A 221,600-nucleotide genomic window follows, 5' to 3' on the forward strand; every position below is an offset into this window, starting at 1 on the left:
TGGCCACGCTGTCGCCGCCGACGGTGTCGGGCATGCTCGTGCTGTTCCTGATGACCGGCCTCGGCGCGGTCGGCTTCCTCGACGACTTCATCAAGATCTACAAGCAGCGCAGCCTGGGCCTGCGCAGCGGCGCCAAGGCCCTCGGCCAGCTCGTCGTCGGCGCCGTGTTCGCCGTGCTGATCACCCGCCAGCCCAACGTCTACGGCATCACCCCCGCCGAGACCCGGCTGTCGTTCCTGCGCGACATCGGCCCCTCGATCGGCATCGTCGGCTTCACCATCTGGGTGCTGTTCATGATCGTCGGGTTCTCCAACGCCGTGAACCTCACCGACGGCCTCGACGGCCTGGCCAGCGGCGCGACCGGTGTCGTGCTCGGCGCGTACGTGCTGATCGGCAACTGGCAGCTCCGCAACAACTGCATCGACCAGCTCGGGCCCAACTGCTACTGGGTGCGTGACCCGCTCGACCTGTCGGTGGTGGCCGCGGCCGTGCTGGGGGCGCTGGTCGGGTTCCTGTGGTGGAACGCCCCGCCGGCGAAGATCTTCATGGGCGACACCGGCTCGCTGGCCCTGGGCGGCGTGCTGGCCGGCCTGGCCATCGCCACCCGTACGCAGCTCCTGCTGATCATCCTGGCCGGCCTGTGCGTGATCATCACGGCGTCCGTCATCATCCAGGTCGGGTTCTTCAAGATGACCGGCAAACGGGTGTTCAGGATGGCGCCGCTGCAGCACCACTTCGAGCTGAAGGGCTGGGCCGAGACCACGATCGTGGTGCGGTTCTGGCTGATCGCCGGGCTCTGCGCGGCGCTCGGGCTCGGGCTGTTCTACGTCGAGTGGATGCCCAAGCCATGACGTTGACGTGCGTGGCCGGGCTCGGCGTCTCCGGCACCGCGGTGGCCAGGGCGCTGGCCGAACGCGGCGAGCGGGTCGTGGTCGTGGAGGCCGTGGAGGGGGAGCGGCAGCTCGCCGCCGCGGCCGAGCTGGCCCGTGCCGGGGTCGAGACCAGGTTCGGCGAGATGGTGCTGCCCGAGGGCGCGACCAGGCTCGTCACCACCGGCTGGGCCCCGCACCATCCGCTGGTCGCCGCCGCGCTGGCGGCCGGCGTCGAGGTCGTCGGCGAGGTGGAGCTGGCCTGGCGGCTGCGCCCGCCGCACGCCGCCCCCTGGCTCGCGCTGACCGGCACCAACGGCAAGACCACGGCCGTGCGCATGCTCACCTCGATCCTCCAGGCCGCCGGGCTCGACGCCCTGGCCGTGGGGAACGTGGGCGTCCCGGTCGTCCGCGCCGTCGCCGAGCCGTACGACGCCCTGGCCGTCGAGCTGTCCAGCTTCCAGCTCCACTGGTCCAGCACCCTGGCCCCGCACGCCGCGGCGATCCTGAACATCGCCCCCGACCACCTCGACTGGCACGGCTCCATGGCCGAGTACGCCGCCGCCAAGGGCCGCATCTACGAACGCGCCGGCACCGTGATCTACAACGCCGACGACCCCGAGTGCGCCCGCCTGGCCGAGCCCTACGAGGGCGCCGTCGGCTTCACGCTGCGGGCGCCGCGCAGCGGCCAGATCGGCGTGGTCGAAGACCTGCTGGTCGACCGGGCGTTCGTGGCCGACCCGGTCGAGGCGGCCGAAGAGCTGGCCACGTTCGCCGACATCCGGCCCCTGGCCCCCCACAACGTGGCCAACGCCCTGGCCGCCGCCGCCCTGGCCCGTTCGCTCGGCGTGCCGTCCGAGGCCGTACGGCTGGGCCTGCGCGCCTTCAAGCCCGACCCCCACCGCCTGTCCCACGTCGACCGGGTCGGCGACGTCGACTACGTCGACGACTCCAAGGCCACCAACCCGCACGCCGCCGCGGCCGCGCTGAGCGCCTACCCGTCGATCGTGTGGGTGGCGGGCGGTCAGCTCAAGGGCGCCGACGTCGACGACCTGGTCCGGCGGGCCGCGCCCCGGCTGCGTGGCGCGGTGCTGCTGGGCGCCGACCGCGCGGCGATCGCCGAAGCACTCGCGCGACACGCGCCGAATGTCCCCGTCGTGGACATCCCGGGCCAAGACACTGGTGTGATGGACACCGTCGTCACCGAAGCCGCGCGCCTGGCCTCGCCCGGGGACACCGTGCTGCTCTCCCCAGCGGGCGCCTCGCTCGACATGTTCCCCGGCTACCCGGCACGAGGGGAGGCCTTCGCGCGTGCCGTCCACGAGCTGAGGCGGCGGCGTGAGCAGTAGCACCGGCACCGCCGGCGCGCGTCCGGCCGCGGACAAGCCCAAGACGCGGTCGAAGGCCCAGGAGGGCCCGGCGAGCTGGGTCCGCGAGCAGCGCGCCGTGCTGAAGGAACTGCTCGACAAGCCGCTGACGACCTACTACCTGATCATCATGTGCAGCGCGCTGCTGCTCGCGCTCGGGCTCATGATGGTGCTGTCGGCCTCCGCGATCGAGGCCCAGCAGAAGACCGGCAACCCGTTCTCGTGGTTCATCAAGCAGTCGCTGTCGGCCGGCGTCGGCGTGCCCGTGATGTACGCCTGCTCGCGCCTGCCGCCGAAGTTCTTCCGCTGGGCGGGCTACCCGCTCATGGCGCTGGCGGTGCTGGCGCTGGTCATGGTGCTGTTCATCGGCGAGTCCGAGCTGGGCGCGCAGCGGTGGATCTACCTCGGCCCGTTCACCCTCCAGCCGTCCGAGCCGGCCAAGCTGGCGCTCGTGTTGTGGGGGGCCGACCTGCTGGCCAGGCGGGCCAGGCAGGGCCGGATCGAGTGGCGGCAGATGCTGATCCCGCTCATGCCCGGCACCGCGATCCTGGTCGTCATGGTCCTGCTCGGCCGCGACCTCGGCACCACCCTCGTGCTCTTCATGATCTTCCTCGCGCTGCTGTGGGTGGTGGGGGCGCCGATCAAGCTGTTCGGCGGCATCCTGGCCCTGGCGGTGCTGGCCGCGGTCATCATGATCAAGGTGGAGCCGTACCGGATGGCGCGCATCGGGGCCTTCCTCGACCCGTGGGCCGACGCCCAGGGCGCCGGCTACCAGGCCGTGCAGGGGCAGATCGCGATGGGCTCGGGCGGCTGGTTCGGCCTCGGGCTCGGCAGCAGCCGCCAGAAGTGGAGCTGGCTGCCCCACGGCGAGAGCGACTTCATCTTCGCCATCCTCGGCGAGGAGCTGGGGCTGATGGGCACGCTGATGGTGGTGGCGCTGTTCGGCCTGCTCGGCTACGCGGGGCTGCGGGTCGCGGTCCGGGTGAACGACGGCTTCGTCCGTCTGGCCGCGGCCGCCATGGTGGCCTGGATCGTCGGGCAGGCGACCGTCAACATGGGCGCCGTGCTCGGCGTCCTGCCCATCACCGGCATCCCGCTGCCGCTGGTCTCCTACGGCGGATCGTCCCTGCTCCCCACGCTCGCGGCGCTGGGCATCCTGCTGTCGTTCGCCAAGCGCGAGCCCGGCGCGCGCGAAGCCTTGGCCGCGCGTGGCCCCGGACCCGCCGCACGGGGCCTAAGCTGGCTTGGCCTGGGGGGTACGTCCAGAGGCCGAGTGAGACGTTAGGGAGTGACCGAGATGAGGGTGGTCCTCGCCGGTGGGGGGACGGCCGGGCACATCGAGCCCGCGCTCGCCCTTGCGGACGCGCTGCGCCATCTTGACCGGAGCGTCGGCATCACCTGCGTGGGCACCGAGCGCGGCCTGGAGACGCGGCTCGTGCCCGCCAGGGGCTACGACCTCGAACTGGTGCCGGCCGTGCCGCTGCCCAGGGCGATCACCCCGAGCCTGCTGACCGTGCCGGGCCGGCTGGCCGGGGCGATCAACGCCGTGTCGGGCGTCCTCGACCGGGTCGGCGCCGACATCCTGGTCGGTTTCGGCGGCTACGTCGCCACGCCCGCCTACCTGGCGGCCAAGCGCAAGGGCCTGCCGATCGTCGTCCACGAGGCCAATCCCCGTCCCGGCCTGGCCAACCGGCTGGGCGCCCGGCTGACCGACCACGTCTTCACCGGCTTCCCCGACGCCGCGCTGCCCAAGGCCGAGTTCATCGGCACCCCGCTGCGCCGCGAGATCGTCACGCTCGACCGGCTGTCCACCGGCGACAAGGCGCGCTCCTGGTTCGGCCTGGAGAACGACCGGCCCACGCTGCTGGTGTTCGGCGGCTCGCAGGGCGCCAGGTCGCTCAACCAGGCCGCGCTGGCCGCCGCGCCGGTGCTGCGCCGGGCCGGCATCCAGGTGCTCCACGTGCTCGGCCTGAACAACACCGTCGAGCACGAGCCGCCGCCCGGCGACCCCCAGTACGTGCTGCTGCCCTACGTCGACCGCATGGACCTCGCCTACGCCGCCGCCGACGTCGCGCTGTGCCGCAGCGGGGCCCTGACCTGCGCCGAGCTGACGGCCGTCGGGCTGCCGGCCGCGTACGTGCCGCTGCCGCACGGCAACGGCGAGCAGACCGTCAACGCCGAGCGCGTCGTGCGCGGCGGCGGCGGCCTGATGGTCGACGACTCCGACCTGTCACCCGATTGGATCATTCAGAACGTGCTGCCCATGCTCCACGACCCCGAACGGGTCGCCGTCATGTCGGAGGCCGCCTCCCGGCTGGGGCGCAAGGACGCCGATATCATGCTTGCCAGGAAAGTGTTGGAGATAGCCCGATGAGTCTCGTCAAGCTGGTCGATCCCGTAGCCGTCGAAGACCTCGGCCGCGTGCACTTCATCGGCATCGGCGGCGCGGGCATGTCAGGCATCGCCCGTATCCTGCTCAAGCGCGGCGTCCGCGTCACCGGAAGCGACGCGCGCAGCTCCGAGCTGGTGACCGAGCTGCGCGAGCTGGGCGCGACCGTGCACATCGGGCACGCCGCCTCCCACATCAGAGACGTCGACACCGTGGTCGTCTCCACCGCCATCCGCGACTCCAATCCCGAGCTGGGCGAGGCGCTCAAGCAGGGCCTGCGGATCATCCCGCGGGCCGCCGCGCTGGCCTCGGTGATGGCCGGCCGCACCGGCGTGGCCATCGCCGGCACCCACGGCAAGACCACCACCACCTCCATGCTGACCGTGGCGCTGCAGAAGTGCGGCGCCGAGCCGTCCTACTGCGTGGGCGGCCAGCTCGTCACCACCGGGCTGGGCGCCGACGAGGGCACGGGCCGGGTGTTCGTGGCCGAGGCCGACGAGAGCGACGGCTCCTTCCTCATGCTGGCCCCCGACATCGCCGTGGTGACCAACGTCGAGGCCGACCACCTCGACAACTACGGCGACCCGCGCGCGGTGCACGACAGCTTCGCCCGCTTCGCCGACCGGGTGGGCTCGCTGCTCATCGTCTGCGCCGACGACCCGGGCGCCGCCGAGCTGGTCGGGCGGGCGCGCGAGCGCGGGCTGCGGGTCAGGACCTACGGCGAGCGGGGCGAGGACTACCGGGTGACCGGCGTGCGTCCCGACGGCTTCGGCACGGTGTTCTCCATCGAGGGCAGGGGAGACGTGCGGCTGGCCGTCCCCGGGGCGCACAACGCCCTCAACGCCACCGCCGCCATCGCCGTGGCCGACGAGCTGGGGCTGGCGTTCGAGGACATCAGAGACGGCCTGGCGGCCTTCACGGGGGCCAAGCGGCGCTTCGAGGCCAAGGGCGAGGCGGGCGGCGTCGCGGTGTTCGACAGCTACGCCCACCACCCGACCGAGCTGGCCGCCGACCTGCGGGCCGCGCGCGACGTCGTGGCCTCCTACTCGGGCACCGGCCGGGTCATCGCGATCTTCCAGCCCCACCTGTACTCGCGCACCCGCTTCTTCGCCGACGAGTTCGGCGCCGCGCTCGGGCTGGCCGACGAGGTCATCGTGCTCGACGTCTACGGCGCGCGGGAGGATCCCGAGCCGGGCGTGTCCGGCGCGATGGTCGCCGGGCGTGTGCCGCTGCCCGCCGAGCGGGTGGCCTACGCCCCCGACCGGGCGGCGGTGCCCGACCTGGTGGCCGGGCGGGCGCGTCCGGGTGACATCGTGCTGACGATGGGGGCGGGCGACGTGACCGAGCTCGGGCCGCAGCTCGTGGCGCGCCTGTCCTGAGCCGTACGGGCGTGGCGGGCGGGTGCCGGGCGGCCCGGCGGCGTACGTTCGAAGCCGGCGGGCGAGGAGGGCGATGAAGGCGCGTAACGCGTTCCTGGTGCTGTTGACGGCGGGGGTGGTCGGCTCGGCCGCCTGGCTGGTGTTCTTCTCGCCGGTGCTGGGCGTGCGGTCGATCGAGATCGTGGGAAATCTCACAGTCACCAGCGAGCACATCAAGCAGCAGGCCGCCGTGCCCGACCTGCATCCGCTGGCCACGGTCGACCTGGCCGACGTCCAGGCGCGCGTGCTCGGCATCCGGCAGCTCGCGACGGCGAAGGTCGACCGGGTGTGGCCGGGCACGCTCAAAATCGAGGTGGTCGAGCGCGAGCCGGTCGCGGTGATCCCCGCGGGCGGCCGGTTCGCGGTGGTCGACAAGCAGGGCGTGGTGATCGAGGTCAAGGACACGTCGCCGTTCATGCTGCCGTTGCTCAAGGTCGACCGGCCGGCCGCGGGCGACCCGGCCACCATGGCGGCGCTCCAGGTCGTCCAGGCGTTGCCGCCCGTGGTGGCGGGCAAGGTCCGGCAGGTTCGCGCCGCCTCGGCCGAGGGCGTGACGCTGGAGCTGTCCGACGGCCGTACCGTCCTGTGGGGCGGGGCCGACAGGGCGGAGGAGAAAGGCCGCATCCTGGTCTCGCTCCTGGGCCGCAAGGCCACCCTGTACGACGTCAGCTCTCCCGACGTCGTGACCTTGAAGTGATCACGAGTGTCAGGGTCTGGCAACTCCGTGGCAAGGGCATCGCGTGCCTGTGCGAGGTGGGGGTCGCGGCGTGAGAGCCTGTAGATCGGAGCTTCGGCACAGGAAGGCCCCGACCAGGCGCGACTTCGGAGCGAATCGGACAGCCCGCGACACGCCGGACGTGCTTGCGGCGCGGTTAGTTGACCCGCCTGGTAGGGGCCTCCTACTGTCCGTATCAATCCTCAGGTTGACATAAATCTAAATCTCAACCTGAGGTTGAGAGTTACGAAAACTGAGAAAAAGCGGAGACGATCCGCACCGAAATGGCAAGTCAACGAGCGGAAAGGCCCCTCGTCGTGGCAGCACCGCAGAACTACCTCGCGGTCATCAAGGTCGTCGGCATTGGCGGCGGCGGAGTGAACGCCGTCAACCGGATGATCGAGGAGGGACTCAAGGGCGTCGAGTTCATCGCCATAAACACCGACGCCCAGGCGCTGCTGATGAGTGACGCCGATGTGAAACTCGACGTGGGCCGCGAGCTCACGCGCGGACTGGGCGCCGGAGCCAACCCCGACGTGGGGCGCAAGGCGGCCGAAGACCACCGTGAGGAGATCGAGGAGGTCCTCAAGGGGGCCGACATGGTCTTCGTCACGGCCGGCGAGGGCGGTGGCACGGGCACCGGCGGCGCGCCGGTCGTGGCCAACATCGCCCGGTCGCTCGGCGCACTGACGATCGGCGTGGTGACCCGGCCCTTCAGCTTCGAGGGGCGGCGTCGCGCCTCGCAGGCCGAGGCCGGCATAGAGACACTGCGCGACGAGGTCGACACCCTCATCGTGATCCCCAACGACCGGCTGCTGTCGATCTCCGACCGGCAGGTGAGCGTGCTCGACGCGTTCAAGGCGGCCGACCAGGTGCTGCTGTCCGGTGTCCAGGGCATCACCGACCTGATCACCACGCCCGGCCTGATCAACCTCGACTTCGCCGACGTCAAGTCGGTCATGTCGGGTGCGGGCTCGGCGCTCATGGGCATCGGCCACGCGCGCGGCGACGACCGGTCGGTCGCCGCCGCCGAGATGGCGGTCTCCAGCCCGCTGCTGGAGGCGAGCATCGACGGCGCCCACGGCGTGCTGCTGTCGATCGCGGGCGGCTCCGACCTCGGCCTGTTCGAGATCAACGAGGCGGCCCAGCTCGTGTCGATGGCCGCCGCGCCCGACGCCAACATCATCTTCGGCACGGTCATCGACGACGCCCTCGGCGACGAGGTGCGGGTCACCGTGATCGCGGCGGGCTTCGACGACGTGCCGCCGCCGGTCGAGAAGCCGCTGCCGAGGCCCGCGGCCCGGCCCGCCGCGCAGCCCGCTGCGCCGGTGTCGTCCTCGGCCCTGCGGCCCGGCGTCCCGGCCTCGCCCAGCGTGAAGTCCGAGCCGCCCGCGCCGCGCCCCGAGCCGAGGCCTGAGCCGCGTGCCGAGCTCCGGTCGGAGCCCCGCCAGGAGTTCAGGCCGGAGCCGCGCCAGGAGTTCAGGCCCGAGCCCCGGCAGGAGTTCCGTCCCGAGCCGCGCCCCGAGCCTCGCCCGGAGCCGCGCGAGTTCAGGCCGGAGCCGCGTCCTGAGCCCCGCCCGGAGCCGCGTCCGGAGCCGGTGCGCCCGGTGGAGTCGGTCCAGCCCGCCGAGCCCGTCGCCGCCCTCGGCGACGACGAGCCGCAGGCCCCCGTCTCCATCCCGAGGCCCACGCCCGAACCGGCCAACCCGCCCACGCCCATCACCTCCCGCATGTCGGAGCCTCCCAAACGTCCTCGGGTGATCTTCGAGGAGCAGGAGGAGGAGCTCGACGTCCCCGACTTCCTCAAGTAGCTCACCACCCACCGCCGCTCCCCGCTGGCATACGGGAGCGGCGCCGTCGTGTGTGCCGGGAACCGACCCGCGGCACGGAAAGGGGGCCATCGTGGCGTACGGCGTGCAGGCCGAACTGCGAGGCGATGGAGGCAGGGAGAGGGAGTCAGGCGTGCGTAGGGACGAGATCGCGGCCGGTCTCACCGAGATCGAGGCCCGCATCGGCGCGGCCTGTCACGCGGTGGGCCGCGACCGCGGCGAGGTCACCCTGATCGCGGTGACCAAGACCAGACCGGCCGACGACGTGCGCATCCTGTGCGAGCTGGGCGTGCGCGACGTCGGCGAGAACCGCGACCAGGAGGCCGCGCCCAAGGCGCACGAGCTGGCCGGCCTGCCGCTGACGTGGCACTTCGTGGGCCAGCTGCAGACCAACAAGGTGCGGTCCGTCGTCGGGTACGCCGACGTGATCCACTCGCTCGACCGCCTCCGGCTGCTGGAGGCGATCAGCAAGGAGGCCGTGCGGCAGGGCCGCAAGGTCGGCTGCCTGATCCAGGTGGCGCTCGACGACGACCCCTCCAGGGGCGGCGCCCGGCCCGCCGACGTGCCGGCGCTGGCCGACGAGGTGGCGCTGGCCGACGGCGTGTGGCTGGGCGGCGTCATGGCGGTCGCCCCGCTGGGGGTGGAGCCAGCCCGCGCCTTCGCCGTGCTGCGCGACGTCGCCGGCCGCGTCCAGGAGCAGCATCCGCGGGCCACGATGGTCTCCGCGGGCATGAGCCAGGACCTCGACGAGGCGGTCGCGTACGGTGCGACACACGTGCGGATCGGTACGGCGTTGCTCGGTCGTCGCAGGCCCTTCGTCAGGTAATGTCCCCTCAAGTGGGTCTTCAGGCCCATGATCAAGTAGAGGTCGATCCGCGGTGAGCTCCAAGGGGGTACGGCTGCCGCCTCGGCCCCGGCGACGGGTCCGAGCCAGTGCGACCATGAGCAGGAGGACGACGTAGCGATGGCCGGCGCGATGCGCAAGATGGCGGTCTACCTCGGTCTCGTGGAGGACGACCGCTACGAGAGGTACGAGACCTACACCGACGAGTACGCCTACGACGACGATGTCCAGCGGACCGGCGAGGAACGGCCCGTGGCGGTCCAGGACCGCGACGAGGAGGCCGACTCCGCGGTCCCCGCGCCCAGGCCCGCCACGACGATCCTGGAGCGCCGCACGACCGACCTGGCGCGCATCACGACCCTCCATCCCCGGACCTACAACGAGGCCCGAACCATCGGAGAGCACTTCCGCGACGGCACCCCGGTCATCATGAATCTGACCGAAATGGTTGACAGCGACGCGAAGCGGCTCGTGGATTTCGCGGCAGGTCTGGTCTTCGGCCTACATGGAAGCATTGAACGTGTTACCAACAAGGTGTTCCTGTTGTCCCCTGCCAATGTCGAGGTGACCGCCGAGGACAAGGCCCGAATCGCGGAACGCGGGTTCTTCAACCAGAGTTAGAGTCTCTGTATGTCCATCGCACCCAACCGGGCCCACGCGCGGCCGGGAGGGCACACCAGAAGTGGAGGCGCGGCCGGGCCGTGGAGATCGTGAGTGGGATCTTGGTCGTAGTCCTGTCTCTGTATTTGGTACTGCTCATCGGCAGGATGATCTTTGAGACGGTGCAGGCGTTCGCCCGGCAGTGGCGGCCTTCCGGGGTCGTGCTGGTGCTGGCGGAGGCCACGTACACCGCGACAGACCCACCTCTCAAATTCCTCCGCCGTTTCATTCCCCCGCTCCGGTTGGGTACGGTGGCCTTTGACCTAAGCTTCACTGTCCTGTTCATCGTCGTGCTGATCTTGATCCAGATCGCTGGGTCACTGGGCGGCCGGTGAGGCGGGCTGGTGGGGTGCCGGTCGTGATCCAACTCGTGTCCGCGCTGAAGTGATTCGGGTTCACCGTCCCTCCGGACAGACTCCAAGCGCGCCAAGGAGACCAAAAAATGCCGCTGACGCCCGCTGATGTGCGGAACAAGCAGTTCAGTACCACCCGGCTGCGGCCGGGCTACGACGAGGAAGAGGTCGACGCCTTCCTCGACGAGGTGGAGGCTGAGCTCGACCGCCTGATCCAAGAGAACGAGGAGCTACGCGCCAAACTGGCCGAGTGCCTGCGTGGGAAGGTGCCGGGCGGCATGGGCATGCCCATGGCCTCCGCCCCCGTCCAGGAGCAGCCGAAGCCGGAGATGATGGCGCCGCCGCAGCCGGAGCCCATGCGGGCCCCCGAGCCGCAGCCGATGCGAGCCCCCGAGCCGCAGCCCGTGGCCATGAGCATGCCTCCCGCCGAGGACAACATGGACACCGCGGCCCGCGTGCTGGCCCTCGCCCAGCAGACCGCCGACCAGGCGATCGCCGACGCCCGCCGGGAGGCGGACGAGACGGTGACCCGCGCCCGCCGTGAGGCCGACGAGATCCTCACCAAGGCCCGCCGCCAGGCCGAGCAGGTCATCGGCGACGCCCGTGCCCGCGCCGAGACGCTCGAGCGCGACGCGCAGGAGCGCCACCGCCAGGCGATGGGCTCGCTGGTGCAGACCCGCGACGAGCTCGAGCGCAAGGTCGAGGAGCTGCGCAGCTTCGAGCGCGAATACCGCAGCCGCCTCAAGCTCTACCTGGAGAACCAGCTCGCCGAGCTCAACGTCTCCGCCGAGGGCAGCGGTGGGTTCCCGGTCATGTCCGGTCCGCAGGGTCAGGCTCCCGCCATGTCGCACGCGGTTCCCCAGGGTGGCCAGCAGCCTCTCCCCGGTGGCCCCAACCCGTTCGGCGGCGAGGCTCCGCAGGGCGCCTTCCCCGGCGGCGACGGTCCGCACAACGACCGCCGGTAAAGTAACGGGTCACTAGGACCTGTCACTCGAAAGAGCCCCCTGTGATCCTTATCAGTGCTGGTTTGGTGCTCGCGGCGGTCGTGTTGCTGATCGCGGGCTTCGTACTGGCTAAGCCGTTCCTGATCATGTGGTCCATCGTGGTCAGCGTGCTGTCCGCGCTGTTCCTGGTGATCGGGGCGTTGCTGCGGCGTCACGAGCTGTTTCCCGGTGGTGGGCGGGCCGCTGCGCCGGCCACCCCTCCGGCCCCGCTCCCGCCGCCCGGCCTGCCGTACAACCAGACCGGTCCTGCCGGGCCCCAGCCGCACCCGCGGCCACAACCCCATCCGCATCCGCACCCGCAGACGCTCCAGCGGACCGCCGTTCCGGCCTCCGCGCCTCGCCGCCCCGCGGCGAGCGGCATCTCGCCGGACGCGATCGTGATGGTGATCCCGGGCCGCAGGAGATACCACGTGCCGGGCTGCCGCCAGCTGGCCGGACGGGATCACGAGGAGCTCACCTACGAGGAGGCACGCGAGGAGGGCTTCACGCCCTGCACCACGTGCCTTCCGGACGCCGCGCTCGGCGGACGGCAGTTGCCGCCTGCCGCCGACCCCGAGCCCGTCGTCGCCCCCGGCCCCGCCGCCACCCCCTCCGCCGTGGCGGAGAGCCGGGCCGAGACCTCCGCGGAGACCCGGGACCTGCGCCCGCCGGTCGTACCGCCGAAGCCCGACACGAAGGCTTCCACCCCCACCCCGGAGCCCGCCGCCTCCAGCGAGGAAGGCCCGACCGGGTGGTTCGGCCGTCCGGCCGCCGCGCAGGCGAGCGACCCGGCCAAGTCCCCCTCCTCCGCCACCGCGCCCGATTCCGGGGCCGGTCCGGATGACGAGCAGGGGGAGATCCAGACTTCCTACTTCCGGCCGCCGTCGGAGCGCGAGCGGCCCGCGCGTCCCTCTTCGCCGGACGACGCCAAGGGCCCGTCGGGCGCCCCTTCGAGCCCTGCTGCGGCCTCCAAGGGTTCGCCGGCCTCGAAGCCGCCCAAGAGCCCGTCCAAGAGTCCGTCCGAGAGCCCGGCGGCTTCGGGTGCGGCTTCGGCTCCGGCGTCCAAGGGGGCGGCTTCGGCCAAGGCCGGTGCGGGTGCGGCGACTTCGGGTCAGAAGGGCGATGACGCGGCTGATTCCGGGAAGTCGGCAGAGAGCGCGCAGGGCAAGCCGTCCGCGGCCGCCCGGCCGTCGCCCGCCGCACGCCCCGCCGAGCAGCCCCCCGACGACGGTGACGACGCCTCCGACCCGGACACGGCTCCGCAGCCTCGCGTGACGTCCTCCGGGCTGCCGGTCCAGCCGGAACCCTCGGGTGGGGCTGCTGGGGCGTCCGAGCGGCCTTCTGGGGCTGCGCCGGCCCCTTCCGCCCGTCCGGCGGGGGCCACCGCCCCGGCGCCGAAGACCGAGAGCAAGGACACCAAGCCCGGCAAGGAGAGCGCGGCCAAGGGCGAGACGTCCGGTGCCGAGCCCGGCGACAAGCCCGGCAAGGCGGGTGAGGGCTCGAAGGGCGAGACCGGCGGTACGTCCGGTCCGGGCGGGCGCCCAGGGACGGTCAAGGTCATCACCGGCACCCGTCGCTACCACAGCGCCACCTGCCCGCTGATCAGGGGCGCGGGGGAGACGGGCGTGGAGACCATGACGATCCCCGAGGCCGAGGACGCCGGTCTGACCAGCTGCCCGGTGTGCCAGCACGACCGCGAGACGGCCAAGTAACACCCGACCGCCCCGGGCCCGCTGCGCTTTCGCCAGCGGGTCTTCGGGGCTCATGACGTTCGCGGGGAGGCGTCAGGGGCGGGGGCGGTGGGCGTGGTGCGGTGCAGGCGGGTTAGCCACGGGTGGGTGGTGTGCTCGGTGCGCAGGGCCGCTGCCAGCCAGTGGCGCCGGCTGTCGTCCAGAAGTGGCAGGACGGTCTCGAAGTCGATCTCGTCCTTCGGGCGGGGAGCCGTGGACTTGTAGAGGAGCTGCACTTCCGGTGCGAGGTGCCGGAAGCCGTTCCGCATGATTGTCAGGTCTGTCAGGGGACGGCGGATCCGCGGGTCGCGACGGTAGATCCACTCGTCCCCGGCGGCCTCGTCGAGCATGAGCTGGAAGCGCCAGGGGGCGTCGGGGTGGTCGCGTACCCAGATGTCGTGGGCGGAGGCGGGCAGCAGCTCGTCCACGGGCCAGGGTCGCAGGGTGCCGGGGGTGATCGCGGCGTGCACGTCCCAGCCGGTCAGAAGGCGCCGGACGGCGAGCTGGTCGCGGCGCAGCAGTGCGATGTCGACGTCGTCGTGCTCGCGGTACGCGCGTCCGGCGGCCAGTTGAAGCGCGTGGCCGCCCGCCACCCACCAGGGCGCGGCCAGCCCGCGCAGCAGCGCGACGACCTCCTCCAGGGGCGCGGCCTCCCAAGGACCCCACGGCGTGTCGATCCACGTCATCCGGCCATTGTCCGCCCTTCGCCGGACGAGCGGGGTTCGCGTGTTCCCCGCGTCGGGAGAAGCCGGAAACCTGAGAAGAGGTACGAAGCTGCGGCCGCCACGCTGCTCAGCGGGCAGACTTCACTGCGCTCTCCACGCGGCCGCCGTCCTGCTGGTGGACTTGGCCATGACGGGCTCGGCGTGCGGGGCGGGCCACACCTGGATCAGGTACTCCTCGGCGGGGGCGCCGTCGTCCCGCGGGTCGCCGTCGTCGCGGTTGCGTCCGTGGACGCGCAGCCGGTAGTCGCCGGGGCCGGGCAGTTCCAGCTGTTCGGCCGGGTCGGCGCCGCCGTCCGTCGTCGCGAAGTCCATGAACGCGGATCGCCAGGCGACGGACACCTCGGCGACGTCCTGCCAGCCGTCGGTGGTCAACGGCGGGGCGGCGTCCCACAGTTCGGCGGTGACGCCGATGTCGCCGATCTCCTGGCCGCACACGATGCGCGCGCCGTCGCCGTCGGGGTCGGCCTGGACCAGGCCCGTCGCGGTCATGTCCCACTCGAGATCCGTCACGAGCCCTTCGCCGGTCAGGTCGACGGTGGACGCGTCCACGAACACCTGACCGGAGGCGCGGCGGATCAGAGTCGGCACGGGACCAGATCCTTTCGGAATGCGAGCGGAGGCAGGCGATCACCGCTACCGGTTCAGGGGCGCGCACGTCAGGGGCGCCACCGAGGTGATCGGTGGCGCCCCCGCGTGGTCGCCGGTCGGATCGCGGCCTGGGTCAGGCGCGGCGCAGGTGGAACGTCAGGCCCAGGTCCTCGTCGTGGTGGGCCGGGAGGTCCTCCTGGGCGCCCTCGGTGAGGGACGTGGCCAGGACCTCCTCGGCGACCGTTCCGCCGCCGGAGCGCAGGGCGGCGGCCAGGTCGGGCGAGGAGGCCGTCCACCACAGGTCGATGCGGTCGGTGATCGACAGGCCGGAGGACTTGCGGGCCTCCTGGACCAGCCGGATCACCTCGCGCAGCAGGCCCGCGCGGCGCAGCTCGTCGGACAGCTCCAGGTCGAGGGCGACGGTCTCGCCGGTGCCGGTGCCGATGGCGCCGGTCTCCACGGCCCAGCCCGCGCGCGGCTGCTCGGTGACGATCACCTCGTCGGGGCCGAGCATGATCTCGCCCAGCTCGTCCGCCTCGATCATGACGGGGGTGCCGCCACGCAGCGTACGGGCCACGCGGGTGGCGTCGGCGGCGGTCACCGCGGCGGCCACCAGCTTGGTACGCGACCCGAACCGCTTCCCGAGCGCCCGGAAGTTCGGCTTCACCGTGTACGACACGAGATCGGCGTCGAATCCGGACATGTCCTCAAGGTCCTGGACGTTGAGCTCGTCCGCCACCAGCGCCCGCAGCTCGGCGGGCAGCGACGGCCAGCCGTGCGCACCGACCAGCGCCCGGCGCAGCGGCTGCCGCGTCTTCACGCCGGAGGAGGCACGCGCCGAGCGGCCCAGCTCGACCAGCCTGCGGACCAGGGCCATCTGGTCCGACAGCGCCGGATCGAGCAGGTCCTCGCGCACCTGCGGCCAGCTGGTCAGGTGGACCGAGGAGGGCGCGCCGGGCGCGCGCAGCACGTCCCAGAGGTAGTCGGTGACGAACGGCGTGATCGGCGCCATCAGCCGGATGACCGTCTCCAGGCACTCGTACAGGGTGGCGAACGCCTCGCGCGAACCCTGCCAGAAGCGGCGGCGGGAGCGGCGGACGTACCAGTTGGACAGGTCGTCGAGGAAGTCGGCCAGGCGGCGGCCGGCGCGCTGGGTGTCGTACTCGTCCAGGGACGCGGTGACCTCGGCGACCGTCCGGTGCAGCTCGGCCAGCACCCAGCGGTCCAGCAGCGGACGCTCGGCGGCCGGCGGAGCGGGCTCGGACGGGGTCCAGGACTCGGCGTTGGCGTACAGGGTGAAGAAGGAGGAGGTGTTCCACAGGGTCAGCAGGACCTTGCGGACGATCTCCTCCAGGCCGTTGTGCCCCACCCGGCGGGCCGCCCACGGCGATCCGGAGCAGGCCATGAACCAGCGCAGCGCGTCGGCGCCGTGCTGGTCCATCAGCGGGATCGGCTCCAGGATGTTGCCCAGGTGCTTGCTCATCTTGCGGCCGTCCTCGGCCAGGATGAGGCCGAGGCAGAGCACGTTCTCGTAGGAGGACTGGCCGAAGACCAGCGTGCCGACCGCCATCAGCGAGTAGAACCAGCCGCGGGTCTGGTCGGTGGCCTCGCAGATGAACTGCGCGGGGTAGACGCCCTCCGGCTTGCCGTGCTCACCCCACTGCGCGAACGGCATCGAGCCCGAGTCGTACCAGGCGTCGATCACGTCGGGCACGCGGGTGGCGAGCGCGCCGCAGGAGGGGCAGTCGAAGCTCACGTCGTCGACGTACGGGCGGTGCGGGTCGAGCGCGGAGACGTCCTGGCCGGCCAGCGTGCCCAGCTCGGCCAGCGAGCCGACGCAGGTGACGTGGCTCTCGTCCGCCGAGCACACCCACAGCGGCAGCGGCGTGCCCCAGTAGCGCGAGCGCGACAGCGACCAGTCGACGTTGTTGCGCAGCCACTCGCCGAACCGGCCCCACTTGATGGTCTCGGGGAACCAGTTGGTGTTGGCGTTCTCCGACAACATCTGGTCCTTGACCGCGGTGGTGCGGATGTACCAGGACGGGAGCGCGTAGTACAGCAGCGCGGTGTGGCAGCGCCAGCAGTGGGGGTAGGCGTGCTCGAAGTGGCTGCCCCGGTACAGCAGGCCGCGCCGGCGCAGGTCCTCGGTGAGCTCCTCGTCGGCGTCCTTGAAGAAGCGGCCGCCGACCATGGGCACGTCGTCGAGGAACCGGCCGTCGGGGCCGATCGGGTTGACGATCGGCATGTCGTACCGCTTGATGACGGCCATGTCGTCGGCGCCGAAGGCGGGGGCCTGGTGGACCAGGCCGGTGCCGTCCTCGACGGTGACGTAGTCGCCGAGCACGACGTAGTGGGCGCCGGGGATGTCGACCAGGTCGAAGGGGCGGCTGTAGCGGGTGCGCTCCAGCTCGCGGCCGGTGCAGCGGGCCACCTCGGTGACGTCCTCGCCGAGGACGGACAGCAGCGGCTCGGCCACCACCAGCACCTCGCCGTCGGCGGTCCTGGCCGCGACGTAGGTGACGTCGGGGTGCACGGCGACGGCCGTGTTGGACACCAGCGTCCAGGGCGTGGTGGTCCAGATCAGCAGCGCCGCGCCCAGCTCGGCCAGCGGCCCGGACGTGACGGGCATGCGCACGAAGACCGACGGGCTGGAGACGTTCTCGTAGCCGCCCGGCTGGCCCAGCTCGTGGTCGGACAGGCCGGTGCCGCAGCGCGGGCAGTACGGCGTGATGCGGAAGTCGCGGAACAGCAGCCCCTTGTCGAAGACGACCTTCAGCGACCACCACACCGACTCGATGTAGGACGGGTCCATCGTCCGGTACGCCTGGGACAGGTCGATCCAGTAGCCCATGCGCTCGGTCATCTGCTCGAACGCGTCGACGTGCCGCAGCACCGACTCGCGGCACTTGGCGTTGAACTCGGCGATGCCGTAGTCCTCGATGTCCTTCTTGCCGGTCAGGCCCAGCTCGCGCTCGATGCCGACCTCGACGGGCAGGCCGTGGCAGTCCCAGCCGGCCTTGCGCGGGACGCTGAAGCCGCGCATCGACTTGTAGCGCGGGAACAGGTCCTTGAACACCCTGGCCTCGACGTGGTGCACGCCGGGCAGGCCGTTGGCGGTGGGCGGGCCCTCGTAGAACACCCAGGCGGGGTTGCCGGCGTTCTGCTCGACGGACCGCTCGAAGATCTTCCCGTCCCGCCAGCGGTCGAGGACCTCGCGCTCGAGCGCGGGCAGGTCGACCTGCGCGGGAAGAGAGCGGAATGATGGGGAAGACATGTCGGGCGGGACCTCCACGCGTCGTCGGCCGGTTGTGGCGTGCGCGAAGGGACGAAGCCTCGCGGCTCCGCGGTACCACCCTTCTTGGCCTCCGGGGAGGCCCTCTTCATTCGCTTGCTGCCGGGTCTAGTGAGCTCTGCCGAGCCGTTCTTCCGGCGGCTCCGGGGTGATATCCCTCACAGCGGGGCCCCATCAACGCCTTGCAGTCTCAAACCATAACGCAGAGTGGAGCCGAAGACTTCCAGGTTTCCTCCCGCTCCCGGCGGCGTTGGTACGCGGGGAGGAAATTTGTGGGAATGGACGTCCCCGGGGAGGAGTTGAACGGGCGAGGCGGGATAGTACGGGTGAGGTAAACCATCCGGCGGGTCGTTTGCCGTTCCGTTATGAGGATCCTAAGCTGCCCGCACCATTCACGGCCTTGATCAGCATGGAGGCAGCCATGGCGGCAGTCACGCAGACCGCTACACCGTCGATGTGGTCGGAAGAGGAGCTGGCCGAGGTACGCGGCAGGCTGCGGACCGAGATCGACGAGCTCGAGGCCGACATCCTCCGCCACGAGTCGGAGATAGCCTCTGGTGACGTCACCCAGGGCGCGGGCGACGACCAGGCGGACGCCGGCGCCAAGACGTACGAGCGCGAACGCGAGATCGCCCTTACCCTGAATGCGCGCGATCTGGTCGCGCAGAACGAACGTGCGATCGCCAGGATCGACGCAGGGACCTATGGAGTGTGCGAATCGTGCCACAAGCCGATCGGCAAGGAACGTCTTCAGGCGTTCCCGAGGGCGACGCTGTGCGTGGCCTGCAAGCAGAAGGAGGAACGCCGCTAGGCAGGCCACGCGGACGTCTCCTCGCGATCCTCACCTCGCTGGCGGTCGTCGTCTACGCGGCTGACCTGATCAGCAAGACGATCGTGCTGCGTACGCTCGAAGGCAAGGCGCCGCTCGTCGTCCTCCAGGACGTCCTGCAGTTCCGGGTGATCTTCAACTCCGGCGCGGCGTTCAGCATCGGCACGGGGATGACGTTCGTGTTCACGTTCATCGCGGCGGGCGTGGTGGTGGCGATCGTGCGCACCGCGCGCAAGCTCCACAGCCTGCCGTGGGCGATCACCCTCGGGCTGCTCCTCGGCGGGGCGCTCGGCAACCTGACCGACAGGTTGCTGCGCTACCCGTCGGGGTTCGGCCGGTCGACGCAGCTCCAGGGGCACGTCGTGGACTTCATCGAGGTGCTGCCCGGTCACTTCCCGGTGATCGACTACTTCCCGGTGTTCAACGTCGCCGACTCGGCGATCGTCTGCGGCGGCATCCTGGCGGTGCTGCTGGCCTGGCGCAACGTGCAGATCGACGGCACCAGGGAGACCGAGACCACCACGGAGACCGGGAAGGAGCCCCAGGATGGCTGAGCGGCGGAGCCTGCCCGTCCCCGACGGGCTGGAGGGCGAGCGGGTCGACGCGGCGATCTCGCGGCTGTTCGGCTTCTCGCGCACCCGCGCGGCCGAGCTGATCGCCGCCGGCGAGGTGCAGGTCGACGGCGGGCAGCCGGCCAAGTCCGACCGCGTGCACGCCGGCGCCTGGCTGGAGGTGACGCTGCCGCCCCCGGTCAGCACGCCGATGCCGGTGGCCGAGCCGGTGCCGGGCATGACGATCGTCTACGAGGACGACGACATCATCGTGGTCAACAAGCCGATCGGGGTGGCCGCCCATCCCACCGTCGGCTGGACCGGCCCGACCGTGATCGGCGGCCTGCTCGGCGCCGGCCACACGATCGCCACCAGCGGCGCGGCCGAGCGGCAGGGCATCGTCCACCGGCTCGACGCCAACACCACGGGCGCGATGGTCGTGGCCAAGAGCGAGCACGCGTACTCGGCGCTGAAGCGGGCCTTCAAGGAGCGCACGGTCGACAAGCGCTACCACGCGTTGGTCCAGGGCCATCCCGACCCGTTCCGGGGCACCGTCGACGCGCCCATCGACCGCCACCCCTCGGGCGAGGGCAAGTTCGCCGTGGTCGCGGGCGGCAAGCCGTCGGTCACCCACTACGACACGATCGAGGCGTTCCGGGCGGCCTCGCTACTGGACATCAAGCTGGAGACCGGCCGTACGCACCAGATCCGCGTGCACATGTCGGCCCTGCGCCACCCCTGCGTCGGCGACATGCTCTACGGCGCCGACCCGACGCTCGCGGCCCGGCTGGGCGTCACCCGGCAGTGGCTGCACGCGGTCTCGCTGGGCTTCGAGCACCCGGCCACCGGCGACTGGATGTCCTTCAGCACCGACTACCCCGAGGACCTGCAGAAGGCGCTCGACGCCGTCGCCGCCGACACCTGAGCCGGTCGCTACTCCTCGCCGTCCTGCGACGGGTCGATCTGGCCGGGGGACCTGGAGGGGGCGTCGTCCTGCTTCTTCTCCTGCTCGTCCCGCTGGGCCGCCGACCTGGTCGGCGTCGGCTTCTTCGCGGGGGTGCTGGTCCGTTCGCCGCTGGTGGGCGAGGGGGCGCTGCTCCGCGGTGCGGTGGATCGCGGGGGATGCGAGGTGGCGGGGGGCGGTTCGGAGTCGGTGACGGTGGTCTTCGGCGTGTCCTTCGGGGCGTCGCTGCCGGGCGGGGTGACGACCGCCGGGATCGTCGGGGCGCGGCCCTGCACCGGCTGGTCCGACTGCTTCGTCCACCAGGCCGCGCCGCCGGTGACCAGGCCCACGAGCAGCGCGCCCGCCGCGATGGCCAGGATCGGCGTCCGGCGCGGGCGGCGTACGGCCATCGGGGGCACCGGGACCGGGCCGGTCTGCTCCAGCGGCCCGCCCGTCAGGACCAGTCTCAGCCGCTGCTCGGCCTCCTCCAGCGACATGCGCTGCGAGGGGTTCTTGCGCAGCAGCCCGAGCAGCACGGGGGCGAGCACGCCCGCGCGGGCCAGCGGTTCGGGCTCGGCGTGCATGACCGCGCCGAGCGTGGCCAGGGCGTTCTCCCGGTGGAAGGGGGAGTGGCCCTCGACCGCCATGTACAGCGTCACGCCCAGCGACCACAGGTCGGAGGCGGGCCTGGCCTGGCCGCCGGCCGCCCGTTCCGGGGCCATGAAGGCGGGGGTGCCGATGAGGATGCCGGTCCTGGTGACGGGGGCCTCGTCCTCGGTGGTGGCGATGCCGAAGTCGGTGAGCACCGCCCGGCCGTCCTCGGTCAGCAGCACGTTGTCGGGCTTGACGTCACGATGGAGCACGCCCGCCGCGTGCGCGGCGCGCAGCGCCTCCAGCAGTTGCAGCCCGATGGCGGCGACCTTGGCCGGGGGCAGCGGGCCGTCGGCGCGGATGGTCTCGCCCAACGTACGGGAGTGCACGAGCTGCATGACGATCCACGGATGCCCGCCCTCCTCCAGCACGTCGTAGACGGCCGCCACCCCCGGATGCGCCACCCGGCCTGCCGCCCGCGCCTCGCGGAACGTGCGCACGGCGAACACCTCGCGCTCAGGGCCGGTCAGGTCCGGCGGCGGCAGCACCTCCTTGACGGCCACGTCACGGCCGAGCACCTCGTCATGCGCCTGCCACACGGTTCCCATACCGCCCTGGCCGATCGTCCTGAGCAGCCGGTAGCGGCCACCGACCATCCCCGCAGAATCGGACATGCACGGCGACTACCCAAGAAACATCCGGGCAAGCGCGGTGACGACGGCCGCCGCCGCCAGGACGACGAGGAACGGCGCCCGCAGCACCAGGGCGACCACGGCCGCCACCAGACCGGCCGTACGCGCCGGGTCGAACGCTGGCCTGCCCTCCTCGGTGAACATCTGCACCGCGATCAGGGCCGACAGCAGCGCCACGGGCACCAGTTCGGCGAACCTGCGCACCGCCGGGTGGTCCAGCACCCGGCGCGGCGCGGCCAGCCCGGCCAGCTTGAGCGCGTAGCAGCCGAGGCAGACCGCGACGATCGCCCACCACACCGTCATCGCACCATCACCACCAGCACCGCCACCGCCGACAGCAGCACCGGCACGCCCGGCGGGAAGAACGGGCTGGCCGCCAGCGCGACCGCCGCCCCGGCCACCGCCAGCACCCGCAGCCGCCCGCTGGCGGCCAGCCGAGGCCACAGGATGGCCAGGAAGGTGGCCGGGCCCACGGCGTCGAGCCCGAGCACCCGCGGGTCGCCCAGGAAGGACGTGCCGACCGCGCCGGCGAGGGTGGTGAGGTTCCAGGCGACGTACAGGCTGGCGAAGGTGGTGAGGAAGCCGGTGCGCGCCGACGGCTCGTCCGGCTGGGCCAGCGTGACGGCCGTGGTCTCGTCGATCACGCCGTGGGCGGCCAGCAGCCGGCGCGGGCCGCGGACGTTCAGCAGGTCGGCCAGGCGCAGGCCGTAAAGGGTGTTGCGGCCGCCGAGCAGCAGCGCGCCCGCGGCCGCGGCGGTCAGGTCGCCGCCCGCGCCGATCGCCCCGGCCAGTGCGAACTGCGAGGCGCCGGTGAAGGCCAGCAGGCTCAGCACGCACGCCTGGGGCACGCTGAGCCCGGCGGTGATCGCCGCCGCGCCGAACGCGAGACCGGACAACCCCACGGCCAGACCCACACCCAGACCGTCACGCACCGCGGCGGAACGGCGAGTTGTCTGTTCCATGGGAAACAGCTTATGAAGTGGGCAAATATCCGGTCTTGTACGTTCCTGCGGCCCGTTGGTAGGCGGCGGGCGGCACGCCCACGACGCGCTTGAAGTGCCGGTTCAGGTGGGCCTGGTCGGTGAAGCCCACGTCCGCCGCCACCTGCGCCGGGCGTACCCCCGCCAAAAGCAGCCGACGGGCCTGCCGGACGCGCAGCGAGGTGAGGTAGGCGTGCGGCGGCAGCCCCGTCACGGCCTTGAACGCGCGCAGCAGCGGGAACGGCCGCACCCCCACCGCCGCCGCCAGCGCCTCCAGCGTCGGCGGGTCGAGCAGGCTCTCGTGCAGCAGCGCCATCGCCTCGCGCACCGCCTGCCGGCCCGCGCCGGGCGGGTTCGCGTCCGGCCTGGGCGCGGCGTGCCTGCTCAGCAGCCGGGCGAACAGCGTGCGCGACAGCGTGGAGGCCGCCAGCGCGTCGCCGCGCTCGGCCGCCTGGTGCGCCCGCCCGAGCAGCACCGCCACCTCCGGGTCGCGCACCACCTGCTCGGGGAAGTACGGGGTGGCGAGCGGCGCGTCGAGCTCGGCCGCGATCCCGGCCAGCGCCTCGACCGACGGATACAACATCCGGTACGCCCAGCCGCCCGGCGTGCCCGCCTGGCCGGTGTGCACCGAGTCCGGGTTGACCAGCACCAGCTCGCCCGCGCCCGCCCGGTGCAGGGTGCCGCGGTAGTCGAACTCCTCCACGCCCGCCACGATCAGCCCGATGGCGTAACCGTCGTGGACGTGCCGGGAGAAGCGGTGGGTGACGTAGCGGGCCTTGAGCAGGTCGGTCTCGGGGACCGCCGGATGCCGCCAGAACCGGGCCCGTTCGCGCGCGCCGTCGTGCTCCGGCGTCATTCCGGGCGGAAGGTCTTGACGAAGGTGTCGAACCAGTGCCGGTCGGCGGCCCAGCGGGAGTCGAGGGTCTCCCAGTACAGGGCGTACGGGCGGCCGGCCGCGGTGTGGAAGCCGCGGTTGATCACGTGGATGAGCTGCCCCTTGCGCATGTGGGTGAACTCCCAGTCGGAGGCGCGCAGGCCGAGGTACTCGGTGGGGGTGATGCCGATCCGGGTGTAGCGGTCGAACTCGCCCTTGGCCTTGATCTCCTTCTCCAGGCCGATCCAGTGCTGTTGCGGGTCCTTCCACGGGATGTCCGGGACGGTCCACTCGACGATCATCGCGCCGGGGGTGCCGGGGCCGGAGAAGCGGATGCTGTCCCTGGTCGGGTTCTTGGCGGCCGTCCAGGTCTTGGGGATGGCCATCGAGAAGTGGCCGGTCGCGCTGGTGAGGGGGCGCCAGCCGGCGGGCACCGCCGGGGCCGTGGGGGTCGGCTCGCCCGTGGGCTCGCCGGTGGGTTCCTCGGTCGGCTGCGGGCTCGGCTCGGGCGTCGGTTCCTTCGACGGCGGCGTCGAGGGATCGGAGGTGGGGCCGCCGGTGGCGGGCGGCTGGGCACCGGCCGTCGGGGTGGACGTCGAGGGACCTGACAACTGGTCGTAGAGCAGCACGCCGCCGCCGCCCAGGAGCGCCAGGACGGCCACCGCGGCGGGCACCGCGATCCACATCGTCCGGCCGCGCCGCCGCGGCTCTCCAGGGACCGTCCGGTGCGGCGGCCGCGCGTCGCCGGTGACGGGCTGCGATCCCCGCGGCGGCGGGTACGGGCCGCCCGGCGTGGGGTGGCGGTCGCTCGGGGCCGGGCCTTGGGGGTACGGGCCGGGTGCGGCGGGCCCGGGGGCCGGGAAGGGGGCCGACCACATGGGGGTCTGGTCGGCCAGCAGCGGCTGCCCGGTGGCCACCTGGTGGAGCAGGCGCGCGGCCTCGCCGGCCGGCATCCTGGCCGCCGGGTCGCGCCGCAGCAACCCCATGATGACCGGCTGCAACGCCCCCGCCCGCACGGGCGGCTCGGGCTCGTCGCGCAGCACGGCCGCCACCGTGGCCGCCCACGAGTCGCGCTTGAACGGCGGCCGCCCCTCCACCGCCGCGTAGAGGGTGGCGCCCAGCGACCACAGGTCGGACTCCGGACGGGCGGCCTCGCCGTTGAGCCGCTCCGGCGGCATGTACGCCGGGGTGCCCACCAGCCCGCCGGTCGCCGTCAGCCCCGACTCGGCCTCCAGGGCGGCGATGCCGAAATCGGTCAGCACGACCCTGCCGTCGTCGGCCAGCAGCACGTTCTCGGGTTTCACGTCACGATGGAGCACCCCGGTGGCGTGGGCGGCCCGCAGCGCGTCGAGCACCCGGCCGCCGACCATCGCCACCAGCGCCACCGGCAGCGGCCCGCGCTCGCCGATCACCTCGGCCAGGGAGCGGGACCGGACGAGCTGCATGACGATCCACGGCCGGCCGTCCTCCTCGACGACGTCGTGGATGACGATCACCGACGGGTGGTCGAGGCGGCCCGCCGCCCTGGCCTCCCTGATCGTCCTGCGGTTGAGGTCGGCCCGCTTGGCGTCACCCACGCCCGTGTAGCGGACCTCCTTGATCGCCACCGTACGGTCGAGCAGCTCGTCGTAGGCACGCCAGACCACCCCCATGCCGCCCTCCCCGAGGGGCTCGATGAGGCGATACCGGTTGCTGACCTGCCTTTCCACGCAGGGAAGCCTACTTGGCGGGCTTGAAGGTCGCGCTGAAGCCCTCGAACAAGTGGTAGTCCTTCTTCCAGTGACTGTTGAGGGTGTGCCAGTAGATGGCGTACGCCTTCCCGTTCTCGGTGATGAAGCCGCGGTCGCGCACCCGGGTCTTGCCCGTGTTGGTGTTCCAGGTGAAGTCCCAGTCGGCGGCGGCCTTCATGTAGTCGACCTTCTTGATGCCGATCTTCTTGTAGCCGCCGAAGTTGTGCTTGAGCGACGGCTCCTGCTTCTTCCAGTCCTTGTACGGGTCCTTGCCGGGCTTGGCCGCCTCCTCGATCATCAGGTAGGCGTTGGAAGCCGCACCGGGGCCCTTGAACTTGACCTGCCGGCCGCCGCGGTCCCAGACGTCCCAGCCCTTGGGCAGCCCGATGGAGAAGCCGAGCTCCTTGTCCTTGTACATCTTCCAGCCGCTGGGCAGCGGGTCGGACTCCTCGGTCTTGTCCGGCGTGGCCGAGGGCGAGGAGGACGGCGTGGCCGTGGGCGTGCTCGTGGCCGGCGGTCTCGACTCGGTGTCCGAGGCGGACGCGGAGGGCGAGGTGTGGACCTTGGCCGACTGCCTGGCCTGCGGCGGCCTGGACGAGTGGTCCTCGGGGGCCGAGCTCAGCCCGAGATAGCCGCCGATGCCGGCGACCAGCACGACCGCCCCGGCGGCCAGCGCGATCGGCCCGAACCTGCGGCCCTCCTGGCGGCTGCTCACCGTGGGCCGGCCGGTGGGCTCGCCGGGGAGCGCGGAGTCTCTGGTCGAGGGCGGGATCCGCCGGCCGGTCTCGACGGGCGGCGGCGTGCCGGCGGCCCTGCTCCTCGGCGTGGGAGTGGTCCTGGGTGCAGGCCGGGGCGCGGGCCTGGGCGGGGGGACGGGCAGGTCGGGGTCGGTCGGGGTGTCGTCCTCGTCCTCGACGGGGGCCGGGGCGGGGACGGCGGCGCGCAGCTTCCGGCTGGGGAACCGCCTGGTCTCCGCCGGGCTCGACGCGCTGGCGGCCTCGCGCAGCATCCGCGCGGCCTCCTCGTACGTCAGGCGCTGCACCGGCTCCTTGACCAGCAGCCCGCTGATCACCCCGGCCAGCGGCCCGGCGTGCGGCGCGGGGTCGGGCTCGTCGGTCAGGACGGCGTGCATCGTGGCCAGCGCCATGCCGCGCTCGTGCGGCGAGCGGCCCTCCACGGCCGTGTAGAGCGTCGCGCCCAGCGACCACAGGTCGGACTCACGGCGCGCGGGCAGCCCCTTGAGCCGCTCGGGCGCGATGAACGCGGGGGTGCCGGCCAGGCCCGTCACGGTGAGCTGCGTCTCGGTCTCCAGCGTGGCGATGCCGAAGTCGGTCAGCACGACCCTGCCGTCGTCGGCCAGCAGCACGTTCTCGGGCTTGACGTCGCGGTGGAGCACCCCGGCCTCGTGCGCCCGGTGCAGCGCGTCGAGCACGGCGACGCCGATCTCGGCCACCCGCTCGGGCGGCAGCGGCCCCTCCTGCTTGATCACCGCCCCCAGGGAGCGCGACTGGACCAGCTGCATGACGATCCAGGGCCGGCCGTCCTCCTCGATCACGTCGTGGACGACGATCACGTTGGGGTGCTCGAACCTGGCCGCGGCCCGCGCCTCGCGCATCGTGCGCCGGTTGAGCAGCTGCACCTCGTCGCCCAGGGCGGCGGCGTAGCGGACTTCCTTGATGGCGACGGTGCGGTCGAGGAGCTCGTCGTGGGCGCGCCAGACGATGCCCATGCCGCCCTTGCCGATGGGCTCCAGCAGCTCGTACCGGCCGGCGATGCGGCGTCCGTCCTGCTTGCGATCCGACATCAACGGCCTCAAACCCTCCCTCTCGGCCAAGAAATACTCCCATAGCGAGGGATCATCGGCGACTCGCCGGAAGGTCAGTCCGCCATATGAGAAGGAACGTCCAGCAGGTGGAGGCGGGTGTAAGGTTTCAGACATGACTTGTCGCTACATCTTTACCGAGCCGGCTCCGGGAGGGCCGGTCGTCAGCTAGCGACCACCTGGAGTCGGCACAAGGCAGAGACGCCCCGTCTCTGCCTTTTTGGTTTTCCTGCCGGCTTCGCTGGGCCGGCCCGAGTGGGGAGTCGAGATGACATCGACCTTGGAGCGGCACATGGTGACGATCGGCGGGCTGCGCGTGGGCCACGGCCCGGCCGTGGTGATCGGCGGGCGGGTGAGCCTGCGCCCGCATCGGGGGCAGGTCGACGCGCGTGAGGCGCTGGGGGAGCGGGCCACGCTGGTGGAGCCGTACTCGGCGGCCGACCTGCCGGCGATCGCCGCGCTGGCCGACGCCGTGGTGGTGGGGGCCACGTGGACGCGCGACATCCCGCTGGTGCGGGCCGCGGCCGGGCTCGGGCTGCCGGTGGTGGTCGAGCGGCGGCCGTCGGCGTCCGTGGAGGAATGGGTGGGCCTGGCCGGCTACTGCGCGGCCGAGGGGAACGACCAGGTGGTCCTGTGCGAGGGTGGCCGGCTCGACCTCGGGGTGCTGCGGGCGGCGCGGGCCGCGTCGGGGCGTCCGGTGCTGGCCGACGTCTCGCGCGACCCGGGGCTGGCGGCGGCGGCCGTGGCGGCGGGCGCCGACGGCCTCGTGGTCGCCGGGCCCGGCGGCTCCGGCGACTCGGGCGGCGCGGGCGGCGCGGGCGCGTCCGGGCGGGCGGACGGGGCTGCGGACGTACGGGCGGCCGAGGAGGCCGTGACGCTGGTCGGCGCGCTGTTGCGGCCCGAGTCGCCGGCCACGCTGGCCGAGTGCCGGGAGGCGATCGACCGGGTCGACGCGGCGCTGGCCACCCTCCTGGAGCGGCGCGCCGCCCTGGCCGGTGTCGTGCAGCGGCTCAAGCCGGTGGGCGGGTTCGCGGGGCGCGACCTGGCGCGGGAGCGGGCGCTGGTGGCGCGGATGGCGGCGCGGGCGCCCCAGCTGGGAGAGGAACGACTGGCGGCCGTCATGAACGCCGTCATCGAGGCGGGCCTCCACCTGGCCGAGGAACGCGCCCGCCGCTGAGCCCACCACTGGGCCGCGGGGCGGGCCGCCCGCGGCTCAGGAGGGGGCGAGGCGGTAGTTGTGCAGGGGGCGGCCGGGTCCGGTGGCGATCTGCTGGTTGATCAGCTCGGCGAAGCGGCGGTAGCCGTCGCCGGTGGGGTGGAAGCTGCGGGCGTTGACGGTCAGCGGGTCCATGTCCACGGCCAGGCTGTTGAGGTACGGCTGCGGCGTGCCGGCCTCGTGGCCGGTGAACGCCTCGTAGGCGTCGACGTACTCGACGCTGCCGGGGGCGCCGAGGCCGGCCAGGCCGCGGTCGTGCTCGGCCGTGACGGCGCCCACCGTGTCGTTGAGCTTGCGCGTGACGGTGTTGAGCCACCGCTGGTCGGCCACGCTCAGGTTGTCGACCGTGCGGACGGGCGATGCGGGGAACGGCCTGGGGTAGCCGAGGACGATGACCCGGGCCCCCGGCGCGCGGGCGCGCAGCTCGCCGAGCACCCTGGTCAGGCTGGGCCGCAGCTCGGCGATGCGCCGGGCGACCGCGGCGTCCTGGTCGACGCAGGCCGACGACCAGGGCAGCTTGACGATGCACCCGGTCAGGACGTCGGTGAACCCCGCGTCGTTGCCGCCGATGCTGAGCGTCACCAGGCTGGCCGACGGGCCGACGCGGGTGATCTGGGGCTGCTGGCCGTACTGGCCGGACAGGAGCTGGCGGGTGGTGGCGCCGCTGCAGGCGTAGAAGGAGCTGCCGCCGGTGAACGGGTGGGCCTTCGCCACCAGCGGGACGTAGGAGCCGCGGGCGCGGTGACAGCGGTCGGCGCCGTCGTTGACCGGGCCGGTGTCCTGCTCGTAGACGCCCTCGCCGGAGGAGTAGGAGTCGCCGAGCGCGACGTACGTGCCGCTCAGCGCGGCCTGGACGGCCGTCAGCCGGGTCAGCCGCGGCAGGTTGCCGCGCGGCTCCTGGAGCGGCCCGCAGCCGGGGGAGAGCACGGCGCAGGCGAGCTTCGGGTAGACGCCCAGCGGCACGCCGATCAGCGCGAGCACGGCTCCCGCCGCCGCTGCCGCCGCCGCGACCCGCCAGACCTTCCGCCGCCGCCGCTCCGCACCGACCCCGACCGGGGCCCAGGGTTCGACGGCGGTCACGGTGGCGGGCCCGATGGCGCGCACAGTGGCGGGCCCGATGGCAGGCACAGTGGCGGGCTCGGGACCGGTGGTGGCCGGCGGCCCGGCGACGGGGACGGCGGTCGCCGTCTGACCGAGCGCGGGATCGAGTGTGTCGTCCAGCTTGTCCAGTGTGGCCTCCCCCGAGCGGCGACTCCTGCCCGGACGAGACTAACCCGCCTCGTGCGCGGCCTCCCGCGGCCGGCGCCGGCGGCGTACCACCAGCCAGCCGAGCGCGATGCCCGCGACCAGGGCCGGGATGAGGAAGAAGGCCACCCGCTGATCGCGGTCGGCGAACGGCATCAGCAGGATCACCAGCGCCAGGAACCCGAGCGTCAGCCAGTTGGTGTACGGCGAGCCCGGCATCGGGAACGCCGACCGGTGCCCGGTGGCGCGCAGCCGGGTCTGGCAGTAGACCAGCACCCCCCACGTGGTGATCACCCCCAGCGAGGCGACCGCCGTGGCGATGTTGAAGGCACGCTCGGGCAGGTAGTAGAACAGCCCCACGCCGCCGAGGAACATGGCCGCGGTGAACACGATCCCGCCGATCGGCACGTGCCGGGAGCTGAGCGCGGCGGCGAAGGCGGGGGCCTCCCGCTTGGTGGCCATCGACCGCAGGATGCGCCCGGTGGCGTACAGGCCCGAGTTGCAGGACGAGAGCGCGGCCGTGATCACCACGAGGTTCATCGCGTCGGCCGCCCAGGGCACCCCGAGCCCGGCGAAGAACGTGACGAACGGCGAGGTGCCGGCGCTGTAGGACGTCCAGGGCAGGACCATCGCCAGCAGCAGCACCGAGCCCACGTAGAAGATCGCGATGCGCCAGATCACGCCGTTGATCGCCCGCGGCATGACCTCGTGCGGCCGGGCGGTCTCGCCGGCGGTGATGCCGACCAGCTCGATCGAGGCGTAGGCGAACACCACCGACTGCAGGCTCATCAGCACCAGCGGGAAGCCGGTGGGGAAGAAGCCGCCGTGCGCGACCAGGTTCTGCGGCCCGGCCTCGCCGACGGCGAAGACCACCAGCACCAGCGCGACCACCAGGAAGATCACGATGGCCAGCACCTTCAGCATCGCGAACCAGAACTCCAGCTCGCCGAACAGGCGGACCGACAGCAGGTTGACCACCAGCACGAACCCCAGCGCGAGCAGCGCGGTCAGCCACTGGGGGAAGCCGCCGGCCCAGTAATGGACGTACGCGGCGATGGCGGTCAGCTCGGCGATGCCGGTGAAGGCCCAGTTGACCCAGTACATCCAGCCGCTGGCGAAGGCCGCCCACGGGCCGATGAACTCGCCCGCGTACTCGACGAAGGAGCCCGAGGCCGGGCGGTAGAGCACCAGCTCGCCGAGCGCCCGCATGACGAAGAAGGCGGCCAGCCCGGCGGTGGCGTAGGAGAGCACGAGCGCGGGCCCGGTGGCGGCCAGGCGGCCGCCCGCGCCGAGGAAGAGGCCGACCCCGATCGCGCCGCCGATCGCGATCATCTGGATCTGGCGGTTGCCCAGCGCGTGGCTGTACCCCTCGTCGGACTGCGTGCGCACCCGGTGTCTCCTTCATTACTTTGAGTGAGGGAGACGATATCGAGGCCGGTGGCCGCGACGCTTCCGGCGCGCCGGTCCCGCGGGGCGCGCGAGGCGGCTCCGGGATGTCGGTCCGGCCCACTAGAGTCGGAGCGCACCATCGCATCCAGACCCGGGGAGGCGCCGCTCCATGTCGTCCAGCGACTCGTTCGTCCATCTGCATGTGCACACCGAATACTCCATGCTCGACGGGGCCGCCCGGCTCAAGCAGATGTTCAAACAGGTCGGCGACCTGGGCATGCCCGCCATCGCGATCACCGACCACGGCAACATGCACGGCGCGTACGACTTCTACCGGCAGGCGACGGGCGCCGGCATCAAGCCGATCATCGGCATCGAGGCCTACGTCGCGCCGGAGCTGCGGCACAACAAGAAGCCCGTGCTGTGGGGCGAGCCGCACCAGAAGAAGGACGACGTCTCGGCGGGTGGCTACTACACCCACATGACGATCTGGGCGCGCAACAAGACCGGCCTGCACAACCTGATGAAGCTCAGCTCGCGCGCCTACACCGAGGGCTTCGTGCGCAAGTGGGCCCGCATGGACGCCGAGATCCTGGCCGAGCACGCCGACGGCCTGATGGCCACCACCGGCTGCCCGTCGGGCGAGGTGCAGACGAGGCTGCGGCTCGGCCAGTACGACGAGGCGCTCAAGGCCGCCGCGAAATATCAGGAAATCTTCGGCAAGGACAATTTCTTCCTGGAGATCATGGACCACGGCCTCGACATCGAGCGCCGGGTCCGCGACGGCCTGACCCGCATCAGCAAAGAGCTCGCCATCCCGCCGCTGGTGACCAACGACTCCCACTACACCTACGAGTCCGACGCCGCCTCCCACGACGCCCTCCTGTGCATCCAGACCGGCAAGCAGCTGTCCGATCCCGACCGCTTCCGCTTCGACGGCTCCGGCTACTACATCAAGACCGCCGACGAGATGCGCGCCGTCGACTCCTCCGACCTGTGGGCCGAGGGCTGCCGCAACACGCTCCTGGTGGCCGAGAAGGTCGATCCGGCCGGGTTCTTCGAGTTCAAGAACCTCATGCCCACCTACCCCATCCCCGACGGCATGACGGAGAGCGAGTTCTTCCGCAAGACCGTCTGGGAGGGCATGGACCGCCGCTGGCCGGAGGGCTACGACGCCGAGCACAAGCGGCAGGCCGACTACGAGATCGGCATCATCGAGCAGATGGGCTTCCCGAGCTACTTCCTCGTGGTCGCCGACTTCATCATGTGGGCCAAGCAGAACGGCATCCCGGTCGGCCCTGGCCGTGGCTCGGCGGCCGGCTCGCTGGTGGCGTACGCGATGGGCATCACCGACCTCGACCCGCTCCCGCACGGCCTGATCTTCGAGCGCTTCCTCAACCCCGACCGCGTCTCCATGCCCGACGTCGACATCGACTTCGACGAGCGCAGGCGCGGCGACGTGATCCGCTACGTGACCGAGAAGTGGGGCGCCGACAAGGTCGCCATGATCGCCACGTTCGGCACCATCAAGGCGAAGGCCGCCATCAAGGACGCCGGTCGCGTCCTGGGCTATCCCTACGCGCTGGGCGACAAGGTGTCCAAGGCGTTCCCGCCGGCCGTGATGGGCAAGGACATCCCGCTGTCGGGCATCTTCGACAAGGACCACCCGCGTTACAACGAGGCCGGCGAGCTGCGCCGCCTCTACGAGGAAGACGTCGACGTCAAGGCGACGATGGACCTCGGCAAGGGCCTGGAGGGCCTGATCAGGCAGACGGGCGTGCACGCCGCCGGCGTGATCATGTCCCGCGAGGTGATCACCGATCACATCCCGATCATGCGCCGCGACTCCGACGGCGCGATCATCACGCAGTTCGACTACCCGACCTGCGAGACGCTCGGCCTGCTGAAGATGGACTTCCTGGGCCTGCGCAACCTCACGATCATCGACGACTGCCTGAAGATGATCGAGGGCACCACCGGCGAGCAGATCGACCTGCTGAAGCTGCCGCTCGACGACCGCAAGACGTACGAGCTGCTGGGCAGGGGCGACACGCTGGGCGTGTTCCAGCTCGACGGTGGCGGCATGCGCTCGCTGCTGCGGCTGATGAAGCCCGACAACTTCGAGGACATCTCGGCCGTCGGCGCCCTCTACCGTCCCGGCCCGATGGGCGCCAACTCCCACACCAACTACGCCCTGCGCAAGAACGGCCAGCAGGAGATCACCCCGATCCATCCCGAGTTCAAGGAGTCGCTGGCCGAGATCCTCGACACGACCTACGGCCTGATCGTCTATCAGGAGCAGGTCATGGCCATCGCGCAGAAGGTCGCCGGGTTCTCGCTCGGCAAAGCCGACCTGCTGCGCCGGGCGATGGGCAAGAAGAAGAAGGCCGAGCTGGACAAACAGTTCGAGTCCTTCGAGAGCGGCATGAAGGACAACGGCTACTCCTCCGACGCCGTCAAGACGCTCTGGGACATCCTGCTGCCCTTCTCCGACTACGCCTTCAACAAGGCCCACTCGGCGGCCTATGGCCTGGTCTCCTACTGGACGGCCTACCTCAAGGCCAACCACCCGGCCGCGTACATGGCGGCGCTGCTGTCGAGCGTCAAGGACGACAAGGACAAGTCGGCCCTCTACCTCAACGAGTGCCGCCGCATGGGCATCAAGGTGTTCCCGCCCGACGTCAACGACTCCGACTTCGACTTCACCCCGCGCGGCACCGACATCCGCTTCGGCCTGTCGGCGGTGCGCAACGTCGGCGGCAACGTCGTCGACGGCATCATCTCGGCGCGCAAGTCCAAGGGCCGCTTCGCCGACTTCAAGGAGTTCCTGCGCAAGGTGCCCGCGATCGTGTGCAACAAGCGCGTGATCGAGTCGCTGGTCAAGGCCGGGGCCTTCGACTCGCTCGGCCACGTGCGCAAGGGCCTGGTCATGGTGCACGAGCAGGCCGTCGACGCGATCATCGACATCAAGAAGAACGAGGCCATCGGCCAGGACTCCCTGTTCGGCGCGATCGACGGCGGCGAGGACCAGACCTTCGACGTGCAGATCCCGGTCGGGGAGTGGGACAAGAACACGCTGCTGCAGTTCGAGCGGGAGATGCTCGGCCTCTACGTCTCCGACCACCCGCTGTTCGGCGTGGAGCACATCCTGGCCGCCGGGGCCGACTGCTCGATCGCCGCCGTCCAGGACGAGAGCCGGGCCGACGGGCACGTGGTGACGCTGGGCGGCATCCTGAGCGGGGTGCAGCGCAAGGTCACCAAGAAGGGTGACACGTGGGTGCTCACCCAGCTCGAGGACCTCGAAGGCGCGATCGAGGTGATGATCTTCCCGTCGGCTTACCAGCTGTGCTCGACGATCCTGGCCGAAGACGCGATCGTCTTCGTCAAGGGGCGCATCGACAAGCGCGAGGACGTCGCGAAGATCATCGCCATGGAGGTGACCGCGCCCGACCTGACCCAGGAGGCGGGCGGGCCGCTGCTGGTGAGCCTGCCGCTGACCCGGTGCACTCCGCCGGTGGTCGGGCGGCTGAAGGAGATCCTCACCACGCACCCGGGCACCTCGGAGGTGCACCTCCAGGTGCACAACGGGCCGAAGACCACCGTCATGCGGGTCGACGACCGCCTCCGGGTGTCGCCGTCACCGGCGCTGATGGGCGACCTCAAGCAACTCCTCGGCCCGGCCTGCCTGGGCGCCTGACCCTCCGGAGCCACCTGGGCCCGGCCCGCCCCGGCGCCTGACCGCGCCGGGGCTTCTCGGCCCGTCTTGTGGGCGGGTGCCAAGGCGGGCGGGAGAGGTGGGCAAAGGTCGCCGTCGTGTCCCGGCGCGCGGGTGGGGCAGGATCGCAGGGTGAGCGAACTGCACTACCTGACCGCGACCGAGATGGCCCGCCTGATCAGGGCCGGGCAGGTGAGCGCCGTGGAGCTGCTCCAGGCCCACCTCGACCGCATCGAGCAGGTCAACCCCCAGGTCAACGCCATCGTGACGCTGGTGGCCGAGCGGGCGCTGGAGGCGGCCAAGGCGGCCGACGCGGCCGAGCCCGAGGGGCCGCTGCACGGCGTCCCGGTCGCCCACAAGGACCTGGTGGACACCGCGGGCATCCGCACCACGTACGGTTCGCCGCTGTTCGCGCGGAACGTCCCCGACAAGGACGACCTGATCGTGCGCCGCCTGCGCGCCGCCGGGGCGATCACGATCGGCAAGACCAACACGCCCGAGTTCGGCACCGGCTCGCACACCGTCAACGAGGTCTTCGGCGCCACAAGGAACCCCTACGACCTCACCAGGTCGGCCGGCGGCAGCAGCGGCGGGGCCGCGGCGGCCCTGGCCACCGGCATGGTGCCGCTGGCCGACGGCTCCGACATGGGCGGCTCGCTGCGCAACCCCGCCTCGTTCTGCAACGTCGTGGGCCTGCGCCCCACGCCGGGGCGCGTCCCCGACCCCTCCGACACGGCCGCCTGGTACACGCTGGCCGTGCCGGGGCCGATGGCGCGCACGGTCGACGACCTCACGCTGATGCTCGGGGCCGTCGCCGGGTTCGACGCCCGCTCGCCGTTCGCGATCAAGGAGAGGTTCACGCCCGAGCCCGAGGAAGGGGTACGCGGGATGCGGGTGGCGTGGAGCCCCGACCTGGGCGGGCTGCCGGTCGACCCGCGCACGGCCGCGGTGACCGCGACGGCGCCGGCCGTGTTCGAGGAGCTGGGGGCGCACGTGGAGCAGGTCGAGCTCGACCTGTCCGACGCCGAGGACGCCTTCCGGATCTACCGCGCCTGGTACTACGCGCTGTCCTTCGGCGACCTGACCGGCCTCGGCCCCAACACGAGCTGGAACGTCGAGCGGGGCCGCACGGTCACCGGCGCCGACCTGGCCCGCGCCGAACGGCTGCGCAGCGGCCTCTACCAGCGCATGGCCGGCTTCTTCGACACCTACGACGTGCTGATCGCGCCGGTCAGCCAGGTGCCGCCGTTCCCGGTGGAGCAGCCGCACGTGAGCGAGATCAACGGCGAGCCGCTGCCCGACTACCTGGCCTGGATGCGCTCGGCGTACTGGATCAGCGTGCTGCACGCGCCGGCGGCCTCGGTGCCGGCCGGGTTCACACCCGAGGGGCTGCCGGTCGGGGTGCAGATCGTCGGGCGGCCGTTCGCCGACGCCAGGGTGCTGCGCGTGGCCCGCGCGTTCGAGCAGGCCACCGGCCACGGCCTGCGCAGGCCGCCGGTCTAGGGCTCGATCCCGTACGGGTGCCGCAGCGGCGACTCGCGGTAGCCGTGCATGCCTTCCAGCAGCCCGAACAGGCCGACCGCGAGCAGCGGCCAGGCCACCAGCACCCCTTCGGCGGTCAGCTTCAGCGCCCCGGGGACGATCCGCACCCCGGGCTCGGCCGCGGCCTCCACCACCACCGCGCCGACCGTGAACGTGGACCCGGCCCACAACGTGAGGAAGCTGCCCGCCACCCCGCCCGCGCACAACCCGAGCAGCACCGCCAGCATCCAGCGCCGTCCGGCGAACCAGGCCAGACCGCCGCAGAGCAGCCCCAGCGCGCCCGTGATCACCGCGAACCAGCCGTCGGCCGCGATCAGCGCCTGCGTGGTGAGGTCGGCCAGCACCAGGCCATGATCGGTCACCTGGTACGGAGCCCGCGGCGAGATCGCGGACCAGCTCAGCCCGGCGGCGACCCCGAGAGTGGCGAGTATGAGGACAGTTACCGCAAAAGCGCGTACTTCCCTCGTCACGCCATTCCCCCTCACAACTGCATCCGAACCTGCTCGATGGTATCTCCCGGTTAGGCTCGCTTCGTGATTGCAGAAGAGGTCTGGCTGATCGAGCCCTCCGGCCCCCTCCGCGGGGACGTCGTCGTACGGGGCTCCAAGAACGGTGTGTCCAAGCACATGGTCGCCGCCATGCTGGGCAACGGCGAGAGCAGCATCCACAACGCCCCCGACGTGGGCGAGGTGGGCATCACCGCGGCGATGCTGGAGGCGCTCGGCATCCACGTCGAGATCGCCGGTTCCGAGATCCGCATCGAGCGGGGGGCGGAGATCAGGCCGCGGGTGCCCGACGCGTTCACCGGGCTCAACCGCATCCCCATCCTCATGCTCGGGCCGTTGCTGCACCTGGCGGGGGAGGCGTTCGTCCCGCTGGTCGGCGGCGACCCGATCGGGCGGCGGCCGGTGAACTTCCACGTGGAGGCGTTGCGCTCGATGGGGGCCGAGGTGGAGGTGGGGGACGCCGGCATCTCCGCCAAGGCCAAACGGCTCAACGGGGCCCGGCTCGAACTGCCGTACCCCAGCGTGGGGGCGACGGAGACGATCCTCATGTCGGCGGTGCTGGCCGAGGGCAAGACCGTGCTGAAGAACGCCGCCATGGAGCCCGAGGTGGTGGAGCTGGCGCTGTTCCTGCAGCGCATGGGCGCCCGGATCGAGCTGTCGCCCGACCGCCGGATCGTCATCGAGGGCGTCGACCACCTGCGCGGCGCCTCCACCTGGCTGACCGGCGACCGCATCGAGGCGTTCTCCTACCTGGCTGCCGGGCTGGTCACCGGGGGAGAGGTGCGCGTGCACGGCTGCCCCCAGGACCGGCTGGTCACCGCGATCACCACGCTGGCCAGGATGGGCGCCCGGTTCGACATCAACGACGAGTACCTGTGCGCCACCGCCCCGCCCGAGGGCCTGCGCTCGGCGGCCGTGCAGACCGACACCCACCCCGGCTTCATGACCGACTGGCAGACGCCGCTCATGGTGCTGTTCACGCAGAGCCAGGGCATGTCGGTGCTGCACGAGACGGTCTTCGAGAACCGCCTGGTCTACGTGCCCGCGCTGCAGCGGATGGGCTGCGAGATCGAGGTGTTCGACCAGTGCCTGGGCGGGCCGGCCTGCCGTTACCACGACACCAACGCCCGGCACTCGGCCGTGGTGCGCGGGGTCTCCAAGCTCAAGGGCGCCGACGTGACGCTGCCCGACATCAGGGCCGGGTTCTCGGCCGTGCTGGCCGCGGCGGTGGCCGACGGCACGTCCACGCTGCGCGGCGTGCACCACATCGAGCGCGGCTACCACCGGCCGTACGAGCAGTTCGCCTCGCTTGGTCTGAACATCCGAAGAGAACGGTAAAGACCGAGGAAGTGGGCGTTTGCCGATGATCTGCTGGTTGCAGATCATCTGCGTGACCGTACTCAGATCCATCGGTGGCCTCGCCATGGCGGGGGCGCTCGGCGGGGTGCTGGCGGCGGCACTGGCCGTTCCCGTGGTGAGCGGCGGCGGCCTGGCCGCCAAGAACGTCGCCGACACCTTCGTCGACCTGCCGCCCGCGCCCCGCGAGGAGCCCCTGGCGCAGGTGACCAGGCTGCTGGACAAGGACGGCAGGCAGTTCGCCCAGTTCTACGAGGCCAACAGGACGGCCGTGCCGCTCGGGGCCGTGGCGCCCCTGATGCGCAAGGCCATCGTGGCCATCGAGGACGCCCGCTTCTACGAGCACGGCGGCCTCGACGTCCGGGGCACGTTGCGGGCACTGCTCACCAACACGCAGGCGGGCGGCATCCGGCAGGGCGGTTCGTCGCTGACGCAGCAGCTCGTCAAGAACATCCTCGTCGAGAGCGCTCGTAGCGGCGCAGAACGGGACAAGGCGCGCGCCCCCAACCTGGCCCGCAAGATCACCGAACTGCGGTACGCGATGGCACTGGAACACAAGTACCGCAAGGACGAGATCCTTGAGCGTTACCTCAACATCGCCTACTTCGGCGCGGGCGCCCATGGCGTGGAGGCGGCGGCCCGGCGTTTCTTCTCCACCACCGCCTCCAGGCTGACGCTGACCCAGGCGGCCACGCTGGCGGGGGCGGTGCGGATGCCGTACTCGACCGATCCCTCGCTCGGCCGCTCGCACCAGGCGCGGCTGAAGGAGCGGCGCGATCTCGTGCTGGACCGGATGGCCGGGCTCAAGCTGATCACGCAGGCCCAGGCGAGCGCCGCCAAGAGCACGCCGCTGGCCCTGCGGCTGCGGCCCGAGCCGGGCGGCTGCGGGCAGAGCGCGTACCCCTACTACTGCCTGTACGTCCAGAACGAGATGTTGTCGAACCCGGCGTTCGGCAACACCCCGGCCGAGCGGCGGGCCAGGATGGCGAGGGGCGGCCTGGTGATCAGGACCGGCCTCGACCCGGTCGCGCAGCGCGCGGCCGAGCGCGCGATCCGGCGGCACGTCTCGCCGGAGGACAGCGAGGTCGCCGCGGAGGCCATGATCGAGCCCGGCACCGGCCGGATCAGGGCGATGACGGCCAGCAAGGAGTTCGGCCGCAACCGCGGCAACAAGAAGAACGGCCCGAGGACCACCTTCAACCTGGCCGCCGACGTGGCGCACGGCGGCGGCCAGGGCTTCCAGGCGGGCTCGACGTTCAAGGTCTTCACCCTGGCCACGGCGTTGCAGCAGGGCTGGCGGTTCGGCGACGGCTTCCAGACGCCGGGGGAGCTGGTGCCCGCGCAGGGCTACCGCAACTGCGCCGGCCGGCCGGTGAACGACCCCGAAACGCGCATACTCAACGCCAGCGGCGAGGGCTCGGGCGGCCCGCACAGCATCGAGACCGGCACCTGGAAGTCGGTGAACATCTTCTACATGATGCTGGAGCGCAAGGTCGGGCTCTGCAACGTGGTCAAGACGGCCAGGGCGCTCGGGGCGGTGCGGGCCGACGGCAGGCCGCTGCGCGAGGTGCCGACGTTCACGCTGGGCGTCAACGAGATGGACCCGGTGACGGTCGCGGGGGCCTTCGCCACGTTCGCGGCGCGCGGCGTGCACTGCCGGCCGCTGGCGATCGTGGAGATCACCGACCGGAGCGGCCGGCGCGCGCACGTGCCGCCGTCCTGCGAGCAGGTCATGGAACGGCCGGTCGCCGACGCCGTCAACCACGTCCTGTCCGGGGTGTTCGACAAGGGCACCATGCAGGGGCAGAGCATCGGCCGCCCGGCCGCCGGCAAGACCGGCACCAACAACGGCTACACCTCGGCCTGGTTCGCCGGGTACACGCCGGACCTGGCGGCGGCGGTGAGCCTCGGCGACATCCGGGGCTCCTACCGCTACCCGCTCCAGGGCGTGCAGATCGGCGACCAGTACTACGGCGCCGTGCAGGGCGCGTCGCTGCCCGGCCCGATCTGGGTCGAGTCGATGCAGCAGGCCCTGGGCAACACCGAGCCGAGGGGCTTCCCCGGGCCGGACATGGGCCGGTTCGGCGGCGGGTTCACGCCCGGCCTGAAGGAGGCCGAGGCGCAGGAGGAGGACAAGAAGAAGAACAAGCGGCAGGGCGAGCGCGCGTTCTTCCGGCACCACCGGCGGCTGTTCGAGTGGCTGCTCGGGCAGGGCCCGCCCGACCCGTCGTTCCGCCGCCCGCGCCACCGCTCCCGGTAGCCTTCGGGCGGGACGCTCAGCCGGCCTTGCCGATGGGGGCGGTGGCCGCGCGGGTGAGGGTGATCAGGTTGTCGGGGGCGGTCTCGATCTGGAGCCCGCGCCGGCCGGCCGAGAAGTAGATCGTCTCGTGGTCGAGCGCCGAGGAGTCGACCACGGTGGGAAGCTGCTTGCGCTGGCCGAGCGGGCTGATGCCGCCCACCACGTAGCCGGTCACCCGCTCGACCTTGGCCGCGTCGGCCATGGCGGCCCGCTTGCCGCCCAGCGCCGCGGCCAGGGCCTTGAGGTCGAGCTTGCCCGACACCGGCACGACCGCCACCGCGAGGCCGCTCTCGGTCTCGGCGACCAGCGTCTTGAAGATGCGGTCGTAGGGCACGCCGAGCGCGTCGGCCGCCTCCTCGCCGTAGGCCTGGGCGCCCGGGTCGTGGTCGTAGGGGTGGAGCGTGAAGTCGGCCTTGGCCTTGGTCAGCGCCATGGTGGCCGGGGTGCCGCCGCCCTTGCCTTTCGTTTTGCTCACGTCTGACAAGTGTAGCGAATCTACATTGTAAAGGCGCGGCCCGGCGTGTACCCGAGCGCCCGCCGGAAGACGTCGATGAACGCGCTGGCCGAGGCCCAGCCGCAGCGATGGGCGACCACCGTCACCGGCAGGCCGTCGGCCAGCAGCAGCAGCGCCTGGTGCAGGCGGAGCTGGGTGCGCCACTGGGGGAAGCTCATGCCGAGCTCGCGGCGGCACAGCCGGGCGAGCGTGCGCTCGCTGGTGCCCGCCAGGGCGGCGAGGGTGGCGAGGGTACGCCCGTCGGCGGGGTCGTCGTGCAGCGCGGCGCAGACGGCGGCCAGGCGCGGGTCGCGGGCGGCGGGCACGTGGAAGGGCTGCTCGGGGGCGCGTCTGAGCCGGTCGAGCAGGACGGCGAGCAGCCGTTCGCGCTCCTCGCCCACGGGGGCGTCGTCGTCGGTGTAGGCCATGACGAGCTCGCGCAGCAGCGGCCCGACGGCGAGCACGGCGGGCCGGTCGAGCCCGAGCGGGTTGCCGGTGAGCCCGACCAGGCGCAGGTCGGTGCTGCCGTGGGCGCGGTGTTCGTGCACCGTGCCGGCGGGCACCCAGATCGCGCGGTTGGCGGGGGCGACCCAGGTGCCGGCGTCGGTGGTGACGGAGAGCATCCCGGCGCAGGCGTAGGCGATCTGGTGGGTGTCGTGCCGGTGGGCGTCGATGCCCGTGCCGGGCGCCAGGGGGCGGCGGCCGGTGGGTGCCACGGGGGTGTGGCGGATATTCGGCATAGATTGGCATTTTATCGGAAGCAGGCCAAGCCGGGCCAGGGACATCATCGGTGGCGTGAACAGGATCCGGTCGCTGGCGGCGGGGCATGCGTGCGTGGACTTCTACCAGGGCGCGGTGCCCGCGTTGGTGCCGTTCCTGGTGTCCGGGCGGGGGTACGGCTATGTGGCGGTGTCGGGGATCGTGCTGGCGGCCACGTTGTCGTCGTCGGTCGTGCAGCCGGTCTTCGGGCTGCTGACGGACCGGTGGCGGATGCCGTGGCTGATCCCGTCGGCCACGGTGGTGGCCGGGGCGGGGGTGGCGTGCGCGGGGGTGACGGGGTCGTACGCGGTGACGTGGCTGGCGGCGGCGGTGTCGGGGCTGGGGGTGGCCGCCTACCATCCGGAGTCGGCGCGGCTGGCCAGGATCGCCAGTGAGGGCGGCCATGTGCCGATGAGCTGGTTCTCGTTGGGCGGGACGCTGGGGTTCGCCTCGGCGCCGGTGCTGGTGACGCCGCTGTTGTCGGCGTGGGGGCTGGGGGCCTCGCCGCTGCTGGCGGCGCCGGCGGTGCTGGGGGCGGCGCTGACGCTCCCGGCGGTGCGGGCCCTGGCGGGCGGCCGGGGCGGGGCGCGTCCGGCGGTGCGGGCGGCGGGCCGTGACGACTGGCCGGGGTTCGCCCGGCTGACGTCGGTGATCGTCTTCCGGTCGGTGGTGTACGTCGGTCTGAGCGCGTTCGTGGCCCTGTACGTGGGCGGCGGCGCGGCGGGCGCGGTGGCGTTGTTCGTGCTGTTCGCGGGCGGGGCGGCGGGCACGGTGCTGGGCGGCCGGCTGGCGGCCCGGTGGGGGAGGGTGCCGGCGATGCGGGTGGCGTACGCGGCGGCGGTGCCGGCGGTGGCCGGGGTGGTGCTGGCGCCGGGTCCGCTGGTCTACGTCTTCGTCGCCGCGTCGTCGGTCGCCCTGTACGTCCCGTTCTCCCTGCACGTGACCCTGGGCCAGGATTTCCTGCCGAACCGGGTGGGCACGGCGAGCGGCGTCACGCTGGGGCTGGCGGTGAGCGTGGGCGGCCTGACCAGCCCGCTGGTGGGCGCGCTCGCCGAGGCCGCCTCGCTCAGGACGGCGCTGGCCTGCCTGATCGCCTTCCCGGTGCTGGCCTGGCTGCTGGCGCGGACGCTGCGGGAGCCGGCGCCGGCCGCGTCCTAGCCGGTGGCGGTGCGCAGGCGCAGGACGGCGGAGTTGTCGCGCTGGGCGGGGTCGAGGCGGGTGGAGGTGACGTGCATGGTGACCGGCAGGGTGGCGTCCGCGTCGCGGCCGACGGCGACCTTGGCGGAGATGCGCACCGGTCGGCCGGGGTGGATGACGTCGATCACGCATTCGGCCCGGTGGTCGCCGTGGCGGCAGGTGGCGCCGTTGACGGAGGTCAGGGTGGCGCCGGGCGGGAGGGTGAGGGTGACGGGCACCTGGGCGGCGGCCATGAGCCCGCGCATGGTGACGGTCGCGGTGACGGTGGCGGTGCCGCCGCGGCGGACGGGCGAGGAGGGGCCGGCGGCGTCGAGGGAGAGGGAGTCGTAGACGCCCTGGGGGTCGGCCTGGCGGACGATCGCGCCGTAGCTCTCCTGGTTGAGCGCGTTGGCGACGGAGTTGCCGTCGGGCTCGCCGTCCTCCTTGCCGGCCGACAGCACGCCGACCAGGTCGTCGCTGCCGCGGACGACCCACGGCCCGCCGCTGTGGCCCTTGGCCAGGTGGCAGTTGTAGGTCTCCATCCGTCCGGCCGGGTCGCCGGTGCCGGCCAGCCGGGCGGCGAGCATGTCGCCGGTGGTGTTCTCGCCGCGGGCCTGCTGGGTGCGGCCGAGGCACCAGAGCTGGTCGCGGCCGTCGTAGGGGCGGCGGCCGAGCACGCCGGGGTAGCCGGAGGTGGCGATGGTGAAGCGGCCGCCCTCGTTGCGCAGGGGGGTGAGGGCGCCGACGGTGTCCTGCAGGGTGCGGTTCCTGCCGCCGACCTCGACGAGCGCGACGTCGTAGACGGAGTTCCAGTCGCCGCCGGTGCGTCCGGTGTAGGCGTCGGGCTTCCAGGCGCGCCGTCCGCCCCATCTGCCGTACGGCTCGCGCTGCGCGGCGGTGGCGGCGCGGCCGTCGTAGGCGGGGACGAAGGCGAAGTTGGTGTGCCAGGTGCCGGACGCGGAGCCGTCGGGGCTGCTGTAGACGCAGTGGGCGGCGGTGATGACCAGCAGCCTGCTGGCCGAGCGGACGACGGAGGCGCTGCAGGAGTCGTCGCGGCCGGTGGCGTTGACGAAGAACAGGCGGCCGGTGACGCGGCTGTTGCCGTCGGCGGTGTACGGCCGGTTCACGGGGGCGTAGCCGTTGGTGTCGCCGCCGGGGGTGAGCCGTTTGGCGCCCGGCACGCTGCGCCGCTCGGCCGCGCTGTGGTCGGCCGTGTCGTGGCCGGTCGTGCTGAGGGGGAGGGCGACGGCCTTGGCCTTGGCCTGTTTGCCGGGCGTCCAGTACCGGGCGGCGCGTCCGGGGCGCATGAGCGGCGACGACGCGGCGCCCGGACTACGGTCCCGGCTCGGGGCCTTGGCAGGGCTCTGAGCAGGGCTCTGGGCAGGGCTCTGCGCAGGGCGTTGGGCGGGGCTCTGTGCGGGGGCCTTGAGCGGCGGCGGTTCGGCGGTGGCGGGCACGGTGGTGAGCGCGGTGATGAGCGAGACGCCGACGAGCGCGGCCAGCGTGGTGACCAGGGTCTTCGACACGATGTCCCCTTGGGCGGTCCGAAGCGATTTCGATCACTGTAAGTCATGACTTCATCGCTTACCGTGGCCAAACAGGACGTGTCGCGCCATGTCCTCTGCGTGCGGTGTCAGCCCGCCGCGGCGTCCCCCTGGGCGAGGAACTCGGCGGTGCTGGCGTCGCCGGGTTCGCGGTCGGGGCGCAGGCCGCGCCAGGAGGGGTGGCGCAGGCGGCCGTCGCCGGTGACCTCGGCGTACTGGACCTCGCCGACGACGCGGGGTTCGACCCAGCGGGCGTGGCGGGCGTGCTCGCGCGGGACGGGCTCGTCGAAGGGCGGGCCGGGGCGCTCCAGGGGCGCGAGGAGGTCCTGGAGGTCGCGCAGCATCTGCTGGGTGAAGCCGGTGCCGACGTGCCCGACGTAGAGCAGGCGGCCGCGCGGGTCGTACGCGCCGAGCAGCAGCGAACCGATCATGCCGGACCGCCGTCCGCCGCCGGGGTGCCAGCCGCCGATGACGACCTCGGCGGCGCTGACGTTCTTGACCTTGGTCCATTCGCCGCTGCGCCGGCCGGGCCGGTAGGGGGAGCCGAGCCGCTTGCAGACGATCCCTTCGAGCCCGAGCTGGCGGGAGGAGTCGAAGGCGCGGTCGGCGTGGTCGGCGAACCACACCGGCACCTCCCAGCGGAAGCCGGGCCGCAGGGTGCCCTCCAGCAGCTCGCGGCGCTCGCGGTAGGGGCGGCCGATCACGCTGTCGTCGTCGAGGTGCAGGATGTCGAAGGCCATGAACGTCACCGGGACCGCCCGGGTGAGCTCGGCGACGGTGGCGGGGTTGCGCTGGTGCATACGGGGCTGGAGGGCGGCGAAGCTGGGGCGTCCGGTCTCGTCGAAGGCGACGATCTCGCCGTCGATCACGGCCGCGTGCCGGCCGGTGGAGCCGGCCATGAGCTGCAGCTCGGGGTAGGCGGGGGTGATGTCCTTGTTGTTACGGGACATCAGGCGGACCGAGCCGCCTTCGACGTAGGCGAGGGCGCGTACGCCGTCCCATTTCATCTCCACGGCCCAGCCCTCGCCCTGGACGGAGGTCAGGGTGCCCAGCTGGGCCATCATCGGCGCGTAGGCCGGCAGCCCCACCATGGATCATGCCGTACCCCGGGGGGTTGATCGACAGTGGCGGGCCGGGGTCTACAAATGGTCAAGCGGGGTGTCTTCCACCAGCTCGCCGAGGTCTACGCCGTGTTCGTCCAGTTCGGAGACGGTCTTGCAGTAGCCGCGCAGGTACGTCCGGCCGTTGACACGGTGGGAGACGCGCAGCAGTGGACGATCATCGAGGATGATCGCCTCCACCAGGATGCCGCCGGGGGCTCGCCACTGTCCCATGCCGCCCAGGGTAGGCGAGTGGACATAATGGACATGTAATGCGAAAGGCATTACGAACCGTCTACGCCGCGCCGAGCGGGGCAAACGGTCGCAAGGTTATTTTTAACTCACCGAGAGTTTTCTTTGCCGCAGGGTGTTAGACGCCTGGCGGGCCGGGCAGAAGGGGGCCAGGCCATTCCCCCGGCCGTGACCGCGCCCCCGTGGCGGCCACGGCCTCTCGGCCCCGGCTTGGCCCGGTCCGGGGCTCTGGTGGCCGCGAGCGCGGTGTCGGCGAACGCCGCGCTCGCGGCCCCCGTAACCTGTCCCAACCTGCGTCCCGCATTCTGGACAGAAGCGGATCCGGGGCCCGGACTCCGTAGACTGTCAGGGTGATTTCCCGTATTGACATGCGCGGTTCCCTTCCTGCGGACCTGCGCGACGTGCTGCCACGCGCCGAGCTCGACGTCGAGGCCGCCCTGGAGAAGGTGCGGCCCATCTGCGACGACGTGCGCCATCGCGGGGCGGCAGCCGTACGGGAGCTGACCGCCAGGTTCGACGGTGTCGAGATCGCCTCCACCCGCGTCCCCGTCGATGTCGTCCGGCGGGCGCTCGACGAGCTCGACCCGCGGGTCAGGGCCGCGCTGGAGGAGTCGATCAGGCGGGCCCGGCTGGTCCACCGCGCCCAGCGCCGCTCCGACGTCACCACGCAGGTCGTGCCCGGCGGCACGGTGACCGAGCGCTGGGTGCCGGTCGACCGCGTGGGCCTCTACGTGCCCGGCGGCCGTGCCGTCTATCCCTCCAGCGTGGTCATGAACGTCGTCCCGGCCCAGGAGGCGGGCGTCGCCTCGCTGGCCGTCACCAGCCCGGCCCAGAAGGAGTTCGGCGGGCTGCCCCACCCCACCATCCTGGCCGCGTGCGCGCTGCTCGGCGTCGACGAGGTCTACTCCGTGGGCGGGGCGCAGGCCGTGGCCATGTTCGCCTACGGCACCGAGGAGTGCCCGCCCGCGACCATGGTGACCGGCCCCGGCAACATCTGGGTCGCCGCCGCCAAGCGCCTGCTCAAGGGCCGCATCGGCATCGACTCCGAGGCCGGCCCCACCGAGATCGCCATCCTGGCCGACGAGACCGCCGACCCGGTGCACGTCGCCGCCGACCTGATCAGCCAGGCCGAGCACGACACGATCGCCGCCGCCGTCCTGGTCACCACCAGCCCCGAGCTGGCCGAGGCGGTCGAGAAGGAGCTGCCGGGCCAGGTCTCGGCCACCCGCCACTCCGAGCGCATCACCGAGGCGCTGGGCGGCCGCCAGTCGGGCATCGTGCTGGTCTCCTCGATCGACGACGGCATCAAGGTCGTCGACGCGTACGCGGCCGAGCACCTGGAGATCCACACCGCCGACGCGGCCGAGGTCGCGGCCCGCGTCCGCAACGCCGGGGCGATCTTCGTCGGCCCCTACGCGCCGGTCTCGCTCGGCGACTACCTCGCCGGGTCCAACCACGTGCTGCCCACGGGCGGCTGCGCCTGCCACTCCAGCGGCCTTTCGGTGCAGTCGTTCCTGCGCGGCATCCACGTCGTCGACTACACCCGCGACGCGCTGGCCCGCGCGGCGGCCCACGTGTCGGTGCTGGCCGACGCCGAAGACCTGCCGGCGCACGGCGCCGCGATCCGCGCCCGCTTCGACTGGCGAGTCCCCACGGAGTCAGAGTGAACCCCACCGACGTGACGCCCGCCGACGTGACGCTCGACGACCTGCCGATCCGCGACGACCTGAAGGGCCGCTCGCCCTACGGTGCGCCGCAGATCGACGTGCCGGTCCGGCTCAACACCAACGAGAACCCCTATCCGCCCTCGCCCGCGCTGGTCGCCGACCTGGCCGAGGCCGTCGCCGCGAACGCCGGCGAGCTCAACCGCTACCCCGACCGCGACGCCACCGAGCTGCGTGCCGACCTGGCCGCCTACCTGGGCCACGGGCTGAGTCCCGAGCAGGTGTGGGCGGCCAACGGCTCCAACGAGGTGCTCCAGCAGATCCTGCAGGCCTTCGGCGGCCACGGCCGCACCGCCATCGGGTTCGAGCCGTCGTACTCGATGCACCCGATCCTCACCGCCGGCACCAGCACCGAGTGGATCAGCGCCGTCCGCGAGGACGACTTCTCGCTCGACCCCGGCAAGGCCGTCGCGGCGATCGAGGAGCACCGGCCCGACATCGTCTTCCTGGCCTCGCCCAACAACCCGACCGGCACCGCGCAGCCGCTGTCGACGATCGAGGCCGTGCTGGCCGCCGCGCCGGGCGTGGTGGTGATCGACGAGGCCTACGCCGAGTTCGCCCGCCAGGGCACTCCGTCGGCGCTCACGCTGCTGCCGCGCCACCCGAGGCTGATCGTCACCCGCACGATGTCCAAGGCGTTCGCCATGGCCGGCACCCGCCTCGGCTACCTGGCCGCGCACCCGGCCGTGGTGCAGGCGCTGCTGCTGGTGCGGCTGCCGTACCACCTGTCCACGCTCACCCAGACGGCCGCGCGGGTCGCGCTGCGCCACCGCGCCGAGCTGCTCGGCACGGTCGACGCGCTGCGCGCCGAGCGCGACGCCACGGTCACGTGGCTGCGCGGCAAGGGGCTGTCGGTGGCCGACTCCGACGCCAACTTCGTGCTGTTCGGGCGGTTCCCCGACCGGCGCAAGGTGTGGGAGGGGCTGTTGGCACGCGGCGTGCTCATCCGCGAGGTGGGCCCGCCAGAATGGCTGCGTGTGTCGATCGGCACCGGCGAGGAGATGGCGGCCTTCCGCGCCGCGATGGAGGAGGTTCTGTGAGTCGCGTAGGGCGCGTGGAGCGGGCAACGAAGGAGACCTCGGTCCTGGTCGAGGTGGGCCTCGACGGCACCGGCCTGGTCGACGTCTCGACCGGGGTGGGCTTCTTCGACCACATGCTGGCCCAGCTCGGCAAGCACGGTCTGTTCGACCTGACCGTCAAGACCGAGGGTGACCTGCACATCGACGCCCACCACACGATCGAGGACACCGCGCTGGCGCTGGGCGCGGCCTTCCGCCAGGCGCTGGGCGACAAGTCCGGCATCCGGCGGTTCGGCAGCGCGTCGTGCCCGCTGGACGAGTCGCTGGCCCAGGTGACGGTCGACCTTTCCGGGCGGCCGTACCTCGTGCACACCGAGCCCGAGGGCATGGCCCCGATGATCGGCCCCGACTACGACACGACGATGACCCGGCACATCCTGGAGTCGCTGGTGGCCCAGGCGGCCATCTGCCTGCACGTGCACGTGCCGTACGGGCGCAACGCCCATCACATCGTCGAGGCCCAGTTCAAGGCGCTGGCCAGGGCGATGCGCGAGGCGTCCGAGCTCGACCCGCGCGCCTCGGGCGTGCCGAGCACCAAGGGCGTGCTGTGACCGACAACCTCATCGCGGGCGTGATGGTGTTCCTCGGGCTGTTCCTCGCCGGAGGCGTCTTCTCGCTGGCCAAGCAGGGTCTCAAGGTGGGCGCGGCGTGCTGCGCGCTCGGCGCGGCGATGGCGATCACGGCGGGGGTGTTGTGGTGGTGAGCAAGAACATCGTGGTGCTCGACTACGGCTCGGGCAACCTGCGCTCGGCCGAGCGGGCCCTGGCCAGGGTGGGCGCGGACGTCACCGTGACCGCCGACTTCGACACGGCGCTCAACGCCGACGGGCTGGTCGTGCCGGGCGTCGGCGCGTTCGCGGCCTGCATGGCCGGGCTCAAGGGCGTCCACGGCGACCGGGTCATCGGCCGCCGCCTGGCCGGCGGTCGTCCGGTGCTGGGCATCTGCGTCGGCATGCAGATCCTGTTCGCCCGGGGCGTCGAGCACGGCGTCGAGACCGAGGGCTGCGGCGAGTGGCCGGGCACGGTCGAGCGGCTGGAGGCGCCCGTGCTGCCGCACATGGGCTGGAACACGGTCAAGGCGCCCGCTGACAGCGTGCTGTTCGCCGGGCTCGACGCCGCCACCCGTTTCTACTTCGTGCACTCCTACGGCGTGCGCGAGTGGGAGCTGCATCCTGCCGACCCCGGTTTCGCCGCGCCCGTGGTGACCTGGGCCGAGCACGGCGTGCCGTTCGTGGCCGCCGCCGAGAACGGCCCGCTCATGGCCACCCAGTTCCACCCGGAGAAGTCCGGCGACGCCGGAGCCGCCCTGCTGAGGAACTGGCTAGAGACGGTATGAGCAAGGAGCGGGCGCGCCGGCGGGCCGAGCGGGAGGCCGAGCGGGCGCGCGCGATCCGGCGCAACGAGGAGCGGCAGGCGCGCCGCGCCCGGCGCCGCGCCCTGACCGCCCGCCTGATCCCGCGCCCGGTCAGGTTCGCCCGGCAGGGCGGCCTGATCGCCCGCCGCCATCGCGCCCAGAACGTCGCGGTGGCGCTCGGCTTCCTGATCGTGCAGGCGATCGTGTGGCTGGTCTGGGGCTCACCGGCGGTGAGCCTCGCCGTGTTCGTCTTCTCCCTGCTGCTCGCACCTGTTGTCGTGACCCTCGCTTTCGACCGGAGGACCTGAATGTCGCTCGTATTGCTTCCCGCCGTGGACGTGGCCGATGGCCAGGCCGTACGCCTCGTCCAGGGTGAGGCCGGGACCGAGACCGGCTTCGGCGAGCCGCTCGCCGCGGCGCTGGCCTGGCAGGAGGCGGGCGCCGAGTGGATCCATCTGGTCGACCTCGACGCCGCGTTCGGCAGGGGCTCCAACAAGGAGCTGATCAGCGAGGTGATCGGCAAGCTCGACGTCAAGGTGGAGCTGTCCGGCGGCATCCGCGACGACGAGTCGCTGGCCGCCGCCCTGGCCACCGGCTGCCGCCGGGTCAACATCGGCACCGCCGCCCTGGAGAACCCCGACTGGTGCCGGAAGATCATCGCCGAGCACGGCGACCGGATCGCGGTGGGCCTCGACGTGCGCGGCACCACGCTGGCCGCCCGCGGCTGGACGAAGGAGGGCGGCGACCTGTGGGAGGTGCTCGACCGCCTGGAGGCCGACGGCTGCCCCCGTTACGTCGTCACCGACGTGACCAAGGACGGCATGCTCCAGGGGCCCAATCTCGACCTCTACCGGCGGATCTGCGCACACACCGACAAGCCCGTGATCGCCAGTGGCGGAGTGTCCAGTCTTGACGACCTGGTGGCACTGGCTTCTCTCGTCCCGGACGGAGTGGAGGGAGCCATCGTGGGCAGGGCCCTGTACGCTCACGCGTTCACTCTGGAGGACGCGCTGGCCGCGGTACGCGTTTAGCTTCGCCGGGAGGGGGCGGAATGAGCGTCAGCATGGAAAGCACCGGTCCGAGGGTGTTCTCGGGCGGCATCTGGGAGGAGAAGTACGGCTACGCCCGCGCCGTGGTCGTGGGAGAGCGCGTGATCGTCTCCGGGTGCACGGCCACGATCGACGGCGAGGTACGCCACGTCGGCGACGCCTACCGGCAGAGCCTGACGGCCATCGACATCGCGCTCGACGCCGTCGAGGTCGGCGGCCTGACCCGCGAGGACGTCGTCATGGTCCGCTACTACGTGGTGGAGCAGCGCCACTTCGACCTCGTCGGCCGGGCCATCTACGAAGTCTTCGGGCACGTGCGGCCCGCCTGCACAGGAGTGAGGGTCGCCGGGCTGGTCGACCCTCGAATGCTGGTCGAGATCGAAATCGAGGCACTGCGAGCATGACCGTAGCGGTAAGAGTGATCCCCTGTCTCGACGTCGACGCCGGGCGTGTGGTCAAGGGCGTCAACTTCGAGAACATGCGCGACGCGGGAGATCCGGTCGAGCTGGCCAGGCGCTACGACGAGGAGGGCGCCGACGAGCTGACCTTCCTCGACATCACCGCCTCGTCGGGCGAGCGGGAGACCATGCTCGACGTGGTGCGCAGGACCGCCGAGCAGGTGTTCATCCCGCTCACCGTGGGCGGCGGCGTGCGCGTGGTCGACGACATCAACCGGCTGCTGCGGGCCGGGGCCGACAAGGTGTCCCTGAACACCGCGGCCATCGCCAGGCCCGAGCTGCTGACCGAGGCGTCGCGGCGGTTCGGCGCGCAGTGCGTGGTGCTGTCGGTCGACGCCCGCCGGGCGCCGGGCATGCCCAGCGGGTTCGAGGTGACCACCCACGGCGGCCGGCGCGGCACCGGCATCGACGCGGTGGAGTGGTCGGCGCGCGGCGAGGAGCTGGGCGTCGGCGAGATCCTGCTCAACTCCATGGACGGCGACGGCACCCTCGACGGCTACGACCTGGAGCTGCTGCACGCGGTGCGCGCGGCGGTGCGGGTGCCGGTGATCGCCAGCGGCGGGGCCGGCCGGCTGGAGGACTTCCCGCCGGCGATCGAGGCCGGGGCCGACGCCGTGCTGGCCGCCAGCGTGTTCCACTTCGGCACGCTGAAGATCGGCGACGTCAAGGAGACGCTGCGGATGGCGGGCCACCCGGTCCGCTGAGGCCGCCCGTCCGTTGAGGCCGCCCGCCGGCCCCGCCCGCGCGGGGCCGGCGGCCGGTCAGAACACCCGCATGTGGTGGAAGAGCTCGTAGGAGGCGTCTTTGGCGGCGAACGCGGCCGCCTCGGAACGTTTGACCGCCAGGTACGCGCTGCGCCGCAACGGCCCGAGCGCCTCCATGAGCACCTCGTCGGCCTCCAGCGCGTCGAGCGCCTCCGCCAGGGATCCGGGCAGGCGGGGATAGCGGTCCGGCACGGTGTCGGGATCGACGTCCACGGCCTCGCCCGGGTCGAGCTTGCGGCGGATGCCGTCGAGCCCGGCGTGGATGACCGCGCCGAGCGACAGGTACGGGTTGGCCGAGGAGTCCGACGGCTTCAGCTCCAGGTTCGGCTCGCCGCTCTCGCCCAGCGGCGAGCACACGCGGACGGCCGCCTCCCGGTTGTCGGGGCCGTAGACCGCGTAGGCGCTGGACCACATGCGGGGTGAGAGCCGGCGGAAGCTGTTGACGCTGCCGCAGGTCAGGGCGGTCAGGCCGGGCAGGTGGGCGATCAGGCCGCCGATGAAGTGCGCGCGGTCCTCGCCGTCCTCGGCGAACAGGTTCTGGGTGTCGCGCCACAGCGACAGGTGCAGGTGGGCGCCGTTGCCGGCCTGGTCGGCCAGGGGTTTGGGGGCCAGCGAGGCCCACATCGACATGCGCATCGCCACGCCGCGCACGGTCTCCCGGTAGAGCACGTGGTTGTCGGCGGCGCGCAGCGGGGGCGCGTGGTGCACCGACAGCTCCTGCTGGCCGGGGCCGAGCTCGGGATGGTAGTGCTCGACGCGCAGGCCTTGGGTCTCCAGCGCGCGCACGAGCTTGATCGTGTAGTCGTGCGCGGTGTCGAAGCCCGTGCCGGCATAGCAGAGAGAGTCGTCGAGCGGGACCAGCCGGTCGGGGCCGCCGGTGGGGTCGGGCAGGCGGCGGCCGAGCGTGAACTCGGGCTCGAAGGCCGCCTCGATCCGGTAGCCGTCGCCGGCCAGCTCCGCCACGGCGTCCTTGAGGAACGTCCGCGCGCAGGCTTCCCACGGTGAGCCGTCGGGCCGGCGCAGGTCCGACAACATCGCGGCGGCGCCCGGTGCATGGGGCAACGGGACGAACGTGGCCGGGTCGGGGACAATGCGAACCTCGCCCACCGGACCCAGATGCTCGACCTCCTGAAGCTGGTCGAGCATGTTCATCGCCATCATGGCCACCGTGTGCCCGATGCCCGAGTTGAGCCGTTCGGCCAACCGGGACCGGGACGCCGCCTTGCCACGGACCACGCCACCGTGGTCGGCGTACAGGAAACGGATCAGCTCGATGCCCTCAAGCTCTGCTCGTTCGAGGACGCGCCGGGCCTGCGGATCGAGCTGATTGATCTTGGTGCCGCTGGGGCGATCTCTCATCCTGCCTGCGTAACACGATCTGTCAGCGCGTGGAAGCACCTAGCGCGGACAGAACGCGAACATCAGGTCAGAACATTCGTAAAGAAGACCGCCAATTGGTTGGCTCCTTGGACAATTCCGTCAAACACGCCGTTGACCGCGGCCGCCGCCTGGGCCGGCCGGGTGAACAGGTAGAAGACCACGAACGCCACCAGAACGTACGTAGCCACCTTCTTGACCTGCATGGGGGGCCTCCTGCAGTCCATTCCCAGCCGTATATACCCGGATCTGGGCGATCACGGTCATCTTCTGTGAAGATGTCCAAGATCCTAACCGGGGGGCTTCTTTCCTGTGCCATCGTACGGGCTGGAGGTTTAAGACGAGGGGTTTCTGGGCCGAGGGTTTCGGTCAGAATCCGAGCCGGGCTTCGGTTGCCCGGCTCACCGCCGCGTCGTCGCCGGTCAGCTCCACCCGGGCGTGCTCCTGCCGGCCGAAGCAGAACAGCAGCAGCTCCTGGGCCGTGCCGGTGACCTGAACCTTGGCGCCCTCCCGCGCCCCGCCGAGCGCCACCCCGCCGGGTCCCGCCCCGCCGCCGGTGCGGCGCAGCACCAGGCGCACCGGCGAGCGGCGCAGCATGAGCCGGGCGCCCGCCGACACCCGCTTCCAGATGAGCTCGTCGAGGTCGGCCGGCAGCTCGCGCGGCTCCCATCCGGGCTGGGCGCGGCGCACGTCCTCGTGGTGGACGTAGAACTCCAGCGTGTTGACCGCCTTGTCCAGGAAGGGCAGCAGCCCGTAGACGCCGCCCGGCCGGCGCACGATGCCGACCAGCTCGGGGTAGGGGTGCCTGGCCTTCAGGCCGTTCTGCACCGAGGCGGTGTAGCCCGCCAGCGCGCTGATCCCGATGCCGCCCATGGCGTCCGGCCGGCGCTCGCGCAGAACGAGGTGGGCGGCCAGGTCGTAGGTGGTCCACCCCTCGCACAACGTGGGCGCGTCGGGGCCGAGCCGGTCGAACAGGTCGCAGAGCGCGGCGCGTTCGCCACGAGCGTGAGTCACCCGGCCAAGCCTACCTGTGGGAATAAGGAGACGATCGGACGTGATAGGGACATAGATAGAAATATCGACGTTTGAAGGGAAAAATACCGAGTGGCGAGCAAGGTCACCTCGGCCGTCATGCGTCAAGGGCTGCGTGTCCTTGGGGTGGCCATTCGCACGGAGAGAGCCGTGTTCGCGATGGCCGCGCTGGCCAGCGCGGTCTACGGCGGCATGACCGTCGCCTCGGCCTGGGCACTGGGCTGGGCGACGCAGAACGTGGTGCTGCCCGCCTTCGACCAGGGCCGGACCACCACCGGCGCCCTGTGGACCGGCACGCTGCTGATCATCGGCACCGCGCTGCTCAAGGCGATCGGCGTCGCGGGGCGGCGCATCCTGGCCGGCGTCGTGCAGTACCGCATGCAGGCCAGGTCACGCAGGGACGTGACCAAGCAGTACCTGCGGTTGCCGCTGTCCTGGCACCACCGGCACCCGACCGGGCAACTGCTGTCCAACGCCAGCGCCGACGCCGAGGCCGCCTGGGCGCCGCTCGCGCCGCTGCCGATGGCCGTCGGCGTGCTGGTCATGCTGTTCACCGCGGCCGTCGCCATGGTGTTCACCGACCTCGTGCTCGCGCTGGTGGGCTTCCTGATCTTTCCGGCCATCGCCGTGCTGAACCTGGTCTACCAGCGCCGGCTCAGCCCCCTGGCCACCCGCGCCCAGCAGCTGCGCGCCGAGGTCAGCGAGATCGCGCACGAGAGCTTCGACGGCGCGCTGGTCATCAAGACCCTCGGCCGCGAGGAGCTGGAGACCAACCGGTTCCGCCGCCGCGCCCACGAGCTGCGCGACGCCAACATCGCCGTCGGCCGGGTGCGCGGGCTGTTCGACCCCATGCTGGAGGCGCTGCCCACGATCGGCGTGCTCGCCGTGCTCGCGGTCGGCGCGCTGCGCCTGTCCACCGGCTCGATCGACTCCGGCGACCTGGTGCAGGTCGCCTATCTGTTCACGCTGCTGGCCTTCCCGATCAGGGCGCTGGGCTGGGTGCTGGCCGAACTGCCGCGCAGCGTCGTCGGCTGGCAGCGGGTGCAGGCCGTGCTCGACGCCGAGGGCTCCATGGACTACGGCGACACGCCCGTGGACTCGTCCGGGCCCGCCGAGCTGAAGGTCGCCGGCGTGTCCTACGCCTACGGCCAGGCCCAGGTGCTGCACGACGTCACCTTCGACGTGCCGCCCGGCCGTACCGTGGCCCTGGTGGGGCCGACCGGGTCGGGCAAGTCGACCCTGGTCCAGCTCCTGGTCCGGCTCGTCGACCCCGACTCCGGGCAGGTGCTGCTCGACGGCGTCGACGTGCGCGACCTGCCCTATGGCGCCATCGCCGGCTCCGCCGCGCTGGTGCCGCAGCAGACGTTCCTGTTCGACGACACCGTACGCGGCAACGTCGCGCTCGGCCTGGACGCCGGCGACGACGACGTGTGGGCGGCGCTGCGCCTGGCCCAGGCCGACGGCTTCGTCGGCCGCCTGGGCGACGGGCTCGACACCCGCGTCGGCGAGCGCGGCGCGTCGCTGTCCGGCGGCCAGCGCCAGCGCGTCGCGCTGGCCCGCGCGGTGGTCCGCCGCCCGCGCCTGCTCATCCTCGACGACGCCACCTCCAGCGTGGACCCCCAGGTCGAGGCCAAGATCCTGCACGGGCTGCGCGACAGCGCGGAGGCCTCCACCGTCGTGGTCGTCGCCTACCGGATGGCCACCATCGCCCTGGCCGACGAGGTGGTCTACCTCGACCACGGCCGGGTCGTGGACCGCGGGACCCACGAGGAACTGCTCGTGCGCTGCCCCGGATACCGCAACCTGGTGACCGCCTACGAGCGCGAGGAGGCCGAACGGGCCGCCATAGACCTGTCGCTGGCCCAGGACGCCGAAGAGGAAGAGGAAGAGGTCAGCGCATGAGCGAGGCGCTCCAGGGCAACGTCGAGCGGTCGGCGCTGGCCACCATCTGGCACGGCCTGTCGCTCACCCCCGAGTTCCGCAAGGGGCTGGCCGGCACGCTCGGACTGGCCGTCGTGGCGACCATCGGCAAGATCATCGTGCCGATCGCGGTGCAGCAGACGATCGACACCGGCATCAAGAGCGGCACGCCGGACCTGCCGTACATCACCCGGGCCGTCCTGGTGTGCGCCGCGGCCGTGCTGCTGACCGCGCTGGCCGGGTACATCATGAACGTGCGCCTGTACAAGGCCACCGAGTCGTCGCTGGCCAGCCTGCGCGTGCGCGGGTTCCGGCACGTGCACGACCTGTCGGTGCTCACCCAGAACAGCGAGCGGCGCGGCGCGCTGGTCTCGCGGGTCACCAACGACATCGACCAGATCAGCACGTTCATGCAGTGGGGCGGGCTGATGATCATCGTGGCGTTCGGCCAGCTCTTCGTGGCCAGCGTGCTCATGCTGGTCTACTCCTGGCAGCTCACGCTGCTGGTGTGGGTGTGCTTCGTGCCGCTGATGATCGCGCTGCCGCGGTTCCAGCGGCTGTTGTCGCGGGCGTACACGACCGTGCGCGAGCGGACCGGCGACATGCTCGCCGCGGTCAGCGAGTCCGTCGTCGGCGCCGCCGTCATCAGGGCCTACGCCTCCGAACGGCGTACCGCGGACCGCATCGACAAGGCGGTGGACGCCAACAGGACCGCGCAGATCAAGGCGCAGACCATCGTCGGCTTCGTCTTCCCGCTGACCGAGATCGTCGCCGCGCTGGCCATCGCCGGGATCGTGCTGCTCGGGGTCAGGCTCGGCGTGTCCGGCGACATCACCGCGGGCAAGCTGGTGGCCTTCCTCTTCCTGGTCACGCTGTTCGTCTCGCCGCTGCAGACCGCCACCGAGGTGCTGAACGAGGCCCAGAACGCGGTGGCCGGGTACCGCCGCATCCTGGGCGTCCTGGACACCCCGCCGGACGTCGCCGACCCCGGCGAGAAGGGCGTGCAGCTGCCCAGGGGCCCGATCTCGGTGGCCTTCGAGAACGTGCACTTCTCCTACCCGGGCGGCCCGCCCGTGCTGCGCGAGGTCTCGCTGGAGATCCCGCCGCGCTCGCGCGTCGCCGTCGTCGGCGAGACCGGGTCGGGCAAGACCACGTTCGCCAAGCTGCTGACCCGGCTCATGGACCCGGTCGGCGGCCGCGTCACGGTGGACGGCCACGACCTGCGCGACGTGCGCTTCTCCTCCCTGCGCGAACGCATCGTCATGGTCCCCCAGGACGGCTTCCTGTTCGACGGCACCCTGGAGGACAACGTCCGGTACGGCAGGCCGCCGGCGACCCGCGAGGAGATCCAGCTCGCGATGACCGAGCTGGGCCTGGCCGACTGGGTCGAGGGACTGCCCGCGGGCCTGGACACGCCCGTCGGCCAGCGCGGGGAGTCGCTGTCGGCGGGCGAGCGCCAGCTCGTCGCCCTGGCCCGCGCCTACCTCGCCGACCCCGACCTGCTGCTGCTGGACGAGGCCACCTCGGCCGTCGACCCGGCCACCGAGGTGCGCCTGGCCCGCGCGCTGGAGGGCGTCACCAGGGGCCGCACGGCCGTCTCGATCGCCCACCGGCTCTCGACGGCGGAGAACGCCGACGAGGTGCTGGTGTTCGACGCCGGCCGCCTCGTGCAGCGCGGCCCGCACGCCGAGCTGGTCACCCAGCCGGGCGTCTACGCCGACCTGCACGCCTCCTGGGTCTCGGCGGCGCACTCCTAGGCACGCGTTCCTGGACGCGCGTTCCTAGTCGAGGGCGGCGGCGAACGTCACGCTCGTGCCCGCGGGACCGGACACGATCGTGATGTGGTCGCACAACATCCGGGTCAGCCACAGCCCCCGCCCGCGGAACTCCAGCCCCGCGGGCGGGCGCGCCTCGCCCATCCAGCCGGGCGGCAGCCCCGGGCCCTGGTCGGTGACCTCGCACCACAGCCGTCCCTCGCCCGACCACAACCGCAGCCGCCCCTGGCCGCCGCCGTGCAGGACCGCGTTGGTGGTGACCTCGTTGACCGCCAGCACGAAGTCCTCCAGCCGCCGGCCGCTCAGCCCCTCGTAGGCGGCCTGCTCGGCCACGGCCCTGCGCAGAAACGTGATGCGCCCGCGCGCGAAGGTCGCTCGGAGCACCTGCCTACCCATCGCCCACCCGGCGGACGACGACGTGCGAGTCGGCCCTGACCAGCCGGAGCACCCGGGCCACCCGCTCGGCGCAGACGACCACGGTCGAGCCGGACGGCCTGGCCGCGGCCGTGACGGTCAGCAACCGGGCCGAGCCGGCGTCGATGAAGTCGAGGTGGGAGGCGTCGATCACGACCTGCCCCGGCTCCTTCTCCAGCGGCGACAACACCGAGCCGAACGCCGGCCTGTTGGTGAGGTCGACGTCGCCCCACACCCGCAGCCCCGGCGGCGAGGAGGTGTTGGCGAAGCGCAGCAGGGCCTGCTCGGGCGCGATGGGGTGCACCGCGGTGGCCCGCTCGATGGCGTCGAGGGGGAACAGCTCGCGGTCGTACTGGCACACCGCGGCCAGCCAGCGCTCGCCGAACAGCTCGTTGGCGGCGGCCTCGAACGCCGCCTGGGCCTGCGCGTCGCGCGCTCCCCAGGAGGCGTCGATCAGGGCGTAGACGCCGTGCTGGCCGTGCCTGCGCGCCCGGTGGTGGGCGTCGGCCAGGCCGTGCAGCAGGCGGTCGGGGTCGAGGCGGCCGTCGGTGAAGTGCGTGTCGGCGCAGGACAGGATCTCCACCTGCCCGGCCGCCTCGGCGTCGTCGAACCCCGGGACGAGCGGCGCCAGCCAGCCCCGGGTGCGCTCCGGGGTCTCCGCATGGGTGATGATCACCACCTTGGTCCGGCGGCGCAGCCCGTTGAGTGTGAACTGCCTGGTCGTCGTCATGCGCTCCCGCTCGCCCTCGAACGGCAGGCAGACGTGGTCCCCCAGATCCGGGTCGAGGACCGAGCCCGCGACGTGCACCACGATGTGTCCTCCCTAGCACGCGTCGCCTAGAAATTACCGTGATGCCCGCGATCACGTAGCGCGTTCTCGGCAAAACACACCGTTACCCGTTCTCGCCGGTGTACGTTTTCGGCGGGGCCGCCCAGGAAGGGTCATGAAAGGCATGGGCGTGGACGTTCTGGAGACGACGCACAGCAGGCACGGGGACATCGTGGTGGTCGCCCTCACGGGCGAGGTTGACGTGGACAACGTCGCCCAGGTCAGGAGGTGCCTCGACGAGGCGGTGGTGGCCGACGGCACGCGGCTGGTGGTCGACCTGACCGGGCTGACCTTCATCGACACCACGGGGCTCGGGGTCCTGGTGCGCCAGCTCGCCGCGTTGCGCGACAGGGACGGCACGATGGCGCTGGTGGCCTCCGACGGCCAGGTGCTGCGGCGGCTGCGCAGGACGAACCTGGCGGCCCTGTTCCCGATCCATGACACCTTGTCGCAGGCGCTGGCCCAGCCGGAGGCGGGAGCACGAGGGCGGGCTGGTTGAATGGCACCATGTCCCTCGACCCCGAGATCGCCGCGCGGCTGAAGCGCAACCCGGACGGCCTCGTGCCCGCCATCGCCCAGCAGCACGACACCGGCGAGGTGCTCATGATGGCCTGGATGAACGACGAGGCGCTGCATCGCACGCTCACCACCGGCCGGGCCACCTACTGGTCGCGCAGCCGCGACGAGCTGTGGGTCAAGGGCGACACCTCCGGGCACGTCCAGCACGTCAAGAGCGTGGCCCTCGACTGCGACGGCGACACCATCCTGCTCAAGGTCGACCAGGTCGGCGCCGCGTGCCACACCGGTGACCGCACCTGCTTCGACGCCGGTCTGCTCGGTTAGTGGCCCCCGACATGGCGTCCGACGCAGCGTCCGGCACGGCGTCCGGCACGGCGTCCGGCACGGCGTCCGGTGAGGTCTCCGGCAAGGGTTCCGGGAACGGGCGGCGCGAGTTGTGGGCGTGGCTGGCGCTGACCGTCCTGGGCAGCTGCCTGGTGCTGCTGGCGGCCGGTCAGGTCTGGGTGCGGGTGCTCGGCGCGCAGGCCGCCGACGCGGTCGCGCCGACCGGCGGCGACCTGAGCCCCGTGCTCTCGCCGCTGGGGCTGGCGGGGCTGGCGGGCGTGGTGGCCGTGCTGGCGACCAAGGGCGCCGGGCGCCGGGTCGTCGGCGCGCTGGTCGCGCTCTGCGGCGCGGGCGCGGCGGCGGGCACGTGGGCGGGGCTGGCCTCGGCCACCGTGACCGGCTGGCTGCGCGAGCACAACGCGGTCCGCGCGGTGGCCGGCCTGCCCTGGGAGCCGGTGCCGGGGTGGCCGGTCGTGGCCGGGCTCGGCGCGTTCCTGCTCCTGGCCGGCGGTGTGCTGGCCGCGGTGCGCGGCGGCAGGTGGGCGGGCATGTCGTCGCGCTACGACAGGGCGGCCGACGCGACGGGCGAGCGGGCCGGCGAGGGGGCAGGCGCGGTCGCGGCCACGGCTCGCAGGCACCATGAGGACCGCGAGCTGTGGGACGCGCTCGACCGCGGCGACGACCCGACGGAGTCCCCGGACCGCCGCTGAGGTCGGTAGTTACGAAATCTCCACGGTTCTGAACCTCTGTCTGCTTGGCAAACGTTTTCTCAATAAGCTGCCGGTGCAACTCGCCAAAAGACAAGAGGAGCCAGGCTCATGAGCTACGGGGACCAGGGCGGCAGCGGGGGCTACGGTGCGCAGCCCCCCGGCGGAGGCTACGGCCAGCAGCCGCCCACCGGCGGCGGCCACGGCCAGGGCCCGGGTTACGGCCAGCAGCCCCAGAGCGGCGGGGGTTACGGTCAGCAGCCGCAGAACGGCGGGGGATACGGCCAGCAGCCGCCCAGCGGGGGCGGCTACGGCCAGCAGCCGCCCACCGGCGGCGGTTACAACCAGCAGCCGCCCAGCGGCGGCGGTTACGGCTACAACCAGCAGCCGCCGAGCTACCCCCAGGAGCCCCTCGGCTACGGCCAGCAGCCGCAGCCCCCGAGCGGCGGTTACGCCCAGCCCGGCTACGGACAACAGGGTTACGGTCAGCAGGGCTACGGCCAGCCCGGCTACGGCCAGTACGGCGCGCCGCAGCAGCCCCGCTCCACCAACGGCATGGCGGTGGCCTCGCTCATCCTGGGCATCGTCGGCCTGATCACCTGCGGCGCGACCAGCATCGTGGGCGTCATCCTCGGCCACATCGCGCTCAACCGCATCAAGCGCTCGGGGGAGGAGGGCCAGGGCATGGCCATGGGCGGCCTGGTGACCTCCTACATCATGGTCGTGCTGTTCGTGCTCTTCTGGATCCTCTTCGGCGGGTTCTGGCTGACCCTGATCGGCATCGGCTCGGCGGCCTCCGTCAGCGACTACTCGTGAACGGGCGGGGCGCAGCGTGACGCCCCGCTTGCGGTGTGATTACGAATTGTCCGCAACGTGGGCGTTAGTCCACGTAGGGGATGCTTTATCGCTAGGCTGCCGCGCGCAACTCGCTTCACGCTGACGACATGAGGAGTCACGAGCATGAGTTACGGAAACCAGGGCGACGGCGGTTACGGCGCCCAGCCGCCCGGCGGCGGTTACGGGCAGCAGCCGCCGAGCGGTGGTGGCGGCTACGGCCAGCAGCCGCCCAGCGGCGGCGGTTACGGCGGCGGCTACGGCCAGCAGCCCCCGAGTGGCGGCGGCTATGGTGAGCAGCCCCCCGGTGGCGGCTACGGCCAGCAGCCCCCGAGCGGTGGCGGCTACGGCCAGCCCCCTGGTGGCGGTTACGGGCAGCCGCCCGGTGGCTACCCCGGTGGCGGTTACGGCCCCGGCGGCGGCGGCACCCCGCCGGACAACCAGCTGGTCCCGGCGATCCTCACCACCCTGTTCTGCTGCCTGCCGCTCGGCATCGTGGCGATCGTGAAGTCGTCGCAGGTCAACTCCAAGTGGCAGGTCGGCGACATCCAGGGCGCCATGCAGGCCGCCGAGGAGGCCAAGACCTGGTGGAAGCGCAGCCTGATCTTCGGCGCCATCGCCATCGTCCTGCTCATCATCTTCTACGTGGTGGTGTTCGTGCTGCTCGCCGCCTCGACGAGCAGCTACGGCTCGTACTGACGGACGGGATACTGGAAGCATGGACATCGCAACAACCGGGCGGCGGGGGACGGGGCGGCTGAAGGGCCTGCTCGCGCCGCTCGGTGTTGCGGCCGCGGCGGGGGCCGTGTTCGGCGTGGTCGGCGTGGTCGACCCCAACCAGCCCGGCCACTACCCGACCTGCCCGTTCCTGTGGGTCACCGGTCTCTACTGCCCGGGTTGCGGCACGCTGCGCACCGTCCACGCGCTGGCCCACCTCGACCCGCTGGCCGCCCTCGGGCTCAATCCGCTGGCCGTCGCCATGATCCCGTTCCTGCTGTTCTGGTGGGGCCGGTGGGTCGTACGGGCGTGGCAGGGCAGGCCGCGGCGCACCACGTTGGCCCATCCGGCGTGGCTGTGGGCCTTCCTCACGGTCGTGATGGTCTACTGGGTCGTCCGAAACCTCCCCTTCGGGGCGTTCCTCGCGCCGTAGTACGGGCCCTGTGGCGAGGTGACCCCGGTGGGGCCGATACCATCGCAGGACAAGGCCGAGAGCGGACGCGAGGCGAACTCTCTGCCACCCCCACTGTCAACCGGAGGGACCCCAAGCGCGTGAGTGAGCGGACGGAAGGACCGAGTGTCCTCGACGACATCCTCGAAGGGGTGCGCGCCGATCTCGCCGCACGTCAGCAGGCCGTGTCGATCGACGAGCTCAAGCGGCGAGCCGAGCGGGCCCAGGGGCCCAGAGACGCGATGGCCGCCCTCGGGGGTGACAGGATCTCGGTGATCGCCGAGGTCAAGCGGTCGAGCCCGTCCAAGGGCGCGCTCGCCGCCATCGCCGACCCCGCCGCGCTGGCGGCCGACTACGAGGCCGGCGGTGCCCACGTGATCAGCGTGCTGACCGAGCGGCGCAAGTTCGGGGGCAGCCTGGAGGACCTTGCGGCCGTCCGCGCCCGCGTCGACATCCCCATTCTGCGTAAAGACTTCATCCTCACCTCCTACCAGCTCTGGGAGGCCCGCGCCCACGGGGCCGACCTGGCGCTGCTGATGGTCGTCTGCCTGGAGCAGGAGGCGCTGGTGTCGCTGATCGAGCGGGCCGAGTCCATCGGGCTCACCCCGCTGGTCGAGGTGCACACCGAGGAGGAGCTGGAGCGGGCGGTCGCCGCCGGGGCGCGGGTCATCGGGGTCAATGCGCGTAATTTGAAGACTCTTGAGGTCGACCGCGACGTCTTCGCGAAGCTGGCGCCGAAGATCCCGGATAATGTGATCAAGATCGCCGAGTCGGGCGTGCGCGGCCCGCACGACCTGCTCGCCTACGCCAGGGGTGGCGCCGACGCCGTCCTGGTGGGGGAGAGCCTGGTCACCGGCAAGGATCCGCGCAAGGCAGTGGAGGCGCTGGTGACCGCCGGCGCTCACCCGTCGACGCGCCCCGACCACTCAGCAGAGGGATAGCAGTGGCTAACGAAGGCTCCATCCTCAGCGCCGCCGACCTGGCCGGCGGCGCCGCGTACGGCAACGACCCCGACCTGCACGGCAAGTTCGGCATCTTCGGCGGCCGCTACGTGCCCGAGGCGCTCATCCCTGCGCTCGACGAGGTGGCCGCCGTCTACGACAAGGCCAAGACCGACCCCGAGTTCCTGCGCGAGTTCGACCACCTGCTGCGCACCTACGCCGGCCGGCCGACCACGCTGACCGACGTGTCGCGCTTCAGCCAGGAGGCCGGCGGCGCGCGCATCGTGCTCAAGCGGGAAGACCTCACCCACACCGGCGCGCACAAGATCAACAACGTGCTCGGCCAGGCGCTGCTGACCCGGCGCCTGGGCAAGAAGCGGGTGATCGCCGAGACCGGCGCCGGCCAGCACGGCGTGGCCACGGCCACCGCGGCCGCCCTGCTCGGCCTGGAGTGCGTCATCTACATGGGCGCGGTCGACTGCGAGCGCCAGGCGCTCAACGTGGCCCGGATGAAGCTGCTCGGCGCCACCGTGGTGCCCGTCCACAACGGCTCCAAGACGCTGAAGGACGCCATCAACGAGGCGTTCCGCGACTGGGTGACCAACGTCGACACCACCCACTACCTGTTCGGCACCGTCGCCGGCCCCCACCCGTTCCCCGAGATCGTGCGCGACTTCGCCCGCATCATCGGCGTCGAGGCCCGTCGCCAGATGCTGGAGCTGACCGGCGCGCTGCCCGACGCGGTGTGCGCGGCGGTCGGCGGCGGCAGCAACGCCATCGGCATCTTCCACGCCTTCATCGGCGACGAGGGCGTGGCCCTGCACGGCTACGAGGCGGCCGGTCACGGCCTGGAGAGCGGCGAGCACGCGCTCACCCTCACCGCCGGCTCGGTGGGCGTTCTTCATGGCTCGCGCACGTACGTGCTCCAGGACGACGAGGGCCAGACGATCGAGTCCCACTCGATCTCGGCCGGGCTCGACTACCCGGGCGTCGGCCCCGAGCACGCCTGGCTGAAGGACTCCGGCCGCGCCACCTACCACGGCATCACCGACGACGAGGCCATGGCGGCGTTCTCGCTGCTGGCCAGGACCGAGGGCATCATCCCGGCCATCGAGTCCTCCCACGCGCTGGCGGGCGCGCTGAAGCTGGGCCGCGAGCTCGGAGCCGGGTCGACGATCCTGGTCAACCTGTCCGGCCGCGGCGACAAGGACATGGGCACCGCCATGAAGTACTTCAACCTCTGACGCCCTCGGCCGCGCGGCGCGGGTGACCGTGAGACGGCCTGCGGCAGGGCATCATGGTGGGACTCGACCTTCGAAACGGACAGACATGACGACTCTTCAGACGGTTTTCGCCAAGGCGAAGGCGGACAACCGGGCCGCGCTCGTCGGCTACCTGCCAGCCGGCTTCCCGTCCAAGGACGGCGCGATCGCCGCCGCCGCGGCCCTGGTCGAGGCGGGCTGCGACGTCATCGAGATCGGCCTGCCCTACTCCGACCCGCTCATGGACGGGCCGACGATCCAGGACGCGGTGCACCGCTCGCTGGTCAACGGCACCCGCATCGCCGACGTGATGCGCACCGTCGAGGGGGTCGCCGCCACGGGGGCCGCCACGCTCGTCATGACGTACTGGAACCCGATCGACCGCTACGGCGCCGACCGGTTCGCCCGTGACCTGGCCAACGCGGGCGGCGTGGGCACGATCACGCCCGACCTGACGCCGGAGGAGTCCGAGCCGTGGCGCACCGCCTCGGCCGCGGCGGGCATCGACACGGTGTTCCTGGTGGCGCCCAGCTCCACGGAGGAGCGCATCAAGGCCGTGGTCGACTGCTGCACCGGCTTCGTCTACGCCGCCTCGCTGATGGGCGTCACAGGCGCCAGGGAGAGCGTGAACTCGGCGGCCGAGGGCCTGGTCAAGCGCACCCGCGCGCACACCGACCTGCCCGTGTGCGTGGGCCTGGGCGTCGGCACGGGCGCGCAGGCGGCCGAGGTGGCCCGCTACGCCGACGGCGTGATCGTGGGGTCGGCGTTCATCCGCCGCATCCTCGACGCGCCCGACGAGGCCGCCGGTCGCGAGTCGATCATGGCGCTGGCCGGTGACATGGCGCGCGGCGTGCGCCGCTGAGCCTTCTCCGGGCTGTCCCGATCGTCGCGAAAGGCGCGTTCCCGAGTGGGGGACGCGCCTTTCGCTCACCGTGCCGCCGGGGTCAGCCCAGGTCGGGTTCCGTACGTAGTTCCAGGGTCGGGCCCACCTGGTCGAGCTCCAGGACGACGATCTCGTTCGTCCCGGCGCGCAGCAGCGGGGCCGGGACGTAGAGGGTGCGCTGCGGGCCGCGGTCCCAGTAGCGGCCCAGGCAGAAGCCGTTCACCCAGACGTACCCCTTGCCCCAGCCGGGCAGCGCGAGGAACGTGTCGGCGGGCTCGTCCACCTCCAGGACGAACCGGAAGAACGACCTGGGCCCGGCCTGCGAGCCGTCGGCGAACGGCACCGCGGAGACGTCCTGCAGCGGGATCGGCCGTGCGCTCCACCCGTTCAGGTACTGCTGGTGGTGCAGGACCCCGCCGGTCAGGCCCTTGCTCTCGCCGGTCAGCGGCCCGTAGTTCGTCCGCCCCATCGACTCCACCAGCAGCTCCACCGTGGCGGGGCCGGACACCGTCACCTCCGGCTCCTCGGCGTCGCGCTCGAACACCCCGGCGAGCCGGCCGTCCACGAACACGTGCGCCCGGTCGCGCAGGCCGGGCAGCCGCAGCCGGTACGCGCCGCGCGGCCCCGGCACCTCCCCCCGGTACAGCACCAGCCCGTGCTCCAGCCCCAGCTCCTCGAACGACGGCGGCACCGGCGCGCTCACCTCGGCCCCCGCCACCGCCTCCAGCGCGTCGCCCAGCGACACCGACTGGACCGGCCGCAACGTCGCCGGCGGCAGCACGGCCGGGACCGGCGGCACCGCCGGCGGCTCGCCCGCGTACCGCGACAACACCTCGCGGAAGCGCCAGAACTTCTCGGTCGGCGCCCCGCGCTCGTCGATCGGCGCGTCGTAGTCGTAGGAGGTCACGGTCGGCCGCCAGTCGCCCATCGCCCGCTCGCCGGCCTGGTTGGCGCCCGCCCAGGTGCCGAAGTTGGTGCCGCCGTGCGCCATGTAGAGGTTCACCGACGCGCCGAGCTCGAGGATGCGCTCCAGGACGGCGGCCGCGTCACCGGCGTCCCTGGTCATGTGCTTGTGGCCCCAGTGGTCGAACCAGCCGCACCAGAACTCCATGCAGAACGGCGGATCGTCCGGCCGGTGCTCGCGCAGCGCGGCGAACGCCCGGTCGGGGTCGGAGCCGAAGTTCACCGTGGCCAGCACGCCCGGCAGGGTGCCGCCGGTCAGGTACCAGTCGGCCGGGCCGTCGGAGGTGAACAGGGGCACCTCGACGCCCCTGGCCGTCAGGCCGTCGGCCAGGTGGCGCAGGTAGGCCAGGTCGCTGCCGTAGGAGCCGTACTCGTTCTCCACCTGGACCATGATCACGTTGCCGCCGCGGGTCACCTGCCGCTCGACGACCTGCGGGAGCAGCCGGTCGAAGAAGCGGTCCACGTGGCCCAGGTATTCGGGGTCGCAGGTCCTGATCCGGCCGGTGAGCCAGGCGGGCAGGCCGCCGTTGTCCCATTCGGCGCAGATGTAGGGCCCCGGCCGTACGATCGCCAGGAGCCCCTCCTCGGCCGCCGCGTCCAGGAACGCGCCCAGCTCCTCCATCCGGCGGAACTCGCCCCTGCGCGGCTCGTGCAGGTTCCACGGCACGTACGTCTCGACGGTGTTCAGCCCCATCGCCCGCAGCATCGCCATCCGGTGCCGCCACTGCCCGGGATGCACCCGGAAGTAGTGCATGGCGCCCGACAACACCCTGAACTCCGCGCCGTCGAGCCGGAACACTCCGTTCTCGACCGAGAAAACACCCATAACTCTTCCTCCGATAGGATTTCGCGCCCCGCAACCTTGCCAAGACCGCAGGTCAACGGCCATGGACAAACCCAGACAACCTGTTGGACTCACCCGCGGAGACCGGATGACCCCGCCCTACGACAAGTGGATGCAGTACCTGACCCCGGCGCCCGCCCATCGCGGGCTCGGCCTGGTGTGCCTCGGCGTCGGGCGCCAGGAGGGACGGCTGCCCACGGTCGGGCCGCGCACCCTGCAGCACCACGTCGCCGTCCTGGTGACCGCGGGCCGCGGCTGGTTCTGCCAGGGTGAGGGGCCCGTCGTCGACGTCGTCGCGCCCGCCGTCATCTGGCTCCTGCCCGGCGTACGCCACCACTACGCGCCCGACGAGGCCGGCTGGGACGAGTGGTTCGTCGACTTCACCGGCCCCGCCGCCACCGCCTACCAGGACCTCGGCTTCGTGGACGCCGGAAACCCGGTCACCCCGCTCACCACGGCGGAACCGGCCGCCCACGCCATCGGCCGCATCGCCCAGGCGTGCCGCAGGGGCGGCCCGTACCTGGAGGTGGAGACCTCGGCCATCGTGCACGAGGTCCTGGTCGCCCTCAGGCGCAGCCGCGCCGACGAGGACCCCTACGGCGACCCGGTGCTGGCCGGGCTGGCCAGGGACGCCTGCCTGCCGGTGCCGGTCGCCGAGCACGCCAGGCGCCTCGGCATGCCGCTGACCGAGCTGCGCCGCGCCGTACGCCGGCTGGCCGGATGCAGCCCCAAGGACTACGTGCTGTCGATCAGGCTCAACCGGGCCAAGGACCTGCTGGCCGGCACGGACCTGCCGGTCGCCGCCGTGGCCCGCCGCGTCGGCTACGACGACCCGGCCTATTTCACCAGGTTGTTCACCCGCCGCGCCGGTCTGCCGCCGAGCGAATTCCGGGCGCAGCAGTATCGTGGACTTCCTACCATTTCATGAACGGGACTCTGCCTTAGCCGACGCTTATCCCGAGCGTGATCGGATGATGTCCCGGTACTGTGCGCATTCCCGGCGCAGAGAAAGAGGAGATCACCCGTGGCCGCGTCACAACCGTCACACAACGGCAGATCGGCGATACCCTGGGTGACGACCGTCGCCCGGCTGATCCTGGGGGGCGTGCTGATCGCGGCGGGGGCGCTGAAGATCGGCAATCCGTCCGACTCCGTGGTCGCGGTCAAGGCGTACCAGTTGCTGCCCGAGTCGATCGCCGAGATGGTGGGCTACGTCCTGCCGATCCTGGAGATCGTCGTCGGCGTGCTCCTGGTCGTCGGTCTGCTGACCAGGGTGGCAGCGGTGATCGCCGCGCTGCTCATGTTCGCCTTCGTGTTCGGCATCGCCTGGGCCTGGGCGCACGGCCTGCGGATCGACTGCGGCTGCTTCGGCGGCGGCGGCCAGCTGGAGACAGGACAAGAGCCGGCCTACCTGCTCGACATCCTGCGCGACTTCGGCCTGGTGCTGCTCGGCGCATGGACAGCCCGCTTCCCGCCGGGACGGTTCGCCCTCGACGGGGCGCTCGGACTGGCGGGTGCCGAGGAGGACACAGGTGACGAAGAGGAGATCGAGGATGAGCAAAGCGCAGCGCACCAAGTCTGACCGGAACATGTCGGCGCGCGAGAAGATCAGAGAGCAGCAGGCCGCCGCCCGCGCCCAGGAGAAGCGCAAGAAGCTGGTGACCTACACCACGGCGGCCGTGGTCGCGGTGGCCGCGGTCGGCCTCGGCGCGTGGTACACGATCAGCTCCTCCAAGTCGGAGGAGGCCGGCGCCGCGCTCGCGCCGATCACCCTGCAGCCCGACGGCAGCGCGGTGATGGCCCAGGCGGGGGTGACCCAGCCGGTGGTCGACATCTACGAGGACTTCCAGTGTCCGGTCTGCAAGGAGCTGGAGCGGGTCAGCGGCTCGACGTTCAAGAACCTGGCCGCCGAGGGCAAAGCCAAGGTCGTCTTCCATCCCATCACGATCTTCTCCAGGGAGCCGACGAAGGGCAACTCCGTACGCGCCGCGGCGGCCGCCCGCTGCGTCGCCGACGGCAAGCAGTGGATGGCCTTCCACGACCTGATCTACAAGAACCAGCCGGCCGAGACCGTCGAGGGGTTCAAGACCGGCCAGCTCGTCGAGTGGGGCAAGGAGGCCGGGGTCACCTCGCCCGATTTCGAGAGTTGCGTCACGTCCCAGAAGCACGCTCCCGCCGTGCTGACCGACAGTACGAAGATCATGGGACAGCAGGCGATCGAGGGCACGCCCACCGTGAAGCTCAACGGCACCAGCATCGGCGAGGCGGCGTTCTCGCCGCAGCAACTTCGCGATGCGGTCACGAAGGCCGCCAAGTAGCCGCAGGCTGCGCTACCCTCACCTGACATGCCCCTAGCCTCGATTCCCAGCCCTTCCCAGGGGGTCTGGTATCTCGGAATCATCCCGATCCGGGCCTATGCACTGTGCATCGTGCTCGGCGTCGTCGTCGCCGTCTGGCTGAGCGAGCGGCGCTGGGTCGCCCGCGGCGGCCAGAAGGGGACGATCATCGACATCGCCGTCCCCGCGGTGATCTTCGGTCTGATCGGCGGCCGGCTCTACCACGTCATCACCGACTGGCAGACCTACTTCGGCAGCCGTGCGATCAAGGAGCCGTACCAGGCCCTGTTCATCTGGGAGGGCGGGCTCGGCATCTGGGGCGCGATCGCGCTCGGCGGCGTCGGCGTGTGGTGGGCCGTGCGCAAGCGCGGCATCTCCATGAGCGCCGTCGCCGACACGGTCGCGCCGGGCATCGCCTTCGCGCAGGCCATCGGCCGCTGGGGCAACTGGTTCAACCAGGAGCTCTACGGCGGCCCGACCACGCTGCCGTGGGGCCTGGAGATCGACGTCGATCACGGCGGCGAGCCGGGCGTCCTGTACCACCCGACCTTCCTGTACGAGTCGTTGTGGGACGTCGCGCTCGGCTTCCTGCTCATCCTGGCGGGCAAGCGGTTCACGCTGCGGCACGGGCGGCTGTTCGCCCTCTACGTCGCCGGCTACACGCTGGGCCGCTTCTGGATCGAGGGCCTGCGCATCGACCCGGTCGGCGGGGTCGACCACGCGGTGACCTTCCTCGGCCTGCGGCTCAACCAGTGGACGTCCATCGTGCTGTTCGTCGGCGCGCTGGTCTACCTCTGGGTGACCAGGAACAAGGACACCGAGGAGCGGGTCGTGCCGCTCGACCTGACGGTGGACCCGGCGCACGAGAGCGGCCAGGCCGATCCCGGCTCGTCCGACGCGCCGGCCGTCGTGGCGGCCGAAGCTGCCGATCGTTCCGAGGAGGGCGACGGTCCGGCCGACTCGGCCGAGCCCGCCGAACCCTCCGGCACCGACGCGGACGACGACGCGGACGACGACGCCGCGACGAAGGAGAAGAACCCGCGATGACCGGCGGCGCGGAGATCCACCATCGTCATCGCGACGTCAGCGGGGGCTGGTTGCGGCCCTCGGTGTTCGGCGCGATGGACGGCCTGGTGTCGAACTTCGCGCTCATCGCCGGCGTCGCGGGCGGCACCGCCAGCACCAAGGTCGTCGCCCTCAGCGGCGTGGCCGGGCTGGCGGCCGGGGCCCTGTCCATGGCGGGCGGCGAGTACGTCTCCGTGGCCAGCCAGCGCGAACTGGCCCAGGCCGAGATCGCCGTGGAGCAGCGGGAGCTCGCCGGCAACCCGGAGGCCGAGCTGGCCGAGCTGGCTCAGTCGTTCGTGGACAAGGGGGTGGAGCCCGACCTCGCCGCGGCGGTGGCCGGGCAGATCTCCCGCAATCCCGAGCGGGCCCTTGAGGTCCACACCCAGAACGAGCTGGGTGTCGTTCCCGGCGCGCTGCCCTCGCCGAAGGTGGCGGCCGTGTCGTCGTTCCTGTCGTTCAGTGTGGGGGCGGTGCTGCCGCTCCTGCCGTACCTGTTCGGAGTCGAGGGGCTTACCTTGTCGGCCGTGGTGTCGTGCGCGGCGTTGTTCGGGGCGGGCGCGCTGGTGTCCGCCGTGACGGCGCGCAGCTGGTGGTACTCGGGGTTGCGTCAGCTCGTGGTGGGCGCGGTGGCCGCGGGCATCACGTACGGGCTGGGCAACCTGATCGGGACGTCGGGACTGTGAGATCGGGACGACGCTCCGGCGACTCCTCCGGCGCCGGCGACCACACTCCGGGCACCGGCGGCGCCTTCAACTCCGGCGGCGCTTCCGGCGGGTATGGCGGTGCTCCCGGGGCCTATGACGGTTCCGGGCATTCCGGCGCTGCTCCCGGCGCGCCCGGTGCTTCCGGCGCTTCTGGTGGGGCCGGCGGCGGGCGAGCCGGTGGTTCGCGCGGCGGGCGTGGCGCGGGGGCCGGGAGGGCTCGTCGCCGTTCCGCCGCACGCGCCGCCGAGGCCGCGGCGCCCGAGCAGCCGACGGCCGGCGGCGACGGCGGACAGGACCTCTGGGCGGCCCGCCGCGCCGCCCGCCCCCAACAGCTCCCCGACGCGGGCTGGGCCCCCCGGCCATCGGCCCCTCAGGGCTCCGACGCCGCCTGGCCCTCTCACCCCGCCCCGCAGGGCTCCGACGCGCAGTGGGCGGCTCGTTCCGGTTCCCAGGGCTCGGATGCGCAGTGGCCTGCTGGTCCCGGCTCTCAGGGGTCCGGCGCGCAGTGGTCCGCTGGGTCCGGATCGCAGGGGTCGGATTGGGCCGCGCAGCCCGCTGGGCCTGGGACGCCCGCGCCCGCCGACGACGCCGAGGCGCCGCGCGGCAGGCGTTCCCAGCGGGGCAGACGTTCCCAGGCAGGCACCCAGGCAGGCACGGAGTCCGGCCGGGGCAGGCGTGCCCAGGAGGGCGGAGAGGCGTCCCGGGGGAGACGTGCCCACGACGGTGGGGAGACGGCTCGCGGGAGAAGGCGGGCCTCGGACAACGACGACGCGGTCTGGGCCGCGAGCATGGACGACCTGGCGGAGGCCGCCCGTACGGGCCGTCGCAGCGCGGCCACCGGCGGCGGCGAGCAGTCCCGGCCGGGACGCCGCAGCGCCCCCGCGGACGGTGGCGGGCACGACGACGGATCTGAGGGTTTCGCCGGGTTCGGGGTGTCGGGATCGTCCGCGGAGTCCGGAAGGACCGGGGAGTCCGCCGAGTTCCCGACCGGCTCCGGCTCGCGCAAGCGGCGTCGCACACCGCGCTCCGACTGGCAGTTCCCGGTGCTCACCGAGTGGGGCCTGCGTCCGGAGCAGCAGCGGCTGATCGTCATCATCGCCACGGTCATCGGCGTCGTCGCGGGCGCGGCGGGGCTGGTGGCGGTCGTCGGCTCGCTCGGCGAATACACCCCCGAGCGGGAGGCCAACGCCGCCGTCCTCGGGCCGGACGCCGCCATGCCCATGTCCTACCAGGGCTGGAGCTCGCCCAAGCTGTTCGCCTCCCTGGCCGACCGGGCCAAGGACAGCCGGGAGCTCACCGACAAGGAGGTGTTCGGGCAGAGCGAGCTCGCGGTCTCCAAGAAGCTCACGCTCAAGCTCGCCGCCAAGCGCATCGACGCCGACTGCTCGGCCGCCCTGTGGGGCACGGCCCTGCTGGAGAAGGTGTCCGAAGCCGACTGCCTCCAGGCGGCCCGCGGCCTGTACGTCAGCTCCGACGGCCGCTACGTCGGCCAGTACACGCTGCTCAACCTCAAGGACGGCCAGTCGGCCGGCGACCTGGTCGAATCCCTGAAGACCCTCTACCGGGGCGGCTGGGTACGGCCGTTGACCTCGTCCAAGGCGGCCTTCCCGGCGGGCGGCTACTCCGAGGGCGGCGGCTACGCGCTCGGCCACTACGTCGGCCTCGTCTGGCTCGGCAAGACCGACGGCCTCGACCCCACCGCCCGGGACGACTTCGTCTCCGTCACGCTGGCCCTGCGCGGCGCCGAGAAGTCCGTCTACCGCCGGGTCGTCGCGATCACAGGCCCGGCCTCGTGACGTCGTCTCCGACGGTCGCGATCAGGAGAGCAGTCGTCATGTCCTGGGAGGCGGTCGCGTGATGTCCCGTCGTGTCGTCGTGGTGGCGGGGGTGGCCGTGGGGGTGCTGGCGGTCGCCGTGGCCGGGTGGTTGTGGCTGCGTCCGGGGGAGCCGCGGCCGGCCGCCTTCCGGGGCGAGCCCACCTCGGCCTTCTACGCGGCCGTCGACTCCCGTCAGGCCGACGCCGCGCCGCTGACCGCGCAGGAGGTCTTCACCGCCGAGACGAAGACGCTCGGCTCGCTGCGGCGGGTCTCCACGCAGGAGCACGCCGACTGCGACGAGGTCCTGTGGGGAGCGTCGGCGTCCGGGTGCACGCAGGTGCTGGCGGCGGCGTACGAGGGCGACGGGCTGGCCGGGCAGTTCGCCATCTTCAACCTGCCCGACGGGCGCGCGGCCGACGCCCTGGTGGCGGCGCTGGGCAAGGACGGCTTCGTGCGGCAGGACGCCGCGTTCGACGCCACCCGCAGCCGTGCCCAGGCGCGTGCCATGGGCCACTACGTGACGGTGAGCTGGGCGGGCGGCACGGTCTCCGCCGACGGCCTGGTCACGGCACTGGTCGCCCTCGACGGTCTCGGCCGCGTGGTCCAGAACCGCATCCTCGCCGCCACCTGACCGCCCGTGACACCGATTCCGGGGCCGGGGGCATTGCGGGGTCAGGGGGTCGTTGTGGTGAGGGCGGTGACGGTGGTGGAGACGGCGGTGGGGAGCCCGGTCAGGCGGTGGAGGGGGGCTTCCAGCGGGGTCAGGTCGTCGGACCAGGGAGCCGTCTGGCGGATGAGCGTGCGGGCCTCGTTCTTGGTGAGCGCCGTGCCCTGGTCGCGGGCCACCGCGATGAGGGCCTCCCGCCAGGTGTTGGCGAGTTTGGCGTGGCCGTTGTCGAGGATCCGGCGCAGCACCGCGTCGGCCGCACCGGCGGGTTGCGGGCGGCGTACGGCGTCGAGCGCCCCGCCCGTCCGGCGGAACTCGTAGACGGCGGTCAGCGCCTCGGGCAGGGGCGGCAGGTCGGCCCCCCACACGCGTACGTGCGCGGCGCGGGTGGCGAGCAGCACGCGGGGGAGCGCCGCCTCCAGCCCCGGCGGCAGCGCGACGGCCACCCGCTCGACGGCCGCCGCGTACGGCTTGGCCAGCCAGGTCGCCAGCCGCACCCGGGGCTGGGGGAGCTCCTTGGGCCACTCGCCCACCAGCAGGTCGGCCTCGAACCCGGCCAGGTCGGGCGCCGGGAACGCCGCCGGGGCCGCCTCGACCGACTGGGGGCCCTGGGTGTAGATGGCCGTGGCCTGACGGCCCAGCCGGGTGTTGACCGCCGGGCGGGTCTTGGTCGTGGGACGCAGCAGGTAGAGGTCGGCCGCCGAGCCGATCGCCTCCGCCCCGAAATAGCGATTGAAATCCGGATAGATCGCCTCGTAGGCGAGGTTGAGCTCCGACAACGCCTGCTGGACCTTGAAGGCCAGCATCGGCGTGCGCTCGCTGGCCCCGTACGCCACCAGCACCCGCCCGTCGTCCTTCAGCCCCTCCACGGCGCGCGCCGTGAACAGCCCGATCCCCTCCGGCGTGTACGGCGGGTCGGTGAACGCCAGGTCGTGCTCCCGCGCCGAGGCCGGCAGCCCGAGCCGCAGGTCGGCCCAGCGCGTGCGGACCCCGAGCTCCTGCTCGTCGATGTAGGCCAGGATGCGCTCGTCGACGTCGACCACCGTGACGTCGGTCTCGGGATGGACCAGCTTGACGGCCAGCGAGGTCAGGTCGTGGTCGCCGACGCACAGCAGCCGCGCTCCGGGCAGCCAGTAGCGCGCCCCGAGCAGCAGCGCGCGCCGCAACGCCGTCTCCGGCGTGGCCGAGACGTGGTCGAGCACGTGACGGGCCCGCGGCGCGCCCGCGACCAGCGCGGTGAGGCGTTCGAGCACGCCGGGGTAGTGGGGGAGCAGGTGGGCCACCGGGTCTTCGGGCGGCGGCGCCATGGCCAGCAGGTCCTGGTAGGCGGGCGTGTCGCCGGCCGGCACCCGGAACTTCTCGCCCGAGCGCTCCAGGCGCACCTCGCGCAGCAGGGCCTCGATCGTCCGCCTGGAGGTGGCGGTCTCCCTGACCAGGCCGCCCAGGGCCCACCACTGGCCGTCGCACAGGAGGGTGAGGGCGTGCCGCAGCCGCCTGCCGTCGACGCCCGCCTCGGCCAGCAGGCGCTCCACCCCGTCACGATCCATGGGCCAACCCTATCGAGGGGCGGGCCCGGCTCCGGCCGCCCGCCGAGCGGCTGGCGCCCGTTCGGGAGGAGCTTCAGTGGTCTGTGAGAGCCATGGGGCAACAGGGGCGTGACCTGGGAATTCTGATGGCCCGGTCCGGGGTTTGGGATGGGAGGTTCGGATGCTGGAACCGTGCGCAATGTTCGCAATGCGGACGTGGCGGGCACCATTCCGGCATCGTGCGGTAATCTCTACCCACGATATGCAGCAGGGCCAACGTCGTCCCCGCCTGTAGAGCAGTTCTTGACAGACGAAGACGACGGGAGGGATTCAATGCCTGCTGCCCACCTCGGATTCCCCGAGCCTCAGGGCCTCTACCACCCCGCCAACGAGCATGATGCCTGCGGTGTCGCCATGGTTGCCGACGTCGCCGGACGCCGTGGGCACACGATCGTGGTCAAGGCGTTGACGGCGTTGTGCAATCTCGATCACAGGGGAGCCAAGGGTAGCGAGCCGGACACCGGCGACGGAGCCGGGATCCTGACGCAGATCCCCGATGGGTTCTACCGCGCGAGCGTGCCGTTCGCGCTGCCCGAGGCCGGCGCGTACGCGACCGGCATCGCCTTCCTGCCGGCCAACGAGCAGGCCAGGGGCGTCGCCACCAGCCTGATCGAGGAGATCGCGGCCGAGGAGGGTCTCACGGTGCTGGGCTGGCGGGACGTCCCCGTCGACCGCGCCCTGCCGGGCCCGAGCGCCCGCGCCGTCATGCCGCACTTCGCCCAGCTCTTCGTGTCGAGCCCCGGCGGCGAGCAGGGCCTCGACCTCGACCGGCTGGCCTTCTGCCTGCGCAAGCGGTCCGAGCACGAGGCGGACGTCTACTTCCCCTCGCTGTCGGCCCGCACGGTGGTCTACAAGGGGATGCTCACGCCCGACCAGGTGGAGCCGTTCTTCCCCGACCTGAGCGACGAGCGTTACGAGAGCGCGATCGCGCTGGTGCACTCGCGCTTCTCCACCAACACCTTCCCGAGCTGGCCGCTGGCCCACCCCTACCGGTACGTGGCGCACAACGGCGAGATCAACACGGTCAAGGGCAACCGCAACTGGATGCGGGCCCGCGAGGCGATGCTGGCATCGGCCCACATCCCGGGCGACATCTCGCGGCTCTTCCCGATCTGCGACCCCGACGGCAGCGACACCGCCAGTTTCGACGAGGCCCTGGAGCTGCTGCACATCGGCGGCCGGAGCCTGCCGCACGCGGTGCTGATGATGATCCCCGAGGCGTGGGAGAACCACACCGAGATGGATCCGGCGCGCCGCGCCTTCTACGAGTTCCACTCCTCCCTGATGGAGGCGTGGGACGGCCCGGCCTCCATCACGTTCACCGACGGCACCCTGGCCGGGGCCGTGCTCGACCGCAACGGGCTGCGTCCCGGGCGTTTCTGGGTGACCGCCGACGGGCTGGTCGTGCTGGCCTCGGAGGCCGGCGTGCTGGACTTCGCGCCCGAGGACGTCGTCCGCAAGGGCCGCCTGCAGCCGGGCCGCATGTTCCTCATCGACACCGCCCGCGGCAAGATCATCGAGGACGACGAGATCAAGGCCGAGCTGGCCGCCGCGCTCCCGTACGAGGAGTGGCTGCACGCCGGGCTGGTCAGGTTCGAGGAGCTGCCCGCCCGGCAGCGGGAGATCCCCACGCACGAGGCGCTGGTCAAGCGGCAGCAGACCTTCGGCTACACCGAGGAAGAGCTGCGGATCATCCTGTCGCCGATGGCCAGGAGCGGTGCCGAGCCGATCGGCTCGATGGGCACCGACACGCCGGTCGCGGTGCTGAGCGAGAAGCCGCGGCTGCTGTTCGACTACTTCACGCAGCTGTTCGCGCAGGTCACCAACCCGCCGCTGGACGCCATCCGGGAGGAGCTGGTCACCTCGCTGGCCAGCGTGCTCGGCCCCGAGGGCAACCTGCTCGACCCGGGCCCGACCTCCTGCCGCCAGCTCGTGCTGCCGTACCCGGTGATCGACAACGACGAGCTCGCCAAGATCATCCACATCAACGACGAGCACGACCTGCCGGGCTTCCACCCGCACGTCATCAGCGGCCTGTACGAGGTCGCGGGCGGCGGCCAGGCGCTGCTCGGCCGCCTGGCGGAGATCAGGGCCGAGGCGTCCAGGGCCATCGCGAACGGCGCGCGGATCATCGTGCTGTCCGACCGCGGCTCCTCCGACGCGCTCGCCCCGATCCCGTCGTTGCTGCTCACCGGCGCGGTGCACCACCACCTGATCCAGGAGAAGACCCGGACCAAGATCGGGCTGGTCATCGAGACCGGCGAGGCCCGCGAGTGCCACCACATGGCGCTGCTCATCGGCTACGGCGCCGGCGCGGTCAACCCGTACCTGGCGATCGAGACCGTCGAGGACCTGGTCGACACCGGTGTGCTGCAGATCGGCAAGCACAAGGCCGTGCGCAACCTGATCAAGGCGTACGGCAAGGGCGTCATCAAGGTCATGTCCAAGATGGGCGTGTCCACGGTGGCCTCCTACACCGGCGCGCAGATCTTCGAGGCGCTCGGCCTGAGCCAGGAGGTCATCGACGCCTGCTTCACCGGCACGACGTCCCGCCTGGGCGGCGTCGGCTTCGACGTGCTGGCCGAGGAGACCGCCCAGCGCCACCGCCACGCCTACCCGCGGGCGGAGAACGCCCACCGCAGGCTCCAGGTTGGCGGCGAGTACCAGTGGCGGCGCGAGGGCGAGCCGCACCTGTTCAACCCCGAGACCGTCTTCAAGCTGCAGCACGCCACCAGGACCCGCCGCTACGAGATCTTCAAGGAGTACACGAGCCTCGTGGACTCCCAGGCCGAGCGGCTGATGACCCTGCGCGGCCTGTTCAAGCTGCGCAAGGGGCAGTCGATCCCGATCGACGAGGTCGAGCCGGTCGAGAGCATCGTCAAGCGCTTCTCCACGGGCGCGATGTCGTACGGCTCGATCTCGATGGAGGCGCACGAGACGCTCGCCATCGCGATGAACCGGCTCGGCGGCAAGTCCAACACCGGCGAGGGCGGCGAGGACCCCGAGCGCCTGTACGACGCCACCCGCAGGTCGGCGATCAAGCAGGTCGCCTCCGGCCGGTTCGGCGTCACCAGCGAGTACCTGGTCAACGCGGCCGACCTGCAGATCAAGATGGCCCAGGGGGCCAAGCCCGGCGAGGGCGGCCAGCTCCCCGGCCACAAGGTCTACCCGTGGATCGCCAAGACCCGCCATTCCACGCCCGGCGTCGGCCTCATCTCGCCGCCGCCGCACCACGACATCTACTCGATCGAGGACCTGGCCCAGCTCATCCACGACCTGAAGAACTCCAACCCGGAGGCCAGGGTCCACGTGAAGCTGGTCGCCGAGGTCGGCGTCGGCACGGTCGCGGCGGGTGTGTCCAAGGCGCACGCCGACGTGGTGCTCATCTCCGGCCACGACGGCGGCACCGGCGCCTCGCCGCTGACCTCGCTCAAGCACGCGGGCGCGCCCTGGGAGCTCGGCCTGGCCGAGACCCAGCAGACGCTGCTGCTGAACGACCTGCGCGACCGCATCGTCGTGCAGGTGGACGGCCAGCTCAAGACCGGCCGCGACGTCGTCATCGCCGCCCTGCTGGGCGCCGAGGAGTACGGCTTCGCCACCGCTCCGCTGGTCGTCTCCGGCTGCGTGATGATGCGGGTCTGCCACCTCGACACCTGCCCGGTGGGCGTCGCCACGCAGAACCCCGAGCTGCGCAAGCGCTTCAGCGGCAAGCCCGAGTTCGTGGTCAACTTCTTCGAGTTCATTGCCCAGGAGATCCGCGAATACCTGGCCGAGCTGGGCTTCCGCTCGCTCGACGAGGCGATCGGGCACGTCGAGATGCTCGACACCACGGCCGCCGAGAACCACTGGAAGGCCGGCGGGCTCGACCTGTCGCCGATCCTGCACCAGCCCGACCTGCCCGCGGGCACGCCCAAGCGGCGCACCGTCGAGCAGGACCACGGCCTGGAGCACGCTCTCGACAACACCCTGATCCAGCTCGCCGAGGGCGCGCTCAACGAGGGCACCCCGGTCACGCTGGAGCTGCCCATCCGCAACGTCAACCGCACGGTCGGCACCATGCTCGGCTACCAGGTGACCAAGCGGTACGGCGGCGAGGGCCTGCCCGAGAACACCATCGACATCGGCTTCACCGGCTCGGCGGGCAACTCCTTCGGCGCGTTCGTGCCCCGCGGGATCACGCTGCGCCTGACCGGCGACGCCAACGACTACCTCGGCAAGGGCCTGTCGGGCGGGCGGATCACCGTCCGGCCGCACGAGGAGGCGCCGCTCGACGGGCACATCATCGCCGGCAACGTCGCCCTGTACGGCGCCACGTCCGGCGAGGTGTTCGTCCGCGGGGTGGTCGGCGAGCGGTTCTGCGTCCGCAACTCCGGCGCCACGGCGGTCGTCGAGGGTGTGGGCGACCACGGGTGCGAGTACATGACCGGCGGCCGGGTGGTCGTGCTCGGGCCGACCGGGCGCAACTTCGCGGCCGGCATGTCCGGCGGCGTGGCGTACCTGCTCGACCTGCGCCCCGAGCGGGTCAACCGGGAGATGGTCGCCATCGAGACGCTGTCCGAGCAGGACGCCGAGTTCCTCAAGGAGACGGTCGAGAAGCACTTCGCCGAGACCGCGTCCCCGGTGGCCAAGCAGCTGCTGGCCGACTGGGACGCCGCGCTCGCCCGGTTCGGCAAGATCATGCCGACCGACTACAAGAGGGTGCTGGAGGCCGCCGAGGCCGCCCGCGCCGAAGGCAGGGACATCGACGAGGCCGTCATGGCGGCTGCGGTTCAGGGCTAGGGAGGCGTACTCGATGGCTGACCCCAAGGGTTTTCTCACGCACGAGCGGGAACTGCCGGCGCGCCGCCCGGTCGACGTCCGCATCAGCGACTGGCGGGAGGTCTACCAGGACTTCCCGCAGGAGAAGCTGACCAGGCAGGCGGCCCGCTGCATGGACTGCGGCATCCCGTTCTGCCACAACGGCTGCCCGCTCGGGAACCTCATCCCCGAGTGGAACGACCTCGTCCACCGCACCGACTGGCGCGAGGCGATCGAGCGGCTGCACGCCACGAACAACTTCCCGGAGTTCACCGGCAGGCTCTGCCCGGCTCCGTGCGAGGCGGCGTGCGTGCTCGGCATCAACTCCGACCCGGTGGCGATCAAGCGGGTCGAGGTCGAGATCATCGACCGCGCGTTCGCCGAGGGCTGGGTGACCCCGCAGCCGCCGCGGGTGCGCACCGGCAAGAAGGTGGCCGTCGTCGGCTCGGGCCCCGCGGGCCTGGCCGCCGCCCAGCAGCTCACCAGGGCCGGGCACGACGTGGTGGTGTTCGAACGCGCCGACCGCATCGGCGGCCTGCTGCGGTACGGCATCCCCGAGTTCAAGATGGAGAAGCGCCACATCGAGCGGCGCCTGGAGCAGATGCGGGCCGAGGGCACCAGGTTCCGCACCGGCGTCGACGTCGGCGTCGACGTCACCGCGGCCGAGCTGCGCGAGCAGTTCGACGCGGTGGTGCTGTCGGGCGGCGCCACCCAGTGGCGTGACCTGCCGGTCGCCGGGCGCGACCTCAAGGGCGTCCACCAGGCGATGGAGTACCTGCCGCCGGCCAACAAGGTCCAGGAGGGCGACTACGAGGTCGCGCCGATCTCGGCCGAGGGCAAGCACGTCGTGGTGATCGGCGGCGGCGACACCGGGGCCGACTGCATCGGCACCGCGATCAGGCAGGGCGCCGCGTCGGTGACCCAGCTGGAGATCATGCCGCAGCCGCCCGCGTCCCGGCCCGGCAGCCAGCCGTGGCCGACGTTCCCCATCCTGTTCAAGATGGAGAGCGCGCACGAGGAGCTGGCCGACGGCGGCGGGGAGCGCGTCTACGCGGTCTCCACCACCGAGTTCGTCGGCGACGCCGAGGGCAACGTCAGGGCGCTGCGCCTGGTCGAGGTCGAGGGGCCGCAGAACGGCTTCAAGCCGATCCCCGGCACCGAGCGGGAGATCCCGGCCGAGCTGATCACGCTGTCCATGGGCTTCCTCGGGCCGGAGAAGGGCGCCCTGCTGGAGGACCTGGCCGAGGTCGCGGGCGAGGGCTTCTACGACGCTCGCGGCAACGTCGCCCGGGACAAGACGTACATGTCGAAGGTGGAGGGCGTGTTCGTGGCCGGTGACATGGGCCGCGGGCAGTCGCTCATCGTGTGGGCCATCGCCGAGGGCCGTTCGGCCGCCTCGGGCGTCGACCGGTACCTGAGCGGGGAGACGGCGCTGCCGTACGCGATCCTGCCGACGGCGCGTCCGCTGGTCTGACCTGCGCGAAGGGCCCCGAAGCCGGAAGGCTCCGGGGCCCTTCGTCATTTGCACACTCTGCAAGCCTTGCAGAGAGTGCAAATCCTGCGTAGAGTGCAACACATGGAGAGCCCGGAACAGCGCCGTGAGCGCCGCCGGGCCGAGAAGCGGCAGGCCATCCGGCTGGCCGCGGTGCGGCTGGCGCTCGACGAGGGCCTCGACGCCGTGACCGTCGAGGCCGTCAGCGCGGCGGCCGACATCTCGCCCCGCACGTTCTTCAACTACTTCGCCTCCAAGGAGGAGGCGCTCGTCATGGAGCCGGTCTGGCGGCCGGACGACATCGTCGCCATGCTCGCCGACCGTCCGGCCGGTGAGCCCGCCTTCCGGTCGCTCAAGGCGGTGGCCCGGGAGCTCGCCGTGCGGGTGCGCCCGATCTGGGACACCATGCAGCCGTTCATGGAGCTCAACAACCGTTATCCCGAGCTGGCCGCCAGGGCGCGCGCCGTCGACCAGACCCAGATCATGGAGACGGTCCTCGGCGCCGTGCGGGCCCGGCCCGGAGTGACCAGCGGCATCCACGCCCGGATGCTGCTCATCGCGACATTCGGCGCGATGATCTCCGCCATCCAGGAGTCGGCCGCCACGGACAAGCCGGTCGAAGAACTGCTCGACGAGGCGTTCGCGCTGCTCGAACGCGGACTCTGACACATCCGAAGAAAAGCGGCGATCGGGGTGGCACCCCCGACCGCCGCGGATTCCTCCTGCCCTCGCGAAAGAAGCAAGGAGACAACTGAATGGTATCGACAATCGCCCAGGAGGCCGCACCGCGGCGCGGCCTCCTGCTCAGCATGGGCTCGCTGCTGCTGTGCCTGTTCCTGGCCGCCGTCGACCAGACGGTGGTGGCCACGGCCACCCCCACCATCGTGGGCGAGCTGAACGGCCTGGAGAACGTGTCGTGGCTGGTCACGGCGTTCTCCCTGACCTCGGGCATCGTCGCGCCCCTCTACGGCAAGCTCAGCGACATGTACGGCCGCCGCCGCCTGTACCTGTCGGCCATCGCCCTGTTCCTCGCCGGCTCGGCCCTGTGCGGGCTCGCCCAGACGATGGCCCAGCTCATCGCCTTCCGCGCCTTCCAGGGCATCGGCGCCGGCGGCCTGATGGTGCTGACCCTGGCGATCTCGGCCGACATCGCCACCCCGCGCGAGCGCGCCAAGTTTCAGGGCCTGTTCGGCGCGGTGATCGGCGTGGCCGCCGTCCTCGGGCCGGTCATCGGCGGCTACCTCACCGAGCACGTCTCCTGGCGCTGGATCTTCTACATCAACCTGCCGCTCGGCGCGATCGCGCTGGCGGTCGCCTTCGCCGTGCTCCGGCTGCCGCGGCGCACCTCGCCGCACCGGATCGACTGGCCGGGGGCCGCGCTGATCTCCGGGGTGCTGACCTGCCTGACGTTGTTCGCCTCGTGGGGCGGGACGACGTACGCGTGGACCTCGCCGGTCGTCGTCGGGCTGGGCGTGGGGGCGGTCGTGCTGGCGTGGCTGTTCGTGCTGGTGGAGCGCAGGGCCGAGGAGCCGGTGCTGCCGCTCGGGCTGTTCCGCGACCGCACGTTCACGATCGCCACGGCGACCATCGTGCTGATGGCCACCGGGATGGTGGGGGCGGCCACCTTCCTCCCGCTCTACCTGCAACTGGCCGCGGGGGCCAGCGCGTCGAACTCGGGGCTGCTGCTGCTTCCGCTGATGACGGGCATGATCGCGTCCTCGGCCGTCGCGGGGCGGGTGGTGACCGGGCTGGGGACGTACAAGTGGGTCGTGGTGACCGGGGCGGCGCTGGCGACGGTGGCTGCGTTCCTGTTCTCGACCATGGGGCTGGGGACCGGGGCGGTCACGTCCGGGCTGTACATGGTGCTGTTCGGGGTCGGGCTCGGCATGGTGCTGCAGAATCTGATGCTGGCCGTCCAGGTCAGCGCGCCCGCCGCCGACCGGGGCGCGGCCACGTCGGTGGTGTCCTTCGCCAGGAACGTGGGCGGCGCCGTCGGGGTGGCCGTGCTCGGGGGCGTCTTCAGCGGCCGGCTGGGGCAGGCGGCCCTGGCCTCGGGGGCCGCCGGTGCGGTGCCCGAGTCCGTACGTCCGGCGTTCGCCGAGGCGATCAGCGGCGTCTTCGCCTGGGTCACGCCGGTCATGCTGGTCGGCGTCGTCCTGCTGGCCTGCCTGCCGAACGTGAGCCTGCACCGCGACGCCTGACCCCGTAGGACGCGGGCTCTGGACGAAAACCCCCAGAGCCCGCGTGACCCCCCATTAGCCGAAATTTCACACCTAAGTTGCATCAGCCGTTGAGTGTCGGGAAGATGCAGATTCTGCGACAGTCGGTGGATGGGGGAGCAATGCGGCGAGTCGCCTCTGGCCTGACGGCGCTGGCCGTCGCCGCCGCGCTGACCGCGTGCTCGGCCGCCGCCGGAGACCGGACCACCCCCGAACAGCCCGCGCAGGACGGTCCCACCAGCTCCGCGCAGCCCACCACGACCTCCCGCACCGGCCAGAACCAGAACCTGGTCTTCTACGCCGACGGCAAGCAGAGCCAGGCCCTTGCGGCCGTCAAGCGCGCCGGCGGCACGGTCGTCGAGGAGGACGGCAAGCTCGGCTACGTGCTCACCCAGGGCGGCGGCGACGGTTTCGCCGAGGGCGTCGGCGCCGACCCGGCCGTCGTCGGCGTCTCGCCCGACCGCCGCGTCATCGGCTCCACCTCCTCCCGCGCCGCCCGCCCGGCCGGCGGGGGCTTCCCCGACGCCGGATCCATGGCCGGGAAGGGCCTGGCCCAGGAGCCGTTGGCCCACCTCCAGTGGGACATGAAGATGATCGGCGCCGACCGGGCCAACGCCAAGGCCCCCGGCAGCAAGAAGGTGCTGGTCGGCGTCATCGACACCGGCATCGACGGCAAGCACCCCGACATCGCGCCCAACTTCGACCGCGAGCTGAGCCGCAACTTCGTCATCGACAAGCCCAAGGACGAGCGCGGCGAGACCCTGGACGGCCCCTGCGAGGCCCCCTCCTGCAAGGACCCCGTGGACGAGGACGACGACGGCCACGGCACCCACGTCGCCAGCACCATCGCCTCCCCGATCAACGGCATCGGCATCGCCGGCGTCGCCCCGGACGTGCGGCTCGTCAGCATCAGGGCCGGCCAGGACTCCGGCTTCTTCTTCCTCAAGCCCAGCCTCGACGCCCTCACCTACGCCGCCGACATCGGCGTGGACGTCGTCAACATGAGCTACTACGTCGACCCCTGGCTGTTCAACTGCGCCGCCAACAAGGCCGACACCAAGAAGGAGCAGCTCGAACAGCGGGCCGTCGTCGTCGGCATGCAACGCGCTCTCGACTACGCCCGCGGCAAGGGCGTCACGCTCGTCTCCGCCCTCGGCAACGGCTCCACCGACCTCGGGCACCCCACGGCCGACAGGCAGAGCCCCGGCTACCCGCGCGGCGACGAGAAGACCCGCAAGATAGACAACTCGTGCGTCAACGTGCCCGCCGAGTCCAAGGGCGTCATCTCGATCTCCGCCGTCGGCCCGTCCGGACGCAAGGCCGTCTACAGCGACTACGGCCTGGAGCAGACCGACCTGGCCGCCCCCGGCGGCGACGCGCTGGACGGCAAGGGCGCCGCGGCCACCCGGTCGATCCTGGCCGCCGCCCCCGAGCACGTGCTCAAGGCCGGCGGCCGGATCGACGCCGCCGGCAAGCCCAAGGGCGCCGACGTCGTACGCGACTGCCACAAGGGCGCCTGCTCCTACTACCAGTACCTCGACGGCACCTCCATGGCCGCCCCGCACGCCACCGGCGTCGCGGCCATCCTGATCAGCCGGTTCGGCAAGCCCGGCCCCGGCGGCCTGGCCATGGACCCCGCCACCGTCGAGGACCTGCTCTACCGGACCGCGACGCCCGTGGCCTGCCCGACGCCGCGCGCCTACGTCTACAAGGTGTACGGCGAGAACGAGACCCACCAGTGTGAGGGCGACCAGGCCAAGAACGGCTTCTTCGGGCACGGCGTCGTGAACGCCTGGAAGGCGGCCACCATAGAGCCATGATGTACCGCCTGCTCGCGGACGCGGTGATGGTGACGCACTTCACCTTCCTCGCCTACGTGGCCCTGGGCGGGTTCCTGGCCTGGCGGTGGCGGCGGACGATCTACCTTCATCTCGCGGCCGTCGGCTGGGCCGTGGTGACACTCGTCACCGGTGTGGACTGCCCGCTGACCGTCGCCGAGGACTGGGCGCGGCGCAGGGGCGGGCTGCCGGGCCTGCCGCCGAGCGGCTTCGTCGACCACTACATCGAAGGCGTGATCTACCCTGAACAGTACGCGAACTTGGTACGGCTCGGACTCGCCGTTCTCGTGTTGTTCTCCTACGTCGGGTACGTTCTCCGTCGTCAGTGACTGCCAAGTGGTCTGTACCAATTAAGGTAGGACTCGTGACTCGTCGCGCGAAAATCGTCTGCACCCTAGGCCCAGCCACTTCGTCCAAAGAACGCCTCCACGAGCTGATCTCCGCGGGCATGGACGTGGCACGGTTCAACCTCAGCCATGGCAACCATGACATGCACAGAGAGGTCTACGACCGGGTCCGGGAGGTGGCGGCCGACCTCGGCCGCGGCGTAGGCGTGCTCGCCGACCTGCAGGGCCCCAAGATCCGGGTCGGCACCTTCGAGGAAGGGCCGGTGCGCCTCGGCTTCGGCGACGTCTTCACCATCACCACCGAAGACGTGCCAGGAGACCGCGAGCAGGTCTCGACCACCTACAAGGGCCTGCCCGGCGACGTGCGTCCCGGTGACAAGATCCTGGTCGACGACGGCCGCCTGGTCCTGGAGGCCACCCGTGTCGACGGCGACCGCGTCACCACCCGCGTCGTCATCGGCGGCATGATCTCCAACAACAAGGGCCTCAACCTGCCGGGCGTCAACGTCAGCGCCCCCGCGCTCACCGACAAGGACGAGGCCGACCTGCGCTGGGCGCTGCGCACCGGCTTCGACATGATCGCGCTGTCCTTCGTCCGCCGTCCCTCCGACGCCGACGTCGTGCGCAACATCATGGAGCAGGAGGCCGTCCGCCTGCCGCTGCTCGCCAAGATCGAGAAGCCGCAGGCCGTCGACCGCCTGCCGGAGATCGTCGAGGCCTTCGACGGCATCATGGTCGCCCGCGGCGACCTCGGCGTGGAGCTGCCGCTGGAGCAGGTGCCGATCGTGCAGCGGCGCATCATCGGGCTGTGCCGCGAGAAGGCCCGCCCGGTCATCGTCGCCACCCAGATGCTCGACTCCATGATGAGCGCCCCGCGCCCCACCCGCGCCGAGGCCAGCGACGTCGCCTACGCCGTCATGGACGGCGCCGACGCCGTCATGCTGTCGGGCGAGACGTCGGTCGGCAGCTACCCGATCGAGTCGGTCGCGACGATGGACCGCATCGCCTGCGCCGCCGAGAAGTCGTCCCTGCACGCCACCCACAGCCTGGAGCGCCTGCCGGAGACCACCGGCGGGGCCATCGCCAGGGCCGCGGCCGAGGTAGGGGCGATCGTCGGCGCCAAGGCGCTGATCGCGTTCACCATGTCGGGCGAGACCGCCCGCCGCCTGGCCCGCTACCGCTCGCCGATCCCGCTGCTGGCCTTCACCTCGGCCCCGCACGTGCGCGGGCAGCTGTCGCTGACGTGGGGGGTGGAGACGTTCCACGTGCCGTTCGTGCACCACACCGACGACATGGTGCGGCAGGTGGAGGCGTCGCTGCTGTCGCTCGGGCGGCTGGAGAAGGGCGACAAGGTGGTCATCGTGGCCGGCTCGCCTCCCGGCACGCCGGGCAGCACCAACGCGCTGCGGGTGCACACCATCGGCTCCGCGGTCTCCCACGCGAACTGACGCGCACGCCGCCGCCCGACCCGCCCACGCTCCGCGCAGGCTCGCCCAGGCGGGCGAGCCTGCGCCGGTTGCCCCGTGCGGACTTTTCTTCCTTACGGCTTCGCCCGGCCGGCCACCCGCCGCACTCCGGCCGGGGGCCCTCCAGGAAACGCCCGCTGACCCTTCACCGGCGCGCCGCCGTGACGGAGCGCCCTGTGGGCCCCCTCCGTGGCAGCCGGCCGGCGGAGAGGGCCTTGACGGTCAGTGGGCGTGCAGGGCGGCGTTCAGGGTGATGCCGGAGCCCGTGCGGGGGATGGCCTCCACCGCGCCCGACTGCGAGTTGCGGCGCAGCAGGATCCCGTTCGAGCCCGACAGCTCCGCCGCCTTGACCACCGTGCCGTCGGGCAGCGTCACCCGCGTGCCCGCGGTCACGTAGAGGCCCGCCTCCACCACGCAGTCGTCGCCCAGCGAGATGCCGATGCCCGCGTTGGCGCCCAGCAGGCAGCGCTCGCCGATCGAGATGACCTGCTTGCCGCCGCCCGACAGCGTGCCCATGATCGAGGCGCCGCCGCCGACGTCGGAGCCGTCGCCGACCACCACGCCCGCCGAGATGCGCCCCTCGACCATCGAGGTGCCCACCGTGCCGGCGTTGAAGTTCACGAAGCCCTCGTGCATGACGACCGTGCCCGACGCCAGGTGGGCGCCCAGCCGCACCCGGTCGGCGTCGGCGATCCGCACGCCCTCCGGGAGCACGTAGTCGACCATCCGCGGGAACTTGTCCACCCCGTACACCGTCACCACGCCCCTGGCCCGCAGGCGCAGCCGGGTGCGCTCGAAGCCGGGCACCGGGCACGGCCCGAAGTTGGTCCACACCACGTTCGCCAGCAGGCCGAACTGGCCGTCCAGGTTCACGCCGTGCGGCCGGACGAGCCGGTGGGAGAGCAGGTGGAGCCGCAGGTAGACGTCGTGCGCGTCGACCGGCGGCTCGGAGAGCTTGGCGACGCCCGTGCGCACCGCCACCACCTCGACGCCCCGCGCCGCGTCGCGGCCGGTCAGCGCGGCCAGCTCGCCGGCCTCCTCGGCGGAGATCCGCTCGGTGCCCGTCGCGGGCGGCTCGCCCAGCTCGGGAGCCGGGAACCAGGTGTCGAGAACGGTGCCGTCGTCGGCGATGGTGGCGAGGCCGACGCCGAACGCGCCGGTCGAGGTGGGATCGATTGCAGTCACGAGCCAAAAATACCGGGCGCCCGCTCAGCCCAAGGAGCCCAGGTCCGCCGACAGCCACCGCTCGGGCCGCATCCGGAACGTCACCAGGACGTGCAGGTCCGAGCCGTGCACGTAGCCCGACACCGCCTCCTGCGGCAGGTAGCGGGCGGCGATGCGGGTCAGCTCCTCGATCGTCGTGGGGTCGGAGCGCACCACCGGGCCCTCGACCGACACGTACCGGTAGGTCGGGCTGACCCGCTGGACCAGCATCGTGAACCGGCCCGCCTTCGCCACCAGCCGCGCCTTGCGCGACTCGCTGTCGGTCAGGAACCTGATCTCGCCGCCGGGGCTGTAGTCGTACCAGACGGGCACGGCCAGCGGCGACCGCCCCGCGCCCGTCTCCACCGCCAGGCTCGCGATGTGCGGCTCGGCCAGGAACGTCTCCCGCTCGGTCACGCTCAACGGCATCCCCCGCCACCCCCGTCTCGTCCGTCGCAATTCGTCACAGAGGACTGTTCCCGGCGAACCGCCCGCGAAATCCCGCCCGGCCGCCGCGCCGGCTCCTTGATCGCGCCGGCGCCCTCACCGGCGAAAACCACTCGCACCGCCGCCGGGGGGCCGCCATCATCGTCAGGTTGGCCACCCTCGGGCCGGACGGGTCGACCGGTGGGTTCTTCGACGACGACGGGACATCGCCTTGGCAGACATCATCGAGCTCAACCGGCGGTCGGTGCGGGCCACCGTCGACCTGGTGAACACGATCAAGCCCGCCGACCTCGACCGGCCGACGCCCTGCGCCGGATGGGCCGTCCGCGACCTGCTGGAACACCAGATCGTGCAGAACCACGGCTTCGCCCTGGCGGCCTCGGGCGCGCGGTCGGAACTGGCGAGCTGGCAGCCGCGCCCCCTGGGCGAGGACCACGTGGCCGAGTACGCGGCCTCCGCGCAGGCCGTCATCGCCGCCTTCGCCGCGGACGGCGTGCTCGACCGGGCCTTCTTCCTGCCCGAGATCCGCGACGGCGGCCCGTTCCCGGCGGCCATGGCGATCGGCTTCCACTTCATCGACTGCGTCGTGCACGCCTGGGACTTCGCCAGGGCTCTCGGCGTGCCGCCCGGCATCGACGACGACCTCGCCGCGGCCGCTCTCCCGCTGGCCGCGCAGGTGCCCGACACGCCGGAATCGCGCGGTTCAGGGAAGGCGTTCCTGCCCGGCGTGGAGCCCGGCGCCGCCGCCGCGGCCCTCGACCGCGTGGTCGCGCTCCTCGGCCGCTCGCCCTACTGGACGCCCTGACCCGGTCAACGATTTCGGGCCCGCCTGTCGAGCCGGCAGTCACGGGTGGAAAAAGAAAAACCGCCCGGCCTACGAGGGGGCCGGGCGGTCAGGCCGGTGCCCCGGGTGGGATTCGAACCCACACTGTATGGATTTTGAGGCCATCGACTCTGCCGTTGGTCTACCGGGGCGACTTCGTCCGGTTGGTGATCTCGCAGCGTAATGCCCGAGGCCGCACCGGCGTGGATCTAATCTACCGGACGTCTGTACTCTTCTGCTCGTGAGTACGCAGCGGCGAGTAGTGATCGCGGAAGACGAGGCCCTGATCCGCCTCGACCTCAAGGAGATGCTCCAGGAGGACGGTTACGTCGTCGTGGGCGAGGCCGGTGACGGGGAGCAGGCGATCCGGCTCGCCGCCGACCTGCGGCCCGACCTCGTCATCCTCGACGTGAAGATGCCCGTGCTCGACGGCATCTCGGCGGCCGAGCGCATCGTGGCCGACCGGATCGCGCCGTGCCTCATCCTCACCGCCTTCTCCCAGCGTGACCTGGTGGAGCGGGCCCGCGACGCGGGGGCGATGGCCTACCTGGTCAAGCCGTTCACCAAGGCCGATCTGGTGCCGGCGATCGAGATGGCGGTCAGCAGGCACGAGGAGATGGTGGCGCTCAGCGCGGAGGTGTCCAGCCTTTCCGAGCGGCTGGAGACCCGCAAGCTGGTCGAGCGGGCCAAGGGCCAGTTGATGGCCCAGCACGGCTGGACGGAGCCGCAGGCGTTCCGGTGGATCCAGAAGGCGTCGATGGACCGGCGGCTGAGCATGCGGGAGGTTGCTCAGATCGTTATAGACGACGCGGCCGAGCGGGCATGAAAAGCGCCTATATCAGGTGATTTAGCCCCGCGGGTTGTGGCCTGGTCACGACTGGGCATCCAACCGGCTTCGGCTTCTTTCTGCGCAGGCGTCCCGGCGCATGCTGATGGGCGGACGGAAGGTCCGCTCATCTCGAACGGAGACGCTTTCGATGATCCGCATTTCCCGCGCGCTGGCCGTCGCCACAGCGGCGAGCCTGGCACTGGCGGCGTGTTCGACCGGCGGCACGACCGCCGGGACGGGCGCGACCGGAGCCGCGTCCGTGAAGCCCTCCTCGGCCGCCCCGGTCAAGGGGGACGGCACGCTGACGATCGGCACCGTGCTGCCCCAGACGGGCAATCTCGCGTATCTGGGACCACCCGAGTTCGCCGGGGTCGACCTGGCGCTGAAGGAGATCAACGACGCCGGGGGAGTGCTCGGCAAGCCGGTGGCGAAGATCGACACCGACTCGGGCGACACCACGACCAACATCGCCTCGCAGTCGGTGGACAAACTGCTCGGCCAGAAGGCCGACGCGATCATCGGCGCGGCGTCCTCGTCGGTGTCGGAGTCGATCCTGGACAAGATCACGCGGGCGGGCGTGGTGCAGTTCTCGCCGGCCAACACCTCCGACAAGTTCACCACGATCAACGACCAGGGCCTGTACTTCCGTACGGCGCCGCCGGACAAGCTGCAGGGCCGCGTGCTGGGCGACCTGGTGGTCTCCGACGGCAACGACACGGTCGGCATCCTGGCGATGCAGGACTCCTACGGCTCCGGCCTGGCCGACCAGGTGACCAAGACGGCCGAGGAGGCCGGTGCGACCGTGGTCGAGCGGGTGGACTACGACCCGAAGGCGGCCGAGTTCTCCGCGGACGTCGCCAAGATCAAGGCCAAGAACCCGAAGGCGATCGTGCTGATCGGCTTCGAGGAGACGGCGAAGGTCGTGCAGGAGCTGGTCAAGCAGGGCCTGACGGTCGACAAGGTCAAGTGGTACATGGTGGACGGCAACATGTCGAACTCCAACTACCTCAAGATGCCCAAGAGCACGCTGAAGGGCGTCAAGGGCACGATCCCGGGTGCCGCGGCCCCGGAGGCGTTCCAGAAGCGGCTGCTGACGGTGAACCCGAAGCTGACGAACTACACCTACGCGGCGGAGTCGTACGACGCGACGACCCTGATCGCGCTGGCGGCCGAGGCGGCCAAGGACGACTCGGGCACCGCGCTGGCCCCGAAGCTGATCGAGGTCAGCACGGGCGGCGAGAAGTGCCAGGACTTCAAGGCGTGCGCCGACCTGCTGAAGGCGGGCAAGGACATCGACTACGACGGCGTGAGCGGCCCGGTGGACTTCAACGACGCCGGTGACCCGTCGGTCGCGACGATCGGCGTCTACCAGTACGACAAGGACAACAAGTACGACGCGGCCAAGGCGCTCGAATATCGCAAGGGCAACATCGCCGGCTAGGCAGTGGCGGCTCCGAGCCGGACAACCCGCCATAACCACCCCAGTCCCGAAATTTCGGGCTGGGGTGGTTCATATGGAGTCATGACCGTAACGCTGATGAAACATGCAATTACAGAGGGTGATTGCGACATTACAAATTAGCATAAAAGTACCCGAAATCCCCCACATCTCCCCGTCAAAGAGGCATGCTGAGCTCGGAAAACGCAGCGAGGGAGATCGTTCCCCGCTGGGAATAAGGGGAGTCTCTTTTATGATCCGCATTGCTCCAGCAGGGCGCTTCCTGGCCGTCGCGGCAGCGGCGAGCCTGGCCCTGACGGCCTGTGGCGGCGGTGGCGACACGGCCGCGCAGCAGACCACGTCCGCGGCGCCGTCCTCTTCGGCCCCGGCCACCCAGACGGAGGCGGCCAAGGGCGACGGCACGCTCACGATCGGCACCGTGCTGCCGCAGACCGGTTCGCTGGCGTTCCTCGGCCCGCCCGAGTTCGCCGGCGTCGACCAGGCCGTCAAGGAGATCAACGACGCGGGCGGCGTGCTCGGCAAGCCGGTCACCAAGATCCACACGGACTCGGGTGACACCACCACGAACGTGGCCTCGCAGTCGGCGGACAAGCTGATCGCGCAGAAGGCCGACGCCATCATCGGCGCCGCCTCCTCGTCGGTGTCCGAGTCGATCATCGACAAGGTCACCGGTGCCGGCGTGGTGCAGTTCTCGCCCGCCAACACCTCTGACAAGTTCACCACGATCAGTGACCAGGGCCTGTACTTCCGTACCGCGCCCCCGGACAAGCTGCAGGGCCGCGTGCTCGGCGACCTGATCGCCGCCGACGGCAACGACACCATCGGCATCCTGGCCATGCAGGACTCCTACGGCTCCGGCCTGGCCGACCAGGTGACCAAGACCGCCGAGGCGGCCGGCGCCAGCGTCGTGGAGCGCGTGGACTACGACCCGAAGGCGGCCGAGTTCTCCGCGGACGTCGCCAAGATCAAGGCCAAGAACCCGAAGGCGATCGTGCTGATCGGCTTCGAGGAGGGCGCCAAGGTCATCCAGGAGCTGGTCAAGCAGGGCCTGACGGTCGACAAGGTCAAGTGGTACATGGTGGACGGCAACATGTCGAACACCAACTACCTCAAGATGCCCAAGGGCACGCTCAAGGGTGTCAAGGGCACGATCCCCGGCGCCGAGGCTCCGGAGGACTTCCGCAAGAAGCTCCTGGAGATCAACCCCAAGCTGGAGGACTACACCTACGCCGCCGAGTCCTACGACGCCTCGATCCTCATCGCCCTGGCGGCCGAGGCGGCCAAGGACGACAGCGGCAAGTCCATCGCCGCCAAGCTGCCCGAGGTCAGCAAGGGCGGCGAGAAGTGCAAGACCTTCAAGGAGTGCGCCGACCTGCTGAAGGCCGGCAAGGACATCGACTACGACGGCATCAGCGGCCCGATCGAGTTCAACGACGCCGGTGACCCCGCCGTGGCCACGATCGGCGTCTACCAGTACGGCGACGACAACAAGTACGCGCCCAAGGCCCTGGAGTACCGCACGGGCAACATCGAGGGCTGACCCTCACCCGCCGCCCAGGCCGCACACTCGCAACGAGTACTGGATCAACCGGTCCTGCAGCGGCTTGGGCGGCACCACGATCACCACCCGCTCGGGCCCGCCGTCCACGGTGGCCCGTACCGGGAACAGGAACGCCTTCTTGGCCTCGGCGAAGGCGTGCGGGTCGCAGCGGCCGGGGGTGAGCGTCACCGGCACCTCCAGCCGCTGCTGCCCGGTCTCCAGCACGGCCAGGGGCCGCCCGCCGGCGTCCGGCGTGATGATGTAGTGCGTGGTGCCGCCGAGCTCGGTCAGCGTCACCTTGCCGCCGCCGCGCCGGGTGACCACCAGGTTGCCGCGCATCTCCTTGCCCACCTGCTTCCAGTCGGGCCCGAACTCGATGCCGGCCGCCTCCTTGATGAGGAACTCCGAGCATTCGTCCCGTAGCAGGCGGGTCAGCAGCGGGCTGGGGTGCGGCACCTTGAAGACCACCCGGCGCGGCTGCTCGGCGCCGGCGCGGATGTTGGCCACGACGGTGGCGGGCTGGAGCTGCGGCAGCCCCGTGGGCAGGCAGTTGGCCGCGCCGAAGGTGATGCGCAGGTCGGTGCGCTCGGTCCGCTTGATCGTGGCGTCCGTCTTTTCCGGCGGCAACGTTTTGAACGACGGCGTCACGAGCTGGACGTCGGCGAAATACACGGGTATGCCGCTGGTATTACGGACGGCCACCTCCAGCGCGTGCACGGGCTCGTCGGAACGCCATTGCTCCAGCGTGACCGATACGCCGGCGGGAGGATCCGAGGAAGGCGGCGGGGGCGGCGGCGAGGAGGCGCACCCGGCAAGAAGGACCGCCGTGACAAGGACAGGCGTAAAACGCTTCACCCGTCGCACATTAAGCCTGCTAGCGCAGGTCCGTAAGTTGAGGACTGATTACGACTCCGCATCCAAGTGCCGACAGTTCACCCCGCCATCTGGTTCGAGTACACGGCGATTTTGTACGTTTCCGTCATTCGATCGGGAGCGCTCGGCGGTGCTGACGATCCCGGCCTGGAAATGAAGGAGACACTTCATGATCCGCATTGCTCCCGTGGGGCGGGCGCTGGCTGTCGTGGCCGCCACCAGCTTGGCCCTGACGGCCTGCGGCGGTGGCGGCAGCAACACCGCCACGCAGTCCTCGCAGCCGGCCGCGCCATCCTCGTCGGCTCCCGCGGCCAAGGGCGACGGCACCCTCACGATCGGTACGCTGCTGCCCCAGACCGGTTCGCTCGCCTTCCTCGGCCCGCCCGAGTTCGCCGGCGTCGACCTGGCCATCAAGGAGATCAACGAGGCCGGGGGCGTGCTGGGCAAGCCCGTCACCAAGTACGACACCGACTCGGGCGACACCACCACCAACATCGCCTCGCAGTCGGTGGACAAGCTCCTGGCCCAGAAGGCCGACGCCATCATCGGCGCGGCGTCCTCCTCGGTGTCGGAGTCGGTGATCGACAAGATCACGGGCGCGGGCGTCATCCACTTCTCGCCGGCCAACACCTCCGACAAGTTCACCACGATCGAGGACAAGGGCCTGTACTTCCGCACCTCGCCGCCCGACAAGCTGCAGGGCCGCGTGCTCGGCGACCTGGTGGTGTCCGACGGCAACGACACCGTCGGCATCCTGGCGATGCAGGACTCCTACGGCACCGGCCTGGCCGACCAGGTGCAGAAGACGGTCACCGACGGCGGCGGCGAGGTCGTCGAGCGCGTCGACTACGACCCCAAGGCCGCCGACTTCTCCGCCGACGTGGCGAAGATCAAGGCCAAGAACCCCAAGGGCATCGTGCTGATCGGGTTCGAGGAGACCGCCAAGGTCATCCAGGAGCTGGTCAAGCAGGGCCTGCCGGCCGACAAGCACAAGTGGTACATGGTCGACGGCAACACCTCCAACACGAACTACGCCAAGATGCCCAAGGGCACGCTTGAGGGCGTCAAGGGCACCATCCCGGGCGCGGCCGCTCCGGAGGAGTTTCAGAAGAAGCTCCTCGGCATCAACCCCAAGCTGGAGGACTACAGCTACGCCCCCGAGTCCTACGACGCGATGAACCTGCTCGCCCTGGCCGCCGAGGCCGCCAAGAGCGACGCGGGCACCGACATCGCGGCCAAGCTGGCCGAGGTCAGCAAGGCCGGCGAGAAGTGCAAGGACTTCAAGAGCTGCGTCGACCTGCTCAAGGCCGGCAAGGACATCGACTACGACGGCGTGAGCGGCCCGGTCGAGTTCAACGACGCCGGTGACCCCGCCGTGGCCACCATCGGCATCTACCAGTACGGCAAGGACAACAAGTACGCCACCAAGGCGCTGGAGTACCGCACCGGCAACATCGCCGGCTGATCAGCCTCCCGCAGCACCCCGAGAAGGGCCCGGTCCGCGCGGACCGGGCCCTTCCGGCATGTCCGTCATGCGCAGCCGGCCACGATCTGCTCGGCGGCGGCCCGGTACTGCCGCAGCAGCGCGACCTGCCGCGCGTGCGGCACGTCGTTCCTGGACAGGCCCGCGGTGGCCGTCTCGACGCTCTGGACGGCGGCGTGCAGCGAGGCCGGCAGCCGGTCGCCGAACTGGAGCGTGATGCCGCGCAGCTCGGCCAGCCGGCCGATGACGGCGTCCTCGAAGTACTGCTGCTCCTCCTGGCCCTTCGGCCTCAGCATCAGGTCGGCGTACCCGATGGCCGAGACCACGCGCGCGCACGGGCTGTCGGTCGGGTCGCCGCCGGTGCTGTACCGCTGCGCCGAGGAGGCGTCCTCCTGGCAGCCGACGAGCAGGACGGGCAGGACGAGCGCCACTGTCAGCATTCGTTTCACAGCGCTCATTAAAAAACGGAGAAGGGACCCCGGGGGAGCCCCTTCTCCGTTCGATTCGGTTACGCCTTGGCCAGCGTGCCCAGGTACAGCTCGATGACCTTGGGGTCGTTGGCGAGCTGCCGGCCGGTGCCGGTGTAGGCGTTGCGGCCCTGGTCGAGCACGTAGCCGCGGTGGCAGATCTGCAGGCAGCGGCGGGCGTTCTGCTCCACCATGATCACTGTCACGCCCGCCTTGTTGATCTGCTGGGCCTGGATGAAGACCAGGTCCTGGAGCTTGGGCGACAGACCCGCCGACGGCTCGTCGAGCAGCAGCACCGACGGCTCGGTCATGAGCGCCCTGGCCATGGCCACCATCTGCCGCTCACCGCCGGACAGGGAGCCGGCGCGCTGCTTGCGCCGCTCCTTGAGCGCCGGGAACAGCTCGGCGACGAACTCGAAGCGCTCCTTGAACTTGCCGGGCACCTGGAAGGCGCCCATCTCCAGGTTCTCCTCGATGGTGAGGCTGGGGAAGACGTTGTTGGTCTGCGGCACGTAGCCGACGCCGCGGGAGACCAGCGAGTGCGCCTTCATGTTCGTGATGTTCTCACCCTTGAGCAGCACCGTGCCGCTGCGGATGTTGACCAGCCCGAACATGGCCTTCAGCAGCGTCGACTTGCCGGCGCCGTTGGGGCCGATGATGCCGATCAGCTCGCCCTCTTTGACGTAGAGGTCGGAGCCGTTGAGGATGTTGACGCCCGGCAGGTAGCCGGCGATCAGCTCGTCGCACCGCAGCACGGCGTCTTCGGCGCCTTCCAGGTGCGCGGTGCGGTCGGTGACGGCCGCCTGCGACTCGGGGGCGGCCTCGGGGGCGTCGCTCACTTCTGCGTCTCCTCTTCGATCTCGGCCTCCAGAGCCGCCTCGGCCTCGTGGAGCTGCGACTCCAGTTCGGTGTCCGAGAGCGGGGCGTCGTGGTGGGCGCCGAGGTAGGCGTCGATCACGCGCTCGTCCGACATGATCGTGTCGGGTGGGCCCTCGGCGATCACGGCGCCCTGCGCCATGACGATCACCCAGTCGCTGATGTCGCGGACCATGTCCATGTCGTGCTCGACGAACAGCACCGTCATGCCCTGCTCACGCAGGTCCTTGACGTGGCCGAGCAGCGACTGGGTCAGGGCCGGGTTCACGCCCGCCATGGGCTCGTCCAGCATGACCAGCTCCGGCTGGACCATGAGGGCGCGGGCCATCTCCAGCAGCTTGCGCTGGCCGCCGGACAACGATCCGGCGAAGTCGTCCCGCTTGGCGCCGAGCTTGAAGCGTTCGAGGAGCTCCTCTGCGCGGACGGTGATCTCGTCCTCCTGGCCGCGCCACATCGACGGGATGAGCGCCCGCCAGAACGTCTCGCCCTTCTGCCGCTGGGCGCCCAGGCGCATATTCTCCATGACGGTCAGGCGGGACAGCGCCTTGGTGAGCTGGAAGGTGCGCACCATGCCGGCGCGGGCGACCTTGTGGGCCGGCACCCCGCTCATGCTGCGCCCGTTGAACGTCCACGAGCCGGAGTCGGCGGTGTCGAAGCCGGTGAGCTGGTTGAAGAAGGTCGTCTTGCCGGCGCCGTTGGGGCCGATCAGCGCGGTGATGGAGCCCCGCTGGATCTCGACGTGGCCGACCTCGACCGCGGTCAGGCCGCCGAAGCGGCGCACGACGTTGTCGACCGTGAGGATCGGGTCAGGCTTCGGCACGCCCGGGTCGCGGGCCAGGTCCTTGAAGGCGGCCAGCGCCGCGGCCTTGCGCTCGGTGGCCGTGGTTTCAGCGTGCATTGATTGCTATCTCCCTCTTGTCGCCGAAGATGCCCTGTGGCCGGAAGATGAGCAACAGGACGAGACCCAGGCCGACCAGGATCCAGCGGACGGCGCCCACCTGGTTCGTGTCCATGAAGGTGATGATCCCGGCGCCGACGGCCTCGGACAGCACGCCGTAGATCAGGACGAGCAGCACCCAGAAGATCGACGCGCCCACGACGGGGCCGAGCACGCGGGCGGCGCCGCCGAGGATGACCATCGTGTACGCGTAGAACGTGGTCTCGGTGCCGAAGATGTCGGGCTGGACGGAGGCGTAGGCCAGGCCGTAGATGAAGCCGCCCAGGCAGCCCACGACGCCGCCCAGGATGAGCGACTGCATCTTGTAGGAGAAGACGTTCTTGCCGAGGCTGCGCACGGCGTCCTCGTCCTCGCGGATGGCCTTGAGCACGCGGCCCCACGGGCTCTTCATCAGCAGGTAGACCAGCCCGCAGCACAGGGCGATGAGCACCCAGCCGACGGTCAGCACCCACAACACCCGGTGGTTGAAGAACAGGGGGACGGAGCCGAGGTTGAAGCCGTACTGGCCCTCGGGGTAGGGGTTGAGCGCGTAGAAGCCGTCGGAGAAGCCGCGCTGGCCGTCCGAGCCGCCGAAGACGCTCTTGAACGCCACCGAGCGGAACACCAGCCGGACGATCTCGGCCGCCGCGATGGTCACGATGGCCAGGTAGTCGGCGCGCAGCTGGAGGGTCGGGATGCCGAGCAGGATCGCCAGGAGCACCGCGGCGAGCAGGCCGACGATGATGCCGACCCAGAACGGCAGGCCCATCACGGTGACGGTGACGGCCAGGCCGTACCCGGCCACGCCCATGAACGCCGCCTGGCCGAAGTTGAGCAGGCCGGTGTAGCCGAATTGGATGTTGATGCCGATCGCGGCGAGCGCGTACAGCACGGTCTCGACGCCGACCGCGGACTTCAGCGTCGTGCTGATGATCGTGATCCAGTCCATTCTGATCCTCCCCCGATCAGCCGATTCGCTCGCGGCGGCCCAGGATGCCCTGGGGCCGGACGAGGAGCACGATGATGAGCACGACCAGCGCGCCGACGCTCTTGAGCTCCGGCGGCACCCACAGGGTCGAGACCTGGATGAACAGGCCGACCACCAGCGAGCCGACCAGCGCGCCGAAGGCGGTGCCGAGCCCGCCGAGCGTGACGCCGGCGAAGATGAGCAGCAGGATGTCCTGGCCCATCGTGTACTTCAGGTTCTGGGAGAGCCCGAGCATGATGCCGGCCAGCGCCGCGATGGCGCCGCCCAGGGTCCAGATGATCCGGATGACCCGGTCGACGTTGATGCCGGACGAGGCCGCGAGCGCGGGGTTGTCCGACACGGCCCTGGCCGCCTTGCCGGTACGGGTGCGCAGCAGCGCGAAGCCGACCAGCAGCAGCACGGCCAGCTCGATGCCCATCGCCACGAAGTTCTTGGGCGCCGCGGAGATCGGCCCGAACTCGACGCCCGGCTGGGCCGTGTACTGGGCGTAGGCCTCGTTCTGGCCGCCGAAGAAGATCAGCATGACGTAGCGCATGACCAGCGCGACGCCGATGGAGACGATCATCATGGCGACGATGCCGGTGCCGCGCCTGCGCAGCTGGCCCCAGAAGAGCCGGTCCTGGGCGTACCCGAACGCGCCGCCCAGCGCCACGGCGAGCACCGCGGCGGGTATGAGATGGAGGCCGAAGCCCACGTTGAACATGTACGCCAGCACGGCGCCGAGCGTGACCAGCTCGCCGTGGGCGAAGTTGGTCAGGCCGGTCGTGCCGTAGATCAGCGACAGGCCGAGCGCGGCCAGGGCGATGATCAGCCCGAGGTTGAGCCCCTCGAAGGCGAGCTGCGCCGCGGTGTCCCAGACGCTGCTCTCCCCGCTCTCGTCTCCCTGCGGCTGCCCGGCGACACCCTTGGCCTGCAACGCGAACAGCACGGTCGAGCAGTTGCCCTCGAAGACGGTCGGCGTGCGGACGTTGCTGCCCCCGCGCACCTCGGCGTTCTTCGGAAGGGAGTTCGGGTCAAGGGTGACCTTGAACTTGCCCTTGTCGGTAGGAACTTCCCACGTGCCCTGTGCGTTTGTAGTGACCTCCTTGACGGGTTGTCCGCCCTCGGTGGTCACGGCGATTTTGACGCCGTTCACTGGCTGGCCTTGGAGTTTGAGCGTCCCCTTCAAACCCTGGCATCCGGCCGGCCCCGCCTGCGCGGGACTGGCCAGCAGGAAGATGAGTCCACCCAGGAAGGCCGTGAACGCGATCACGGCTCTGCGCAATGGTGCTCCCTCAAATAGGTCAAGGCGGGGTTGTACCCCTCCATCTCGACACGCGCGCATCGCAGGCACAACTGGGATGCAATGGCGGGAGCTTATTCCGCAGACGCCCGTTTCAGTATGGTTCGTCACCAATTAGTGACATGCGTGTGCCACACATGTGAGCAAACAACGCGGCAGGTCAGGGGCTAAATGAGGGAAGACGCCTGGCCCACGCCGAAAACGAAACGGTAACGATGGGGAGAAAACGTGGACGAGCCCGCGGAGCGGCCTTTGGGGCCATGTAGGGCTTCCCCGGCCGTACACGTTATCTACCGGGCCTCCCCGCGGGCTCTGTTCGGACAACCGTAGCGATCGATGGGGCCGCTGCGCAAAGGTTCGGTCAAAGTGACGTCAGGGGCGCTGGTCGCGCAGCATGCACGTCAATCTGGAGGTGCACACCCGCCGTCCCTCCTCGTCGGTGATCTCGATGTCGTACGTCGCCAAAGTGCGTCCGCCGTGCAACCGCGTCGCGACCCCGGTCACGTACCCGGAGGTCGCCGAGCGGTGATGGGTGGCGTTGATCTCGATGCCGACGGCGATGCGGCCGGGGCCGGCGTGGATCGCCGCGGCCACCGAGCCGAGCGTCTCGGCCAGCACCGCCGACGCGCCGCCGTGCAGCAGGCCGTAGGGCTGGGTGTTGCCCTCGACCGGCATCCTGCCGACGACGCGCTCGGGCCCGGCCTCGACGAACTCGATGCCCATGCGGTGGGCCAGCGTGCCCTCGTGCACCGCGCCGTACGCGGAGAAGTCAAGAGGATCGGTCTGCGTCAAGGGGATGTCTCCACTCTTCCGAGCTCGGGTTTTCTGTCGTTGACGCAGACTAGGCTGCGTACGTGCCGAAGAGTGAAGTGACCCCCAGCCGCCCGTGCCTGTTGCTGCTTGACGGGCATTCCCTGGCCTACCGCGCCTTCTACGCGCTCAAAGACGCCAACCTCATGACCACCGACGGTCAGCACACCGAGGCGGTCTACGGGTTCACCTCGATGCTGACGAACATCCTGCGCGACGAGCAGCCGACCCACGTGGCGGTGGCCTTCGACCGGTCGGAGCCGACGTTCCGCCACGAGGAGTACTCCGACTACAAGGCCAACCGGAGCGAGACCCCCGAAGACTTCCGCGGCCAGATGCAGCTCATCTACGAGCTGCTCGACACGCTGCGCATCCCGCACCTGTCCAAGGCGGGCTTCGAGGCCGACGACCTCATCGCCACCCTGGCCACCCGCGCGGCCGGCGACGGGATGAACGTGCTGATCGTCACCGGCGACCGCGACGCCCTGCAGCTCGTCAACGAGCACGTCACCGTGCTGATGACGCGCCGCGGCATCAGCGACATGACGCGGTTCACCCCCGAGGCGGTCGAGGAGAAGTACGGCCTGACCCCGGCCCAGTACCCCGACTTCGCCGCCCTGCGCGGCGACCCCAGCGACAACCTGCTGTCCATCCCCAGCGTCGGCGAGAAGACCGCGGCCAAGTGGGTGCGCGAGTTCGGCTCGCTCACCGCCCTGGTCGACCGCGTCGACGAGGTCAAGGGCAAGGTCGGCGACAAACTGCGCGAGCACGTCGCCCAGGTGCTGATGAACCGCCGCCTGACCGAGCTGCTGCGCGACGTGCCGCTCGACGTCGAGCTCGGCGACCTCACCCAGGGCGCGTGGGAGCGCGAGGAGATCAACAAGCTGTTCGACACCCTCCAGATCCGCGGCGAGCTGCGCGAGCGCGTCTTCAAGGTGCTCGGCACCGGCGAGGCGGAGCCCGAGCAGGGCTTCGAGGTCGAGACCGTCATCCTCGGGCCCGACCGGGTGGCCGGCTGGCTGGCGGCGCTCCCGCAGGGCCGCGCCGGGCTGGCCTTCAAGGGCTCTTACGGCAGCGGCTCGGGCCGCATCGACGGCATCGCCATCGCCTCGCCCGACGGCACCGCCGCCCACATCGACCCCGTCAAGCTCACCGAGGCCGACGAGGCGGCGCTGCGGGCCTGGCTGGGCGACCAGAGCAGGCCCAAGGCCGTCCACGACGCCAAGGGCCCGATCCTGGCCCTGTGGGCCCAGGGCATGGAGCTGCGCGGCCTGAGCTGCGACACCGCGCTGGCCGCCTATCTCGCCATGCCGGGCCAGCGCACGTTCGCGCTGGAAGACCTGGCCAGGCGCTACCTCCACCGCGACCTGCGGGCCGAGGAGGAGTCCGGCGGCCAGGCCGCGCTGTTCGGCGACGACGAAGACGCGCCGGCCAAAGACCTCGCGCTGCGCGCCCACGCCGTGCGCGAGCTGGCCGAATCCCTCGAGGGCTTCCTGGCCGGCCGCGGCGGCACCCAGCTCCTGACCGACGTCGAGCTGCCGCTGCTGTCGGTGCTGGCCGAGATGGAGCGGGCCGGCATCGCCGTCGACAGCCAATACTTCGCGGGCCTGGAGGCCGAGTTCGGCGCCGCGGTCAAGCACGCCGTGGAGGAGGCCCACCGCTCGGTCGGCGAGCAGTTCAACCTGGGCTCGCCCAAGCAGCTCCAGGAGATCCTGTTCACCCGGCTCAACCTGCCGAAGACGAAGAAGATCAAGACCGGCTACAGCACCGACGCCGACCAGCTCGCCTGGCTCGCCACCCAGACCGAGCACGAGCTGCCGACGATCATGCTGCGCCACCGCGACCAGCAGAAGCTGCGCACCACGGTCGAGGGCCTGATCAAGGAGGTCGGCGACGACGGGCGCATCCACACCACGTTCAACCAGATCATCGCCGCGACCGGCCGCCTGTCGTCGGAGAAGCCCAACCTGCAGAACATCCCGATCCGCACCGCCGAGGGCCGCCGCATCCGGCAGGGCTTCGTGGTCGGCGAGGGCTACGAGCGGCTGCTGACGGCCGACTACAGCCAGATCGAGCTGCGCATCATGGCCCACCTGTCCGGCGACGAGTCGCTGATCGAGGCCTTCGAGTCCGGCCACGACTTCCACCAGGCCACCGCGGCCCGGGTGTTCGACCTGCCGCCCGAGCAGATCGACAGCGAGCTGCGGGCGCGCATCAAGGCGATGAACTACGGCCTGGCCTACGGCCTGTCCGACTTCGGCCTGTCCGGGCAGCTCAACATCCCGGTCTCGGAGGCGCGGGCGCTGAAGGAGGAGTACTTCACCGAGTTCGGCGGCGTGCGCGACTTTCTGCAGGCCATCGTGGCCCAGGCGCGCACCGACGGCTACACCGAGACGATCATGGGCCGCCGCCGCTACCTGCCCGACCTGACCAGCGACAACCGCCAGCGCAGGGAGATGGCCGAGCGCATGGCGCTCAACGCCCCCATCCAGGGCTCGGCGGCCGACATCATCAAGGTCGCCATGCTCCACGTCCACCAGGCCATCGCCGAGGAGGGGCTGGCCTCGCGGATGTTGCTGCAGGTCCACGACGAGCTGGTGTTCGAGGTCGCGCCGGGCGAGCTGGAGACGCTGCGGCAGCTCGTGTGCGACCAGATGAACGCCGCCTACCACCTGCGCGTTCCGCTGGAGGTCTCGGTGGGCGTCGGGCGTACGTGGCAGGACGCCGGCCACTGACCATGTTTATCCCGACACGGCGGGGCAGACCGACATATCGCGAACGGCGTGGCCCCGCCGTCTCCGGGGCTTCTCGTCTACGCTGAAGATAGTTTTGGCCGAGATGCGGGAGATTTGTGCGGGTACCAGCGTCCTTCACGCGGATCATCGCAATCGCGAACGCGGCCGTGGTGACCGTGGCCGTCGTCGGGCTGAGTCTCTTACCTGACGGTGAGACTCCTACTACCCAGGCGTCGGCCCGGGTCGGCGTGATCGCTCCCGTCTCACCCCCGCAGGGGCAGCCGCAGGACACCTCCCAGCCTCCCGGCGTGGTCGCCACCCCCGAGTTCGCCCGGCAGGTGCGCGCCAACGAGGCGGGCATGGTGCCGATCATCATGTACCACCGGATCCTGCGCAAGCGCGTGGCCTCCATCGACCGCACCCCCGATCAGCTCAGGCAGGAGCTGGAGAAGCTGGCCAGGCAGGGCTACGTGCCCATCACGGCCAGGGAGTTCGCCACCGGCGACATCCGGGTGCCGGCCGGGCGGTTCCCGGTCGTGCTGACGTTCGACGACGGTCACCCGAGCCACTTCGCGCTCGACGACGCGGGCAACCCCAAGCCCGACACCGCCGTCGGCGTGATCCTCGACGTGGCCGCCCGTTATCCCTCGTTCCGGCCGGCCGCGACGTTCTGGATCACCCGTGAGCCGTTCGGGCTGCGCGATCAGGAGCGGCAGGCGGCCGCGGTGCGGTGGCTGGTCGATCACGGCTTCGAGGTGGCCAACCACACCTGGTCCCATCCGGACCTGCGGCGGCTGGGGAAGAAGAAGGTGCGCGAGCAGATCGTCCGGCTGGAGCGGCTGCTCAAGAAGCTGGGGGCGCCGCCGGACAAGACCCTGGCCCTGCCGTACGGGTCGGTGCCGCGGCCCAAGAAGCTCGCCCGGACCGGCTCCTGGGACGGGACCCGCTATGATTTCGCCGGCGTGTTCCTCGCCGGGGCCCAGCCGTCCCTTTCGCCCTTCGCGAAAGACTACGACCGTGGGGCGATCCAGCGGATCCAGAGCAACGGCAAGCGGGGAGAGTGCCGCAAGTGGTGCTCCCAGTACTGGCTGGAGTGGCTGAACAAGCACCCTGGCGAGCGCTACGTCTCGGACGGCGATCCCACGCGGATCTCCATCCCGCGCAAACTACGGGGTAATATCAACCCCAAGCGGGAGTCCCAGATCATCGCGTACTGATGTGCCTCCGGATTGACCCCGTGGCCAAGGTCTCATATGCTGATCGCTGCGCTGTGGGCTCGCGCGCGCCTCAGACGGAGCGGGCTCGCGCTCGGTCACGTCGATGTCGTAATTCCTCGGCTTGATGCGGAAGAGGGCCTGCCGCGCATCCGCCACATCGACATCCTGTCCGCGTTCGGAGCAATTCCACACATGACGTCCAGCACTGAGGCCACCTCGAGCACCCCGCAGGTAGCGGTCAACGACATCGGGTCCGAGGAAGCCTTCCTCGCAGCGATCGACGAGACCATCAAATACTTCAACGACGGCGACATCGTCGAGGGCACCGTCGTCAAGGTCGATCGAGACGAGGTCCTTCTCGATATCGGCTACAAGACCGAGGGTGTCATCCCCTCGCGCGAGCTTTCGATCAAGCACGATGTCGACCCTGCTGACGTCGTGGAGGTCGGGGAGCACGTCGAGGCCCTGGTTCTCCAGAAGGAGGACAAAGAGGGCCGCCTGATCCTGTCCAAGAAGCGTGCGCAGTACGAGCGCGCCTGGGGCACGATCGAGAAGATCAAGGACGAGGACGGCATCGTCACCGGTACCGTCATCGAGGTCGTCAAGGGTGGTCTCATCCTCGACATCGGCCTGCGCGGCTTCCTCCCCGCCTCCCTGGTCGAGATGCGACGGGTCCGCGACCTGCAGCCGTACGTCGGCCGCGAGCTCGAGGCGAAGATCATCGAACTCGACAAGAACCGCAACAACGTGGTTCTCTCCCGCCGCGCCTGGCTGGAGCAGACGCAGTCCGAGGTTCGCCAGACGTTCCTCAACACCCTGCAGAAGGGCCAGGTCCGCAAGGGCGTCGTCTCCTCGATCGTCAACTTCGGCGCCTTCGTCGATCTTGGCGGGGTCGACGGTCTGGTCCACGTGTCCGAGCTGTCCTGGAAGCACATCGACCACCCGTCCGAGGTCGTCGAGGTGGGCCAGGAGGTCACGGTCGAGGTCCTCGACGTCGACATGGAGCGCGAGCGCGTCTCCCTGTCGCTCAAGGCCACGCAGGAAGACCCGTGGCAGCAGTTCGCCCGTACCCACCAGATCGGCCAGGTCGTGCCGGGCCGCGTCACCAAGCTGGTGCCGTTCGGTGCGTTCGTCCGGGTCGAGGAGGGCATCGAGGGCCTGGTCCACATCTCCGAGCTGGCCGAGCGCCACGTGGAGATCCCGGAGCAGGTCGTCCAGGTCGGCGACGAGATCTTCGTGAAGATCATCGACATCGACCTCGACCGTCGTCGCATCAGCCTCTCGCTGAAGCAGGCCAACGAGGGTGTCGGCACCGAGGTCGAGTTCGACCCGACCCTCTACGGCATGGCGGCCACGTACGACGACCAGGGCAACTACATCTACCCCGAGGGCTTCGACCCGGAGACCGGGGAGTGGCTCGAGGGCTTCGACAAGCAGCGTGAGGAGTGGGAGCGGCAGTACGCCGAGGCCCAGACGCGCTTCGAGGCTCACCGCAAGCAGATCGAGGAGGCCCGCAAGGCCGAGGCGGAGGCCGGCGAGGCCGCTCCCTCGTCCTACAGCGGCGAGACCGCTCCTCCGTCGGGCAGCTCGTCGTCGGCTCCGGCCAGCGGCGCGCTCGCCTCTGACGAGGCGCTCGCAGCCCTCCGCGAGAAGCTCGCGGGCGGCCAGAGCTAAGGCTCAGCCTTGAAAGGCCCCGCACGGGTTTCCGTGCGGGGCTTTTTCATGCCTTTTTCTGGGACGGGCATCGCGGGAGAGCCTTGCCGCCCGGGGGTTCTTTTGTGATGCCCTTTCGCATCGACATTCCGTGAGCCCGCCCTCGACGGCTTCACGGAGCGGCCACGCCGCATCTCGTGGGGCAGGGGCCGCTGCCGGGCGAAGGTGGCCGGGGCATGCCGGTTGGCCGCCTGCGGGAGCCGCCCACGTGCCGGGCGTGCTGGTTCGACGGGTCCCGGCCATCGGTTTGCGCGGCACCGCTGAGGGGGTCGCCTTCTCACCGTTTCCCGGGCGTCGGGGGAGCGGCCGTGGAGCATCGCCCGCCCGGCTCGGACGTGGGCCGAGCTCATGTCCCGCCCGGCCACGACGGGTACGGCCGCCCCGTGGAGGCGCTGCTCACACCCGGCTCGCCGCGAGCGCGGGGGGCCGCCCTCCCTGCCGGACTCAGCAGGAGCGGGGGCCGGCCATAAGCAGCAGGGAGTACCGACGAGGGTCCTATGGGGCTGGCGATCGAGCAGTGGGCGGCGGTGTCGCACGGCGCTGGCGAGGGTGCGGGGCGTCGCGTTCCGCAGGCGTGATCTGTGGTGGGGAGCCTGAGTCGCATGGTGGGCCTGGGGACAGCTTTCTCTGACCGGTGACGGGTGCGGGCTTCGGTGGCACGGAGAATCGCCGAGCGGGCCCAAGATTTTACCCACCGACCTTTTGCGACTTCTCTACCTGCGAAGACGGCCGCTGGGAAACTGGCATGCGGCTGGAGGTACGAGCGTTCGGGGGCGATGCGGTGCTTATGGTTCGGCGCGTGATCCCGGTGGTGGCGGCCGTCACCGTCCTGGTCCTGGCGGCAGGCGGGGGAGTCGGGCAGGCGATGCGGCTGGCGGCGTCGCCGACCCCCTGGCCGGAACGCGACGTGACCGAGCTCGCGGAGCCGCAACCGAAGGCCGCCTGGCCTCAGAACCCGGAACAGGACGCAGTCGGACCGGCAGGCGCGGAGCTGGGAGCGACCGGATCGGCAGGCTCGGCGCTGGAGGCGGCCGGGTCGGCAGGGCCGGAGCTTGGGGCGGCCGGGTCGGCAGGGCCGGAGCTTGGGGCGCCCGAGCTGGATGCGGCGAGGGTGGAGCGGGGCGTTGCCGGGCGCGTGCGGCCGGCGCCTGGGCGGGAGACGCTCTCCTGGACCGAGTGCGGCGGCGGGCTGCGGTGCGCCACGTTGCCCGTCCCCGCTGACTGGGCCAGGCCGCGCGAGGCCCGCGTGGCCGTACAGCTCGCCATGCTGCCCGCCCAGGACCCGCTGCGGCGGCTCGGCGCGCTGGTGGTCAACACGGGGTCCGCATCGGTCGTACGAGAGGTCGCGGCGCGGCCGGACACCGTGGGCGAACTGGCCAGGTGGTTCGACGTCGTGCTGGTCGAGGCGCGCGGGGCCGGGGACGGGGGGCACGCGGGGGCGTGCCCCCGGTCCCGGCCGGTCCCGGCCCGGCTGCAGGTGGCCGAGGGGCGGACGGCCTGGCGCATGTTCGCCCGGGACAACGCCGCCTACGACCGGTCCTGCCGTGCCGCGCTCGGGCCCGCCTACGCCGGGCTGACGTCCTGGCAGGTCGCCCACGACCTCGATGCCGTACGCGCCGCGCTGGGGGAGTCGCGGCTGCGCTACCTCGGCAACGGCTACGGGAGCGTGTACGGGCAGGCGTACCTGGAGCTGTTCCCCGGCCGGGCCGGGCGGATGTACCTGGAGGGGCTGCCCGACCACACCGAGACCGGGCTCGAACGGCGGCTGCTCGCCCACGCCCGCGCCCAGGAGCGGCAGCTCGGGTACTTCCGCGACTGGTGCCGGAACCGTCCCGGCTGCCCGCTCGGCCACGCGGACGCCGTCCGGGTGTTCGACGGCCTGGTCAGGCGCGCGCCTCTGGGGCTCGGCGGCGGCGAGCGTACGGTGAGCGGGCACGAGATCGCCGCCGCCGTCTGGGCGGGCCTCACGCCCGCACGGTGGCCGGCGCTCGCGCACGCCCTCTCCAGAGCCAGAACGGGCGACGCCACGGGCCTGGCCGCCCTGCTCCCCGCCGAGCCCCCACAGGCCACCCCGCCCAGCCCGACGGGAGCAACCCCCGGCGCAGGGCAGGCGCCTCCCGGTACGACGGGAGCATCCCTCGGCGCAGGGCGGACGCCTCCCGGAGCGGCCGGGGCACGGTCTCCTGAGGCGCCGCCGGAGATACCAGGGCCGACGCCTCGAGCGACGGCGGGCGTGGCTCCTCAGGGTGGCACGGTGGCTCCTGGCGCGGCGGTTCCTGGCGCGGCGGTTCCTGGTGTGGCGGGGGGAGGCGTCGCGTCCGGGGCGCGGGTGGCTGCGGGGGCGGTCGGAGCGGTGCCCCAGCCTGGGACGACGGTTCCCCGTGCGGTGGGGGGAGTGGGGGAGACGGGGCCGGGGAGCGCGGAGGGGGTCAGGTGGTGCCATGACTTCGGGCTGGCGGTGCCCGGTTATCGCCGGTTCCTCCAGATGGAGGCACGACTGCGGAAGGCGGCCCCCCGGGTGGGGTGGTTGAGCGGGCGGGCGGAGGTCGCCAGGTGCCTGGGGGCGGCGCGCTCGCCGGGCTGGGCGCCGCACCCGCTCGCGGCCGGGCTCAGGGTGCCGCCGGTGCTGGTCGGCGTGGGACGGCTGGACAACGAGACGCCGTCCTCCGGGGCGGCGCGGGTGGCCGGGCAGATCTCCGGGGCGAGGGTGCTGTGGCACGGGGACGGGCAGGGCGCGTACCTGGCGCAGGGCGTGAGCAGGCTGCGCGCGGCCTGCCTGCGTACGAAGGTGCACGACTACCTGGTCAACGGCGTGCTGCCGAAGCCGGGCACGTTCTGCCCGGGCGAGCTCACGGCGGGCAACGCTCCCTAGTACTCCAGCTGTAGATCATGATCTTCAGGTCTGATTCGCGGCGGCCCGCAGCTTGGAATTGCCGCCGTAGACCTCATCGCCCGCGACCCAGCCCACACGGTGCCCAGCCCACACGGTGCCCGGCGTCAAGGAACCGGCCGATCATGCGGGCGGCCAGCTCCGGCTTGGTCGCGAAGACGGTGTCCTCGCCCAGTCCCGCCGCCCGGCAGCGGTCCGGGTCGCACGTCCACGTGCGTGGGACGTACAGCTCGCGGTCGATCGCCGCGTGTCCGCGGCGGCCTGTATGGACGAGGTGGAGAGCGGCCTGAGCGTTTTCGATCCTCCCGGCCGCGCCGGTGTACTGGTGCTGGACACCCACGGTGTGCGTGCCCTTCTTCACGTCCCCGGTCACGTACTCGCGCACGTCATCGCGCACGGTGTCGGCATCCCACCTATCCCGGCCGAGCAGGTGCTGCATTCCATGCGGACCGCACTCGACGCCGGGGTTCAACCCGCGCGAACCGGCCCGCTGTCCGGGACATCAGGACCTCGAACGCCTCCTGCCGACGGGCAGGGTCTACGCTGTGACTCGCGGCCACGCGTGATCTTCAGTCTTCACACGCCGATGATCAATGGTGGCCGCGCTCGCATCCCTTCCGTGTCCCGCACGGGGCACGCAGCGTTCGCCCGCCGTCTCGTGCCAGGAGGACACATGCAACGCGGTGAAGTCTGGTGGGTCGACTTCGATGAGCGACGCCCGGTCGTGCTGCTCTCGGACGAGGAGTCATCCGCGTTTCAGGCGATGCAGGTCGTTGCGCCAGCGGACGTCGACATGAGCGGTTTGGGCGTTGAAGTTGCCGTAGGAGCACCGGAAGGACTGCCCTTCGAAGGCGTGCTGCGGTTCGCGTTCCCGCGTCCAGGCTTTACTCCGTGCACATGGTTGACCACCGTGGCCCGGGACGACCTGATCGAGCGGGCGGGCGTGTTGTCCTCCGTGAAGCTCAGCGAGGTTGGAGAAGCCCTCCGTGCCGCTGGACAGAGGACGGAGTGGACCCCGATGACGGCTGCCAGGTACAGCGAGATCAAAGAAGCCCGCCGTCTCGAAGGACCCGAGTAGCGGACGCCTGTGCTGCCCAGCTTGATCTCCTCGACGACTGACCGCTGCCCCCTCTCCACCGCACTCCAGCAACAAGATCGCGATCTACGGCTGGAGTACTGGCCGGAAGCGTGAGAGGACGTCCGGGTCAGGAGCCCGGAGGGCGTGAAAGTCGGCGGTGGGGACGGGGAGACAGCCGATAGGGTGCTGGCGTGATGGTCGAACGGGCGGTGGCGGCGGACGCGGGAGAGATCCTCACCCTGCAACGGGCGGCGTACGTGAGCGAGGCCCAGCTCTACGGCGACCCCTACATCCCGCCGCTCGTGGAGTCGCTGGAGCAGGTGCGCAAGGCCGTCGAGACGGGCGTCGTGCTCAAGGCCGTGGACGCCGGCCGGATCGTCGGCGCGGTGCGCGGGCAGGTGGCCGGCACCACTTGCCTGGTCGGGCGGCTCGTGGTCGCGCCCGACCGGCAGGGGCAGGGGCTCGGTACGGCCCTGCTCGCGGCGCTGCACGAGCAGGTGCCGGAGGCGGGGGCGTTCGACCTGTTCACGGGGCATCTGTCGGAGGGGAACCTGCGGCTGTACCGGCGGCTCGGCTACCGGGAGACCCGGCGGGAGCGGATGGACGACCATCTCACCCTGATCCACCTGCGTCGCAGTACGGACTGATCGCTTCGCCGGGGCGCGCACGGCCGTCCGCCTGCGACGACGCCGTCCCGCCCGGCACCCGGATCCGACCGATCCACAAGACGCACTCCCGATGCTGCCGCGCATGCGTATGAGAAAGCTCGTGTGGCCCGCGGTCGTGCTCACCTGACCGCGCTCGTCACCGCCCTCGCCGCGGCGAACGGACCGTATCAGCGACTTCAACGGCGACGGCTACCAGGACCTGGCGCTGGGCACTCCCAAGGCGTCAAGATCGGCAGCGACGGCGCGGCCGAGATCGTCCTGGGCGCGCCCAACGCCACGGCGTCCGGGCAGGCGGGGGCGGGCGGGATCATGGTGAGCCCGGGGTCGAAGAGCTCACCTCGCGGCCCGTCTCAGCTCCCAGGACGCCATGACGGCCTCGACAGGAGCGCGACCGACCCGATCGGTGAGCAGTCGCAGGCGGGCGACCGCTTCGGGCAGACGGTCAAGGTGCTGGACGTCACCGGTGACGGCAAGGCCGAGGTCGTCGTGGGCGCCCCGGCCAAGAACGGCGGCGCGGGCATGCTCGTCGTCCTGCGCGGCTCGTCCGGCGGCGTCTCGGCCACGGGCACCCAGGTCTTCCACGCGGACCAGTTCGGCCTCGCCTCGCCCGACACCGCGTTCGGCAAGCTCCTGGCCCGGTAGCCCGTGCCCGGTCCGGGCGCGGCCGGTCCGGGCACGTCTCGTGGTCAGGCGTTCAGCGATCTCCGCACGGCGGCGTCCACGAACTGGCGCACCTCCTGCTCGGTGAAGATGTCGGGCAGGGTCAGCCGCTCGACGATGAGCCAGTTCAGGGCGAGGTAGAGGAGGACCACCGAGGTCGAGTCGCCGGGCAGGCCCGACTTCGCGTGGTAGCCGATGTTGGCGTCGATGTCCTCGCGGATGCGCTTGGTGAGCACGGCGCGCAGCTCAGGACGCCGGGTGGACTCCAGCCGGAGCTCGAGCAGGGCCAGGTAGCCGGAGTTGAAGGCGGTGATCCGGTCCACCAGCTCGTGCATGAGCTCGGCGTAGCGGGTCTCGTCCTGCACGCCTTCCTGGCCGCGAGCGAGCGTGGCCTCGTCGGGCAGCAATCGTTCATAGATGCGTCCGCCGACCTGGGTGAACAGGTCGTCGCGGTTGGCGAAGTAGTTGGAGGCCGTGCCGGGGGGCACGGCCGCCTCGGCGTCGACGGCCCGGAACGTCAGCCCGCGCGCTCCTTCCCTGGCCAGCACCTCGATGGCCGCGTCGATCAGCGCCTGCCTCCGCTCGGGGTTCTTCCGCACTTGACACCACTCCACTCGTAGTACTATGTTCAAACCACTTCACACATAGTACTACAGCAGGAGTTGCTCCGTATGCGCAAGCTCGTCTACTACATCGGCGTCTCCCTCGACGGCTACATCGCCGGGCCCGGCGCCGAGTTCGACTTCTACCCCGTGTCCGCCCAGATGGCCGACTGGATCAACACCCGTTATCCCGAGACGCTGCCCACCCACGTCCGCAAGCTTGTCGGCCTTGAGGGCGTGCCCAACAAGGTGTTCGACACCCTGGTGATGGGCCGCGGCACCTTCGAGCCGGCCCTGGAAGTGCCCACCACCAGCCCCTACTCCCACCTGCGCCAGTACGTCGTCTCCAGCACGCTGACGATCGACGACCCCGCGGTGCACGTCGAGACGGGCGACCCGATCGAGCTCGTCCGGCGGCTGAAGGCCGAGGACACCGGCATGGACATCTACCTCTGCGGCGGCGGCAAGCTCGCCGGCTCCCTGCTGCCGGAGATCGACGAGATCATCCTCAAGCGCTACCCCGTGGTGGCGGGGGCGGGCATCTCCATGTTCTCCGGCCGGTTCAGCCCCACCCTGTTCACCCCCACCAGGCGCGAGTCCTTCGACAACGGCGCCCAGGTCACCTGGCTCACCCGGGCCTGACACAAACCCCCCAAGGAGGAAAAGTATGCATATCAAGCTCCCCGCCACGATCACCCAGGCCAAGTCCGGTCAGCAGGCCCGCTCTCCGCACCGGCACGACCAGCCGGCGCGCGACCTCAAGCCCACGGGCCGGGCCAACCTCTCCCGCCGTCCGACCGCCGCCCCGCGCCGCGGTGGATACTGAGCGAGCCGGCGGGATGACCGGGTACGCCGGGATGGGTAGTCTTTTCCGGTGCTGAAGATTGGGCTGACCGGCGGCATCGGCTCCGGCAAGAGCGAGGTGTCCAAGCGGCTGTCGGCCAGGGGCGCCGTCGTCATCGACGCCGACAAGATCGCGCGTGAGGTGGTCGAGCCCGGCACGGTGGGGCTGTCCCGGGTGGTGGCCGCGTTCGGGGAAGGGGTGCTGCGCCCCGACGGCTCGCTGAACCGGGAGCGGCTGGGCTCGGTGGTCTTCGCCGACCCCGACCGGCTGGCCGCGCTCAACGCGATCGTGCATCCGCTGGTGGGGGAGCGGGTGGCCGAGTTGCAGGGGCAGGCGGCCGACGACGCGATCGTGGTCTACGACGTGCCGCTGCTCGTGGAGAACAAACTGGCGTCCATGTACGACCTGGTGATCGTGGTCGACGCGGCCGACGAGGTGCGGATCCGGCGCCTCGCCGACCATCGCGGCATGCCGGAGGCCGACGCCAAGGCCCGCATCGCCGCCCAGGCGAGCCGGGAGGACCGCCTGGCCGCCGCCGACCTGGTGATCCCCAACGAGGGCTCGCTCGCCGACCTGGAGACCCGGGTCGACGAGGTCTGGCACGAGCTCGTACGCCGCGCCGCCCGCGGCTAGTCACCCATCGGTCAGAAGGGCGAGTCGAGCGGCACCTGACGCACCCCCGGCAGGTACGGATCCAGCTCCCCCAGCTCGAACCGCGACATCCCGATGACGTGCCAGAACTGACCGCCCGGCTCGCCGTGCACCTTGTAGCGCCCGTCCGGCGTCAGCGAGGCCCACCCCTCGGGCAGCCCCAGCAGCGTCGCCCGCCGCTCGCCGCCCTCCCAGAGGATCACCACGCCGTCGTCGCCCGCGCTGGCCAGCAGGTCGGACGTGGGGCTGTAGGCCACCGACCACACCCGGCGCGCGTGCCCGGTGAGGGTGTGCAGCAGCCGCCCGGTCGCGGTCTCCCACACCCGTACGGTCATGTCGTCGCCGCCGGTGGCCAGGTGGCGGCTCGTGGCGTCGAAGGCCAGGCTCCACAGCCGGCCGTCGTGCTGGGTGAGCGTGTGCGCCAGGCGCGGCTGCCAGGGTTGGCCGGGACGCAGCTCCCACACCATCGCGCGGCCGTCGTTGCCGGCGCTGGCCAGGTAGCGGCCGTCGGGGGAGAAGGCCACGGAGTACACCCGGTCGGTGTGGCCCTCCAGCGTCGCCACCCGGCCGCCGGAGGCGACGTGCCACAGGCGGACGAGCTTGTCGTCGCAGCCGGTGGCCACGTAGTCGCCGAGGGGGCTGAAGGCGATCGAGCGCACCCGCCCCCGGTGGTCGACCAGGTCGACGGCCATCCGGCCGGTCGGCCGGTACCAGATCTTGACGCTGTCGTCGTCGTTGGCCGTGGCCAGCATGTTGCCGTCGGGGCTGAACGCCTCGGCCCACACGTGGTCGGTCTCGGCGTGCAGCTCGCGCTCGTAGTCGCCGGTGGTGGCGTTCCAGAAGTGCACGCCGCCGTCGTTGCTGGAGGTGGCCAGCACCGGGCCGGCGGGCGAGAACAGCGCGGAGATCAGCCGGTCGGCGGTGCCGGTGAACTCCCGCAGCCGCCGCCCGGTGTGCGGCTCCCACACCCGGACGACGCCGTCGTTGCCGCTGGTGGCCAGCATCGAGCCGTCGGCGCTGAAGCGCACCGACGAGATGCGCCGGCCGTGGCCGCGCAGCACCCGCTGGCACTGCCCGGAGAGCGGGTCCCACAGGCGGACGGTGCCGTCGTTGCTGCTGGTGGCCAGCTGCTGGCCGTCGGGACGGAACGCGAACGGCCAGACCGAGCTGCGGTGGCCGGTCAGCTCGACGCGCTTGCCGCCGCCCACGGGCTGCAGCCGGACCGTGCCGCCGGAGTCGCCGCTGGCCACCGTGCGGCCGTCGGGGCTGAAGGTGACCTGGTAGACGGCCGCCGTGTGGGTGGTGTGCACGCCGAGCGGCTCGCCGGACGCCTGCCACAGGCGGACGCTGCCGGCGGTGTCGCCGCTGGCCAGCATCGAGCCGTCGGGGGAGAACGTCAGGCAGTAGACGCTGCCGGCGTGCCCGGTCAGCTCGTGCCGGGGCGACCAGGTGGCGGTGTCCCAGAGCCGGATCGTGCCCGCCTCGTCGCCGGTGGCCAGCAGGGTGCCGTCGGGGCTGTGCACGGCCCGGAAGACGCTGCCGCGGTGGCCGTCGAGGGTCACGGCCGTCTCCCCGGCGGTCAGGTCCCAGACCCGGACGACGCCCGCCGAGTCGCCGGTCACGAGCTGCGAGCGGCCGAAGGAGGCGGTGTAGACCGGCGCGCGGTGGCCCGGGAGCTCGTGGAGCAGCCGGCCGGTCGCGGTCTCCCACACCCGGACCACGCCGTCGCCGCCGCCGGCCGCCACCAGCTCGCCCGAGGCGCTGAGGCGTAGCGGCCACACGCCGTCGGGATGGCCGGTCAGGGTGTGCAGGCGCCGGCCGGTGAGGCTGTCCCAGAGCAGGACCGTGCCGTCGCTCGCGCCGGTGGCCAGCAGGTCGCCGGCGAAGGTGACGGCGTAGACGCGGCCGCGGTGGCCCTGGAGGGTGCGTACCGGGGAGCCGCCGGCGCACAGCAGCACGCCGCCGTCCTCGTTGCCGATGGCGATGGTCGAGCCGTCGGGGCTGTAGGCGATGGGCTCGGGCAGGCGGGAGGTCTGGAAGTGGTAGCCGTACGGGACGCCGATGCCGGCGGGCGCGAACTCCACCTCCACCGGCTGGCCCGGCACCACCGCCGCGCCCGGCAGGTGCGGCAGCGTGCCGGTGACGTTGATCAGGGACGCCCGGTGCCAGCGGGCGCCCTCGACCGTGACGTCGCTCAGGTCGACCTGCGCCAGCCGCGCGCCCGACAGGTCGGCCCCGGTCAGGTCGGCGCCGGTCAGCCTGGCGCCGTCGAGCCGGGCGCCGGCCAGGCTGGCGTCACGCAGCACGGCCCTGGACAGGTTCGTGCCGGCCAGGGTGGCCTCCGACAGGTCGGCGCCGGTCAGGTCGACCTCCTGCAGGTCGCGCGCCGACAGGTCTTCGCCCTTGAGGTTCGCGCCGCGCAGGTCGGCCTTGGCCGGGGTACGCAGCCTGGCCGCGATCTTGACCGCGTTCGCCCTGGCCACGTCGTCGGCGGGCGGGTCGGCCACCCAGGCGCGCAACGCCCGTACGTCGGCCAGGTCGCACAGGAACTCGACGGTCAGCGCCGACAGCGGCCTGCGGGTCAGCGGGAGGGGATTGTCGAGGTTCGCGGCGATGTGGCGGGCGATGAGCCACTCCATCACCGAGGCGTGGATGAACCCGAACATGCCCTCCTCGGTGCGCACGAGCAGGCTGCCCGAGCCCATCGCGTGCGCGGCGTGCGCGGGCGAGAGCTGGCCCGAGGCCAGGTCGCTCAGCGTCTCGCCGATCTCGGTCAGCTCGTCGACGCCGAGCAGCGTCTCGCCGCTGTCCCACAGGCGCAGCGCCAGCGCGGTCACCACCCGCCACAGCTCGCCGATCGACAACGCGCCGGGCGAGCCGGGGACGCGGGCCCGCCGCTCCTCGAAGGCCAGCCAGGTGCTGAGGATCTCCTCGTACAGCAGGGCCGGGCTGAGGGTGTGCTGGGCGCCGGCGACCGTGCGCAGGCGGTCGGCGTCGAGGTCGGCGATGAAGCTGAGCATGCGCGGGTTCTGGGCCAGCGCGAGCAGGTCCTTGATCTCGCCCATGAGCGACATGCGGGCGCCGGCCTCGTCGCCGTCGTCGAAGCGGTTGGCCAGGTAGGAGCGGATCTGGTCGTGCGTGAAGTCCTCCACGCTGAGCACCCGCCGCTGCGGCAGCACGCCCACCATCTCGCCGAGCGAGGTCAGCACCTGGCTGTGCGACTTGAAGTGCTGCGTACGGCTGGCCACCACGATCTTGGCCTTGTCCTCGGCCGCGGCGAGCAGGGTGGCCAGGTGGTCGGCCGCCCGGTCGTAGGTCAGCCGGGTGACCAGCTCGTCGAACCCGTCGAACAGCAGCACGATGCGCCCCTGCCGGAGCAGGTAGCGGAACGCCTTGAGGTCGATGAACTCCTCGCCGTGCCCGGCCAGGTGCGCGGCGACCAGGGCGTCGACCGAGTGGGCCTTGTCGAGGGCGCGCAGCTCGATGAAGATCGGCGTCAGGTGCGGCAGCTCGGCCGGGATGCGCCTGGCCAGCTCGCGCAGCGCGAACGTCTTGCCGTGGCCGAAGTCGCCGAGCATCAGCAGGAAACGGCCGTGGTCGGTGGCCAGCAGCCGCATCAGCTCGTCGGTGAGCCCCTGCCTGATCTGGCTGCCCGGCCGGTCGAGCTCGCGGTAGCGCTGGGGGACGTAGAGGCCGGGCGGGTAGCGGCGGTCGCCGGTGAGCCTGGCGGTCTGCTCGGCGACGTACCCCGACAGGTCGAGCAGGCCCTGGAACTCCACGAAGCTGCGCGTCCGCACGCCCTTGCGCATGAGGTCGTCGCGGAGCGCGCGGGAGGCCGGCGGGCCCTGGTAGACCAGCTCGGCGGCCAGGTCGGCGGCATGGGCGCGGCGGGCGAACCCGGTCGCGGCGGCCTCGGTCAGCTCGCCGACGTGCGCGCCGATCATGAGCTGCCGGACGAACCCGTCCTCGGGGTGGGTGACCACCAGGTGGTCGGGGAAGCGGCGGATCTTGGCCCGCTCGTGCCGGGCCTCGCAGACCTCGGTGATGCGGTCGAGCAGCAGCTCGACGGGGCTCGGCTCGCGCTCCTCGGGCTGGGCGGCGGGCGGCGGGGTGCCGGGGGTCTCGCCGGTGAACGTGGCCCGCACCGCCCGCCAGCCGTGCCGGGCGCGTGCGGGCTTGCCGGTGTCGGGCGTCCAGGTGCGCATGCCGTCGGGGGAGATCTCGACCACCTGGTGGCGGCCGGAGCGCGGGGCCACGACCGCGGCGAAGCCCGGCCGCGGCTCTGCGGCCGGGACGCCCGCGCCGGACCCGTGGAAGAGCAGGTTGAGCCGGTGGGTGAGCAGCCGGTCGAAGGTGGGGGCGTCCCGCAACGCGGCGGGCGGATGGCCGATCGCGCCCAGCCGCAGCCAGGCGCTCTCCTCGTAGGGACGCAGCCGCTCGGCGAACCACGCGGCCTGGGCCTCGCCCAGCAGCGCGTACGCGTCGCGCTCCAGATGGCTCATCGCCATCGTGGAGTTGAGCCCGGCCACGACCACCCTCAGGTCGGGCACCTCGAACAACGTCCAGGGCTGGCCGCCGTCGAACACCCGGTCGTCCAGCCCCTGGTACACCTCGCGGAACAGCCCGGCGAAATGCCGCCACTTGGGCCAGTAGGGGGGCTGCGGGCTCACGTCGTCGGCCTCGCAGGTCATGAAGTACGCGCTGGCCGCGGCCTTGGTGACGTCGCGCGGGCCGGGCAGCAGCACCAGCCGGTGGGGCTCCAGCCCGATCAGCAGCCGCAGCTCGGTGACGAACTGCGTGGCCTGCGCGAACTGCCCGAGGCTGCCGGACTCGGTCAGGTCGCCGCTCACCACCATCAGGTCGGGACGCGGCATGCCCCGGTCGTACATGGCGGTCAGGTCGGCCCAGATGCGGGCCTGCATGTCCTCCGGCGTGAACGGCTCGCCGGGATCGGGCAGCGCCCGCCCGAACCTCGGCCCGCCGATGTGCAGGACATTGACCGACTCGCGCCCGCGGTCGTCGCCGCCCGAGGGCGGGAACTTGGGGGCCGTCACCGGGGTGCGGCGGGCCCTGGCCAGGTCGGCCGTCGGGGGCAGCGTCGGAGGGGCCGGGGGCGGGACGGCCCGGCCGGTGGGGAAGGCGGGGGCGGCCTCCGGCTTGGCCCGCCCGGCCAGCGCCTCGCCGACCCGGCCCAGCAGCAGCGCCCTGGCCTGCCCGGAGTCGGTGACGCCGAGCAGGTCGACCCAGGTGATCGTGGACAGCAGGCCCTCCAGCTGCACGTCCTCCAGCCGGATCGTGACGAGCTTGTTGGAGGGGTTGTCGGGGTCGGCGCGCATGGCCGCCTGCCACTCCATGCGCCCGTAGCGCGAGGTGAGGTAGTTGCGCGAGAGCACGGCCACGACGAGCTGCGCCTCACTGACCCCGCGGTCCATGAAGTCGATGAAGTTGGTGCCGGGCACGAAGTCCCAGGCTTGGATCATGGTCCGGTAGCCGGCCGCCTCCAGCTCCCAGGCGATCCAGGTCGCCCAGGCGGTGTCGGCCGGGGAGTAGCTGACGAAGATCTCGGTCGGCCTGCCGTCACGTGCCATCTGCTCAGTATCCACCGAGGAATCGGTGATTTGGAGTCAGTGTGCGATCATCGTCGAGTGTGGCGGCGTCTGGCTGTGCTCGATCTGATCCGGATCGGGCTGCTTGCTCTCGGTCTGGTCTTCGTGGCGACCGGTCTGCTGCCGTGGCGCGACGCCGTCGAGAGCCTGGAGACGATCGGGCCGCTGCTGATCTTCCTGGTCGCCATCATCGTGCTGGCCGAGCTGACCAAGGAAGCGCAGGTCTTCGACGCCATCGCGGCCAGGATGGCGGTGCTCGGCCGCGGTAACTACACCGCACTTTTCTTTCTTTGTACGGCTTTCGCGTCATTTGTCACCATATTTCTGAACCTTGACACCACCGCCGTCCTGCTCACCCCCGTCATGCTCGCCCTGGCGCCGCGGGCCCGCATCGCCGCCCTGCCGCTGGCGATGACCACCATCTGGCTGGCCAACACCGCGAGCCTGCTGCTGCCGGTCTCCAACCTGACCAACCTGCTCGCCATGGACAAGCTCGGCCTCGACGCCCAGGGCTTCGCCGCCCGCATGTGGGCCCCGCAGCTCGCCTCGATCGCGGTGACGATGGTGTTCCTGTGGGTGTTCTTCTGGCGCCGGGGCGAGCGCCGCGACCTGCGTTACACGCCGCCGGTGCTGGAGCCGGTGGCCGACCGCGTGCTGTTCGGCGCGGCCGCGGCGGGCTGCCTGCTGTTCATCGCCCTGCTGCTGCTCAAGGCGCACGTCGCCGTCGCCGCCACCGCCGCGGCCGTGCTGGTGGTGCTGGCCTTCCTGGTGCGCGACCGGGCCAAGCTGACCTGGAGCCTGCTGCCCTGGCAGCTCGTCGTCTTCGTGACCGGGCTGTTCCTGGTGGTGCCCACGCTCAGCGCCCACGGGCTCGACGCGCTGATGACGTGGATGATCGGCACGGAGGGCGACCCGTACCGGACGGCGGCGGTGGGCGCGGGCCTGTCGAACGCGATCAACAACCTGCCCGCCTACAAGGCCGTCGAGGCCGTGATCTCGGCTGCCGACCAGGACCGCCTGCTGGCCCTGCTGGTGGGCACGAACGTGGGCACGGTGATCACCCCGTGGGCCTCGCTGGCCACGCTCCTGTGGTTCGAGTCGTGCCGCCGCCACGGCGTCGCGGTGCCGCTGCGCCGCTTCCTGCTGACCGGCGCCGGCCTGGCCGTCGTCGGGCTGCCGGCCACGGTCTGGGCCCTCGTCACCTTCGGCTGAGCAGCGGGGGCGTCAGCCGGGCAGCAGCGACATCAGCCCGGGAAGCGCCTGCGGGTGGGCGGCCACGAAGCTGCGGTCGTCGGCCGAGCCGTCGATGCTCTCCTCGAACGGGCCGCCGTCGAGCGCCCTGATCTCGATCCCGGCCTCCTGGGCCAGCAGCGCGCCGGCCGGCAGGTCGACCGCCTCGGCGCGGTAGCCGACGATGCCGTCGATGTCGCCGCGGGCCAGCATCGCCCACGACAGCAGCGGCGCCCACAGTTGCAGCACCCGCCGCGCGCCGACCTCCAGCGCCGCCTTCAACGCCAGTACGGTGGCGTCGCCCCTGTTCACGCCGTACCCCTGGGTCCAGGCCAGCAGCGGGCCGTGCGGGCTGGCCGTGTACGGCGGCGCCAGCCGCGCCCCCGTGGACGCCACGGCACCGCGCCCCCGGATCGCCGACCACGTCTGGGCCGTCACCGGGTCGTGCACCACGCCCAGCACCGGCCGCCCGGCCCGGCACAACGCCACCCCCACGACGTACGTGGGCAGCCCGATGGCCACGTTGTTGGTGCCGTCGAGCGGGTCGACCAGCCACGTCCACTCGCCGCCCGCCGCGCCGATCAGTCCGGACTCCTCGGCCACGATCGCGTGCGAGGGGAAGGCCGTCAGGATGCGCTCGACCAGCAGCTTCTCCGAGGCCAGGTCGAGATCGGTGACGACGTCGCCGGCGTCGCCCTTGGCCCGGATGCCGACGGCCCCACGCGTGCCCGCCGCGAGCAGCGCCCCGGCGGCCTGGGCGGCCTCGACGGCCACAGAGCGAGCGTGATCCAGGTCCATCGGGCACCCCTCAGGTCAGGTGGGCGGTGATCAGCCGGACGGCCAGCGCCGTCTCCTCGGCGTTCAGTGGTTCCCGGGGAACGTGGTGGCTGCCCGCCCCGAGCGGGCCGAGCGACAGGTCGCGGCTGCCGGGCCGGCCGCGCCCGAGCGCGATCGTGGCCGCCTCGCCGCCCTCCGGCACCACGCTGCTGTGGAAGCGGTCGGCCGACAGGGTGTAGGTGTCGCCTGGGCCGAACAGCTCCACCAGCCCGGTCGCGTGCCGCACGGTGCGGCGGGTGGGCGAGATGCGGTCGCCGTCGGCGCCGCTGACCACCTCGAACACCCGGTGCGTGGCGTCGGGCCCCGCGTCGGTGACCACCGCGTGCACGTTGCGCACCTGGCCGTAGAGCACGTGGCTGACCAGGTCCCAGCTGTGGCAGTGGATCTGCGAGGTGGTGCTCTCGGCGTGCTGGAGCGAGTCGGACCACAGGTGGAGGCATACCCCCTCGCCGCCCTCACGCTCCAGCGGCAGGCAGACGAAGCCGAGCGGATGGCGTACGGCCCTGGGGCGCGCGGTTTCCCTCAGCACGCCGAGCGCCCACGACCTGGCCTGTCCGTCGCGGACCCGCTGGAAGACCGACCGATAGCTCATGAGTCGCACTCACGTTCCGTCTCGTCGGAGGGCCGCAGGACGCGCCTCGCCGTAGGGATCGACGGCGCGCAGGGCCTTGCGCGCGATGTCCACGACGTCGCGGCCGTCGTAGGCCTTGGGAAGGGGCACCCCGATGCGACCGAACAGGTCCTGGACCTCCTCGATCGTGGGCTCGTCGCCGAGCGGCGCCTTCTTGTACATGTCCATCGGCACCCGCCGCGCCTGCTCGAAGCTGAGCCGCAGCTCGGTGTCGCAGTTCTCGTAGTAGAACGTGCCGGCCAGCGCGGTCATGGCGCGGTTGGGGTCCTCCACCGTCATGATCAGCCGGGTGGCCGACAGGTCCCAGCGGAAGGTCGTCATCGACGACGACAGGCCGACCTCGATGTCGAGCAGGCCGTAACGCTGGCGGTACCAGAAGGCGGCCAGGATCGTCGCGTACGACTCCTTCCTGACCCGGTCGGTCGTCCACGTCTCGCCGGTCGCGTCGGGGGAGTCCGACAGGGAGCGCCGGTAGTGGGCGTACGTCTCGCACACCTCGACGTTGGACGGGTCGATCACCTCGACCCGCACCACGAGGTGCCGTTTCTCCCGGCGGGCCGCTGCCACGCACTCGGGCAGAGTGACCGCGCGCAGGTAGGTGCCGGTGCCGCCCTTGAAGCTCCACCGGGTGGTGTCCTTGCGCGCCTCGGCGTGCATCTGGGCGATCTCCTGCTTGCTGCCCAGCACCCTGACGAGCTGCAGCGCGTCGAGGGCCTTGCGGGTGCCGTGGACGAGCGTCTCGATCTCCTCCAGCCGCGACAGCCGGACGGGCAGCTGGGCCAGCGCGCCGGAGGTGATGGTCTCCTCGACCGGGGCCTGACGGGCGCGGTCGCGCAGCAGGGCGGTGGCCACCAGCGCCATGATCACCAGCGTCGCGGCGTTGACGAGCTGGGTCTGCACATCGGTCGGCACCACCTCGTCGGGCATGATGCCGAGCACGCCGATCACGACGGCCAGTAACAGCGCGATGGCGCCGTCGGCGTTCTGGGCCGCCCATGGGGCGACCCGCTTCAGCGCCGCCATGAACCGTGCCATCGTTCGCCCGCCCGTCCGACGATCAGTCAATCCCTAGGTCATCGTAACGACCGCCGGCATGCGACTTCCAGCGCACGGGAAGGAGGTATCTCCTACCCGGGAATGACATGACATCTCCCCCTGGCAGCTCAGGACCGGGACCTGACCAGGTTCGATACTGGAAGCGCACGGGGGGTGGGGATGAAGGGGATCAGGATGTTCTCGGCGGCCGCGCTGGCGCTGCTGCTGGTGGCCGTGCTGGCGTGCCCGGCAGCGCCCGCCGCGGCGTGGGCGGAGGTCTACCGGCCGTCGTCGGCGGAGCGGTTCGTGCAGGTGGTGGCCCATCCGGACGACGACCTGCTGTTCATGAGCCCCGACCTGTACGGCGCCGTCCAGTGGCACCGCCCGACGGTGACCGTCTACCTGACCGCGGGCGAGGGCCAGGCCGGGTGGGACGACGACCGCGACCCCGTCGCCTACGCCCGCGACCGCGCGCAGGGCCTGCGGGCCGCGTACGCCTTCCTGGCCGGCGCGCCCGACGTCTGGCGGGTCAGGACGATCACGGCGGGCGGCTTCCCCGTCCGCCTGGAGGAGCTGGTCGACAGCCCGGCGGTCAGGCTCGCCTTCGTCGGGCTGCCCGACGGCGGCGACCCGCGCGCCGACGGCGGCCGCGACGCGCTGACCAGGCTGTGGCAGGACCGCTCCTGCGTGCGCCGGTTCGGCGCCGGCCCCGAGCCGCGCTGCGTCGGCAGGAGTGACGTGGTCGGCGTGCTGCGCGCGCTCTACGCCCGCTTCCGGCCGACGGTGCTGCGCACGCTCGACCCCGAGCCGCCCGTCAGCCGGGGGCTGTGCGACCACCCCGACCACGTGGCCTCGGCCCGCTTCGCGCTGGCCGCGGCGAGCGGCATGGGCCTGCGGGCGGTCTCCTACCGCGGCTACCCGATGACCGGCTGGGCCCCCAACGTCGCGGGGGCGCTGCGCGAGCTCAAGCGCCGGGTCTTCGGCGTCTACCTGGGCCACGACTACCGCGTCGGGCGCACCTGGCGCTACCGGGCCTGGACCGAGCGCATGTACCGGGTCCCCTGAGCCGGGACGGCCGCCCGGCTCGGGGAGCGCCCGGTCAGAACCAGCCGCGGCGGCGGGCCATCTGCTCCAGGCCGTGCTGCAACGCCTGGTCGGCCGCGCCGGGGTGGTCGTCGTAGCGCACGGTGAAGCGGTTGTAGGTGTCGTGGCTGGAGGTCAGGAAGCCGCCGCGCTTGTCGGCCTCCAGGATGACGTCCATCTGCCGCGGCCCGGCGATGAACGTCAGCTCCAGCTCGTTGAAGTGCCGCCGCCACTGGCCGCCCGCGTAGTACTCGATCTCCTGGAAGAATGGCATCGTCGAGCCGTACAGCGTGCCGCGCTCCAGGTCGGCCTTCTTGAAGCCGAAGCCCAGCCGGTCGAGGGCGGCGATGACGTGCTCCTGGGCCGGCAGCGGGCTGACGAACAGCGGGTCGAGGTCGCCCTTGTCGATCGCGCCCGCCAGCGCCAGCTCCGTCTGGACGCCGAGCCGCATGCCGTGCAGCGGGTGGCCGCCGATCGCGCTGATCGGCGTCTCCCACGGCACCATGATCTGGAACGGCTGCTGGTGCTGGGCGCCCGAGGCGAGCTGGAACGTCCCGGCGACCTGCTGGCGCAGGAAGCTGTAGGTCGTCTTGTACTCGTTGTCGCCGCTCTCGACCTCCACCACGGCGGTCAGGTCGAGGTAGATGCCCTCGACCTTGTAGTCGGAGCCGCCGCCGCGGAAGTGCACGACGCCGCGCAGCGGCTCGCCGGGACGCACGGTCGTGTCGGTGAGCACCGTGTCGACCTCGACGCCCGCGCCGAAGGCGGCCATCAACTTGCGGAACACCATGGGGTCTCTCCTATGCGGTGGGGGTCTGGCCGTTGGCGGCGACGTGTCCCGTGCCCGAGATGCGGGGGAGCAGCTGGGCCAGGACGAGGGTGGACAGCGCCGAGTCGGCCTGGCCCTGCTGGGTCCGTACGACCAGCGGCTGGGGGGCGTTCTCGGCGAGTTTGGCGCCCACGTCCAGGCGCCGGCGGGCCAGCTCGTACTGCAGCACGGCCCGGTTGTCACGGTAGGACTCGGCCAGCCTGCGCAGGGCCTTGGCCTCGTTCTCGGCGGCGGTCAGGTCGGCCCTGCCGCGCGCCTCGATCTCCCACGTCACGCGCTGGGCCTCGGTCTCCTGCTCCTCCAGCATGCGCGCCACGTTCTTGCGCGCGGTGTTGTGGGCGGCCTTGACCTCGACCACGCGGGCGTCGCGGGTCTTCTTGGAGCGCTCGATCTCCATGAGCAGCGTGTCGATGCGGCGCTTGCGGGTCAGCTCCCACTCGCGCTCGTAGGCCGACAGCTCCTTGGCGACCTTCTCCCGGGTGGCCAGGTGCTGCTGGTACTGGTCGGGGAGCTGGACGTCGGGGATGTTGGCGCCGGTGACGCGCACGCCGTACCGGCCGAGCTGGCGGTTGAGCGCCTCCTGCATGTCGCCGACGTCGGAGCCGCGCAGGTCGTAGGCGCGCTCGGTGTTGACCCGCCGGCTGCGCTGCCTGATCGCGTCCTGCACGGCGCTGGAGAGCACGAGGTCGAAGTTACCCGCGCCGATCGTCCGGACGAACGCCACCGGGTCCACGATGCGGAACTTCAGGAAGAACTCGATCGACTTCAGCGGCACGTTCTCGGCCGTCGGGCAGGCCACGATCGGTGCCGAGTACGGGATCTCGGTGGAGGTGTCCACGACCGCGTCCACCCGGTCCCACGGCAGCCACAGGTAGTGGCGGCCCGGCGGGAGCGTGCCGGTGATCGCGCCCCAGCGGCTGCGTACGCCGGTGGTGCCCTCCTCGATCTCGATGATCGCCTGGCGCCAGATCGTGACCAGCGCCACGACCAGGAAGAACAGCGCGGCCAGCGCGGCGGGCAGGGTGAGCTCGGTGAGCGCGGCCATCCCGGCGAAGTACAGGGCCAGCAGGACGAGCGCCATCCAGGAGAAGCCGCGCCGGTCCTTGGGGATCACCACCGGCACGAGCTGGCCCTGCTCGCCGCCGCGCAGGAGCTGGCGGATGTCCGACCAGGAGGCCAGCGATTCCTTGATCTTCGAGAACTCGCGGGTCATCGGACCTCACCCTCGCTCAGGTGGCCGGGCAGCAGGCGCTCGACCGTGCGTTCCAGGTCGTTGTCGGGCTCGGGCGTCGCCTGCGGCTCGCTCACGTCGGCGGCGGCCTTCTTCAGCAGGGCCGCGATCTCGTCCTCGCGGCTGCTGACACGCGCGGCGATCTCGCCGAGCCGGCCGCGGATGGCGGCCATGTCCTCGGCGGAGAACAGCGCCGCACCCTTGCCGCCCACGAGCTGCTGGGCCAGGGCGAGGAAGTCGATGTCGGTCTGCTCGCCCACCTGCACCACCTGCGGCAGCCGGGTGGCCACCGACTCCAGCTTGGTCAGCAGGTCCTGCTGGAAGCGGTAGTCGAGGATCTCGGGGGCCTCGGCGGCCGACAGCGCCCGGATGTCCAGGGCCTGGGCCTCCAGGAGCGCGGCGTTGGCGTTGGCCGTGGACTCGGCCTCGACCAGGCGCTGCCTGGCCTGCGCGGTGGCCTGGTGGCTGGCGCGTTCGAGCGCGGTGTCCATGCGGGCCTGGTAGCCGGCGATCTCGGCCTGGATGGCGCTCAGCGTCTCCTGGAGCCCCGCCAGCTCCTTGACCAGGTCGCCCTCGTTCTGCTCCTTGCGCAGCTGGAGCTCGTACTCGTAGGTGTAGGCCTCCTTGGCCACCCTGACCATCTCGGGGGCGGCCAGGTCCATGCGGTACTCCTGGCTGGACGGCTCGGCGTGGGTGATGTTCACGTCGGTGAGCCGTACGGCGGGCAGGAACTGCTGGTTCAGGTTCTCCAGCATGCCGAGGGTGCTCTCGCCCACCAGGTCGTAGATGTCCTCGGCCCGCTGGGCGTAGATCAGCGAGCGGGTGACCTCGCTGATGGCGTTCTGCAGCTTGGACTGGAAGCCGCTGACCGAGCCGAGCACGAAGATGAACTCGGCCGGGTTCTCGATCCTGAACTGCAGGAACAGGTCGACGCTGGCCTTGACGCCCTGCTGGGTCGGCGCCTCCCTGATGGGCGCGTTGAACGGGTACTCGCGCGTGGTGTTGACGATGTAGCTGACCCGCTTCCACGGGTTGAACAGCGTCACCCGGCCCGGGTCGGCGATGTGCACCAGCTTGCCGAACTTGGTGATCAGCGCCTTGCAGCCCTCGGGGACCATCACCACGCTCCTGCGCCACCACAGGAACGCGGCGGCCAGCACCAGCACCACCCAGTAGTGCGGGCCGAAGAAGATGTCCGACCCCGGCACGATGCCGCCGAGCGCGCCGATCAGGCCGAGGACCACCAGAACGGTCAGCGGGATGACCACCTTGGCCGTGCTGCCCTTGGGGATCACCACCGGCGAGATGACGTGCATGCCGTTCTCGGCGAAGCTGCGGTTGACGATCTCGCCGGCCTCGTTCAGCGAGGCGGACCTGGCCTCGATCAAGGTGCCGACGGAGGCGCCGCCGTCGCGGGCGGCGGCGAAGTCGTGCGGGTTGAGCGCGAAGCCGGGGGCCTGGCCGGTGAGCTGGCCGGCATGGTCGGCGACCTGTCCGATCGCCTGGCTCATCGCCTGCCGTACGTCACCTCCTTGCGCGACCGCTTGGGCTATGCCCTGACCTGCCTGGATCAGTGCCTCTCGGGGTCGTGACATCGAACCTTCCTTTTCCGCTACAGGCGAATCCGACCGTATCGGGTATGACTTGCTGTTCGCTTGCAATGTGTCGTCATATGACTGTTACGTCCCATAGCAGGTGTGTTATGGATGGAGCAGGTCTGCTACATGGAGGGTTGATGAGTGAGACCGTCCACAACCGCATCGCGCTGCTGCGCGGCGAGCGGGGGGTGAGCCGCAGGCAGCTCGCGCAGGCGCTGGGGGTGCACTACCAGACCGTTGGATACCTGGAGCGGGGCGAATACAGCCCGAGTCTTCACCTGGCGTTGCGCATTGCCGGATACTTCGAGGTGCCGGTCGAGGTGGTGTTCTCCACCACGCCGTTCCCCCGGATCGGGCAGCCCATGGCCTGACGGTTTCTGTCGGTGGCGCCGCCTACAGTGGCAGCATGCGTCCGGTCACAGATTTGCAGCGGAAGGTGGCGCCTTTCGAGGTCGTCACCGAGATGACTCCATCCGGCGACCAGCCGACGGCCATCGCCGAGCTGGAGCGCCGCGTCCGGGCCGGGGAGAAGGACAGCGTCCTGCTCGGCGCCACCGGCACCGGCAAGACGGCCACGATCGCCTGGCTGATCGAGCGGCTGCAGCGGCCCGCGCTGGTCATGCAGCCCAACAAGACGCTGGCCGCCCAGTTCGCCAACGAGCTGCGCGAGATGCTGCCCAACAACGCGGTCGAGTACTTCGTCTCGTACTACGACTACTACCAGCCCGAGGCGTACGTGCCGCAGAGCGACACGTACATCGAGAAGGACTCCTCGATCAACGACGAGGTCGAGCGGCTGCGCCACTCGGCCACCAACTCGCTGCTCACCCGCCGCGACACCATCGTGGTCGCCTCCGTCTCGTGCATCTACGGCCTGGGCACCCCGCAGGAGTACGTCGACCGCATGGCCAGGCTCCGCGTCGGCATGGAGGTCGACCGCGACCAGCTGCTGCGCCGCCTGGTCGACATGCAGTACACGCGCAACGACCTGGCCTTCACCCGGGGCACGTTCCGGGTGCGCGGCGACACGATCGAGATCATCCCGAAGTACGAAGAGCTGGCCGTGCGCATCGAGATGTTCGGCGACGAGATCGAGAAGCTCGCCACCATGCATCCGCTGACCGGCGAGGTGATCACGGAGGACGAAGAGCTCTACATCTTCCCCGCCTCCCACTACATCGCCGGCGAGGAGCGCATGGCGGCGGCCGTGGCCGGCATCGAGGCCGAGCTGGCCGCGCGGCTGTCGGAGCTGGAGCGGCAGGGCAAGCTGCTGGAGGCCCAGCGGCTGCGCATGCGCACCACCTACGACATCGAGATGATGCGCCAGATCGGCACCTGCTCCGGCATCGAGAACTACTCCCGCCACCTCGACGGCCGCGCCGCCGGCACCGCGCCCAACACGCTGCTCGACTACTTCCCCGAAGACTTCCTGCTGGTCCTCGACGAGTCCCACCAGACCGTGCCGCAGATCGGCGCGATGTACGAGGGCGACGCCTCGCGCAAGCGCACGCTGGTCGACCACGGGTTCCGGCTGCCGTCCGCGCTGGACAACCGGCCGCTGAAGTGGGAGGAGTTCCTGGAGCGCATCGGGCAGTCGGTCTACCTGTCGGCCACGCCGGGGCCGTACGAGCTGGGGCGGGTCAAGGGCGACGTCGTCGAGCAGGTCATCCGGCCCACCGGCCTGGTCGACCCCGAGATCGTCGTCAAGCCCACCAAGGGGCAGATCGACGACCTGGTCCACGAGATCCGCGAGCGCGCCGAGCGCGACGAGCGCGTCCTGGTCACCACGCTGACCAAGAAGATGTCCGAAGACTTGACCGACTATCTCCTCGAGCTCGGCATCCGGGTGCGCTACCTGCACAGCGAGGTCGACACGCTGCGCCGCATCGAGCTGCTGCGCGAGCTGCGCATCGGCGAGTTCGACGTGCTGGTCGGCATCAACCTGCTGCGCGAGGGTCTCGACCTGCCCGAGGTGTCGCTGGTGGCCATCCTCGACGCCGACAAGGAGGGTTTCCTGCGCTCGGAGACCTCCCTCATCCAGACCATCGGCCGCGCCGCCCGTAACGTGTCCGGCCAGGTCCACATGTACGCCGACAAGATCACGCCGTCGATGGAGCGGGCCATCGACGAGACCAACCGGCGCCGGGCCAAGCAGATGGCCTACAACGAGGCCAACGGCATCGACCCGCAGCCGCTGCGCAAGAAGATCGCCGACATCCTCGACTCCCTCCAGCGGGAGGACGCCGACACCGACAAGCTGCTCGGCGGCGGCCGCCAGCAGTCGCGCGGCAAGGCCCCGGTGCCCGGCTTCGCCGCCCGCCAGGCGGGCCAGCACGCCAAGGCCATCGCGGGCGAGATGCCGCGGGCGCAGATGGAGTCGCTGATCGAGTCGCTGACCGAGCAGATGCACCAGTCGGCCGCCGACCTTCAGTTCGAGGTGGCCGCGCGGCTGCGCGACGAGATCAAGGAGCTCAAGCGCGAGCTCCGCGACATGCGCGAAGCAGGCGTGAAGTAGCGCGTCGGCATGTGCGACGTGGGCGTGAAGTAGGGGTCGGCGGGCCGGTGGCGTGCGCCCGCGTGGCGCGCGCTGCCGGCCCCGATCCTGGCCCGGGGTTCTGACCTGCGGGAATGAAGGCCGGTTCCTGGGGCAGCGGTCCAGGTATGAACAAGTCGATCATCGGGGCTCTGGTCGGTGCGGCGGTGCTCGCCGCCGGCTGCGGCGCCGTACGGGAAGTCGGCCAGTTCGCCGTCGAGCCCACGCCGGGCCCCACCATGGGAAGCCCGTCTCCGTCGATGGAAAGCCCGCCCGCCACGGGGACCATGTCCCCCTCGCCGGGCACCACGTCCATGCAGCCAGGGGCCGGAGAGCTCAAGGACGCCGCCAAGGTCGCGATGGCCGCGGTGCCCGGGTCCAAGGTCGTCTCCGTCGAGAGCCAGGAGAACGGCATGGTCTGGGAGGTCAAGGTCGTCGGCTCCGACGGCACGGAACACCAGGTCGACGTGCAGTCCGGCAAGGTCGTCAAGGGGCCGACTGCTGAGCAGATGGACGAGCAGGAGAAGGCCGAGATGCAGACCCGCATCACCGAGGCCAAGCTCGACTACGCCCAGGCCGCCGACAAGGTCGCCGCGTCCGTACCGGAAGGACACGTCGCCGAGCTGAAGCTCGACACCGAGAACGACAAGACCGTCTGGCAGTCGGACGTGATGACCCCGGACGGGACCAAGCACGAGGTGATGGTCGACGCCGCCACCGGTGAGGTCACCAAGAAGAACGCCACCAGCTGACCCACGGGGGGAGCAGGCCACCTCTGACCATCGGCGGAGGTGGCCGCCCCGCTGGGGCGCGGGGCCTCGACCGGATGCGCCCAGGCCGGGACGCCACCAGGGGGCTGAGAAGCCGGAGGCCCGGCAGGACCGGGCGACTGCGAGGACGCCGGAGGGCCGGCAAGGGCGGCGGGGCCGGGGTGGGTGCTCTACGGGTTGTAGAGTAAAGTCTTGATCGCGTTTTCGGCCGCCACCCGCGGCGGTTCGCCGAGCAGCAGAGAGACCTTTTCCCCCATGACCACTCCTTTCCAGTGGCTCGCCGCCCGGGTCGCCTTCGAACGAGCCGCCCTGCGACGGGCCGCGGCCGCGGCGCTGGCCACCAGCCTGATGATCATCGTGACCGGCGGAGTCGTCCGGCTGACCGGGTCCGGGCTGGGCTGTGACGGGTGGCCGCGCTGCTCGGAGGCCGGTTTCGCGGCCACGCCCGAGCTCGGCGTCCACGGCGCGATCGAGTTCACCAACCGGGTGTTGTCCGGTGTCGTGTGCGTCGCCGTCGGCTGGCTCATCGTCGTCGCCCGGCTGCAGCGCCGTCCGGTGCCCGAGCTGACCCGGTGGGGGTGGGTGCAGTTCTGGATCGTCGTGCTGAACGCGGTCGTCGGCGGCCTCACCGTGTGGGCGCGGCTGAGCCCGTACCTCGTCGCCGCGCACTTCCTGGCCGCCGTGCTGTTCCTGACCGCCACCACGGTCGTCTGGCACAAGGCCCGCCTGCTCGACCGGCCCGCGCGGCCACTGACCACGCCGGTGGGCCGGCTTCCGGCGGCGCTGGTGGCGTCCGTGGCGGTGCTGGTCGCGGCGGGCACGATCGTCACCGGCACCGGGCCGCACGCGGGTGACTCCTCCGACGTGCCGCGCATGCCGTTCAACTGGACTGCGATGGTCTGGCTGCACGGGGCCGCCGCCGCGCTCAGCCTCGGCCTGGCCGTCGCCCTGTGGCTCAGGACCAGGCGCGAGCCGGGCTCGGCGGCCCACCTGCGCACCAAGCTGTTCCTCGCCGTGCTGCTCGCCCAGGGCCTGGTCGGCCTGACGCAGATCGTGACGGACCTCCCCGAGGTCGTCGTCCTCGCCCACCTGCTCGGCTCGGCCCTGGTGTGGGTGGGCGCGGTACGCGTGCTCCTCGACACCCGGCTCCCGGCGGCGGCGGGGCAGGAACAGACCCCGCTCGCCCACGCCCGTACGTAGACGATCCGCGCGGACGGGCCCGGACGCCGGGGCGGCGCTCCGGTCACGTCCGGCCGGACTCCTTGCGGAGCAGGTCGGCGAGCGCGTCGGGGTCCGCGGCGGCCACGCCCTTGGCGGCGAACCAGGTGGCCACGTTGCGGGCGTCCCGTTCCAGGTACGACGGGCCCGCGGGGTGGGCGATCACGTCGACGATCTGCGGCAGGTCGATGATCACCAGCCGTCCGTCGTGCACCAGCAGGTTGTACGGCGACAGGTCCCCGTGCGCCAGCCCCTCCGCGGCCAGCGTCACCATGGCCGCCACGAGCTGCTCCCACAGGTCGTCGAGGCCGTCGGAGACCTGGGCCAGGCGCGGGGCGGCGAACCCGTCGGGGGTGCCGACGAACTCCTCGAGGATCTCCGTCCCCACGATCTGCACCGGGTACGGCACCGGCACCCCCAGCTCCCAGAGCCGGCAGAGCGCACCGAACTCGGCCACCGCCCACTGCGCGGCGATCACCTGCTTGCCGAAGGCGGTGCGGTTGGCCATGGCCCGGTTCATCCGGCTCTCGCGGGCCCTGCGGCCCTCCAGGTAACCGGAGTCCCGGTGGAACAGGCGGTGCTCGGAGGAGCGGTAGCGCTTGGCCGCCAGCAGGCAGACCCGGTCGGTGCCGGGCACGCCACGCGAGATCAGGTGGACGTCGGCCTCTTTGCCGGTCTTGAGCAGGCCGAGCTCGGTGTCGACGGCGGCCAGCTCGGTGACCAGCCAGCCGGGGTACGGCTTCGGCCCCTTCTCGGTGGGCGTGCTCTGATCCCAGGTGGACCAGCGGTCGCCCTCGGGCGGCCCGTCATCGGTCTCGGGGGTGCCTTCGAGCCATTCGATGTCGTCGGCGTCGAGCGCGAACTTGCCACGGCGGCGGTGCTGCGAGTGCTTGGGCACGGTGAGATGTCTCCAGTTTCGAGGCCCCACCGGCTCGCCGCACGGATCAGGTCAGCGGACACCTGGTGGGAAGGTCTGAGGTCGCGGAAAACGGCACGCGGGCAACGGTCGTCACGGTCTCAGCCTCCCTTCGTCTCGCTGCGATCAACGCGGACGAGTATGCCGTGTCCGGCACGGCCCCCGCAATCGAATAAACGACGGCCCGATAATCGGGTGCGCCGCGACGTGCCCGGCTTGTACGGTTCGGGCCATGCGGCGATGTGAGGTGTGCGGACATCGGGAACCCGCCGGCGCGCCGGACTGCGACCGCTGCGCCGGGCTGGTGGACGAACTGGTCGAGGCGGGCTGGCGGGCCTTCCTGCTGGCCGAGTTCGGCACCGTGGACCCTCCGGACGAGCAGCTCATCGCCCGCATGGTGGCCGACGAGCCCGACAGGCACCCGTGGCGGGTCGTGGACGCCGCCTACGACCGCCTGACGTGCCCCGAGTGCGGCGGCAGGCTGAGCCGTGGCCCGGCCGGCTGCGCCTCCTGCGACCTCGCGAACGGCTTCCGCTACTCGGCCGTCGAGATCGACCGCCCCGGCGTGCCGCCCGGCAACGAGCACGCGCTGCGGGTCAACGTGGCCGTGACGCGCCGCCCGTACGGGATCGCGGCCACGGAGGTGCTGGTGCGCCGGCTCTCGCTGCCCGTGCTGATCGAGGGCCGCCTGCCCACGCAGGCCCAGGCCCAGGCCACCAAGGCCCTGGCCCGCAAGGGCGCCACGGAACAGGAGCTGGCCGCCGTGATCTACGCGGACTGGGACGGCTGAGCGTGACGCGTGGCCGGGCGCGAGGCTCCGGGGCATCGCCGTGGCCAGGTGAAGAGCTCCGCCATCGCCGTGGCCAGGTGAGGGGCTCCGTCATCGCCGTGGCCGGGTAGGGGCTCCGCCGACGCTGTGGCCGGGTGAGGGGCTCTGCCGACGCGGTGGCCGGGAACGGGCGACGCCCGTGCCGTGAACCGTCGGGCCGGTGCCGTGAACCGTCGGGCCCGCGCCGTCCGCTCGCCGTGGCCTGACCCGGCGGGCCCGTCACTTCTGGTCGGCGGCGGGCTGGTCGGTGGTGGGCCGGTCGGCGGAGTCGCGGGCGAGGGCGACGATCCGCTCCAGGGCCGCCGCATGCCGCTGGAAGGCCGACCGCCCCTGCGGCGTGAGCTGCACGTACGTCCGCCGCGCCCGCTTGTCCTGGTCCTTGCGGACGACCACGTATCCGGCGGCGGCCAGCGCGGAGACCTGCTTGGACAGCGCCGAGTCGCTGGTGCCGACCGAGTCCCTGAGGAAGCCGAAGTCCACCCAGTCGGCCGGCGCCAGCAGCGCCACGACCGACAGACGCGCCGGGACGTGCAGGAACTCGTCGAAGAGCGGATCCATCAGGCGGCCCCGCCACCCTGCTGGACGATCGACTTCATGACCAGGCGGTTGACGGGCGTGGCCGCGACGTACGCCACGGCCGCCACGGCCGCGCCCGCGACCGCCTGCGACAGCATCCCGTGCGGCGGCAGGCCGAACAGCGCGAAGGAGGCGATCCGGCCGATGCCGAAGGCCACCATGACCCAGGCCAGCAGCACGCCGTGGAACACGGCCTCCCGGCGGGTGGCCGTCCGCCGGACCGAGGCCCGGTGCTCGCAGACGATCCCCACCCCCGCGTACACGACCACCCCGAGCGCCGCGCCGAGGTAGCGCCAGGGGCTCGGCAGGTCCATGGCCGCGAGCATGACGAAGAGGCCGAGCGCGGAGACGAGCACGCGGGGGAGCGCGAAGCTCTGGCGGACGATCTGCTGCCGGGTCCTGTCCTGAAGACGGTGGATGTCGTCGAGCGAAGTCTGGGCGTCGTGCTGGTTCATGGGCCTGCTCCAAGGTCGACTACTACTTTCCTGTGAGGAAAGTACCATCTGTTTTCCTCTCGGGAAAGTCGTCAGCGGCCGAACGGCCTGGCGCCCGGAGGTGAGCCATGTCTCTTTGATCTTCGGCGGCGGCGGAACTAGGGTCGCTGCATGGTCAAGGCCAGGGGTGACAAACCGTGATCGGCCGCGCAAAGCTCGCTCTGGGGCGCCCGCTCGGGCGTGAGGGCCAGGGGATGGTCCACGAGGAGCTCAGCGGCAGGATCAACGGCCGGCCGGGCGTCGCGTACAAGGAGATCGACTACGACGTCCGACCGGACCTCGACGTCGCCGTCCTCACCGCGATGACCCAGCTGACCGGCCGTCTCTCCCCGTCGGACGCCGCCTGGCTGGAGGAGCGCGCGGCCTGGCCGGCCGAACTGGTGGCGGAGAACGGCGCCGTCGTCGGCTTCCTGATGCGGACCGTGCCTCAGCGGTTCTTCCGCGAGACGCCCGGCCCGTCCGGCGCGGTACGCCGGCTCGCGACCGTCGACCGCCTGTTCGGCCGGGACGACGTCACCGACCGCGACCGCCTGCTGATCCTGGCCGATCTCGCCGACACGCTCGCCCGCCTGCACACGATGGGCGTCGTCGTCGGCGACCTGTCGCCCGAGAACGTGCTGTTCACCACGGAGCCCCGGCCGGGATGTTTCCTCATCGGCTGCGACGCGATGGGGCTGGGCGGGGCGCGGGCGCTGCCGCCCGTGGAGACGCCGCCCGACCGGCGCATTCCCGCCGGGGAGCAGCCGGGGACGCCGCAGGGTGACGCCTACCAGTTCGCGCTGCTGGCCGTCCGCGTCTTCGCCCGTGACCCGTCCGCGACCGACGTGTCCGCGTTGGCCGCCGTCCATCCCGGCCTGGCGGAGTTCGCCACGGCCGCGCTCGACCAGCCCCCGTTCAGCCGTCCCATGCCCGCGCAGTGGGCCGCGCGATTACGCGAGGCGGCGCAGCCGGAGCCGGTCTCGCCGCCGGTCCGGCAGGCCGAGGCGGCTTCGGGGGCCGGACGGTCGAGAATGCTCGGCATCGGGGCCGCGGTGGCGGCCGTCGTACTGGTGCTGCTCGCGGTGGTCGGGAAGAACGTGATCAAGAACACCGTGCGCGAGACCCTGGCCGGTTCTCCGAGCACCACGAACGAGCCCGCCGAGACGTCGTCGTCGTTCCCCGCGCCCACCGACTTCCCCACCCAGGCGCCACCCACCTCGGCCCCGACTGTGGCCCCGACTGAGGCCCCGACTGTGGCCCCGACCTCGGCGCCGAGCGAGCCGGTGGCCGACTTCAAGGTCGGCGACTGCCTGTCCGGCCTGCCGGACGCGCCGGTGACCGACAGTTGCAAACAGGGCGCGCCCTACCGGGTGGCCGCCATCACCACTCCCTCCGGCCTCTGCGACGGCGAGACCAACCACCGCTACCTCATCCACAACGACGTGCTGTACTGCCTGGCGTACCAGTTCGGGCGGGACTACTGCTACAAGTGGTCGAAGAACGATGAGTACGTGGACTTCGCCCGCAAGTGCCGAGCGCCGAAGACGTTCACCGTGCGGCGCGTCCTGCGGGGGAACGCCGACAAGGACGCCACCGCCTGCGATGGCGTGACCAGACATTCCTGGACGTGGCCCGTGCCCGCGCTGACCATCTGCGTCGACAAGTACTGAGCGGCCTCCGGCCGGGCACCGATGAGTTCCGGGCGGCACCGATGTCCTACGTGTCACCGGACGACCCGAGACCACGGAGACGCGCTCATGCGGAAGCTGATTGCGACAGTGTTCAACTACTCACTCGACGGCCTGCTCGCCGACGAGGGCACCGACTTCTGGAAGTTCTGCTTCGACCTGCCCGAGAACAACCGGCCCGACTCCCCGGCCTACCTCGACTTCCTGCGCGGCGCCCACGCGCACGTCATGGGCCGCACCGCTTACGAGGGCATCGCCAAGGGCATGACGACCGCCACCGACCACCCGTTCGCCGACATCCTGACCGCCGGGCGCAAGGTCGTCCTCTCCCGGACCATGAAGACGGCCGACTGGGCCAACACCACCGTCGCCGACGGCGACACGGCGGCAGAGATCGACAAGCTCCGGCTGGACGGCGACGGCCACGTCCTGGTCTGGGGCGGCGTCGGCCTCTGGCGGTCGCTCATGCGGCTCGACCTGATCGACGAGTTCCGGCTGAGCGTGTACCCCTACATCGCGGGCGAGGGCACCAGGCTGTTCGACGGCTTCCCCAAGTCCTACCGGCTCGACCTGGTCTCCAGCTTCGCCTCCAGCGGCGGGATCATGGAGCTGCAGTACCGCCGGCGCCGCTGACCCCGGCCGCGGCCGGTCCGCGCCGTCGAGGGCCCCTCGACCGCCGTGACAGCGGAGCTAGGCGGGCGGCCATTCCAGGCCGAGGTCGACGTCCACGTCGAACCCGACGTCGAGGCGCAGCCGCCCGCGATGGACACCGGCCGACACGTACGCCTCGGCGTCGCGGTCGAGGCGGAAGGCGTGCACCACCGGCTGGCCGTCTTCGCACTCCACCCGCCAGTAGTGCTCGATGCCCGCCTCGGCGTACCTGACCGGCCTGGTGCGGCGATCCCGCTCCCGGGACTCCGCCGCGAGCAGCAGCCGCGGCCCGAGGGCCACGGTCATCGAGCGGATCACCGCCAGATGCGCGGGCGGCCTGAGCGACCGCTCGAACAGCCGGGTCGCGAACATGTGGAAGGCGGTCCGCGGCGGCCGCGTCACGAGCACGCCGTCGATCAGCTCGGCGTGCCGGGGAGCACCCGGCGGGAGCCCGTCGAGCGGGCCCGCGGTGAAGGTGCGCGACCACGCGGGCAGGGCTGGGGACATCGGGCGGGCACCTTCCGGACGAGCGCTCGGCGCGCTCATGGTGCCACGGCGGACGAGGCTCAGGAGGGGTCTTTGCGCTGCTCCATCGAGCGACGGTAGAGCTCGTCGATCTGGTCCAGCGGGTCCGGGGGACGGCGGCGGGCCTCGATCTCCAGCTCCGTGCGCGAGTACAGCTCGTCGATGCCGGACGACGCGTGGTGCATCTGGTCGCCCAGGAGGTCGGCGCGGATACGGGCGCACATGGCGGTCAGCTTGGCCTGGTGCTCGCGCAGCCGGTCGAGGGCGGCGTGGTCGACGTACGGCGAGATGCGGCGCTGCTGGGCGTACATGGCGAGCTGGCCGTCGTGCACGTCGGCCTGGGCCGACAGGTCGGCCAGCAGCCGGGGCAGGTCGCCGAGGCCCCAGCCGCGCTGCTGGGCCTGTTCGACGGCCTGGCGGGTGAGGGCCACCTCGCGCCGCAGGTCGAGACGGAGGCGTTCGACCTCGGCCGCGTCGCCGGTGCCCATGGCGTTGACGTGCGTGGTCAGCCGGGTGGTGGCCTGCCGGGCCTTCTTGGCCGCCTTCTTGCCCAGTTTGACCAGCAGATAGACGCCCACCCCGGTCAGCAGCAGGAGGAACGCCAGGATGGCCAGCACGATGACAAGGAACTCGCTGATCTCCGCCACCTCCCGTGGGTTGTTGCCTAGAAGGATAGTTCGACGCGCGAGGGGTTCAACGCGTGACGGGGATCCCGGGTTCCGGCGACCATGCCGAGCAAGCCCTTGATCGGGGACGTGGGCGCGTGTTTCAGTGCACATGTTCGGTCGTCTCGGATGAGGGGTGCGCGTGCTCGACGGCAAGGTAGTGATCATCACGGGCGGCGCCCGGGGCATGGGCGCAGCCACGGCGCGCCGGTGCGCGGCGGGCGGGGCGCGGGTCGTCCTCACCGACGTGCTCACCGAGGAGGGGACGGCCACCGCCAAGGACGTCGGGGGCATGTTCGTCCCGCACGACGTGACGGACCCGGAGCAGTGGGCGGCCGTCGTGGCCGCGACCGTCGAGGCGCACGGGCGGCTCGACGGGCTGGTGAACAACGCCGGGATCGTCACGGTGCGGACCATCGAGCAGCAGTCCCTGGCGGAGTTCGAGCGGGTGCTCCAGGTGAACCTGGTGGGCGTGTTCCTCGGGCTGAAGGCCGTGGCCGGGGCCATGCGGGCGTCCGGCGGCGGGGCCGTGGTGAACCTCTCGTCGGTCGCGGGGCTGACCGCGCTGCCCGGCACGGGCGGGTACGGCGCGTCGAAGTGGGGCGTACGCGGGCTGACCAAGATCGCGGCGCTGGAGTTCGGGCGGGACCGCATCAGGGTGAACTCGGTGCATCCCGGGATGATCGTCACCCCGATGACAGCCTCGCTGGGCGCGGTCTCGGGCGAGGGCACGTTCCCGCTGGCCGCCGCCGGGCGATGGGGGGAGCCCGAGGAGGTCGCCGAGGCCATCGCGTTCCTGCTGTCCGACGCGGCCTCGTACGTCACAGGCGCGGAGCTGGCCATCGACGGCGGCTGGACGGCGGGGGAGACGGCCCTGCTGGGCTCCGTCCCGCGCGAGGCCGCTCCCGCGACGGAGGAGGAGGCCGGAGATGGCCGTTGACGAGCCGACCCGCGCGGTCATCGACCTGATGAGCGAGTTCTTCCCCAAGGGGGAGGGGCCCTGGGACCCCGTGGCGGCGCGGCGCGTGCTGGCCTCGGTCCCGAGCCCGGAGCCGATGCCCGTGGGCCGGGTGGAGGACCGTGACGCGGCGGGCGTCCCCGTGCGCGTCTACCGGCCTACGGAGGGTGCGGCGGGGCGGCCGCTCGTCGTGTACTTCCATGGCGGCGGGTTCACGCTGGGGTCGCTGGACAGCCATGACGGTGTCTGCCGCCAGATCTGCGCCGGGTCCGGGGCGGTGGTGGTCGCCGCCGACTACCGGCTCGCGCCCGAGCATCCCTATCCGGCCGCCGTCGAGGACGCCTTCGCCGTCACCCGGTGGGCCCACGAGCACGCGGCCGGGCTCGGCGCCGATCCGGGGGCGCTGGTGGTGGCGGGCGACAGCGCGGGGGGCAACCTCGCCACCGTCACCTGCCTGCGGGCGCGCGAGGAGGGCGGGCCGCCGATCGTGCTGCAGGTGCTGGTCTATCCCGCGACGGACGCCGTCCGCCACTGGCCCTCCTACGACCGGAACGGCGAGGGATACTTCCTGACGACGGCGCACATGCGGTGGTTCTGGGACTGCTACCAGCCCGATCACGAGCGGCGCGGGGAGCCGTACAGCTCGCCCCTGGGCGCGGACGTGAGCGGCCTGCCGCCGGCCCTGGTGATCACGGCCGGGCACGACCCGCTGCGCGACGAGGGCGAGGCGTACGCCCGCCACCTGCGCCACTCCGGGGTCGAGGCGGAGTGCGTCCGGTACGAGGGCCTGTTCCACGGCTTCTTCGGCACGGGCCCGATCCTGCCGGCCGCCCGCGACGCCATGGACCGGGTGTGCGCCGCCATCCGCGCCCTCAAATAAGGGGATATTTCATGCCACACGCCGAACTTTCGGCAACCATCAGCCTCTTCTACACCGACGACGGCGCCGGCGACCCGCCGCTGCTGCTCGTGCACGGCTGGGGCGCCGACTCCCACCAGTGGTCCTGGCACATCGACGCCCTGGCCGCCCGCCACCGCGTCATCGCCGTGGACCTGCGCGGCCACGGCTACTCCTCGGTCCCGGAGACCGGCAACACCCCACAGGCGATGGCCGAGGACCTGAACACGCTGCTCGACCGCCTGGACGTCCCGGAGGTGATCGCGGTCGGCCACTCGATGGGCGGCCAGGTCGTCTCGATCCTCGCGGTCGAGCATCCCGGCCGCGTACGGGCGCTGGTCGCCCTCGACCCCGGCTACGGCATGAGCCAGGACCTCGCCGCGGGCTTCCCCGGCATGATCGCGGGCCTGCGCGGCGAGCACCCGCACGCCGTCGCCGAGGAGATCGACCGGTGGTGCACCACCTCCGCGACCCCCGCCGTCATCCGGCGCTGGCACAAGCGCCGCCTGTCCGGCATGCCCCCGCACGTGCTGGCCGAGGCGTTCGAGGCCATGTTCACCGCTCCCGGGGCCATCGGCGTGCGGCCGGCCAGTGACGACTACCTGGCCCGTCGGAGCTGCCCGGTGTTGTCGATCTGGGCCGACCCCGGACGCGCGGCGTGGGAGGCCGGGCTGCTCAAGCATCCGGACTCGAAGGTCGTGTGCTGGGAGGGCTCGGGCCACCGGCTGCACGAGGAGCGCCCGGCTGAGTTCGTCCGCGTGCTGGAGGGCTGGCTCAGGGGGCGTTGAACGACATGGTGAAGGGCCCGGCAGCGCGGACGCTGCTGCCGGGCCCTTCGTGTGAGCGCGCACAGGGGGTTGGGGGCCATGGCGCTCACACGTCTATGCGGGCGGCTCCACCCGGACGATCTCGCCCTTGCCGGGGGTGAAGCCCTTGTTCGACACGTAGACCGAACCGTCGGCGGCGACCGCCATGCCCAGCGGCACGGTCAGCGTGCCCGGCTTGTGCAGCTCGGTGCGCGTGCCATCGGCCTCGATCCGGTAGAGCGACGTACGGGGCTGGTGGTCGGCGGGCACCGGGCCGACCGAGCCGAGCACCAGCAGCCGGCCCGAGGCGTCAAAGGCGACGTCGACCGCGGTGGTGAAGCCCTTGACGGCGGTCTCGGTCTTCTTCCCGGCCAGCCTGAACACCCTGGCCACGCCCTCGGGCTGCGGGAAGCCGGCGTGCTCCGCGACGTAGTAGGAGCCGTCGGGGGCGGCCGCGATGCCCATCGGCACCGACTGCATCGGCACCTTGCTGCCCTTGGCGAGCTTGAGCATGGCCGGGGCCGCGACCTTGCGCGCGTGGAACACCGCCCGCAGCGTCACCTTGCCCGACGCGCTGACCTGGAGCACGTCGTTGGCGCCCACGTCCGTGACCAGCGCGCCGCCCTGCGGGGTCGGCACGACCGCGAACGGGTACGAGTCGATCGCGCTGCCCTTGTCCTTCTTGTCGGGGTTGTGCTTGACCTCGAACGCGAGCAGGTCGCCCATGACGGACGACTTCCCGTCCTTGATCTTCAGCAGCGTGCCGAGGGTGCGGCCCTTGGGGCCGAGGTCGGCCCGCAGCTTGCCGTTGCCGCCCAGGCCGACGGGCACCAGCATGGAGCCGTCCGCGGCGAAGGCGACGTCGTGCGGGCCGGTGCCGAGCCCGTCGGAGCCGGCCGAGGGCAGGCCCTTGACCACGGTGGTCAGCCGGCCGTCGGCCAGCTTGGAGATCTTCCCGGTGAGGCCGAGGCACACCTTGCTCGCCTCGCCGCCCGGCTCGGCGGGCACGGTCGCGCACTTGATCTTGCCGCCGGAACCGGACTCGGCGACGTACAGGGCGCCGTCGGGGCCGAAGGTCAGGCCGCGCGGGCCGTCGAGCTTGGCGGCGACGACCGTGACGCTCGCCTGCGCGGACGCTGACGCCGGGACGGGCGCGACCGACGCGGCCAGGCCGAGAGCAGCGACTCCCCCCGTGATGATGACTCGCTTCATGAGGGAACACCGTAGGAGCGCGGGACGGGGGAGCGGATCAGCCCGCAGGGTGAGGCGTACTCAGCCTGGGGGTGGATTTCTCCTGATCCTGCGCCGGGCGCGCAGCCGGCGTACCCGCCGGAAGGTCCACCACGCGAGCAGGGCGAGCAGCAGCAGCACGACGATCACCAGCAGTGGCAGGAACACCGCGATCAGGCTCATGCCGAGCGAGCCGGCGTCCTCGGCGGTGCTCACCACGGGCGCGCCCACCCCCGCCGTGCCCGCGTTGATCACCGGACGGGCCGTCGCCTTCAGCGTGTGGACGGCCAGCGCCATCACGATGCCCAGCAGCCAGCCGGCCCACGGGTTCTCGGTCATCCAGGTCGAGTGGTCGATCTCGGCGGCGGCGTTGGTGGCGGAGAAGACCACGCCGCCCGCGGCCGGGCGCACCACGGTCTGGATGGCGTCGTTGACGGTGTCGACGGCGGGCACCTTGTCGAGGACCATCTCGGCGACCAGCAGCACCGCGATGATCGCCAGGACACCCCAGTTCGACAGCCAGGAGTAGCCGTCGGGCAGTTTCACCCGGTCGGTGAGGTTGGCCAGCACGCCCACGACCAGGAGAGGGATGTAGGCGTTCAGGCCGGCGGCGGTGGAGAGGCCGAGACCGGTCAGCGCGGCGAACATCCCCCTAGTCTGCCCCCGCCGCGGCCTCCATCACGCGGGCCAGGCCCGGCCGGGTGAACTCGGCCGCCGCACGCTCGTACTTCTCCATGCCCCAGGACCAGAAGTCGAAGTCGATCGTGTCGTTGGCGCCGTCCTGGATCGAGGCCCACAGGGTCCAGCCGTACTTGGACATCAGGCCGAGCAGCCGGGCACGGGCGATCCTGTGGCGCAGGCGGCGGCCGTAGTAGGCGGTGACGAGCTCCTCCAGGTGGCCGGGCGGCAGGTCGGCCTCGCTCCAGAGGTTGCCGAGCTCGAAGCAGGGGTCGTTGTTGCCGGCGTACTCGTAGTCGATGAGGTGGAGGCGGTCGCCGCACTCGACGATGTTGCCGGGCAGGAGATCGTTGTGGCAGGGGACGGTGGGCTCGGCGCGTACCGCCAGACATTTCCTGATTTCTGCGGCGACGGGCATGAAATCCAGATATTTCGCAGGAAGTCGGAAACCTCGCTCCTGGACGATCCGCAGATACCCCCGCTGCACCTCGAACATGTCGAAATCCCGGACGAAGCGCGGCCCCGCGTGCAACCGCCGGCACACCTCCGCCACCCGGGGCAGGTTCGCCGGATCCCACAGGTCGGCCTCGGTGAACGTCCGGCCCGGCAGGAACCCGATCACCAGCACGTCCGCCTCCGGCAGGTAGCCGTGCACGGGCGCCCCCACCCCGGCCCGCGCGGCGGCGACCGAGTCGGCGTGCTCGGCGTCCTTGTCGATGCCCAGCAGGGAGCCGTCGCTGGCGGCCACGCGCACGACGTAGACCCCGGCCGGGGTGGTGACCTTGTAGTTGCGGTTGGTCATCCCGCCGGGCAGCTCCTCGACGGAGCGCGGCAGGCCGGACAGCAGCGGGATGCGGTCGAGGACCCGGGCGATCGCCATGATCGATGCTAGCTCCGCCGCCCTAAACGGTCTAGACCTTTTAAGGTACGCGGGTTAGCCTCGCGACCATGAGCGACTCGGCCCGCATCGTGATCATCGGCGGCGGGGTGGGCGGCGCGTCCGTCGCCTACCACCTCACCCGGCGCGGCGAACGCGACGTCGTCCTGCTGGAGCGGGACGAGCTCACCAGTGGCTCCACCTTCCACTCGGCGGGCCTGGTCGGCCAGCTCCGCTCCGACCCCACCCTGACCCGGATGAACCAGTACTCCGTCGAGCTCTACCGCACCCTCGACGCCGGCTGGACCGAGTGCGGCGGACTCAAGCTGGCCTCCACCCCCGAGCGGATGGCCGAGATCCGCCGCCAGATCGGCTGGGCCAGGACGTTCGGGCTGCCGCTGGAGGAGATCTCGGTCGCCGAGGCGGTGGAGCTGTTCCCGCTGATGGACCCGACGGGGGTGGTGGGGGCGGCGTACCTGCCGACCGACGGCCAGGTCGACCCCTCGATGCTGTGTTACGCCCTCGCCGCCCGGGCCCGCGAGGGCGGCGTCCGCGTGCGCACCCGTACGCGGGTGCTGGGCATCGGCGTCGAACGCGGGCGCGTCACCGGCGTCCGCACCGACCAGGGGGACATCGCCTGCGAGATCGTGGTCAACTGCGGCGGCATGTTCGCCGCCGAGATCGGCCGCATGGCCGGGGTGCGCGTCCCGATCGTGCCGATGTCCCACCAGTACGTCGTCACCGACGCCTGCCACGACCACCCCGTCCTGCCCACGCTGCGCGACCCCGACCTGCTCGTCTACTACCGGCAGGAGGTGCGCGGCCTGGTCATGGGCGGCTACGAGCGCACCTGCGCCCCCTGGACCGCCTCCGAGACCTCCTACGACGCCGTCCCGGCCGACTTCAACGGCAGGCTGCTGCCCGAGGACTGGCCGCGACTGGAGGAGATCTCCGCCAACTCCCGGATCCGGGTGCCCGCGATGGCCGACGTCGGCATCCGCAAGCTGATCAACGGGCCGGAGGCGTTCACCCCGGACAACGAGTTCTGCCTGGGGGAGACCGAGGTGGGCGGGCTCTTCGTGGCGGCCGGGTTCTGCGCCCACGGCATCGCGGGCGCGGGCGGCATCGGCCGGGTCATGGCCGATTGGATCGTCGACGGCGAGCCCGGCATGGACGTCCACCACATGGACGTACGCCGCTTCGGCCGCCAGTACCGGTCGCCGTCGTACACGGTCAGACGCTCGGTCGAGAACTACGAGACGTACTACGACATCCGCTACCCGGGCCACGAGCGCGCGGCCGGGCGCCCGCTGCGGGTCTCGCCCGCCTACTCCTGGCACGCCGCCCACGGGGCCGTCTTCGGCGAGAAGGCGGGCTGGGAGCGGGTCAACCACTACTCCGCCGCCCCCGGCGGCGCGGACGAACGCCCCCGCGGCTGGGCCGGGCGCCTGTGGTCGCCCGCCGTCGGGGCCGAGCACCGCGCCACCCGCACCACGGCCGGGCTGTTCGACGAGAGCTCCTTCGCCAAGATCGAGGTCACCGGCCCGGACGCCGCCGCCCTGCTGGAATGGGTGTGCGACAACCGCGTGGCCCGCCAGGTGGGCGCCGTCACCTACACCCAGGCGCTGAACCGGCGCGGCGGCATCGAGTGCGACTTCACCGTCACCCGGCGCGGCGAGCAGGAGTTCCTGATCGTCACCGGCACCGCGTCCGGCTCCCGCGACCTCGCCTGGCTGCGCCGGCAGGCCGCGCTCACCGGCTCGACGGCCAGGATCGCCGACGTCACCGGCCAGTACGCCTGTTTCGCCCTGTGGGGCCCCAAGGCCCGCGACATCCTGTCCGGGCTGACCCCGGACCCGCCGGACCTCCCGTTCATGTCGGCCAGGGAGCTCACCGTGGGCGACGTGCCCGCGCTGGCGCTGCGGGTGACGTTCGTGGGGGAGCACGGCTGGGAGCTGTACTGCTCCAGCGAGTACGGGCTCGCGCTGTGGGAGACGCTGTGGCGGGCGGGCGAGCCGTACGGGCTGGTCGCGGGCGGCTACCGGGCCATCGACAGCCTGCGGCTGGAGAAGGGGTACCGGGTGTGGGGGGCCGACATCGGGCCCGAGACGACGCCGTACGAGGCCGGGCTCGGGTTCTGCGTCAAGCCCGGCAAGGACTTCCTCGGCCGCGACGCCCTCGACCCCGACCCGGCCCGCCGCCTGCGCTGCCTCACCCTGGCCGACCCGCGGGCGGTCGCCCTGGGCAACGAGCCGGTACGGGTGGACGGCCAGGTCGTGGCCCGGGTCACCTCAGGCGGCTACGGGTACACGGTCAAGCGGTCGATCGCCTACGCGTACCTGCCGGTCGGAGCGGGGGCCGAGGTGGAGGTCGAGGTCGAGGGGGAGTGGGTGCCGGGCGTCGTGGTCAGGGAGCCGCTGCATGACCCGGCGGGGTCGCGGGCGCGGTGACGCCGCTGCGCACCGACAGGCGCACCCGGTCGGGGCGGAACAGGTCGCGGGCGTACTCGACGGGGGTGCCGTCGGCGGCGTAGGCCGTGCGCTCGATCAGCATGAGCGGCGCGCCCGCCGCGATGCCCAGCTCGGCCGCCTCCTCAGGACCGGCGATCACCGGGTCCAGGTGCTCGACCGCGGTCCGCGGCTCCAGCCCGTAGCGGCCGGCCAGCAGGGCGTAGAGGGAGCCGCCGAGGTCCTCGGCGAGGAAGCCGGGCAGGGCGGGGAAGAAGGAACGTTCGAGCGCCACCGGCGAACGGCCCGCCGACCGCACACGGGCCACCTCGTGCACCGGCTCGCCCGGCCCGACGCCGAGCGCGGCGGCCACGCCCGCCGGCGCGGGCACGGTGGCGGCCGTCAGGATGCGCGCCTCGGCCCGCAGGTGGGCGCGGCGCATCTGCTCGGTGAACCCGGCCAGGCCCGTCAGGTCGCACTCGATGCGCGGCTCGGCCACGAACGCGCCGCCCGACCGGCCGGGGAGCCTGATCAGCACGCCGTCGCGTTCGAGGGTGGCCAGGGCCTGGCGCAGGGTCATCCGGCTCACGCCGAGGCGGGCGGCCAGCTCCCGCTCGCCGGGCAGCCGGTCGCCCGGGGCCATCTCGCCGGACGAGATCGCCGCCAGCAGCCACTGCTCGATCTGCGTGTGCGCGGGAACCCCGGTGCCACGCTCCAGCTCAGGCGGTGTCCCGACCACACGCGCATGCTATCGGGCCATACGGGAGGAACCACTCCGCACGGGGGCGGTGAGACGGCCTTCAGGTCGAGGTGAGACGGGTCACGGCGTCGGTGAACTCGCTGATCATGTCGTACACCACGTCACGGGCCGGCCGCACCCGGTCGAGCTGGCCCACCACCTGGCCCACGTAGTAGGTGACGAGCTCCACGGCCCCCGGGTCGCCGCGGTCGGCCGCCGCGCCGATGCGGGCCATCGCCCCCTCGGCCAGCAGCAGTTGCAGGGGCATGCCCAGCGGCCCCGGGCTCTCCTGCCCGGAGTCCCACTCCTCGGTCCAGGCCGACCTGAGCTGCCGCGCCGGCTTGCCCGTACGCGACCGGGACCGCACGGTGTCCAGCGACGAGGCGGCCAGCAGCTTGCGCCGGAGCGCGGGCGACGTCTCCGCCTCCTCGGTCGTCAGCCACACCGAGCCGCACCAGACCCCCTCGGCCCCGAGCGCCATGGCCGCGGCCATCTGGCGTCCCGAGGCGATGCCGCCCGCGGCCAGCACCGGGACCGGCGCGACCGCGTCCACGACCTGCGGCACGAGCACCATCGTGGAGATCTCGCCGGTGTGGCCGCCCGCCTCGGTACCCTGGGCCACGACGATGTCCGCCCCGGCCGCCACCTGCCTGCGGGCGTGCTCCACGGTTCCGACCAGCGCGGCCACCGGCACGCCCGCCTCCCTGGCGCTCGCCACCATCTCCGGCGGCGGCGGCCCGAGGGCGCTGGCGATGAGCCCGATCGGGTGCTTGAGCGCCACGTCGATCAGCGCGGTCGCCCCCGACGCCGTCACCCGCCTGCCGAACTCGTCGGCCACCGCGCTCAGGGGCTGCGGCGGCGCGTTCACGCCGTACTTGGACAGCAGGTGGGCGACGAAGTCGCGGTGGCGGTCGGGCACGAAGTCCAGCAGGTGGGCCCGCAGGTCGAGCGCCGAGGCGTCGATCCGGCCGGGGACGAGCACGTCCACCCCGTACGGCCGCCCGCCCACCCGCTCGTCGATCCACGTCAGCTCGGCGTCGAGCCGCTCAGGGGAGTACGCGACGGCCCCGAGCACCCCGAACCCGCCGGCGTTCGTGACCGCGGCCACCACGTCGCGGCAGTGGCTGAAGGCGAACAACGGGAACTCGACGCCCAGGCGCTCACAGATGGCGGTCCGCATGCACCGACGCTAACCGCCAGAAGCTTGTTCGGTCCATCCCCGTTCTCGGGCCGGTCCCGGCCCTCAGGACGGCCCGGCCTGCCCGTCGAGTGCCAGGGCGATCGCCGCGGCGGCCTCGGCGGCGCCGGGGGCGTGCCAGCCGAGCTCGGGCGTGTACCCGCGGACGCGCTTGGCGGGCACCCCGGCCACCACGCTGTGGTCGGGGAACTCGCCGCGCACCACCGCGCCGCCCGCCACCACGCACTGCCGCCCGAGGACGGTGCCCGGCAGGATGATCGCGCCAGTGCCGAGCCAGGACCCGGCGCCGATCGAGACCGGGCTGTTGCGCGGCCACTGCCGCCCGATCGGCGTCTCGGGGTCGTCGTAGACGTGGTTCTGGTCGGTGATGTAGACGTACGGGCCGGTGAAGACGTGGTCGCCGATGTCGATCGACTGGTGGGCCACGATGTGCGAGCCCCTGCCGATCGAACACGAGCCGCCGATCCGCAGGATCGAGTCGGGGCCGAGCTCGACGCCCGGCCACATGCCGCAGGAGATCGACACGCGCTCGCCGATCAGGGTGTGCTCGCCGATCTCGATCCACCGCTCGCCGAAGATCGCCCCCGGCGGGAAGGCGATGCTCACTCCCTCGCCGATCCGGCGGAATCGGTAACCCGCCGTGGAGTCCGGGGAGATCGCCCCGGCGTGGCGGATCGCCGCGTACGCACGGTGAATCAGCGCGCCCATGGCCCGGCGTACTAGTGACATAGGGCCCAAAGTTACCGCTAGGTCATGCCGTTCGGGCATGTGAGGGGCGTTGTTTGATATCCTGAGAGCCCGTGGACACATCGGCCACCATTCGAGCCACGGGAGCCCCTTTGCGCAGCGCATCGCAAACCAAGCATCTGTTCGTCACCGGCGGTGTCGCCTCCAGTCTCGGCAAGGGGCTCACGGCCTCCAGCCTCGGCCGGCTGCTCAAGGGGCGCGGTCTCCGGGTCACCATGCAGAAGCTCGACCCTTACCTCAACGTCGACCCCGGCACGATGAACCCGTTCCAGCACGGCGAGGTCTTCGTCACCGACGACGGCTCCGAGACCGACCTCGACGTCGGCCACTACGAGCGTTTCCTCGACACCGACCTGCACGGCTCGGCCAACGTCACCACCGGCCAGGTCTACTCCAACGTCATCGCCAAGGAGCGGCGCGGCGAGTACCTGGGCGACACCGTCCAGGTCATCCCGCACATCACCAACGAGATCAAAGACCGCATCCGGGGCATGGCCGGCCCCGACGTCGACGTCGTCATCACCGAGGTCGGCGGCACGGTCGGCGACATCGAGTCGCTGCCGTTCCTGGAGGCCGTCCGCCAGATCAGGCACGAGGTCGGCCGCGACAACGTCTTCTTCCTGCACGTGTCGCTGCTGCCCTACATCGGCCCGTCCGGCGAGCTGAAGACCAAGCCGACCCAGCACAGTGTGGCCGCGCTGCGCAGCATCGGCATCCAGCCCGACGCGATCGTGCTGCGTTCCGACCGTCCCGTCCAGACGGCGATCAAGCGCAAGATCAGCCTCATGTGCGACGTCGACGAGGACGCCGTCGTCTCCGCCGTCGACGCCGCCTCCATCTACGACATCCCCAAGGTGCTGCACGCCGAGGGCCTCGACGCCTACGTCGTGCGCCGCCTCGGCCTGCCCTTCCGCGACGTCGACTGGAAGGAGTGGGAGCAGCTCCTGCGCCGCGTGCACCGTCCGGCCAAGGAGGTCACGATCGCGCTGGTCGGCAAGTACATCGACCTGCCCGACGCGTACCTGTCGGTCACCGAGGCGCTGCGCGCCGGCGGTTTCGCCAACGACGCGCGGGTCAACATCCGCTGGGTCAAGAGCGACGACTGCGAGACCCCCGAGGGCGCCGAGCGCGAGCTCGACGGCGTCGACGGCGTGCTGATCCCCGGCGGGTTCGGCGTGCGCGGCATCGAGGGCAAGATCGGCGCCATCCGGCACGCCCGCGAGGGCCGGATCCCGCTGCTCGGCATCTGCCTCGGCATGCAGGGCATGGTCATCGAGGCCGCCCGCAACATGGCCGGCATCGAGGACGCCAACTCCGCCGAGTTCGACCCCGACACCAAGCACGCGGTCATCTCCACCATGGCCGACCAGGAGGACGTCGTCGCCGGCGAGCGCGACATGGGCGGCACCATGCGGCTCGGCAGCTACACCGCCAAGCTCGGCGAGGGCACCCTGGCCAGGCAGCTCTACAGCGGCAAGGCCAAGGCCGACGAGCGCCACCGCCACAGGTACGAGGTCAACAACGCCTACCGCGAGCGCCTGGAGAACGTCGGCCTGGTCTTCTCCGGCCTGTCGCCCGACGGCCGCCTGGTGGAGTACACCGAGCTGCCCGTCGACGTGCACCCGTTCTTCATCGGCACGCAGGCGCACCCCGAGTTCCGCTCCCGCCCCACCCGCGCCAACCCGATGTTCAAGGGCCTCATCGGCGCCGCCCTGGCCTACGCCGACAGCCGCGTGACCACCAAGGTCGGCAAGTGAAGGTCCAGGACACGCCCGAGGCGTGGGACGTCGTCGCGTCCAAGGAACACTTCCAGGGCTACGTGATCAAGGTGGTCACCGACACGGTCCGGATGCCCCAGGACGAGGTCGCCGACCGCGACTACGTCGTCCATCCCGGCTCGGTCGCCGTGCTCGCGCTCGACGACCGCGACCGCGTCCTGATGATCAGGCAGTACCGCCACCCCACCCGGCAGCTCATGTGGGAGCTGCCGGCCGGCATCCGCGACGTGGCCGGCGAACCGCTCGCCGACACCGCGGCCCGCGAGCTCGCCGAGGAGTCCGGCTACCGCGCCGACACCTGGCACACCCTGGTCGACCTGCGCTCCTCTCCCGGCATGACCGACGAGCGGATCAGGGTCTTCCTCGCCCGCGGCCTGAGCAGGATCCCCGACGAGGAGAACACCTTCGTCCACCGGCACGAGGAGATCGGCATGCCGGTCGAATGGGTGCCGCTGTCCGACGCGGTCGAGAAGGCGCTCATGGGAATGATCCACAATTCCCCGGCCGTGGCCGGTATCCTCGCCGCATATGCGGCTTCGGTTGAGGGATTCGCCCTGTTGCGCCCCGCCGACGCCCCGGAGGCGTGACGGAAGGACCATGTCGTGGAGGCGGTGCTCTCCAGCTACCTCGCCCATCTGGCGGTGGAGCGGGGCCTGGCTGCCAACACGCTCGCGTCCTACCGCCGTGACCTGCGGCGATACTTCGAACATCTGCAGGCGCGCGGGCGGCTGAAGCTCGACGAGGTGGGGGAGGCCGACGTCCAGGCCTTCCTCGCCGCGCTGCGCGAGGGCGACCGGGAACATCCCGCCCTCGTGGCCAGCTCGGCCGCGCGGGCCGTCTCGGCCGTACGCGGGCTCCACCGGTTCGCCCTGCGCGAAGGCGTCACGGCCCACGACCCCGCCCACGAGGTACGCCCGCCGCGCCAGCTCCGCAGGCTGCCCAAGGCGATCGCCGTCGACGAGGTCGAACGCCTCATCGCCGCCTCCGGCCCCGACGGCGCCCCGCTCACCCTGCGCAACCGCGCCCTGCTGGAGGTCCTGTACGGCACCGGCGCCCGCATCTCCGAAGCCGTCGGCCTGGCCGTCGACGACCTCGAACCCGACCAGGTGCGGCTGCGCGGCAAGGGCGGCCGCACCCGGGTCGTCCCGCTCGGCCGCTACGCCCGCTCGGCACTCGACGCCTACCTCGTCCGCGCCAGGCCCTGCCTGCTGGCCCACGGGCGCGGCACCCCGGCGGTCTTCCTCAACGCCCGCGGCGGCCGGCTGACCAGGCAGGGAGCCTGGGAAGTGCTCCAAGCCGCGGCCGAACGCGCCGGCCTGGCCGGCATCAGCCCGCACGTCCTGCGCCACTCCTTCGCCACCCACCTGCTCGACGGCGGCGCCGACGTCCGGGTGGTCCAGGAGCTGCTCGGGCACGCCTCCGTCACGACCACGCAGGTCTACACCCTGGTGACGGTCGACAAACTCCGCGAGGTCTACGCCGCGGCGCACCCGCGCGCCCGGCAGTGATCTATAGTCTTTTGCGCGTGCGCGGTGCCCCGGCGTGCCGCCTTGCCGCGTTTAGTGGTGACGCCATAGTGTCCGTCCGGACGGTCCGGTTCGGGATCGTCAGGGAGGTTCGAGCTGGTGACTGTGACGACCAAGGGTTCGACCCAGGGGACCCCCGACAACCCCTGGGGTGACACCAAGACCAACGCGCCTTCCAACGGCGTCAACCTGGGCCCCACCCAGCGCCCGCGGCCGGTGTTCCCTGAACCGGTCCCGCCGCAGGTGCACGGGCCGGCGCGAGTGGTCGCGATGGTCAACCAGAAGGGCGGCGTCGGCAAGACGACCACCACCATCAACCTGGGCGCGGCGCTGGTCGAGTGCGGGCTGAAGGTGCTGCTGGTCGACTTCGACCCGCAGGGCGCGCTCTCGGTCGGCCTGGGCATCAACCCGCTCCAGCTCGACCTGACCGTCTACAACCTGCTGATGGACCGCGGCGTCACCGCCGAAGACGTCCTGCTGGAGACCGGCGTCGAGGGCCTCGACCTGCTGCCCAGCAACATCGACCTGTCGGCCGCCGAAGTGCAGCTGGTCACGGAGGTCGCCCGCGAGCAGGTGCTCGGCCGGGTGATCAAGCCGCTGCTGCCGCACTACGACGTCTGCCTCATCGACTGCCAGCCGTCGCTCGGCCTGCTCACCATCAACGCGCTGACCTGCGCCCACGGCGTCATGGTGCCGCTGGAGTGCGAGTTCTTCGCCCTGCGCGGCGTCGCGCTGCTCATGGACACCATCTCCAAGGTCCAGGAGCGGCTCAACGAAGACCTCGAGATCGAGGGCCTGCTCGCCACCATGTACGACGCCCGTACCCTGCATGGCCGCGAGGTGCTGGCCCGCGTGGTGGAGGCGTTCGGCGACAAGGTGTTCCACACGGTGATCAACCGCACGGTCCGCTTCCCCGACGCCACCGTCGCCGGCGAGCCGATCACCACCTTCGACCCGTCGTCCCTCGGCGCCAACGCCTACCGCGAACTGGCCCGCGAGGTGCTCTCGCGCTGGCCGGCTCCTGCGACAATGGCCAGGTGACCGCAGAGCAGACCGAGGCCCCCCAAGGCTTCCAGGTGCACCTGGACGTCTTCGAGGGCCCCTTCGACCTGCTCCTCGGCCTGATCGCCAAGCACAAGCTCGACATCACCGAGGTCTCGCTCTCCAAGGTCACCGACGAGTTCATCGCCTACATCCGGTCCAGGGGTCCGGAGTGGGACCTCGACCAGACCAGCCACTTCCTGCTGGTCGCGGCCACGCTGCTCGACCTGAAGGCGGCCCGGCTGCTGCCGTCCGGCGAGGTGGAGGACGAAGAGGACCTCGCGCTCCTGGAGGCCAGAGACCTGCTGTTCGCCCGGCTGCTGCAGTACAAGGCGTACAAGGAGGTCGCGAAGGTCTTCGCGGGGCGGATGGCCGAGGAGGCGCTGCGGTTCCCCCGCACGGTGTCGCTGGAGCCCCAGTTCGCCAACCTGCTGCCCGAGCTCATCCTCGGCATCGGGCCCGAGCAGCTCGCCCGCATCGCGGCCAAGGCGTTCACCCCGAAACTGCCGCCCACGGTCAGCGTCGGCCACATCTACCAGCCGCTGGCCAGCGTCAAGGAGCAGGCGGCCATCCTGGTCATGCACCTGCGCAGGCTGCGCCGGGCCACCTTCCGCGCGCTGACGGCCGACTGCGAGGGCACCTTCGAGGTCATCGCCCGCTTCCTGGCGGTGCTGGAGCTGTTCCGGGAGTCCGCGGTGACGTTCGAGCAGGTCGAGGCGCTGGGAGAGCTCCACGTGACCTGGACGGGCGCCGACGACGGCGACGTCGCGGTGGGGGACGACTACGAGGAATCCGCGGAGAAACCATCGAATGACTGACAACCCCAACCCCCTGCCAGGCCCCCGCAAGGCACCCGACTCGGGGTCGCCGCTGCCCGCCTGGATGACCCTCCCGGGCTCCCTCGTCCAGCCGTCCTCCCCGGAGGAGGCGTCCGCCCTGCCCGCCGGCCCCGACCTTCCGGTCGCGCCGCCGAAGCCAGCGCCGAAGCCCGCGCCGTCGCCCGAGTCGTCCTTCCCCGAGTCGCCTTCCGCCGGCCCCGAGCGGCCCTCGGACACCGCCGCCCCTTCGGAGACCGCGCCGGTGAACGCCGCCGACCGGCAGGAAGACCGGCAGGAAGGCCGGCAGGAAGGCCGGCAGGACACTCCGGAGGAGGAGGCCCAAGCGGCGGGGCCCGCTCTTGAGGCGGCGCTGGAGGCCATCCTGATGGTCGTCGACGAGCCCGTCGCCGAGATCACGCTGGCCCAGGTGCTGGAGCGCCCCACCCACGAGGTCGCGGCGGCGCTCAGGCGGCTGGCGGCGGAATATTCGGCCGCCGGGCGGGGTTTTGATCTGCGGGAAGTCGCGGGTGGCTGGCGTTTCTACACGCGGGCCGACTGCGCGGCGCTGGTCGAGCGGTTCGTCCGCGACGGCCAGCAGACGCGGCTGACCCAGGCCGCGCTGGAGACCCTCGCGGTCGTGGCCTACCGGCAACCGGTGAGCCGCGCCCGCGTCGCCGCCGTACGCGGCGTCAACAGCGACGGCGTCATGCGGACGCTCGTCGCCAGGGGGCTGGTCGAGGAGGCCGGCACCGACCCGGAGAGCCAGGCAGTGCTCTACCGGACAAGCTCATACTTCCTGGAACGTCTGGGACTGCGGGACCTCAGTGAGCTTCCCGAGCTCGCTCCCTTCCTCCCCGACGACGTGGAGAACCTCGAGGAGACAACAAAGTGATCAACAGGCGCAGCACCCCGTCCGGTGATGGACGCGGTCGTGGACGTACCGGCGGCTCCGGCCGCGGCGGGCGTCCCGCCTTCCGCTCCGACGACAACCGCCGCGACGGCTCCGGCGGCGGCTTCGGCGGGGACGACCCCCGCCGTGACTCCCTTCGCGCCGACCGCGGCGGCGCCCGCGCCCGCTTCGGCGACCGCGACGACCGCGCCCGCCAGGACTCCGGCCCCCGCGGCGGCGACCGCGCCGGCCGCCCCACCTTCGGCGGCGACCGCTCCGGCCGCCCCACCTCCGGCGGCGACCGCTCCGGCCGCCCCACCTCCGGCGGTGACCGTTCCGGCCGTCCCGCTTCCGGCGGCGACCGCTTCGGGCGCTCCGGTGGCGAGCGTTCCGGCCGCCCCGGCTTCGGCGGCGACCGTTCCGGCCGTCCGGCCTCCGGTGGTGACCGCTTCGGCCGTTCCGGCGGCGACCGCGACGGCTACTCGCGCGGCGACCGCGCGGACCGTCCGGCGCGTGACGACCGCTACCAGCGCGCCGACCGGCCGGCCGGTGGCGACCGCGGCGACCGCTTCCGTGACGACCGTCCCCGTGACGACCGTCCCCGTGACGACCGCGGTGACCGCGGCCCGCGTGGCGACCGTTTCGACCGTCCTCGCCGTGAGGGCGGCTTCGAGCGTCCGCGTCGTGAGGGCGGGGACCGGCCGCGTGGTGAGGGCTTCGGCGGGGCTGCCCGGTCCGGCGACCGGGGCAGGTTCGGCGACGACCGGCGCGGCGGCTACGGCGGCGACCGGCGCGGCGAGCGCAGCGGTTACGCCGGTGGCGAGCGCGGTGGCTACTCCGGCGACCGTGGCGGGTACTCCGGCGAGCGCGGCGGCCCCTCAGGTGACCGGGGCGGGTTCTCCGGCGGTCGTGGCGGGTCTTCCGCGGGCCGCGGCGGCTACGCGGGCGAGCGGCGCGGGGAGCGCGGCGGTTACGCCGACTCCCGTGGCGGCGGGCGTCCCGGACGTGGCGGCGACGGCGAGCGTCAGGGCGGCGGCTTCCGTGCCGACCGCGGCGGGCGCAGGGACGACGCCCCCAGGTCCGCCTCCGCCGGCAACACCCGCGCCCGTTTCGGCAGGCGCGAGGACAACCCCGGCGGGCAGCAGCCGCGTACCCCGAGGCGCGACGACGTTCAGACGCTCGGCGGCGGACGGCGTGCGGCCGGCTCCGAGAGCCCCCAGGCCAGGCGCATCAAGGCCGCCCGCCAGCCGCTGCGCGACCGTGCCTTCTACGACGACGACTACACCGACGAGCGCGACACCACCGAGGTCCCCGACGGCGTGCGCCTGCAGAAGGTGCTCGCCCAGGCGGGCGTGGCCAGCAGGCGCGCCTGCGAGGAGATGATCGGCGAAGGCCGCGTCACGGTCAACGGCCAGGTCGTGCGCCGGTTCGGCGCCAAGGTCGACCCGGCCACGCAGGTCATCCACGTCGACGGCAAGCGCATCCCGACCGCCCCCGACCTCGTCTACTACGCCCTCAACAAGCCGATCGGCGTCGTGTCCACCATGGACGACCCGCAGGGCCGCCCGTGCCTGGCCGACTACGTCGAGGAGCTGGCGCCCCGCCTGTTCCACGTCGGCCGGCTCGACACCGAGACCGAGGGCCTGCTGCTGCTCACCAACGACGGTGAGCTGGCCAACCGGTTGACGCACCCGAGCTACGGCGTGCAGAAGAAGTACTGGGCCAAGGTGCCGGGGCCGATCCCGCGCGACCTGGGCCGCAGGCTCAAGCAGGGCATCGAGCTGGAGGACGGCATCGCCAAGGCCGACAGCTTCGCCATCGTCCAGGAGCACGGCCAGCAGGCGCTGGTCGAGGTGGTGCTGCACGAGGGCCGCAAGCACGTCGTCAGGCGCATGCTGGAGGAGGCCGGTCACCGGGTGATCGACCTGGCCCGGATCGAGTTCGGTCCGGTGAAGCTGGGCCGCACCAAGGCCGGCACGGTCCGCGCGCTGAGCCTGAAGGAGGTCGGCGAGCTTTACGCGGCCGTGAAGCTGTAATCTGGCCGGAACGCAGGGGCCCGTGCGCATCTCCGCACGGGCTCTCCCGCTATGGAAGGGGAAATTGGCGCATGGTGCGGGCGATCCGCGGGGCGATCCAGGTGGATGCCGACGACCGCGACTCGATCATCCAGGGGACGACCGAGCTGGTCCAGGCGATCATGGAGCGCAACAGCCTGACCACCGACGACGTGATCAGCGTGCTGTTCACCGCCACGCCCGACCTGACCTCCGAGTTCCCCGCCCTCGCGGCGCGCAAGCTGGGTTTCCACGACGTGCCGCTGATCTGCTGCACCGAGATCGGCGTGCCGGGGGCGCTGCCGCGCGTGGTGCGCCTGATGGCGCATGTGGAGACCGACCGTCCGCGGGCAGAGATGCAGCATGTGTATCTGCGGGGCGCGGTGGCGCTGCGCCAGGACATCGCCCAGTAGGCGACCGGCGTGAGCCGGATCGTCGCGCGGCACGTGCCTGACCGACACGGCAGGCAACACTCTCACTAGCCCGATAAATCAGGACATCGATATGGCCTCGGAACTCCGTACCGTGCTCGTCGTCGGCACCGGTCTCATCGGCACCTCGGCGGCCCTGGCGCTGCGCAAGCACGACGTGCGCGTGCTGCTCGCCGACCGTGAGCCGGCCGCCGTGCGGCTGGCCAGGGAACTGGGCGCGGGCGAGGAGTGGGATGCGGAGCGGCTGCCCGCCGGGCAGGTCGACCTGGCGGTCATCGCGGTGCCCCCGGCGCACGTGGCCGACGAGCTGCTGAAGCTGCAGAGCCGCGGCGTGGCCCGGTTCTACACCGACGTCGCCAGCGTCAAGGCCGAGCCCATCCGGCTGGCCGCGCGGCTCGGCTGCGACCTGACGACCTACGTCGCCTCCCACCCGCTGGCCGGGCGGGAGAAGTCCGGCCCGGGGGCGGCCAGGGCCGACCTGTTCCTCGGCCGGCCGTGGGCGCTGTGCCCGACCGGCGAGGCCGCGGAGGACGCGAGGGCGGCGGTGCTCAAGCTGGTCGAGCTGTGCGGCGCCAACCCCGTCGAGGTGGGCGCGGAGGAGCACGACCGCGCGGTCGCCGTCGTCTCGCACGCCCCCCACGTCGCCGCCTCCGCCGTGGCGGCCCGCCTGGCCGACGCCACCGAGGTCGCGCTCGGCCTGGCCGGGCAGGGAGTGCGCGACGTGACCAGGATCGCGGGCGGCGACCCCGGGCTCTGGCTCGGCATCCTGTCGGGCAACGCGACCCCGGTCGCCGAGGTGCTGGAGGCGGTCTCCCGCGACCTGGCCGAGGCCGCGACCGCGCTGCGCTCCCTGGCCGAGGGCGACGGCACCGCGAGCGGCGACCTCACCCAGCTCCTCAAGCGCGGCGTCGCCGGGCACGGGCGCATCCCGGGCAAGCACGGCGGCCCCGCTCCCGCGTACGTGGTCGTCCAGGTGGTCATCGGTGACCGTCCCGGCCAGCTCGCGCGGCTGTTCCAGGTGTGCGACGAGGTCGGCGTCAACGTCGAGGACGTGCGGCTGGAGCACGCGCCCGGGCTGCCCCTGGGCATCGCCGAGCTGTGGGTCCAGCCGGACGCGGCCGCGCCGCTCGCCGAAGCGCTGCGCGAACGCGGCTGGCAGGTCCCCTGACGTCCCCTGACCGGGGGCACTGAGCACGACGCGGCGGGCGGGCGCCGAGCGCCGCCCGCGGCGTCAGTCGGCGGTCCGTTCCAGTCTGCGGCGGGCGCGTTCCACGGCGACCGGCAGGCCGCGCCGGGCGGCCAGGGCCCTGGGCAGCCGCCGTACGGCGGTGCGCAGCCCCTCCCGGCCCGCCGGACCGCCCAGCAGCGCCTGCAGCGACCTGCGGGCCACCACCGGCCAGGGACGGCGCAGCACGGCGGTCAGCACCGCGTTGCGCGCCGCCAGCGCCTGCCTGCCGCGCGGGTCGCGGGCGGGGGAGGGGTGGTGGTGGGCGACGACGTCCTCCACGTAGGCCAGCCCCCAGCCGCGCGCGGCCAGGTCCACGGCCAGCCGCTCCTCCTCGCCGAAGAAGAAGATCACGTCGTCGAAGCCGCCCGCCTCCAGGAACGCCTCCCTGCGCACGACGGCTCCGCAGGCCAGGAAGCCCAGCACGCTCGGCCCCGGCAGGTCGTCCTCGACGCCGAGCGGGGAGTCGCGCATCGCCTCCGACACCGGGTCCAGCCGCTCTCGCGGCCCGACCAGGACGCGCGCGCCCAGCACGGCCAGGCGGGGATGGGCGTCCAGCACGTCGGCGGCCAGCTCCAGGGCGCCGGGCGCCCACCAGGAGTCGTCGTCGGCGAAGGCGACGTAAGGCGTCTCGGCCAGGCGCACGCCGACGTTGCGGCCCGGCGCGCCCAGGTTGGACCCCGCCTCGACCACCTGGACGTCGGGGAAGTGCTTGCGGACGAACCCGGCGGTCCCGTCGGAGGAGCCGTTGTCCACGAGGATCACCGGCCTCGGGTGGCGGGGGATCGTCCGGGCCAGCGATCGGACCCGGTCCCTGGTGGCCACCACGACCGTGACCCGCGCTCGGTTCGTCTCCGTCACGCCGGACCTCCTTACCCGGGCGGACGCCCTTACTCCTCGGCGGGGGCATTGACGGCGTGACGCAGGAGGCGTACAAAGGTCGGTAACAGCGTTACCGAGAAGAAACGGTGTTACTCAGATGGCTGTCACCGCGTACCGGCAAGCCCAGCAGGAAGGCCAGAGCGTGGTCAGGACGGCCATCCTCGACGCCGCCAAACACCTGCTCGTCGCCGAGGGCCCGGCGGCGCTCACCGTCCGGCGCATCTCCGGCGAGGTCGGCTGCTCCACGAAGGTGATCTACACCCTCTTCGGCGGCAAGGACGGCCTCAGCGAGGCGCTGTGGCTGGAGGGCTTCGCCCGGCTGGAGGCGCGCCTGCTGGCCGTCCCCGCCCAGGAGGACCCGCTCCCGGCGCTGCACGCGGGCCTGGCGGCCTACCGCGAGTACGCGCTGGACGAGCCCGACTACTACCGGGTCATGTTCCAGAACGCGATGCACGGCTTCCAGCCCGCCCCCGACGCGGTCGCGGCCGGACGGCGGACCTTCGACATCCTGGTCGAGGCCGTGGCCGTCGGCCTGGAGGCCGGACGGCTGGGCGGGGCCGCCGCCGGTGAGATCGCCGACGTGCTGTGGATGGCGATCCACGGCGCGGTGAGCCTGGAGATCTCCGGCTTCTTCGACAGCGCCGAGGCCGAGCGGCGCTACCGGCTGCTCTACACCTCCGTGCTCACGCCGTTCCTGACCTGAGAGGAAGCGCACGATGACCAGCACCCCCTTCCGCAACGGCTTCGCACCCGCGACGGAGGAGATCACGGCCTTCGACCTGGAGGTCACCGGCCGCATCCCCGCCGAGCTCGACGGCCGCTACCTGCGCAACGGCCCCAACCCGCTCAGCCTCGACGACCCGGCCGCCACCCACCTGTTCATGGGGCACGGCATGGTCCACGGCGTGCGGCTGCGCGGCGGGCGGGCCGAGTGGTACCGCAACCGGTGGGTGCGCAACGCCGAGGTGGCCCGACGGCTGGGCGAGCCGCCGGCGCCGGGCCCGGTGCACGCGGGCATGGACTTCGCGGCCAACACGCACGTCATCGGCATCGCCGGGCGCACGTTCGCGACCGTCGAGGCGGGCGGGCTGCCGTACGAGCTGGGTTACGAGCTCGACACGGTCGGCGCGTGCGACTTCGTCGGCGGCCTGCCCGGCGGGTACGCCGCCCACACCCACCTCGACCCGGTCACCGGCGAGCTGCACGCGATGGCCTACTTCGCCGGCTGGGACCACCATCAGCACATCGTCATCGACCCCAAGGGCGTGGTGGCCCAGGTCAGGGACATCCCCGTCGCCGACCGCCCGATGCTGCACGACTTCGCGCTGACCCGCCGGCACGTCGTGATCTACGACCTGCCGGTCACGCTCAGCATGGCCCACGCCGAGCGCGGCGCGCCGCTCCCGTACGCGTGGGACGACGACCGGCCCGCCCGGCTCGGCCTGCTCTCCCGCGAGACCGGCGACGTGCGCTGGGTGGAGATCGACCCCTGCTGGGTCTTCCACACCCTCAACGCCTACGACGACGGCGACCAGGTCGTGGTGGACGTCGTCCGCTACCCCAAGCGGTTCGTGGACGCCCGGCTCGACCTGGGCGGCGCGCCCACGCTCGACCGGTGGCGCATCGACCCCGACGCGGGCCGGGTCACCACCACCCGCCTGGACGACCGCCCCCAGGAGTTCCCCCGTATCGACGAGCGCCGCACCGGCGGCCCGTACCGTTACGGCTACACCGCGGCCGCCGCCGACCTGCACGACGTGATCTACCCGGCCGCCGAGCTGGAGGACCTGCCGGACGAGGCGTTCGACAACACGCTCATCAAGCACGACCTGGAGCGCGGCACGCAGGAGGCGCGGCGGTTCGGGCGCGGCGCGTACGTGGGGGAGCCGGTCTTCGTGCCCTCCGGCGCGGCCGAGGACGACGGTTACCTGCTCACCTACGTCAACGACCCGGCCAGGGGAGCGGCCGACCTGGTGATCCTGTCGGCCCAGGACTTCACCGGCGAGCCGGTCGCGATCGTCCACCTGCCCGCCAGGGTCCCGCTCGGCTTCCACGGGAGCTGGATCGCGGACTGACCGGAGGCGGTAGCCTCTTCAGGTTGGGGAAACACACGTGAAGAGGGAGAGGCCGTGTCCGGTCTGGTCGTCGCCATGGACGGTCCTTCGGGGTCGGGCAAGTCGAGCGTGTCGCGCGGGGTCGCCCGTGCGCTGGGCCTGCGTTACCTCGACACCGGGGCCATGTACCGGGCGATGACGTGGTGGATGCTCCGGCAGGGCGTCGACCTGGCCGATCCCGAGGCGGTCGCGGCCCGTTGCGGCGAGCCGTCCATCGTCTCCGGCACCGATCCCGAGGGCCCCACGATCGTGGTCGACGGCGTCGACGTGGGCGGGCCCATCCGGGAGTCCGAGGTGACCGGCGCGGTCTCCGCCGTCGCCGCAGTCCCCGAGGTGCGCAGGCGGCTGGTCGCGCTGCAGCGGGAGATCGCCGGCGCCGGTGACATCGTGGTCGAGGGCCGCGACATCGGCAAGGTCGTCTGCCCCGACGCGCCCGTCAAGGTCTACCTGACGGCCAGCGCCGAGGCCCGTGCCCGCCGCAGGAGCGCCGAGCTGACCGGCTCGACGGTGGAGGCGCAGCAGGCCGCCATGGCCCGGCGTGACACCCTGGACTCGACACGTAAGACGGACCCACTCTCGATGGCGGATGGCGCCGTCGAGCTCGACACCACCGCGCTCAACCTCGAAGAGGTCATCGCGGAGGTGCTGAGGCTGGTCAAGGAGCGCACCTGACCTCCAGGTGCGGTACTCACCTAAGGATGAACAAGCATGTCAACGGGGGATTGGGTCGAGGCTGACCTCGACCAGCTGGAAGTCACCGAGCACGGCGACACCACGCCTCTGCCGGTCGTGGCCATCGTGGGCCGCCCCAACGTGGGCAAGTCCACGCTGGTCAACCGCATCATCGGCCGCCGCGAGGCGGTCGTGGAAGACGTGCCGGGCGTCACCCGCGACCGCGTCACCTACGACGCCAACTGGCGTGGCCGCCGCTTCACCGTGGTCGACACCGGCGGCTGGGACCCTGACGCCACCGGCATGAACCTGCGCATCGCCGAGCAGGCCCAGGTCGCCGTCGAGCTGGCCGACGTGATCGTGTTCGTGGTCGACGCCACCGTGGGCGCCACCGACGCCGACGAGATCGTGGGCGCGGTGCTGCGCCAGTCGGGCAAGCCGGTGATCCTGGCCGCCAACAAGGTCGACAACCAGCAGCTGGAGCTGGAGGCCGCCGCGCTGTGGGCGCTCGGGCTGGGCGAGCCCTACCCGGTCTCCGCGCTGCACGGCCGCTCCAGCGGCGACCTGCTCGACGTGGTGCTCGACGCGCTGCCCGAGACGCCGCAGCTGACCTTCGGCGGCGAGCGCGGCCCGGCCCGCGTGGCGCTGCTCGGCAAGCCCAACGTGGGCAAGTCCTCGCTGCTCAACCAGCTGGCGGGGGAGGAGCGGGTGCTGGTCGACCCGATGGCGGGCACCACCCGCGACCCGGTCGACGAGCTGATCGAGCTGGGCGGACGCACCTGGCGCTTCGTCGACACCGCCGGCATCCGGCGGCGCGACCGCGAGCTGCAGGGCGCCGACTTCTACGCGGCCATGCGCACCCGCGCCGCCCTGGAGCGCTCGGAGGTGGCGATCGTGCTGATCGACGCCAGCGAGCCGCTCACCGAGCAGGACCTGCGGATCATCGGCCTGGTGATCGAGTCGGGGCGGGCCATGGTGGTGGCGTTCAACAAGTGGGACCTCGTCGACGAGGACCGCCGCTACTACCTGGAGAAGGAGATCGACCGGCAGCTCGTGCGCACCCCGTGGGCGCTGCGGGTGAACATCTCCGCCAAGACCGGCCGCCACATGGACCGGCTGGTGCCGGCGCTGGAGAAGGCGCTCGACTCCTGGTCCACCCGGGTGCCGACGGCGCGGCTCAACGCGTTCCTCACCGAGCTGGTGCACGCGACGCCGCCGCCCGTCCGGGGTGGCAAGCAGCCGAAGATCCTGTTCGCCACGCAGGCGTCCGTCGAGCCGCCCAAGTTCGTGCTGTTCACCTCCGGCTGGCTGGAGGACACCTACCGGCGCTTCATCGAGCGGCGCATCCGCGAGGAGTTCGGGTTCGCCGGGTCGCCGATCGACGTCACGATGAAGATCCGCGAGAAGCGCCCCAAGAAGGACAAGTAACGGCGTTGCCGTATCATCTACGGCAACGCGTGGACGGAGACGAGTAACCAGCGGGCCGCACGGGCCCAGAGAGCCGCCGGCAGCTGCGAAGGCGGTCCCGTGCTCCGCTGGTGAAGACACTCCCGAGTGCGGGGAGGAAATGCCCCGCCGGCCTGACCCCCGTCATCGGGTCGTGGAGGCCGCCCCTCGCGGGCGGCGAAAGTGCGGTGGCACCGGGAGCTCCCTTCTCCCCCGCACTCCCAAGGGGTCATGCATTTCCTGCAGAGGAGCTGTAATGATCTCTCGTGTCCTGTCGGCGTCGCTCGCTGAGCACGCCGGCCGACGAGTGACGATCGCCGGCTGGGTCCATCGCCGCCGGCACCTGAAATCCGTCTCCTTCCTGGTCGTACGCGACCGTGCCGGGCTGGCCCAGGTGGTCAGCGTGGACGGGGAGCTGCCGCCGGAGGAGAGCGTCGTCCGGGTCACCGGCACCGTGACCCCGGCCGGGCAGGCGCCGGGCGGGGTCGAGCTGACCGGGCCGGAGATCGAGGTCCTGGCCGAGCCCGCGCAGGCGCCGCCGTTCGACCTCTACCGGCCGGTCGTGGCCGCGACGCTGCCGACGATCCTCGACCACGCGCCCGTCGCGCTGCGGCATCCGCTGCTGCGGGCGCCGCTGGAGATCTCGGCGGCGAGCGTGGCCGGGTTCCGTGAGACGCTGGACGGCCTGGGGTTCACCGAGATCCACACGCCCAAGATCGTGGCCTCGGCCACCGAGTCCGGCGCGAACGTCTTCGGCATCGACTACTTCGGCCGCCGCGCCTACCTCGCGCAGTCGCCGCAGTTCTACAAGCAGACGATGGTCGGGGTGTTCGAGCGGGTCTACGAGGTCGGGCCGGTCTTCCGCGCCGAGCCGCACGACACCGTCCGCCATCTGGCCCAGTACACCAGCCTCGACGCCGAGCTGGGCTTCGTGACCGACCACCGGGACGTGATGGCCGTGCTGCGGGAGGTCGTGGCCGGCATGGTCGAGTCGGTGCGCCGCCGGGCCGCGTCCGCCGTCGAGGTGGCCGGGGCCGCGCTGCCCGTCGTGCCCGCCGAGATCCCGGCCTTGCACTTCACCGAGGCCCAGCGGCTGACCGGCGAGGACGAGCCCGACCTGTCACCGGCCCAGGAACGGTGGTTGTCGGAGTGGGCGCTGCGCGAGCACGGGTCGGAGTTCCTGTTCGTCACCGGCTACCCGATGTCCAAGCGGCCCTTCTACACCCATCCCGACCCGGCCAGACCGGGCTACTCCAACGGCTTCGACCTGCTGTTCAGGGGCCTGGAGCTGGTGACCGGCGGCCAGCGCCTGCACCGCTACGACGACTACGTCCAGGCCCTGGACGGAGACGTGGAGCCGTACGAGGGCTACCTCCAGGCGTTCCGGTACGGGATGCCGCCGCACGGCGGCTTCGCGCTCGGCCTGGAACGCTGGACGGCCCGGCTGACCGGCGCCGCCAACATCCGCCAGACCACCGCCTTCCCCCGCGACCTGCACCGCCTGTCGCCCTGACCGGCGGCCCGAGCTCTGATCCGCGATCAGAGCTCGGGGTCGGGGGCGGCGTCCGCGAGGGCGGGCGCCGCCTCCGGCAGGGCACGGCGCGGCATGAGCAGCGCCACCGCCGCCCCCAGCAGGCAGACGAACGCGGTGAGCAGGAACATCTCGGTGTACTCGACGTGCAGGGCGGCATCGACCTGGGCCAGGTAGTCGGCCAGCCGCCGCTGGTAGGTCTGCGCGTCCACGCCGAACGGCAGCGGCGTGTCCAGGTGGGCGGTCAGCGACTGGAACCGGTGGAACCCCCACGCCGACACGCCCGCCACGCCGACGAGCATGCCCATCATCCTGGCCACCACGACCGCCGCCGAGGCGACGCCGTGCTGGACGGCCGGGCTCACCCGCAGGACCGCCGAGGAGACCGGCGCGATCACCAGGCCCAGGCCGAGCCCCGCCACGACCAGGTCGGCGTCCACGGCCAGGCCCGCGCCGGCCAGGTCGAGCGGCCAGCGGCTCATCAGCCAGTATCCGGCCGCGGCGAGCAGCAGGCCGGGCACCGCCACCGCGCGTTCGCCGGCCCGCCGGGCCAGCACGCCGCCGAGCAGCGCGCCCACGGCCAGCGCGCCGAGGAACCGGGCCAGGACCAGCGCCGCGCCCAGGGCGTCCTTGTCCAGCAGCGTCTGGGCGGCGAACTGCACGAACACCATCGTCACCAGCAGCGCCGCCCCGGCCAGGAAGCTCACGCCCAGCGTCGCCAGCAACGGCGACTTGCGGGCGGCCGACAGGTCGAGCAGCCGGACGGGGGAGCGGATCTCCCACCAGACGAAGACGGCGCCCGCCACCGCCCCGGCCGCGATCACCGGCGGCCCCCACGGCGGCAGCACGGTCGTGGCCGGGTCGGGGTTGTACAGGCCGACGACCAGGAGGGCCAGTGCCAGCGCCAGCAGTGCGCCGCCGACGACGTCGACACGGGCCGTGCCGGAGGGCGGCCGGGCCGGGACCGTACGCTGCACGGCGACGGCGGCCAGGGCGGCGAGGGGCACGTTGACCCAGAAGATGGCGTGCCAGCCGCCCAGCTCCACGCCCGCCACGGCGACCGGCGGGACCAGCGCCAGCACGCCGCCGTACAGGGGGCCGAGGGCGCTGCCCAGCTCCTGCGCCGCGCCCACCGCGCCCAGCGCGAGCGGCCGGTCGCGCGCCTCCCACAGGTCGCCGATGAGCGCCATCGTGATCGGCAGCAGCGCCCCGCCCGCCACGCCCTGCACCGTACGGCCCGACACCACCATCGCCTCACCGGCCGCCAGCGCGGTCAGCACCGAGCCGAGCGCGAACGCCGCCAGGCAGGCGTGGATCAGCGGCCGCCTGCCGTAACGGTCGGAGAGCTGGCCGAGCAGCGGCATCGCGGCGACGTAGCCGAGCAGGAACCCGGTGACGACCGGTGTGACCCGCTCCAGGTGGTTCTGCGGCACGCCGACGTCGTGGGCGATGTCCATCAGGACCGTCACGACCACGTAGGCGTCGAGCGCGGCCAGCAGCACCACCGCGCCGCCCGCGCCGAGCACGACCCGGCGGGCGCGGCCGGCCGGGACCTTCCGGCTCACCGGGCTCATCCGGAGGGGGGCGGCGTGATCGTGACCGGCGCGTCGTAATCGCTGAACGTCACCGTCACCGTGCCGTTCTGCAGCGGCAGGCTCGCCCTGGTGAGCCTGCTGGTGGCCTTGTCGATCCAGACCTTGCCGTTGACGCCCTGCGTGACGCCCGGGACGATCTGCCCGACGACCTGCCCGGAGAACGTCGTGGCCACCCGGTACGAGCCGTCCTCGACCGCCTCCACCCTGGGGTCGGTCGCCGAGGCGAGCAGCTGCGCGATGCCCTTGGCCGGGTTGAGGATCACCGACGGGTCGTAGAACTGGGCGAGCTGCTGCCTGGTCATCGTCTGGAAGCCGCCGGTCGGCCCCTTGAAGTGCACGGTGTCGCCGATCACGGCGAAGGTGATCTCCTGCAGGGTGCCCAGCACCTCCAGCGTGATCGTGCCGTCGGCGTCACCCGCCGAGGTGAGCCTGCCGTCGGCCTTCTTGAGCGGCACGTTGGGCTTGCCCTCCGTGGCGATCGAGAAACCGGCCGACCGGACGGCCTTCATGGCCTCCGCGGACTTCTTCATCACATCGGGCCCGGCGGGCAGGTCGTCACCTCCGCCGCCACCCGCGGAGCAGGCCGGCATCAGCGCGAGCACGACAACGATCAGCAGCTTTCGGAGCATGAGCGGATCGTAGCGACCGCCCGGGAACGCCGGTGAGCCGTCGCCGATATCGGTTGGGCCTCAGCGCAGCTTCTTCAGGTGGTCGACGATGGGCCCGAACGCCTGCTCCAGCGCCTCCAGCTGGTCGTCGGTGAGCCGATCGACGAAATGCTCGCGCACGCTCGCGACGTGGTCGGGCGCCACCCGCTGGATCGTCGCCCAGCCCTCGTCGGTCAGGACGGCGAACGTGCCGCGCCGGTCGTCGCGGCAGTCTTCCCTGGTGACCAGCCCTTTGGCCTCCATGCGGGAGATCTGGTGCGACAGCCTGCTGCGCGACTGGATCGTGGCGTCGGCCAGGTCGCTCATCCGCATGCGCCGCTCGGGGCTCTCGGAGAGGTTGACCAGGATCTCGTAGTCGTTCAGCGAGAGCTGGTGCTCCTGCAGCTCGCGGTCGAGGCGGTGCATGAGAAGCTTGTGCAGCGCGAGATGCGTACGCCAGGCACGCTGTTCGGCGGGGGAAAGCCAGCGGGGCGCGCTCATGATCCCCAATCTATCGCACGCCCGCGGCGATGCGGCTACCTGCGGGGGGCCGCCGCACAGGGCCGCCGTACAGTGATCTGATGGAGGAGAAGTCGGGGGAGAGCCTGGCGACCGTGCTGGTCGCGGGCGCCGCGAACCTGACCATCGCCCTGGCCAAGCTCGTCGCGGGGCTGATCGGCGGCTCGGCCGCGATGTTGTCCGAGGCGGCCCACTCGGCCGCCGACACGATGACCGAGCTGCTGCTGCTGGTCTCCGTACGCCGGGCGGGCAAGCCGCCCGACGAGCGCCACCCGTTCGGCTACGGCAAGGCGGGGTTCTTCTGGGCGATGATGGCGGCGGTCGCGACGCTGGTCGGCGGGGCGGGCTTCTCCGTCACCCACGGGCTGCACGAGATCAGCCACGGCGAGGAGCTGGGCAACCTGACCCCGTCCTACGTCGTGCTGGCCGTCTCGTTCGTGATCGAGGGCATCTCGTTCACGAAGGCGTACTCGCAGTTGCGCGCCGAGGCCGGCAGGTACAAGGTGCGTCCGGTGCGACTGGTGCGGATCACGTCCGACACCGCGTTGAAGGCCGTGCTGTTCGAGGACGCCGCCGCGCTGGTCGGCCTGGTGATCGCGGCGCTCGGGCTGCTGGGGTCGCAGTGGTCCGGCTCGGCCCTGTGGGACGGCGCGGCCTCGGTCGCCATCGGCCTGCTCCTGCTGGTGGTCGCGCTCATCCTGATCCAGTCGAACCTGTCGCTGCTGATCGGCCAGGCCGCCCCCAGGCAGATCGAGGTCGGCATCCGCGCGGTGCTGCTGGCCCAGCCCGAGGTGGACGACGTGGTCGAGCTGCTGACGATGATGATCGGGCCGGGCTCCATCATGGTCGCCGCCAAGATCGACTTCCGGGACGAGGCGAGCGCTGCCGGGGTGGAGATCGCCTGCGACGAGATCGACCGGCGGCTGCGCGACCGCTTCTCCGGCGTCACCCTGGTCTTCCTCGACCCCACCCCCACCCGCCGCCGCTAGCCGGGCCCTCAGCGGGACGGGACGGGGACGCGCTCGGCCGGCGTGTCGGTGATGACGGCGACCCTGATGTCCGGGACGACCTGCCATTCCAGCAGGTGGCCGGCCGGCAGCGGGTCGACGGCGGTGGTGCGCAGCTCGTCCAGGGTGAGCTCGCCGCGTTTGACCAGGGCCTCCTTACGGGTCCAGTGGCGGATCAGCTCGTCGTTGCCGGTCACCAGGGCACGTTCGGCGGGGGTGAGCGCGTGGTCGGCCAGGCCCTCGTTCAGCGGGCCCGGCGGCACGTGCTCGGCGTCCACGCCGACCCGGCCGGGGCCGGCCGCGGCGCACACGTAGCCGCGGGTGTGGCTGAAGCTCACGCCCAGGCCGGGGGCCTCGCGCAGGTACGGCCTGCCGTGGCCGGGGCCGTGCACCTCGCAGTGCTGCAGCAGGGTCAGCTCCTCCGGCGGCAGATCGAGCACGGCCGCGGCGCACAGGCGGACGAGCAGGTGGGCCGCGACGAAACAGGCGCGGTCGGCGGGGAAGACGAACCGGTCGGCGCGTTCGCGCTCGGCGTCGGTCAGCCACGTCTCGGGGGCGCGCACCTCTTCGGGGCGGCCGCCCATCGCCAGGGGGACGATCGTCAGTCCTTCTTCTTCGCCGCGGGGTCATCGAGCTTGTACTGGTCCTCCGAGGCCGCGCCGAGCACGGTCACGTCCTGGACCTTCCAGGCGCCCTTCTGCTTCACAAGCGTGATCTTAAGGTGCGAATCCTTCACCGAGCGAATCGCCTGCGCGGTGTTCACCTGCTGGTCCACGACGACGATGGCGTGCGCGGTGGCCTCGTCGGCGTCGGCCAGGTATACCTCGCGGACCTTGGCCTGGGAGACGGCCTTGAGCTTGACGATCACCTGGGACATCGCGCCGCCGAACGCCGCGTCGTAGGTGGCCTGGAAGTCGCCCGTGGCCTGGGCGGACAGGGTCGAGCGGGTGCTCTGGAGGTCTTTGTAGTCGTAGCTGAGCAGGGCCTGGCTGAAGGCGCTCGCGGCGCCGGAGACCTCCAGGCGCAGGGCGCGTTCGCCCTCCAGGCGGGCCAGCGCGTCGCGGGCCCGGGAGGCGTCGACCCACTGCAGCACCGCCGTGGCCGCGACGGCCGCCGCCAGCATCGCGGCCAGCGCCCCGAGCAGCCGCGCCCGCGTGAACCGCCCGCCCGCCGCCGGCCCGGACACCGGCCCGCCGCCCGCGACCTCGGCGGGATCCTCGGCGGGGGTCTTGGGGGAGGGGGCGGTGGGGGCAGCAGCGGGAGCCACGGGCGGCGCGTCGGCGGCCGCAGGGACGGTGTCCAGGGTGGTATGGGGGGCGGTGTCCGGGGTGGTGCCCAGGGCGGTGTCGGATGCGGTGTCCGGGGTGGTGGGGGCGGGGGCGGCGAGGTGGTGGTCGGTGGTCATGGTGACTCCTCACGGCGGCGGGCTGCCCGGCCCGCCGCGATCCAGCCCACGATGCCACCACACACCACGACGGCGAGGAAGATCGCGACAATCAGCGGCGTGGGGCTCGGTGGGGTACGGGACGCGGCGCCGGCGGCGGCCACGCTGCTCGACGACTCCGGGGACGGCGGCTCGGACGCGCCGGACTTCTTCTTCCCGGCCACCGGGCCCCCGCCGTCCGGCCCGCCGGTGTCCCGGGCGGTTCTCGACGGGCCGGTGGCCGGGGTGGCGGCGGCGTCTCGGGCCGTCCTTGACGGGCCGGTGTTCGGGGTGGCGGAGGTGTCCCGGGCGGCCCTGGAGACGTCCGAAGTGGTGCTGGAGGTTTCCCGGGCGGTGCCGGCGGGGGTGTGCGAGGGGCAGGTGGCGAGCCGGGGGACGCGGGGCGGGCCGACGGGGCCCGCGTACTCCTCGGCCGGGGTGGGCCCGCCGGGCACGCTGAAGATGAACGACGCCTTGCCGTACACCGTGTCCCCCTGCCGTTCGCTGATGTCGTCGGCCAGGCTCAGCGCGGTCGGCACCACGCTCAGCAGGTGGTGCACGTCCTTCTCGGTCGCGGCGGAGAAGACCGGCCGGTGCGGCAGCCCGGCGGCGGTCAGCAGGCAGGAGAACCCGGGCCTGGACCTCCTGATCGCCGCGTCGAGCCGGGCGAACACGCCGGGGCCCTGGTCGAGGAAGGCGTTCAGGTCCGTGCGTGAGGCCCGCAGCGAGCCCGTGACGGCGCTCAGGTCCGTGATGCCGGCGGCCAGCCGGTCCTTACGGCCGGCCAGCGTGTGGGTGAGCCGGGTCAGCTGCACCGACAGGTCGTCCAGGGTTCTGGAGTCGTCGGCCAGGGTGCCGGTCAGGTCGTGGGCGTTCTCGATGACGGTCCTGATCGCGGGCGCGCGCCCGTCCAGGGCGGTGGCCAGCTCGTGGCTGATCGTCCTGGCGTCGTCGGCCGGCACCGCGTCGAGCAGCTTGCCCACGCCCTCGAACAGCTTGCGGTAGTCCAGCGGCACGGTGGTCCTCGAGAGCGGGATGGTGTCGCCGGGCGCGAGGGAGGGCGCGCCCACGCCGCCGGCGGGCGGCGACAACTCCACGTACGGCTCCCCGACCGCGGACTTGCGGCGCACCTCGGCCGTGCTGCCCTTGGGCAGTTTGATCTCCTTGTCGATGTCCAGCCCGACGACGATCCTCCCCGGCGCCAGCCGCACGTCGCCGATCCTGCCGACCCGCACCCCCAGGTACGCCACGTCGAAGCCGCGTACGAGACCGGGGGAGGAGGCGAACTCCGCCGACACCCGGTACGGCCGCTCGATCACGTCGAGCCGGATGATCGTGCTGAACGCCCAGATCGTCATGACCACGCCCAGCAGCACGAAGAAGCCGAGGTTGAGGTGCACGCGGTTCCTCATCGCGGCGGCTCCCACAGCAGGCGGAAGTCGCTCAGCCGGTCGGCGACCTTCCTCGCGGCGTCGGTCGCCCTGTTCCCGTCGGCCCCGGGCAGCAGCAGGCCCTTCAGCCAGACGTAGATCAGCACCTGCCCGTTGACCGTGATCGGCGGCGCGTCGATGAACGCCTGGATCCGCGCCACCAGCCCCTTGAGGTCGTCCTTGCCCCGCTGCATGGCCGAGGAGACGGCCTCCAGCTCGCGCAGCAGCGTGCGCAGCCGGGCCGCGTGCCGCGGGTACACGGTGAGGTTGGCCTCCCTGGCCAGGTCGGTCAGCGCCACGATGGCCCGCTTGACGTGCTTGCGGCCGTGCGCGACGCGGGTGGTGGCGGCGGCCAGGGCGCCGGGCAGCCGGTCCAGCTCGTCGCTGCCCTCGGCGAGGTCGTCGCCGAGCCTGGCCAGCGCGTCGATGCCGGTCGCCAGGTCCCGCCGGGCCGCGGCGTAGGCGTCGGTGACCTCGGCGGTCCGCCGGATCAGCTGGTTGACGTCGGCGCCCTTGCCGGCGAACGCGGTCGAGGCGGCGTCCAGGATCGCGTTGACGTCCTGGGCGCCGAGCGCCTCGACCAGCGGGCCGGCCTTGGCGGTGACCTGCTCGATGTCCGGTTCGACCGAGGTGTCGGCGATCGTGGCCCCGTCCGCCAGGTACGGGCCCGTGGCCAGGTCCCGGCCCGCGGGCGGGCTCAGCAGAACGTAGTTCTCGCCCAGTACGGACGTCTTGGCCACGGTCGCGGTGCTGCCCACGGGCACCCGGTGCGCGGACTGGATCGACATCGTCACCCTGGCCCGGTAGCCCTCCAGCCGGATGCCGGTCACCGTGCCCACGCGGACGTCGGAGATCTGCACGCTGTGCCCGGCCACCAGGCTCTGGACGTCGTCGAAGGTGGCGTTCAGCGTCAGGTCGCCGGTGGTCGCGCCGAGCGTGCGCAACGAGCAGGACGCGGTGAGGGTCAGTGCGGTGAAGGCCAGCGCGAGCAGCGCGGCCAGCGGGCGGGCCCTCATCGGGTGGCCTTCTTCCGCTCGAAGGGACAGTTGCTCAGCCCGGCCGGCAGGCACGGCACCTCGCCCAGGTTCAGCGCCTGGAACAGCGGCGTCAGCCAGGTCCTGGTCATCGCGTTGAGCACGACGCGGATCTTCAGCACGTGCCGGTCCCGGTCCCAGGAGTCGATCAGCACGTGGGCCAGATCGGCCGCGCCCTTGACCGCCCGCGCCATGGACTCGCTGTTGGCCCGGACCGTCAGCACCAGCTCGGCCAGCGTGCTCGCGGCCCGCGGCAGGCGTTCGGAGTAGGCCTCGATGATCAGGTCGCCGCGCCGGACGAAGCCCGCCATGTCCGCGACGAAGCCGCGCAGGCGCTGCCGCTCCTCGGCCAGGATCGCGCCGGCCTCGGCGAAGGAGTCGATCGCGCCGGTCACCTGGTCCTGCCGCCGGTTGAGGCCGGTGGCCAGCCGGTTCAGGCCCTTGGCCAGGGCGATGAGCTGCTCGTCCTGGCGGGCCAGGGTGTCGGTGAGCCGGGCGGTGCCGGCGATCGCGTCGTTGATCGTCCGGCCGCGCCCCCGTACGCCGTCGGCCAGGTTCCCGGCCACGTCGCCCAGCTTCTCGTCGTCGAGGGCGTCGGTGAGCCTGGTGAAGGCGGCCAGGGCGTCGTCGATCTCCACGGGCAGGTCGGTGCGCTCCAGCGGGATGACGGCGCCCGGCGCGATCCGCCGGTCGCCCGGCTTCCACGGCGGGTACAGCACGACGTTGCGCTCGCCCAGCGTGTTCTGCGGCGCGACCACCGCCTTGACCCCGGCCGGCAGCGGCACCTCGCGATCGACCAGCAGCTCGACGCGTACCTTGTCGCCGTCGATGCGGATCTTCTCCACGTGTCCGGCGTCCAGCCCCATGACCTTGACCCGGGCCTCCTCGTACAGGGAGGGCGTCTTGCGGAAGACCGCCACCAGCCGGTACGGCTGCTCGCCCAGCACCGAGCACCCGCCGTTCGCCGCCAGCAGCACCCCGGCCAGCAGGACCGCGAGGAGTCGTCTCATCGGTCGCTCCTCCTGTCCTTGGCGACGGCGGCCAGCACCTCGGGGTCGATCGGGCCGAGACCCGTGGCGACGGCCTCCAGCCACGGCCCCTGACCGCCCATGGTGGCCAGGCCGGAGAACGTCGGGCCCGCCCAGGCCAGCAGCGAGTTGAGCCGCTCGCCGCTGCCGCTCAGCCGGGTGGTGACGGCCGTGCTGTCGTCCAGGACCCTGATCAGGGCCCGCTCGTGCTCGTCGATCAGGCGGGTGGTGCTCCGCACCAGGCCGCTGCCGTCGCCGAGCAGGGTGCGCAGCTCCTTCCTGCGGGCGCGCAGCTCGTTCAGCATGATCTGGACGGCGTCGATGAGCCGGCCGAGCTGGCGGTCCTTCCTCTCCAGCAGGTCCATGATCTTCGTGCCGTTGTCGAGCAGCCGCTGGAGTTGCGGCTCGCTCCTGCTGACGGTGTCCGACAGGTCGCCGATGTTCTTCAGCAGCCTGCTCACCCGGCCGCGCCGGGAGGCGTCGATCTTGCCCAGCTCGGTGAGCAGGTCGTCCACGGCGTCGGTGTCGAGCCGCCGGACCAGCCGGGTGGCGTCGTTGACCGCGTCGTTGACGAGCGTCGGCACGCCGGTCCGGTCCACGGGGATGCGCCGCCGCGCCTCGGGGAGCTGGTCGAGGTACGGGGCGGCGACCGGGCCGGTGAGCTTGACGTAGCGGCCGCCGAGCAGGTTCGACAGGGCGATGTCGGCGCGGGTGGACCGGCCGAGCCGCACGCCGTCGTCCACCTTCCAGGTGACGACCACGTTGCCCTGGGCGTAGTCGGCGCGCACCTCGGTGACCTTGCCGACCCGCACCCCGGCCACGCGCACGTCGTTGCCGGTGCGCAGGCCGCCCGAGTCCACGAAGACGCCCGACATGGAGTAGCCGCCTTCGAGCAGCCCCAGGTTGCCCACCAGGAACGTGGCCACCAGCAGCGCGCCCAGCACGGCCACCGACACCAGGCCCACCACGACCCTGTTCCGGTCCCGGAACGATTTGACCGCCATCACCGGCCCACCAGCAGCCTGCGCAGGTCCTTCTCGCTCTGGACCCGGGTGTTGCGCAACGGCGGCGGCGACCGCATGGGGTACGGGCACGGCGACGGCCCGAGCGCCAGGCAGGGCACGGCGGTGATGAAGTAGTGCCCGCGGTCCACGGTCGAGTAGGCGCGGGCGAACAGCGGCTGGAACGTGCCGACCGTCCTGTCGATCTCGCGGACGTGCCGCCGGATGCCGCCGGTCAGCCCGGACAGGTTCTCCACCACCCGGCCCAGCTCGCCGGCGTTCTTCCCGATCACCTCGTCGGAGGTGTGGAAGGTGGCCGACAGCTCGACGAGGGCGTCGTCCACCAGCTTGCGGTTGCCGGCGAACGCCTCCGAGAGCGTCACCAGGTCGTCCACCAGGCGTTCGATCTGCCGGTCGCGCCGGGCCACCACGCCGGTGACCGTCGCGTAGTCCTTCAGCAGCTTCTCGATGGTCGTCCTGCGTTCGGCGAGCGTGCCGGTGACGGCGTCGACGTTGTCCAGCAGCCGCGGGATGTTCCGGTCGTTGCCCTTCAGCGACCTGGCCGCGGCGGTGAGGAGCTGGTTGATCTGCTCGGGGTCCAGGCTGCGGGTCAGCGGGCCGAGGTCGCCGACCAGCTCGCCGATGTCCACCACGGACGAGGTGCGGACGATGCGCGACCCCGGTGGCAGCCGGCCCGGCGCGGTGCCCGGCAGCAGGTAGACCACGCGCTGGCCGATGGCGTTGCGCCAGCGTACGGCCGCCTCGGTGTCGGTGGGCAGCCGGACCTCGTCGCGCACCTCCATGGTGACCTCCGCCCGGCCGGCCACCACCTCGATCGACTCCACCTGGCCGACCGGCGCTCCGGCGATCTTGACCTGGTCGCCCTCGGTCAGCCCCGACACGTCGTCGAACGCGGCCACCAGCCGGTAGCCGCCGTCGGTGCCGACCCGGGCGATCTGGATGGTGATCAGCACGATCAGCGACATCGTCAGGCCGACGAACAGGGCGAACCGGACGAACGTCCACCGGCGTGCGACCCGCGTCCTGGAGACCGCCACCTCAGCGCCTCCCGTCGGTGGGGCCGCAGACGCCGACGACCAGCTCGCAGACGTCGGTGGCGACGAACGCCTCGACCTGGAGCATGCCGCTGCCGTCCGGCCCCGGTGTCTCGATCAGCTCGTTGAGCAGGTCCACCAGCCGGCCCAGCCCGCGTACGCCGTCGCCGGCCAGGCCGAGCTGGGCGTAGATCAGGGCGGCCACGCGCTCGCCGGAGTGCACGGCCGCGCGCAGGTCCTGGCGGTGCGCGCGCAGGCCGTGCGCGGCCAGGCCGGAGACGGAGGTGATCTCCTGGAGCAGGGCGCGCACCTTGTCGGCCCGCCTGAGCAGGTCGGGGGTGATGACGTCGGCGTCGGAGGCGATCGAGACCAGTTCGTCGCCCTTGTCGGACAGGGCCGTGCCGAGCGCGGCGGCGTCGTGCAGGAACCGCCGGGCCCGCTCCCGCTGCCGGTGGGCGACGCCGACGACCGTGCCCGCGTCGCCGATCAGCTCGCGCAGGTTGCGGCCCTCGCCGTCCAGCCCCTTGGCCAGGGTGTGCACGATGACCGTGACGTCGCGGGGGTCGACGGCGTCCAGGCCCCGGTAGGCGTCGCCGAGCGTGTCGGACAGGTCGAGCGGCTCCTTCGTGTCGGTGATGACCGAGCCGCTGTCCAGGTACGGCCCGGTGGTCTCGCCGGCGCCCGGCCGCAGGTCGATCATCTTCGGGCCGAACACCGACAGCGGCTCGACCGCCGCGACGGTGGTCCGCGGCACCTTCACGCCGGGCTGGAGGTGCATCGTGACCACGGCCCGGCCCCTGGCGTCCAGGGTCACGTCCGTCACGTCGCCGACGGTGATGCCGCGGATCTTGACCTTGGAGTTGGTGTCCATGCCCTGCCCGGCCCGGCCGAACACCGCCTCGATCCGGGTGCCGCGCGCCTCGGTGGCGCCGCGCACGACCAGGAACGTCGCCGCGGCCAGCGCCAGGACCACGCCCAGGGCGATGCCGAGGCGGACGGCGAGCGGAAGTTCGAATCGGGACACCGGCTCACCCCGTCAGCGGAATGTTGCCGCCGCCGCCCCAGAACAGGAACGACAGCAGCAGGTTCAGCAGCACGATCGTGACGATCGACTGGCGGATGGCGCGCCCGGCCGCCACGCCCACGCCCACCGGTCCGCCGGTGGCGTGGAAGCCGTGGTAGCAGTGGATCACGATGACGGCGAAGGCGAAGATCCCGACCTTGACCAGGCTGTAGACGATGTCGCTGACCGGCAGGTACAGGTAGAAGTAGTAGTCGTAGGCGCCGGGCGCCAGGCCGAACAGCGCCGTGCACATCAGGCGGGTGGCGAAGAAGCTGGCGAACAGCGCGATCAGGTAGATCGGCAGCAGCGCCAGCAGCGCCGCCACCACGCGGGTGCAGATCAGGTAGGTGAAGGCGTTGATGCCCATCACCTCCAGCGCGTCGATCTCCTCCGAGATGCGCATCGCCCCGAGCTCGGCCGTGAACGCCGAGCCCACCTGCGCGGCCAGCGCGGTCGCGGCGATGATCGGGGTGATCTCGCGGACGTTGGCGAAGCTGCCGATCAGCCCCACGAACGACTCCGCGCCGATGGCCTGCAGCCCCTGGTAGCCCTGCAGGCCCACGGTCGCGCCCACGACGAACGCCATCGTGAACACCACGAAGATCATGCCGCCGCCGATGACGGTCGCGCCGACGCCCACCACGACGTCGCTGACCTGCCCGATCACGACCTTGCGGTAACGCAGCCGCAGGACGACGTCGCGGACGGAGTAGAAGAGCACCTTCCCCACGAACAGCGGCCAGTCGGCGAGTGTCGCGAACCGCTCGGCCAGGTCCCGCCCGCGGTGGGCGATCCCGGGCCCGGCCGCCGACGTCGCCGTCACATCGACCTCGGCGGGTAGGCCAGGAAGTAGACGGCCGAGATCACGTAGTTGAACGTGAACACCAGCATGAACGTCAGCACGGTCGCCTGGTTGACCGCCCGTCCCACGCCCACCGGGCTGGTCGCGCACGTCATGCCCTTGTAGCAGGCCACGGCGGCGGCGACGAAGCCGAAGATCCACGCCTTGAACAGGGTGACGTACAGGTCGGAGCCGACGACCAGGGACAGCGCGCCGTCGAAGTACGCGCCCGGCGTGACGCCCTGCACCACCACGTTGAAGAAGTAGCCGCCGGTCGCGCCGGCCAGGATGACCAGCGGGCACAGGCAGACCGCGATCGTGGAGGCGGCCCACATGCGCGGCGTGACCAGGCGGTGGACGGGATTGACCGACATGACCTCCATGGCGCTCAGCTCGTCGCGGATGTGCCGCGCGCCGATGTCGGAGGTCATCGCGCTGCCGCCGGCCCCGGCGATCAGCAGCGCGCTGGCCAGGGGCGCCACCTCACGGATCAGGCCGACGAAGACCGCGCTGCCGGTGGCCGAGCCGGCGCCGAGCTGCCAGGCCAGCTCGCCCACCTGCAGCGCCACGGTGGCGCCCAGCGGCAGGGAGACGAGCAGCACCGGGACGCTGGTGACCTTGGCGAGGAACCAGCACTGGTCGACGAACTCCCACCACCAGCTCCTGACGTCCCAGGTGCGGCGTAAGCCCTCCAGGACGATGACGAACAGCTCGCCCACCTGGCCCAGCAGCGACCCGGCCGTGCGTCCGACGTACCCGGACAGGGCCATCAGGCGCCTGTCCGCACGCGTGTACCCGCCATGACCACCTCCGCCTACGGAGCAGTCACCTTACTGACGGGTTGTCTAGTAGTCGATGCCTTGTCGGGAATTTGCGCAAAAACTATGAGACCTGGGTCACACCTTGTCAGCCGTCTACGAAAAGTGACCGGGTGGTCACGACCGGACGACGTTCATCCACGACTCGATCTCGTCGGGGTGGCGGGGGAGGGCCTTCGACATCAGGGTGGCGCCCTCGGCGGTGACCACCAGGTCGTCCTCGATGCGGATGCCCATGCCGCGCAGCTCGGCGGGCAGGGTCAGGTCGTCGGGCTGGAAGTACAGGCCGGGCTCGACCGTCAGGACGTTGCCCTCCTCCAGCACGCCGTCGAGGTAGACCTCGGCCCGCGACCTGGCGCAGTCGTGCACGTCGAGGCCGAGCATGTGGCCGCTGCTGCACAGCGTGTAGCGCCGGTACAGGCCCGACTCCATGAGGGCGTCGGGGGAGTCCTTCAGCAGGCCCCAGTCGTGCAGGCCCTCGCAGATGACGCGCATGGCCGCCAGGTGGAAGTCGCGGAAGCTCGCGCCGGGCTTCAGCGCCGCGATGCCGGCGTCCTGGGCGGCCAGCACCAGCTCGTACGCCTGTCGCTGCGCCCCGGTGAACCGGCCCGACAGCGGGAACGTCCGGGTGACGTCGGCGGTGTAGAGGGTGTCGGTCTCGACGCCTGCGTCGAGCAGGAGCAGGTCGCCCTCGGCCAGCGCGCCGTCGTTGCGGATCCAGTGGAGCACGCAGGCGTGGGCGCCGGAGGCCACGATGCTGTCGTAGCCGACCGCGTTCCCCTCCAGGCGCGAGCGCAGCCCGAAGACGCCCTCCAGGTAACGCTCGCCGCGCGGGTGGCCGAGGGCCGCGGGCAGGGCGCGCACGACGTCCTCGAAGCCGCGCACGGTGGCGTCCACGGCCGACTGCAGCTCGCCGACCTCCCACTCGTCCTTGACCAGCCGCATCTCCGACAGGAACACCTCCAGCTCGGCGTCGCGGCCGCCCGCCGGCACCAGCGCGTCGACGGAGGCGTCGACGCCGCGCAGCACGCGGGCCGGGCCCTCGGGCCGCAGGTCGCGGATGTGCGCGCACTCGATCTGGTACAGCTCCGACGCCTCGGCCAGGTCGGGCCTGCGGCCCACCCAGAACTCGCCGTAGCGGCGGTCGCGGTAGAACTCCTCGCCCTCCTCGCGCGGCGAGCGCGGGCGCACGTACAGCACGGCCTGCCCGGACGGCTCGATGACCAGCACGTCGCCCGGCTCGCCCGCGCCCGTCAGGTAGGAGTACGCGCTGTGCGGCCGGAACCGGTAGTCGCTGTCGTTGCTGCGCACCTTGAGCGTGCCCGACGGGACGACCAGGCGCTCACCGGGGAATCGCGCGGCCAGCGCCGCCCTGCGCCGGGCCGCCCAGGGAGCGATCGGCAGCGCGGTCACGCCGATGCGCCGGGTGTCGGCCCAGCCGGTGCGCATGAACGCGGCCAGCTCCGGGGTGATGGGCAGGTCGTGGCTTCCGGTGTTGAGCTGCTCGGTCATCGATGCCTTCCACGTCGTCGGAGATGCGGCAAGCCAGCCTACGTGACCGCTTGACGGGGTCCCCACTCGGTTGTTTGCCTGTGAGGACCGGGCATAAGCCGGCCCTCGGCCGGGGACATTGGGAGCAGAGGTGGTGCACATGCTCATCGGGACGATCCTGCGCAACAAGGGAAGCGCTGTTACCACGGTGGCGCCGGTGGCGACGGTTCGGGAACTGCTCGGCAAGCTCGCCGACCACAACATCGGCGCGGTCGTCGTCTCCACCGACGGCACGACGATCCAGGGGATCGTCTCCGAGCGCGACGTGGTGCGGCGGCTGCACGACCGGGGCCCGGAGATCCTCGACGCGCCGGTCTCCTCGATCATGACGACCGAGGTCCGCACGGCCGGGCCCGGCGACAACGTCGACGAGCTGCGCCGGACGATGACCACCCACCGGTTCCGCCACATGCCCGTGGTCGAGAACGGCCGCCTGGTGGGCATCGTCAGCATCGGCGACGTGGTCAAGAGCGCGATCGAGGAGCTGGAGACGGAGAAGGCGTCGCTCGTCGACTACCTCCACCGCTGACAGGGGCGTTGACAGGGGCGTCGATGGAGATGGCACCCTTGGGTCCGTGACGTACGGCCCCCCTGAGCCCCCTCGGGCGACGAGCAGTCCGCCGATCATCCTGCTCGTGTCCGGGCTGGCCGCCGTGGTGGCCTTCATCCTGGGCGTCTTCGTCGGGTACGGGGCGGAGGGCTCGTCGGCCTCGCCGGCCCCCAGGGTCACGGTGACGGTCGAGGGCACCGGCCCGCCCTCGGCCTCCGGCCCCGCCACCCAGCCCGCCCCGACGGACGCCCCGCAGACCGACCCCCTCCAGCCCGGTCCGACGCAGCCCGGTCCCGCCCAGACCGGCCCTGCTCAAACCGGACCAACGCAGCCTGGACCCGCGCAGCCTGGACCTGCGCAGACCGGACCCGGGCAGACCGGGTCGACGGCCGGGATGCGGACGTTCGTCGTGGGTGTGGACATCCAGCCCGGCACCTACCGCACGACCGGTCCCGTCGCGGGCTCCACGAACTGCTTCTGGGCCCGGCTGAACAGCACGTCCCCCGACCTCGGCTCGGTGATCAACGCGGGCGCCCCGACCGGGCCGGCGAGCGTTACCATCGAGCCGGGCGACAAGGCGTTCCAGACCGCCGGATGCGCACAGTGGACCAAGGCGTGACGGCCGCCATGACCGGCCGCGTGGGCGACGACGCGGCGGGGCGTTTCGTGCTCGGCGCGCTGGCCGAGCGCGGGGTGGACGTCTCCCACTGCGTGACCGACCCCCGTCCCACGGCCATGACCGTCGTGCTCGCCGACGGGACGGACCGGGCCATCCTCACCTCGCCGGGCTGCCTGCCGTACCCGACCGCCGGGGACGTGCCGCGCGGCCTGGCCCGGCACGTGCACGTGTCGTCGTACTTCCTGCAGCCCGGACTGGCGGCGGGGCTGCCCGCGCTGCTGGCGGAGCTGCGCGCGGCGGGCGCCACGACCTCGCTGGACACCAACGACGACCCGGCCGGCGGCTGGGACGGCCTGGCGGACGTGCTCGCCGCCACCGACGTGTTCCTGCCCAACGCCGGCGAGGCCAGGGCGATCGCGGCCCGCCTGTCCGGCGCCCGTGACGGGCCGCTGGAGGCCGTCGACACCGTCGGCGCGGGCGACAGCTTCGACGCGGGCTACCTCGCCGCCAGGCTGCGCGGGATGAGCCGGCGCGAATGCCTCGACGTGGCCGTGGCCTGCGGATCGTTGTCCACCCGCGCGGCCGGCGGCACCGCCGCCCAACCCGCCTGGAAGGAACTGTGAAGACCGCCGTGCCGCGTCGTTGCGCAGGTGAGTCCCGCTGGAGGAGGATGCGCTCAGCCCAACAAGGAGGATGACATGTCGGTGTTGCAGAGCTTCCTGGACAGCGTGCGCGGCGGCGCGATCGAGGTGGTCGACCTCACCGCGCCCCTCTCCTCCGAGACGCCGATCCTCCAGTTGCCCGAGCCGTTCGGCAACACCATCCCGTTCCGGCTGGAGGAGATCAGCCGCTACGACGACCGCGGCCCCGCCTGGTACTGGAACGACATCCACACCGGCGAGCACTCCGGCACCCACTTCGACGCCCCGATCCACTGGGTCACCGCCCGCGACGGCCAGGACGTCTCCCAGGTGCCCGTACGCAGCCTGATCGCGCCCGCGGTCGTGCTCGACTTCGCCGCCGAGGCGTCCAAGGACCCCGACTTCCTCCTGCAGATCGACCACGTCAAGGAATGGGAACGCGCCAACGGCCCGCTGCCCGACGGCGGCTGGCTGCTCTACCGCACCGGCTGGGACGCCCGCTCCGCCGACCAGGCCGCCTTCCTCAACGCCGACGAGACCGGCCCGCACTCGCCGGGCATCTCGGTCGAGTGCGCCTCCTGGCTGGCTGCCGAGACCCCGATCCTCGGGCTCGGCGTGGAGACCGTCGGCACCGACGCCGGGGCCGCCCACTCCTTCGACTCGCCCTTCCCCTGCCACTCCTTCCTGCTCGGCGCGGGCAAGTACGGCCTGACCCAGCTCCGCAACCTCGACCGCCTGCCGGTGACCGGCGCCGCCGTGGTCGCCCCGCCGCTGCCCATCGTCGGCGGCTCCGGCAGCCCCGTCCGCGTCCTGGCGCTGGTGGAACGTTGACCGTCCCGGAGACGGCGGCCGCGGCGGTCGGCCGGGCGCTGGCCGCCCGCGGCGTCCGCACGGCGTTCGGGGTGGTCGGCAGCGGCAACTTCCACGTCACGAACGCGCTGGTCGAGCACGGCGTGCGGTTCGTCGCCGCGCGGCACGAGGGCGGGGCGGCGACCATGGCCGACGCCTACGCCCGGATGAGCGGCGAGGTCGGCGTCGTCACGGTCCACCAGGGGCCGGGGCTGACCAACGCGATGACGGGGATCACCGAGGCGGCCAAGAGCCGTACGCCGATGATCGTCCTGGCCGGTGAGGCGACGGACGCGCGCTCCAACTTCCACATCGACCAGGACGCCCTGGCCGCGGCGGTGGGCGCGGTCCCCATGCGCCTCACGGACGCCGCGCGGGCCGAGGAGCAGGCGTTCGACGCCTTCCGCGTGGCCAGCCTGGAACGCCGTACGGTCCTGCTGAACCTGCCGCTCGACGTGCAGTCCGCCCCCTCGGGCTCCCGCGCCCCCGCACCTCTCCTGACCGGCGCGGCCGGGCCCGGCCGGTCAGGCGCGGAGGACACGACGGCCCGGCCCGACCTGTCGGGCGCGGAGGACACGACGGCCGAGCTCGGGCGGTTGCTGGCCGGGTCGCGGCGGCCGGTGTTCGTCGCGGGCCGCGGCGCCCGGCACGCCCGCCGCGAGCTGGAGGCGCTGGCCGACCGCACCGGCGCCCTGCTGGCCACCTCCGCCGTCGCCAAGGGCCTGTTCCGCGGCAGCCCCTGGGACCTCGACGTGAGCGGCGGCTTCGCCACCCCGCTGGCCGCCGAGCTGATCCGCGGCGCGGACCTGATCGTCGGCTGGGGCTGCGCCCTGAACATGTGGACGACCCGCCACGGCTCGCTGATCCCGCCGGAGGCGAAGGTGGCCCAGGTCGACCTCGACCCGGCGGCCGTCGGCGCGCACGTCCGGGCCGACCTGGGGGTGGCCGGGGACGTCCGCGCCGTGGCGGCGGTCCTCACCGGGCCGGGCGGCGCCGCGCCTGGCTACCGGTCGGCCGAGCTGGCCCGGCGGATCAGGGACGAGGGGCGCTGGCGCGCGGTGCCGTACCGGGACGAGAGCGGCGCGGGCCGCATCGACCCGAGGACGCTCACCATCGCCCTGGACGACCTGCTCCCGAGCGAGCGCGTCGTGTCCGTGGACTCCGGCAACTTCATGGGATACCCCTCGATGTTCCTGGACGTGCCGGACGCGGGCGGGTTCTGCTTCACCCAGGCGTTCCAGTCGGTCGGGCTCGGCCTGGCGACCGCGATCGGGGCCGCCCTGGCCCGTCCGGACCGGCTCCCCGTGGCCGCCCTGGGCGACGGCGGCGCGCTCATGGGCATCGCCGAGCTGGAGACCGTCGTCCGGCTGGGGCTGCCCATGGTGGTCGTGGTCTACGACGACGAGGCGTACGGGGCGGAGGTGCACCACTTCGGGCCGCACGGGCATCCGCTCGGCACGGTCCGCTTCCCGCCCGCCGACCTGGCCGCGATCGCCCGGGGCCACGGGTTCGCGGCGGTGACCGTCACGGACGTCGCCGGGCTGGCGGGCGTGGCCGAATGGCTCAAGGGGCCCAGGGACCGCCCGCTGCTGGTGCACGCCAAGATCACCGGCGAGCACGGCTCCTGGTGGCTGGAGGAGGCCTTCAAGGGCCACTGAGGAGAACGCGGGGGAGGGGCGGGGTGCCGAAGAGCGGTCAGAGTTTGCGGTAGGTGCGGGCCTCTTCGGCGGCGGCCAGCACGTCCGCCAGCGACCCGCCCGTGCACGCCGCCACGCACGCCGCCACCGCACCCTCCACGAACGGCACGTCCGCGATCACGATGCGGCCGTCCTCCTCCAGCAGCCGGGCGGTCAGCACCGAGCTGCCGAGGTCAGGGATGATCAGCACGCCGTCCCCCCGGTCCACGCTGCGCACCGCCTGCTCGACGAGGTCGAAGCTGGTGCCCAGGCCGCCGTCCGCGGTGCCGCCGGCCGCCGCCACCGGCACGGGCTCCGCGGCGATCCCCAGGGCCAGCGCCGCGGTCTCGGCCGCCAGCCCGGCACTGTGCGAGACCAGCACCACCCCGACCATCAGCCCTCCGCCCGTCCCTGGCCCTCCGCCGCTGTCCGGCCCTCTGCCGGGGTCCGGCTCTCTGTCTGGTTCCGGCCTTCTGCCCGGTTGCGGGCCACCGTGGCCAGGGCGCGCATGATCAGGGCTGCCGAGGCCGCTCCCGGGTCCTCGTATCCCACGCTGCGTTCGCCCAGGTAGCTGGCCCGGCCCTTGCGGGCCTGGAGGGGGATCGTCTCCCGCGCGCCCTCGGCCGCCGCGTCCGCCGCCCGTTCGAACGCCTCCAGCGCTCCGATGCCGTCCCGTACGGCCAGCGCCAGCGACCGGGAGGCCGGGACCAGCGCGTCCACCATGGTCTTGTCGCCCAGGACCGCCTTGCCCAGCCGTTCCAGCGCGACCACCCCCTCCTCGAACGCCGCCTCGAAGCGGGCCAGCGTCACCGGGGACTCCAGCGTCCGGCCCATCTGGCGGAACATCGACCCGTACAGCGGGCCGGAGGCGCCGCCGACGCGGCGGATGAGGGCCGTGCCCGCGTCGGCCAGCACCTGCCCGGGGGAGCCCGGCGGCCGGTCGGCCAGCGCCTTGGCGACCTCGGTGAAGCCGCGGTCGAGGTTCGCGCCGTGGTCGGCGTCGCCGATGGCCGCGTCGAGCTCCGTCAGCCGCCCGCGGTCGCGGCGGACCAGCCGGGCCGCCTCGTCGAGCCAGTCCGCGAAGAAGCGGGTGTCCATCAACGCCCCCAGCGCAGCGCCGGCGTCTCGACGGGCGCGTCCCAGAGCCGGGTGAGCGTGTCGTCGAGCCGGCACACGGTGACCGAGAAGCCCTGCATGTCCAGGCTCGTCACGTAGTTGCCGACGAGCGAGCGGGCCACCCGCGCGTCCTTGCCCTTCACGAACGCCGCGACCTCGGCGAACAGCACGTACAGCTCCATGAGCGGGGTGCCGCCCATGCCGTTGACCATGACCAGCAGGTCGCCGCGGAGCGGCAGGTCGCTGTGCAGGGCCTCCATGGCGACGGCGGCCAGCTCGCGGGCCGAGGCCATCGGCACCCGCGTGCGGCCCGGCTCGCCGTGGATGCCGATGCCCAGCTCCACGTCCGTCTCGGGCAGGTCGAACGTCGGCTTGCCCGCCGACGGCGTCGTGCACGAGGTCAGCGCGATGCCGAACGACCGGCTGCGCTCGTTCACCTCACCGGCCACCCTGGCCACCTCGGTCAGCGGCGCGCCCTCCTCGGCCAGCGCGCCCGCGATCTTCTCCACGAACAACGTCGCGCCCGTGCCGCGCCGCCCGGCCGTGTAGAGCGAGTTCTGGACGGCCACGTCGTCGTCGACCAGCACGGAGGCGACGTCGTTGTCCTCGGCCAGCTCGGCGGCCATCTCGAAGTTGAGCACGTCGCCGGTGTAGTTCTTGACGATGTGCAGCACGCCGGCGCCGCCGTCGACGGCCTTGGTGGCGTCGATGATCTGGTCGGGCACGGGCGAGGTGAAGATCTCGCCGGGGCAGGCGGCGTCCAGCATGCCGTGGCCGACGAACCCGGCGTGCAGGGGCTCGTGGCCCGAGCCGCCGCCCGACACCAGCCCCACCTTGCCGGGGCGTGGCCCCGCGGCCCGGTAGACCACGCGGTCCTGGACCCTCAGCGCGGGATGGGCCGCGGCCATGCCGTTCAGCGCGTCCTCCACCACGGAGTCGGCGGTGTTGATGAGCTTCTTCATGGTCAAAACATCTGCCCGTTCTCGCGGGAGGGCAAGCGCCGCCGCGTGAACAGGGGCGATGTCCTACGATCTCGTGACCAGAGCCGATCTTTTCCGGGCGGGTACGGGTCTCCCGAGTGGCCTGCCGACCGGCGTGAGTAGGCTACCTTCTGCTCATGGCTGAGATTGTGTACCCGCCGGTGATCGCCGCCGCGCGGACCCTCTTTCGCGTGCTCGACTACCGCTTCCACATGGAGGGCACCGAGCACGTGCCGCGGACCGGGGGAGCGGTGCTGGTGAGCAATCACATCAGCTATCTCGACTTCATCTTCGCGGGGTTCGCCGCGCTGCCGTCCAAGCGGCTGGTGCGCTTCATGGCCAAGCAGGACGTCTTCGACCACCGTGTCTCCGGGCCGCTGATGCGCGGCATGCACCACATCCCGGTCGACCGCGGGGCCGGGGCGGGCTCGTACGCCACCGCGCTGCGCAAGCTCAAGGCCGGCGAGGTGGTGGGCGTCTTCGCCGAGGCCACGATCAGCCGCTCCTTCACCGTCAAGGAGATCAAGAACGGCGCCATCCGCATGGCCCAGGCCACCAACGTGCCGGTCATCCCGGTCGCCCTGTGGGGCAGCCAGCGGTTGTGGACCAAGGGCCGTCCCAAGCAGCTCACCCAGCGGCACGTGCCGATCACCATCCTGGTGGGCGAGCCGTTCCACCCCAAGCGCGGCGAAGACGTCAACCAGCACACCGTCGACCTGCACACGCGCCTGTCGGAGCTGGTCGACCGGGCGCAGCGCACCTACCCCGAGGTGCCGCCGGGCGTGTGGTGGCAGCCCGCGCACCTGGGCGGCACCGCGCCCACCCCCGAGGAGGCGGCCGCCATGGACGCCGCCGAGGCCGAGGCCCGCGCCCAGAAGGACTGAGCCCGCCGGAGCCGGTTCAGATGGCGGCCTGGTAGGCGCTGGCGCGCATGCCCGCCAGCAGGCCCGCCGTCTGCTCCGGCGTGTAGCGGCGCACCGGGTCGTGGTGGAGCAGCCCCTCGATGAGGGGGCGCATCACCCCGGCCCGCCGCGGCGGCGGGTAAGGGCCGCTGCGGGCCATGCCGAGCACCGTGGCCGCGTCCTGCCCGGGGTAGGGCGGCTGGCCCTCGACGGCGCTGTAGAGCGTCGCGCCGAAGGACCACATGTCGGCCTCCTTGCTGGCCGGCCCGCCGTGCAGCCGCTCCGGGGCCATGAACGCGGGCGTGCCGCGCAGCCGCCGCGAGGTCGTCATGCGGATGTCGCCCTCGGCCGTGGCGATGCCGAAGTCGGTCAGCACCACGCGGTCGCCGGTCAGCATCACGTTCGCGGGCTTGACGTCGCGATGGAGCACGCCGGCCTTGTGCGCGGTGCGCAGCGCGGCGAGCAGGTGCTGCCCGATCGCCACCACCGACTGCGCGGGCAGCGTGCCCACCTGGGAGAGCAGCTGGTGGAGTGAGAGCCCGTGCAGGTACTCCATCACGATCCAGAGCTTGCCGCCCACTTCCATCAGGTCGTGGACCGTGACGATGTTGGGGTGCGTCAGGCCGGCCGCCATCCGGGCCTCACGCAGCACCCGGCGGCGAACCATCTCGGCCTCACCGGCCAGAGTCAGCTCCTTCAACGCCACCTCTCGGTGGAGGAGCCGATCGAACGCCCGCCAGACGACTCCCATACCCCCACGACCGGCCTCCTCGTTCAGGAGGTACCGTCCGCCGATCTCCCGCATACCATCCCCTCAAGCTCGGGGATAATCATGTCATCTCCGCACACGGCATAGGGTGCCTAACGTGATCTGGATATGTCGGAAAGTGTAGGTTCGCTGGTCAGCGCCGCAGAAATTCGCCCAGGCAGGGCGCGCCACACCAGCCCCACAGCCACCAGGCACAGCCCCGCGGCCCCGGCCAGCACGGTGGCCAGCCCGAACAGGTCGCCCACCACGCCGGCCAGCGCCGCGCCCACCGGCATGCCGCCCATGCCGACCAGCCGGTAGGCGGAGTTCACCCGGCCCAGCATCTCGCCCGGGATCAGCCGCTGCCGCACCGAGACGACCAGCACGTTGGCCGCCGCCCCCGTCACGCCCCACATCACCGCGACCGGGTACAGCGCCCACGGCGACGGCACCAGCATGGGGACGAGCAGCAGCAGGCTGCTGATCAGCCACGCCCCCACCAGCGTGCCGCTCTCGCCGATCAGCCGCGTGACCGGCCCGGTCAGCGGCGAGCCGAGCACCGCGCCGGCCGCGAACGCCGTCATCATGAGGCCGTAGCCGCTCGGGTCGAGGCCGATGCGCGACCCGTCGCCGACGGCCCACAGGACGAAGACGGCGAAGTATCCGGCGTTGGCCAGGTTCAGCATGCCCGCGGAGATCGCCAGCCTGCGCAGGAACCGGTGGGCCCACAGGTAGCGCAGCGCCTCGCCGATGTCGGCGCGCAGCGGCCGGCGCGGCCCGGACGCGGCCGGAGCGGCCCGGAAGGAGCCGGCCATGCCGGTCAGCAGCAGGGCGGCGGCGGCGTACAGGAGGGCGGGGGCGCCGAAGAGGGCGGCGGGCAGCAGGCCGACGAGCAGCCCGGCCAGCGGCGCGCCGACGAAGTCGTTGCCCACGGTCTGGACGCCGACGATCCGGGCGTTGGCCCTGGTGAGGTCGTCCTTGGAGACGGTCATGGGCAGGACGGACTGCGCCGAGGTGTCGGCGAAGACCTCGCTCACCCCGGCCGCGAAGACCACCGCGAGCAGCGTCCACAGGTTCAGCAGGCCCGCCATCGCCAGCAGCGCCGCCACCGCCAGCACCGCCGTACGCGCGGTGTTGGCCAGCGTCATGACCCGGCGGCGGTCGACCCGGTCGGCGACCGCCCCCGCGTGCAGCGCGAACAGCAGCCAGGGCGCGGTCGCGGCGGCACCGGCCAGGGACACCAGCGTGGGGGAGCGGCTCATGGACACGGCCAGCAGCGGCGCGCCGACCCGCAGGACACCATCGGCCAGGTTCGACAGCGCGGTGGACGACCAGAGAAACCAGAAGGCCCGGCCGAGACGGTTCATGGTGCAACCCCGATAGTGTGTAAGCAAAAGTGTGCATAGATTCCTTTGCAAAGATAGGCTTGCACAGTGACAGAAGGCAAGAGCTTCTCCGCCCGCACCCTCGACGCGAAGGCGCTGAAGTCGTTCGCGCACCCGCTTCGGCTGCGCATCTACGAGCTGCTCGACGAGCACGGCCCGGCCACGGCCACCGGCCTGGCCGGCCTGCTCGGGCAGAACACCGGGGCCACCAGCTACCACCTGCGCGAGCTGGCCCGCCACGGCATGATCGAGATCGCGCCCGAGCTGGGCCGGGGCAAGGAGAAGTACTGGCGGATCACGCCCGGCGGCTTCAGCTTCGGGCCGGCCAGGGACCACCCGGAGGAGGCCGACGCCCTGGAGTTCCTGCTGGACGACATGGTCCGGCAGCGCGGCGCGGAGCTGACCCGCTGGCGCGAGGGCTCGGCGCAGGCCGCCGAGGAATGGCTGCAGGCCAGTGTGTTCGCCCGCCGCTCGCTGCGGCTCACCCCCGAGGAGACGGCCGACCTGCGCGACGGGGTCCTGGAGGTGCTGGACCGCTTCCGCCGCCTGTCGGACGGGAGGGACACCCCCGACGGCGGCACCCACGTCGTCGTGCACTTCGACGTCCTGCCGCTCGGGGCCACGGGCGACCCGCCCGCGGCGGACCGGCCCTGACCCCTGCGACGCGCGGCGCCCCCGTCCCTGGAGGGACGGGGGCGCCGCGGCCGGACGGTCAGGAGATCAGGCTCATGGCCCGCTCGACGGTGCCCTCGGGCGCCTTGGCGGGCGAGCCCGCGTCGAACGGCGGACGCGGGTCGTACTCGATCGCGAGCTGCACCGCCTGGGCCGTCTCGACGCCGTCGGCCTGGGCCAGCAGGGTCAGGGCCATGTCGATCCCGGCCGACACCCCGGCGGCCGTCACGATCTTGCCCTCGGTGACGACGCGCTCGCTCACCGGCTCGGCCCCGACGCCCGTCAGGCCGTCCAGCACCGCCCAGTGGGTGGTCGCGCGCACGCCCTTGAGCACCCCCGCCGCGCCCAGCACGTACGAGCCGCTGCATACCGACGTCGTCCACCGCGTGTGCTCGTGGGCCTCGCGCAGCCAGCCGAGCAGCGCCTCGTCCGACATCGCCTCCGCGGTGCCGGGCCCGCCGGGCACGATCACCACGTCGGGACGCGGCAGGTCGGCGTAGGAGGCGGTGGCGGCGATCGACAGGGTGCCCTGGTCGTCGGTCACCGGCCCCACCTCCCCGGCCACGAACGTCACCGTGACGCCGGGCGCGAACGCCAGCACCGTGTAGGGGCCGACCGCGTCGAGGGCGGTGAAACGGGGATAGAGCGGGATTGCCACATGCATGGTGTCATTTCTCCTTCGACTGGAATCTGCGGCGGTGCTCGCCCGGCGACACCCGCCAGTGGCGGCGGAAGACGCGGTAGAGGGTCTCCGGCGTGCCCAGGCCCGCCTCCCTGGCCACGGTCTCCAGCGGATGCCCGGTGACCTCCAGGAGGCGTCTGGCGGCGTCGGCGCGGCTGCGTTCGACGTACCGGCCGGGTGGCAGGCCGGTCTGCTCGGTGAAGACGCGGGAGAAGTGCCGTTCGCTCATCCCGACGCGCCGGGCGAGCGCGGGCACGCTCAGGTCGGCGGACGGGTTGGCGTCGATGTAGCCCTGCAGCTCCCGCAGGGGCAGGCTGCGCGGCGTCATGGCCCGCATCGGCGCGCTGAACTGGCTCTGCCCGCCCGGCCGGTGCAGGTAGACGACCAGCCCGCGGGCGACGTCGCGGGCCAGCTCGTGGCCGTGGTCCCTGGACACCAGCGCGAGCGCGAGGTCCACGCCGGACAGCACGCCCGCCGAGGTCCACACGTTGCCGTCCTCGATGTAGAGGGGATCGGGGTCCACCTCGACGTCGGCGTAGCGTTGGCGCAGGTCGTCGGCGGACAGCCAGTGGGTGGTGGCCCGGCGGCGGCCGAGCAGCCCGGCCTCGGCCAGCAGGAAGGCCCCGTTGCAGACCGACGCCACCCGCCCGGCCCGCGCGGCCAGGCCGGCGACCGCCCCGACCAGCGCGCGGTCCTCCAGCTGCCGCGGCACCGACAGCCCGCCGGCCACCAGGAGCGTGTCGATCGGCCCCGACACCTCGCCGAGCGCCCCCGCCATGACGGTGACCCCGTTCGACGCGCTCACCGCCCCCGCCTCCACACCGGCCACCTCGACCCGGTAACCCCGCTCCCGGGCGATCAGGTCGGCGGTCGCGAACACGTCCGCCGGCCCGGCCATGTCCAGCAACTGGAAGCCCGGGAAGACGACGATCACGATCCGTCGCTGCATGCCTTCATGCTGGTCGCGGCCCTGCGCTGGCGTCAATGACACAAACCTTGCACATTACGCCACCCGCTCTCACCTCTTGGAGCAGGCGGGTTACACTTATTGCAGATATCGAGGGTCGGAGGTGGTCATGCCCCGCAGCGGCGTCCTGGCCGGCGCGACGCGCGTCGAAGCCGACAGCGGTGACCGCAAGCTGCTCGAACACCTGGAGGCGACGGCTGCCGCAGGAAACGCGTCGCTGGTGCTGCGCGGGCCGGACGGCACCGACCTCGTGCTGCCGCGCTCGTTGGTCAGGCTCCTGGTCGCCGCGGCGCACGACCTCGGCAAGGGGCACGCCGTCTGGGCCCTGCCTGCCGAAGCCCTGTTGAGCCCCAACGAGGCCGCGGAGCTGCTCGGCCTGTCGCGTCCCTTCGTCGTGCGACTGCTGGACGAGGGCGAGATCCCCGCACAACGTCTCCCGGGTAGTCGCCATCGTGTCGTTCGCCTGGAGGATGTCCTGGAGTTCCAGGATCGCCGGGAGCGTCGCGCCGAAGCCCGTCGCAGGATCATGGAGGTCGCCGAGGAGGCGGAACTACCCTACTGATCTCCCGAGGGATATTGGCTGTATCTCATGCTCGCGATGACCGAGGACGCCGTACACACGTGGGTCTGGAGCGATCACCTGCTGTCGGAATGGGAACGTGTCATCGTGCGCGAGCAGCACCGCTCCGCCCATTCGGCGGCGCGCATGGGGGCGGTGATCCGTGAGTTCTTCGCCGACAGCCGGGTCTCCGAGGACGACCACAAACACCTGATCGATCAGATGGAGGGCCCCGACCTGGACGATCGCCATCACATGGCTGCCGCGATAGCGGGTCACGCCCGGACCCTGGTCACCTGGAACGTCACGGACTTCCCGGCGTCGTTCCTCGGCCGCCACGGGGTGAGCGTCAGCACTCCCGATGCGTACCTGCGCTCGCTGCTGAACCGCAGTCCGCGTGAGGTGCTGGGCGTGCTCGCCCGGATGGCGGCGGGGAAACGCCGTCCGCCCATGACCACCCATGACGTCCTTGCCGCGCTGGACAGGGCAGGGGTTCCCGGCTTCGCCAGAGGCGCGGAGAGTCTGCTGACGATCGTCGAGGGCGGTTTTTGACGGAATTGGAGACGGCCGGCACCCCTGTGGGGGTGCCGGCCGTGGCTCTTCGGGGGCGTCAGCCCATGTGCGGGTAGCGGTGGTCGGTCGGCGGGACGAACGTCTCCTTGATCGTGCGGGCGTTCACCCAGCGGATCAGGTTGAAGATCGAGCCGGCCTTGTCGTTGGTGCCCGAGGCCCGCGCGCCGCCGAACGGCTGCTGGCCCACGACCGCGCCCGTCGGCTTGTCGTTGACGTAGAAGTTGCCCGCCGCGAAGCGCAGCCGCTCCGAGGCCGCGGCGATGGCGTACCGGTCCTGGGCGATGATCGAGCCGGTCAGCGCGTACGGGGCGATGCCCTCCATCTGGTCGAGCACCGTGTCGAAGTCGCGGTCCTCGTAGACGTGCACGCCGAGGATCGGCCCGAAGTACTCCTTGACGAAGATCTCGTCCGTCGGGTCGGCGCACTCCAGGATGGTCGGCTTGACGAAGTAGCCGATGCCGGAGTCGTACGAACCGGTGAGCACGTCGATGTTCGAGGCGGCCCGCGCCCGGTCGATGGCGTCCTTGTGCTTGGCGAAGGCCCGCTCGTCGATGACCGCGCCCATGAACGTCGACAGGTCGGCCGCCACGTCGCCCACGGTCAGCGACTCGGCCACGCCCACGAAGTCGTCACGCATGCGGTTCCACACCGAGCGCGGCACGTACGCCCGCGAGGCCGCCGAGCACTTCTGGCCCTGGTACTCGAAGGCGCCCCTGACCAGCGCGGTCGACAGCACCGCGGGGTCGGCCGACGGGTGGGCCAGCACGAAGTCCTTGCCGCCGGTCTCGCCCACCAGGCGCGGGTAGCCGTGGTAGGAGGCGATGTTGGCGCCGATCGTGCCCCACAGGTGCTGGAAGGTGGGGGTGGAGCCGGTGAAGTGCACGCCGGCCAGGGCCGGGTGCGTCATCGCCACCTCGGAGACGGCCTGCCCGTTGCCGGTGACCATGTTGATCACGCCCGGCGGCAGCCCGGCCGCCTCCAGCAGCCGCATCGTGTGGTGCGCGGCGAGCTGCTGCGTCGGCGACGGCTTCCAGACGACGACATTCCCCATCAAAGCGGCAGAAGTCGGCAAATTTCCGGCGATGGCGGTGAAGTTGAACGGCGTGATCGCCAGCACGAACCCCTCAAGGGGCCGGTACTCCATCCGGTTCCACACGCCGGGCGACGAGATCGGCTGGTCGGAGTAGAGCTGACGGGCGTAGGTCACGTTGAAGCGCAGGAAGTCGATCAGCTCGCAGGCCGCGTCGATCTCCGCCTGCTGCGCCGACTTCGACTGGCCGAGCACGGTGGCCGCGTTCAGCGTCTGGCGCCACGGGCCGGCCAGCAGGTCGGCGGCCTTGAGGAAGACCGCGGCCCGCTCGTCGAAGGACAGCGCCCGCCAGGCGGGCGCCGCCCGCAGGGCGCTGTCGATGGCGTCCTGCACGTCCTGAGCCGTAGCGTCGTTGGTACGGCCCAGGACGGAGGCATGGTTGTGCGGCTGCACCACGTCGATGGGCGCGCCGCCGCCGAGCCGCTGCTCGCCGTCGATGGTCATGGTCAGGTCGACGGGGGAGCCGGCCAGCTCCTTGATGCGGTCCTCCAGTGCCGAACGCTCGGCGCTGCCCGGCGCGTAGCCGAGCACGGGCTCGTTCACGGGGACGGGGACGTTGCTGATGGCATCCATTTACTTACCCCCAAGGGCACGAAGGAAGAAGGCGACGTTGGCGGGGCGCTCGGCCAGCCGGCGCATGAAGTAGCCGTACCAGTCGTCGCCGTAGGGGACGTACACGCGGACCGTGTGGCCGGCCCCGGCCAGGGCCTCCTGCCGGTCGGTCCGGATCCCGTAGAGCATCTGGAACTCGTGGTCGCCGAGGGTCCGGCCGAAGCGGTCGGCGAGCAGCTCGGTGATGGAGATCAGCCGGTCGTCGTGCGTGGCCACCATGGGGTAACCCTTCCCCGCCATGAGGATGCGCAGGCATCGCACGTACGCCTTGTCCACGGCCTGCTTGCCCTGGTGCGCGACCGAGGCGGGCTCGCGGTAGGCGCCCTTGACCAGCCGTACGCGCGATCCCTCGTGGGACAGGTCGCGGCAGTCGTCCTCGCTGCGGAACAGGTAGGCCTGGATCGCCACGCCGGTCGACGGGTAGTCCTCGCGCAGCTTGCGCAGGATGCCCAGCGTCGAGTCGACGGTGGTGTGGTCCTCCATGTCGAGCGTCACGGTCGAGCCGTTGGCCGCGGCGGCGGCGCAGATCTCGCGGGCGTGCTCCAGGGCCATGCCGTCGTCGAGCCGCTGCCCGACGGCCGACAACTTCACCGACACCTCGCCCCGGGTGCCGAGCTGCAGCGGCTTCAGCGCCTCCAGCAGCGTCACGTACGCCTGCGCCACGGTCTCGGCGGCGCGCGCGTCGCGCGTCTCCTCGCCGAGGTGGTCGACGGTGACGGCCAGGTTGGCATCACGCAGCCGTTCGATGGCGTTCCGGGCCTCCTGGACGCTCTCGCCCGCGACGAACCGGTCCACCACCTTGCGGGTGAGCGGGAAGCCTGACACGGAGCGGCGCACGACGCCGCTCCCGGAGGCGGCAAGGAGCAGTTGACCCAACATGCCTCAAGTTTAGAAACCCCAGGTCAGAGGGGGCCATGAACGCGCGTAACGATCGGTGTGGCAGGCTGTCATACAAATGCACAACACGTCCGACCTTCAGGAAATCGTCGACGAGATCGCCGCCACGCTCGGGGCGTCCGCGACGCTGGAGGACCGCTCGTTCCGGCTGCTCGCCTACGGCGCCCAGCACGGCGACATCGACACGGTCCGCCAGGAGTCGATCCTGCGCCGGCGCGCCACCGGCGAGGTGCGCGACTACTTCGAACGCTATGGCATCGCCAGGGCCGGCGGCCCGGTCAGGATCCCGGCCGACGCCGAGCTCAAGGTGCTGGCCCGGGTCTGCTGGCCGCTGCGCCACGGCGAGGTCACCTACGGCTACCTGTGGCTGCTGGACTCCGGCAGCCTCGCCGACGAGGCGCTGCGCCGCGTCGCGCCGCTGGTCGCCAGGGCCGCCGCGGCGCTCGCCCAGGAGGCCAGGAGCCGCCAGGACCTCGGACGCGGCCTGCTCGCCCTGCTCTCCGCCGACCCCGAGGAACGCGCCGCGGCCTCCATCGAGATCCCCGGCCCGGTCACCGCCGTCGCCGTGCGCGAGTCCAGCGAACGCGTGGCCGCCCTCTGGACGCTCCCCCGCGGCGTGCTGGCCCGCACCGGCTCGCCCGTCGCCCTGCTGGCCCCCGCCCACCTGGCCGGAGAGGTCGCCCAGACCCTGCAGAGCGCGTACGGCACCGCCGCCGGCATCGGCGCCCCCAGGAACGACCCGGCCGAGGCGTGGCAGAGCTGGCGCGAGGCCCGCCAGGCGCTGCGCATCGCCGAGCACTTCCCCCGGCACGCCCCCATCGCCCGCTGGCAGGACCTGGGCGTGCACCGCCTGCTGGCCCGCCTCGGCCGCTCCGACCTGCGCGAGCTGGCCGCCGAGACCGCCGCCCTCGACGCCGAGCTGGCCCAGACGCTGGAGGTGTACCTCGATCTCGGCGGCCACGCCCAGAAGACGGCCGCCGAGCTGGGCGTCCACCGCCAGACCCTCTACTACCGCCTGGGCAAGGCCGAACGCCTCCTGCACCGGGACCTGTCCGACGGCGACGACCGGCTGACCGTGCACCTCGGGCTGAAGGCGGCCAGGCTGCTGCCTCAGGACGGCCGGTAGACCTTCACCCAGTCCACGTACATCGACACCGTCGCGGGGGTGGAGGAGTCACGGCAGCGCGGCTCGCACACCACGTCGTTCTGCAGCGCCAGGCCCATGCGGTCGCCGTCGGGCACGTACCGGCCCCGGTAGTCCCACACCTTCCTGCCGTCCAGCCAGAACGTCAGGCGGCCGGGCAGCCGGTCCACGGCGGCGGTGTGCCAGCGGGTGAAGTCGGCCCGCAGCTGCCGTTGCGCGCGCCCGCGCCCGCCGTGCACGAAGATGCCGCCGCCCTGCCGGCGCGGGTCCACGATCTCGGCGAAGTCGACCTCGGCGTAGCCGTCGCCGTCGCTCTGGGCGGTGGGCCACAGCAGCGCGACCGGCGTGTAGCCGTTGCCCGCCTCGGCCCTGAAGCGCACCTCCCACCTGCCGTACCGCTGGGCGAGCCGGGTGGCCACGCCGCCGGACAGGTCCTTGCCGCCGTACCGGCCGCCCTTGAGACGCAGCATCCCGTCCGCGACCGTGGCGGCCCGCCCCGTACGGGGGTTACGGGCCGCGTCCGGCGAGTGGTAGACCATCCACCTGCTCGTGTCGACCGAGGATCCGTCGAAGTTCTCGACGAGGACGGGGGCGCCCCACCTCGACGTCTCCGCCTGTGCGCTCTGGGGGAGGGCGAGGGCCGTGATCAGCGCCGCCACCGCCGCCCGCTTCGAACCGCGAGTAGACATGCGGACCATCGAAGCAAAGATCTCACTCCGGTAACAAGGGCCCCTCCCGGACAGGCTCCGGGAACGGCCGGAGGCGGACGGCTTCCGCCGCCCGCCTCCCGCGCGGTTTCCGTCAGACGCAGGCCGACTCGTAGACGCGGACCAGCTCCTGGCTCACGCGCTCCCAGGAGTAGCGCGAGCGCGCCCGGTCGGCGCCCGCGTACCCGAGCGCGGTGCGCAGCGTCGGGTCGCACAGGATCTCGCGGGCCAGCCGCGCGGTGCGCGCCGGCCGGTCCGGCGGGACCAGCAGGCCGGTCACGCCGTCGATCACGGAGTCGAGGTGGGCGCCCACGGCCGAGGCGATCACCGGCACGCCGCAGGCCATGGCCTCCAGCGCGACGACGCCCGTCGCGGCCTCGCGCGGCACCGACACCACGGCGTCCGCGCTGCGCATCAGCTTCGGCACCGAGGCCCGCTTGACCTGCCCCAGCAGCGTCACCCGGTCGGCGACGCCGAGCTGCTCGGCCAGGGCGCGCAGCCGGCGCGCGTCCCTGTCCTGGTCCAGGTCCTCGGGCTCGGGGCCGCCCGCGATGACCAGCTCGACGTCCGTCAGCCCCTGCAGCGCCCGCACCGCCGTGTACGCCCCGCGCTCGGGGGACAGCGGGCCGACGTGCACCAGCCGCTTGCGGGTGCCCTTGGTGGCGATCGCCCCGCGCCGCTGGAAACGCTCGGTGTCCACGCCGTGCGGCACGATCGCGATGTTCCCGCGCGGCACGCCCAGCCTGATCAACGCCGACTCCTCGTCGCCCGAGCCGGCGATGACCGCCTTGGCCCGGCGCCCGAGTGCCCGCTCCAGCTTCTGGTGCGCGGCGTCCACGGTGTGGAAGGTCTGCATGACCGGAACGTCCAACCCCTTGGCGCCCGCCACGGCGGCGAGGCCGCCGGTCCACGAGTGGGCGTGGATCACGTCCGGGCGCTCCTGGTTCCACCGCTTCATGAGGTGCTCGCCCACGTCGTTCAGGTACGGCACGACGTCCTCGGGCGTGAGGTCCTTGGCCGGGCCCACGTCGATCTGCTCCAGAGTGACTCCCGGGGCCACCCGCGTCTTGGGCTTGCCCTCGGCGTCGTCACGGCGGGAGTAGATGGTGACGTGGTGTTCGCGGCCCAGCTCGCGCGCTACGGAGAGGATACGGTGGCGCTGGTTTCCCTTGGCGGACGCGACGATCGCAATATTCATGGCACACCTCAGCGTGGAAAAGCCTTCAAGGTGTGCCTGCGTCTTAGGCACGTTGTTCTACGGAAAGACAATACCCATGTTTAGCCGGATCGCAAACCCCCGCAGATCAGACACCCTTGAGAGCCAGGACGACGATCTCGTCCCACACCTGGCCGCCCGAGAAGGCGTGCCGGTCGGCCTCCACCGCCTTGACCACGGTGGCCGGTGACTGGCCCGCGCACCGGCCCAGCACGTCGGCCAGCCGCTCCTCGCCGTACGGCTCGCCGGCGTCGTTCCTGGACGAGATCAGGCCCTCGGAGTACAGCACCAGCGTCTCCCCGACGGAGACGGTCAGCTCCTGCACGCCCGTCTCGGCCTCGGGGGAGATGCCCATCGGCACGCCGCCCCCCGCCGCGAAGCGCACGTTGCCGTCGGGCTGCAGCAGTGCCGCCGGATGGTGGCCGGCCGAGGAGAGCTGGATCGTCCGGCCCTTGACGAACCCCACCACGGCCATCACGAACATGCCCGTGCCCTGCGCCACCAGAGCCTCGTTGACCTTGCGCATCACCAGGTCGGGATGGGTCTCCCAGGTGCTGAGCACCCGCAGCCCGCCGCGCACCATGGCGCTGACCGAGGCCGCCTCCTCGCCCTTGCCCGCCGCGCCGCCCAGGGCGAACCCCCAGCCGCCCGCGACCGGGAACACGTCGTAGAACTCCGCACCGACCGACGCACCCGGATGGTAGACCGCCGACGCCTCGTAGCCGGGCACGTCGGGCAGGTTGCGCGGGGCCACGCTGGCCGACAACGCGTCGGCGGCCCGCGAACGGCTCTGGAAGCTCGACTGGGCGCGTACGGCCAGGCCGAGCTGCATCCCCACGTCCTGCAGCACGCCCAGGTCGGCCAGCGAGAACGGCGGCCGGTCGTGCGTGCGCACCAGCGTCAGCACCCCGTCGGACTGCCCGATCGGCACCGACAGCAGCGAGCCGGCGCCCATCGCGGTCAGCAGCGGCCCCTCGGCGGTGAAGCCGAGCAGCGACTCGTCGTCGACCATCTCGTGCACCACGCCCGAGCCGCGCTCCAGCACCTGCATCACCACCTGGCCGCCGGCCGGGTCGGCCGACTCCACCTGCCGCACCAGGTCGCCCAGCGGATGGTTCTTCGGCGCCACCACCACAGAACGCCGCGGCAGCCCGTCGCGCACCAGGTCGGCGATCACCCAGTCGGCCCACTCGGCCGCCAGCAGGCGCGTGGTCCGCGGCAGCGCCACCGGACGCAGCAGCGCCTCCTCGTCCAGCAGCAGCCCGCCGACCCTGGCCAGCAGATCCTGCCGTTTGGACGCCGCCAGCAGCAGCGCCCCGTCGGACTGCTCGGGCCGCCGCCCCCCGGGCTCGGGCAGCTGCACCTCGGTGGGCAGCGCCACGGCCGCCACCATCTGCTGCGGCTCGCCCGGCATCGTCACCCGCGTCAGCGCGAGCTGCACGGTGTGGGTGCGCCCCTGGTGCGCCAGCCGCGTCTCGAACGCCGACGGCTGCCCGGTCTGCAGCACCGAGTTCAGGTGCGAGCGGAACGCCGCCCGCCTGGAGACGTCGACCAGCAGCGGGAACGACCGCCCGACCAGGTAGCCGTCGGGGCTGCCGAGCACCCGCGAGGTCTCCGGGTTGATCCGCCGGACCACCCCGCCGCCGTCGAGCACGATCACCGGCACCGGGAAGGCCCGGAACACCTGGCGCAGCAGCTTCAGCTCCCGCTGGGTGCCGTCCTTCTTGCTCGCGGCGCGCTTGGGCGCCTTGCGCAGCGCCTCACGCGCCTCGGCGAGCAACTCGGCGGCGGTGTCCAGTTCGGCCAGGGCGGCGTCGAGCGTGGGCGCGAGGTCGGTAGGGTAGGCGGTCCTCGCCTCACGCAAGGACGACACGCGTCCCGCCAGCGCGTCCAGAGCGTGTTCGAGGTCCGGCATGGTCATCCTTTGACGCTACGCCACCGGAGATAACGGTAGCCATAAGGGGTAGGGGCTTCTTGCTATGGAATCGACGGCGATGATCACTCCCGGGCTCGCCCGAGACCTGGCGGCACTGGGGCGGCTGGGCGAGGACACCTCCACCGAGAGTGTGCTGCGCGGCCTGACCACGGCGCTGGCGGCCGGTGTGCCCGGGTGCTCGGGCGGCTCGGCCGAACACTGGCGCGACCAGCGGGTGCTGGTCTCCGGCTCGCACAGCGAGCTGATCATGCTGGTCGAGGGCGAACGTGAGATCGGTGAGGGGCCGTCCCTGGAGGCCCGCCAGAGCGGCGCCCGCGCGAGCCTGAGCGACGTGCTGAGCGACAGCCGCTGGCCCCGCTACAACGCACTGGCCACCCGCTGGGGGGTGCGTTCGGTACTGATCGTGCCCATCGAGGTGGCGCCGGCGCAGGTCATCGTCGGACTCTACTCCGTACGCCCGGGTGCCTTCTCCCCGCAGGCCGCCCACTCGCTGGCCGACATGCTGACCGAGCAGGTCGGGGTGGCCATGGCAAATATGTGGGAGTTCGAGGAGGTGCGCACCGACGCCGCCCAGCTCCAGGAGGCCCTGGCCGGCCGGTCGGTCATCGACCAGGCCAAGGGCATCATCATGCAGACCAGCGGATGCACGGCCGAGGCCGCCTTCGAGGAGCTGCGCAGGATCTCGCAGCACCATCAGGTCAAGGTGGCCGATCTGGCCAGGCTCCTGGTGGAGGAGCATCAGCGCAAGTCGACGCGTCGCTCATAGAGTCTCAGCCGATGGCGGCCAGCGCGTCGTCGAGCGTGTCGTACAGCGGCAGGCGCTGGGCCAGCCCGGTGATCCACATCACCTTCGACTTGGAGTACTCCACGCCCACCAGGGCGAACCGTGCTCCTGACGACAGGCTGGTCTGCCAGTGATGGACGATCAGCCCGAGCGCGCGCGAATCCATGAACGTCACCCCGGCCAGATCGAGTATCAGGTGGGCTCCGGCCAGCGACAGGTAGTCGGCGAACTGCTCACGCGTCGTGGCGTCGAGCACGCCGTCGACCTTGACGACCGTGATCTCGTCGACGGTCGACGACGTCAGGCTCAGGGCGGCCACGGGCCCTTCGCCGTTTTCGGGCATTGTCACGAAGCAACCCTACTGTCACCACGCGACCGAGGAATACTTCCCGCGGCAGGGGGGAGACTGGGACCGAAGTCCAGCAGAGGGCTTCCGTCTCGAGAGTAGAGCGAGGCGTGCCTCTGCCTGGGCTTTTCTGCTGGCGGAGGCCGCCCTGCGACCCATATGAGGAGCAGCGATGGCTGTGCAGGAGTACGTCCTCGAGGAGATGACCGCGGAAGAACTCCTGGCTGAGATGGTCAGGGAAGACACACCCGACAGCCACAGGGAACGGCTGCGCGAGCGCATCGTGGAGATGCACCGGCCGCTGGCCATGGAAATCGCCAGGCGTTACCGTTACCGGGGCGAACCTTTGGAGGACCTCCTCCAGGCCGCGTACGTCGGCCTGATGAAGGCCGTCAACGGCTTCGACCCGACCCTCGGCCACGCCTTCAGGGGCTACGCGGTCGTCACGATGACCGGTGAGGTCAAGCGGCACTTCCGCGACCGCACCTGGGCCATCCGGGTGCCGCGTCTCTACCAGGAGCGACGGTCCGAGCTCAACCGGCTCGTCGCCGACCTCAGCCAGGACCTCGGCAGGTCCCCGACGGTGGCCGAGCTGGCCGCGAAGATGAACATCTCGGAGGAGGACGTGCTGCTCACTCTCGACGCCTCGGCCGCGTACAGCACGCTGTCGCTCGACGCGCCGCTCGGCACCGACGACGACGCGGCCTCGCTCGGCGACGTCATCCCCGAGGACGACGACACGCTGAGCACCATGGTCGACCGCGAGGCCGTCAAGCCGCTCATCGACGCGCTGCCCAGCCGCGAGAAGCACATCCTGCTGCTGCGCTTCTTCGGCAACATGACGCAGGCCGAGATCGCCGCCGAGTTCGGCATCTCGCAGATGCACGTCTCACGGATTCTCCGTAAGGTACTCGACCAGCTCCGCAGTGAGCTGCTGGTCGGTTAGCCGCTGGCCGGCTGGTGAGAGAAAGGCGAGTCGCCGGGTGAACGAGGACGTCGAGCCTCAGTCGGGCTACACGAGCCCGCCACCCGGCGTGCCCGTGAAGGAACTGCGCTTCCGCCTGCCGGACCTGCCGGAGGTCCGGCAGTTCGCCGAGGACGAGGCCCGCGCCGTCGGGATGCCCGAGGAGGCGGTCGGCGACTTCGTCATCGCGGTCAACGAGGTGGCGACCAACGCGGTCACGCACGGGGCCGACCGGGCCGCCATGAGGACCTGGGTGATCAGCGGGGACCTGGTGGTCGAGGTGCACGACGAGGGCTTCTGGAAGCCGGGGCCGCTGCCGGGGGCGGTGGGGGGGATGGGATTGTGGGTGGCGCGGCTGCTGTCCTCTGATTTCACGTTGAGGGTGGGGAGCGGGGGCAGCACAGTGATCATGAGGTTCCCCGGCAAGGGGTGACCTGCGCTTTAATCGTTCGAGCTCGGTCGTGAGCTCTCTGGCGGCTTTTTCTGGATATTTAGCTCTATGTAGTTCTTTGGGGGTTTCGGGCGGGGGCCGGTCGGCCGCCCGCCCGAACGGGGCGCTCAGCGGCGGCTGCGGCCGCGCCAGTTGCCGGATCCGCCGCGGATGCTCGCCGTGCCGACGCCTGCCTGATGCAGGGCCAGCAAGGTCAGCCCCAGCAGGACGAACGTCATGCCGGAGATCCCGCCGATCTTCACGCCCACGAGGTCGAGCAGGAAGCCGAGCCCGAAGATGATCGCTGCGACGATTGCGAGCATGTCGATCACCTCCTCGTTTCAGGGGTCAGATTGTGCGTGGACAGCGCGAGCAACTGCTCCAGGACGTTGCGGTAGTCGCGGAACGCCTGACGCAGGTCCTCGGTGTCGGGGGAGTCGACGTCCTTCCAGCGTTCGCGCAGAGCGCCGGTACGGCTGGTGAGGGAGTTGGTCAGCGACTCCACCACCTCGCCGACCAGGCCGTCGGCACGCTGCATCGCCTCGGCGGGGTCGTCCACGAAGGACGCCTGGACGTCGCGCCAGCGGGCCTGCACCTCGGCGGGGTCGTGGTCGAACAGGGTGACTTCCCGAGGGGCCGCGTGCGAGGGAACGTCATCGACCGGAGCCCCTTCGACCGGCCGTCCGCCCTCGCCCTCGCCCTTGCCCTCGGTGAGGTCGTTGCCGGTGTGACGGCTGTCGGTGAGACCGCCGTCGGTCGTCAGCCCGTCGCGGGCCGTTGCAGCGGGGGTCAGGTCGTCGCGCGCCAGGTCGTCGTTGTCCCGCTCACCGTGAACCAGGACGTCGTCCTGGGCTCGCCCGTCGTGGGCCAGTTCGCCTTGGGGGCGGCCATCGTGCACCAGCTTGTCCTCGGACCGGTCACCGTGGACCAGCACGTCGTCAGACCGGTCGCCGTGCACCAGAACGTCGTCAGATCCGTCGTCGTGGCGTGCCCCGGTTCCGGACAGCACGTCCCTGGGGGTCTCGTGTCCGGGCGTCTCGCCGGCGGGGACGTCGGCGTGAGCGGGGTCGGGGTCGGGGGAGCGGTGGTCGGCACCGTGTCCCAGAGGGGTGTCGCGGTGCGGCTCGGTCGGCAGGTCGCCGGTGCTCGCGTAGGGGTCCTTGTAGGGCGGCTCGTCGTCATGGCCCCGGTCGGGGACCGTGGGGTCGTAGCCGTGGCTCGCCGGGGTGTGACCGGTGTCGGCCGGGTAGCCGCCGTCGCCGTCGTGCCGTCCGGTGGCGGTCCCGTCGTAACGGTCGCCGGTCCCGTCGGCGAGATCCCTGCGCTCGTCGTCCCTGCGCTCGTCGTCCCTGCCGGCCTCGTCCGACCGCTGCGACGGGACCTTGAGCTCGTCCTCACTTCTTCTGCTGCTGCTCATCTACCTTCACCGCCCTCGCGTGGTCTCGTGCAGCAATTCCTCGAACAACGCGCGGTAATGAACCATGGCCTGCCGGAGCTCCTCGGTCGAGGCTTCCTTCCTGGCCGCCCGCCCGCTGATCTCGTGGGCCGTCCTGTAGTGGTCGAGAGTGGCTGCGTGCCCGACCGACAGATCGGACACCCGCTGCTCGAAGTCGTCCGTGGGGTAGCCGCGGTCCGCCATCACCGAGGTGACGAGCTGGTCCGCCTCGGTCACCGCGAACCCGGGGGCGTCGACGAAACGCTCCTGGACCTCGGTCCAACGGTTGGCGTACGCGTCGCGCGTCTCCTCCGGCAGCGGCCGGATGTCGAGCTCGGAATGGCGCTGCTCGCGGGCGATGAGCTCCCGCTCGGCCTCACGCCGGTTGTCACTCTCGGCCACCGTACGCTCGTACTCAGGGCCGAAACGTTCGCGGAGACGGCTGCGGCGTTGCTGCTGTAGCACGACATAGCCCACTGCGGCGAGCGCCACCACCGCGACCACGACGACGGCCACCCAGATCAAGGTGGTCATTGATGTTCGCCTCCGGTCTCTGTAATGAGACCTGCGACTGCCCACGATCAAGGCCGTCGAAACTCGCGTACTCAGTGAGCTGCAAGCCCTTTCCTGGCGGCCTCCAGCACCGTCGCGACATGCGAGCCCGCAGGTGACGCCGGAACCTCACTGAACCCTTCGGCCGCGTCGTACCGGACGTCGAGCCCCGCGTCCACGAGCCGCTGAGCCCACCGCAGCGCCGTGTTCAACCGCTCCGCCGCCGGGGGCTTCCCCTGCGCCGCCGCCGACAGGTTCCGCAGGTTCGTCGCCGGCCCGGACTGCGCGTGCACGCGCGCCAGCTTCCACGGTACGGCGGCACTGTGGTCGAGCATCGGCTTGGCCAGCCCGGCGGCCCGCTTGGCCTGGAGCACCCCCGACTCGGACACCCCGAAATGAGCGGCCAGCTCCTGCACACTCATCCCGCCGGCCACCAGCCGCGCCAGCTCCACCCGATCAACGCTCGGCCTCCGCCCCACCACGCCTCCGCTCCCGCTTTCCGTGTACGCGCCTACCTCCGATGTGCGCTAAGGTTATGACGTCCCGCCCCGCAGGGGGCGGCCGACACAACCGGGACGTAGCGCAGCTTGGTAGCGCACTTGACTGGGGGTCAAGGGGTCGCAGGTTCAAATCCTGTCGTCCCGACGGTTGCGAAAGGCCAGCCAATTTGGGTGAAAGCCCAGGTCGGCTGGCCTTTTCTGTTGATCACTCAACCTTGATCGATGATCTAGACCGCTCTCAGTTTGGGACCAGTTTGGGACCAGCCCCCTGAGAGGTGGGCGCTGAGGGCGTTACCGGCGGCGGCGATGGAAGCGCCGTCCGGGTGGAGATAGCGCTGCGTGGTCGTCAGGGACCCGTGACCGGCGATCTTACGAAGGACGTGCACGGGCACTCCGGCATCGGCCATCCACGTCAGGCCGGTGTGGCGAAGATCATGACGGCGCAGGTGCTCATAACCGAGCGCGGCCACCACCTCGTCCCAGTGCGTGGCATCACGCAGCACGGCCGTCGTGATGCGACCGCCCCTGGGGCCCGTGAACAAGCGGGCCATTGGATCGTTCCCGGTGACTTGCAACCGCGTGAGCACCAGATCGCGGACCTCGGCGATGAGCGGCACTCGCCGGGCCCGCTTGCCCTTCGTCCCCTTGTCCGCCAGCCCACCAGGGCTCGGCGTGGTCTGCCTGCGGACCGTCCAGGTCCACGTGCGGGTGTCGATGTCTCCCGCACGTACTCCCGAGACCTCACCGATGCGTGCGGCCGTGCAGGCGGCGAAGACGACGACCTGTCCCCAGCCCAGGAAGTGGTCGGCCGAACGTGCTACGAGCGCGTGGGAGAGCCGTTCCAGCGCCGCCCAGTTCGGCAGCGCCAGCGTGCGCGGGTCGTCCAGTTCGTCTTCGGCCCTCTTGTACTCGCGTTGCCAGCCGGACACACGGGCGGGGTTGCGGTCGATGATGCCGTCGCGCACGGCTTGCTCCATGACGCGTACGAGGATGGCCAGGCTGTTCTTGACCGTGGAGCGGCTGCACTCGTCGGCGATCCAGCCATGCACGCCACGGTCGACCGCCCCGTTCGTGATCATGCGTACGGGAAGGTGCCCCAGGGTGGGCACCACCCGCTTGCGCCATCCGGCCATGTAGGGAGCCAGCGTCTTCGGCTCCAGGCCGCGTACAGCCAGATGCATGACGCGTTCGCCGTACTCGGCGAGAGGCATGGTTGCCATGCCCGGGTCGATGCCGCCCCGTGCGGCGCTCTCCATCTCCGCGATCCAGTTCGCGGCCGCATCCTGTGTGGGAAGGGCTACGGACTTGGAACGCCGACTGCCGGTGACGGGATCGAACCATCGCACGCGAGCGCGGAAAGAGTTGCTGCCCGCGCGCACCTCCACATCGGAGGTGAGGGTGATGCCGACCGGTGGCAGCTCAGGCCGGGACGCCATCAGGCCACCTCGCCAGGGTCGATGCGGTGGTCGGCGAGCCACTGCTGCAGGTCGTGCATGTTGTAGAGGGTCAGGCGCGTTGTGAGCCGGACGAAGGGAGGTCCTTGGGGCGGCTTCGCCGTGCGCCAGCGGCGGAGGGTTGACGGGTCGACGGTGAGAATGGCTGCGACTTCCTCGGTCGTGCGCCAGGTGCGTGGCGCGTCGTTGTCGTGCGGGTCTTCGGCAGGTACTGGTAGCAGGTCAGCGTTCGATGGCACAGGTCCTTTGCTCCTCGGGGAATGATGGCGCGAGGTGTTTCGCGCGCCCCGTCGTGTGGCCGTCTCATCCGTTGTCCGACGGCGTGCGGGGGATCTTCAGGTTAGGGGCCTGAACTTGATTCGGGAGGCCCTGAGCAGGCCCTTTGTGACTAGTCGGTTAGGTTGCGGCCAGCCTTGGTCCGAGTCCGAGGGGACTTCCCAGCAGGGTGTGAGCGTGCTCAACGCCCGGATGCGCGACTGGTCGGTGGACCAGCATCTGGAAGGGTCCCCCGGGGGGCGTCCACGACAGCTTGATCCGGGTCGGGACCGTCGCCGCGGGCCGCTGGTGACACCCGAGGATCTAACGAGCATGTCAGTGCTCGTCACGGGCGAGCAGACCCCTGGCGGTCGCAGTTACCGTTTCCGTGCTCAGCGCCTGAGGCGGCGCGTCGACGGTCGCGTCGTTCTCGCGGCCAAGGGCATCGTGTCGTCGTGCCTGCTCCAAGTCGGGGGAGTGAGGCCGACGGGCTGCCGCGGCGGCGGATCCTGACCATCATGCTTGCGATCGACGCGGTCGCGTCCCACGTGCGCGCACCTACCGACCGGGCAGAGCGAGGGGGCAGGACAATGGCTCAGAACAATCTCCGCTTACAGCGCGTTCTCTGAAACCCGTATTGGCGCGAGCGGGTTGTGCGTACAGAAGGTGGGAGCCTGCTCAATTCCCTGACCAAGAACGTCCTTCTCCTTCCTCACAATAAATGGCTTGCGCGCCGGAGATCGCGGCGATGGCGGAACGTGCCCGGTTCCAAACGTACGGGCGCAGTAGTTCGGCTGCCTCGGCTGCCGTGGTGAACCGAAATTCAGACAGCTCGGGGTCGACGATGCGGAGGGCGCCGACCCGATCGCTTGGCAATACCCCTCCGTCGAAGATGAACATGAGGGAGTCATCCCAAGGTCCGTGTGGAGGTACCCAATCCACCACGAGGAGGCGGCCGATCTCCAAATCCAAGCCCAGTTCCTCCTTGATCTCACGTTGCGCTGCGGCAGCGGGGGGTTCGTTGGCTTCGGCCATGCCGCCAGGTAGATCCCAATCAGGTTTATAGGACGGATTCACGAGGAGAATTCGTCCGAGCGCGTCGCGAATCAGTACATCCGCTCCAACTCTCTTGCGCGCCTGGCGCGCGTTGCCTTCAGCAAGGTAGGCGTTCCATGCTTTGGGATCACGCTCGTACAGCGGTGCGTCCGGGTCCACGATGAGAGTCTCCCCACTGAAACAACCAGTAACGCTCGCGAAGGGCGTTATCGAGGCTCCGGAGTGTCTCCGGCACTGAGGCGTGCTTCTTATGGACTTGCAACTGCCCGCGCAGATCGGCCAGTTGCTGAGCGATGACGAACGAGCTCAATGACCGAGTGTCCTCCACCGCCTCCTTTGCCCGTGCACAGGCTTCGTCGACATGGTCTTGTGCGAGCATCACCTGAGCCAGGAGAAGTTGGCTGAGAGCTCGGCTGCGTGTTCGGTCCCGCGCTCGAAGCTTCAGCGCTCGACTTCCCTGCCGTTGTGCTTCGCCCAGTTGGCCCAAGCACAGCATCGCTCGTGCCGTGTCCAGCGCCAGAGTGCCCTCGTCGAACGGTCCCGCCCAGGGTGAGTGACTAGTCGCTTGCTCATGGGTCAGTGCATCCTCGGCCCGGATCAGAAGCCGAGCGCAGGCATTGGACTCGCCCATGACCGCATGGGCGCGCGCGGCCATGGACAGCAGACGCGCCTGCATCCTCGGGGCTGTCGTACGGCTGCCCAGCCTTGCCGTTCCCAGTTGGGCGAGCCGGATTGCTTCCTCAGCCTGTCCGCGATGGCGCGCGAGGTGGCTCATGCTGCCCATGATGTGGGCTTCGAGTTGCAGGTCCCCACTGGTCTTGGCGAAGTCGAGCGCGCGGCAGAAGTGCCGGTCGGCGATATTGTCCTTGCCCGCATCATGGGCCATCCAGCCGGCCATCTCGGTGAATGCCGCCGCGGCGACGAACGCCTGCGGTCCATCGGATCCGCCGAAGAGACGCGGCGCGATGTCAGCCTGGAGGTAGCCGAGAACGCTGGCATAGAGATGGCCTCCGCCTACCTGCCGGTCAGCTTGCCGAAGTGAGCGCATCTTTCCGAGGTCATTGTCGGCCTCCAGAGACAGACACGGCGCGGTGGGTTCGGCGGTCGCGGCGAAGAGAGTCGCCTCGTCCAACTGGAATGCGGCGCAGTACAGCAGGCGATAGCGCTCACTCATCAGGGCGATGGCGCCGGATTCCCACCGGCGGATGGAACGAACGAGATCTCCGTGCTCGGGCAGATCATGTCGGTCCTCGCCGGCCGCCTCTCGGAGTTGTCTGGCCATGGCATGGGTGTCCCATTTGCGGGCTTTACGTTCCGCCCGAATTCGGATCGGCCAGAACAATGGGTGGTCGGCCATGTCCGCCTCCTTGTCCGCCCGGTGCTTCGCGTGGGCCCTGGGCGTCTCATCTTCGCTGTTCAGCGGCAAGGTTGCAGTCCTCGCTGCAGTTGTTGTCCGGTTTGTGTGGGACATGAGGAACGGGGTGCCGGGACTCGGTGGTGGTTGGACAACCCTCTGCAGAGGGGGCAGCTCTCGAGAAGCGTCTCGGGCGCGATACTTCTGTCAAGTCCGCGCAGAGGGGACAGGCATGGGATGACCTGGGAGAGAAGGTCAGGGACCACCCGCAGATCGGCAACGGGCGTACGGGTTGTCCGCACAAGCTGATCCCCGTATCAGGAAGCGCGGCATGCTGGACAGCGTGGCGCCCGCTCCAGGTGAATCCCGCCCTGTAGTCCGCTTCGAGCACGTCTTCGACATGGTCCTCGCCTTCTTCCAAGGCCAGGTCGTCCCAACACAGAGCCCAACGGCGCACACCCCCCGGACAGTCCTCCGCATGGCTGTCCAGCTTCACGAGGGCAAGCAGCCCCTCTCTCAAGACGGCCACGATGACGCCCTGACGGCCGAGAAGCTGATCTCGGTACGCCCGCGCCCTGCTATGGCTGTGCAGGACGTCCACGACGGTCACCTTCATACCGATCTTCTGATGGGCGCTGGTCATGGCCCGTCCTGGCGGACTCGTTCTGGAACAAGAACATGGTCCGGCGCGCGCTGTTGATCGCTCCAGGCCCGGCGTCGGGCATATGCGAAGAGTCGAATCAGCTGCACAGGGGCTGCGGACAGGCAGTGATGAGAGGACGCGTGTGTCATTCCGACAAGCAGAGCAAGTGCACTGGGGAAAGGCAGGATGACAAGGCCGGACAGGTGCGGACAGGAAGGAGACCCCGAGTGTTTACGGCGGCGATTGGCACGACGTGAGCGCCGTTGGTCCGGCCTGGCGTCGGTGGAGAATGCGTCGCGCTGACTTCACCGGGTGAGCCATACATGTGCATCTGTGTAAGAGATCAGGCGTTGGCTGTGTGAGATCGCTACGAGTCTGGTCGCGTTCGCCGTTCCCAGGCCATGGGCTGCCTGGGACGCAAGAGACTCCGCAGCGGGGACGCGCCGTGGCGTCGAACAGACGCATCTGTTCGCTCTGAGGCGAGGAGGCGACTCTCAGCCGTGCCGCCTCTGCGCCCCAGGAAGTGATGGACTGATGCGAGCGTCTACTTGGCGTTGAGCTCGGTCACGATGTCGGCCTGGCGGCTCTCCACCGCAGTCTTGATCACGGCCGCCAGCCCAAGCGCCACCCCTGCGATGATTGCGGTGATGATCACCCATTCCACCGCTGACGCCCCCCGGCTCGAAGCGATGCGAGCATCCTGAATTCGCCTGATCAGAAATGCCTTCATAGAGGTCATCCAGGAGCGCTTCATACCGAACCCTCACTTGACGAAGTTGACCAATTACTTAAAGTTATCTTCTCTGGTCGACGGAAACCGGGAGATGGGAGAACGGGTGGCAGTACGAGTGTGGACGGCGGCAGGCATCCTGGTGGGTGCTCTGATGCCGGGAGCGACGGCACACGCAGGCACAACTGAGGGCTGGCAGGCCAGCTACGGCGACGGCAGGGTGATCGTGCTACCGGATCGATCCGCGGTCAAGGTCTGCGACGGAAGGGTCGACGACCGCGTCTACAAGGCGGTCTGGATGAACGACAACAAGATCGACGCGCGAAGGCCGTTCGAGGTGCGTGCCCCTCAGGGGGGCTGCGAGACCGACAGTTCGGTCCTTGGTGATGTGTGGGTTTTCAAGCTCTGCTGGGGACATCTCGACGCCAAGCGGCATGCGGTCTGGGAGAGATGCGGGACGCCGGTTTGGGTGAAGCCAAGGCCTGACGATGTGAGATAGAAGGCGCGAGGGGGCGGGGTGGCTCCCTCGCGGCGCTTCCCTTGACGCCATCAAGGCGGCTCGCGCCATTGGGGGCCGGCGAGTTGGTGTCGCGCATTTCGTCGTGCCGTCGGGTCGGTGAGTGCCCGTTCGGTCTAGGTGGCACCTCGCGCAACGCTTTTCAGGACGCGCTGTTCTCGGTCTTATTGATGCATTTATCGAACCATATGCCACCGTTTGGGATCATGTAATCACTTGGAGTCGAAATGGCGATACTCGTGGGGTCTCGCGCCCGTGCCGCAACTCTTTTGCTCGTTCCGTTGGTCGTAGGGGCATGCCAAGCGACGCCTTCCTCGGCTCCGCCTCCACGCAGATCGATGCCCACGACGCCGACCGCTGTGGCGACAGAGCAGGCTACCCGTCCGCACGACCTGATCGTGCAGACGTACTCGGCATACTGGTCCGTCCTCGCCGAGGCGGGGAGGTCGTCCCCTGAGAGAGCGCGCGAGTTGCTGCAGCCGTACGCGAGGGGCGGCTATCTCGACCATCTGGTCGACGGCGTCCGACACATGGTCGCCCAGGGGCGCGAGCCGTTTGGTCAGGCCGTGCCTCGAATCAAGGAAGTACGGGTGAGTGGCGCATACGCCGAGGTCACAGACTGCCTGGATATGTCGGGTGCGGCCATGGCGGATCGCCGCACTCACCGGCTTCTTCCGGAGACTGCGGACGCCAAAACCACCACGACGGTTACGGCAGTTATGGAACGTTCCCATGACGGGCGGTGGCGGCTGACGGACCTGAGTATGAAGGGAACGACATGCACCTCGCCGTCGCGGTGAGCGCGATCCTGGCTACGGCATTGCATGGGCCGCCGCATGACGACAACGGAGCCGTCCGGTTGGGCGGGAACTGGGTCACGTACAGCTCACACGGGCGGCAGGTGAGCCCTGGTAGCACCGCTCAAGGGGCCCGGAGAGCGTCGGGTGGCACCTTCAGCGGCTGCCACAGCATCGACGGGGGCTCGATCAGCTACATCGAGTGTGAGCGCGGTCCTGACAGTAAACGGAACATCTTCAACGCCGTCGCTCCTGATCAGCCAGGTCCTGGGGTCTCGCCAGAAGACCTCATGAAGGAGGCGCGACGTCTCCTCACTCCGCCGCAGCCGGGGATCGTCACCGCGCCACCCCGGGGAAAGAACGGCTACGTAGGGCTGCGGCAGTTCTTCTGGGTGCAGCCCGCTCAGTGGCATGCGATCAGCAAGAAGGTCACGGCAGGACCCGTATGGGCCGAGGTGACCGCCACTCCCTCGAAGCTGACCGTTCAGCCCGGCGCGGGACAGAAGGTCCTCACATGCTCGGGCCCGGGAGCGCCCTATGACCACGCGAAATCTCCCGACGATCAGAACCTTGGATGCACCTACGTGTTCACGCAGTCGAGCGCCGGGTTACCAGGGGCGCAGTACCAGGTGAAGGTCTCGGTGGTCTGGACGGCTCGATGGGCTGGATCGGGTGGCTCCGGCGGGCCGGTGGCACCCATCACTACCTCGACGACGTTCCCGCTGCGCATCGGCGAGGCGCCGGCGCTGGTTGGAAGGGGTTCCTGAATGGCTCGCGAGACGACTTCCGATGCATCGGGACAGCTGTCCGTAGGTGAGCCGCCTCCGACACGTGCTCCCAAGCTCCTCTCGCAGCCGCGTCAGCGCCGGCGTAGCTCGCTGGTGTTCGGGACGCTGGTGGTCGCTGGCGGCGCATTCCTCACCGTCCAGACGGTCATGCGGTTGAACGATCGTGAGCCGGTGCTGGTGGTCACCCAGGATGTGGCGCTCGGGCAGCCCTTCACCGCGCAGAACATCTCGACTGCCATGATGGGCGCCGACCAGGCCGTCGCCGCTGTCGGCAGTCATGAGCTACAGCGGGTGATCGGCAAGCGGGCGGCCGTCGACCTGATGAAGGGCGTGCTCGTCCAGTCCCGGATGGTGACTGATCAGGTCACACCCCTGGCTGATCAGCAGCTCATTCCGATCGCCGTCAAGCCCAGTCGGCTCCCAGCCAGAGGGCTACAACCCGGTGATCGACTTCTGGTCGTGCCCGCCTCGGATGCTCAGACCGTCCCTGATGACGTCAAGGCATCGTCCGGAGGGGTCGAGGCTGTGGTGGATCAGGTCAAGGGGCCGGACAACGACGGGCTGATGGTGGTGGACGTACTTGTGCCCAGTCATGAGGGCCCCAGACTCGCCGCGCTGGCATCAGACGGGAACATCGCCATGGCCTTGACGCCGAGGAGGCCTTGATGGCGATGTTCGCGCTGATGAGTCCGGGCGGGTCTCCCGGGGTCACCACCACGGCACTGGCTACGACGTACGTCTGGGAGGGGCGGGCGCTGCTGGCCGAGTGTGACCCTCAGGGCGGCAGCGTTTTGCAGGGTTTCCTGGCCGGAAGCATGGACGGGCACGAGTACGGGCTGCTGGAGCTGGCCTTGGCCGCCGCTCACCACTCGGACCCGGCCATCGTGTGGAAGCACGTCATCGCACTTGATCAGGACGCGAGGAAGTGGTTACTGCTTCCCGGACTGCGTGATCCCCGCCACCTCGTGCAGTTGGAAGGTGCCTGGGAGACCGTTGCTGGAGTCCTCATGGCCGCTCAGGAGAAGGTCGATGTGGTCGTCGACGTGGGTCAGATCGGCCGGTCCGACACGCCGATGAGCCTGATCGCGGCCTGTGATGTGGCGGTGATGCTGGTGCGGCCGACACTGCGGCATGTGGTGCAGGCCCGCCCGCGGCTCGACGCGCTGGGGCGCCGGGTAGGAACGGATGTCTCGGTCGGGCTGTGCACCGTCGGCGGTGGGCCGTACACCTCTCAGGAAGTCAGCAAGGCGCTCTTCGACCTGCCTGTGCTCGCGCAGATCCCTGACGACTGGAGGGCGGCCATGGTGTTGTCGGATGGCGTGCCGGCCAGGAAGTCCTTTCATAGGTCCGGCTTGTTGCGCGGTGCTTCACGGTTGGGGTCGGCGATGAGGTCGCATCTGGAGAAGAAGGTGACGGCGCCATGAGCGACTCCTGGCCGCCGCGGACCACGATGGATCCGATCGTCCTTCCGCAGGCCGAGGTGGTGTCCGACGATGGGGCGTTCCGAGAGGCGGTCTTGGCCGTATCGGTCGCGGTCGCCGACGATCTGAGGGACAGCGAGGATCGCGACGACGCCCGGCGGATCATCCAGACGCACGTCCAGCGTTGGGCCCAGGGCCAGGTCGGCTCCGGAAAACCAGTGAGCTTCGCCATGCAGCGTCAGCTGGTGGAAGCGGTGATCGATGAGCGGTTCGAGCTGGGGGCGCTCACTCCGTATCTGAAGGACCCGCGGGTGGAGAGCATCGATCTCAACGGCTGCGATCAGGTGTGGATCACCTTTGGAGACGGACGATGTGAGCGCGGGCCGGCAGTCGCCGCCAGCGACGACGACCTCGTCAAGATGATCCAGATGTGGGCGCTGCACAAGAGCTACAACCCACGCGAGTTCTCCGCGGCCAGCCCGCTGCTCAACGTGGCGCTGCGACCGGCGGAAGGCGATGACGGCGTCGGCGTCGGCGTACGACTCAGCGCCACCATGGCGATCACCCGCCGCCCCTGCGCCAGCATCCGCTGCCACCGCCTGGTGGACGTCACCCTGGATGACCTTCTCAAGCTCGGCACGATCAGCCGCAGCCTGTATGCGTTCCTTCGAGCCGCCGTACTGGCGCGGCTGAACATCGTCATCACCGGTGGCACCGCGGCGGGCAAGACGACGTTGCTGCGTGCGCTCGCCTCTGTGATCGATCCGGTGGAGCGGCTGGCGACGTTGGAGTCGGACTACGAGCTGTTCCTGGATCGCCTCACGGACCGCCACCAGAACGTGATCGCCTTCCAGGCGCGGCAACCCAATTCAGAAGGCGCCGGCGGCATCGGGCTGAACGATCTGATTCCGCACTCTCTGCGTAAGAACATCAAGCGGATCATCGTCGGTGAGGTACGGGCGGATGAGATCGTTCCGATGTTCGAGGCCATGAACACGGGACATCCCGGCTCGATGTGCACCATCCATGCCGACGGCACCGAGGAGATCTTCAACAGGATCGTCATGCTGTGGACCCGCGGTGTCGGAGCTCAGACACCGCCCGCCGTCATCCACCTCAACACCGGCGAGACCATCGACCTGGTCGTGCACCTGCGTCTTGACCCGGTGACCAACACACGGTTCGTGTCTGAGGTCCTGGAGGTGCTGCCGCCGGCCGACAGCGAGATGCCGAGCCGCAACCACCTCTACAGGCCCACTGGACCTGGTGGCCGGGCCATGCCCGACATCACCCCGCAGTGCCTGCCCAGGCTTAGGGCCGTGGGCTTCGACCCCGCATATCTCGATCCCATGGCTGCTCGATGGGAGATCCGGTGAACAACGCCCTCTTGGCGGGACTCGGCAGTGCCATGATCCTTGGCGGCGTCATCTGGACAGTGATGGCTCTGCGGACCTCGGCCACCGATCTGCCCGCCCGGCCTCCGTCGCGCTGGATCGCGGTCCGTAAAGCAGTCCATACACATCATCGGATGGTCGCCGTGTCATTGGCGGCAGCCGTTGTGGTCTGGGTGTTGACCGGCTGGCCAGTGGCCGCCGTCGCCACCACGGCTGCGGTGTTCGTACTTCCCAAGGTGATGACCGGGCGGGCCGCTACGGACCGAATCCGTAAGCTGGAGGCGTTGGAGCAGTGGACCCGCAGGCTGGCTGACCTGCTCATCGCTGGTCGGGCTCTGGAACAGGCGCTGGAACACAGCGCGACCCGGAACGTCCCGCCTGCCATCGCCGCGCCGGTGACCGCGCTGGCGCGCAGGCTCCGCGTCACCCGCATGTCGACCGAGGACGCGTTGCGATTGTTCGCGGACGAGGTGGACGACGCCGTCGGCGACAGGATCGCCGCCGCCCTCATCCTGGTCGCCCGTCGCCGCGGCAAGGGGGCCAGCGCCGTGCTCCAGCAATTGGCCGAGCTGGTGGCCAAGGACGTCTCCGATCGTCGGGAGGTGGAGGCGGCCCGGGCCGAGCACCGCACGACAGCGCGCTGGATCATCGCCATCCTCGCTGGGTTCGGCGCGCTCGCAGTTGCCCAGAAGAGCTACGTCGCGCCGTTCGGTACTCCGCTCGGCCAGCTGGTGCTGGCCGTCGTGGTGCTGTTCTACGCCGTGACACTGGCATGGCTGCATCGGCTCGGTCACGCCGCTCCCGGCTACCGGTTCTTGAACGGTCCCGGAGCGAAGCGATGAACCTACTGGCCATGGCAGGCGGAGCACTGTTCGCCCTCGGGCTGCTGATCGTCTTGAATGAGCTGTTCCCCGGCCCTCCGAGACTGGATGCCGCGCTCGCCCGGCTCGCCGGGGCGGGCTGCCCGGCTCGCCGGGCAGCCCGCCCCGGCGCGGGCAGACTGGATCAGGACGCGCCTGTCCCGGCTGCCGATCCCGCGCGACGACTTGGCGCTCTTGGGCATCAGCGTGGAGCGCTTCACCGTCCAACGCGTCGTCTTCTTGCTGATCGGTCTGCTCTTCCCGGTGCCGCTCAATCTGCTGTGCACGCTCGCAGGCGTTCCGTTGCCCTGGTCCGTGCCTGTAGGTGCCGCCGTGGTGCTCGCCTTGTTGTTCGTGCTCATCCCAGACATCAGCACGCGCCGCCAGGCCCGCGAACGCCGCCAGGAGTTTCGGGCCGCCCTCGCGACGTACCTGGACATGGTCGCGTTGGAGCGGGCCGCGGGCTCTGGCCCTCCTCAGGCGCTTCAGGCACCTGTCGACATCTGCAGCGGATGGGTGTTCGGCCAGATCGCCCAAGTGATCCAGCACGCCAAACGCGCAGGTGAGCAGCCCTGGAGAGGACTTGGAGCGCTCGGAGACCGGGTCGGCATCGCGCAACTCACCGAACTGGCCGACATCGCGGAGGACGCCGGATCCGAAGGCACCCGGGTCCTGACCACCCTCCTGGCCAAGGCCCAATCCATGCGTACGGCCGCCTTGGCCGACGCCCGAGCCGCAGCCAACAGCCGCACGAGCGAGATGCCGATCGCGATCGGCGTTTCCGTCTTCGGCTTCCTGGTGCTCGTCTGTTTCCCCGCCATCTACCGCATCATGAGCTGAAAGGGAGCGACCATGCCCAAGCTCCTACCGCCGCAGGCCGCGTACTGGACCGCGCTGGCGAGCCTCCTCAAGGACCGTCTCCAGCATGCCCGCCGAGAACCTGAGAAGGGTGCGATGTCCGCGGAGGCGATGATCATTATTGCGGCGTTGGTGCTGGTCGCGGTCACCGTCATGGGCATCGTCACCGCCAAGATCATCGACAAGGCGAACTCGATCGACTTCTAGACAGGTAGCCGATGTCCCGCGCTGATCGGGGCAGCGTGACCGCCGAGGCGGTGATCGCCCTGCCCATCCTCATGCTCGCCGTCATGGCCTGCATGCAGATATGCCTGCTGTTCTTCGCCCAATCGGTTGCGCTCGCCGCCGCCCAGCAAGGAGTACGGGCCGCCCGCGCCTACGGTGCTGCCCACACCTCCGGAGCCGGCGTGGCCAGGCAGTACGCGGAACGAACCGCCAGCGGCCTCCTGACCTCGATCAGCGCCGCGAGCACGGGTGACTCCAACACGGTTCGAGTCACTGTGACGGGCAGATCGCTGTCCCTGGTGCCGTTTCTACCGGCGATCGACATCTCCGAGCAGGCGGCCGGAGCCGTCGAACGCTTCGGCCCGGCAGAAGGCACACCATGAAGGAACGAGGCAGCGTCACCATCGAAGCCATCCTGGCCATCACGGTCATCATGCTGATCATCTTGTTCGGCGTGGCCGTCGGCCGCATCACCGTCGCCGGTGCCGCGGTGGAAGCTGCTGCTCGGGATGCCGCGCGTCAGGCGTCAATCGCTCGAACGGCCGCCGCCGCTGCCCGCGAGGCCAAGGCCAGCGCCCAGGAGTCGCTAGCCGGCCATGACGTGCACTGCAGGGCGGTCGCGGTGACGGTGGACACCAAAGGTTTCAGCCGCCCGGTGGGCACTCCGGCTGACGTGTCCGCATCGGTCTCCTGCTCCGTGCCCTTGGCGGACGTGGCCTTCCCAGGACTACCCGGCAGCATCGAGCGGCACGCCACCTCCCTCAGCCCGCTGGATCCCTACAGAACAAGGGGAAGGTGAGCCATGCGACGGTGGACGCCCCCGGACGGTGAGCGAGGCTCGATCACGCCGTACGCCCTGATTCTCGTCATGGTCCTGATGCTGTTCGTCGGCCTGGTCGTCGATCTGGGAAACAAGTTGAGGGCCGGATGGGAGGCGGTTGGCATCGCTGAGGAAGCCGCCCGAGCGGGGGCAGGACAGATCGATCGTGCCGCGGCCTATCGCGGTGAGAAGCTGGTTGTCGACCGCGGTGCCGCTCTTCGTGCGGCCCGAGAGCATCTGTCCCGCACCGGCCATCAGGGTGAGGTCGTCATCTCCGGGCCCACCTCTGTTCGGGTCACTGTCAAGGTCACCAGGGCGACCTGGCTGCTCGCCCTGGTGGGCATGACCACGGTGTCCATGACGGCACATGCCGATGCGAACCTGGTTGCAGGCGTAGAGGGGCCCGGCCGATGACGATGCTTCGCCTGCCGCGTGCTGTGGCCGCCTTCGCTGTACTGCTTTCAGGCGTCGTCGGCTTCCCCGTCGTGTTCTACGAGATCGCGGGATTCCCCATCCCTGACCACTTGCCGAGCTGGCGCGAAGTCGCTGATGTGCTGAGCGCCCCGGCCGACGGAACTCTCTTCGTGGCGGGCCTGGAAGTCGTCGCATGGGCGGCATGGGCGGCCTTCACGCTCAGCGTCCTCGTCGAGGTCAGCGCCAGACTGCGAGGCCGACATGCCATACCTCGGCTCGCTGGTCTGCAAGGGATGCAACGCGTCGTCGCGTACCTGGTCGCCTCGGCGACGCTGGCGGTTCTCACTCCAGGGGTCAGCAGTGCCGCAGCTCCACCGGATGTGATCGCCGTGGCGACCGCGCATCCACTGAGGCAAGCCGTCACCCCGGATGTGGAGTCGTCCCCGAAGGAGCGGATCTACCGGGTGAAGGAGGTTGCGTCCACGGGAGTGGTGTACGAGTTTGACCTGGTCACAAGCGTGGCGGCCGTGAAATGAAGACGGCCATCGCGTGATCCTTCGAGTAGCA

General features: G+C 71.4%; 213 protein-coding genes, 2 tRNA genes and 1 pseudogene (1 of these 216 only partly in view). 125 read left to right on the plus strand and 91 right to left on the minus strand.

What is annotated here, in order from left to right; genetic code table 11:
• The 12 genes from mraY to ABZ459_RS09635 form a co-directional block, all read left to right on the plus strand.
• A protein-coding gene (mraY, locus tag ABZ459_RS09580; RefSeq protein ID WP_352325068.1) for a phospho-N-acetylmuramoyl-pentapeptide-transferase crosses the window boundary here: on the plus strand, nt 1-851 show its 3' portion. The gene continues 208 nt to the left of window position 1, outside the view; only the last 851 of its 1,059 coding nucleotides appear in the window; its start codon lies beyond the left edge, outside the window; it ends in the stop codon at nt 849-851.
• On the plus strand, nt 848-2,218 hold the full coding sequence (gene murD / locus ABZ459_RS09585) for a UDP-N-acetylmuramoyl-L-alanine--D-glutamate ligase (RefSeq protein ID WP_357968045.1): 1,371 nt from the start codon (nt 848-850) through the stop codon (nt 2,216-2,218). The genes mraY and murD overlap by 4 nt, the downstream gene beginning before the upstream one ends.
• A 97-nt stretch (nt 2,219-2,315) precedes the next feature.
• The gene (gene ftsW / locus ABZ459_RS09590) at nt 2,316-3,521 is read left to right on the plus strand and encodes a putative lipid II flippase FtsW (protein WP_357968501.1); all 1,206 of its coding nucleotides are present in this window, start codon (nt 2,316-2,318) and stop codon (nt 3,519-3,521) included.
• Between the two features lie 12 nt (nt 3,522-3,533).
• The gene (gene murG, locus ABZ459_RS09595; RefSeq protein ID WP_352358438.1) at nt 3,534-4,610 is read left to right on the plus strand and encodes an undecaprenyldiphospho-muramoylpentapeptide beta-N-acetylglucosaminyltransferase; all 1,077 of its coding nucleotides are present in this window, start codon (nt 3,534-3,536) and stop codon (nt 4,608-4,610) included.
• A complete protein-coding gene (gene murC / locus ABZ459_RS09600; RefSeq protein WP_357968048.1) occupies nt 4,607-6,004 on the plus strand; it encodes a UDP-N-acetylmuramate--L-alanine ligase in 1,398 nt (465 codons plus the stop codon). The genes murG and murC overlap by 4 nt, the downstream gene beginning before the upstream one ends.
• A 73-nt stretch (nt 6,005-6,077) precedes the next feature.
• The gene (locus ABZ459_RS09605) at nt 6,078-6,740 is read left to right on the plus strand and encodes an FtsQ-type POTRA domain-containing protein (RefSeq protein WP_357968051.1); all 663 of its coding nucleotides are present in this window, start codon (nt 6,078-6,080) and stop codon (nt 6,738-6,740) included.
• 335 nt (nt 6,741-7,075) lie between these two features.
• Nucleotides 7,076-8,569: a cell division protein FtsZ gene (ftsZ, locus tag ABZ459_RS09610; RefSeq protein WP_357968052.1), complete on the plus strand. Its 1,494-nt coding sequence runs from the start codon at nt 7,076-7,078 to the stop codon at nt 8,567-8,569.
• Between the two features lie 151 nt (nt 8,570-8,720).
• The gene (locus ABZ459_RS09615) at nt 8,721-9,413 is read left to right on the plus strand and encodes a YggS family pyridoxal phosphate-dependent enzyme (RefSeq protein WP_357968054.1); all 693 of its coding nucleotides are present in this window, start codon (nt 8,721-8,723) and stop codon (nt 9,411-9,413) included.
• A 138-nt stretch (nt 9,414-9,551) separates the two neighbouring features.
• Nucleotides 9,552-10,052: a cell division protein SepF gene (gene sepF, locus ABZ459_RS09620; RefSeq protein WP_357968056.1), complete on the plus strand. Its 501-nt coding sequence runs from the start codon at nt 9,552-9,554 to the stop codon at nt 10,050-10,052.
• An 80-nt stretch (nt 10,053-10,132) separates the two neighbouring features.
• Nucleotides 10,133-10,426: a YggT family protein gene (locus ABZ459_RS09625; RefSeq protein ID WP_125630468.1), complete on the plus strand. Its 294-nt coding sequence runs from the start codon at nt 10,133-10,135 to the stop codon at nt 10,424-10,426.
• A 107-nt stretch (nt 10,427-10,533) separates the two neighbouring features.
• On the plus strand, nt 10,534-11,409 hold the full coding sequence (locus ABZ459_RS09630; protein ID WP_352325076.1) for a DivIVA domain-containing protein: 876 nt from the start codon (nt 10,534-10,536) through the stop codon (nt 11,407-11,409).
• 62 nt (nt 11,410-11,471) lie between these two features.
• Complete coding sequence (locus ABZ459_RS09635; protein ID WP_357968059.1) at nt 11,472-13,139, plus strand: hypothetical protein; 1,668 nt, start codon at nt 11,472-11,474, stop codon at nt 13,137-13,139.
• Between the two features lie 50 nt (nt 13,140-13,189).
• Here ABZ459_RS09635 and ABZ459_RS09640 read toward each other — a convergent pair whose 3' ends face one another.
• The 3 genes from ABZ459_RS09640 to ileS all read right to left on the minus strand — a co-directional run bounded on the left by ABZ459_RS09640 (nt 13,190) and on the right by ileS (nt 17,744).
• Nucleotides 13,190-13,843 carry an amino acid transporter gene (locus ABZ459_RS09640; protein WP_357968061.1) on the minus strand — a complete coding sequence of 218 codons (654 nt, stop codon included), beginning with the start codon at nt 13,841-13,843 and terminating at the stop codon, nt 13,190-13,192.
• 120 nt (nt 13,844-13,963) lie between these two features.
• On the minus strand, nt 13,964-14,470 hold the full coding sequence (locus ABZ459_RS09645; RefSeq protein ID WP_357968063.1) for a hypothetical protein: 507 nt from the start codon (nt 14,468-14,470) through the stop codon (nt 13,964-13,966).
• Between the two features lie 133 nt (nt 14,471-14,603).
• The gene (gene ileS, locus ABZ459_RS09650) at nt 14,604-17,744 is read right to left on the minus strand and encodes an isoleucine--tRNA ligase (protein WP_357968065.1); all 3,141 of its coding nucleotides are present in this window, start codon (nt 17,742-17,744) and stop codon (nt 14,604-14,606) included.
• A 427-nt stretch (nt 17,745-18,171) separates the two neighbouring features.
• Between ileS and ABZ459_RS09655 the strand changes: the two genes are divergently transcribed.
• From ABZ459_RS09655 to ABZ459_RS09665, 3 genes are read left to right on the plus strand one after another with little or no spacing between them, the layout of a single operon-like run.
• Nucleotides 18,172-18,573: a TraR/DksA C4-type zinc finger protein gene (locus tag ABZ459_RS09655; protein ID WP_352324926.1), complete on the plus strand. Its 402-nt coding sequence runs from the start codon at nt 18,172-18,174 to the stop codon at nt 18,571-18,573.
• A 26-nt stretch (nt 18,574-18,599) separates the two neighbouring features.
• A complete protein-coding gene (gene lspA / locus ABZ459_RS09660; RefSeq protein WP_357968504.1) occupies nt 18,600-19,145 on the plus strand; it encodes a signal peptidase II in 546 nt (181 codons plus the stop codon).
• Nucleotides 19,138-20,067, plus strand: coding sequence for an RluA family pseudouridine synthase (locus ABZ459_RS09665; protein WP_357968068.1), 930 nt, complete (start codon nt 19,138-19,140; stop codon nt 20,065-20,067). Before lspA ends, ABZ459_RS09665 begins: the two co-directional genes overlap by 8 nt.
• Before the next feature lie 8 nt (nt 20,068-20,075).
• Here ABZ459_RS09665 and ABZ459_RS09670 read toward each other — a convergent pair whose 3' ends face one another.
• Genes ABZ459_RS09670 through ABZ459_RS09695 form a run of 6 tightly spaced genes read right to left on the minus strand, consistent with a single transcriptional unit; the run spans nt 20,076 to nt 26,756 of the window.
• A complete protein-coding gene (locus ABZ459_RS09670) occupies nt 20,076-21,350 on the minus strand; it encodes a protein kinase (RefSeq protein WP_357968071.1) in 1,275 nt (424 codons plus the stop codon).
• A gap of 9 nt (nt 21,351-21,359) precedes the next feature.
• Nucleotides 21,360-21,671 (minus strand): AzlD domain-containing protein, encoded by a 312-nt coding sequence (locus ABZ459_RS09675; RefSeq protein ID WP_357968074.1) that lies wholly within the window; start codon nt 21,669-21,671, stop codon nt 21,360-21,362.
• Nucleotides 21,668-22,330, minus strand: a complete 663-nt coding sequence (locus ABZ459_RS09680) for an AzlC family ABC transporter permease (protein ID WP_357968077.1) — start codon at nt 22,328-22,330, stop codon at nt 21,668-21,670. Before ABZ459_RS09680 ends, ABZ459_RS09675 begins: the two co-directional genes overlap by 4 nt.
• A 10-nt stretch (nt 22,331-22,340) precedes the next feature.
• Nucleotides 22,341-23,204, minus strand: a complete 864-nt coding sequence (locus ABZ459_RS09685) for an AraC family transcriptional regulator (RefSeq protein WP_357968080.1) — start codon at nt 23,202-23,204, stop codon at nt 22,341-22,343.
• Entirely contained in the window at nt 23,201-24,931 is a 1,731-nt protein-coding gene (locus ABZ459_RS09690) for a protein kinase (protein WP_357968081.1), read from the minus strand. The genes ABZ459_RS09685 and ABZ459_RS09690 overlap by 4 nt, the downstream gene beginning before the upstream one ends.
• Before the next feature lie 10 nt (nt 24,932-24,941).
• Nucleotides 24,942-26,756 carry a protein kinase gene (locus ABZ459_RS09695; protein WP_357968084.1) on the minus strand — a complete coding sequence of 605 codons (1,815 nt, stop codon included), beginning with the start codon at nt 26,754-26,756 and terminating at the stop codon, nt 24,942-24,944.
• A gap of 286 nt (nt 26,757-27,042) precedes the next feature.
• On the opposite strand from ABZ459_RS09695, the gene ABZ459_RS09700 reads away from it, so the two are divergent.
• Nucleotides 27,043-27,951 (plus strand): chorismate mutase, encoded by a 909-nt coding sequence (locus ABZ459_RS09700; protein WP_357968087.1) that lies wholly within the window; start codon nt 27,043-27,045, stop codon nt 27,949-27,951.
• A gap of 36 nt (nt 27,952-27,987) precedes the next feature.
• Here the strand turns inward: ABZ459_RS09700 and ABZ459_RS09705 are convergent, their stop codons facing one another.
• Nucleotides 27,988-29,118 (minus strand): SGNH/GDSL hydrolase family protein, encoded by a 1,131-nt coding sequence (locus ABZ459_RS09705; protein WP_357968090.1) that lies wholly within the window; start codon nt 29,116-29,118, stop codon nt 27,988-27,990.
• Nucleotides 29,119-29,259: 141 nt separating this feature from the next.
• Entirely contained in the window at nt 29,260-30,624 is a 1,365-nt protein-coding gene (locus tag ABZ459_RS09710; protein ID WP_357968091.1) for an amino acid permease, read from the minus strand.
• 169 nt (nt 30,625-30,793) lie between these two features.
• Here ABZ459_RS09710 and dnaE point away from each other — a divergent pair, with 169 nt between their 5' ends.
• Both dnaE and ABZ459_RS09720 read left to right on the plus strand, forming a co-directional pair.
• Nucleotides 30,794-34,321 carry a DNA polymerase III subunit alpha gene (gene dnaE, locus ABZ459_RS09715; RefSeq protein WP_357968094.1) on the plus strand — a complete coding sequence of 1,176 codons (3,528 nt, stop codon included), beginning with the start codon at nt 30,794-30,796 and terminating at the stop codon, nt 34,319-34,321.
• A gap of 150 nt (nt 34,322-34,471) precedes the next feature.
• A complete protein-coding gene (locus tag ABZ459_RS09720) occupies nt 34,472-35,842 on the plus strand; it encodes an amidase (RefSeq protein WP_357968097.1) in 1,371 nt (456 codons plus the stop codon).
• On the opposite strand, the gene ABZ459_RS09725 is transcribed toward ABZ459_RS09720, so the two are convergent.
• Nucleotides 35,839-36,351, minus strand: coding sequence for a hypothetical protein (locus ABZ459_RS09725; protein ID WP_357968099.1), 513 nt, complete (start codon nt 36,349-36,351; stop codon nt 35,839-35,841). The two genes, ABZ459_RS09720 and ABZ459_RS09725, sit on opposite strands and share 4 nt — an antisense overlap.
• A gap of 63 nt (nt 36,352-36,414) precedes the next feature.
• Between ABZ459_RS09725 and murA the strand changes: the two genes are divergently transcribed.
• Together murA and ABZ459_RS09735 are read left to right on the plus strand one after the other, a co-directional pair.
• Entirely contained in the window at nt 36,415-37,725 is a 1,311-nt protein-coding gene (murA, locus tag ABZ459_RS09730) for a UDP-N-acetylglucosamine 1-carboxyvinyltransferase (RefSeq protein WP_357968102.1), read from the plus strand.
• A gap of 25 nt (nt 37,726-37,750) precedes the next feature.
• Nucleotides 37,751-40,003 carry a transglycosylase domain-containing protein gene (locus tag ABZ459_RS09735; RefSeq protein ID WP_357968104.1) on the plus strand — a complete coding sequence of 751 codons (2,253 nt, stop codon included), beginning with the start codon at nt 37,751-37,753 and terminating at the stop codon, nt 40,001-40,003.
• Nucleotides 40,004-40,019: 16 nt separating this feature from the next.
• Here the strand turns inward: ABZ459_RS09735 and ybaK are convergent, their stop codons facing one another.
• Both ybaK and ABZ459_RS09745 read right to left on the minus strand, forming a co-directional pair.
• Complete coding sequence (gene ybaK, locus ABZ459_RS09740) at nt 40,020-40,475, minus strand: Cys-tRNA(Pro) deacylase (protein ID WP_357968507.1); 456 nt, start codon at nt 40,473-40,475, stop codon at nt 40,020-40,022.
• 62 nt (nt 40,476-40,537) lie between these two features.
• Complete coding sequence (locus ABZ459_RS09745; RefSeq protein WP_357968106.1) at nt 40,538-41,275, minus strand: helix-turn-helix transcriptional regulator; 738 nt, start codon at nt 41,273-41,275, stop codon at nt 40,538-40,540.
• Nucleotides 41,276-41,330: 55 nt separating this feature from the next.
• On the opposite strand from ABZ459_RS09745, the gene ABZ459_RS09750 reads away from it, so the two are divergent.
• Entirely contained in the window at nt 41,331-42,452 is a 1,122-nt protein-coding gene (locus tag ABZ459_RS09750) for an MFS transporter (protein ID WP_357968108.1), read from the plus strand.
• Here ABZ459_RS09750 and ABZ459_RS09755 read toward each other — a convergent pair.
• The 3 genes from ABZ459_RS09755 to ABZ459_RS09765 form a co-directional block, all read right to left on the minus strand.
• Complete coding sequence (locus ABZ459_RS09755) at nt 42,449-43,996, minus strand: trypsin-like peptidase domain-containing protein (protein ID WP_357968110.1); 1,548 nt, start codon at nt 43,994-43,996, stop codon at nt 42,449-42,451. The two genes, ABZ459_RS09750 and ABZ459_RS09755, sit on opposite strands and share 4 nt — an antisense overlap.
• Before the next feature lie 107 nt (nt 43,997-44,103).
• The gene (ligD, locus tag ABZ459_RS09760; protein WP_357968112.1) at nt 44,104-45,105 is read right to left on the minus strand and encodes a non-homologous end-joining DNA ligase; all 1,002 of its coding nucleotides are present in this window, start codon (nt 45,103-45,105) and stop codon (nt 44,104-44,106) included.
• 48 nt (nt 45,106-45,153) lie between these two features.
• On the minus strand, nt 45,154-45,348 hold the full coding sequence (locus ABZ459_RS09765; protein ID WP_352358385.1) for a hypothetical protein: 195 nt from the start codon (nt 45,346-45,348) through the stop codon (nt 45,154-45,156).
• Nucleotides 45,349-45,716: 368 nt separating this feature from the next.
• Between ABZ459_RS09765 and hisD the strand changes: the two genes are divergently transcribed.
• The 9 genes from hisD to hisF are packed head-to-tail and all read left to right on the plus strand — an operon-like array spanning nt 45,717 to nt 51,733.
• A complete protein-coding gene (hisD, locus tag ABZ459_RS09770) occupies nt 45,717-47,033 on the plus strand; it encodes a histidinol dehydrogenase (protein ID WP_357968115.1) in 1,317 nt (438 codons plus the stop codon).
• Nucleotides 47,030-48,130: a histidinol-phosphate transaminase gene (locus ABZ459_RS09775; protein ID WP_357968118.1), complete on the plus strand. Its 1,101-nt coding sequence runs from the start codon at nt 47,030-47,032 to the stop codon at nt 48,128-48,130. Before hisD ends, ABZ459_RS09775 begins: the two co-directional genes overlap by 4 nt.
• Nucleotides 48,127-48,720, plus strand: coding sequence for an imidazoleglycerol-phosphate dehydratase HisB (gene hisB, locus ABZ459_RS09780; RefSeq protein WP_357968121.1), 594 nt, complete (start codon nt 48,127-48,129; stop codon nt 48,718-48,720). The genes ABZ459_RS09775 and hisB overlap by 4 nt, the downstream gene beginning before the upstream one ends.
• A complete protein-coding gene (locus tag ABZ459_RS09785) occupies nt 48,717-48,872 on the plus strand; it encodes a hypothetical protein (RefSeq protein WP_352326349.1) in 156 nt (51 codons plus the stop codon). Before hisB ends, ABZ459_RS09785 begins: the two co-directional genes overlap by 4 nt.
• The gene (gene hisH / locus ABZ459_RS09790; RefSeq protein ID WP_357968122.1) at nt 48,869-49,504 is read left to right on the plus strand and encodes an imidazole glycerol phosphate synthase subunit HisH; all 636 of its coding nucleotides are present in this window, start codon (nt 48,869-48,871) and stop codon (nt 49,502-49,504) included. Before ABZ459_RS09785 ends, hisH begins: the two co-directional genes overlap by 4 nt.
• On the plus strand, nt 49,501-49,830 hold the full coding sequence (locus ABZ459_RS09795; RefSeq protein ID WP_352358374.1) for a hypothetical protein: 330 nt from the start codon (nt 49,501-49,503) through the stop codon (nt 49,828-49,830). The genes hisH and ABZ459_RS09795 overlap by 4 nt, the downstream gene beginning before the upstream one ends.
• Complete coding sequence (gene priA, locus ABZ459_RS09800) at nt 49,831-50,553, plus strand: bifunctional 1-(5-phosphoribosyl)-5-((5-phosphoribosylamino)methylideneamino)imidazole-4-carboxamide isomerase/phosphoribosylanthranilate isomerase PriA (RefSeq protein WP_352326353.1); 723 nt, start codon at nt 49,831-49,833, stop codon at nt 50,551-50,553. It begins immediately after the preceding gene.
• Nucleotides 50,554-50,585: 32 nt separating this feature from the next.
• Entirely contained in the window at nt 50,586-50,975 is a 390-nt protein-coding gene (locus tag ABZ459_RS09805; protein ID WP_352326354.1) for a Rid family hydrolase, read from the plus strand.
• Complete coding sequence (gene hisF / locus ABZ459_RS09810) at nt 50,972-51,733, plus strand: imidazole glycerol phosphate synthase subunit HisF (protein WP_357968125.1); 762 nt, start codon at nt 50,972-50,974, stop codon at nt 51,731-51,733. Before ABZ459_RS09805 ends, hisF begins: the two co-directional genes overlap by 4 nt.
• Before the next feature lie 57 nt (nt 51,734-51,790).
• Here the strand turns inward: hisF and ABZ459_RS09815 are convergent, their stop codons facing one another.
• The 3 genes from ABZ459_RS09815 to ABZ459_RS09825 all read right to left on the minus strand — a co-directional run bounded on the left by ABZ459_RS09815 (nt 51,791) and on the right by ABZ459_RS09825 (nt 54,184).
• The gene (locus ABZ459_RS09815) at nt 51,791-53,152 is read right to left on the minus strand and encodes a glutamine synthetase family protein (protein ID WP_357968128.1); all 1,362 of its coding nucleotides are present in this window, start codon (nt 53,150-53,152) and stop codon (nt 51,791-51,793) included.
• A gap of 62 nt (nt 53,153-53,214) precedes the next feature.
• Nucleotides 53,215-53,376, minus strand: a complete 162-nt coding sequence (locus tag ABZ459_RS09820; protein WP_185844438.1) for a hypothetical protein — start codon at nt 53,374-53,376, stop codon at nt 53,215-53,217.
• A gap of 163 nt (nt 53,377-53,539) precedes the next feature.
• Complete coding sequence (locus tag ABZ459_RS09825; protein ID WP_357968131.1) at nt 53,540-54,184, minus strand: TIGR03085 family metal-binding protein; 645 nt, start codon at nt 54,182-54,184, stop codon at nt 53,540-53,542.
• 117 nt (nt 54,185-54,301) lie between these two features.
• On the opposite strand from ABZ459_RS09825, the gene ABZ459_RS09830 reads away from it, so the two are divergent.
• On the plus strand, nt 54,302-56,104 hold the full coding sequence (locus ABZ459_RS09830; RefSeq protein WP_357968509.1) for an ABC transporter ATP-binding protein: 1,803 nt from the start codon (nt 54,302-54,304) through the stop codon (nt 56,102-56,104).
• Nucleotides 56,101-57,879, plus strand: coding sequence for an ABC transporter ATP-binding protein (locus tag ABZ459_RS09835; RefSeq protein WP_357968134.1), 1,779 nt, complete (start codon nt 56,101-56,103; stop codon nt 57,877-57,879). The genes ABZ459_RS09830 and ABZ459_RS09835 overlap by 4 nt, the downstream gene beginning before the upstream one ends.
• 24 nt (nt 57,880-57,903) lie before the next feature.
• Here the strand turns inward: ABZ459_RS09835 and ABZ459_RS09840 are convergent, their stop codons facing one another.
• A complete protein-coding gene (locus ABZ459_RS09840; protein ID WP_357968137.1) occupies nt 57,904-58,281 on the minus strand; it encodes an ATP-binding protein in 378 nt (125 codons plus the stop codon).
• Between the two features lie 4 nt (nt 58,282-58,285).
• Complete coding sequence (locus ABZ459_RS09845; protein WP_357968139.1) at nt 58,286-59,122, minus strand: MEDS domain-containing protein; 837 nt, start codon at nt 59,120-59,122, stop codon at nt 58,286-58,288.
• A gap of 133 nt (nt 59,123-59,255) precedes the next feature.
• Between ABZ459_RS09845 and ABZ459_RS09850 the strand changes: the two genes are divergently transcribed.
• From ABZ459_RS09850 to trpA, 9 genes are all read left to right on the plus strand, one after another.
• Nucleotides 59,256-59,639 (plus strand): STAS domain-containing protein, encoded by a 384-nt coding sequence (locus ABZ459_RS09850; protein ID WP_357968142.1) that lies wholly within the window; start codon nt 59,256-59,258, stop codon nt 59,637-59,639.
• An 8-nt stretch (nt 59,640-59,647) separates the two neighbouring features.
• Nucleotides 59,648-59,983 (plus strand): phosphoribosyl-AMP cyclohydrolase, encoded by a 336-nt coding sequence (hisI, locus tag ABZ459_RS09855; protein ID WP_357968144.1) that lies wholly within the window; start codon nt 59,648-59,650, stop codon nt 59,981-59,983.
• An 11-nt stretch (nt 59,984-59,994) separates the two neighbouring features.
• A complete protein-coding gene (locus tag ABZ459_RS09860) occupies nt 59,995-60,693 on the plus strand; it encodes a TIGR02234 family membrane protein (RefSeq protein WP_357968147.1) in 699 nt (232 codons plus the stop codon).
• A 108-nt stretch (nt 60,694-60,801) separates the two neighbouring features.
• Nucleotides 60,802-61,506 (plus strand): DUF4190 domain-containing protein, encoded by a 705-nt coding sequence (locus ABZ459_RS09865; RefSeq protein WP_357968150.1) that lies wholly within the window; start codon nt 60,802-60,804, stop codon nt 61,504-61,506.
• Nucleotides 61,507-61,650: 144 nt separating this feature from the next.
• Nucleotides 61,651-62,223 (plus strand): CD225/dispanin family protein, encoded by a 573-nt coding sequence (locus ABZ459_RS09870; RefSeq protein ID WP_357968152.1) that lies wholly within the window; start codon nt 61,651-61,653, stop codon nt 62,221-62,223.
• A gap of 19 nt (nt 62,224-62,242) precedes the next feature.
• Nucleotides 62,243-62,674: a DUF2752 domain-containing protein gene (locus tag ABZ459_RS09875; protein WP_357968154.1), complete on the plus strand. Its 432-nt coding sequence runs from the start codon at nt 62,243-62,245 to the stop codon at nt 62,672-62,674.
• Nucleotides 62,675-62,793: 119 nt separating this feature from the next.
• Nucleotides 62,794-63,633 (plus strand): indole-3-glycerol phosphate synthase TrpC, encoded by an 840-nt coding sequence (gene trpC, locus ABZ459_RS09880; RefSeq protein ID WP_125630391.1) that lies wholly within the window; start codon nt 62,794-62,796, stop codon nt 63,631-63,633.
• A 38-nt stretch (nt 63,634-63,671) separates the two neighbouring features.
• A complete protein-coding gene (gene trpB, locus ABZ459_RS09885; RefSeq protein WP_357968511.1) occupies nt 63,672-64,877 on the plus strand; it encodes a tryptophan synthase subunit beta in 1,206 nt (401 codons plus the stop codon).
• A gap of 85 nt (nt 64,878-64,962) precedes the next feature.
• On the plus strand, nt 64,963-65,757 hold the full coding sequence (gene trpA / locus ABZ459_RS09890; RefSeq protein ID WP_357968156.1) for a tryptophan synthase subunit alpha: 795 nt from the start codon (nt 64,963-64,965) through the stop codon (nt 65,755-65,757).
• Between the two features lie 82 nt (nt 65,758-65,839).
• Here the strand turns inward: trpA and ABZ459_RS09895 are convergent, their stop codons facing one another.
• Nucleotides 65,840-67,567 carry a beta-galactosidase family protein gene (locus tag ABZ459_RS09895; RefSeq protein WP_357968158.1) on the minus strand — a complete coding sequence of 576 codons (1,728 nt, stop codon included), beginning with the start codon at nt 67,565-67,567 and terminating at the stop codon, nt 65,840-65,842.
• A 106-nt stretch (nt 67,568-67,673) separates the two neighbouring features.
• On the opposite strand from ABZ459_RS09895, the gene ABZ459_RS09900 reads away from it, so the two are divergent.
• The 7 genes from ABZ459_RS09900 (at nt 67,674) to ABZ459_RS09930 (ending at nt 74,138) form a co-directional block, all read left to right on the plus strand.
• Entirely contained in the window at nt 67,674-68,513 is an 840-nt protein-coding gene (locus tag ABZ459_RS09900) for a helix-turn-helix transcriptional regulator (RefSeq protein ID WP_357968161.1), read from the plus strand.
• A gap of 144 nt (nt 68,514-68,657) precedes the next feature.
• Nucleotides 68,658-69,167 (plus strand): MauE/DoxX family redox-associated membrane protein, encoded by a 510-nt coding sequence (locus ABZ459_RS09905; protein ID WP_357968163.1) that lies wholly within the window; start codon nt 68,658-68,660, stop codon nt 69,165-69,167.
• A complete protein-coding gene (locus ABZ459_RS09910) occupies nt 69,139-69,903 on the plus strand; it encodes a thioredoxin domain-containing protein (protein ID WP_357968166.1) in 765 nt (254 codons plus the stop codon). Before ABZ459_RS09905 ends, ABZ459_RS09910 begins: the two co-directional genes overlap by 29 nt.
• 27 nt (nt 69,904-69,930) lie before the next feature.
• On the plus strand, nt 69,931-70,968 hold the full coding sequence (gene lgt, locus ABZ459_RS09915) for a prolipoprotein diacylglyceryl transferase (RefSeq protein ID WP_357968168.1): 1,038 nt from the start codon (nt 69,931-69,933) through the stop codon (nt 70,966-70,968).
• Nucleotides 70,965-71,669: a VIT1/CCC1 transporter family protein gene (locus ABZ459_RS09920; protein WP_357968171.1), complete on the plus strand. Its 705-nt coding sequence runs from the start codon at nt 70,965-70,967 to the stop codon at nt 71,667-71,669. Before lgt ends, ABZ459_RS09920 begins: the two co-directional genes overlap by 4 nt.
• Before the next feature lie 809 nt (nt 71,670-72,478).
• Nucleotides 72,479-73,486, plus strand: a complete 1,008-nt coding sequence (locus tag ABZ459_RS09925; protein ID WP_357968174.1) for a hypothetical protein — start codon at nt 72,479-72,481, stop codon at nt 73,484-73,486.
• Between the two features lie 61 nt (nt 73,487-73,547).
• Nucleotides 73,548-74,138, plus strand: a complete 591-nt coding sequence (locus ABZ459_RS09930; RefSeq protein ID WP_357968176.1) for a hypothetical protein — start codon at nt 73,548-73,550, stop codon at nt 74,136-74,138.
• 41 nt (nt 74,139-74,179) lie between these two features.
• Here ABZ459_RS09930 and ABZ459_RS09935 read toward each other — a convergent pair whose 3' ends face one another.
• A complete protein-coding gene (locus ABZ459_RS09935; RefSeq protein WP_357968179.1) occupies nt 74,180-75,721 on the minus strand; it encodes a bis-aminopropyl spermidine synthase family protein in 1,542 nt (513 codons plus the stop codon).
• A gap of 312 nt (nt 75,722-76,033) precedes the next feature.
• On the opposite strand from ABZ459_RS09935, the gene gltB reads away from it, so the two are divergent.
• From gltB to pyk, 7 genes are all read left to right on the plus strand, one after another.
• Nucleotides 76,034-80,539 (plus strand): glutamate synthase large subunit, encoded by a 4,506-nt coding sequence (gene gltB / locus ABZ459_RS09940; protein WP_357968182.1) that lies wholly within the window; start codon nt 76,034-76,036, stop codon nt 80,537-80,539.
• A 13-nt stretch (nt 80,540-80,552) separates the two neighbouring features.
• Nucleotides 80,553-82,031: a glutamate synthase subunit beta gene (locus ABZ459_RS09945; protein ID WP_357968185.1), complete on the plus strand. Its 1,479-nt coding sequence runs from the start codon at nt 80,553-80,555 to the stop codon at nt 82,029-82,031.
• Nucleotides 82,032-82,133: 102 nt separating this feature from the next.
• Nucleotides 82,134-82,715, plus strand: a complete 582-nt coding sequence (locus tag ABZ459_RS09950; RefSeq protein ID WP_357968188.1) for a helix-turn-helix domain-containing protein — start codon at nt 82,134-82,136, stop codon at nt 82,713-82,715.
• 89 nt (nt 82,716-82,804) lie between these two features.
• The gene (locus tag ABZ459_RS09955; protein WP_357968191.1) at nt 82,805-84,250 is read left to right on the plus strand and encodes an MDR family MFS transporter; all 1,446 of its coding nucleotides are present in this window, start codon (nt 82,805-82,807) and stop codon (nt 84,248-84,250) included.
• A gap of 140 nt (nt 84,251-84,390) precedes the next feature.
• Complete coding sequence (locus ABZ459_RS09960; protein ID WP_357968194.1) at nt 84,391-86,088, plus strand: S8 family serine peptidase; 1,698 nt, start codon at nt 84,391-84,393, stop codon at nt 86,086-86,088.
• Nucleotides 86,085-86,435 (plus strand): DUF2784 domain-containing protein, encoded by a 351-nt coding sequence (locus ABZ459_RS09965; protein ID WP_357968196.1) that lies wholly within the window; start codon nt 86,085-86,087, stop codon nt 86,433-86,435. Before ABZ459_RS09960 ends, ABZ459_RS09965 begins: the two co-directional genes overlap by 4 nt.
• 35 nt (nt 86,436-86,470) lie before the next feature.
• On the plus strand, nt 86,471-87,901 hold the full coding sequence (gene pyk / locus ABZ459_RS09970) for a pyruvate kinase (RefSeq protein WP_357968198.1): 1,431 nt from the start codon (nt 86,471-86,473) through the stop codon (nt 87,899-87,901).
• Between the two features lie 240 nt (nt 87,902-88,141).
• Here pyk and dapD read toward each other — a convergent pair whose 3' ends face one another.
• Both dapD and ABZ459_RS09980 read right to left on the minus strand, forming a co-directional pair.
• Complete coding sequence (dapD, locus tag ABZ459_RS09975; protein ID WP_352358315.1) at nt 88,142-89,104, minus strand: 2,3,4,5-tetrahydropyridine-2,6-dicarboxylate N-succinyltransferase; 963 nt, start codon at nt 89,102-89,104, stop codon at nt 88,142-88,144.
• A 24-nt stretch (nt 89,105-89,128) separates the two neighbouring features.
• The gene (locus ABZ459_RS09980; RefSeq protein ID WP_357968201.1) at nt 89,129-89,551 is read right to left on the minus strand and encodes a pyridoxamine 5'-phosphate oxidase family protein; all 423 of its coding nucleotides are present in this window, start codon (nt 89,549-89,551) and stop codon (nt 89,129-89,131) included.
• Between the two features lie 229 nt (nt 89,552-89,780).
• On the opposite strand from ABZ459_RS09980, the gene ABZ459_RS09985 reads away from it, so the two are divergent.
• Nucleotides 89,781-90,374 carry a TIGR03086 family metal-binding protein gene (locus ABZ459_RS09985; RefSeq protein WP_357968204.1) on the plus strand — a complete coding sequence of 198 codons (594 nt, stop codon included), beginning with the start codon at nt 89,781-89,783 and terminating at the stop codon, nt 90,372-90,374.
• 97 nt (nt 90,375-90,471) lie between these two features.
• Here ABZ459_RS09985 and ABZ459_RS09990 read toward each other — a convergent pair.
• A tRNA-Leu gene (locus ABZ459_RS09990) sits at nt 90,472-90,544 on the minus strand.
• Between the two features lie 89 nt (nt 90,545-90,633).
• On the opposite strand from ABZ459_RS09990, the gene ABZ459_RS09995 reads away from it, so the two are divergent.
• The 3 genes from ABZ459_RS09995 to ABZ459_RS10005 all read left to right on the plus strand — a co-directional run bounded on the left by ABZ459_RS09995 (nt 90,634) and on the right by ABZ459_RS10005 (nt 94,220).
• Complete coding sequence (locus ABZ459_RS09995) at nt 90,634-91,218, plus strand: response regulator (RefSeq protein WP_357968205.1); 585 nt, start codon at nt 90,634-90,636, stop codon at nt 91,216-91,218.
• A 151-nt stretch (nt 91,219-91,369) separates the two neighbouring features.
• On the plus strand, nt 91,370-92,662 hold the full coding sequence (locus ABZ459_RS10000; RefSeq protein WP_357968207.1) for an ABC transporter substrate-binding protein: 1,293 nt from the start codon (nt 91,370-91,372) through the stop codon (nt 92,660-92,662).
• Nucleotides 92,663-92,912: 250 nt separating this feature from the next.
• Nucleotides 92,913-94,220, plus strand: a complete 1,308-nt coding sequence (locus ABZ459_RS10005) for an ABC transporter substrate-binding protein (RefSeq protein WP_357968209.1) — start codon at nt 92,913-92,915, stop codon at nt 94,218-94,220.
• Between the two features lie 3 nt (nt 94,221-94,223).
• On the opposite strand, the gene ABZ459_RS10010 is transcribed toward ABZ459_RS10005, so the two are convergent.
• Nucleotides 94,224-94,937 carry a hypothetical protein gene (locus ABZ459_RS10010; RefSeq protein ID WP_357968210.1) on the minus strand — a complete coding sequence of 238 codons (714 nt, stop codon included), beginning with the start codon at nt 94,935-94,937 and terminating at the stop codon, nt 94,224-94,226.
• Between the two features lie 325 nt (nt 94,938-95,262).
• On the opposite strand from ABZ459_RS10010, the gene ABZ459_RS10015 reads away from it, so the two are divergent.
• The gene (locus ABZ459_RS10015) at nt 95,263-96,558 is read left to right on the plus strand and encodes an ABC transporter substrate-binding protein (protein WP_357968212.1); all 1,296 of its coding nucleotides are present in this window, start codon (nt 95,263-95,265) and stop codon (nt 96,556-96,558) included.
• Between the two features lie 65 nt (nt 96,559-96,623).
• On the opposite strand, the gene ABZ459_RS10020 is transcribed toward ABZ459_RS10015, so the two are convergent.
• The 6 genes from ABZ459_RS10020 to ABZ459_RS10045 form a co-directional block, all read right to left on the minus strand.
• Complete coding sequence (locus ABZ459_RS10020) at nt 96,624-97,025, minus strand: hypothetical protein (protein ID WP_352358300.1); 402 nt, start codon at nt 97,023-97,025, stop codon at nt 96,624-96,626.
• A gap of 59 nt (nt 97,026-97,084) precedes the next feature.
• A complete protein-coding gene (locus ABZ459_RS10025; RefSeq protein WP_352331023.1) occupies nt 97,085-97,882 on the minus strand; it encodes an ABC transporter ATP-binding protein in 798 nt (265 codons plus the stop codon).
• On the minus strand, nt 97,879-98,817 hold the full coding sequence (locus ABZ459_RS10030; RefSeq protein ID WP_357968216.1) for an ABC transporter ATP-binding protein: 939 nt from the start codon (nt 98,815-98,817) through the stop codon (nt 97,879-97,881). The genes ABZ459_RS10025 and ABZ459_RS10030 overlap by 4 nt, the downstream gene beginning before the upstream one ends.
• Entirely contained in the window at nt 98,807-99,805 is a 999-nt protein-coding gene (locus ABZ459_RS10035; protein ID WP_352358296.1) for a branched-chain amino acid ABC transporter permease, read from the minus strand. The genes ABZ459_RS10030 and ABZ459_RS10035 overlap by 11 nt, the downstream gene beginning before the upstream one ends.
• Nucleotides 99,806-99,821: 16 nt before the next feature.
• Nucleotides 99,822-101,108, minus strand: coding sequence for a branched-chain amino acid ABC transporter permease (locus tag ABZ459_RS10040; RefSeq protein WP_357968219.1), 1,287 nt, complete (start codon nt 101,106-101,108; stop codon nt 99,822-99,824).
• Between the two features lie 390 nt (nt 101,109-101,498).
• Nucleotides 101,499-101,876, minus strand: coding sequence for a hotdog fold thioesterase (locus ABZ459_RS10045; RefSeq protein ID WP_357968514.1), 378 nt, complete (start codon nt 101,874-101,876; stop codon nt 101,499-101,501).
• A 104-nt stretch (nt 101,877-101,980) separates the two neighbouring features.
• Between ABZ459_RS10045 and polA the strand changes: the two genes are divergently transcribed.
• From polA to ABZ459_RS10065, 4 genes are all read left to right on the plus strand, one after another.
• On the plus strand, nt 101,981-104,671 hold the full coding sequence (polA, locus tag ABZ459_RS10050; protein ID WP_357968220.1) for a DNA polymerase I: 2,691 nt from the start codon (nt 101,981-101,983) through the stop codon (nt 104,669-104,671).
• 248 nt (nt 104,672-104,919) lie between these two features.
• Complete coding sequence (locus ABZ459_RS10055; RefSeq protein WP_357968223.1) at nt 104,920-105,888, plus strand: polysaccharide deacetylase family protein; 969 nt, start codon at nt 104,920-104,922, stop codon at nt 105,886-105,888.
• Nucleotides 105,889-106,080: 192 nt separating this feature from the next.
• On the plus strand, nt 106,081-107,562 hold the full coding sequence (rpsA, locus tag ABZ459_RS10060; RefSeq protein ID WP_352358288.1) for a 30S ribosomal protein S1: 1,482 nt from the start codon (nt 106,081-106,083) through the stop codon (nt 107,560-107,562).
• A gap of 838 nt (nt 107,563-108,400) precedes the next feature.
• Nucleotides 108,401-110,473, plus strand: a complete 2,073-nt coding sequence (locus ABZ459_RS10065; protein WP_357968226.1) for an alpha/beta hydrolase — start codon at nt 108,401-108,403, stop codon at nt 110,471-110,473.
• Between the two features lie 39 nt (nt 110,474-110,512).
• Here the strand turns inward: ABZ459_RS10065 and ABZ459_RS10070 are convergent.
• Nucleotides 110,513-110,994, minus strand: a pseudogene (locus ABZ459_RS10070) (transposase); the annotation flags it as partial.
• Nucleotides 110,995-111,164: 170 nt separating this feature from the next.
• On the opposite strand from ABZ459_RS10070, the gene ABZ459_RS10075 reads away from it, so the two are divergent.
• The 4 genes from ABZ459_RS10075 (at nt 111,165) to ABZ459_RS10090 (ending at nt 112,879) form a co-directional block, all read left to right on the plus strand.
• Nucleotides 111,165-111,569: a type II toxin-antitoxin system PemK/MazF family toxin gene (locus tag ABZ459_RS10075; protein WP_357968229.1), complete on the plus strand. Its 405-nt coding sequence runs from the start codon at nt 111,165-111,167 to the stop codon at nt 111,567-111,569.
• 194 nt (nt 111,570-111,763) lie between these two features.
• Nucleotides 111,764-112,216 carry a GNAT family N-acetyltransferase gene (locus ABZ459_RS10080; protein WP_357968516.1) on the plus strand — a complete coding sequence of 151 codons (453 nt, stop codon included), beginning with the start codon at nt 111,764-111,766 and terminating at the stop codon, nt 112,214-112,216.
• A gap of 187 nt (nt 112,217-112,403) precedes the next feature.
• The gene (locus ABZ459_RS10085; RefSeq protein WP_357968519.1) at nt 112,404-112,553 is read left to right on the plus strand and encodes an FG-GAP repeat protein; all 150 of its coding nucleotides are present in this window, start codon (nt 112,404-112,406) and stop codon (nt 112,551-112,553) included.
• Nucleotides 112,547-112,879 (plus strand): FG-GAP repeat protein, encoded by a 333-nt coding sequence (locus ABZ459_RS10090; protein WP_357968522.1) that lies wholly within the window; start codon nt 112,547-112,549, stop codon nt 112,877-112,879. The genes ABZ459_RS10085 and ABZ459_RS10090 overlap by 7 nt, the downstream gene beginning before the upstream one ends.
• A gap of 44 nt (nt 112,880-112,923) precedes the next feature.
• Here the strand turns inward: ABZ459_RS10090 and ABZ459_RS10095 are convergent, their stop codons facing one another.
• Entirely contained in the window at nt 112,924-113,496 is a 573-nt protein-coding gene (locus tag ABZ459_RS10095; RefSeq protein WP_357968231.1) for a TetR family transcriptional regulator, read from the minus strand.
• A gap of 72 nt (nt 113,497-113,568) precedes the next feature.
• Between ABZ459_RS10095 and ABZ459_RS10100 the strand changes: the two genes are divergently transcribed.
• From ABZ459_RS10100 to coaE, 3 genes are read left to right on the plus strand one after another with little or no spacing between them, the layout of a single operon-like run.
• Complete coding sequence (locus ABZ459_RS10100) at nt 113,569-114,141, plus strand: dihydrofolate reductase family protein (protein WP_357968234.1); 573 nt, start codon at nt 113,569-113,571, stop codon at nt 114,139-114,141.
• A gap of 25 nt (nt 114,142-114,166) precedes the next feature.
• A complete protein-coding gene (locus tag ABZ459_RS10105) occupies nt 114,167-114,325 on the plus strand; it encodes a hypothetical protein (protein WP_357968237.1) in 159 nt (52 codons plus the stop codon).
• Nucleotides 114,326-114,373: 48 nt separating this feature from the next.
• On the plus strand, nt 114,374-114,976 hold the full coding sequence (coaE, locus tag ABZ459_RS10110; protein WP_357968238.1) for a dephospho-CoA kinase: 603 nt from the start codon (nt 114,374-114,376) through the stop codon (nt 114,974-114,976).
• Between the two features lie 11 nt (nt 114,977-114,987).
• On the opposite strand, the gene ABZ459_RS10115 is transcribed toward coaE, so the two are convergent.
• The gene (locus ABZ459_RS10115; RefSeq protein ID WP_357968240.1) at nt 114,988-120,582 is read right to left on the minus strand and encodes a TIR domain-containing protein; all 5,595 of its coding nucleotides are present in this window, start codon (nt 120,580-120,582) and stop codon (nt 114,988-114,990) included.
• Between the two features lie 75 nt (nt 120,583-120,657).
• Here ABZ459_RS10115 and ABZ459_RS10120 point away from each other — a divergent pair, with 75 nt between their 5' ends.
• Nucleotides 120,658-121,812: an SLC13 family permease gene (locus ABZ459_RS10120; RefSeq protein ID WP_357968242.1), complete on the plus strand. Its 1,155-nt coding sequence runs from the start codon at nt 120,658-120,660 to the stop codon at nt 121,810-121,812.
• Nucleotides 121,813-121,824: 12 nt separating this feature from the next.
• Here the strand turns inward: ABZ459_RS10120 and ABZ459_RS10125 are convergent, their stop codons facing one another.
• The 3 genes from ABZ459_RS10125 to ABZ459_RS10135 are packed head-to-tail and all read right to left on the minus strand — an operon-like array spanning nt 121,825 to nt 124,321.
• Complete coding sequence (locus tag ABZ459_RS10125; RefSeq protein WP_357968245.1) at nt 121,825-122,604, minus strand: inositol monophosphatase family protein; 780 nt, start codon at nt 122,602-122,604, stop codon at nt 121,825-121,827.
• A gap of 34 nt (nt 122,605-122,638) precedes the next feature.
• A complete protein-coding gene (locus ABZ459_RS10130) occupies nt 122,639-123,259 on the minus strand; it encodes a hypothetical protein (protein WP_357968248.1) in 621 nt (206 codons plus the stop codon).
• A 9-nt stretch (nt 123,260-123,268) separates the two neighbouring features.
• Nucleotides 123,269-124,321 carry a hypothetical protein gene (locus ABZ459_RS10135; protein ID WP_357968251.1) on the minus strand — a complete coding sequence of 351 codons (1,053 nt, stop codon included), beginning with the start codon at nt 124,319-124,321 and terminating at the stop codon, nt 123,269-123,271.
• Between the two features lie 192 nt (nt 124,322-124,513).
• On the opposite strand from ABZ459_RS10135, the gene ABZ459_RS10140 reads away from it, so the two are divergent.
• The gene (locus ABZ459_RS10140; protein WP_357968254.1) at nt 124,514-125,398 is read left to right on the plus strand and encodes a PIG-L family deacetylase; all 885 of its coding nucleotides are present in this window, start codon (nt 124,514-124,516) and stop codon (nt 125,396-125,398) included.
• A gap of 34 nt (nt 125,399-125,432) precedes the next feature.
• On the opposite strand, the gene ABZ459_RS10145 is transcribed toward ABZ459_RS10140, so the two are convergent.
• From ABZ459_RS10145 to ABZ459_RS10155, 3 genes are read right to left on the minus strand one after another with little or no spacing between them, the layout of a single operon-like run.
• Nucleotides 125,433-126,206 (minus strand): sporulation protein, encoded by a 774-nt coding sequence (locus ABZ459_RS10145; RefSeq protein WP_357968257.1) that lies wholly within the window; start codon nt 126,204-126,206, stop codon nt 125,433-125,435.
• Between the two features lie 10 nt (nt 126,207-126,216).
• Nucleotides 126,217-127,458, minus strand: coding sequence for an SPFH domain-containing protein (locus ABZ459_RS10150; RefSeq protein WP_357968259.1), 1,242 nt, complete (start codon nt 127,456-127,458; stop codon nt 126,217-126,219).
• Nucleotides 127,455-129,071: an SPFH domain-containing protein gene (locus ABZ459_RS10155; RefSeq protein WP_357968262.1), complete on the minus strand. Its 1,617-nt coding sequence runs from the start codon at nt 129,069-129,071 to the stop codon at nt 127,455-127,457. Before ABZ459_RS10155 ends, ABZ459_RS10150 begins: the two co-directional genes overlap by 4 nt.
• Nucleotides 129,072-129,211: 140 nt before the next feature.
• Here ABZ459_RS10155 and ABZ459_RS10160 point away from each other — a divergent pair, with 140 nt between their 5' ends.
• The 4 genes from ABZ459_RS10160 (at nt 129,212) to ABZ459_RS10175 (ending at nt 133,577) form a co-directional block, all read left to right on the plus strand.
• On the plus strand, nt 129,212-129,445 hold the full coding sequence (locus ABZ459_RS10160) for a helix-turn-helix transcriptional regulator (protein ID WP_357968265.1): 234 nt from the start codon (nt 129,212-129,214) through the stop codon (nt 129,443-129,445).
• Between the two features lie 35 nt (nt 129,446-129,480).
• Nucleotides 129,481-131,589, plus strand: a complete 2,109-nt coding sequence (gene uvrB, locus ABZ459_RS10165) for an excinuclease ABC subunit UvrB (protein WP_352358255.1) — start codon at nt 129,481-129,483, stop codon at nt 131,587-131,589.
• Between the two features lie 146 nt (nt 131,590-131,735).
• Nucleotides 131,736-132,359: a PepSY domain-containing protein gene (locus ABZ459_RS10170; protein ID WP_357968268.1), complete on the plus strand. Its 624-nt coding sequence runs from the start codon at nt 131,736-131,738 to the stop codon at nt 132,357-132,359.
• Between the two features lie 273 nt (nt 132,360-132,632).
• Nucleotides 132,633-133,577, plus strand: a complete 945-nt coding sequence (locus ABZ459_RS10175) for a COX15/CtaA family protein (protein WP_357968270.1) — start codon at nt 132,633-132,635, stop codon at nt 133,575-133,577.
• Between the two features lie 43 nt (nt 133,578-133,620).
• On the opposite strand, the gene ABZ459_RS10180 is transcribed toward ABZ459_RS10175, so the two are convergent.
• Nucleotides 133,621-134,493 carry an RIO1 family regulatory kinase/ATPase gene (locus tag ABZ459_RS10180; protein WP_357968273.1) on the minus strand — a complete coding sequence of 291 codons (873 nt, stop codon included), beginning with the start codon at nt 134,491-134,493 and terminating at the stop codon, nt 133,621-133,623.
• A gap of 250 nt (nt 134,494-134,743) precedes the next feature.
• Between ABZ459_RS10180 and ABZ459_RS10185 the strand changes: the two genes are divergently transcribed.
• The gene (locus ABZ459_RS10185; RefSeq protein ID WP_357968276.1) at nt 134,744-135,301 is read left to right on the plus strand and encodes a hypothetical protein; all 558 of its coding nucleotides are present in this window, start codon (nt 134,744-134,746) and stop codon (nt 135,299-135,301) included.
• Between the two features lie 258 nt (nt 135,302-135,559).
• Here ABZ459_RS10185 and ABZ459_RS10190 read toward each other — a convergent pair whose 3' ends face one another.
• Together ABZ459_RS10190 and ABZ459_RS10195 are read right to left on the minus strand one after the other, a co-directional pair.
• Nucleotides 135,560-135,898 (minus strand): transcriptional regulator, encoded by a 339-nt coding sequence (locus ABZ459_RS10190; protein ID WP_357968278.1) that lies wholly within the window; start codon nt 135,896-135,898, stop codon nt 135,560-135,562.
• Entirely contained in the window at nt 135,898-136,371 is a 474-nt protein-coding gene (locus ABZ459_RS10195) for a hypothetical protein (RefSeq protein ID WP_357968281.1), read from the minus strand. The genes ABZ459_RS10190 and ABZ459_RS10195 overlap by 1 nt, the downstream gene beginning before the upstream one ends.
• 176 nt (nt 136,372-136,547) lie before the next feature.
• Between ABZ459_RS10195 and ABZ459_RS10200 the strand changes: the two genes are divergently transcribed.
• Together ABZ459_RS10200 and ABZ459_RS10205 are read left to right on the plus strand one after the other, a co-directional pair.
• A complete protein-coding gene (locus tag ABZ459_RS10200; protein ID WP_357968284.1) occupies nt 136,548-138,059 on the plus strand; it encodes a hypothetical protein in 1,512 nt (503 codons plus the stop codon).
• 87 nt (nt 138,060-138,146) lie between these two features.
• A complete protein-coding gene (locus tag ABZ459_RS10205; RefSeq protein ID WP_357968286.1) occupies nt 138,147-138,710 on the plus strand; it encodes a dihydrofolate reductase family protein in 564 nt (187 codons plus the stop codon).
• 57 nt (nt 138,711-138,767) lie between these two features.
• Here the strand turns inward: ABZ459_RS10205 and ABZ459_RS10210 are convergent, their stop codons facing one another.
• Nucleotides 138,768-139,235: a Uma2 family endonuclease gene (locus ABZ459_RS10210; RefSeq protein ID WP_357968289.1), complete on the minus strand. Its 468-nt coding sequence runs from the start codon at nt 139,233-139,235 to the stop codon at nt 138,768-138,770.
• A gap of 59 nt (nt 139,236-139,294) precedes the next feature.
• Nucleotides 139,295-139,900, minus strand: a complete 606-nt coding sequence (locus ABZ459_RS10215) for a hypothetical protein (protein ID WP_357968292.1) — start codon at nt 139,898-139,900, stop codon at nt 139,295-139,297.
• Nucleotides 139,901-140,060: 160 nt separating this feature from the next.
• Between ABZ459_RS10215 and ABZ459_RS10220 the strand changes: the two genes are divergently transcribed.
• From ABZ459_RS10220 to ABZ459_RS10230, 3 genes are read left to right on the plus strand one after another with little or no spacing between them, the layout of a single operon-like run.
• Nucleotides 140,061-140,858 carry a glucose 1-dehydrogenase gene (locus tag ABZ459_RS10220; RefSeq protein ID WP_357968295.1) on the plus strand — a complete coding sequence of 266 codons (798 nt, stop codon included), beginning with the start codon at nt 140,061-140,063 and terminating at the stop codon, nt 140,856-140,858.
• Nucleotides 140,848-141,756, plus strand: coding sequence for an alpha/beta hydrolase (locus tag ABZ459_RS10225; protein WP_357968298.1), 909 nt, complete (start codon nt 140,848-140,850; stop codon nt 141,754-141,756). Before ABZ459_RS10220 ends, ABZ459_RS10225 begins: the two co-directional genes overlap by 11 nt.
• A gap of 11 nt (nt 141,757-141,767) precedes the next feature.
• Nucleotides 141,768-142,562 carry an alpha/beta hydrolase gene (locus ABZ459_RS10230; protein WP_357968299.1) on the plus strand — a complete coding sequence of 265 codons (795 nt, stop codon included), beginning with the start codon at nt 141,768-141,770 and terminating at the stop codon, nt 142,560-142,562.
• 93 nt (nt 142,563-142,655) lie between these two features.
• Here ABZ459_RS10230 and ABZ459_RS10235 read toward each other — a convergent pair whose 3' ends face one another.
• From ABZ459_RS10235 to ABZ459_RS10245, 3 genes are read right to left on the minus strand one after another with little or no spacing between them, the layout of a single operon-like run.
• A complete protein-coding gene (locus tag ABZ459_RS10235) occupies nt 142,656-143,792 on the minus strand; it encodes a ScyD/ScyE family protein (protein ID WP_357968302.1) in 1,137 nt (378 codons plus the stop codon).
• Between the two features lie 60 nt (nt 143,793-143,852).
• Entirely contained in the window at nt 143,853-144,458 is a 606-nt protein-coding gene (locus tag ABZ459_RS10240; protein WP_357968305.1) for a DUF4126 domain-containing protein, read from the minus strand.
• Nucleotides 144,459-144,462: 4 nt separating this feature from the next.
• Nucleotides 144,463-145,368 (minus strand): phosphotransferase, encoded by a 906-nt coding sequence (locus ABZ459_RS10245; protein ID WP_357968308.1) that lies wholly within the window; start codon nt 145,366-145,368, stop codon nt 144,463-144,465.
• Nucleotides 145,369-145,436: 68 nt separating this feature from the next.
• Here ABZ459_RS10245 and ABZ459_RS10250 point away from each other — a divergent pair, with 68 nt between their 5' ends.
• Entirely contained in the window at nt 145,437-147,815 is a 2,379-nt protein-coding gene (locus tag ABZ459_RS10250) for an FAD-dependent oxidoreductase (protein WP_357968310.1), read from the plus strand.
• Here ABZ459_RS10250 and ABZ459_RS10255 read toward each other — a convergent pair.
• The 3 genes from ABZ459_RS10255 to ABZ459_RS10265 all read right to left on the minus strand — a co-directional run bounded on the left by ABZ459_RS10255 (nt 147,772) and on the right by ABZ459_RS10265 (nt 150,478).
• Nucleotides 147,772-148,551, minus strand: coding sequence for a GntR family transcriptional regulator (locus tag ABZ459_RS10255; protein ID WP_357968312.1), 780 nt, complete (start codon nt 148,549-148,551; stop codon nt 147,772-147,774). The genes ABZ459_RS10250 and ABZ459_RS10255 overlap by 44 nt on opposite strands.
• 61 nt (nt 148,552-148,612) lie before the next feature.
• The gene (locus tag ABZ459_RS10260) at nt 148,613-149,731 is read right to left on the minus strand and encodes a nitronate monooxygenase family protein (RefSeq protein WP_357968314.1); all 1,119 of its coding nucleotides are present in this window, start codon (nt 149,729-149,731) and stop codon (nt 148,613-148,615) included.
• A gap of 63 nt (nt 149,732-149,794) precedes the next feature.
• Nucleotides 149,795-150,478 (minus strand): DapH/DapD/GlmU-related protein, encoded by a 684-nt coding sequence (locus ABZ459_RS10265; protein ID WP_357968317.1) that lies wholly within the window; start codon nt 150,476-150,478, stop codon nt 149,795-149,797.
• A gap of 110 nt (nt 150,479-150,588) precedes the next feature.
• Here ABZ459_RS10265 and ABZ459_RS10270 point away from each other — a divergent pair, with 110 nt between their 5' ends.
• The 9 genes from ABZ459_RS10270 to ABZ459_RS10310 all read left to right on the plus strand — a co-directional run bounded on the left by ABZ459_RS10270 (nt 150,589) and on the right by ABZ459_RS10310 (nt 160,201).
• Nucleotides 150,589-152,253, plus strand: coding sequence for a CTP synthase (locus tag ABZ459_RS10270; protein ID WP_357968319.1), 1,665 nt, complete (start codon nt 150,589-150,591; stop codon nt 152,251-152,253).
• Nucleotides 152,250-152,861: an NUDIX hydrolase gene (locus ABZ459_RS10275; protein WP_357968321.1), complete on the plus strand. Its 612-nt coding sequence runs from the start codon at nt 152,250-152,252 to the stop codon at nt 152,859-152,861. Before ABZ459_RS10270 ends, ABZ459_RS10275 begins: the two co-directional genes overlap by 4 nt.
• A 15-nt stretch (nt 152,862-152,876) precedes the next feature.
• The gene (locus ABZ459_RS10280; protein WP_357968324.1) at nt 152,877-153,782 is read left to right on the plus strand and encodes a site-specific tyrosine recombinase XerD; all 906 of its coding nucleotides are present in this window, start codon (nt 152,877-152,879) and stop codon (nt 153,780-153,782) included.
• Between the two features lie 117 nt (nt 153,783-153,899).
• Nucleotides 153,900-154,841, plus strand: a complete 942-nt coding sequence (locus tag ABZ459_RS10285; RefSeq protein WP_125630250.1) for a ParA family protein — start codon at nt 153,900-153,902, stop codon at nt 154,839-154,841.
• Nucleotides 154,838-155,659 (plus strand): segregation/condensation protein A, encoded by an 822-nt coding sequence (locus ABZ459_RS10290; RefSeq protein ID WP_357968326.1) that lies wholly within the window; start codon nt 154,838-154,840, stop codon nt 155,657-155,659. Before ABZ459_RS10285 ends, ABZ459_RS10290 begins: the two co-directional genes overlap by 4 nt.
• A 370-nt stretch (nt 155,660-156,029) precedes the next feature.
• The gene (gene scpB / locus ABZ459_RS10295; protein WP_357968524.1) at nt 156,030-156,551 is read left to right on the plus strand and encodes an SMC-Scp complex subunit ScpB; all 522 of its coding nucleotides are present in this window, start codon (nt 156,030-156,032) and stop codon (nt 156,549-156,551) included.
• Complete coding sequence (locus ABZ459_RS10300; RefSeq protein ID WP_357968327.1) at nt 156,548-158,584, plus strand: pseudouridine synthase; 2,037 nt, start codon at nt 156,548-156,550, stop codon at nt 158,582-158,584. Before scpB ends, ABZ459_RS10300 begins: the two co-directional genes overlap by 4 nt.
• Before the next feature lie 71 nt (nt 158,585-158,655).
• Complete coding sequence (gene aroH, locus ABZ459_RS10305; protein WP_357968329.1) at nt 158,656-159,015, plus strand: chorismate mutase; 360 nt, start codon at nt 158,656-158,658, stop codon at nt 159,013-159,015.
• Nucleotides 159,016-159,106: 91 nt separating this feature from the next.
• The gene (locus ABZ459_RS10310) at nt 159,107-160,201 is read left to right on the plus strand and encodes a prephenate dehydrogenase (RefSeq protein ID WP_357968331.1); all 1,095 of its coding nucleotides are present in this window, start codon (nt 159,107-159,109) and stop codon (nt 160,199-160,201) included.
• Nucleotides 160,202-160,264: 63 nt separating this feature from the next.
• On the opposite strand, the gene ABZ459_RS10315 is transcribed toward ABZ459_RS10310, so the two are convergent.
• Nucleotides 160,265-161,119, minus strand: coding sequence for a glycosyltransferase (locus ABZ459_RS10315; RefSeq protein ID WP_357968334.1), 855 nt, complete (start codon nt 161,117-161,119; stop codon nt 160,265-160,267).
• Nucleotides 161,120-161,237: 118 nt separating this feature from the next.
• Between ABZ459_RS10315 and ABZ459_RS10320 the strand changes: the two genes are divergently transcribed.
• The 5 genes from ABZ459_RS10320 to aspS all read left to right on the plus strand — a co-directional run bounded on the left by ABZ459_RS10320 (nt 161,238) and on the right by aspS (nt 166,885).
• Nucleotides 161,238-161,843 carry a TetR/AcrR family transcriptional regulator gene (locus ABZ459_RS10320; RefSeq protein ID WP_357968335.1) on the plus strand — a complete coding sequence of 202 codons (606 nt, stop codon included), beginning with the start codon at nt 161,238-161,240 and terminating at the stop codon, nt 161,841-161,843.
• A 13-nt stretch (nt 161,844-161,856) separates the two neighbouring features.
• On the plus strand, nt 161,857-163,215 hold the full coding sequence (locus tag ABZ459_RS10325) for a carotenoid oxygenase family protein (RefSeq protein ID WP_357968337.1): 1,359 nt from the start codon (nt 161,857-161,859) through the stop codon (nt 163,213-163,215).
• Between the two features lie 75 nt (nt 163,216-163,290).
• Nucleotides 163,291-163,926: a (d)CMP kinase gene (gene cmk / locus ABZ459_RS10330; protein WP_357968527.1), complete on the plus strand. Its 636-nt coding sequence runs from the start codon at nt 163,291-163,293 to the stop codon at nt 163,924-163,926.
• A gap of 36 nt (nt 163,927-163,962) precedes the next feature.
• Nucleotides 163,963-165,354 (plus strand): ribosome biogenesis GTPase Der, encoded by a 1,392-nt coding sequence (gene der / locus ABZ459_RS10335; protein ID WP_357968340.1) that lies wholly within the window; start codon nt 163,963-163,965, stop codon nt 165,352-165,354.
• Between the two features lie 274 nt (nt 165,355-165,628).
• Nucleotides 165,629-166,885 carry an aspartate--tRNA(Asn) ligase gene (gene aspS / locus ABZ459_RS10340; RefSeq protein ID WP_357968342.1) on the plus strand — a complete coding sequence of 419 codons (1,257 nt, stop codon included), beginning with the start codon at nt 165,629-165,631 and terminating at the stop codon, nt 166,883-166,885.
• A 26-nt stretch (nt 166,886-166,911) separates the two neighbouring features.
• Here aspS and ABZ459_RS10345 read toward each other — a convergent pair whose 3' ends face one another.
• The 3 genes from ABZ459_RS10345 to ABZ459_RS10355 are packed head-to-tail and all read right to left on the minus strand — an operon-like array spanning nt 166,912 to nt 169,646.
• Nucleotides 166,912-168,468 (minus strand): MFS transporter, encoded by a 1,557-nt coding sequence (locus tag ABZ459_RS10345; RefSeq protein ID WP_357968344.1) that lies wholly within the window; start codon nt 168,466-168,468, stop codon nt 166,912-166,914.
• Nucleotides 168,469-168,473: 5 nt separating this feature from the next.
• Nucleotides 168,474-169,127 (minus strand): LppX_LprAFG lipoprotein, encoded by a 654-nt coding sequence (locus ABZ459_RS10350; RefSeq protein WP_357968347.1) that lies wholly within the window; start codon nt 169,125-169,127, stop codon nt 168,474-168,476.
• A gap of 60 nt (nt 169,128-169,187) precedes the next feature.
• Nucleotides 169,188-169,646 carry a MarR family transcriptional regulator gene (locus tag ABZ459_RS10355; protein ID WP_352321897.1) on the minus strand — a complete coding sequence of 153 codons (459 nt, stop codon included), beginning with the start codon at nt 169,644-169,646 and terminating at the stop codon, nt 169,188-169,190.
• Between the two features lie 80 nt (nt 169,647-169,726).
• Here ABZ459_RS10355 and ABZ459_RS10360 point away from each other — a divergent pair, with 80 nt between their 5' ends.
• Complete coding sequence (locus ABZ459_RS10360) at nt 169,727-170,653, plus strand: cation diffusion facilitator family transporter (RefSeq protein WP_357968349.1); 927 nt, start codon at nt 169,727-169,729, stop codon at nt 170,651-170,653.
• An 8-nt stretch (nt 170,654-170,661) separates the two neighbouring features.
• Here ABZ459_RS10360 and ABZ459_RS10365 read toward each other — a convergent pair whose 3' ends face one another.
• The 11 genes from ABZ459_RS10365 to ABZ459_RS10415 all read right to left on the minus strand — a co-directional run bounded on the left by ABZ459_RS10365 (nt 170,662) and on the right by ABZ459_RS10415 (nt 181,876).
• On the minus strand, nt 170,662-171,255 hold the full coding sequence (locus ABZ459_RS10365) for a 4'-phosphopantetheinyl transferase superfamily protein (RefSeq protein ID WP_357968351.1): 594 nt from the start codon (nt 171,253-171,255) through the stop codon (nt 170,662-170,664).
• Between the two features lie 17 nt (nt 171,256-171,272).
• Nucleotides 171,273-172,076: a hypothetical protein gene (locus ABZ459_RS10370; protein ID WP_357968353.1), complete on the minus strand. Its 804-nt coding sequence runs from the start codon at nt 172,074-172,076 to the stop codon at nt 171,273-171,275.
• On the minus strand, nt 172,073-173,506 hold the full coding sequence (locus tag ABZ459_RS10375) for an MCE family protein (RefSeq protein ID WP_357968355.1): 1,434 nt from the start codon (nt 173,504-173,506) through the stop codon (nt 172,073-172,075). The genes ABZ459_RS10370 and ABZ459_RS10375 overlap by 4 nt, the downstream gene beginning before the upstream one ends.
• The gene (locus tag ABZ459_RS10380) at nt 173,503-174,540 is read right to left on the minus strand and encodes an MCE family protein (RefSeq protein ID WP_357968357.1); all 1,038 of its coding nucleotides are present in this window, start codon (nt 174,538-174,540) and stop codon (nt 173,503-173,505) included. Before ABZ459_RS10380 ends, ABZ459_RS10375 begins: the two co-directional genes overlap by 4 nt.
• A complete protein-coding gene (locus tag ABZ459_RS10385; RefSeq protein WP_357968360.1) occupies nt 174,537-175,568 on the minus strand; it encodes an MCE family protein in 1,032 nt (343 codons plus the stop codon). Before ABZ459_RS10385 ends, ABZ459_RS10380 begins: the two co-directional genes overlap by 4 nt.
• Nucleotides 175,565-176,590 (minus strand): MlaD family protein, encoded by a 1,026-nt coding sequence (locus ABZ459_RS10390; protein ID WP_357968363.1) that lies wholly within the window; start codon nt 176,588-176,590, stop codon nt 175,565-175,567. Before ABZ459_RS10390 ends, ABZ459_RS10385 begins: the two co-directional genes overlap by 4 nt.
• Nucleotides 176,590-177,645: an MlaD family protein gene (locus ABZ459_RS10395; RefSeq protein ID WP_357968366.1), complete on the minus strand. Its 1,056-nt coding sequence runs from the start codon at nt 177,643-177,645 to the stop codon at nt 176,590-176,592. The genes ABZ459_RS10390 and ABZ459_RS10395 overlap by 1 nt, the downstream gene beginning before the upstream one ends.
• A gap of 1 nt (nt 177,646) precedes the next feature.
• Nucleotides 177,647-178,666: an MlaD family protein gene (locus tag ABZ459_RS10400; protein ID WP_357968368.1), complete on the minus strand. Its 1,020-nt coding sequence runs from the start codon at nt 178,664-178,666 to the stop codon at nt 177,647-177,649.
• A 4-nt stretch (nt 178,667-178,670) separates the two neighbouring features.
• The gene (locus ABZ459_RS10405; RefSeq protein WP_357968370.1) at nt 178,671-179,528 is read right to left on the minus strand and encodes an ABC transporter permease; all 858 of its coding nucleotides are present in this window, start codon (nt 179,526-179,528) and stop codon (nt 178,671-178,673) included.
• A complete protein-coding gene (locus ABZ459_RS10410) occupies nt 179,525-180,316 on the minus strand; it encodes an ABC transporter permease (protein WP_357968372.1) in 792 nt (263 codons plus the stop codon). Before ABZ459_RS10410 ends, ABZ459_RS10405 begins: the two co-directional genes overlap by 4 nt.
• A gap of 165 nt (nt 180,317-180,481) precedes the next feature.
• Complete coding sequence (locus tag ABZ459_RS10415; RefSeq protein WP_357968374.1) at nt 180,482-181,876, minus strand: aminopeptidase P family protein; 1,395 nt, start codon at nt 181,874-181,876, stop codon at nt 180,482-180,484.
• Between the two features lie 139 nt (nt 181,877-182,015).
• Between ABZ459_RS10415 and ABZ459_RS10420 the strand changes: the two genes are divergently transcribed.
• The 5 genes from ABZ459_RS10420 (at nt 182,016) to ABZ459_RS10440 (ending at nt 186,232) form a co-directional block, all read left to right on the plus strand.
• On the plus strand, nt 182,016-182,444 hold the full coding sequence (locus ABZ459_RS10420) for a CBS domain-containing protein (RefSeq protein WP_357968377.1): 429 nt from the start codon (nt 182,016-182,018) through the stop codon (nt 182,442-182,444).
• Nucleotides 182,445-182,490: 46 nt separating this feature from the next.
• A complete protein-coding gene (locus ABZ459_RS10425; RefSeq protein WP_357968379.1) occupies nt 182,491-183,084 on the plus strand; it encodes a hypothetical protein in 594 nt (197 codons plus the stop codon).
• On the plus strand, nt 183,060-183,707 hold the full coding sequence (locus ABZ459_RS10430; protein ID WP_357968382.1) for a carbohydrate kinase family protein: 648 nt from the start codon (nt 183,060-183,062) through the stop codon (nt 183,705-183,707). Before ABZ459_RS10425 ends, ABZ459_RS10430 begins: the two co-directional genes overlap by 25 nt.
• 75 nt (nt 183,708-183,782) lie before the next feature.
• Nucleotides 183,783-184,556 carry a cyclase family protein gene (locus tag ABZ459_RS10435; RefSeq protein WP_357968385.1) on the plus strand — a complete coding sequence of 258 codons (774 nt, stop codon included), beginning with the start codon at nt 183,783-183,785 and terminating at the stop codon, nt 184,554-184,556.
• On the plus strand, nt 184,553-186,232 hold the full coding sequence (locus ABZ459_RS10440) for a thiamine pyrophosphate-binding protein (RefSeq protein ID WP_357968388.1): 1,680 nt from the start codon (nt 184,553-184,555) through the stop codon (nt 186,230-186,232). The genes ABZ459_RS10435 and ABZ459_RS10440 overlap by 4 nt, the downstream gene beginning before the upstream one ends.
• Before the next feature lie 37 nt (nt 186,233-186,269).
• Here the strand turns inward: ABZ459_RS10440 and dhaM are convergent, their stop codons facing one another.
• Genes dhaM through dhaK form a run of 3 tightly spaced genes read right to left on the minus strand, consistent with a single transcriptional unit; the run spans nt 186,270 to nt 188,328 of the window.
• Complete coding sequence (dhaM, locus tag ABZ459_RS10445; RefSeq protein ID WP_357968391.1) at nt 186,270-186,644, minus strand: dihydroxyacetone kinase phosphoryl donor subunit DhaM; 375 nt, start codon at nt 186,642-186,644, stop codon at nt 186,270-186,272.
• Complete coding sequence (gene dhaL, locus ABZ459_RS10450; RefSeq protein ID WP_357968393.1) at nt 186,644-187,348, minus strand: dihydroxyacetone kinase subunit DhaL; 705 nt, start codon at nt 187,346-187,348, stop codon at nt 186,644-186,646. Before dhaL ends, dhaM begins: the two co-directional genes overlap by 1 nt.
• Nucleotides 187,348-188,328, minus strand: coding sequence for a dihydroxyacetone kinase subunit DhaK (dhaK, locus tag ABZ459_RS10455; RefSeq protein ID WP_357968395.1), 981 nt, complete (start codon nt 188,326-188,328; stop codon nt 187,348-187,350). The genes dhaL and dhaK overlap by 1 nt, the downstream gene beginning before the upstream one ends.
• A 155-nt stretch (nt 188,329-188,483) precedes the next feature.
• Between dhaK and ABZ459_RS10460 the strand changes: the two genes are divergently transcribed.
• Nucleotides 188,484-189,230 carry a lysophospholipid acyltransferase family protein gene (locus ABZ459_RS10460; RefSeq protein ID WP_352321855.1) on the plus strand — a complete coding sequence of 249 codons (747 nt, stop codon included), beginning with the start codon at nt 188,484-188,486 and terminating at the stop codon, nt 189,228-189,230.
• A 16-nt stretch (nt 189,231-189,246) separates the two neighbouring features.
• Here the strand turns inward: ABZ459_RS10460 and ABZ459_RS10465 are convergent, their stop codons facing one another.
• The gene (locus tag ABZ459_RS10465) at nt 189,247-190,053 is read right to left on the minus strand and encodes a serine/threonine-protein kinase (protein WP_352358144.1); all 807 of its coding nucleotides are present in this window, start codon (nt 190,051-190,053) and stop codon (nt 189,247-189,249) included.
• Between the two features lie 56 nt (nt 190,054-190,109).
• Nucleotides 190,110-191,363, minus strand: a complete 1,254-nt coding sequence (locus ABZ459_RS10470; protein WP_357968399.1) for an MFS transporter — start codon at nt 191,361-191,363, stop codon at nt 190,110-190,112.
• Nucleotides 191,364-191,429: 66 nt separating this feature from the next.
• Here ABZ459_RS10470 and ABZ459_RS10475 point away from each other — a divergent pair, with 66 nt between their 5' ends.
• Nucleotides 191,430-192,035 (plus strand): winged helix-turn-helix domain-containing protein, encoded by a 606-nt coding sequence (locus tag ABZ459_RS10475; RefSeq protein ID WP_357968401.1) that lies wholly within the window; start codon nt 191,430-191,432, stop codon nt 192,033-192,035.
• A 58-nt stretch (nt 192,036-192,093) separates the two neighbouring features.
• On the opposite strand, the gene ABZ459_RS10480 is transcribed toward ABZ459_RS10475, so the two are convergent.
• Entirely contained in the window at nt 192,094-192,717 is a 624-nt protein-coding gene (locus ABZ459_RS10480) for a DJ-1/PfpI family protein (RefSeq protein WP_357968403.1), read from the minus strand.
• Nucleotides 192,718-192,721: 4 nt separating this feature from the next.
• The gene (locus ABZ459_RS10485; protein ID WP_357968405.1) at nt 192,722-193,684 is read right to left on the minus strand and encodes a GlxA family transcriptional regulator; all 963 of its coding nucleotides are present in this window, start codon (nt 193,682-193,684) and stop codon (nt 192,722-192,724) included.
• 127 nt (nt 193,685-193,811) lie between these two features.
• On the opposite strand from ABZ459_RS10485, the gene ABZ459_RS10490 reads away from it, so the two are divergent.
• Nucleotides 193,812-194,264 (plus strand): helix-turn-helix domain-containing protein, encoded by a 453-nt coding sequence (locus tag ABZ459_RS10490; protein ID WP_357968407.1) that lies wholly within the window; start codon nt 193,812-193,814, stop codon nt 194,262-194,264.
• Nucleotides 194,265-194,291: 27 nt separating this feature from the next.
• Entirely contained in the window at nt 194,292-194,813 is a 522-nt protein-coding gene (locus ABZ459_RS10495) for a PIN domain-containing protein (protein WP_357968409.1), read from the plus strand.
• 58 nt (nt 194,814-194,871) lie between these two features.
• On the opposite strand, the gene pruA is transcribed toward ABZ459_RS10495, so the two are convergent.
• Nucleotides 194,872-196,497: an L-glutamate gamma-semialdehyde dehydrogenase gene (gene pruA / locus ABZ459_RS10500; protein ID WP_357968412.1), complete on the minus strand. Its 1,626-nt coding sequence runs from the start codon at nt 196,495-196,497 to the stop codon at nt 194,872-194,874.
• Nucleotides 196,498-197,415, minus strand: a complete 918-nt coding sequence (locus tag ABZ459_RS10505) for a proline dehydrogenase family protein (protein ID WP_357968415.1) — start codon at nt 197,413-197,415, stop codon at nt 196,498-196,500. It lies immediately after the preceding gene.
• A 76-nt stretch (nt 197,416-197,491) separates the two neighbouring features.
• Between ABZ459_RS10505 and ABZ459_RS10510 the strand changes: the two genes are divergently transcribed.
• On the plus strand, nt 197,492-198,559 hold the full coding sequence (locus tag ABZ459_RS10510) for a helix-turn-helix domain-containing protein (RefSeq protein WP_357968417.1): 1,068 nt from the start codon (nt 197,492-197,494) through the stop codon (nt 198,557-198,559).
• Here ABZ459_RS10510 and ABZ459_RS10515 read toward each other — a convergent pair.
• The 3 genes from ABZ459_RS10515 to ABZ459_RS10525 all read right to left on the minus strand — a co-directional run bounded on the left by ABZ459_RS10515 (nt 198,544) and on the right by ABZ459_RS10525 (nt 202,421).
• A complete protein-coding gene (locus ABZ459_RS10515) occupies nt 198,544-199,266 on the minus strand; it encodes a glycoside hydrolase family 16 protein (protein ID WP_357968420.1) in 723 nt (240 codons plus the stop codon). The genes ABZ459_RS10510 and ABZ459_RS10515 overlap by 16 nt on opposite strands.
• 112 nt (nt 199,267-199,378) lie before the next feature.
• Entirely contained in the window at nt 199,379-200,482 is a 1,104-nt protein-coding gene (locus ABZ459_RS10520) for a glycosyltransferase (RefSeq protein WP_357968422.1), read from the minus strand.
• A 106-nt stretch (nt 200,483-200,588) separates the two neighbouring features.
• Nucleotides 200,589-202,421 (minus strand): SpoIIE family protein phosphatase, encoded by a 1,833-nt coding sequence (locus ABZ459_RS10525; RefSeq protein WP_357968424.1) that lies wholly within the window; start codon nt 202,419-202,421, stop codon nt 200,589-200,591.
• A 73-nt stretch (nt 202,422-202,494) separates the two neighbouring features.
• On the opposite strand from ABZ459_RS10525, the gene ABZ459_RS10530 reads away from it, so the two are divergent.
• On the plus strand, nt 202,495-203,202 hold the full coding sequence (locus ABZ459_RS10530; RefSeq protein WP_357968427.1) for a GAF and ANTAR domain-containing protein: 708 nt from the start codon (nt 202,495-202,497) through the stop codon (nt 203,200-203,202).
• A gap of 4 nt (nt 203,203-203,206) precedes the next feature.
• Here ABZ459_RS10530 and ABZ459_RS10535 read toward each other — a convergent pair whose 3' ends face one another.
• Nucleotides 203,207-203,563: an STAS domain-containing protein gene (locus ABZ459_RS10535; protein ID WP_357968529.1), complete on the minus strand. Its 357-nt coding sequence runs from the start codon at nt 203,561-203,563 to the stop codon at nt 203,207-203,209.
• A gap of 175 nt (nt 203,564-203,738) precedes the next feature.
• On the opposite strand from ABZ459_RS10535, the gene ABZ459_RS10540 reads away from it, so the two are divergent.
• Both ABZ459_RS10540 and ABZ459_RS10545 read left to right on the plus strand, forming a co-directional pair.
• Nucleotides 203,739-204,512, plus strand: a complete 774-nt coding sequence (locus tag ABZ459_RS10540; RefSeq protein ID WP_352330971.1) for a SigB/SigF/SigG family RNA polymerase sigma factor — start codon at nt 203,739-203,741, stop codon at nt 204,510-204,512.
• A 37-nt stretch (nt 204,513-204,549) separates the two neighbouring features.
• Nucleotides 204,550-204,963, plus strand: coding sequence for an ATP-binding protein (locus ABZ459_RS10545; RefSeq protein WP_352330973.1), 414 nt, complete (start codon nt 204,550-204,552; stop codon nt 204,961-204,963).
• 125 nt (nt 204,964-205,088) lie between these two features.
• Here the strand turns inward: ABZ459_RS10545 and ABZ459_RS10550 are convergent, their stop codons facing one another.
• The 4 genes from ABZ459_RS10550 to ABZ459_RS10565 form a co-directional block, all read right to left on the minus strand.
• The gene (locus ABZ459_RS10550) at nt 205,089-205,283 is read right to left on the minus strand and encodes a hypothetical protein (protein ID WP_357968531.1); all 195 of its coding nucleotides are present in this window, start codon (nt 205,281-205,283) and stop codon (nt 205,089-205,091) included.
• Nucleotides 205,284-205,288: 5 nt separating this feature from the next.
• Nucleotides 205,289-206,377 carry a hypothetical protein gene (locus tag ABZ459_RS10555; RefSeq protein WP_357968430.1) on the minus strand — a complete coding sequence of 363 codons (1,089 nt, stop codon included), beginning with the start codon at nt 206,375-206,377 and terminating at the stop codon, nt 205,289-205,291.
• Nucleotides 206,378-206,383: 6 nt separating this feature from the next.
• Nucleotides 206,384-206,929 carry a hypothetical protein gene (locus ABZ459_RS10560; RefSeq protein ID WP_357968433.1) on the minus strand — a complete coding sequence of 182 codons (546 nt, stop codon included), beginning with the start codon at nt 206,927-206,929 and terminating at the stop codon, nt 206,384-206,386.
• 71 nt (nt 206,930-207,000) lie between these two features.
• A complete protein-coding gene (locus tag ABZ459_RS10565) occupies nt 207,001-207,399 on the minus strand; it encodes a hypothetical protein (protein ID WP_357968435.1) in 399 nt (132 codons plus the stop codon).
• A gap of 119 nt (nt 207,400-207,518) precedes the next feature.
• Here ABZ459_RS10565 and ABZ459_RS10570 point away from each other — a divergent pair.
• A tRNA-Pro gene (locus ABZ459_RS10570) sits at nt 207,519-207,592 on the plus strand.
• Nucleotides 207,593-207,674: 82 nt separating this feature from the next.
• Here the strand turns inward: ABZ459_RS10570 and ABZ459_RS10575 are convergent.
• The 5 genes from ABZ459_RS10575 to ABZ459_RS10595 form a co-directional block, all read right to left on the minus strand.
• Entirely contained in the window at nt 207,675-208,883 is a 1,209-nt protein-coding gene (locus ABZ459_RS10575; RefSeq protein ID WP_357968438.1) for a site-specific integrase, read from the minus strand.
• The gene (locus tag ABZ459_RS10580; RefSeq protein ID WP_357968441.1) at nt 208,883-209,140 is read right to left on the minus strand and encodes a helix-turn-helix domain-containing protein; all 258 of its coding nucleotides are present in this window, start codon (nt 209,138-209,140) and stop codon (nt 208,883-208,885) included. The genes ABZ459_RS10575 and ABZ459_RS10580 overlap by 1 nt, the downstream gene beginning before the upstream one ends.
• Nucleotides 209,141-209,834: 694 nt before the next feature.
• Nucleotides 209,835-210,371: an NUDIX hydrolase gene (locus ABZ459_RS10585; RefSeq protein ID WP_357968444.1), complete on the minus strand. Its 537-nt coding sequence runs from the start codon at nt 210,369-210,371 to the stop codon at nt 209,835-209,837.
• Nucleotides 210,340-211,638: a hypothetical protein gene (locus ABZ459_RS10590; protein ID WP_357968445.1), complete on the minus strand. Its 1,299-nt coding sequence runs from the start codon at nt 211,636-211,638 to the stop codon at nt 210,340-210,342. Before ABZ459_RS10590 ends, ABZ459_RS10585 begins: the two co-directional genes overlap by 32 nt.
• Before the next feature lie 1,115 nt (nt 211,639-212,753).
• Complete coding sequence (locus tag ABZ459_RS10595; RefSeq protein ID WP_357968447.1) at nt 212,754-212,963, minus strand: hypothetical protein; 210 nt, start codon at nt 212,961-212,963, stop codon at nt 212,754-212,756.
• A 13-nt stretch (nt 212,964-212,976) separates the two neighbouring features.
• Between ABZ459_RS10595 and ABZ459_RS10600 the strand changes: the two genes are divergently transcribed.
• The 12 genes from ABZ459_RS10600 to ABZ459_RS10655 all read left to right on the plus strand — a co-directional run bounded on the left by ABZ459_RS10600 (nt 212,977) and on the right by ABZ459_RS10655 (nt 221,569).
• A complete protein-coding gene (locus ABZ459_RS10600) occupies nt 212,977-213,438 on the plus strand; it encodes a hypothetical protein (protein WP_357968450.1) in 462 nt (153 codons plus the stop codon).
• A 1,105-nt stretch (nt 213,439-214,543) separates the two neighbouring features.
• On the plus strand, nt 214,544-215,020 hold the full coding sequence (locus tag ABZ459_RS10605; protein WP_357968453.1) for a hypothetical protein: 477 nt from the start codon (nt 214,544-214,546) through the stop codon (nt 215,018-215,020).
• Complete coding sequence (locus tag ABZ459_RS10610; protein ID WP_357968456.1) at nt 215,021-215,707, plus strand: SAF domain-containing protein; 687 nt, start codon at nt 215,021-215,023, stop codon at nt 215,705-215,707. It abuts the gene before it with no gap.
• Complete coding sequence (locus ABZ459_RS10615; protein WP_357968459.1) at nt 215,707-216,465, plus strand: hypothetical protein; 759 nt, start codon at nt 215,707-215,709, stop codon at nt 216,463-216,465. The genes ABZ459_RS10610 and ABZ459_RS10615 overlap by 1 nt, the downstream gene beginning before the upstream one ends.
• Nucleotides 216,462-217,838 carry an ATPase, T2SS/T4P/T4SS family gene (locus ABZ459_RS10620; RefSeq protein WP_357968461.1) on the plus strand — a complete coding sequence of 459 codons (1,377 nt, stop codon included), beginning with the start codon at nt 216,462-216,464 and terminating at the stop codon, nt 217,836-217,838. The genes ABZ459_RS10615 and ABZ459_RS10620 overlap by 4 nt, the downstream gene beginning before the upstream one ends.
• Nucleotides 217,835-218,698 carry a type II secretion system F family protein gene (locus ABZ459_RS10625; RefSeq protein WP_357968464.1) on the plus strand — a complete coding sequence of 288 codons (864 nt, stop codon included), beginning with the start codon at nt 217,835-217,837 and terminating at the stop codon, nt 218,696-218,698. Before ABZ459_RS10620 ends, ABZ459_RS10625 begins: the two co-directional genes overlap by 4 nt.
• Before the next feature lie 87 nt (nt 218,699-218,785).
• Complete coding sequence (locus tag ABZ459_RS10630) at nt 218,786-219,556, plus strand: hypothetical protein (protein WP_357968466.1); 771 nt, start codon at nt 218,786-218,788, stop codon at nt 219,554-219,556.
• 12 nt (nt 219,557-219,568) lie between these two features.
• Nucleotides 219,569-219,781, plus strand: coding sequence for a hypothetical protein (locus ABZ459_RS10635; RefSeq protein WP_357968468.1), 213 nt, complete (start codon nt 219,569-219,571; stop codon nt 219,779-219,781).
• A 35-nt stretch (nt 219,782-219,816) separates the two neighbouring features.
• The gene (locus ABZ459_RS10640) at nt 219,817-220,182 is read left to right on the plus strand and encodes a TadE family protein (protein WP_357968471.1); all 366 of its coding nucleotides are present in this window, start codon (nt 219,817-219,819) and stop codon (nt 220,180-220,182) included.
• On the plus strand, nt 220,179-220,598 hold the full coding sequence (locus ABZ459_RS10645) for a TadE/TadG family type IV pilus assembly protein (protein ID WP_357968474.1): 420 nt from the start codon (nt 220,179-220,181) through the stop codon (nt 220,596-220,598). Before ABZ459_RS10640 ends, ABZ459_RS10645 begins: the two co-directional genes overlap by 4 nt.
• A 3-nt stretch (nt 220,599-220,601) precedes the next feature.
• Nucleotides 220,602-221,033, plus strand: a complete 432-nt coding sequence (locus tag ABZ459_RS10650; protein WP_357968475.1) for a pilus assembly protein TadG-related protein — start codon at nt 220,602-220,604, stop codon at nt 221,031-221,033.
• Nucleotides 221,030-221,569 (plus strand): hypothetical protein, encoded by a 540-nt coding sequence (locus ABZ459_RS10655; RefSeq protein ID WP_357968478.1) that lies wholly within the window; start codon nt 221,030-221,032, stop codon nt 221,567-221,569. Before ABZ459_RS10650 ends, ABZ459_RS10655 begins: the two co-directional genes overlap by 4 nt.
• Nucleotides 221,570-221,600 lie beyond the last annotated feature (31 nt).

It is taken from the genome of Nonomuraea sp. NPDC005692 (assembly GCF_040631115.1).
In the GTDB taxonomy this organism is placed as follows: domain Bacteria; phylum Actinomycetota; class Actinomycetes; order Streptosporangiales; family Streptosporangiaceae; genus Nonomuraea.

Coding starts and splice junctions, on each gene's coding strand:
- murD (WP_357968045.1), top strand. CDS start 848: ATGACGTTGACGTGCGTGGCCGGGCTCGGCGTCTCCGGCACCGCGGTG.
- murG (WP_352358438.1), top strand. CDS start 3,534: ATGAGGGTGGTCCTCGCCGGTGGGGGGACGGCCGGGCACATCGAGCCC.
- murC (WP_357968048.1), top strand. CDS start 4,607: ATGAGTCTCGTCAAGCTGGTCGATCCCGTAGCCGTCGAAGACCTCGGC.
- ABZ459_RS09605 (WP_357968051.1), top strand. CDS start 6,078: ATGAAGGCGCGTAACGCGTTCCTGGTGCTGTTGACGGCGGGGGTGGTC.
- sepF (WP_357968056.1), top strand. CDS start 9,552: ATGGCCGGCGCGATGCGCAAGATGGCGGTCTACCTCGGTCTCGTGGAG.
- ABZ459_RS09630 (WP_352325076.1), top strand. CDS start 10,534: ATGCCGCTGACGCCCGCTGATGTGCGGAACAAGCAGTTCAGTACCACC.
- ABZ459_RS09640 (WP_357968061.1), bottom strand. CDS start 13,843: ATGACGTGGATCGACACGCCGTGGGGTCCTTGGGAGGCCGCGCCCCTG.
- ileS (WP_357968065.1), bottom strand. CDS start 17,744: ATGTCTTCCCCATCATTCCGCTCTCTTCCCGCGCAGGTCGACCTGCCC.
- ABZ459_RS09655 (WP_352324926.1), top strand. CDS start 18,172: ATGGAGGCAGCCATGGCGGCAGTCACGCAGACCGCTACACCGTCGATG.
- ABZ459_RS09665 (WP_357968068.1), top strand. CDS start 19,138: ATGGCTGAGCGGCGGAGCCTGCCCGTCCCCGACGGGCTGGAGGGCGAG.
- ABZ459_RS09670 (WP_357968071.1), bottom strand. CDS start 21,350: ATGTCCGATTCTGCGGGGATGGTCGGTGGCCGCTACCGGCTGCTCAGG.
- ABZ459_RS09675 (WP_357968074.1), bottom strand. CDS start 21,671: ATGACGGTGTGGTGGGCGATCGTCGCGGTCTGCCTCGGCTGCTACGCG.
- ABZ459_RS09680 (WP_357968077.1), bottom strand. CDS start 22,330: ATGGAACAGACAACTCGCCGTTCCGCCGCGGTGCGTGACGGTCTGGGT.
- ABZ459_RS09685 (WP_357968080.1), bottom strand. CDS start 23,204: ATGACGCCGGAGCACGACGGCGCGCGCGAACGGGCCCGGTTCTGGCGG.
- ABZ459_RS09695 (WP_357968084.1), bottom strand. CDS start 26,756: ATGTCGGATCGCAAGCAGGACGGACGCCGCATCGCCGGCCGGTACGAG.
- ABZ459_RS09700 (WP_357968087.1), top strand. CDS start 27,043: ATGACATCGACCTTGGAGCGGCACATGGTGACGATCGGCGGGCTGCGC.
- dnaE (WP_357968094.1), top strand. CDS start 30,794: ATGTCGTCCAGCGACTCGTTCGTCCATCTGCATGTGCACACCGAATAC.
- ABZ459_RS09735 (WP_357968104.1), top strand. CDS start 37,751: ATGATCTGCTGGTTGCAGATCATCTGCGTGACCGTACTCAGATCCATC.
- ybaK (WP_357968507.1), bottom strand. CDS start 40,475: ATGGCGCTGACCAAGGCCAAGGCCGACTTCACGCTCCACCCCTACGAC.
- ABZ459_RS09745 (WP_357968106.1), bottom strand. CDS start 41,275: ATGCCGAATATCCGCCACACCCCCGTGGCACCCACCGGCCGCCGCCCC.
- ligD (WP_357968112.1), bottom strand. CDS start 45,105: ATGGTGGGGCTGCCGGCCTACGCGCCGATGATGGCCCAGCTGGGCACC.
- ABZ459_RS09765 (WP_352358385.1), bottom strand. CDS start 45,348: ATGGGACAGTGGCGAGCCCCCGGCGGCATCCTGGTGGAGGCGATCATC.
- ABZ459_RS09795 (WP_352358374.1), top strand. CDS start 49,501: ATGAGCAAGGAGCGGGCGCGCCGGCGGGCCGAGCGGGAGGCCGAGCGG.
- priA (WP_352326353.1), top strand. CDS start 49,831: ATGTCGCTCGTATTGCTTCCCGCCGTGGACGTGGCCGATGGCCAGGCC.
- ABZ459_RS09805 (WP_352326354.1), top strand. CDS start 50,586: ATGGAAAGCACCGGTCCGAGGGTGTTCTCGGGCGGCATCTGGGAGGAG.
- hisF (WP_357968125.1), top strand. CDS start 50,972: ATGACCGTAGCGGTAAGAGTGATCCCCTGTCTCGACGTCGACGCCGGG.
- ABZ459_RS09815 (WP_357968128.1), bottom strand. CDS start 53,152: ATGAGAGATCGCCCCAGCGGCACCAAGATCAATCAGCTCGATCCGCAG.
- ABZ459_RS09820 (WP_185844438.1), bottom strand. CDS start 53,376: ATGCAGGTCAAGAAGGTGGCTACGTACGTTCTGGTGGCGTTCGTGGTC.
- ABZ459_RS09830 (WP_357968509.1), top strand. CDS start 54,302: ATGCGTCAAGGGCTGCGTGTCCTTGGGGTGGCCATTCGCACGGAGAGA.
- ABZ459_RS09835 (WP_357968134.1), top strand. CDS start 56,101: ATGAGCGAGGCGCTCCAGGGCAACGTCGAGCGGTCGGCGCTGGCCACC.
- ABZ459_RS09850 (WP_357968142.1), top strand. CDS start 59,256: ATGAAAGGCATGGGCGTGGACGTTCTGGAGACGACGCACAGCAGGCAC.
- hisI (WP_357968144.1), top strand. CDS start 59,648: ATGTCCCTCGACCCCGAGATCGCCGCGCGGCTGAAGCGCAACCCGGAC.
- ABZ459_RS09860 (WP_357968147.1), top strand. CDS start 59,995: ATGGCGTCCGACGCAGCGTCCGGCACGGCGTCCGGCACGGCGTCCGGC.
- ABZ459_RS09865 (WP_357968150.1), top strand. CDS start 60,802: ATGAGCTACGGGGACCAGGGCGGCAGCGGGGGCTACGGTGCGCAGCCC.
- ABZ459_RS09870 (WP_357968152.1), top strand. CDS start 61,651: ATGAGTTACGGAAACCAGGGCGACGGCGGTTACGGCGCCCAGCCGCCC.
- ABZ459_RS09875 (WP_357968154.1), top strand. CDS start 62,243: ATGGACATCGCAACAACCGGGCGGCGGGGGACGGGGCGGCTGAAGGGC.
- trpA (WP_357968156.1), top strand. CDS start 64,963: ATGACGACTCTTCAGACGGTTTTCGCCAAGGCGAAGGCGGACAACCGG.
- ABZ459_RS09895 (WP_357968158.1), bottom strand. CDS start 67,567: ATGGGTGTTTTCTCGGTCGAGAACGGAGTGTTCCGGCTCGACGGCGCG.
- ABZ459_RS09900 (WP_357968161.1), top strand. CDS start 67,674: ATGACCCCGCCCTACGACAAGTGGATGCAGTACCTGACCCCGGCGCCC.
- ABZ459_RS09910 (WP_357968166.1), top strand. CDS start 69,139: ATGAGCAAAGCGCAGCGCACCAAGTCTGACCGGAACATGTCGGCGCGC.
- lgt (WP_357968168.1), top strand. CDS start 69,931: ATGCCCCTAGCCTCGATTCCCAGCCCTTCCCAGGGGGTCTGGTATCTC.
- ABZ459_RS09920 (WP_357968171.1), top strand. CDS start 70,965: ATGACCGGCGGCGCGGAGATCCACCATCGTCATCGCGACGTCAGCGGG.
- ABZ459_RS09925 (WP_357968174.1), top strand. CDS start 72,479: ATGGACGACCTGGCGGAGGCCGCCCGTACGGGCCGTCGCAGCGCGGCC.
- ABZ459_RS09930 (WP_357968176.1), top strand. CDS start 73,548: ATGTCCCGTCGTGTCGTCGTGGTGGCGGGGGTGGCCGTGGGGGTGCTG.
- ABZ459_RS09935 (WP_357968179.1), bottom strand. CDS start 75,721: ATGGATCGTGACGGGGTGGAGCGCCTGCTGGCCGAGGCGGGCGTCGAC.
- gltB (WP_357968182.1), top strand. CDS start 76,034: ATGCCTGCTGCCCACCTCGGATTCCCCGAGCCTCAGGGCCTCTACCAC.
- ABZ459_RS09945 (WP_357968185.1), top strand. CDS start 80,553: ATGGCTGACCCCAAGGGTTTTCTCACGCACGAGCGGGAACTGCCGGCG.
- ABZ459_RS09950 (WP_357968188.1), top strand. CDS start 82,134: ATGGAGAGCCCGGAACAGCGCCGTGAGCGCCGCCGGGCCGAGAAGCGG.
- ABZ459_RS09955 (WP_357968191.1), top strand. CDS start 82,805: ATGGTATCGACAATCGCCCAGGAGGCCGCACCGCGGCGCGGCCTCCTG.
- ABZ459_RS09960 (WP_357968194.1), top strand. CDS start 84,391: ATGCGGCGAGTCGCCTCTGGCCTGACGGCGCTGGCCGTCGCCGCCGCG.
- ABZ459_RS09965 (WP_357968196.1), top strand. CDS start 86,085: ATGATGTACCGCCTGCTCGCGGACGCGGTGATGGTGACGCACTTCACC.
- ABZ459_RS09980 (WP_357968201.1), bottom strand. CDS start 89,551: ATGCCGTTGAGCGTGACCGAGCGGGAGACGTTCCTGGCCGAGCCGCAC.
- ABZ459_RS10000 (WP_357968207.1), top strand. CDS start 91,370: ATGATCCGCATTTCCCGCGCGCTGGCCGTCGCCACAGCGGCGAGCCTG.
- ABZ459_RS10005 (WP_357968209.1), top strand. CDS start 92,913: ATGATCCGCATTGCTCCAGCAGGGCGCTTCCTGGCCGTCGCGGCAGCG.
- ABZ459_RS10015 (WP_357968212.1), top strand. CDS start 95,263: ATGATCCGCATTGCTCCCGTGGGGCGGGCGCTGGCTGTCGTGGCCGCC.
- ABZ459_RS10030 (WP_357968216.1), bottom strand. CDS start 98,817: ATGCACGCTGAAACCACGGCCACCGAGCGCAAGGCCGCGGCGCTGGCC.
- ABZ459_RS10035 (WP_352358296.1), bottom strand. CDS start 99,805: ATGGACTGGATCACGATCATCAGCACGACGCTGAAGTCCGCGGTCGGC.
- rpsA (WP_352358288.1), top strand. CDS start 106,081: ATGACGTCCAGCACTGAGGCCACCTCGAGCACCCCGCAGGTAGCGGTC.
- ABZ459_RS10075 (WP_357968229.1), top strand. CDS start 111,165: ATGCAACGCGGTGAAGTCTGGTGGGTCGACTTCGATGAGCGACGCCCG.
- ABZ459_RS10080 (WP_357968516.1), top strand. CDS start 111,764: ATGGTCGAACGGGCGGTGGCGGCGGACGCGGGAGAGATCCTCACCCTG.
- ABZ459_RS10090 (WP_357968522.1), top strand. CDS start 112,547: ATGGTGAGCCCGGGGTCGAAGAGCTCACCTCGCGGCCCGTCTCAGCTC.
- ABZ459_RS10100 (WP_357968234.1), top strand. CDS start 113,569: ATGCGCAAGCTCGTCTACTACATCGGCGTCTCCCTCGACGGCTACATC.
- ABZ459_RS10105 (WP_357968237.1), top strand. CDS start 114,167: ATGCATATCAAGCTCCCCGCCACGATCACCCAGGCCAAGTCCGGTCAG.
- ABZ459_RS10115 (WP_357968240.1), bottom strand. CDS start 120,582: ATGGCACGTGACGGCAGGCCGACCGAGATCTTCGTCAGCTACTCCCCG.
- ABZ459_RS10130 (WP_357968248.1), bottom strand. CDS start 123,259: ATGAGCTATCGGTCGGTCTTCCAGCGGGTCCGCGACGGACAGGCCAGG.
- ABZ459_RS10135 (WP_357968251.1), bottom strand. CDS start 124,321: ATGGCGGCGCTGAAGCGGGTCGCCCCATGGGCGGCCCAGAACGCCGAC.
- ABZ459_RS10140 (WP_357968254.1), top strand. CDS start 124,514: ATGAAGGGGATCAGGATGTTCTCGGCGGCCGCGCTGGCGCTGCTGCTG.
- ABZ459_RS10145 (WP_357968257.1), bottom strand. CDS start 126,206: ATGGTGTTCCGCAAGTTGATGGCCGCCTTCGGCGCGGGCGTCGAGGTC.
- ABZ459_RS10150 (WP_357968259.1), bottom strand. CDS start 127,458: ATGACCCGCGAGTTCTCGAAGATCAAGGAATCGCTGGCCTCCTGGTCG.
- ABZ459_RS10155 (WP_357968262.1), bottom strand. CDS start 129,071: ATGTCACGACCCCGAGAGGCACTGATCCAGGCAGGTCAGGGCATAGCC.
- ABZ459_RS10160 (WP_357968265.1), top strand. CDS start 129,212: ATGAGTGAGACCGTCCACAACCGCATCGCGCTGCTGCGCGGCGAGCGG.
- uvrB (WP_352358255.1), top strand. CDS start 129,481: ATGCGTCCGGTCACAGATTTGCAGCGGAAGGTGGCGCCTTTCGAGGTC.
- ABZ459_RS10170 (WP_357968268.1), top strand. CDS start 131,736: ATGAACAAGTCGATCATCGGGGCTCTGGTCGGTGCGGCGGTGCTCGCC.
- ABZ459_RS10175 (WP_357968270.1), top strand. CDS start 132,633: ATGACCACTCCTTTCCAGTGGCTCGCCGCCCGGGTCGCCTTCGAACGA.
- ABZ459_RS10185 (WP_357968276.1), top strand. CDS start 134,744: ATGCGGCGATGTGAGGTGTGCGGACATCGGGAACCCGCCGGCGCGCCG.
- ABZ459_RS10190 (WP_357968278.1), bottom strand. CDS start 135,898: ATGGATCCGCTCTTCGACGAGTTCCTGCACGTCCCGGCGCGTCTGTCG.
- ABZ459_RS10195 (WP_357968281.1), bottom strand. CDS start 136,371: ATGAACCAGCACGACGCCCAGACTTCGCTCGACGACATCCACCGTCTT.
- ABZ459_RS10205 (WP_357968286.1), top strand. CDS start 138,147: ATGCGGAAGCTGATTGCGACAGTGTTCAACTACTCACTCGACGGCCTG.
- ABZ459_RS10210 (WP_357968289.1), bottom strand. CDS start 139,235: ATGTCCCCAGCCCTGCCCGCGTGGTCGCGCACCTTCACCGCGGGCCCG.
- ABZ459_RS10225 (WP_357968298.1), top strand. CDS start 140,848: ATGGCCGTTGACGAGCCGACCCGCGCGGTCATCGACCTGATGAGCGAG.
- ABZ459_RS10230 (WP_357968299.1), top strand. CDS start 141,768: ATGCCACACGCCGAACTTTCGGCAACCATCAGCCTCTTCTACACCGAC.
- ABZ459_RS10235 (WP_357968302.1), bottom strand. CDS start 143,792: ATGAAGCGAGTCATCATCACGGGGGGAGTCGCTGCTCTCGGCCTGGCC.
- ABZ459_RS10240 (WP_357968305.1), bottom strand. CDS start 144,458: ATGTTCGCCGCGCTGACCGGTCTCGGCCTCTCCACCGCCGCCGGCCTG.
- ABZ459_RS10245 (WP_357968308.1), bottom strand. CDS start 145,368: ATGGCGATCGCCCGGGTCCTCGACCGCATCCCGCTGCTGTCCGGCCTG.
- ABZ459_RS10250 (WP_357968310.1), top strand. CDS start 145,437: ATGAGCGACTCGGCCCGCATCGTGATCATCGGCGGCGGGGTGGGCGGC.
- ABZ459_RS10260 (WP_357968314.1), bottom strand. CDS start 149,731: ATGCGGACCGCCATCTGTGAGCGCCTGGGCGTCGAGTTCCCGTTGTTC.
- ABZ459_RS10265 (WP_357968317.1), bottom strand. CDS start 150,478: ATGTCACTAGTACGCCGGGCCATGGGCGCGCTGATTCACCGTGCGTAC.
- aroH (WP_357968329.1), top strand. CDS start 158,656: ATGGTGCGGGCGATCCGCGGGGCGATCCAGGTGGATGCCGACGACCGC.
- ABZ459_RS10310 (WP_357968331.1), top strand. CDS start 159,107: ATGGCCTCGGAACTCCGTACCGTGCTCGTCGTCGGCACCGGTCTCATC.
- ABZ459_RS10320 (WP_357968335.1), top strand. CDS start 161,238: ATGGCTGTCACCGCGTACCGGCAAGCCCAGCAGGAAGGCCAGAGCGTG.
- ABZ459_RS10325 (WP_357968337.1), top strand. CDS start 161,857: ATGACCAGCACCCCCTTCCGCAACGGCTTCGCACCCGCGACGGAGGAG.
- cmk (WP_357968527.1), top strand. CDS start 163,291: ATGGACGGTCCTTCGGGGTCGGGCAAGTCGAGCGTGTCGCGCGGGGTC.
- der (WP_357968340.1), top strand. CDS start 163,963: ATGTCAACGGGGGATTGGGTCGAGGCTGACCTCGACCAGCTGGAAGTC.
- aspS (WP_357968342.1), top strand. CDS start 165,629: ATGATCTCTCGTGTCCTGTCGGCGTCGCTCGCTGAGCACGCCGGCCGA.
- ABZ459_RS10350 (WP_357968347.1), bottom strand. CDS start 169,127: ATGCTCCGAAAGCTGCTGATCGTTGTCGTGCTCGCGCTGATGCCGGCC.
- ABZ459_RS10355 (WP_352321897.1), bottom strand. CDS start 169,646: ATGAGCGCGCCCCGCTGGCTTTCCCCCGCCGAACAGCGTGCCTGGCGT.
- ABZ459_RS10360 (WP_357968349.1), top strand. CDS start 169,727: ATGGAGGAGAAGTCGGGGGAGAGCCTGGCGACCGTGCTGGTCGCGGGC.
- ABZ459_RS10365 (WP_357968351.1), bottom strand. CDS start 171,255: ATGGGCGGCCGCCCCGAAGAGGTGCGCGCCCCCGAGACGTGGCTGACC.
- ABZ459_RS10370 (WP_357968353.1), bottom strand. CDS start 172,076: ATGACCACCGACCACCACCTCGCCGCCCCCGCCCCCACCACCCCGGAC.
- ABZ459_RS10375 (WP_357968355.1), bottom strand. CDS start 173,506: ATGAGGAACCGCGTGCACCTCAACCTCGGCTTCTTCGTGCTGCTGGGC.
- ABZ459_RS10380 (WP_357968357.1), bottom strand. CDS start 174,540: ATGAGGGCCCGCCCGCTGGCCGCGCTGCTCGCGCTGGCCTTCACCGCA.
- ABZ459_RS10385 (WP_357968360.1), bottom strand. CDS start 175,568: ATGAGACGACTCCTCGCGGTCCTGCTGGCCGGGGTGCTGCTGGCGGCG.
- ABZ459_RS10390 (WP_357968363.1), bottom strand. CDS start 176,590: ATGGCGGTCAAATCGTTCCGGGACCGGAACAGGGTCGTGGTGGGCCTG.
- ABZ459_RS10410 (WP_357968372.1), bottom strand. CDS start 180,316: ATGGCCCTGTCCGGGTACGTCGGACGCACGGCCGGGTCGCTGCTGGGC.
- ABZ459_RS10415 (WP_357968374.1), bottom strand. CDS start 181,876: ATGACCGAGCAGCTCAACACCGGAAGCCACGACCTGCCCATCACCCCG.
- ABZ459_RS10420 (WP_357968377.1), top strand. CDS start 182,016: ATGCTCATCGGGACGATCCTGCGCAACAAGGGAAGCGCTGTTACCACG.
- ABZ459_RS10430 (WP_357968382.1), top strand. CDS start 183,060: ATGCGCACAGTGGACCAAGGCGTGACGGCCGCCATGACCGGCCGCGTG.
- ABZ459_RS10435 (WP_357968385.1), top strand. CDS start 183,783: ATGTCGGTGTTGCAGAGCTTCCTGGACAGCGTGCGCGGCGGCGCGATC.
- dhaM (WP_357968391.1), bottom strand. CDS start 186,644: ATGGTCGGGGTGGTGCTGGTCTCGCACAGTGCCGGGCTGGCGGCCGAG.
- dhaL (WP_357968393.1), bottom strand. CDS start 187,348: ATGGACACCCGCTTCTTCGCGGACTGGCTCGACGAGGCGGCCCGGCTG.
- dhaK (WP_357968395.1), bottom strand. CDS start 188,328: ATGAAGAAGCTCATCAACACCGCCGACTCCGTGGTGGAGGACGCGCTG.
- ABZ459_RS10460 (WP_352321855.1), top strand. CDS start 188,484: ATGGCTGAGATTGTGTACCCGCCGGTGATCGCCGCCGCGCGGACCCTC.
- ABZ459_RS10465 (WP_352358144.1), bottom strand. CDS start 190,053: ATGCGGGAGATCGGCGGACGGTACCTCCTGAACGAGGAGGCCGGTCGT.
- ABZ459_RS10470 (WP_357968399.1), bottom strand. CDS start 191,363: ATGAACCGTCTCGGCCGGGCCTTCTGGTTTCTCTGGTCGTCCACCGCG.
- ABZ459_RS10480 (WP_357968403.1), bottom strand. CDS start 192,717: ATGCATGTGGCAATCCCGCTCTATCCCCGTTTCACCGCCCTCGACGCG.
- ABZ459_RS10485 (WP_357968405.1), bottom strand. CDS start 193,684: ATGCAGCGACGGATCGTGATCGTCGTCTTCCCGGGCTTCCAGTTGCTG.
- ABZ459_RS10490 (WP_357968407.1), top strand. CDS start 193,812: ATGCCCCGCAGCGGCGTCCTGGCCGGCGCGACGCGCGTCGAAGCCGAC.
- ABZ459_RS10495 (WP_357968409.1), top strand. CDS start 194,292: ATGCTCGCGATGACCGAGGACGCCGTACACACGTGGGTCTGGAGCGAT.
- pruA (WP_357968412.1), bottom strand. CDS start 196,497: ATGGATGCCATCAGCAACGTCCCCGTCCCCGTGAACGAGCCCGTGCTC.
- ABZ459_RS10505 (WP_357968415.1), bottom strand. CDS start 197,415: ATGTTGGGTCAACTGCTCCTTGCCGCCTCCGGGAGCGGCGTCGTGCGC.
- ABZ459_RS10510 (WP_357968417.1), top strand. CDS start 197,492: ATGCACAACACGTCCGACCTTCAGGAAATCGTCGACGAGATCGCCGCC.
- ABZ459_RS10515 (WP_357968420.1), bottom strand. CDS start 199,266: ATGTCTACTCGCGGTTCGAAGCGGGCGGCGGTGGCGGCGCTGATCACG.
- ABZ459_RS10520 (WP_357968422.1), bottom strand. CDS start 200,482: ATGAATATTGCGATCGTCGCGTCCGCCAAGGGAAACCAGCGCCACCGT.
- ABZ459_RS10525 (WP_357968424.1), bottom strand. CDS start 202,421: ATGACCATGCCGGACCTCGAACACGCTCTGGACGCGCTGGCGGGACGC.
- ABZ459_RS10530 (WP_357968427.1), top strand. CDS start 202,495: ATGATCACTCCCGGGCTCGCCCGAGACCTGGCGGCACTGGGGCGGCTG.
- ABZ459_RS10535 (WP_357968529.1), bottom strand. CDS start 203,563: ATGCCCGAAAACGGCGAAGGGCCCGTGGCCGCCCTGAGCCTGACGTCG.
- ABZ459_RS10540 (WP_352330971.1), top strand. CDS start 203,739: ATGGCTGTGCAGGAGTACGTCCTCGAGGAGATGACCGCGGAAGAACTC.
- ABZ459_RS10550 (WP_357968531.1), bottom strand. CDS start 205,283: ATGCTCGCAATCGTCGCAGCGATCATCTTCGGGCTCGGCTTCCTGCTC.
- ABZ459_RS10555 (WP_357968430.1), bottom strand. CDS start 206,377: ATGAGCAGCAGCAGAAGAAGTGAGGACGAGCTCAAGGTCCCGTCGCAG.
- ABZ459_RS10560 (WP_357968433.1), bottom strand. CDS start 206,929: ATGACCACCTTGATCTGGGTGGCCGTCGTCGTGGTCGCGGTGGTGGCG.
- ABZ459_RS10575 (WP_357968438.1), bottom strand. CDS start 208,883: ATGGCGTCCCGGCCTGAGCTGCCACCGGTCGGCATCACCCTCACCTCC.
- ABZ459_RS10595 (WP_357968447.1), bottom strand. CDS start 212,963: ATGAAGCGCTCCTGGATGACCTCTATGAAGGCATTTCTGATCAGGCGA.
- ABZ459_RS10605 (WP_357968453.1), top strand. CDS start 214,544: ATGAAGGAGGCGCGACGTCTCCTCACTCCGCCGCAGCCGGGGATCGTC.
- ABZ459_RS10610 (WP_357968456.1), top strand. CDS start 215,021: ATGGCTCGCGAGACGACTTCCGATGCATCGGGACAGCTGTCCGTAGGT.
- ABZ459_RS10615 (WP_357968459.1), top strand. CDS start 215,707: ATGGCGATGTTCGCGCTGATGAGTCCGGGCGGGTCTCCCGGGGTCACC.
- ABZ459_RS10620 (WP_357968461.1), top strand. CDS start 216,462: ATGAGCGACTCCTGGCCGCCGCGGACCACGATGGATCCGATCGTCCTT.
- ABZ459_RS10630 (WP_357968466.1), top strand. CDS start 218,786: ATGCCGCGCTCGCCCGGCTCGCCGGGGCGGGCTGCCCGGCTCGCCGGG.
- ABZ459_RS10635 (WP_357968468.1), top strand. CDS start 219,569: ATGCCCAAGCTCCTACCGCCGCAGGCCGCGTACTGGACCGCGCTGGCG.
- ABZ459_RS10645 (WP_357968474.1), top strand. CDS start 220,179: ATGAAGGAACGAGGCAGCGTCACCATCGAAGCCATCCTGGCCATCACG.
- ABZ459_RS10650 (WP_357968475.1), top strand. CDS start 220,602: ATGCGACGGTGGACGCCCCCGGACGGTGAGCGAGGCTCGATCACGCCG.
- ABZ459_RS10655 (WP_357968478.1), top strand. CDS start 221,030: ATGACGATGCTTCGCCTGCCGCGTGCTGTGGCCGCCTTCGCTGTACTG.